The organism is Xanthobacter aminoxidans (assembly GCF_023571765.1).
Taxonomy (GTDB): domain Bacteria; phylum Pseudomonadota; class Alphaproteobacteria; order Rhizobiales; family Xanthobacteraceae; genus Xanthobacter; species Xanthobacter aminoxidans.
Window position 1 is genome coordinate 56,303 of sequence record NZ_JAMJXC010000006.1, and the last position, 207,396, is coordinate 263,698.

A 207,396-nucleotide genomic window follows, 5' to 3' on the forward strand; every position below is an offset into this window, starting at 1 on the left:
GCTCCTCAACGAGGATACGGTGATCGTCGAGATCCTCGATCCCAAGACCATGAAGCCGGTGTCCGAGGGCGAGGTGGGCGAGATCGTCATCACCACCCTGCGCAAGGAGGCATCCCCGGTGGTGCGCTGGCGCACGCGCGACCTCGTGCGCCTCTCCCCGCGCCCCTATGACTGCCCCTCGGGCCGGCGCGGCATGCGCAAGATCGGCCGGATCATCGGGCGCACCGATGACATGATCAAGTTCAAGGGCGTCATCGTCTTCCCCTCGCAGATCGAGGACGTGATCGCCGGCATTCCCGGCCTCGCCAAGGAAGCCTGGCAGATCTACGTGGACAAGGAAGCCACCACCATCGGCAAGATGACCGTGGCGGTGGAGGCGGTGGCCGCCTCGCAGCGTCCCGGCGAGGATGCGGCGGCCGACGTGCGGCGCGAGATCAAGGCCCGGCTCGGCATCAACGTGAACGTGGAGTGCCACCCGGAAGGGGAGCTGCCGCGCTACGAGGCCAAGGCCACGCGCGTGCTGCACCGGCCCGAAGCGACCCACTGAGGCCGCCTTGACCGAGGCTCTCCCCATCGACGCACCCGCCTTTGCGCGGGTGCGTGCGCGCATCGAAGCCGCCACCTCCGCCTGGGCGGCGGGGATGACGCTGGCCGAGATCCGCGAGAGCTTCGAGGCCTTCCTCGGGGCGGGCGAGGGTGCGCCGGAGGTGGTGCGCACGCCGCTCCCCCTCGCCGGCCTGCCCGCCTGCGCCTTCGACGCGCCGGGGGGCGATGCCGGCCGGGTGCTGCTCTATTGCCATGGCGGCGGCTTCCAGATCGGCTCCGTCCGCTCCCATGCGGGGCTGATGGCGCGGATCGCGCTCGCGAGCGGGATGCGGGTGATCGGATTCGACTATCGCCTCGCCCCCGAGCACCGCTTTCCGGCGGCGCATGACGATGCCTTTGCCGTCTATCGCGCGCTGGTGGAGGCGGGGGAAATGCCGCTCGCACTGGTGGGCGATTCCGCCGGCGGGGCGCTGGCGCTGGGCACCGTCCTGCGGGCGCGGGATGCGGGATTGCCGTTGCCAAAGGCGCTGGTGCTGCTTTCGCCGTGGCTCGATCTCGCCATGGGCGGGGAGAGCTACACGGCGCTGGCGGACAAGGACGTCTTCTCCCGCCCCGAGCAATTGAAGGCCATGGCGCGCACCTATCTCGGCCGCGACAACCGGCCGGACGATCCCGCCGCCTCGCCGGTGCTCGGCGATCTTTCCGGCCTTCCGCTCATGCTGGTGCATGCGGGCGGGCACGACATCACCCTCGACGACAGCCACCTCCTCGCCCGCCGCGCGGCGGAACAGGGTGGGCGGGTGGCGGTCGAGGTGTTTCCCGGCATGTGCCACCACTTCCAGGTGTTCGAGGAGCTGCCCGAGGCAGCGGCGTCGCTGGCCCGCATCGGCGCCTTCCTGCGCGGGCTCTGACCCCCGGCCCTCCTCCCGACGGCTGGACCCTCGTCCGCGTCGCCAGAGCCGGGTCCACTCGCCGGCCTCCCGCCACCGCCGGGAGGCCGGTTTTTTCGTGGGTTTGACGCGTTGTGCGGGCTTTCCTCACTGCTCGTCATGGCCGGGCTTGTCCCGGCCATGACGGGCGGTGCGTGGGGCCGTCGTCCGAACGAGATCGCGGCTTCAGCTCACCCCAGCCGCGCAGGATCGAGCCCCCAGTCGGCGAGGATGGCCCGTCCGTCCGCCCCCGGCGCCGAAGGGCCGTAAGCCACCTCCGAGGGCATCGCGGAGAAGCGGGGGGCGGGGGCGGGCTGGGTCACGCCGTCCACGGTGACGAACGCCCCGCGCGCCTGCGCATGGGGATGGGACGCGGCCTCGTCCCAGTCGAGGATGGGGGTGACGCAGGCGTCCGTGCCGGCGAACAAGTCCGCCCAGTGGTCGCGCGGCTCACTGAGGAACAGCGCGGCGAGGCGCGCGCGCAGCTTGCCCCAGGAGGCGGGATCGGCGGCGTGGGTGAAGTCGGCGGCGTCCAGACCCAGCCGCTCGAGGAGGATGCGGTGGAAGCGGCCCTCCACCGGCGCCACGGCGAGGAACTTCCCGTCCGCGCAGGCATAGGTGCCGTAGAAATAGGCCCCGCCATCCAGCAGGTTCGCCGCGCGCGCATTGCTCCACATCCCGCCGGCGCGGAAGCCCCAGAACAGCGCGGCGAGGAGGGAGGCGCCGTCCGTCATGGCCGCGTCCACCACCTGGCCCTGCCCGCTGGTCTTGGCGGCGAGCAGCGCGGCCACCATGCCGAACGCCATCAGCATGCCCCCGCCACCGAAATCGGCCACGAGGTTGAGCGGCACGGGCGGCGGCGCATCGGCCGGGCCCATGGCGGCCAGCGCCCCGGTCAAGCCGAGATAATTGAGGTCGTGCCCGGCCGCGTCCCTCAAGGGCCCTTCCTGCCCCCAGCCGGTCATGCGGCCGTAGACGAGGCGCGGATGGGCGGCAAGGCACGGCTCCGGCCCGAGGCCGAGGCGCTCCATGACACCGGGCCGGAAGCCCTCGATGAGGCCGTCCGCGCGGGCGATGAGATCGCGCATCACGCCGAGGTCGGTCTCGGCCTTGAGATCGAGAGCGATGGAGCGGCGGCCGCGCGCCAGCACGTCGAAGCGCGTGTTCATGAGCGGGATGTCCGCCCGCGCGCCCTTCTGGTGGATGCGGATGACCTCCGCCCCCGCATCCGCCAGCATCATGGCGGCGAAGGGGGCGGGGCCGAGGCCCACCATCTCGACGATGCGCAGTCCCGAAAGCGGACCCGGCATCGCCCTCAGCCCTGGCCGGCGGGCAAATGGACGACGAGGCCGTCCAGCGCCGGCGCCACCTTCACCTGGCAGGAGAGGCGGGAGGAGTCGCGCACGTCCTCGGCGAATTCCAGCATGTCGCGCTCCATGCCGGTGGCCTCGCCCACCTGCGTGGACCATGCCGGGTCCACATGCACGTGGCAGGTGGCGCAGGAGCAGGCACCGCCGCATTCGGCGACGATGCCGGGCACGTTGGCGCGGCGGGCGCACTCCATCACGGAGAGCCCGTCATCCGCATCGATCTCGATGCGCTCGGCGGCGGGGGTGACGAAGACGATGCGGGTCATGGGGGGCTTCCAGTATCTTGGTCTTGCTTCACGAAATTCAGGCGCCGCAGCCCATGCCGCCGGAGACGCCCAGCACTTCGCCGGTGACGAAGGAGGCGCCCGGCGAGGCGAGGAAGGCCACCGCCGCCGCCACTTCCTCCGGCTCGCCCATGCGGCGCAGGAGGGTGAGGGCGGCCATGTCGGCGAGGATCTTCTCGCCCACCTCCGCCACCGCCCGCTCCACCATGGGGGTGCGGATGGGGCCGGGCGCCACCGCATTGGCGGTGATGCCGTAGCGGGCGTTTTCGCGGGCGATGGAGCGGGTGAAGCCGATGAGCCCGGCCTTGGCGGCGGCATAGACCGCGCCGCCCTTGGAGCCCAGCCGCCCCGCTTCCGAGGCCACGTTCACCAGCCGCCCGTAGCGCGCCGCCTGCATGGCGGGCAAAGCGAGGCGGGTGAAGAGAAAGGCGGTTTCCAGATTCACCGAGAGCAGGAAGCGCCAGTCGTCCACGGTGGTGTCGGTGAAGAAGGCGTGCTGGTCGGCGCCGATATTGTTCACCAGCACGTCGAACGGGCCGTGGGCGGCGAACAGCGCCTGCGCGGCCGCCGCGTCCGTCCCGTCCATATGGACGAAGGTGGCGCCGGTTTCCGCCGCGAGCGCGGTGCCGGCGGTGGCATCGCGATCGCAGAAGGTCACGGCCATGCCGTCCGCGCCGAGCTGGCGGACGATGGCGGCGCCGATGCCGGCGCCCCCTCCGGTGACGAGCGCCCGGCGCGGGGTGGTCGGCGCGGTCATCGGCCGGTGAAGACGGGCTTGCGCTTCTCGATCACCGCCGCGAGGCCCTCGCGGCTGTCGGCGGTGAAGGAGAGTTCGGAGACGGTGCGCGCCTCCTCCGGCAAGGCGCGCTCCACGTCCAGCGCGTTCCACAACAGGCGCTTGGTGGCGGCCATGGCGAGGGGCGCGCCAGCGGCGTAGAAGCGCGCGGCCTTGCCGGCTTCCTCGGTGAGCGCGTCGTCCGGCACGCACTTGGTGATGAGGCCGATGGACTGCGCCTCCTCGGCGCTCACCACGCGGTTGGAGAGCATGATTTCCGCCGCGCGGCGGAAGCCCACGAGATGGGGCAGGATGACGGACGCACCGGCATCCGGCGCCATGCCCACCCGCGTCGCGCCGGCCATGAACTTGGCGCCCGCACCGGCGATCACGATGTCGGAGGCGCAGACGAGGCCGAGCCCGCCGCCGCCCGCCGCATAGCCGTGCACCTCGGTGACGACGATGGCCTTCAGGCGGATGAGGGCGCCGATGGCGACCTGGAGATAGGCCGTCACCTCGCGCAGGAAATCGCCCAGCGCCTCGCCCTTGGAGGCGAACTCGCGCACGTCGCCGCCGGCGCAGAAATTGGCGCCCGCGCCGCGCAGATGCACCACCCGCACATGGGCGGAGCGATGCACCACCATGATGGCCTTGTAGAGCGCCTGCATCAGCTCGATGTTCATGCCGTTGGCCGAGCCGGGGCGGTTGAGCGTGAGGGTGGCGACGCCATCGGCATAATCGAGCAGGACGGGGCCTTCGGCGATCCAGCTTTCGGGGGCAGTGGGGGTGCTGTGTGTCATGGGTGCCTCTGGGGCGGGAGGGGAGGGCGGAAGGGCGAGCGCTTTCGACGCCCCATCCGGTCGTCATGGCCGGGCTTGTCCCGGCCATCCACGTGGTGCGGCCGGGAACATCATTTCGAACGCTGCGCCAGCGGCCCGACGTGGATGCCCGGAACCCGCATGTTTGCGGGTTCCGGTCTCACGGGCGGAAGTCGGCAACAGCCGACTTCCGGCACAAGGCCGGGCATGACGGCTGGAGAGGGCTGGGAAGCTGCCGGGCGAATGGCGCGATTACTTGCCCGGACCCGTCCTCACACCAGGAACGACAGCGTGTAGATGGGCTTGTTGTTGTTCACGAGGCAGATCTTCTTGCGCACCAGACGGAAGCCGTCGTCCGTCATGCGCAGGCGGTAGGTGTTGCGCGCCGCCCAGAGGGTGTCGCCGCGCAGATTGTCCTCGTAGATGAGGACGTTGGCGCGCACGTCCACCTCGGGGCCGCGCACCTCGGCGATCTCGATGTTGGAGATCACGCGGGCCAGCTCCGAGCGCGGCGTCTGGGTGTGGCGGCGGCCGGTCTTGAGCTGGCGGATGCGCACGCCGATGCGCGAGCGGTTGTCGTAGAGCACCGACATTTCCTTCTCGGGGTCGGTGTCGTCGCCATTGGCCGGGACCCAGTAGATAGCGTCGTCGGTCCACAGCGCCTCCCACCCGTCGTAATCGTGGGTGTCGGCGAGGCGGGCCTCCAGATAGAGGAACTGCGCCACCTGATGGTGCAGCGTCGCCGGCTCGAGCTTGGCGAGGTCGGGGGCGGAGGCGTCCGCGAAGGAATGGGCGAGGGCGGTCATCAGCGGGCCTCCGTCATCAGGTTCAGATAGTGGCGCCAGATGCCGCGCTGCGGCGTCTCGTCGGTGGAATGGGCGATGCGATAGCCGTTCTCGTCGAGGCGCTCGCGGTGCAGGCCGCGGGAGAGCACCAGCCATTCGGGATCGAGGATCTGCGCGCCGCGATGGTTGCGCTCGTACATCTCGGTGTCGTCGGCGAGCAGCAGGCCGGCGGGGCCCACCGAGCCCATGGTCTGCTGGCGCAGGCGGCGGTTGATGTCCGGCGCGCCCTTGAACTGCACGGCGGTGACATGCTGGATGGTCTCGTCCACCGCGACAGGCTGGAGCACGAAGATCTGGATCTCGGCGATGAAGAGGTTCGGGAAGATCATGACGTGGGGCGAGCCGTCGATCATGATCTCGCGCGCCCGCTCCTCGCCATAGGCCGCGTTCATGCTCTTCACGTATTCGGGCAGGCGCTCCGGCGTGGTGCCGAACCACTGGAGCGGCTTGTCGTGCTTGCGCCATTCGGGGCGCAGGTCGAATTCGGTGTGGCCGTTGCCATAGTCGCGGGTGAGGGCGGTCGAATCCGCGCCGTAGAGGCTGCCGATGCCGGAGCTCGTCACCTGGAACACCGAGCCGTGGACGAAGCCGGGGTGGTAGCCGTCCGTCTCGTTTTCCAGCATGAACTTCCAGTTGGCCTTGGTGCGGTGCTGGAGGAAGCCCGCGGTCAGCTCCAGCTCGCCGGTGGGCGAGTTGTCGAGCAGCTGGTCGAGGGCCGCCTTGGCGCCGCCGAGATGCTCTTCCAGCGAGATGCCCTCGGCCGCCATGGAGCCGAAGACGAAGCCACGATAGATGGCGATGCGCGGCACCTTGCCGAGGTTCAGCCCCGCCTTGCTCTGGCCCTCGTAGCCCTCCGGCAGGGCATAGCCCATGAGGTCGCCGGTGTTGGAGAAGGTCCAGGAGTGATAGGGGCAGGTGAAGCTGGTGCGGTTGCCCTTCTGGTAGGCGCACAGCTGGTTGCCGCGATGGGGGCACTTATTGAGGAGGAGGCGGACCTCGCCTTCCCGGTCCCGCACCATCAGCACCGGCATGGGGCCGATGGACTTGGTGACATAATCGTTCTTGTTGGGAATTTCGCTGGTATGGCCCACATAGACCCAGGTCTTGTACCAGATCTTCTCCAGCTCTTCCTGGAAGATGGCGGGATCATAATAAAGACGGCTGTTGATGCGCGCGGGCTCGATGAGCGCGCGATAGTCGTGGGCCTGTGCGGCCTCGGACACGGCGGCGTGCGGCATGGCGGTCCACCCCTGATGCGACGTTGGATTGTCGGATAATTCATCGAACGATCGATCTAAGTATTCTCGCGTTCCTTGAGCCATGTCAAGCGGCGTCCTGCGACCGGCCGACGCAAATTCTTTCCGCGCCCGCCGCCGGGAGACCGCCCAGCGGCGCGCTTAATGCCCTGAAAGACCCAAAAAATTCCGCCCGGCTGACGTTGCGTTGAAACGCTCAAGATTCTGGTGGAAATGCGAACCGATCTGAATTAAAAAGACCGAACGATCTAACGATAATAGATCGAAGCGTGATGCCCCCTCGCTTTCTCCCGCAGGCTTGTCTCCTCAGGCTTGTCCGCGGTGGCGACGGCTCGGCGGCGTCACCCATCAATTCTGGGGAGGACACATGAAGAGCATTGTCACGGGCGCCCTTGCGCTGGCCCTCATGGCCACCGCCGCCACCACCACCGCCACAACCCCCGCCCTCGCCGACATCAAGATCGGCGCCGTGGTCTCCGAGACGGGACCGGCCTCCTCCCTCGGCGATCCCGAGGCCAAGACCATCCGCATGATGGTGGAGGAGCTGAACGCCAAGGGCGGCATCAAGGGCGAGAAGGCCAAGCTCGTTCTCTATGACGACGGCGGCGACCCCTCCAAGGCCAAGACCTTCGCCACCCGCCTGGTGGAAGACGACGGCGTGGTCGCCATGGTCGGCGGCACCACCACCGGCACCTCGCTCGCCATCCTCGCGGTGGCGGAAGAGAGCAAGGTGCCCTTCATCTCGCTCGCCGGCGCCATCGAGATCATCGATCCGGTGAAGCCCTTCACCTTCAAGACCCCGCACACCGACCGCATGGCGTGCCAGAAGATCTTCGACGACATGAAGTCGCGCGGCCTGACCAAGATCGGCCTCATCTCCGGCACCGACGGCTTCGGCGCCTCCATGCGCACCCAGTGCATCGCGGTGGCCAAGACCTCCGGCATCGAGATCGTCGCCGACGAGACCTACGGGCCGAAGGATGCGGACATGACCCCGCAGCTCACCAACATCCGCAACAAGAGCGGCATCCAGGCGGTGCTCAACACCGGCTTCGGGCAGGGGCCGGCCACCATCACCCGCAACTATGCGCAGCTCGGCATCACTTTGCCGCTCTACCAGTCCCACGGCGTCGCTTCCAACGCCTTCATCGAGCTGTCCGGCGCCAAGAATGCCGAGGGCGTGCGCCTGCCCGGCACCGCGCTCCTCGTGGGCGAGCTGCTCGACCCGAAGGACCCGCAGAAAAACGTGGTGCTGGCCTACAAGGCGAGCTTCGAGAAGGCGGCCGGCGGCGCGCCGGTCTCCACCTTCGGCGGCTATGCCCACGACGCCATGCGCATCCTCACCGAGGCGCTGGCGAAGGCCCCCTCCGCCAAGCCGGCCGCCATCCGCGATGCCATCGAGGGCACCACGGGCCTCGTCGGCACCACCGGCACCTACAATTACGCGAAGACCGACCATCTCGGCCTCGATCTCTCCGCCTTCCGCATGCTGGAAATCAGCAACGGCGGCTGGAAGCTGGTGAAGTAGAGGGGCCTGCCCGGTCCTTCGGTCCGCCGGCCTTCCGCCATCGGCCCACGGCCGCCGTCAGGGGCGGCCGTGGGCGCCCTCACCAAAGACAAGCCGCCCCCGCCGGATGCGCCGCACCCGGCGGCACGCGCGGCACCCCTTCCACACAGCGTGAGGCGGCCTGCCGGCCCATCCGGCCCGCTGCCTTGAACCGCCCGCGGGGAGCGAGCGCATGTCCGATCTGCTGCAATTCCTGGTGTCCGGGGTCACGGTGGGCGCGGTCTATGCCCTCGTCGCCCTCGGCTTCACCATCATCTACAACGCCTCCGACGTGGTGAACTTCGCCCAGGGCGAGTTCGTGATGCTGGGCGGCATGATCAGCGTGGCCGGCGTCGCCGCCGGGCTGCCCTTGCCGCTCGCGGCGCTCATCGCCATCGCGCTCACGGCGGCCATCGGCGTGGCGCTGAACACCTTCGCCATCGAGCCGGCGCGCGGGGCGCCCGTGGTGTCGCTCATCATCATCACCATCGGCGCCTCCATCTTCATCCGGGGCGTCACCCAGATCGTGCTCGACAAGGGCACCCACCGGCTGCCGTCCTTCTCCGGCGATGATCCCATCCATGTGCTGGGCGCCACCGTGCTGCCGCAGAGCCTGTGGGTGGTGGCGGGGGCGGTGGCCATCTTCGTGGCGCTGTGGCTGTTCTTCACCCGCACGCTCACGGGGCGCGCGGTGCTCGCCACCTCCAACAATCGCCTCGCGGCGCAGCTCGTGGGCATCAACACGCGCTTCGTGATGACGCTCTCCTTCGCCTTGTCCGCCGCCATCGGCGCGCTGGCAGGCGTGCTCATCACCCCCATTTTGCCCACCAGCTTCGAGATCGGCATCTCGCTGGCGCTGAAGGGCTTCGCCGCCGCCATGCTGGGCGGCATGGGCAACCCCAAGGGGGCGCTGGCGGGCGGGCTGCTGCTCGGCCTCATGGAGGCGCTGACGGCGGGCTACATCTCCTCCCACTACAAGGATGCGGTGGCCTTCTTCGTCATTCTCGCCGTGCTGTTCGCCTTCCCGCGCGGCCTCTACGGCAGCAATCCGGTGGAGCGCGTGTGACCATGCGGCTCTCCCCGAAGCAGTCCACTCTGCTTGTGCTGGCGGTGCTGATGATCGCCAGCCCCTTCTTCTTCCCGTCGAACTATTACTATCGCGTCGGCTCGCTGGTCTTCGTCAATGCCATCGCGGTGGTGGGCATCGTCATCCTCACCGGCTATGCCGGGCAGATCAGCCTCGGCCATGCGGGCTTCCTCGGCATCGGCGGCTATGCCTGCGCGCTGCTGCCGGCGCATTTCGGCCTGCCTCCGGCGCTGGCGGTGGTGGCCGGCGCGGCGATTTCCGGCGCCATCGCCTATGTGGTGGGCCGGCCCATCCTGAAGCTGAAGGGCTACTACCTCGCGGTGGCGACGCTGGGCTTCGGGGTGCTGGTGTCCATGGTGCTCGCCAACGAAGGCTGGCTCACCGGCGGGCCGGACGGCATCAAGGTGCCCGATCCCGGCATCCGCGCGCTGCTGGAACAGGTCGGCATCGAACTCACCAACCCGCAATTCTGGTACGCCTTCTGCGGCCTCGTGCTGTTCATCGGCGCCTGGCTCGCGCTGAACCTGCGCGAAAGCCCCACCGGCCGGGCGCTGCGGGCGCTGCACGGCTCGGAGGTGGCGGCGCGCACGGCGGGCATCGACATCGCGAAAGCAAAGCTGAACGCCTTCGTCATCTCCGCCGTCTACGCCTCCGTCGCCGGCTCCCTGCTGGCGTTGCAGAACCGGCTCATCACGCCCGATGTGGCGGGCTTCATGCACTCCATCGAGCTTGTCACCATGGCGGTGCTGGGCGGGGCGGGCTCGGTGCTGGGCGGCATCTTCGGCGCGGCGCTGCTCACTCTGCTGCCGCAGGTGCTCACCGTGCTGCAGGACTACGAGCACGTGGTGCTGGGCCTCGTGATGATGGGGGTGATGATCTTCCTGCCGGCGGGGCTCATCCCCAGCGCCCGGCGCCTGCTGCGGGGGAGGGGGGAATGAGCCTTTTGCAAGTGGAAGGCCTCGGCATCTCCTTCGGCGGCGTGACGGCGGTCAACGACGTGTCCTTCGCGCTGGATCAGGGCAAGATCGTCTCGGTCATCGGCCCCAACGGGGCGGGCAAGACCACGCTCTTCAACATGATCTCCGGCGTCTACCTGCCCAAATCCGGCAAGGTGCGCCTCGACGGAGAGGACGTGACCGGCCTGCGGCCGGACCTGCTGGCGGTGCGCGGCATGTCGCGCACCTTCCAGAACCTCCAGATCTTCCAGGAGATGAGCGTTCTGGAGAACGTCATCGTCGGCTTCCACATGCACGAGCGCGGGCCGGTGCTGGCCGATCTGTTCGCCCTTCCCGGCTCGCGCAAGCGGGCGCGGGCGGCGGCGGAGGGCGCGCGCGTCCTGCTGGAGCGGGTGGGGCTGGAGCGGGCGGCGGAGCGCGAGGCCGGCGCCCTCTCCTACGGCGCGCTGAAGCGCCTCGAGATTGCCCGGGCGCTGGCCGCCCGCCCCCGCGTGCTGTTGCTCGACGAGCCGGCGGCGGGCTGCAACGCGGTGGAGACGGAGGAGATCGATCGCCTCATCTGCGAGGTGGCGAAGACCGGCGTCGCCATCCTGCTGGTGGAGCACGACATGAAGCTGGTGATGCGCCTCTCCGACACCATCGTGGTGCTGGACCACGGCGAGAAGATCGCCGAGGGCGATCCCGCCGTGGTCAGCCGCGACCCCAGGGTGATCGAGGCCTATCTCGGCGCCGGCACGACGGAGGCGCTCCATGCTCACGGTTGAGGGCCTGCGCTCGCGCTACGGGCGCATCGAGGTGCTGCACGGGGTGGATTTGTTCGTCGGCTCCGGCGAGATCGTCACGGTGGTGGGGGCGAACGGGGCGGGCAAGACCACGCTGCTGCGCTGCCTCTCCGGCGTGCAGCCGGTGTCGGGCGGCTCCATCACCTTTCGCGGCGAGGCTTTGACGGCTGTTCCCGCCTATCGCCGGGTGGCGCGGGGGCTGGCGCAATCGCCGGAGGGGCGGCAGATCTTCACCAATCTCAGTGTGGAGGAAAACCTGCGCCTCGGCGCCTTCGTCTTCGCTGACGACCGCGTGGAGCGCGACATGGCGGATGCCTTCGCCATGTTCCCCATCCTGAAGGAGAAGCGCAACCAGCTGGCCGGCGGCCTCTCCGGCGGGCAGCAGCAGATGCTGGCCATCGCCCGCGCCCTCATGGGCCGGCCCGCCTGCCTGCTGCTGGACGAGCCCTCCATGGGCCTCGCGCCCATCCTCGTGGCGCAGATCTTCGAGGTGGTGAAGGGGCTGAAGGCGCTGGATGTCACCGTGCTGCTGGTGGAGCAGAATGCCTTCGGGGCGCTGTCGGTGGCCGACCGGGGCTATGTGATGGAGACCGGCCGCGTCACCATGGTGGGCCCGGCGGCGGAACTGATCGCCGATCCGCGCGTGCGCGAGGCGTATCTGGGGATCTGAGCCGGCCGCCCCGCGAAAGGGGCGGCCGGCCTTTCAGCGCCTCAATGGCTGCTGCCCGCCTCCGGCGCGGGTGGCGTCGTTACCTTGGGCGGCGCCGCCACCTTCGGACGCGCGCCGGGGCGCAGCTTCTCGCGGATGCCCTGGAACAGCACGTAGAGCGGCGGGATGACGAAGATGCCGAGGAAGGAGGCGGCGATCATGCCGCCGAACACCGGCGTGCCCACATTCTGCCGCGCCATCTGCGCCGCGCCGGTGGCCACCACCAGCGGGTAGAGGCCGAGGATGAAGGCCAGCGACGTCATCATCACCGGCCGGAACCGCAGACGCGAGCCCTCGGTGGCGGCCTGGAGCAGGTCCTCGCCATGCTCGCGCCGCTCCTTGGCGAACTCGACGATGAGGATGCCGTTCTTCGCCGCAAGGCCGATGAGCACGATCATGCCGATCTGCCCGTAGAGGTCGAGGGTGAGCTGGCCGATGACGATGGCCGCGAACGCCCCGAGCATGCCCACCGTGACGGAGAGCAGCACCGGCACCGGGATGGACCAGCTTTCATAGAGCGCCACCAGGAACAGGAAGGCGAACAGCACGGCGAAGGCGAGGATGATGCCCGTCTTGCCCTCCGCCCGCTTTTCCTGGAACGAGGTGTCGGTCCACGCGCCGGAGAAGCCCTGCGGCAGGGTCTTGGCCGCCACCGCGTCCATGGCGGCCAGCGCCTGTCCGGAGGAGACGCCGGGGGCGGGCGAACCCTGCACCGTCACCGCGCGCTTGTTGTTGTAGCGGATGAGCGCCGGCGGGCCGACCTCCACCCGCACCTCCACGATGGAGCGCAGCGGGATCATCTCGCCTTTGTTGTTGCGGACATGGATGCGGTAGATGTCCTCCACATCCTTCCTGTCCTCGCCCTCCGCCTGCACCTGCACCTGCCAGGTGCGGCCGTAGAGGTTCATGTCGTTCACATAGAGCCCGCCCAGCGAGGTCTGGAGCGCGGTGAACACGCTGTCGAGGGGCACGCCCAGCACCTGCGCCTTGTCGCGGTCGATGTCGAGCTGGAGCGAGGGGTTGGTGGCGGAATAGGTGGAGAACACGCGGGTAAGCTGCGGGTCCTGATTGGCGGCGATCAAGAGGCCGCGCAGCACCTGCGCCAGCACCTTCGGATCGCCGGCGCGCAGATCCTGCAGCACGAAGGAGAAGCCGCCGCCGGTGCCGAGGCCGACGATGGGCGGCGGGCCGAGCGGCACCACCGTTCCGCCGGGGATCATGCGCATCTTCTCGCCGAGGCGCGCGAGCACCGCGTTGGCGCTCTCGTCCTTGCCCTTGCGCTCCTCGAACGGCTTCATGGTGACGACGATGAAGGCGGCGTTGGGCTGGGAGTAGTTGTCGATGAAGTTGAGGCCGATGACGGAGGTGTAGTCCTCCACCGTGTGCTCTTCCTTCAGGATCGCCTCGGCCTTGCGGATCACCTCCGTGGTGCGCCCCACCGAGGCGCCGCCGGGAAGCTGCACGACGACGAAGAAGGCGCCCTGGTCGTCCTCCGGCAGGAAGCCCGTGGGGGTGAGCTTCGACAAGGCGAAGATGCCGCCCGAGGCCACGAACACGCAGACGAGGCCGATGAGCGAGAAGCGCACGAGGCGCGCCACCACCGCTCCATAGGCATCGCGCACCTTGTCGATGCCGCGCATGACGTAGCCGATGGGCCCCTTCTTCGGCCCGTGGGAGGGCTTCAAGAGGATGCCGCACAAAGCGGGGGAGAGGGTGAGCGCGTTGATGGCCGAGAGGAACATGGCCACCGCCACCGTGATGGCGAACTGGCGGAACAGCTCGCCGGAGATGCCGGGGATGAAGGCCACCGGCACGAACACGGAGAGCAGCACGAGGGTGATGGCGATGATGGGGGCGGTGATTTCCGCCATGGCCCTCTTGGTGGCGTCGGCGGGGGACAGCTCGGGATGCTCCTCCATCACCCGCTCGACATTCTCCACCACCACGATGGCGTCATCCACCACGATGCCGATGGCCAGCACGATGGCGAGCAGCGACACGGTGTTGGCGGAATAGCCGATGGCGTTCAGCACGATGAAGGTGCCGATGAGGCTCACCGGCACCGCCAGCGTCGGGATGAGGGTGGCGCGGAACGAGCCGAGGAAGAGGTACACCACCAGCACCACGAGGATGAACGCCTCGATCAGCGTCTTCTGCACCTCGTGGATGGTGTCGGTGACGAAGATGGTGGGGTCGTAGGTGACCTTCCAGGCGAGATCCTCGGGGAAGGCCTTGGCCAGCTCGTCCATGCGGGCGCGGATGGCGTTGATGGTGGTGATGGCGTTGGCGCCGGGCGACTGGTAGAGCGCCAGCACCGCCGAGGGGCCGCCGTTGAACAGGGTCTCGCGGTCGAGGTTGGAGGCCCCCATCTCGAGGCGCGCCACGTCGCCGAGGCGCAGCACCGAGCCGTCGTCATTGGTGCGCAGGACGATGTTCTCGAACTCCGCGACGCTGGAGAGGCGGCCCTTGGTGCGCAGGTTCAGCTGCAATTGCTGGTCGTCCGCCACCGGGCGGGCGCCGAGGCGGCCCACGGCGGCCTGGATGTTCTGCGAGCGGATGGCGTTCACCACGTCCTCGGCGGTCAGGCCGAGGCCGGTGAGGCGGTCGGTCTTCACCCAGGCGCGCATGGCATAGTCCTGCGGCCCCCACAGGCCCGCGTCGCCGACGCCGGGGATGGACTTCAATTCGTCGAGAATGTTGATGGTGACGTAATTGGAGATGTAGAGCGGGTCCCAGGTCTTTTTCGGCGAATAGATCGCCAGCACGCCGAGCAGCGCGGACGACTTCTTCTTCACCGTCACGCCCTGGCGCTTCACGTCCTCCGGCAGCTTGGAGAGGGCGACCTGCACCCGGTTGTTCATGTTGACGGTGTTGATATCCGGGTCGGTGCCCAGCTCGAACGAGCCGGTGAGGGTGTAGGACCCGTCATCGCCGGAGACGCTCTTCATGTAGATGAGCTTGTCCACGCCCACCACCTGCGCCTCGATGGGCTGGGCGACGGTGGAATCCACCACCTCGGCGGAAGCGCCGGGATAGAAGGTGGTCACCGACACCTGCGGCGGGATGATGTCGGGATATTGCGATACGGGGATCGCGAAGAGGGAGAGCAGGCCCGCGATCACCGTGACGATGGCGATGACGATGGCGAGCCGCGGGCGGTCGACGAAGACGGAGGAGAGCATGGCTCAGCCCTTCACGCCGACGATGGGGGTCGCGCGCACGGCGGCGCCGGGCCTGAGCGCCTCGAAGCCTTCGACCACCACCGGCTCGCCGGCCTTGATCCCCTCCACCACGATGCCGGCGCCCACGTTGCCGCCCGGCTTCACCCGCCGCACCACCGCCTTGCCGTCCTCCACCACGAAGACGTAGACGCCGGCCTGATCGGCGATGAGCGCCGCCTGCGGGATGACGATGCGCTCCTCCGGCTTGCCGGACTTCAGCTCCACCCGCACCAATTGGCCGTCCGTCAGCTGGCCCTTGGGGTTGGGCACGTCGGCGCGCATGACGATGGTGTCCGTGGTGCGGCTCACCGACACGTCGATGAAGTTGATGCGCCCCACCTCGCCATAGAAGCTGCCGTCGGGAAACTTGATGCGGACTTCCACATTGGAGAGGTCGGCCTTGCCCTCCTCCTTCTGCGCTTCCTGATAGTCGCGCTGGCTGACGGGGAAGGTGACGTACATGGGGTTCTGGCTCACCACGGTGGCGAGCGGGCCGCTGTCCGGGCCGATGATGTGGCCGCGGGTGAAGGCAGTGCGGCCGATGCGGCCGGTGATGGGGGACACGATGTCGGTGTAGCCGAGATTGAGCTTCGCCGTGTTCAGCGCCGCCTCGGCGGTGAGCAGCGCGCCCTTGGCGCTCTCCTCGTTGGCAATCGCCTGGTCGCGGGCAACCGCCGTGCCGGCATTCTTGGCGAGCAGTTCCTCGGCGCGCTCGCGCTGGATCTTGGCGAGGGTCAGGGCGGCCTTGGCCCGCTCCACGTCGCCTTCCGCCTGCTGCACGTCGGCCTGGAAGGGCGGCTTCTCGATGCGGTAGAGGGGCTGGCCCTCCTTCACGCTCTCGCCGTCCTTGAAGAGCACGGCCTCCAGCATGGCCTTGACGCGGGCGCGGATGTCCACCCGCTCGGGGGCCTCCACGCGGCCCACGAATTCCATGGCATCGGCGATGGGCTTCAGCTCGGCGGCCACCACCCCCACGGGGATCGGGCCTTGCTGGGCGAGGGCGGGGCGCGCGCCGATCGGCAGGGCGCCGAGGAGCAGGGCGCCGAGCAGCGGGGCGGCAGCCCACACGGCCGGACGAACGGTTTCCCAACGCGCCGGCTTCCGACGAGCGACGATGCCCATGGCTCTTCCCCCCTGATCGGCCGGGCGATGCCGCATGGCGGCGCCGCCCCGACCTCCGCAACTTGTTCCGCACCGCCGTTCCGCGACCCGGCAGCGCCACGCTTGCACGCACACTAGCACCGCGGCCGGGGCCGGCAACGTACCCGTCTCGCCCCAGCGCTTGGCACAGGCGGCGCGGCGGGCCAATTGCCTTTTGGCGCCAGCCGGCCGCCCGCTGTGCCGAAGCTTCAGGCCACGCTGAGCGGGAAGGGCACCACCTGCGCGCCCGCCCCCTGCGGCACGGCCGGGGCCACGCCCGGCGCTGCATCGGCCGCCGCCAGCACCCGGCGCACCTCTTCGACCACCGAGGCGGCTTCGGGAGCGATGTCCATGTTGGACAGAAGCCGGTCGAGCAGGGCCAGCAGGCGCGAGCGCTCCTGCGGCGTCTTCAGCAGCGCGGGCAGGGTGGCGATGGCCTCCGCCTCGTTGCGGTCCACGATGATGGACTGGCGGCGGATGATGGCCTGCGCCACATCGGAGGGCATGGCCAGGAGCCCCAGCTCGTAGCCCACCAGCTCGCGGATCTGCTTCAGGGTGGAAAGCCGGCGCTCGTTGCCGCCCCGCTTGAAGCCGATGAGCGCCACGCGCACGCCGGCATCGGTGAAGCCGCCCTCGCGGATGGCGGCGAGCGCGGCCGCCACTTCCGCCGGCGGCTGCTCCACCAGAGCGGCGGCGGTGGCCGGCGCGGTGAGGTCCGGGTCCAGCATGGCGAAGGTGCCGTAGAGGCGGAAGAATTCGGTCTCCACCGTCGCATCGCGCAGGCGGCGGTAGAGGTCCAGGCCGGCGGTGATGGCGGTGGCGGCGAAATGCTCGCCGGCCACATGCACGCCCTTTTCGTCGCGCGGCGTGCGCTGGCTGCGGGCGAAATCGGCGAGCGGCGCCATGGCCTTGAGCCACGGGTTGAGATCGGACAGGCCCCAGCGCACCGCGCGCAGCGGATGCACCGCCCGCGTGACGCGCCCCATCTCCGGCGTCACCACGGCGGCGAGCGCCGGATGGACGAAGGTCTCGTACAGCCGTGAATTGGTCTGCGAGACGTTGGCCACCACCTCGAACGGGATCTCGTCGTTGCGGTCGTACTTCTGAAGAACCGCGAGATCCTCCACCCGGCGCTCGGTGAGGGTCACGTCATACTTCACCTCGGGGCCGGAGCGGTCCTCCTCGATGGTCATGCCGTAGAGGCCGGGGGGCAGCGCCTCCACATAATCGAGCAGGTCCACGATCTGCGCATGCTCGCGCCGGGCGATGGCGCCGGAGACGAAGATGCCGAGATGGCCCACGCTCTCGTGCATGAGGCCGACGATGACCTGCCCGGCATCCTTCAGCGCCTGCGTGGTGGGATAGAGGTCCGCCACCCAGTTGATGGCCTGCTGGGGCGGGGTGATGTTGTCGCCCAGCGAGGCGAAGACGATGATGGGGGAGCGCACGGCCTTGAGGTCGAAGGTCTTGCCCGGCGCCCATTCCGCCTTGCCGGCGGCCAGCCTGTTGCCGACGAACAGGTTTTCCACGATCCACTTGATCTCTTCCCGGTTCATCAGGAAGTAGCCGCCCCACCAGCGCTCGAATTCCAGGAAGCGCGCGGGTTCGGTGTCGATCTTGGAATAGAGCGAATAGTATTTGGTGAAATAGGTGTTGGCCGGGTTCAGATACTCGAAATTGTCCACGAGATAGGCGCCGTCGAAGACACCGCCGCCGAGGTCCGAGGCCAGCGATGCGGTCCACGCCCCGCCCAGCACGCCGCCGGCATAGCGCATGGGGTTCTCGGCATCGTTGCCGGCCCAGTAGGACATGGGCGCGCCGTTCACCACGATGGGGCCCACATTGTCCGGGTCCAGCGCCGCCACCAGCATGGCGGCCCAGCCGCCCTGGCAATTGCCCATCACCACCGGCCGCTCGCGGGTGGGGTGGCGATCGCGCACGATGCGCACGAATTCGGATTCCGCCAGCGACACGTCCGCCAGCGTCTGCCCCGGCACCGGCTCGGGGAAGAAGATGACCATGTAGACGGCGTGGCCCGCCTTCAGGGCGAAGCCGACTTCGGAATCCTTCTTGAAGCCGCCGATGCCCGGCCCGTGCCCGGCGCGCGGATCGATGATGAGGAAGGCGCGCTGCTCGGGATCGAGCGTCACGCCGTCCGGCGGCAGGATGCGCACGAGGGCATAGTTGCAGGGCCGCGCGAAGGTGCGGGCGTCGGCCACCATCTCATAGTCGAAGGCGAGCAGCGGCGGCTTGCCGGCCTTTTCATGCGCGATCCAGTTGTTGCCGCGCTGGCGCATGGTGTCCCAGAAGATCAGCGAGCGCTGGGCGGCGTCGAAGGCGTAGGAGACGCTGTCGCGCCACGCCTGCGCCGGCGTCTGCGGGCGGCCCGCCCCGGCGAAGGCGGAGGCGGCTTCCCGCATGGCCGCGCCATAGGCCGAGACCGCCTCGCCGATGCGCAGGCGGTAGATCTCCGCCACCCGGCCGTAGACGTTCATCATGTCGAGCGGATGCATGGAGGCCTCCTCAGGCCGAAGGAACCTGGGTGTGGGAGAGGACCTGCCGCATCTCGCGGACGATGGTCCATTCCTCGTCGGTGGGGATCACATAGGCCTGCGGGCCGGTGCCCTTGGTGATGCGGGTGGCGCCGGCGCGGTTGGCTTCCGGGTCCAGCTCGAAGCCGGCCCAGGCCACGGCGCGGAGCACCTCGGCGCGGGTCTCGGCATCGTTCTCGCCGATGCCGGCGGTGAAGACGAGGGCGTCGATGCCCCGCAGCGCCGCCACCAGCGAGCCGAACTCGCGGTTGATGCGGTAGACGAACAGGTCGATGGCCCGCCGCGCCCCCGCATCCGTCTCGCAGCGCTCGCGCAGCACGCGCATGTCATTGGAGAGGCCGGAGACGCCGACGAGGCCGCACTTGGTGTAGAGGAAAAGCTCCGCCTCCTCCGCGCTCATGCCCATCTCGCGCTGGAGATAGAAGACGACGCCGGGATCGATGGTGCCGCTGCGCGTGCCCATCACCAGCCCGTCGAGGGCCGAGAAGCCCATGGTGGTGGCGATGGAGCGCGAGGCGTCATAGGCGCACAGGCTCGCCCCGTTGCCGAGATGCGCCGCCACCACCCGCCCCTTGGCGAGGCGCGGATCCACCTTCGGGAACTGGGTGGCGAGATAGGCGTAGGACAGGCCGTGGAAGCCGTAGCGCTTCACGCCCGCATCGGTCATCGACTGGGGAATGGCGAACATCTGCGCCAGTTCCGGCTGGGTGCGGTGGAAGGCGGTGTCGAACGCCGCCACCTGCGGCAGGCCCGGCACGCGGCGGGCGATGATGCGGATGGGTTCGAGGCTCTTCGGCTGGTGCAACGGCGCGAGCGGGGAGAGGGTGTCCAGCTCGTTGATGATGGCGGGGGTCAGCTCCACCGCATGGGTGTAGTGCGGGCCGCCATGGACCACGCGATGGCCGACCGCGGCGAGCTGATGCCCGCCCCGGTGGGCGCCGAGCCAGTCGGAGAGAGTGGCCAGCGCCTCCTCGAAGCCGAAGGCAGCGTGGCCGTCCCAGCGCTGGTCGCCGACGGTGGCGCCGTCGTGGTCCTTCACCTTGAAGTGCGGATCGGTGCCCAGCCCCTCGAACAGGCCGCGATAGATGCGGTTGGGCACGTCCGCGCCGTCGTCCAGGAACACCTGGAACTTGAGGCTGGAGGAGCCGGCATTGAGGACAAGATGCACGCGCGCCATGGTCAGACCTCCAGCGCCTTGGCCGCCGCGCGGGCCGTGGCCTGCTGGGCGGCGGCGAGCAGCGCCGCCACCGCGCAGGAAGCGAGGCGCGTCGGCGCCGAATCCGCCCGGCTGGTGAGGATGATGGGCACCCGCGCGCCCACCACGATGCCGGCCGCATCGGCGCCGGCGAGGAAGGACAGGCTCTTCGCCAGCATGTTGCCGGCTTCGAGGTCCGGCACGACAAGCACGTTGGCCCGCCCCGCGACCGGGGAGGAGATGTGCTTGATGGCCGCCGAGCCGAGGTCGATGGCATTGTCCAGCGCCAGCGGCCCGTCCACGATGGCGCCGGTGATCTGGCCGCGATCGGCCATCTTGCACAGGGCCGCCGCCTCGATGGTGGAGGGCACGGCGGGGTTCACCGTCTCCATGGCCGAGAGAATGGCCACCCGCACCTCGGGGAAGGACAGCGCCTGCGCCAGCTCGATGGCGTTCTGCACGATGTGCGCCTTGTCCTCCAGCGAGGGGGCGATGTTGATGGCGGCATCCGTGATGATGAGCGCGTCCGGATGGCTCGGCACGTCCATGACGAAGCAATGGCTGATGCGCCGCGCGGTGCGCAGGCCGGTGTCGCGGGCGACCACCGCGCTCATCAGCTCGTCGGTGTGAAGGCTGCCCTTCATCAAGGCGTCGGCCTCGCCGCAGCGCACCAGCGCCACCGCCTTCTCCGCCGCCTCGTGGCTGTGCGCCGCGGCCACCTGCCGCACGCCGGAAATGTCGAGCTGGCCGGCGGCGGCCGCCGCGGCGATCTTGGCCGGGGGGCCGACGAGGATGGGCTCGATGAGCCCGAGGTCCGCCGCCTCCAGCGCGGCGCGGAGCGAAACGTCGTCGCAGGGGTGGGCCACCGCCACCTTGAGCTTCGGCAGCGCCTGGGCCGCCGAGATCAGGCGATCATACTTGGCATGTCGATTGTGCTGGGCGTCCTGGGCCGCCGCTGCGGCCAAATGAGCGGTCATGTGCGCTCTCCCTCGTGCCGCCGCACGGGCCGGCCGGGCGGCTGGGCCTCCTGGCGGATGCTCGCCCCAAGCTGTCGGCCCGCAGCCTCTCGCCTTCCATGATGCAGATCAAGGGGCGTGTGACGGCATCCGCGGAATGGTAACTGGATGGCGCGAGAATGGGTGGAGCCGGTGACGCAATGCCGTTCGCGGGTACTGGGAGAAAAATCCGGCCGGGCGCCTGCGGGGAAGCGGCGGCCCGGCCGGCGCTTTCCGGGAGGTCTCGGTTGAGCGCGTCGCCATCGTCCACGGAAGCTCCGGGCGCCGCATCCCCAAAATGGAGGAGGACGCAACGGAGCCGCGAAGGACCCTTACGGCTCGAAGGCGAACACCTTCTTCCAGTCGTCCTTCATGGAGATGACGTACCAGCCGCGCGCCTTCGCCTCGTCATAGAGCTTCTGGGTGAAGGTGCCGACCTCGGAGTATGGCAGGCCCTGCGCCGGGCCATAGGCGAATTCGCGCTTCCCGTCGTCGTGCAGCACCAGGGCCGCGAAGCGCAGGCCCTTGCCGGCCTTGGTATATTCCAGCATCTGCCGGTCGCCGGTGGAATTGCCGAAGGCGGCAATGGGGCGCTTGCCGATGACGAGGTGGATGCCCTCCGGCTTGCCGCCGTTCACGTCCTCGAACAGAACGGCCGGCTCCAGCCGCAGCACCGGACGGCCCGCGGCGTCGTAGCCGAAGCGTACCGCGTCCGGCGTGCCCACCACCTGCTCGGGCGGGATGCCATAGAGCTTCTCGGAAAAGGCGCGCACGAAATCCTGCCCGCCGCCGGTGACGATGTAGGTGCGGAAGCCGTTGGCCCGCAGCAGCTGCAGCACCTCCTGCATGGGCTGGTAGGTGAGCTCGGTGTGCGGGCGGTTGAGCACCGGATTGCGGGCGGTGGCCATCCAGTCCTGCGCCGCGGCGCGCAGCTCCTCCACCGTGAGGGATTCCAGCGTGAGCATGATGATTTTCATGAAATCGCCGGAGGAGAGCTTGCCCAGGGCCTCTTCGCTGGCCTTCTCGTCGCCGGAAATGGCCGTGCGAAACGGCTCCTCGGTCTTCAAGGCCGGATTGGCCTGCGCCATCGCGCGCACGCGGGCGGCGGCGAAGGCGACCTCGGTATAGACCGGCTGCTCCACCCAGAGCGTGCCGTCCTGATCGAAGGTGGCGATGCGGTCGGCGGGGGGCACGAAATCCGGCCCGCCGGGGGTTGTGGTGGCCTTCACGAAATCAAGGATGCCGGTCTTGGTCGCCCCCGCATTCCAGGAGGGGAGGGGATCGACCGCCTGCGCGAAGGCGGGGTGCGCGAGGCCGGCGCAGAGAAGACCGGCGGCGAGGACAGCGGCACGCGCGAACGGCCGCAGGCCGGCGGAAAATCTCAACGACACCATGGATCAAGCCCCCTCGCGCCCTGAACGCTGCGCCCTGCATGTTGTCCGATTCTGCGACGCCTGCGCGACGGCTTCAAGCGGTGGCCGCCGCATGGACCTCCTCTCCCGCCATGGCTCCCCCTTCACAGGCTGTCATGGCCGGGCTCGTCCCGGCCATCGACGTCGGGCCGATCGAGTCCCTGTCCAGAGATGTATTTCCGGCCACTCCACGTGGATACCCGGCACAAGGCCGGGCATGACGCTCGATAGGGATGCTCACACCGATCTGCACTGGACCCCGGATCTGCGCTCCGGCGTTCGCCGTCGCTTGTCCGGGGCACATCCCAGCAGCGAATAACTGACGTTCCGCAAACGTCCCTCTTGGCGAGCGGCCCTCCTTGCGCATAGATGGCGGTGCGGGGTCGGGCCACGTCGTTCCGGAATGGGGACGACGGGCACCGGTCGGTCATTTCTCGTGAGGGGGCCGGTCGAACGATCTGCGGGCAGGGGCCGCTCTGTGGAGCCATCCCGCCGCGTCGCACGCCTCGCCTCCCGCAACGGTGCTGCGCACCGAGGGAGCGGTCCATGGACCTTCGCCGTCGTCTCCTCAGCTTCCGTCCTATGGGCGCGCGCCTTGGTCTTGCCGTCGCACTGACGGCTGGCGTGGCCCTCGCACCCGTTTTGGCCCTCGCGCCCGCCTTCGCCCAGCAGGCCCGGCCCCAGACGCCCGCCGCCCAGCCCGCGCCCGCCCAGCCGGCGACCCCGCTGCCGCCCCGCGCGGCGAGCCAGAAGACGTTCCAGCGGCAGGATCTGATCGCCGGCGCTCGGCGCTATGAGCGGCTGCTGCGCCGCGAGGCCACCGCCCCGAGCGGTCCGCTGGACAAGGCCCGGCGCGACGCCGCCCAGGCCTTCCAGCGCAATGACGCCCGCGCCGCCGCCGAGCTTTACGCCGGCCTCGCGCTGGTGCAGGCGCAGGACCCGGGCATCTGGATGCGCCTCGCCCGCTCCCTCGCCGCCATCAAGCCCACCGACGACGAGGACGCCTCCACCTTCATCGACAATGCGCTGGCCGCCGCCTTCATCGCCTATCGCCGCGCCACCACGCGGGTGGAGGAGGGCGAGGCGCTCTCCTTCATCGGCCATGTCTATGCCGACCGGCGCCTGTGGCAGCCGGCCATCGACACCATGAAGCTGGCGCTGGAGCTGCGCGACACCCCCGCCGACCGCGCCTTCTACGACAAGCTGAAGGACGAGCACGGCTTCCGGCTGGTGGACTATTCGGTCGAATCCGACGCCGTGATGCCCCGCGCCTGCGTGCAATTCTCCGACGATATCGCGCCGGGCACCGACTTTTCCGCCTTCGTGCAGGTGGGCGGCATGGACAAGCCCGCCATCACCGGCGAGGCGCGGCAGATCTGCGTGGAGGGCCTCAAGCACGGCTCCCGCTACACCATCGCGGTGCGGCCCGGCGTGCCCTCGGCCAATGGCGAGAAGCTGAAGAAGGCCACCGAGCTTTCCATCTATGTGCGTGATCGCCAGCCCTCCGCCCATTTCTCCGGCCGCAACTATGTGCTGCCGCGCACCGGGCAGAAGGGCATCCCCGTCACCTCGGTCAATTCGCGCGAGCTGAAGATCAAGGTGCTGCGCATCGGCGACCGGGGCCTCGTGCCCACCGCCATCCAGGGCGAGTTCCGCCAGGGTCTCGACGGCTATGTGCGCGAGCGTCTCGCCGAGGGCGCCGGCATCGAGGTGTTCTCCGGCACGCTGGAGGTGGACGGCGCGCTGAATGCCGATGTGGTCACCGCCATCCCCGTCAACGAGGCGGTGGGCAAGCTGGAAGCCGGCGTCTACGCCATGACCGCGGAGCCGCGCGAGACCTCCGGCGACGACGATTACGGCAGCCTCGCCACCCAGTGGTTCATCGTCTCCGACCTCGGCATGACCGCCTTGGCCGGCCCGGACGGCGTGCATGTGCTGGTGCGCTCGCTGGGCAGCGCCGAGCCGGTGGCCGGGGCGGACGTGACGCTTGTTGCGCGTTCGAATGAGGTGCTGGGCACCGCGAAGACCGACGCCAACGGCTATGCCCGCTTCGATGCCGGCCTCTCCCGCGGCCCCGCCGGCATGGGGCCGGAGGTGGTGACGGCGCGCGCCGCCAATGGCGACTACGCCTTCCTCTCCATGAAGGAGAATGCCTTCGACCTCACCGACCGGGGCGTCTCCGGCCGCGAGGCGCCGGGCGCGCTGGATGCCTTCCTCGCCACCGAGCGCGGCGTCTACCGCTCCGGCGAGACGGTGCATGTCACTGTCCTTTTGCGCGACGCGGCGGGCAATGCGGCGCCCAACGTGCCCCTCACCGTGCAACTGGTGCGCCCCGATGGCGTCGCCGACCGCCGCGTGGTGGTGCAGGACCAGGGCGCGGGCGGGCGCACGCTCGATCTGCCCATCCTCAAGGGCGCCATGACCGGCACCTGGCGGGCCAAGGCGCTCACCGACCTGAAGGCCCCCGCCATCGGCGAGGTGACGTTCCTGGTCGAGGATTACGTTCCCGACCGGGTGGAGTTCGACCTCACGGCCCGCACGCCGCGCCTGCCGCGTGACAAGGCGGTGGAGGTACTGGTGGAGGGCCGCTTCCTGTTCGGCGCCCCCGCCTCCGGCCTCGACGTGGAGGCGGAGACCGAGCTGCGCGCCGCCGCCAACCGGCCCGGCTTCGCCGGCTATGCCTTCGGCAATGCGCAGGACGAGGTGCTGGCCGAGCGCCAGCCCACGGCCGACGCCCCCGTCACCGACGCCCGTGGCCGCGCCACGCTCCGCCTGCTGGCGGGCCAGCTCCCCAAGACCGCCCGGCCGCTGGAGATGGAAGCCTTCGTGCGCCTCGTGGAGGCCGGCGGCCGCGCCGTCCAGCGCACCATCGTGCTCCCGCTCGCGCCGGCCGGCAGCCAGATCGGCGTGAAGCCGCTGTTCGCCGATCGCGTCCGCGAGGGCGAGACGGCGAATTTCGACGTGGTGGTGGCGGGCGTGGACGACAAGCTGCTCGCCTCGCCCGGCCTCACCTGGAAGCTCTCGCGCATCGAGACGCGCTACCAGTGGTACCGCGTGAGCGGCTCGTGGGATTATGAGCCGGTGAAGACCGTGACCCGCGTCGGCGAAGGCACCATCGCCACCACCGCCGATGGGCCGGCCCGCCTCTCCGTGCCCACCCAGTACGGCCGCTACCGCCTCGACCTCACCGGCGACGGCCTGCCGCTCACCTCCCTCACCTTCGAGGCCGGCTTCGGCGGCGACGGCAATGCCGACACGCCGGACCGCCTGGAACTGACCCTCGACAAACCCGCCTACGCCGCCGGCGACACGCTGGAAGCCACGCTCACCGCGCGCACGGCCGGCACCGCCACGGTGATGGTGGTGAATGACGGTGTGCGCGCCTCCAAGGTGCTGCAGGTGCAGCCGGGCGCCGCCAAGGTCAGCTTCAAGGTGGAGGGCGGCTGGGGGCCGGGGGCCTATGTGGTGGCCTTCCTCCACCGCCCGCTGGATGTTCAGGCGAGCCGCATGCCCGGCCGCGCCATGGGCCTCTCCTGGTTCTCGGTGGACAAGGAGGCGCGCACCCTGAAGGTGGAGCTGTCCCCGCCCGCCGAGATGCGCCCCAACACCACGCTCGGCATTCCGGTGAAGGTGTCGAACCTGCCGGCCGGCGAGAAGGCCTATGTGACGGTGGCGGCGGTGGATGTGGGCATCCTCAACCTCACCGGCTACAAGCCGCCGGCGCCGGACAATGTGGTGTTCGGCCAGCGCCGGCTCGCCGCCGAGATCCGCGACTTCTACGGCGCGCTCATCGACGGCATGCAGGGCGCGGCCGGCCGGCTGCGCTCCGGCGGCGACGGCAGCGAGACGGCGATGATGGCGAGCCCGCCGCAGGGCCCGCCCGTCGCCCTCTTCTCCGGCCTCGTGGACGTCGGGGCGGACGGCACCGCTACCGTCTCCTTCCCCGTGCCCGCCTTCGACGGCACGCTCCGCGTGATGGCCATCGCCTGGAGCCAGAACCGGCTCGGCCACGCTTCGGCCGATGTGGTGGTGCGCGACAAGGTGGTGATGCTCGCCACCTTGCCGCGCTTCCTCGCCTCCGGCGACCGCTCCAGCGTCAACCTGGACCTGACCAATGTGGAAGGCCCGGCGGGGGAGTATCGCCTGGAGGTGACCGCCACCGGCGCCGCCGCTGTCACCGGCACCGTGCCCCCCGTCACGCTGGCCCAGAAGCAGCGCCAGTCCGTGCGCCTCGCGCTGGAGGGCCGGGGCGTCGGCCCCGCCACGCTCACGGCGCGGCTGACGGGGCAGGGCATCGACATCACCCGCTCGTTCCAGATGCAGGTGCGCCCGGCCTATCCCGACATCGAGCGGCGCACGGTGCGCAATCTCGCCCCCGGCGAGAGCATCAGCGTGTCGCGCGATCTCCTCGCCGATCTGCTGCCGGGCACCGGCAGCGTGGCGGTGAGCGTGTCGCCCTCCAGCACCATCGACGTGCCGGCGCTGCTGGCGGCGCTGGACCGCTACCCCTATGGCTGCACCGAGCAGGTGACGAGCCGCGCCCTGCCGCTGCTCTCCTACAACGACCTCTCCGTCCTCGTGGGCCGGGCGAAAGACCCGGAGGCCGACCAGCGCATCCGCGACGCCATCGTCCGCGTCTTCTCGCGGCAGGGGTCGGACGGCTCGTTCGGCCTGTGGTCGGCGGGCGGCAGCGATACGTGGCTCGACGCCTATGTGGTGGATTTCCTCACCCGGGCGAAGGAGAAGGGCTTCACCGTTCCCGATCAGGCCTTCTCGCTGGCTCTGGACCGGCTGCGCAACACGGTGAACCTCGCGGGGGCCGACATGCGCTCCGCCAGCGAGGGCCTCGCCTATGCCCTCTACGTGCTGGCCCGCAACGGCCGCGCGCCCTTGGGCGACCTGCGCTACATCGCCGACACGCGGCTGAAGGATCTCTCCTCGCCGCTGGCCCGCGGGCAGGTGGGCGCGGCCCTCGCGCTGCTGGGCGACCGCACCCGCGCGGAACGGGCGTTCAACGTGGCGCTGGAGGGCATTCCCGCCAGCGCCACCGCGCCGGAGATCGGCCGTTCCGATTTCGGCTCCGTGCTGCGCGACGCTGCCGCCCTCACCGTGCTCGCCCGCGAGGCGGGGCTGGACAAGGTGGCCGCCGTGGCGCTCGCCCGCGTGGATGCGGCGCGGGTGCGCACGGAGCGCACCTCCACGCAGGAGAATGCGTGGATGCTGCTCGCCGCCCGCACGCTCGCCGCCAGCGCCGCCAACATGACGCTGGAGGTGGATGGCGGCCTCGTGCGCGGCCCGTTCGGCAGCAAGCTCTCGCGCGCCGATCTGGAGCGCGGGCCGCTCACGCTGCGCAATGCCGGCACCGAGGCGGTGAAGGTGGTGATCGGCGTCAACGGTGCGCCGGTCGCGCCCGAGCCGGCCATCGCCAAGGGCTTCTCGCTGGACCGCAAGTATTTCACCCTCGATGGCAAGCCGGCGGACCCCACCAAGGCGGTGCAGAACCAGCGCTTCGCGGTGGTGCTCACCTTCTCGGAGGAGAAGAGCGCGCTCGCCGACGTGCTGCTGGTGGACTTCCTGCCGGCGGGCTTCGAGATCGAGAACCCCAACCTCATCAAGGGCGGCGACGGCGGCTTCACCTGGCTCGACGAGACCAGCGAGGCCGGCCATGTGGAGTTCCGCGATGACCGCTTCGTCGCCTCGGTGACGCGACAGGAGGGCGACGAGCCCTTCGTGGTCGCCTACACGGTGCGGGCGGTCTCGCCCGGCCGCTATGCCCACCCGCCGGCCATGGTGGAAGACATGTATCGCCCCGACCGCTTCGCCCGCACGGCGGCCGGCAGCATGGAGGTTGCGCCCGCCCGATGAGCGGCCCCGGCGAGATCGGCGCCCCCCGCACCGCCCCCCGACACCGCTGGCGCTGGATGGCAGGTGCGGCGGCGCTCGGCCTCGTGCTGGCGCTCGGGGCCGGCGCGGTGGGGCTCGCCGTCATCCGCGCCGATGCGCCGCCGCCGCCCGAGCCCAAGGTCTCGGCCGAGGTGGTGGACAAGGAGGGCCGCCTGCTGCGCCCCTTCGCCTTGCCGGACGGGCGCTGGCGGCTGGCGGCGTCGGCAACGGACGTGGACCCGCGCCTCGTCGCCATGATCCTCGCCTATGAGGACCGGCGCTTCCGCGACCACATGGGCATCGATGCCATTGCCCTGCTGCGCGCGGCGGGGCAGGCGGCCGGGTCCCTGCGGGTCGTCTCCGGCGGTTCGACCCTGACCATGCAGGTGGCGCGGCTCACCTTGCCGCCGCGTGCCCGCACGCTGGGCGCCAAGCTCGCCCAGATGCGCCGCGCGCTGGAGCTGGAGGCGCGGCTCTCCAAGGACGAGATCCTCTCGCTCTATCTCACCCTTGCCCCCTATGGCGGCAACATCGAGGGGGTGCGGGCGGCCTCCCTCACCTATCTCGGCAAGGAGCCGCGCCGGCTGACGCTCGGCGAGGCGGCATTGCTGGTGGCGCTGCCGCAATCGCCCGAGACGCGCCGGCCGGACCGTTATCCTGCCCGCGCCAGGGCGGCCCGCGACCGGGTGCTGGACCGCCTCGCCGCGCAGGGCTTCATCGCGCCGGACGAGGTGCGCGTCGCCAGGGCCGAGGCCGTGCCCACGGCCCGCCGGCCTTTGCCGCAGATCGCGCCCCACCTCTCCGAGGAGATGGCGGCCGAGCGGCCGGACCTTTCCCGCCACCTCTCTACGCTGGATGCCCCATTGCAGGAGCGGCTGGAGGAGCTGGTGCGCGAGCGCACCCGCACGCTGGGGCGCGGGCTCTCCGCCGCCATCGTGGTGATGGACAATGACAGCGCCGAGGTGCGCGCCTATGTGGCCGCCGCCGATTATTTCGACAGGGACCGGGCCGGCGCCGTGGACCTCGCCCGTGCCGTGCGCTCGCCGGGCTCCACGCTCAAGCCCTTCATCTATGCGCTGGCCTTCGAGGACGGCATCGCCCATCCCGAGACATTGATCGAGGATCGCCCCGCCCGCTTCGGCGCGTGGCGGCCGGAGAATTTCGACCGCACCTTCCAGGGCACCCTCTCGGTGCGCAAGGCGCTGCAATTATCGCTGAACGTGCCGGCGGTGCGGCTGCTGGAGGCGGTGGGGCCGCAGAGGCTCGCGAGCCGCATGCAGCAGGCGGGCGGGCGGCTGGAACTGCCCCCCGGCGCCGCGCCGGCCCTGCCCATGGGCCTTGGCGGCGTGGGCATCCGCCTCATCGACCTCACCACCCTCTATGCAGCTTTGGCGCGGGGCGGGGAGGCCCATGCCCCGGTCTTCCGCCGGGGCGACGGGGCGGTGGCGGCGCCGCGCAAGGCCCGCCTCGTGGACGAGGTGGCCGCCTGGTATGTGGGCCAGTGTCTGCTGGGCACGCCGGCGCCGGAGAATGCGCTCGGCGGGCGCATCGCCTTCAAGACCGGCACCTCCTACGGCTATCGCGACAGCTGGGCGGTAGGCTTCGACGGGCGGCGCACGGTGGGCGTCTGGGTCGGCCGTCCGGACGGGCAGGCCGTGCCCGACCTCACCGGCCGCGCGGCGGCGGCCCCTTTGCTGTTCGACGCCTTCGCCCGCATCGTGCGCACCCCGGCGAGCCTCGCCGCCGCCCCGCGCGGGGCGGTGATGGCCGGCAATGCAAGGCTGCCTCCGCCCCAGCGGCATTTCGGCCGGGCGCGTCAGGAGCAGGCGCTGGAGGTGGTCTATCCCCCCGACGGCGCGCGCGTCGCGGCCGAGGGGGCGGAAACGCTGGCCCTCAAGGTGGACGGCGGCACCTTCCCCCTGACCCTGCTCATGGACGGCCGCCCGGTGGCGCGGGTGGAGGATCGCCGCACCTTGTTCTGGACCCCGCCCGGCCGCGGCTTCGCCCGCCTCACGGTCATCGATGCGGATGGCCGCAGCGACAGCGTGACGGTGAAGGTGGAGTGAGCAAAAGAAAACCCGCTGCCTTGCGGCAGCGGGTGGAGGGCACTGGGAGGAAACGCGGAAGACAGGAACTTAAGACCGGCCGCCGCGAAACCGCGCGGCCGGGCCTTCAGGAATTCTCAGAAGCCGCGGGCAACGGCCTGGGTGATGCGCTGACGGTCGAGGCCCATCTCGGCGAGCTCGCTGTTGGAGCGGCGCGAGAGGTACTCATAGCGCTCCGACATGGCGCGGGCTTCGGCGACGGCGTCGAGGAAGTCGCACACCGCATTGCCGATGCGACCGAAGAAGCCGGTTTCGCGGGGAGCATGTGCAGTGATCGTGACCATTTTCGCCTCCATTTGATGAAGGCAAGATAGGCCATCCGCGTGCGATGCAATATAGCGGATTGTGCATGGCACCATTGCGTATGTCGTATACCACGAGGCCGGCCCGTCGCAGGGGTGTCGTCACATCGCGGACAGGCCCGACAGAAACGGGCCTGTGAATGGCGCGAAACGGGAGTTGAACCCGGCGATCGAATTGCGTATAGAGCCCACCTGCCTCGGCAGACCCACCCGCCCCGCTCCTGCGCCGGCCGGGTGTTGGGGGATAGTTCAACGGTAGAACCGCGGACTCTGACTCCGTTAATCCTGGTTCGAATCCAGGTCCCCCAGCCAAATCAAGCGCCCATCCCAGATACAGACGCAGCCCGCATCGTGATGTCGGGTGTTGAAGCGCGTCGGCGGGTCCGGCTTCATCGGCCATTGCGCCGCACCTGACGCCTTGGGAGCTTGCCGCTGCCCTCGCCGGTCCACCGATTCTCCAGATGATCTTTCCGAGCTCGTGAACATGCGCGCCGCCGGCGCCAAGTCCGACGCCAAGGACGAAAAAATGGGGCCTTGGCGCATCTCGGGCGACGGGTACGCTTCTGCGAAGCGTACCCGGAGACCGTTTAGAGGAGCCGTCTCACCCCGCCAGATGCGCGATCAGCAGGCGGGAGAGCGCTTCCGGCTGTTCCACGCAAGGGATGTGCGAGGCGTCGGCGATCACCTCCAGCCGTGCGCCGGGGATGGCCGCCCTCATGGCCTCGGCCGAGGCCGGGGAGGTGGCGGGGTCCTTGTCGCCCACCACGACCAGCGTTGGCGCGGAAATGGTGCCGGCGGAGGCGGTGAGGTCGGCGTCGCGCACGGCCATGGCGCAGCCCACGTAGCCCTCCAAAGTGGTGCGGGCCACCATGTTGACGTAGCCGCGGACGATGTGGGGGACCCGCTCGCGGAAGCCGTCGGTGAACCAGCGGGCCATCACGCCGGGGGCGATGGCGGGAAGGCCGTCGCGGCGGATGCCGGCGAGGCGCTCGTTCCACACCGAGGCGGGGCCGATCTGCATGGCGGTGTCGCACAGAACGAGCCGATCCACCCGCGCCGGCGCATGGGCCGCCAGATGCTGGGCCACCATGCCGCCGATGGAAAGGCCGCAGACATGCGCCTTTTCAATGCCCAGCGCGTCGAGCAGCCCCAGCGCATCCCCGGCGAGGGCGGCGATGGAATAGCCCGTGTTCTCGTCGGGCAGCGGCGCGGAGTCGGAGAGGCCGTGGCCGCGCATGTCGTAGCGCAGGACGCGAAAGCGGGAGAGGAGGGCCGGCATCACCGCATCCCACACGAGGAAGCTGGTGCCGAGCGAATTGGCGAGCAGCAGGACCGGCGCCCCCTCCTCCCCTTCGAGCGCGTAATGGGTGGTGCGGCCGTCGACGGCGATAAAGGGCATCCGGGTCTCCTGTGGAAGATCACACGGTGGCGATGGGGGTGACGGGAGAGCCCACGGCGCCGGGCAGGCGCAGGGGAGGGGCGGTGAGCAGGAAGCGGCTGCGCCCGGCGGCGCGCAGGTGGTCGGCGAGATCGGCGAGCCACCACAATTCGCCCAGCGGCACGCCCAGCCGGAACAGGCAGTGGTGGTGCAGCGGCATGGCTGCCTGGGTCGTGGCGGCGAGGCGCTTCGCCGGCAGGTGCTCCACCGCATAATTGTCGGCGACGAGGGCCGAGATGCGGCTGTCCGAGATCCATTGCAGAAGGCGCGTGTCGCGGCCGTCGAGGGCGGCGCAGCTCTTGCCGAGGACCGAGCCGTCAGGGGTGCCGTTCATCTCCATGACGACCTGCGTGAAGCCGGTATAGAGGCAGAGGATGTCCCCCTCTTCCACCGTCACGGCCTGCGCGTCCATGGCGCGCATGAGATCGTCGTAGCCGACGAGGTGGCGCTCCCGGCCGAACAGGGAGAGCAGGTCCACCAGCACGCCGCGGCCCTGCACGCCGTGGACGGCGGCATTGTGGATGCCCAGCCGGTGCGCGCCGGAGGCGATGCCGCGCGCCTCGGCGTCGCGCGGGCCGACGATGTCGGCGCCGGCGCGGAAGCCGTTGTAATAGACCGGCTCGGGCCGGCCGTCCCCGCCCACGTCGAACAGCGCCCCCACATGGGCGAAGCTGTCCCACTGGGTGGAGTATTGCAGGCAGATCTCCACCTTGTCGTCGCTCACCACGTCCACGAGGCTGGCGTCTTCCGCGCAGAGCGTGGCGTTGAAGCGCGGCGCCTCCGGGGTGCCGGTGGGCGTCAGCACGGGCGGGACGCGGCGCGGGTTCAGCACGTTGCCGCCGGGCCGGTCGAGGGGCAGGCTGAGGCAGAAGGTGCGGCCCTCCTTCACCTCGGCGACGGCGGCGCGCACCTTGTCCGGGGTGATGAGGTTGAGGCGGCCGAGTTCGTCGTCCGGGCCGAAATCGCCCCAGGTGGAGCCTTCCGGCCGGCGGGCCCAGCGGGGATTGGAGGGCATGGAAGTCTCCGTTGTGGGGGAAGCCCGGGCGGCGCCGGAGCGAAGGTGCCGCTGCGCTCAGACCGCGCCCTTGCCCACCGTGATGCCGCCGCAGACCGGCAGCGTCTGGCCGGTGATAAAGCCGGCCTCGTCCGAGAGGAAGAACGAAACCGCCTGCGCCACATCCTCCGGCGTGCCCATGCGCCCGACGGGGATGGCCTCCACGATGGCGCGGGTGCGCGGCGCGTCGGGCGGATTGGCGGCGGTGAAGAGGGGGGTGGCGATGGGGCCGGGCGCCACGGCATTCACGGTGATGCCATCCTTGCCCAGTTCCAGCGCCCAGGTGCGGGTGGCGCCGAGCAGCCCGGCCTTGCTGGCGGCATAGGCGGTGCGCAGCTCCTTGCCGTAGGCCGCCCGGCTCGACACGTTGACGATGCGCCCGAAGCGCGCCGCCCGCATGCCCGCGAGAAGGGCCTGCGTGGCCTGGATGGCGACGCCGAGATTGAGCCGCATGACGGCGGCGAAATCCGCGCTCGTGGTGTCGTCGAGGCTGGCGGGCCGCACCATGCCCACATTGTTCACGAGGCGGGTGACGGGGCCGTGCGCGAGGGCCTCCGCAAGGGCGGCGGCGGTCGCCGCCTCGTCCATGAGATTGACGGGAACGAAGCGGGCGTCGAGGTCGGCGGGGGGCGGCTCACGGTCCAGCACCACCACGGCGCGGCCGGCGGCCAGCTCCTGCCGCACCACCGCGAGGCCGATGCCGCCTGCGCCGCCGGTGACGAGGGTGCGCGGGCTCATTTCGTCTCCGGCAGGTAGCAGACGCCGTCCACATAGGCCTTGCGCCAGCGCTGGATCTGGACGCGCTCGAACAGCCCGGCGGTGAAGAAGGGGTCCGATGCGATGAAGGCTTCCGCCTCCGCCCGCGTCTCCAGCGCCACCACGTAGAGGCCGCCGCCGGCAGCGTTGCCGTCATCGTCCAGCTTGGCGCCGCAGGCGAGCAGCAGGTGCTTGTGCGCATCGAGGAAGGCGAGGTGCGTGTCCCGCACCTGCGTGCGCAGGTCCAGCGTGCCGGGCTTGTCGAAGGTCTCGATCATGTAGGGCATGCGGCGGTCCTTCGGGCGCGGCTTCAGATGGCGGAGGGGTGGCGCGCCAGGGGCGTCACCTTGATGTCCATGAAGGGGAAGAGGGGCAGCGAGGAGAGGAGCGTGTGCAGTTCGTCTACGCTCTCAACGTCGAAGATGGAGACGTTGGCGTAGCGCCCGGCGATGCGCCAGAGGTGCACCCACTTGCCCTGCCGCTGGAGATCCTGCGCATAGGCCTTCTCCGCCGCCTTGATGGCGTCCGCCTTCTCGGCCGGAAAGTCGTGGGGAATGTTCACCTGCATCTCGACATGGAACAGCATGGTCTTCGCCTTCTGGACGGCACAAAGCTGAGGAAAGACCCCGGGCGCCCGCGCTGCAAGTGCGCGCAGGCGCCCGAGGGCGCGCCGGAACCGGGGAGGAGACGGCCCGGCGCGCGCGAGACTTACTTCTTCACCAGCGGGCAGGTGCTCTCGCTGAGCGGCTGGAAGGCTTCGTCGCCCGGGATCACGCGGACGATCTCGTAATAGTCCCAGGGGCCCTTGGACTCCTTCGGGGACTTCACCTTGGCGAGATACATGTCGTGCACCATGCGGCCGTCGGGACGGATCTTGCCGTTCTTGGCGAACATGTCGTCGATGGGCAGCTCGCGCATCTTGGCGATCACCTTCTCGCCCTCGTCCGTGCCGGCGGCCTCGGCGGCCTTCAGATAGTGCAGCACGGAGGAATAGACGCCGGCATGCACCATGGTGGGCATCTTGCCCTTCATGCGTTCAGCGAAGCGCTTGGAGAAGGCGCGGGTCTTCTCGTCCGTGTCCCAGTAGAAGCCGGTGGTCAGCACCATGCCCTGGGCGGCGTCGAGGCCCACCGAGTGGATGTCGGTGAGGAACAGCAGCAGCGCCGCGAGCGTCTGACCGCCCTGGGTGATGCCGAACTCGCGCGCCTGCTTGATGGTGTTGATGGTGTCGGAGCCGGCGTTCGCCATGGCGATGATCTTGGCGCCGGAGGCCTGCGCCTGGAGCAGATAGGACGAGACGTCGGACGTGCCAAAGGGATGGGCCACCGAACCCTTCACCGTACCGCCCTTCTCCTTCACGATCTTGGCCACCTGGTTCTCCAGATCGTGGCCGAAGGTGTAGTCGGCGGTGATGAAGTACCAGGTCTTGAAGCCTTCGCTCACCAGCGCGTTGCCGGTGCCGGCGGCCAGCGAATAGACGTCATAGGTCCAGTGCAGGCCGGTGGGCGAGCAGGCCTTGTTGGTCAGCGACATGGATGCCGCGCCGGAATTGATGTCGACCTTGCCCTTCTCCTTGGCCACCTCGCGCACCGCGAGCGCCGCCACGGAGCCGTTGATGTCGAAGATGGCATCCACGTCCTGCGTGTCATACCACTTGCGGGCGGTGGCGGAGGCAATGTCCGCCTTGTTCTGATGGTCGGCGGAAACCAGCTCCACCGGCTTGCCGTTGATGGGCTTGCCGAAATCCTCGATGGCCATCTTCGCGGCTTCCACCGAGCCCGCGCCGGCGAGGTCCGAATAGGCCCCCGACATGTCGGTCAGCACGCCGATCTTCACGCCGCCGCCGGCATACTGGGCGGCCGCGGGGGCGACCATCATGGCGCTGGCGAGGAGCGCGGCTGCGAAGGGCACCGCGAGGGCCTTGGTCTTCATGTTTCCTCCTGAGGGTGAAAGGGCGCGCTGGTCAGGGCGTCCGGATGGCGAGGCGCGACGGGGCTCCCACGGGATTTGGCGGGCCAAAGGAACCCGAAGTGCCGGATGGCAGGAGCAGGGCGTCATCGCGAATGAGGGCTTCCGCCATGGCGTGCATCCGGATCAGAATTTGTGCGAATAGCGAACTTTTATGCGGCAATTCGTACGGCGCGGTCGCCTCCAGCGTCAAGCAGATTCCATGCTGCACCTGCTAACGAAGGCTTGGCATTTGAATGATTCCTGTTCTGATATCTGGCGTCTCGGCGATCGCACCGATCGTTCCGGATGGGAGCCTGCCAAGCGTGCTTGCCTTCCAATTTTGTTCGCATTACGAACTAATGATGTCGTCTACGCACGGAAGGGGCGCGTCATGACCGAAGGCCGGAGCGGTCCCGTCACCCTCGTGGGCGGCGGCAGCATGGGGGTGGGCTGGGCCATCGTGTTCGCCCGGTCGGGGCTCGATGTGCGGGTGCACGACGCCTCCGCGGATGTGCGCCGTGGGGTGCTACCAGCCGTGGCCGAGCGCCTCGCCGCGCTCGCGGCCCATGGTCTCCTCGACGAAGCGCCACGGGCGGTGATGGCCCGGGTGAGGGTGGTCGATACCCTGGCCGATGCGCTCGACGGCGCCATCCATGTGCAGGAGAGCGTGCCGGAACGGCTCGACCTGAAGAGGGAGCTGTTCCGCGCGATGGACGAGATGGCACCGCCGGATGCGGTCTTGGCGAGCTCCACCTCCTCGCTGCCGGCCTCGGAATTCGCGGAGGATCTGCCCGGGCGGGCGCGCTGCCTCGTCGCCCACCCGGCCAATCCGCCCCATCTTCTTCCCATCGTGGAGATCGTGCCGGCCCCCTTCACCGATCCCGCCGCCGCCGAGCGCACCCGCGTGCTCATGGCGCGCGCAGGGCAGGTGCCGGTGGTGCTGAAGCGCGAGGTCAACGGCTTCATCTACAATCGCCTGCAGGGCGCCGTGCTGCGCGAAGCCTACTGGATGCTGGAACAGGGCATCGCGGACGTGGCCGACATCGACCGGGTGATGACGTCCGGCCTGGGGCTTCGCTGGTCCATCGTCGGGCCGTTCGAGACGTCGGATCTCAATTATCGCGGCGGCCTCGCCGAGCACGCCCGCCGCATGGGCGAGCGCTACCGGCAGATGGGGGCCGAGCGCGGCCAGCCGGAAGGGTGGAGCGAGGCCCTCGTCGCCCGCGCCACGGCCGAGCGGCGGGCGCTGCTGCCGCTGGAGGACTGGGAGGCCCGCGTCGCCTGGCGCGACGAGCGCCTGATGGCGGCCCGCGGGGCGGAACACAAGGCGGCTGGGCAGGCCAACGTCGCCCCCTATAATGCGCCGGCGGGATCGACCGCCGCCGGCGGGGAGGGCGCATGACGACGGGCGAGGTGCTGGAGCGCGCCGGGGCGGGCGAGGACAAGGACTATGTCCAGTCCCTCGTGCGCGGTCTGGAGGTGATCCGCGCCTTCAGCCAGTACAAGCCCCGCATGACGCTCAGCGAGGTGGCCCAGCACACCGGCCTGACCCGCGCCGCGGCCCGCCGCTTCCTGCTCACTCTGGTGCGCGAAGGATATGCGGAGACGGACGGCAAGCTCTTCGCCTTGCGCCCCAAGGTGCTGGAGCTGGGCTTCGCCTACCTGTCCTCCCTGCCCATGTGGGAGGTGGCGCAGCCGGTCATGCGCGACGTGGTGAACACGCTGCAGGAATCCTGCTCCCTCTCGGTGCTGGACGGGGACGACATCGTCTATGTGGCCCGCGTGCCCACGGCGCGGGTGATGACCATCGGCCTGTCCATCGGCTCGCGCCTGCCGGCCTTCTGCAGCTCCATGGGCCGGGTGCTGCTCGCCGGCCTGCCCCCCGCCGAACTCGCGGTGTTCTACGACCGGGTGCGGATCGAGAAGCGCACGCCCCGCACGGTCGCCACCATGGTGGCCCTGAAGGAGGCGGTGGAGAATGCGCGCCGGCAGGGCTGGGCGCTGGTGGACCAGGAGCTGGAACTCGGCCTGCGCTCCATCGCCGTGCCCGTGCGCAACCGCCGCGGCGAGGTGCTGGCGGCGCTCAACGTCTCCACCCATGAGGGCCGCTCCTCCATCGAGGCGATGCGGAGCCAGTTCCTGCCGGTGCTGCTCGACGCCGCCCAGCGCATCTCGGCCGCACTGTCGCAATAGGGGCCCCGGGGCCTCAGCGCGCCCCGATGGACTGCATCACGTGCTTGACCAGCGCGCGCTCGGAGCCGACGCCGGTCTTGCGATACATGCGCAGCCGGCAGTTCTTGATGGTGCCCTTGCTGAGGCTGAGCTTCTGGGCGATCTCGCCGGTGGTCTGCCCGTTCATCAGCAGCAGCAGGATCTCGCGCTCGCGCGGCGTGAAGATGCCGAGGGCGTCCTCCAGCAGGCGGTCGGGATCGTCCTCAACCCCGCGCTGCGGCGCATCGAGCACATACATGCGTCCGCCCGGCGCGAGCGGGAAGTCGCGGTCGAAGACCTCCACCTTCACGGTCAGCGGGCCTGCCGCATGGATCGTCCCGCCCGGCGCCACGCGCAGGGCCTCCACCGCGTCGCCAAGGGCAGGCGCGCGCCGGACGGCGTCGCGCCAGGCGTCATTGGCGAAGACATCCACGCCGAAGCGGTCCTCGATGAGGGTGGGGCGGGTGATGAAGCCCTCCACCTGCGTCCCGCGCGGGTTGCGCAGGTCGTTGAACAGGGCGCCCAGATGGGAGCGGTGGAAGCCCTCCAGCATGGGGAAGATCAGCCGCGCCCGCTCGATGTCGGTCGGCGAGAAGCGCCCGGTCTCCCGCTCCAGGAACAGGCCGAAGCAGCAATGGCCGACGGTGGAGAAGAACATGCCCAGCTCGTCCGAGATGCTGGCCAGCGTCTGGAACACCTTGTGGTACATGTCCCACGAGCGGCCGGGCGAGCCCACGTCGTTCAGCATCAGCACGCCGGGACTGCCGTTCTTTCTCCAGTATTCGGAGAAGGGGTCCACCGACGAATAGAGGTTGGTGTAATAGGCGACCACGTCGCTCGCCACGTCCTTGGTGTAGAGCACATCCGGCGGCGCCACGCGCGAATAGCGGATGATCCAGCAGGCATCGTGGTTGATGGCGGCGCCGGCGAGTTCCACCAGTTCCCGGTGGAAGCGGTCCGAGCCGATCACGCGGGCCACCTCGCCCACGCGCGCGAACCATTCCGGGCTGTTCAGACGCACGGCGCTGTAGCGGGCAGGTTTGGCAGCGGGCCGGGGTTGATCGGCGTCGACCATCGCAACATGCCCCAACGGATTCGCCACGCGCGAAATTCTTGTTGCGGCGAATAAAGCCCAAGCTTCGGTGCTTGGCAATTCTGGGGCGCGCGCGAAGGGACCATCATGGGACTCGCTTCAGAAAAATGGGGCCGGCCGAAGCCGGCCCCAAGGGGAAGGGCCGGAGAGCGCGATTGGGACGGAACGCTCTCCGGCGAGCGCCCAGGGGGGAAGCTCCTCGGAGGAAGCCCGGAGAGAACCCTGGGGCACGACGGCCTGAGGTGGCTAAGGTTTCAGGCCGTACGTTCTTCAAGCGGATGGGTGCGCAGGCGCAGCGGGTCGTAGAAGGGCGTCTTCACCACCCGCGCCGCGAACGTGCCGTCGGCACCGCGGACCTCCAGCTCGGTGCCGCAAGCGGACAGCTCCGGCACCACATGGGCGAGGGCGAGGGAGCGCATGAGATAGCGGCTGTAGGCGGTGGAGTTCACCAGCCCCACTTCCTTGCCGTCCCGGAACAGCTTGGCGCCGGGTTCCACGGCGGCGTGGTGGTCGATCTCGACCCCCACCTGCGCCACCCGCTCCTGCCCCTTGCGGCGCACCAGCGCGTCGCGGCCGCGGAAGGCGGGCTTGGACAGGTCCACCGTCCAGCCGAGGCCCACTTCCCACGGGGTGGTGTCGCCCTGTGGCATGTCGTAGGGGAAGAACAGCAGGCCACCCTCCACCCGCACCACGTCGAGGCAGGACCAGGAGACCGGCATGGCTCCGACCGGCTTTCCGGCGGCGAGAATGGCATCCCACAGGGCCACGGCATCGGCCGCCGCGCAGAACACCTCGTAGCCCCGCTCGGCGGAATATCCGCCGCGGGCGATGGACACCGGACGGCCGAACAGCGTCGTGCGCTGGTGCCCGAAATAGGGCAGGGTCTCCAGCGCGAACGGGGTGTTCGGGTTGAGGATGTCGAGCGCCTTCGGCCCCTGCAGGGACATGATGTGGACGTCGTTGTCCTTGGTGAAGGTCACGTCCCGGCCCGCCGCGACGCCGGGCAGGATGTCTTCCAGCGAGCCGCCGCCGTGGGAGATGCGATAGGCATTCGGCCCGTCGCAATAGATCAGCACGTCGTCGATGAGCGAGCCGTTCTCGTCCACCACGCTGGTGAGCGAGGAGGCGCCGGGCGCGATCTTCGAGATGTCCGAGGTGCACATCTCGTTCAGCACGGCGAGCGCTTCCTTGCCCGCCACGTCGATCATGCGCAGCGCGGAGACGTCGAACAGGCCGGCGGCGGTGCGCACCGCGATGACCTCGTCATAGGTGTCGGTGGCGTAGTTCTGCGGCACCGGCATGTCGTTCCAGGAAGCCTCGAAGGCGGTGCCGAGCGCGCGGTGGCGGTCGGACAGCGCGGAGAGGCGCGAGAAGGCGGAAAGTCCCTGTGTCATCCTGCATGTTCCTTGCGGATCAGAGGTGGAAGAAGAGGTCGGAGAGGATCACCACCGCGATGCCGGCGATGAGCGCGAGGTAGGGCAGGATGCCGGCGCGCTTCTGGGTCTTCGTCCCGTCGCCGACCTGCAGGTCCTCGAAGGTCTCGTGCGGGAACTTGCCGCCGTCCTGCACATAGTGCCGGAAGATGAAGACCGGGATGATGAGGGCGGCGGTGATGAGACCCGCCCACAGCGCCACCGGGTTCCACACCTTGGCGCCCGCGCCCATGAAGACCGCATTGGCGAAGGCGAAGACGGTGCCGAGCACGAGGAGGAAGGTGGGGGCCTTGTAGGGCCGCGCCACATGCCCGGAATCGATGCGGTGGATCCAGCCCGAGTTGAGGTTCAGGAAGTTGAAGATGATGTAGCCGACATTGGCGACCGCCAGCACGAAGAAGAAGCTGGTGGCATCGGCGCAGGCGATGGCGAGCAGCACGAGGTTGAACCACAGGTCCGTCCACATGGCCCGCGTGGGCGCGCCGTGCTCGTTCACATGGCCGAGGAAGCGCGGCAGCCAGCCGTCCACGGCGCCCTGGTAGAGGGTGCGCGAGGAGCCCGCCATGGCCGTCATGATGGACAGCATCAGCGCGAGGATCATGAGCATCACGAGGGCGCTCTCGACGATCTTGCCGCCGCCCACCATGTGCGCCAGCGCCTGGGCGACGCCCGAGCCGTCCACGATGGCCGGGTCCAGCATTCCGGTCAGTCCCAGCGCGCCCTGGAATGTGAAGGGCACGAGGATGAACAGCGCGAGGCACAGGAGGCCCGAGTAGAAGATGGCCTTGAAGGTGTCCTTCTCGGGATTGCGGAACTCGCTGGTGTAGCAGACGGCGGTCTCGAAGCCGTAGGTGGACCAGGCGGCGATGAACAGGCCGCCGAGCACCAGCGTCCAGCCCGGGATGTTCCAGCTGCCGGGATCGGCCGCGCCGGCTGCGGCGAGCGGCACCAGCGGCGAGAAATTCCCCCAGTCCACCTTGCCGGTGAGGATCGGCACAAGGCCGACGATGATCATGGGAATGATGACCGAGAGGCCGATCCACTTCTGCACGCTGGCGGTGCCCATGATGCCCCGGTGCTGGATGGCGAACACCACCAGCATCAGCGTTGCGCCCACGAAGAAGGAGGCATTCAGCGAGAAGGAGACGGGGCCGATGGCGTGGGAGAACAGCGTCCAGTCACGCACCGCCGGCGTCAGCGCCGCAACGGCCGCCGCGGCCTTCTCGGCATCGGTGCCGGTGAGGGTCGTGGCATGGGCGGCGATCCACTGCGCCACCTCCGCGCTGTTCACCGCCGGGATGGGGGCGAAGGCGTTGAGGATGTAGGCGGCGGCGATGGTGCAGCCGAGCGAGAGCACCGGGCTCCAGGCGAACCAGTTGCACCACACCGAGAGTGGCGCCACCAGCTTCACGTAGCGCACCCAGGCGGCCGCGCCATAGATGGAGGCGCCGCCCGACTTGTTCGGGAACAGGCCGGCGATCTCGGCATAGATGAAGGACTGGATGAAGCCCATGCCGATGGAGATGGCCCAGACGAGGAAGGAGAGCGTGCCGGTGGTGCCGGCGATGCCGCCGATGGAGAAGAGCACGAGCGCGGGCACGCCGCTCGCCACCCAGAAGGCTCCGGTCCAGCTGATGGAGCGGTGCAGTTTCCCGTCACCCTCCGTTGTCGCGTGAATGTTGGTTATCGTCGTCACGGTGTCCTCCCTTGCCCGGTGCTTCGGGGCGACGGCATGCGTGCCCGGCCCGGATGGTGTCTGTCGTCACCCTTGCGGCGCTTCCGACGAAATCGGAGGTCGCTCTTCTTGCCTCTGGACGCGATCGTCATGGCCGGATGCCGGGACCGATTTGGCGCTCGGTCCCGGCCCGGATTTTCAGCTGTGCTCTACTGGATGCCCTTCTGCTTCCTCAGCTCCTCGGCGATCTCCAGCATGTCGCCGACTATGCCGTAGCGGGCGATGGTGAAGATGGAGGCCTCGGGGTCCTTGTTGATCGCCACGATGTTCTCCACGTGCTTCATGCCCCACTGGTGCTGCACCGAGCCGGAGATGCCCATGGCGATGTAGAGGTTGCACTTGGCCGCCAGCTGGCCGGACTGGCCCACCTGACGCGCCTTGGGCAGCCAGCCGTTGTCGGCGATGGGCCGCGAGCAGCCGAGCGTCGCGCCGAGGCCCTCCGCCAGCTCCAGGAACTGCGCCACGTTCGCCTCGTCCCCGACCCCGCGGCCGATGGAGAGGATGAAGGGCGAGCCGGGGATGTCGATGCCACCAGAAGCCGGCGGATCGCGCCAGTCGAGATGCTTGCTGCGTGCCGCGCCCGCACCCGCGTCGAGGGCGGAAACGGTGGGGCTGGCCGCCGCCGTCTCCGGCGCGAAGGCACCGCCGCGCAGGGTGAGGAGAACGCCGGAGCGGCCGGGAAAGTCGATCTCCACGAAGACCTTCTCGTTGTAGCCGGCGCGCGTCGCCACCACCTGTCCGTCCTCGACCGCGACACCGAACACGTCGGTGGCAAAGCCGAGGCCCTCGCCGATGGCGACGGCGGGGGCGAGGGAGAAGCTGTCGACGCTGTGCGGCATCAGCACCAGCGATGGTGAGCGCTGGGCGATGACGGCGCGCAGCACCGCCTCGTAGACGTGCGGCTCGTAGGTCGCCGCGTCGGGACGGGCGACGGTGATGACCTCGTCCACCGCACCGACGCTGACGGCCGCCACCAGGGGGGCGGGATCGGCCGCGATGACGAGGACCGTGACGGGACCGCCGAGGGCCGCCTTGAGCGTGCCGGCGGCGCCGATGGCCTCCAGCGTGGCGTCGCGCAGGGTGCCGCGCCGGTGCTCGGCCAGGATGAGAATTCCGGACATCAGCCGTTCACCTCCGAAATGATCTCCAGGAGACGGGCCACCTGCTGGGAAGGCGTACCCGCAATGATCTCGCCGCGCCCGCGCTCGGGCACGAACACGCGCCGCACCCGGCTGAGCGCGCCGGCGCCGCCGATCTCGGCGTCGGCAAGGCCGACGTCGTGGGGCGTCAGGCACTCGATGGGCTTGGCGTTGGCCTGCTTGATGGAGCGCAGGGAGGCGTAGCGCGGCGTGTTGATGCCGAGCTGGATGGTGAGCACCGCGGGCGTCTCCACCTCGATGCGCTCCACCAGGCCGCCTTCCAGTTCCCGCTCCACCTGCGCGGTGGCGGCACCGGGGGTGAAGTCGAGCTTCGAGACCACCGCCGTGCGCGCCCAGCCGAGCAGCGCAGCGACCGACATGCCGGTCTGAGCGTTGCCCTGGTCGGCGGATTGCGCGCCGCACAGCACGAGGCCGGGCTCCTCGTTCTCCGCCACCTTGGCGATGACGCGGGCGATGGCCACGCGGTCCGCCTCTTCGAGCCCCGCATCGTCCACGCGGATGGCGCGGTCGGCCCCCTTGGCGAGGGCCTTGCGCAGCACGTCGTCGGCATCGTCGGGGCCGATGGTCAGAACCACCACCTCGACCGAGCCCTCGGGCGCGGCTTCCTTGATCTGGACCGCTGCTTCCAGCGCGTACTCGTCGAATTCGTTGAGGTCGAACTCGCAGAAATCCGGGTCGACATCGCGACCATCGTCGTTGAGCTCGAACTCGTCATCGAGCGAGGCGACGCGTTTCACCGGCACGAGTATTTTCATGGGTGCCCTCACGGCTGTGGGAAGGTTTCGAGGTGCCTGCGTGCGGCGCGCCCTGCGGCCGCGGCGTGGGTGACGGCGCGCTTGCCCACCGCGAAGCGCACCTGCGGCGCGTCGTCGTCGGCTGAGCCCCAGGCATCCGCCACCGGAAGGTTCGGATGGCGGACGGCAAAAGCGCGGTTGAGGGGATAGGGATCGTCCAGCAGCAGGCGCAGGGCCGTTGCCGGGGCATCGGGATTGAGCGCGACGGCACGGCGCACGTCCGCCTGCCCGTGGCGGGTGAGGCGGCGGAGCGCGGCGTCCCGCGCCTGCGGGTTGCGGGCGACTGCGGAGGCGACATCCACCGCGTCTTCCTGTTCGAGCGCGCGCAGGGCCTCGACCGGAAGATCGGGGCGGCAGGCCACGGCGGCGCGCACCCATTCGTCGCCATCGCGGGCGAGGGTCGCGAGCACGTCGGCCGGGCAGGCCGGATTGCGGCCGGCGGCATGGCGCACCCGCGCCTCGGCATCGCCGCCCAGCTGCTGGATGAGGCCGGCGGGGAGCGCCGGATTGCGGGCGAGCCAGACCCGCACCCACACGTCGCCGTCGCGGGAGAGGGCTTCCGCCAGATCCTCCGGCAAGGCCACATGGCGGGCCTGGGCGCGGCGCACCCGCACGTCGCCGTCATCGGTCAAAGCCGGTTCCTGGCCCTCCGCATGAAGGCGCAGGGCCTCCGCGCGGACGGCCGGATCGGGATCACCCATCAGCGCCTGACGCAGGCTCGGCGGCAGCACGGGATTGGAGGCCGCCCGGCGGCGGATGGCGGCATCGGCATCGACGCACGCATCGGCCACCTGCGTGAGCGGGCAATGGGGGTGGGCCACCGCCTCGGCGCGCACCACGGCATCGCCGCCCGCGAGCAAAGTGCGCAGCAGATCCGCATCCGCCTGCGGGTGGCGGGCGAGGGCGGCGCGCTCCGCGGCATCCGCGTGGTCCAGCAGGGCATGGAGGGCGACGGCCGGTGTTCCGGCATTGCGCAGCAGCGCGGCGCGCACGGCGGCGTCCGCATGCATGGCGAGGCCGATGAGCGCCACGGCCGGCGTGTGAGCATGGGCGGCCAGCGCCTTGCGGGTCTCCGCATCGTCCATCTGCCGCGCCAGGCGCAGCAGCGTCGCGCCTGAGGTGGCCGGGTTGCGCACGATGCGCTGGAGGATGGCGGGCCGGTCCTCGCCGGCGAGGAGGGCGAGGAAGGCCGGCGGCGCGAAGGGCAGCGCGGCAAACACCAGCTTCAGGCGCGCATTGGAGAGCAGCAGCCGCGCCAGCGCCGCCTGCGCCCACTCCGCGCCCTCCGCCCCGTAGGCCGGCAGCGCCAGATAGGCGTCGCCCCGGGCGATGAGCGCTCCCGTCAAGGCGGCCATGTTGGCTGGCGCGCGCATCGCTCAGCCGACCTCGGCGTGGGCGGGGAGGACGGCAGGCTCCTCGGGCTCCAGCGCCTCGGCGAGCAGCTCGGTCAGCTCCAATACCCGGAAGTTGCGCTCGTTGCCGGTGGTCTTCACCGCGTCCTCGAGCATGGTCATGCACTTGGGGCAGTTGACCACCAGAGCATCGAGGCCATGGATCTCGGCGGCTTCCCGCGCGCGGATCTCGCCCACCTTGGTGGTGCCGGGCGGATCGGGCACCCACACCCGGCCGCCGCCACCGCCGCAGCAGAAGGAATTGTCGCGGCTCTTGCCCATCTCCACCAGCTTCACGCCGGTGGCCGCGAGCAGCTCGCGCGGGGCGTCATAGCCCTTGTTGAGGCGGCCTAGGTGGCAGGGGTCGTGATAGGTGACGGTGAAGTCGAGTTTCCGCGCGGGGGTGATGCGCCCGTCCGCCATCAGCTCCTTCAGGAAGGCGCTGGCGTGGCTCACGTCATAGGTGCCGCCGAGGTCGGGATACTCGTTCTTCAGCGTGTTGAAGGAGTGCGGATCGGTGGTGACGATGCGGTTGAAGCTGCAATCGCCGAGCGTCGAGATGTTGCCTTCCGCGAGCTGCTGGAACAGGCCCTCCTCGCCCACACGCCGCACGTCGTTGCCGGCCGTGGTCTCGCCCTCGTAGAGGATGCCGAAGTCGATGCCCGCGGAGTGGAGAATGCGGGCGAAGGCGCGGCTGACCTTCTGGTTGCGCGGGTCGAAGCTCGCATAGTCGCCCACGAACCAGAGCACATCCACGGGCTCCTTGCGCGCGTCCTTGATCTTGAACGGCAGATCCTTGGTCCAGTTGGGGCGCTTGCGGCGGCTTTCGTTGAAACAGTTGCCGGTCTTGTTCACCGCCCCGAGGGTGCGCTGGAGGGCCGGGTCCATCTCGCCTTCGTCCACCAGGGTGCGCCGGAGCATGTTGATGAGCGGCACGTGCTCCACCCCCACCGGGCAGATCTCCGTGCAGGCGCCGCACTGGCGGCAGGACCACAGGGTCTCCGGCCGGTATTCGCCGGTGGCGAGGCCGATGAGGGGCGCGGCGCAGCCGGCGGCGCGGGGCTTGGGCAGCACCTCGCCGAGATGGGTGTTGGCCTGCTCGCGCAGTGTCAGCACCACGTCGCGCGGGGAGAGCGGATAGCCGGCGGCGCGCGCCGGGCAGGCCTCGTGGCAGCGGCCGCACTTGGTGCAGGCGTCCGCCTGGACGAGATAGCGGCTCGCAACGTCGCCCAGCTCGCGATAGCCGATGCGGTCGGCATCGAGATCGCCCAGCGGCAGGTGGCGGATGGCCTCGGGATTGCGCAGCAGCCACGAGGCGGCGGCGGTGAAGATGTGCTTCGCCTTGGTGTAGGGAATGAGCGCGATGAAAGTGAGCGCCAGCACGCCGTGCAGCCACCACAGCCCCATGCGCAGCGCACCCGCGCCGGCGCTGGTGAAGCCCACCGCCTTCAGGCCAGCGGCGATGGACGCGCCCACCGGGGCCCACCAGCGCGTGTCCCACACCGCCGGATCATTCTGGAGCCACACCATGCGGGCGCCGGAGAGCAGGAAGCCGGTGATGCCGATGAGCAGCAGGGTCCAGAGAAACGCCCAGTCCTCGATGCGGTAGCGCTCGCGGGAGAAGTCGGCGTCCTGCGGCGTGCGGTCGGGCCGGGCATAATCGAGCTTCGGCGGCTTCAGCCAGCCGCGCCGCCACATCATGTAGAGGAGGCCGCAGATGAAGCCGGTGCCGGCGAGCGTCATCGTGAGCTTGAACAGCAAATAGAAGTGGCCGTGCCAGAATTCGAGGCCGATCAGCGGGCCGAGAATGTCTTCCTGCAGCGTGATAGTGGCGGTGCCGATGAACAGCAGCGTGAAGCCGTAGAAGATGAAAGCATGGAGCCGCCCGGCGGTGGTGTCGCGCCGGCGCAGCGTGCGATGGGAGGCGATGGTCTTCGCCGTGTCGAGCAGCCTGCGGCCGATGTCGCCCCAGGCGAGGCGCGTCCCCCGGCGTCCGGCGCGATACTTGTGCACCTGGGCGTAGACGCCCCAGGCGAACGCCGCCATGCAGCCGATGGCATAGACATAGAAGATCGCGAGCATCCAGGGCGAAAAATCCTGGAACAGGATGCGCGTGACCTTGGATGGATCGATGCCGCTCGGAATCATGTGCTGCTCGCCCTCTGATTTTTTTCTTGGCTGTGCTCATGCGAATGCCCGTGCCGGCCGAGGGATTGGACCCCGACGACGGCGGGCATGCGGGGCGCGTGATCTGCCGCGCCCCGCCCGCTCTGACCAGGACGAGGGGAACTAGCCCTGGTAGCGGATCTCGTAGGAGCCGCCCGGCTGGTAGGGCGAGCCGTAGACGGCAGCTTCGCGCCGGTAGGGCTTGGGCTCCTGCGGGTTCGCCTCTTCGATCTCGCGGGCAAGACGCTGCCCGTCGAAGGTGGCATCGGCGATGAGCTTGGGCGCCCAGGCGTCGCCGATCACGTACACGCCCTTGATGCCGCGGGCGTCCCACTCGCCGGAGCGCGCCTTGAGGGCCCGGAACAGGGCATCCTCGGAGCGGCGGGCGGTGACCAGCACGAGGGTGTCGTATTCGTGCCAGGCGTGGGTGGTGTTGGCACTGCGCGGCATCTTGCCGGGGCCGGTATAGACGCGCTTATGCCCGTCGCCCCAGAGGTTGTAGAGCTCGATCCGCCCGTCTTCCACGCGGCTCGCCCAGGTGCTGGAAAGCACGTTGATGTGCAGCTCATGCAGCATGCGGTGCATGTTCGGCGCTTCAAGCGTGAAGTGCATGTAGCGACCGAGTTCCACGCCCGACGCCACCGTCACCTGATGCCCTGCCTCCGCCAGCTTCTGCGCGAGGCTCGGCGCCATGTAGTAGGGGTCGGCATTGAGGATCATCACCCGCTTGCCGATGGGCTTGGTGCCGAGGATGACGTCTTCCGGCGTCAGCACATTGGCGCGCGGCGTGCCTTCCAGGCCCGGGATGGGCGCGTGGGTGAGGCAGTTGGTGCCGTCCGTGACCCAGTGGGCGCCGGTGGCGATCACCACCTTGTCGGCGCCGTAGGAGAGCACGTCCTCCACCGAGAGCTTCTTGCCGCCGAGGGCGATCTGGCTGTCGCGGTTGCGCTTCACCAGCTTGCCGAGCTGCACCTCGCGATAGTCGCGGTGATAGCTCCACTCGCCGAGGCCCGGCAGGGTGGCCACCTCGTTCACATAGCCACCGACCTTCTCGGCGCTGTCCACGAGATGGACCACATAGCCGCGCTCCATGAGCACGCGGGCGCACTCGGAGCCGGAGGGGCCGGCGCCCACCACCAGGATGGCATCGTCCGAGCCCTTCTTGGGGAAGCGCTCGGGATGCCAGCCGCGGCGGAATTCCTCGCCGGCGGTGGCGTTCTGGGTGCAGATCATGGGCGGGCCGCCGATCTCCCAGCGGGAGATGCAGACGTTGCAGCCGATGCAGGTGCGGATGTCGTCGAGACGGCCGTCGCGGATCTTCTCCGGCAGGAAGGGATCGGCGATGGAGGGGCGGGCGGCGCCGATGACGTCCAGCTCGCCGTTGCGGATGACCTCGACCATCTTCTCCGGATCGGTGAAGCGGCCGACGCCCAGCACGACCTTCTTCGAGGCCTGCTTCACGAACTTCTGCCAGGAAAGCTGGTGGCCCTGACGGTAGAAGCGGGAGGGACCGGCATCCTCGCCCCACTCGGCGATGTCGCCCACGTTCACGTCCCACAGGTCGACGAGGTCGTCGGCCAGCTCGACGAACTTGAGGCCGTCGCGCTCCACCTCGATGCCGTCCTCGCCGATCAGCGTATCGACGGCGAAGCGGGTGGCGATGGCGCATTCGGAGCCCACCGCCGCCTTCATCTGCTCCAGGGTCTCGACCCAGAAGCGGGCGCGGTTTTCGAAGCTGCCGCCGTACTTGTCGGTGCGCTTGTTGTAATACTTGGAGAGGAACTGCAGCGGCAGGTAGGAGTGCGCGCCGTAGCAATAGATAATGTCGAAGCCGGCATCGCGGGCGCGGCGGGCCGCCTCCACGTAGAAGCCCTGCACGCGACGGATGTCGTCGTAGTCCATCTCGTGGCAGTAGGTGAGGGATTCGAACTCGGAGGCGTACTGGCTCGGGCCGCGCGCGGTCTGGCGCGTCTCCATGCACGGGGCGTGGGCGCCGCCGTACCACAGCTCGACGCCCGCGAGCGCGCCGTATTTATGGATTTCCGAGGTCATCGCGGCGAGGTTGCGCACGTCGCCCTCGTCCCAGATGCGGGCGGAGACGCGGTGCGTATCGTCCGATTCCGGGTGGATGGAGCAGTATTCCGTGTTGAGGGCCGCCCAGCCGCCTTCGGCCTTGATGGAGCGGTGCGCGGCCTGGAAGCCGGGCTTGTCGGAACCGGCGCCGATGCAGTGCGGCACCTGGTAGAAGCGGTTCCGAAGGGTTTTCGGCCCGATCTTGATGGGCTCGAAAAGAATATCGTATTTGCTGACACCCAGCGTTTCGTGCGTCATCTCAACTCCCCGTAAATAATCCGGAAGGCAGGCGTGTGACGACCGGATCTCTTCGCCGAAAAAGACAAACAGAAGGCTCTGCGCGCACGGATGCGCACATCAAGACTGTCGCTTCTCGATGAAGAGCTTGCTTGTCTGTTCCCGGTCGTTTTCTTATTGGGATAACTCTAACGCGCCGGGCCATGTCTCCGGCAATAGTGCCAAATGGCACTATCGTGACATGCGGCACTGCAAAATCCGGCGGGTCTGCTATAGGGCGGCCGGGCTGACGTTAGGGGATATCGGGTGTCGGGCGCGCGGGCGCGAGCCGAAACCCGGCCTCTGCCAAGGGTTCCGCGCTGCGGCTTTCATTCGTCGGGTGGCTCTGGGGGCGGCGCGCGCGGCCGTCAGGTGAAGAGCGTGAGCACGCCGGTGTAGCCATAGAGGTGGTGACGGGCGATTTCGCCATCGGCGAAGAAGCCGACGAGCGGCACCGGGCCGAGGGCCTCGCGCACCATGGCGAACTCCGCGCAGGGCGCACCGAAATGCGGGCCTCCGCGGCCGGAGCAGCTCACATAGAGCGCGCCGCGGGCGCCGCCGGCGGCTTCGGCCTGCGCCTTCACCTCGGCGACGATGCGCAGGAGATCGTGGCGCGCAGCCTCCGCGTTGCGCTTGCAGAAGGCGAGCCTGGTGCCGGCCTCCAGCTGCTCCGCCACCACCAGCACGCCGGCCTTGCGGCCGACGCCCAAGAGGTGGCGGACCTGCGTGTCGGTGCCGAAGCGACCCGGCGCGGAGCTTGTATCCTCGCCCGGCGCGATCAGCCCGGCCAGCGTCTGGCCGAGTTCGAGGCGCAGCTGCTCGTCCGGGATGTCGGCGGGCAGGCCGAGGTCCTCCATCGCGCAGTCGAGGGCGCGGCCGCCATCGAGGGTGACGAGGTAATTGGCTTCGGCGCGGTCGATGGTCCGTTTGGGGCCGATGGGCTGGCAACCCTGGGTGACGCGGGACAGCACCGGCACCTCAGGCCCGAAGGCGACGCCCGACACCCCGCCGAGCATCACGTCGTCGGCGAACAGAAGAGGCTGGTTGCGGGCGGAGGACAGGCCGCCGAACAGGTAGCCGGTGAGGGTCTGCCCGGCCAGGGACTTGAGCCGCTCGGGCAGGTCCGGCGTGCCGCCATCGGCATGGACGAGGGCGGTGAAGGGCTCGAACCCGTCCGCTCCGAGCGGTTCCAGATCGGAGAAGACGCGGAAGCCGTCGGGCGGAATGTCGGCCAGCATGAGCGCCATGCCGGGCGCGTCGAAATATTCCACATCGTCCGCCGCCACCCCGACGCCGATGGTGCCGACCCAGCGCACCGACGGCAGGCCCGCCTTCAGGGCCTCCATGATGTTTCCGGCGGCGCCGGTGTAGCGGTCGGAGAGATAGCACCAGCCGAGCGTCGGCGGCGGCTTGTCCGCCAGTTGAGCGTGCAGCTGGCTCCAGCAGGAGCCAAGGGCGGCCTGCCAGTCGGTATTGCCGGCGTGGGCGAAGGAGAACTGGCTCATGGGCGGGTTTCCGCGCAATGCGTCCGGATGCGGACACGGAACTGAGGATCGTGCGCCGAACGAAGCAATCGGCGTGCCGTGCCGTCCCGCTCAGACCACGGGGGAGCGCATCCCGTCGCCGAGCACCGCCTGCACGTCGGTCAGGATGCGACGGAATTCCGCGTCCACCCGCCGCTCGAAGGCGAAGGCGGCATCGGCCTCGAGGCCGGCGTCCTCGTGGGAATCGTGGAAGGTCAGCGTCTGGCTGACGGCCTCCATAAGGGCGAGGCGGAGGGTTTCGTCCCCAGCCATCAGCTGCAGAGCCAGCACCAGCAGCTTGCGGTGGGCCGCCGTGGCGATGTCCAGTTCCAGCGGCGTTCGCGCCGGCAGGCCGTCCAAAGCCGCCGGGTGCGTGCTCTCTTCATGGGCCATGGCCGTCCTCCGCTCGCTCGGCCCCCTTCGGGCAACACGCAGGGCGGGGGCGAGGTTCCGCGATCAGCGCGGGCCGAGCGTCACCGCCAGCGCGGTCATGTCGTCAAACTGGGGGGCCGTGTCGGCCCAGCGGGTCGCGGTGTCGAGCAGGCCGGTGATGAAGGTCGCAGCCGGAAGATCGGGCGCTGCCGCAAGGGCGGCCTGCGCGGCGGCTTCGAGCCGGGCCTCGCCGAATGCTTCTTCCGCCGGGTTGAACGCGTCGGTGAGGCCGTCCGAGAACAGGAACAGGCGATCCCCGGGGGCGAGGGACACGGTCGCGGCACGGGTGCGGGCACCCTCCATCATGGCAAGGGCAGGGCCGGTGGCGGCGGGCCGCTCCAGCCCACCGTCGGCGCGCAGGATCATGCAGTCCGTATGGCCGCAATTGCAGTAGGTGAGGAGGCCCGTGTCGAGGTCGATGACACCGCAGAACAGGGTGACGAACATGTCCTCGCCATTGGTGGCGCAGAGCAGCTCGTTCACCCGCGCCACCGCGACGGCAAGGTCCGGCTCGCTCCGCAGGACCATGCGCAGCGCGGTCTGGGTGGCGCTCATGAACAAAGCGGCGGGGGTGCCCTTGCCGGCGACATCGCCCAGCGTCACCACCAGCCGGCGGCCATCAATGAGGAAATAATCGTAGAAATCGCCCCCCACGTCCTTCGCCGGACGCATGGCGGCGAAAATGTCCGCCTGTCCGGCCAGCGTCTCCGCCGGCAGGGGCGGGGGCAGCATGGCGCGCTGGATGGCGGCGGCGTTGGCCATCTCCCGCCGCTCGGCCGCCCGGCTCATGATCGCCTCGGCGAGACGGCGGAAGGAGTGGGAGAAATCCACCATCTCCGGCAGCGGATTGCGCAGGTCGTCGAGCAAAGCGAGGTCGAAGTTGCGCCGTTCCAGCGCATTCAGGGCGTTGGCGTAGAAGCCGAAGACCTGGTTGAAGGTCTCGAAGCGGCGGCCGAACTGGCGCATGACGGCGGAGAGGAGATCGGGATGCACCCGCCCCGCCGCCTCCAGCGCCTCGGCGGACAGCCGTACCGCGCGGATGGGGGTGAGGGCATCCACATGGGCGGTGCGGGCGACGCCGGTGAAGGCGGCGATCTCGCCGATCACCGCCGGCGCCTGCAATTGGGCGAGCTGGACGTGCTCGTAGGGCGTGTCGATGGTGACGACCGCCGTGCCCTCGAACACCAGCAGGGCGAAGGTCCCGATGTCGCCCCGGCAGAGCAGGCGGGTGCCGGCCGCCACGTCCATCCATTCGCCACCGGCGATGAGGGCGCTGAGCGCCTCCAGCGGAAAGCCGGCGAAATAGGGATGGCGCGCCATCACCTGCGCGGCCGCCAGGGCGGCCGGCGCCGTTCCGCCCGGAACCGTCGGGTCCGGTCTCTGCTGCTGTGATGCTCCTGGTACCATGGTCCGCGTGCGCCCCCCACGATGAACCACTATAGCGCAGCCGGGGCGGGACGCTCTTACCTCAAACGCGGGACGGCGCGGGCGCTACTTGATGTGCAGCTGGGCGATGGCCCGCGACAGCACGGAGAACAGAACGGCGGTGGACCAGCCGAACAGCAGCATGCCGTTGGCCGCCGTCATCGGCCCGAGGATGCGCCAGGGCCGGGCCGGGATGAGGTCGCCATAGCCGAGCGTCGTGAAATTGACGAAGGCGAAATAATAGATGTTGTCGGGCTCGGTGGCACCGGTGAGCGCATAGAGCTGCGCCCACACCATCACCTCCACGAGGTGGAAGACGGTGAGCAGCGTTCCCGAGGCCGCCATGACGACGACGAGTGTCTCGATCTTGCGCCGTCCGCTGAGGTGCTGCGCAGCGATACGCACCATCTTGATGACGACGACGGTACCCAGGGCCTGGATCGCGATGGTGATGATGCTCACCAGAAGGCCCGCAGCGAATGCTCCGTCCATCAACATCCCCATCGCTCTCCGCATCAGGTGGGTGCGCACCCGCCAACCAGCGTGATGGACCCGCGCGGACGTGGCAGCAAGGGGCGCCGAGGCGTTGCGTTCAAGGGCTTTGCGGCGCGGTGCCGGCGCGGTTCCGAGGGGGCCCGGTGACATGGCCGCAGCGCCGGCACATTGATCTTGATCGGTTTGTGTGTATTTTGCGCCGCAAAATACCCCTTTCCCGGCGGGCCCGAACCATTCGGACCCGCGTTTTCGTGCTGGACCCTCCATGAAGCTGCGGAACATCGCCATCATCGCCCACGTCGACCACGGCAAGACCACGCTGGTGGACGAGCTGCTGAAGCAGTCGGGGTCCTACCGCGAGAACCAGCGCGTGGCCGAGCGCGTGATGGATTCCAACGATCTGGAAAAGGAGCGCGGTATCACCATCCTCGCCAAGGCCACCTCGGTGGTCTGGAAGGACACGCGCATCAACATCGTGGACACCCCCGGCCACGCCGACTTCGGCGGCGAGGTGGAGCGTATCCTGAACATGGTGGACGGTGCCATCGTGCTCGTGGACGCTGCGGAAGGCCCCATGCCGCAGACCAAGTTCGTGGTCGGCAAGGCGCTGAAGATCGGCCTCAAGCCCATCGTCGCCATCAACAAGGTGGACCGCTCCGACGCCCGTCCCACCGAAGTCATCAACGAGGTGTTCGACCTGTTCGCGGCGCTCGACGCCACCGACGACCAGCTCGACTTCCCCATCCTCTACGGCTCCGGCCGCAGCGGCTGGATGGCCGACAGCCCGGAAGGTCCCATGGACCAGGGCATGGCGCCCCTGTTCGACCTCGTGCTGAAGCATGTGCCCGAGCCCACCGTGGACGACGGCCCGTTCCGCATGATCGGCACGCTCCTGGAGGCCAACCCCTTCCTCGGCCGCATGATCACCGGCCGCATCACCTCCGGCTCCATCAAGCCGAACCAGGCCATCAAGGTGCTGGCGCAGGACGGCTCGCTGGTCGAGCAGGGCCGCGTCTCCAAGATCCTCGCCTTCCGCGGCATCGAGCGCCAGCCCATCGAGGAAGGCGTGCAGGGCGACATCGTCGCCATCGCCGGCCTCTCCAAGGGCACGGTGGCCGATACCTTCTGCGCGCTCGAAGTGACCGAGGCCATGGCGGCCCAGCCCATCGATCCGCCCACCGTCACCATGTCGTTCATCGTGAACGATTCGCCCCTCGCCGGTACCGAGGGTGACAAGGTGACGAGCCGCGTCATCCGCGACCGCCTGTTCCGCGAGGCGGAAGGCAACGTGGCGCTGAAGATCGAGGAATCCACCGAGAAGGATTCCTTCTTCGTCTCCGGCCGTGGCGAACTGCAGCTTGCGGTGCTGATCGAGACCATGCGCCGCGAGGGCTTCGAGATCGCCGTGTCCCGTCCCCGCGTGGTGTTCCAGAAGGACGAGGCGACGGGCCAGGTGCTGGAGCCCATCGAGGAAGTCCTGATCGACGTGGACGAGGAATATTCCGGCACCGTCGTCCAGAAGATGAGCGAGCGCCGCGCCGAGATGATCGAGATGCGGCCCTCCGGCGGCAACCGCCAGCGCCTCGTCTTCTACGCGCCCACCCGCGGCCTCATCGGCTACCAGTCGGAACTGCTCACCGACACCCGCGGCACGGCCATCATGAACCGGCTGTTCCACGAGTACGCGCCCTACAAGGGCGAGATCGCCGGCCGCACCAACGGCGTGCTCATCGCCAATGCGGCGGGCGAGGCGGTGGCTTACGCTCTGTGGAACCTGGAAGACCGCGGCCCTATGATGATCGAGCCCGGCTGGAAGGTGTATCAGGGCATGCTCATCGGCGTGCACAACCGGGACAACGACCTGGAAGTGAACGTGCTGAAGGGCAAGCAGCTCACCAACATCCGCACCACCTCCAAGGACGAGGCGGTGCGCCTGACCCCGCCCATCCGCATGACGCTGGAGCGGGCGCTGGCGTGGATCCAGGACGACGAACTGGTGGAGGTGACGCCCAAGTCCATCCGCCTGCGCAAGCGCCTGCTGGACCCCAACGACCGCAAGCGCGAGGAGCGCAAGAAGGAAACCGAGCTGGCCTGAGGGCCACCCGCCTTCGGATATTGAAAAGGGCAGCGGTTCCGGCCGCTGCCCTTTTTGTTTGGGGGAATCTCTCTCGCGCCCCGGACGCATGCAGCGCCAGCGGAATGCGAGCCGGGACCCAGCGCAACGGACCGCCGAAGGCGCTTCCAAACCCGGGCGCCCTCAGGTCTGGCCCCGCTGCGCGGGGATTCTTGCGCTGGACCCCGGATCAGCGCTCCGGCGGTGCCGTCGCTTGTCCGGGGAGCGGTGAGCCTGCGCCGTGCGCCGCCACCGGCCCTATCCCTGCGCCACCTCCACCACCCGCTCCGCGATGGCGAGGCAGCTCGTCAGCCCCGGCGATTCGATGCCGAACAGGTTCACCAGCCCCGGCACGCCGTGCACCGCCGGCCCCTGGATGACGAAATCGGGCGCCCGCCCGTCCACGCCGGGGATCTTCGGCCGGATGCCGGAATAGCCCGGCGCCAGATCCTCCTCCCGCACATCCGGCCAGTAGCGGCGGATGGAGGCCATCATGGTGGTCTTGCGGGCGGGATCGACCTCGTAGCGCCGCTCGCTCACCCATTCCACATCCGGCCCGAAGCGCCCCTGCCCGCCGAGATCGAGGGTGAGGTGGGTGCCGAGCCCTCCCGCCTCCGGCACCGGATAGATCAGGCGCGAGAAGGGCACCTTCCGGAGGCAGGTGAAGTAATTGCCCTTGGCCATGGTCTCCTGCGGCACCAAGTGAGCGGGCATGCCGGAGATGGCGCGGGCCAGCGCGGGGGCATCGAGCCCGGCGGAATTCACGAACAGGCGGCAGGCGAGCGTCATAGGCTCCGGCCCGCCGGTGGTGAGCACGACGCCGTCCGCCCCCGCCTTAGCGGCAACGATGGGGGAGGAGAGGGCGAGCATCCCGCCGGCCGCCTCCATGTCGCCCAGCAGCGCCAGCATGAGGCCGTGGGAATCCACGATGCCGGTGGAGGGCGAATGCAGCGCCGCATGGGCCGAGAGGGCCGGCTCCAGCGCCCGCGCTTCCGCGCCGCTCAACATCCTGAGGTCATCGACGCCGTTGGCCGCCCCGGTCCTCGCCAGCTTTTCCAGATAGGCGACTTCCTCCGGCGCGGCGGCGACGATGAGCTTGCCAATGCGCCTGTGCCCCACCCCGTGGCTTTCGCAGAAGGCATAGAGCAGCGCCCGTCCGCGCACGCACAGCTCGGCCTTCAGGCTTAAGGGCTCATAATAGATGCCGGCATGGATCACCTCGGAATTGCGCGAGGAGGTGCCGGTGCCGATGGCGTCCGCCGCCTCCACCAGCACCACTTCCCGGCCTGCCAGCGCCAATGCGCGGGCGATGGCGAGGCCCACCACGCCTGCGCCGGCGACGATGCACTCCACCTGATCCATGCCGCTCTTCCCGTGATCCGCGACCGGTACCATAGCGCAGGCCGGGCCTGCGGGGAGCGGCTTCCTGGAAGTGCTCCAGCCAGCAACTAGTTGCTATCGGCCGGAGGGCCCGCGAGGTCCAATCGGGGCCATGATGACGTCCGCCCCCGCACCCCTCCCCCTTGAAGTCGAGGAAATCCGCCTCGATCGGGACCGGCGCCGCCTGACCCTCGCCTATGGCGGGACGCGGGCGGAATTCTCCGCCGAGCGCCTGCGCTCCGCCTGCCGCTGCGCCGCCTGCACGGCGGACCGCGCCCGCGACCGCTTTCCCTCAGCCTTCCCCGGCGTGGCGCTCACCGGCGTGGAGCCGTTCGGCGCGCACGGCCTGAACCTCAGCTTTTCCGACGGCCACAAGCGCGGGGTCTATCCCTTCGCCTATCTCGCGGCGCTGGCCGCCGAGGCCGCCAACGACCTTCCGGAGATGAACCCATGAGCGCGTTCGACAGCGAGATGAAGACCGAGATCGTCGAGACCGACATCCTCGTCATCGGCGGCGGCACCGGCGGCCCGATGGCGGCCATCAAGGCCAAGGAGAAGAATCCCGGCCTCAAGGTGGTCCTCATGGAGAAGGCCAATGTGAAGCGCTCCGGCGCTGTCTCCATGGGCATGGACGGGCTGAACAACGCCGTCATCCCCGGCTACGCCACCCCCGAGCAGTATGTGAAGGAGATCACCGTCGCCAACGACGGCATCGTCCACCAGAAGGCGGTGATGGCCTACGCGACCGGTTCCTACCCGATGATCCAGTATCTGGATTCCATCGGCGTGAAGTTCGAGAAGGACGGCTCCGGCGAATACAATGTGCGCAAGGTGCACCACATGGGCACCTATGTGCTGCCCATGCCGGAAGGCCACCACGTCAAGAAGGCGCTCTATCGCCAGCTGCGCAAGCACCAGGTGCTGGTGACCAACCGCTACATGGCCACCCGCCTCCTCACCGGCACGGACGGCCGCATCGCCGGCGCCATCGGGGTGAACACCCGTACCGGCGAGTTCCTGGTGATCCGCGCCAAGGCGGTGGTGCTGGCCTGCGGCGCCGCCGGCCGCCTCGGCCTGCCGGCCTCCGGCTATCTCTTCGGCACCTATGAGAACCCGGCGAACTGCGGCGACGGCTACGCCATGGCCTACCATGCGGGTGCCGGCCTCGCGAACCTCGAGTGCTACCAGATCAACCCGCTCATCAAGGACTACAACGGCCCGGCCTGCGCCTACGTCACCGGCCCGTTCGGCGGCTATACCGCCAACAACAAGGGCGAGCGCTTCATCGAGTGCGACTACTGGTCGGGCCAGATGATGAAGGAATTCTACGGCGAGCTGCTCAGCGGCAACGGTCCGGTCTTCCTCAACATGACCCACCTCGCCGAGGAGACCATCTCCGAGATCGAGACCATCCTCCATTCCAATGAACGGCCCTCGCGCGGCCGGTTCCACGAGAACCGCGGCACGAACTACCGCGAGAAGATGGTGGAGATGCACATCTCCGAAATCGGCTTCTGCTCCGGCCACTCGGCCTCGGGCGTGTGGGTGGACGAGAATGCCCGCACCACCGTGCCGGGCCTCTATGCCGCCGGCGACATGGCGAGCGTGCCGCACAATTACATGCTCGGCGCCTTTGTGAACGGCGGCATCGCCGGTGAGGATGCGGCCGACTATTGCGCCTCCACCGATCTGCCCGCCTATGACGCCGCCGATATCGCCCGCGAGCAGGCCCGCGTGATGGCCCCGACCCGTCGCGACGACGGCCTCACCCCGTTCGAGATGGAGTACAAGGCCCGCCGCCTCGTGAACGATTATCTCCAGCCGCCGAAGGTGACGGCCAAGTACAAGATCGGCCAGGCCCGCCTCGCCGAGGTGCGCGACGATCTTTCGGCGCTGTGCGTCAAGGATCCACATGAATTGATGCGGGCGCTGGAGCTGCAATCCATCCTCGATTGCGCCGACATGGCCGCCGCCGCCTCGCTGTACCGCACCGAGAGCCGCTGGGGTCTCTATCACTGGCGCGTCGACCACCCGGCCACCGACAACGAGAACTGGTTCTGCCACACCCTCCTCTACAAGGACGAGATGGGCCGCATGGCGCACAAGAAGCGCGCGGTGGACCCCTATGTCGTCGAGATCGATGAGGACGAGATGGGCGCCTACCACCAGCTGCGCACCCCGGCCATCGCCGCCGAGTGAGCCTCACACCCCGAATTCCGGAGCTGCCCCATGCCTTTCGCCAACCACACCACCTCCGTGCCCGTGACCGTCGATGACGACAAGTGCATCGCCGAGAAGGGCTGCCGCGTCTGCATCGACGTGTGCCCCCTCGACGTGCTCGCCATCAACCCGGCCTCCGGCAAGGCGCACATGAAGTATGACGAGTGCTGGTACTGCATGCCGTGCGAGGTGGATTGCCCCACCGGCGCGGTGAAGGTCGAAATCCCCTATTTGCTGCGGTGAGCGCCATGGCCATCTTCGACGATTTCGACGACGATCTCGACGCCGTGACGGATCGCGCCCGCGATCCCGATGCCGGCATCCGCCGCGTGGCCATGCTGGGCCTCGCGGAGAGCGTGGACCCGGGCGCGGTGGACCTGCTGCTGGCCGGCCTGAAGGACGCCGATGCCGGCGTGCGGGAAGCCGCCGCCAAGTCCCTGGACGAGCATTCCGGCCTGCCGGCCGCCCTCGGCCTCATCGATGCGCTGGACGACGCGGAGGAAGCGGTGCGCCTCGCTGCTGCCGAGAGCCTCGCCGACAAGAAGGAGCCGGCCTCCGCCCCCCGCCTCATCGAGCGGGCGCAGGAGACGGGTGGCCCCCTGAGCGCGTTCGTCCGCACGTCGGCGCTCCGGGCGCTGCGCGACATGCAGGATGCCTCGGCCATGCCGGTGGCCCTCGGCGCGCTCACCGATCCCGACATGGCGGTTCGGCGCGAGGCGCTGGGCGTGCTTGGCTATCTCAAGGCGGATGCCGCGCTCCCCGCGCTGCTGCTGGCGGCCACCGATCCCGAGCCGGCGGTGCGCCGGGCGGTGATGGCGGCCCTCGTGTTCGTGCGGAGCGGCACCGCGGGCGTGCCCGCGCTGATCGCGGGCCTCAGCGACGGCCACTGGCAGGTGCGCGAAGAAGCGGCCTATTCCATCGGCAAGGCGAAGATTCTCGAGGCGGTGGACCCGCTGATCATCGCCGCCAATGACGATGCCTGGCAGGTGAAGGCCAAGGCGGTGAACGCGCTCGGCAAGCTGAAGGCCCGCGCGGCGGTTCCCGTGGTGTCGGAGGCGCTGGGCGACCAGTTGTCCAACGTGCGCAAGGAGGCTGCCGCGGCGCTGGGCGAGATCGCCGATCCCGCCGCCGTGCCCGCGCTCGAAGCCGTTTATGACGACCCGGACCCGGACGTGCGCAAGCTGGTGCGCTGGGCCATCGACCGCTGCCGCGCGGCCTGAGGGCAGGGCGTTCCAGCCCTCCCTAATGGCCGGTCATGAAACCGAACCGGGCCGGCCGTACTTCTCCAATCTGAGCCGGAGCGCCAGAGTGCTCCGGCAGAGCGGGAGAAGGCGTCCATGGCGGAGCAGGAACGCGAGAGGCTGAAGACCGGGCCGTTGTGGTGGCAGTCCGGCGTGGTCTACCAGATCTATCCGCGCTCGTTTCAGGATTCGAACGGCGATGGCGTGGGCGACCTTGCCGGCATCATCTCCCGGCTCGCCTATCTCGCCGACCTCGGCATCGACGCCATCTGGATCTCCCCCATCTATCCCTCTCCCATGGCCGACTTCGGCTATGACGTGGCCGACTACACCGCCATCCATCCCCTGTTCGGCACGCTCAAAGATTTCGACCGGCTGGTTCAGGAGGCCCACGCGCTGGGGCTGAGGATCATCCTCGATTTCGTGCCCAACCACTCTTCGCGGGAGCATCCCTGGTTCAAGGCCTCCCGCTCGGGCAAGGATGATCCCAAACGCGACTGGTACATCTGGCGCGATCCCGGCCCGGATGGCGGCCCGCCCAACAACTGGCTTTCGGAATTCGGCGGCAGCGCCTGGGAATTTGATGCGGCGAGCGGTCAGTATTACTACCACGCCTTCCTGAAGGAGCAGCCGGACCTCAACTGGCGCAATCCGGAGGTGGTGGAAGCCATGCACAATGTCCTGCGCTTCTGGCTCGACCGGGGCGTGGACGGTTTCCGCATCGATGCGCTCTGGCACGTCATCAAGGATGCCGAGTTCCGCGACAATCCGCCGAATCCCGATTTCCGCGAGGGCATGAACCCGCATTCTGCCCTGAGCCAGCTCTATACCGGCGACCGGCCGGAGGTGATGGAGGTGATCGCGGGCTTCCGTGACCTCGTCGAGTCCTATGAGGGCGACCGGGTGCTGATCGGCGAGGCCTATCTGCCGCTCCACCGCATCGCCGCCTACTACGGCGAGGACGGGCGCGGCGTGCATCTGCCGTTCAACTTCACGCTCCTCGCGGCGCCGTGGAATGCAGCGGAACTGGCGCCGCTGATCGCCGCGTATGAGGCCGCCATCCCCGAGGGCGGCTGGCCCAACTGGGTGCTTTCCAACCACGACCGGCCGCGCGTCGTCGGCCGCCTCGGTCCCGATCAGGCGCGGGTGGCGGCCATGCTGCTGCTGACGCTCCGGGGCACGCCGACGCTCTATTACGGCGACGAGATCGGCATGGCGCAGGTGCCCATCCCGCCCGAGCGGGTGCAGGACCCGTTCGAGAAGAACGTGCCCGGCCTCGGGCTCGGCCGCGACGGCGCGCGCACGCCCATGCAGTGGGACGATGGCCCCTTCGCCGGCTTCTCCACGGTGGAGCCGTGGCTGCCGCTGGCGGACGATTTCACCGAGGTGAACGTGAAGCGGGAGCGGGGGGAGGCGGCCTCCCTGCTCACCCTCACCCGCGCGCTGCTGGCCCTGCGGCGGGCGCATCCGGCCCTGTCCGTGGGGCTGTGGTCCCCGGTGGCGGCGGTGGGCGAACTCGTCGCCTATCTCAGGCAGGGGGAGGGGGAGGGGCTGCTGGTGGCGCTGAATCTGGGCGGCAACCCGCTGTCGGCGACGCTGCCGGAAGTTGCGGGCGGAGGACGCCTGCTCCTCTCCACCTTCTGCGATCGCGCGGGCGAACAGGTGGGCGACACCATCGACCTCAGGCCCAACGAGGGCATCGTGGTGCAACTGGCGCCCTGAACGAAAAGGGGCGGCCGAAGCCGCCCCTTGAACGTGAGGTGGATGGCCGGCTCAGGAGAGCTTGCCGGTATATTTTTCCAGCGTGGCCCAGGCCTCGTCGCCGTACTTGCCCTTCCACTCGGCATAGAAGCCGGCCTTGCGCAGCTGGTCGCGGAAGCTGTCCACCTTCGGCTCGTTGAAGGTGAGGCCCTTTTCCGCCAGCTCCTTGCGCAGGGAGTTGTTGAGGGCGAACACGTCGTCGCGCTGCTTGAGGCCCGCCTCGTTAATGTTCTTCGCCACGATGGCGCGCAGGTCGTCGGGCAGCTTCTCGAAAGCGCGGCGGTTGGCGAGGAACCAGAAGCCGTCCCACATGTGGTTGGTGAGGGAGCAGTATTTCTGCACCTCGTAGAGCTTCGCCGTGGAGATGATGGCGAGCGGGTTCTCCTGCGCGTCCACGGCGCGGGTCTGCAGCGCAGTGTAGACTTCGGCGAAGTTGAGCGAGGCGGGGGCGCTGTCGAACGCCTTGAACATGGAGGTCCACAGCGGCGACACCGGCACGCGGATCTTCAGGCCCTTGAGGTCGGCCGCGGTCTCGATGGGCTTGGTGGAGGTGGTGATCTGGCGGAAGCCGTTGTCCCAGATCTTGTCCATGGCGACGATGCCGGCCTTGGAGATCTGCCCGCGCACGTAGGTGCCCAGATCGCCGTCCATGGCCTTCCACACGCTGGCATAGTCCGGGAAGGCGAAGCCGATGCCGCTGATGGAGGCGTTGGGCACCAGCGTCGAGAGGATCAGCGGCGAGAGGGTGAAGAACTCGATGGCCCCGGAGCGCAGCTGGCTCAGCATGTCGGTGTCGCCACCGAGCTGGCTGGAGGGGAAGATGCTGATCTCGACCTTCCCCTTGGTCTCGGCCTTGATCTTCGCCGCCATTTCCTGCGCCCGCACGTTCATGGGGTGCGTGACCGGCAGGTTGTTGGCGTATTTGTAGGAGAATTCGGCGCTCTGGGCCCGCGCGACGGTGGGGGCGAACAGGGCCGGCGCGATGGCGCCGGTCAGCGCCGTGGCGGCGCTCGCCTTGATGAGGGTGCGACGGGTCAGGGTCATCGGTGCTCCTCCTTGCGGCCGTTTCGCGCGGCGCCCCGACTGGCTCCGCTCCGGCCCGACTGGTTTCCTTGGGTCCAATATATGGACCTCTTTTCCCGCCGCCCATGCTGGCCCGCTTGTGGCGATTTCGCAAGCAGATTATGGTTCCAGAGGACGCCGCGCGACGGCAGTCCCAATTCGCCAGATAAATCAGGTCCATATTCTGGATCAAGGGAGCGCGCGTGGGACGGGGATCGGATGCGCCCGCCGCCCGAATGGGCGGGCCGGAGCCTGCGCGCGATGGCGCGTCGGAAGCCGGCGGCGGCACCCAGAGCATCGCGCGCGCGATGGCGCTGCTGATGCTGGTGGGCCGCGCGGGGACGGAGGGCGCCCGCCTCGCCGATCTCGTCGCCAGTTCCGGCCTCTCCAAGCCCACCGTGCGGCGCGTCCTGCTGGCGCTGGTGCGCGCCGGGCTGGTGGACCAGGACGAGGCGAGCCGCCGCTATCATGTGGGGCCGGAGGCCTATGTGCTCGGCACGCTGGCCGCGCCGCGCTTCGGCATCCATGCCCTCGCCCTCGACGGTCTCTCCCGCATCGCCCGCCAGAGCGGCGACTGCGCCTTCCTCTCGGTGCCGCGCGGGATCTTCTCCGTGTGCCTGCATCGCGAGGAGGGCACCTGGCCCATCCGCACCCATGTGCTCCAGGCTGGCGACCGTCACCCCCTCGGCATCGGTGCCGGCGGCCTCGCCCTCCTCGCCGCGCTGCCCGAGGCCGACGCGGCGCGGATCATCGAGGCCAATGCGGCCGCGCTCGCGGCCTATCCCGGCTATTCCCCCGATCTGCTGCGCGCCGCCATGGGCGAGACCCGCGCGCGCGGCTATGCGCTCAATCCCGGCCTCTACGTCGCCGGCTCCTGGGGCATCGGCGTGCCGGTGCGGGGGGCGGACGGGCGCCCGTTCGGCGCGCTCTCGCTCGCCGCCATCGAGAGCCGGCTGGGCGCGGAGCGGCAGAAGGAGCTGGTGCCGCTGCTTCAGCGCGAAGCCGCCGCGCTGGAGGCGAAGCTCGGCGGCAGCGAGCGGGGGCCGCCACCGCGCCCGGCTCGTCCTTTGGCTCGCACGGCCCCCTGATTGTTTCCGATCCCGGAGTGAAGTGAATGTCCGCACCTGCCCAGACCATCGCCGAGGCCCCGCGAGGCGGCGTGGCCCGCACCAGCCGCCGGGTGATGAACCTCTCCCATTTCCTGCGCCAGGCGGCGCGGCGGCTGCCGGCCCATATCGCCTTCGTCGAGGGCGAGCGCACCGTGACGTGGGCCGAGATGGATGCCCGCGTGGATGCCATGGCGGCGGAGCTGGCCGCCCGCGGCGTCGTCAAGGGCGACCGCATCCTCGTGCAGTCGAAGAACTGCCTCGAAATGTTCGAGAGTATGTTCGCGGCCTTCCGGCTGGGCGCTGTGTGGGTGCCCACCAATTTCCGTCAGACGCCGGGGGAGGTCGCCTATCTCGCCTCCGCCTCGGGCGCGAGCCTCATGATCTGCCACCGCGACTTCCCCGAGCATGTCGAGGCTGCGCGCGCCGAGGCGCCTGACATCCGCGAGGTCATCGCCATCGGCGCGGCGGACTTCGGAGCGGACTACGGCGAAATCGTCGCCGCCCGCCTCGGCGAAAAGGTGCCGGTGGCGGATGTGGAGCATGACGACCCCTGCTGGTTCTTCTTCACCTCCGGCACCACCGGCCGGCCCAAGGCGGCGGTGCTGACGCACGGCCAGATGGCCTTCGTCATCACCAACCACCTCTGCGATCTGATGCCGGGCACCACCGAGCAGGACGCCTCCCTCGTGGTGGCGCCGCTCTCCCACGGCGCGGGGGTGCATCAGCTGGTGCAGGTGGCGCGCGGGGTGAAGACCATCCTCATGCCCTCCGAGCGCTTCGACGCCGCCGAGGCGTGGCGGCTGGTGGAGCAATGGCGCGTGACCAACATGTTCACCGTGCCCACCATCACCAAACTGCTCACCGAGCACCCCTCGGTGGACAAGTTCGACCACTCCTCCCTGCGCTACGTGATCTATGCCGGCGCGCCCATGTACCGGGAGGACCAGAAGTTCGCGCTGAGGAAGCTCGGCAAGGTGCTGGTGCAGTATTTCGGCCTGGGCGAGGTGACGGGCAACATCACCGTCCTGCCGCCCTATCTGCACGATCCCGAGGACGGCCCACACGTGAAGCTCGGCACCTGCGGCTTCGAGCGCACCGGCATGCAGGTCCAGATCCAGGACGATGCGGGCGGCGAGGTCTCCCCCTTCGAGACCGGGGAAATCTGCGTCTGCGGCCCTGCGGTGCTGGCGGGCTATTACGACAATCCCGAGGCCAATGCGAAGGCGTTCCGCAACGGCTGGTTCCGCACCGGCGATCTCGGCCACATGGACAATGAGGGCTTCGTCTACATCACCGGACGCGCCTCGGATATGTACATTTCCGGCGGCTCCAACGTCTATCCGCGCGAGGTGGAGGAGAAGGTGCTCACCCATCCCGCCATCGCCGAGGTGGCCATCCTCGGCGTGCCGGACCCCATGTGGGGAGAGGTGGGCGTCGCCGTCTGCGTGCTGCGAGACGGGCAGAGCGTGAGCGAGGAGGACCTGGTCGCGTTCCTCGATGGCAAGGTCGCCCGCTACAAGCTGCCCCGGCGCGTGCATTTCTGGGACGCCCTGCCGAAGTCCGCCTACGGCAAGATCACCAAGAAGATGGTGCGCGAGGCCTTGGCCGAGCGCGGGCTCATCTGAGCCGTTGACCGACCCAAAATACCCTCAGGGAGAAACGCCGTGTCGAGACCGGGAAGCGTGATCGTGACGGGTGGTGCCTCGGGCATCGGCCTTGCCGTGGTGGAGGAGCTTCTGGCCGAGGGCTGGCGCGTCGTCGCCGCCGACCTCGTGCCAGAGAGCATCGAGAAGGCGCGGGCCGCGCTCGCCCCCCATGGCGACACGGTGCGGGTCGTCCAGGCCGACATTTCCGACGAGGCGCAGGTGGTGAAGCTCGTCGCCGAGACGGAGAGCGGGTTCGGGCCGCTGTGGGGCGTCGTCAATTCCGCCGGCATCGCCCGCGATATCCCCGCCCTCGACACGTCGGCGGACATCTTCCGCAAGATTCTCGACGTGAACGTCATCGGCACCTTCCTGGTGGCGCGTGAGGCGGCGAAGGTGATGCAGGCGCGCAGCGCCGGCTCCATCGTCAACATCGCGTCCGTCTCGGGCATCCAGGGCAATCTCGGCCGCGCCGCCTATGGCTCGTCCAAGGGCGCGGTGGTGGTGCTCACCAAGGTTCTCGCGGTGGAGTTCGCGGCCCTCGGCATCCGCGTTAACGCCATCGCGCCGGGGCCAGTGGATACCCCGCTGGTGCAGGCGGTGCATACCGATCAGGCGCGCACCGCGTGGCTCGCCCGCGTGCCGCTCAACCGCTATGCGCAGCCCAAGGAGATGGCCGGCACCATCGCCTTCCTGCTGGACCCCGAGAAATCCTCCTACGTGACCGGCCAGACCATCAACGTGGATGGCGGCTTCACCGCTGGCGGGCTGATCCGGCCGTGACGGGGCAGGAGATAAAGGGGCGCGAGATGAAGGGCAGCGTCATCGTCACCGGCGGTGCCTCCGGCATCGGTCTCGCCGTGGTGGAAACCCTGCTCGCCGAGGGCTGGCGCGTCGTCGCGCTGGACCTCGCCGCCGACAGCATCGCCAAGGCGCGGGAGGATCTCGCGGCGCACGGCGCGCGGGTGCGGTTCGAGACGGTGGACATCACCGACGAAAGCGCGGTGGCGGCGACCGTCGCGCGCACGGCGGCGGACTTCGGCCCGCTCAAGGGGGTGGTGAACTCGGCCGGCATCGCCCGCGACATTCCGGCGTTCGACACGAGCGTGGAGCTGTTCCGCAAGGTGCTGGACATCAACCTCGTCGGCAGCTTCGTCGTGGCGCGGGAGGCGGCGAAGGCCATGCGGGAGACGGGCGGCGGCTCCATCGTCAACATCGCCTCGATCTCCGCTTTGCGCGGCAATCTCGGCCGCTCCGCCTATGGCGCCTCCAAGGGCGGCGTGATGACGCTGACGAAGATCCTCGCGGTGGAATTCGCGCCGCTGGGCATCCGTGTGAATGCGGTGGCGCCCGGCCCCATCGAGACGCCGCTGGTGCGCGAACTGCTGACGGCCGAGACCCGCGCCGCGTGGCTGAAGACCCTGCCGCTCCGCCGCAACGGCACGCCGCAGGAGGTGTGCGGCGCCATCTCCTTCCTGCTGGACGAGCGGGTGTCGTCCTACGTCACCGGCGAGACCATCGCCGTGGACGGCGGCTTCTCGGCGGGTGGTCTCATCAACGTGTGAGGCGGTGGGGAACCTGCTCCTCCACATGGATCGGCGATGCAGCCGTTGACCTGCCGCAGGTCTCGGGCATCGTCTGGCGGAGCGAACCGATTCCCGGTGCCGGGAGGCCGAGATGGAGGAGAGCGGTCAGGTCTTCGACCTCGCCATCGTCGGCGGCGGCATCAATGGCTGCGGCATCGCCCGTGATGCCGTGGGGCGCGGCCTCAGCGTGGTGCTGTTCGAGAAGGGGGACCTTGCCTCCGGCACCTCCTCCGCCTCCACCAAGCTGATCCACGGCGGCCTGCGCTATCTCGAATATTACGAGTTCCGCCTTGTGCGCGAGGCGCTGGCCGAGCGGGAGGTGCTGTGGGGCATCGCCCCGCACATCGTCTGGCCCCTGCGCTTCGTGCTGCCGCATCATCCGGGCCTGCGCCCGGCGTGGATGCTGCGGCTCGGCCTGTGGCTCTACGACCATATCGGCGGCCGTCGCCTGCTGCCGCCCACCCGCACGCTGGACCTGCGGCACGATCCCGCCGGCCAGCCATTGCGGCCCGGCTATGGCCGGGCTTTCGAATATTCCGACTGCTGGGTGGAGGATGCGCGCCTCGTGGTGCTCAACGCCCGCGACGCAGCCGACCGGGGCGCTGCCATCCGCCCGCGCACGCGCGTCACCAGTGCACGGCGGGAGGCGGGCCTGTGGGTGATCGAGAGCGACCATGAGGGCCGGTCCGAGACGGTGAAGGCGCGGGCGCTGGTGGATGCGGCCGGCCCCTGGGCGGGCGAGGTGCTCGACGTGCTGAAGACCGGCCGGGGCGAGGCACACGCGCCGCTCCGCCTCGTGCAGGGCAGTCACATCGTGGTGCCGCGGCTTTATGCGCACGAGCGCTGCTACATCTTCCAGAATGCGGACGGCCGCATCATCTTCGCCATCCCCTATGAGGGCGATTTCACCCTCATCGGCACCACCGACCGGGATTTTTCAGGCCATCCCGAGGACGTGCATGCGACGCCGGAGGAGGTGGCCTATCTGTGCGCGGCGGCGAGCGAATATTTCGCCGCCACCATCGCCCCGGAGCAGGTGGTGTGGACCTATTCCGGCGTGCGCGCCCTCTATGACGACGGCGCCGGGGCCGCCCAGTCGGCGACGCGGGACTATGTGCTCGCCCTCGATGCGCCGGAGGAGGGGGCGCCGCTCCTCACCGTGTTCGGCGGCAAGATCACCACCTATCGCCGGCTGGCGGAGGCGGCGCTGACGCGGCTTGCGCCGCACTTTCCCCATCTCGGCGCGCCCTTCACCGCAACCGCACCGCTGCCCGGCGGGGATTTCCCCCGGCAGGGCTACGAGACGCTTGTGCGCGCCCTGCGCGGTGCTTTCCCGGCGCTCGATCCCGCCCTGCTGGCGCGGCTCGCGCGGGCCTATGGCACGGCGGCCTTCCAGGTGCTGGAGGGCGTCACCGATGAGGACGACCTCGGCGACTGGTTCGGCGCGCACCTGTGCGCCCGCGAGGTGGACTATCTGATGGACCGGGAATGGGCGCTGACCGCCGCCGACGTGCTGTGGCGGCGCTCCAAGCTCGGCCTGCGCACCGCGCCGCATGCGGTGGAGGCGCTCGACGCCTATATGGCGGCGCGACGCGCCTGAAACAGAACAAGGGAGGACGCCGTGGCCGCCTACATTCTCGCCATCGACCAGGGCACCACATCCTCGCGTGCGCTTCTGGTGCGGCAGGACGGCTCCGTCGCGGCACTGGCGCAGGAGGAGCTGCCGCAGCATTTCCCGGCGTCCGGCCATGTGGAGCAGGAGGCGGAAGATATCTTCGGCACCGTGCTCAATTGCTGCCGCGCGGTGCTGGCGAAGGCCGGCGCCACGGCCTCGGACATTGCGGCCATCGGCATCACCAACCAGCGCGAGACGACGCTCGTGTGGGAGCGGGCGACCGGCCGCGCCATCCATCGCGCCATCGTCTGGCAGGACCGCCGCACGGCCGAGGCCTGCGCCCAGCTGGAGGCGGACGGCCACGGCGCGTTGGTGAACGCGCGCACCGGCCTTCTGCTCGATCCCTATTTCTCCGCCACCAAGATCGCCCACATCCTCGATGCCGTCCCCGGCGCGCGGGAGAGGGCCGAGAAGGGGGAATTGGCCTTCGGCACGGTGGACAGCTTCCTGCTCCACCGCCTCACCGGAGGCCGCGTCCATGCCACCGACGCCACAAATGCCGCGCGCACGCTGCTCTTCGACATCCATCGCGGCGCGTGGGACGACGATCTCCTCGCCCTGTTCGGCGTGCCGCGCGCCCTGCTTCCCGAAGTGAAGGACTGCGCGGCCGACTTCGGCGCCACCGATCCGGCGCTGTTCGGCGGGCCCATCCCCATCTGCGGCGTGGCGGGGGACCAGCAGGCAGCCATGGTGGGGCAGGCGTGCTTTGCGCCGGGCATGGTGAAATCCACCTACGGCACCGGCTGCTTCGCTTTGCTCAATACCGGGGCGACGCCGGTCGCTTCCTCCAGCCGGCTGCTGACGACCATCGCCTACCAGATCGGCGGGCGGCGCACCTATGCGCTGGAAGGCTCCATCTTCGTCGCCGGAGCGGCGGTGCAATGGCTGCGCGACGGGCTGAAGATCATCTCCACCGCCAGTGAGAGCGACCGCCTCGCAGCGGAGGCGGACGCGGGACAGGACGTAATTCTCGTCCCCGCCTTCGTCGGCCTCGGCGCGCCCTATTGGCGGCCGGAGGTGCGCGGCGCCCTGTTCGGCCTCACCCGCGCCACCGGCCCGGCGGAACTGGCCCGGGCGGCGCTGGAGAGCGTGTGCTTCCAGACCGTGGACCTCATCGACGCCATGCGCGCCGACTGGCCGGATGGCGACACGGTGCTGCGCGTGGATGGCGGCATGACCGTCTCCGACTTCACCATGCAGCGCCTCGCCGACCTCCTCGGCGCCCCGGTGGATCGGCCTGTGCAGAAAGAGACGACCGTGCTCGGCGCCGCCTATCTCGCGGGCCTGGAGTGTGGCTTCTTCCCGCCGCCGGACGTCTTCGCCGGCCAGTGGCGGCTGGAGCGGCGGTTCACGCCGCAGATGCTGCCCGAGGTGCGCGCCGGCCGCATCGCCCAGTGGCGGGATGCGGTGGGGCGGCTGATCGGCGGGGTATGAGGACGCGGGGTTCGGGATTGACCTTGCCGGCACGTCGGCGCCGAATTGACCGAATGAATACGGGGAGAGCGCCATGGTCCGGGACGACAGTTTCTCGGCGGACGAGCGCGCCGCCATCTACCGCTGCATCGCCGCGCGGCGGGACGTGCGCCGGAACTTCCTGCCCGATCCCGTGCCCGACGCGGTGCTCGCCCGCGTGCTGGCCGCCGGCCATGCGGCGCCCTCGGTGGGCTTTCTGCAGCCGTGGAACTTCATCGTGGTGCGTTCGGCCGAGACCAAGGCGGCGCTGCACGACGCCTTTTCGCGCGCCAATGCGGAAGCGGCCGAGATGTTCGAGAGCGAGCGGGCCCAGCTCTATCGCACGCTGAAACTGGAGGGCCTGCGCGAGGCGCCGCTTCTGCTGTGCATCACCTGCGAGCGGGATCGCGCCGGGCCGGTGGTGCTGGGGCGCACCCACCAGAGCGAGATGGACATCTATTCCACCGTCTGCGCCGTGCAGAACATCTGGCTGGCGGCGCGGGCGGAAAATCTGGGCGTCGGCTGGGTGTCGATCCTGGACCTCGCCGACCTCCGCCGCATCCTCGCCATCCCGGACCCCATCGTGCCCATCGCGCTGCTGTGCGTGGGCTATGTGGATGGGTTCGCGGCCACGCCCGACCTCGAGCGGGCCGGATGGCGACAGCGCCTGCCGCTGGAGGAACTGGTGTTCGCGGAGCGATTCGGTGCGCGGGAGAAGGCCGGGACGTAACTGGCTGCCGTCCCTGCGGAGAAGTTCGGCCGCCCGCCTCAGCGGGCGAGGGCGACCTGCTGGCCGGTCTCGGCGATGGTGCCGACGTAATGGTTGGGGCCATCCGGCTGGAGCCGGACAGTGACCTTGCCCTGATGGTTCTGCAGCACGATGTCCGAGCCCATCATGTCCCAGCCCTTGGTCATGAAGATCTCGCTGGGGCAGGAGACGTCGGCCTGGGCGGAAAGGCCGCTGAGGCCGCGGTCGGTGCCGAGGCGCACCGGGCAGGAGGCCTTGCCGCCATCCCACGAGAAGCTCCAGGCGCCGGAAACCTGTTCCTTGGCCGCGCTGGGGGCGAAGGCGGTGGCGCCGGGATTGGCCGGAGGCGGCGTGAGGGGCACGTTGGAAGCGGTGGTGCGCGGCGTGATGGCGCCGGTGGCGGTATCGGCCGCAGCGGTGGACACGTTGCCGGGCACGGGCGAGGATTCGACCGCACCCGTCGGCGCCGTGAGCACGCGATTGGCCGCCATGGCGGACGGCTTCGCCCCGAAGCCGTCAAGCTCCGTGCTGCACCCGCCGAGGGCCAGCGCCAGAGCCGCCGAAACCAGAACCACCTTCATCCATTGTTCTCCGGACGTGTCCGCAACCTAGCGCCTTCACGCGAAAACCGCCACCCGCCCCTGAGTGGCTCGCACGGGACGCATCGACGTTCGGACCACAGCTGACAGGCGCGAACCCTAGCCGGCTGCGGGTAAACGCACCCTTTCGTGAGATCGTGGCAGCAGCAAGGCTGGTGATGTATCAAGATACCGTTTCGCGGCGGCGGATGGACGCGATGGTTAAGGCGGTTTAATCACCGGCGCACCTTGCGGCACGCTCTTCCGCGCCCTTTTCCCGTCCTTGCCTTGCTCGGAGCTTTCCATGGCCATGCTCGATCCCCGCACGCTGACCCTCGTCGTGACCGGCGCCACCTCGGGCATCGGCGCCGCCACCGTCCGCCGCTTTGCGAGCGCGGGATCGAAGGTGGTGGCCGTGGGCCGCCGGGCCGACCGGCTGGAAGGTCTCAAGGCCGAGTTCGGCGACCTCATCCTCCCGTTGGAGCTTGATGTGCGCGACGAGAAGGCGACGTTCGACGCCTTCTCCAGCCTGCCGGCGCCGTTCGCCGACTATAACATCGTCTTCGCCAATGCCGGCCTCGCGCTCGGGCTCGAGCCCGCCCAGAAGGCGGACCTGGACGAGTGGAAGACCATGGTGGAGACCAACATCACGGGCATGCTCACCACCGTGCGCGCGAGCCTGCCGGCCATGGTGGCGCGCAAGGAGGGGCATGTGGTGTTCACCGGCTCCGTCGCCGGCGACTACCCCTATTTCGGCGGCAACGTCTACGGCGCCACCAAGGCCTTCGTGAAGCAGTTCTCCCTGAATTTGTGGGCGGATGTGGCCGGCACCGGGGTGCGCGTCACCAACATCGAGCCGGGCCTCGTGGAGACGGAATTCTCCGTGGTCCGCTTCTCCGGCGACAAGGGCAAGGCGGATCAGGTCTATGCCGGCTATACGCCCATGACCGGCGAGGACATTGCCGAGCAGGTGTATTTCGCCTGCACCATGCCCCGCCACGTCAACATCAACCGCATCCAGTGCATGGCCGGCCAGCAGACCTTCAACGGGCTGACCGTGCGGCGCGATCCGGCCTGAGGACGGTCGGCTCGGGGGAAATCGGGTGGCCGGCGCTTGCGGCGCCTGCTGAGATGGGCAACGCTCGATCAGAAGGAGACGTGCCGTGCTGGCGCTCGATGCCCCCGATCTCATCCTGTCCGCGGCGGCGCCGACGCTGACGGCGACGCCTGCCGCGCAGCTCGACATCGCCGCCCGCGACTATGACGTGGTGCGCCGGGCGGTGGAGTACATCTCCTGCAACGTGCGGCGGCAGCCAGAGGTGGAGGAGATCGCCGCCGCCACGGGCGTTTCCGCCCGCGCGCTCACCGACCTGTTCCGCCGCTGGTGCGGCCTCACGCCCAAGGCGTTCCTGCAGGCTGTGACGCTCGACCGCGCCCGGCGCATCGTCGCCGAATGCCCCAACGTGCTCGATGCCGCGCTGGAGCTGGGTCTCTCCGGTCCCGGACGGCTGCACGATCTGTTCGTGGTGCATGAGGCCATGTCGCCGGGGGAGTGGAAGACCGGCGGCGCAGGCCTCGTCATCCGCTTCGGTTTCCATCCGTCCCCGTTCGGGCAGGCGCTGGCCATGTCCACGCCGCGCGGCCTGTGCGGCCTCGCTTTCGCGGATCTGGGGGAGGAGGCGGCCGCGCTCGCCGACATGCGCTCGCGCTGGCCCAACGCCACCTATGTGGAAGAGCCCGCCGCCACCGCGCCGCTGGTGGCGCAGATCTTCGATCCCGCCTCCTGCCGGGGCGACCAGCCCCTGCGCATCGTCTTCATCGGCACGGATTTCGAGATCAGGGTGTGGGAGACGCTGCTGCGCATCCCCATGGGCCGGGCCACCACCTATTCCACCATCGCCGAGCACGTGGGCCGGCCCAAGGCGGCGCGGGCGGTGGGCGCGGCTATCGGCAAGAACCCCATCTCCTTCGTGGTGCCCTGCCACCGCGTCATCGGCAAGAGCGGCGACCTCACCGGCTACCACTGGGGCCTGACGCGCAAGCGCGCCATACTCGGTTGGGAAGCCGCGAAGGTGGAGCCCAAGGCGGAGTGAAGGGCGGGCTCAGGCCCGCCGCTTTGCCTTCACATAGGCCTTGAGCACGTTCTGCATCTGGGTGAGGTGCCCCTTGCCCTTTGCTTCTTCGAAGAAAAAGTCGAACACTTCGGGGTCGAGCTTGAGGTGGACCGACCGCGGCTTGCGGGGCGGTTCGATCTTCGCTTCGGCCCAGAAGTCCGGGCCGAGGCTCTCGCCTTCGGGGGCGTTCGGATCGTGGTGAAGCTCACCCCTTTCCTTCATCTTCCGGATTTCCGCGAGCGAGGCTCGCTTGATATTGGGATCGCTCATGGCGACCTCCCCTCCAAGCGGTGATGAGCCGGATGCAGCTCTCCCGCTCCGTGTAAACGACAACGAAACAATCGTCTTCGACCATGCCGATGGAGATCTTGCGTTCCTCGCCATAGTCCTTTCGATCGTCGATTCGCGTCAGGACAGGCCCGTCGAAAATCAGAGCGGCGTAGAGGAGGTCAACTGAGCGCTTTTGTTTGACTTCCTGGCGTTTGGATTCGTCCCACTCAAGGTCCATGGAGTCGAAGTCCCTGTTAAGTTTTGATCATTCATGGGTCTCCTTCTCCTCAATGAGCTGCGAGACGCCGCAACTCACAAAGTCTACTCGGAGCTGCAAACCCGCAGCTCCAGTCAGTGTACAAAAAAGTGTACACTAAGCAAGTGGTTTATCAGCCGTTGGCGCGGCTGCGCCGTTGTCCTGGCTTCACCCCACCCAGCCCTTGAGTTCCCGCTCCACCACGGTCTTCAGCACCCGCATGCCCTCATCGCCGGCATTGAGGCAGGGGATGGCGGCGAATTTCTCGCCGCCGGCGTGCTCGAAGATCTCGCGGTTCTCGACGCCGATCTCCTCCAGCGTCTCCAGGCAGTCGGCGACGAAGCCGGGGTTGAACACGGCGAGCCGCTTCACACCACTCTCGGCCAAGGCCTTCACCGTCTCGTCCGTATAGGGCTTCAGCCATTCCTCGCGGCCGAAGCGGGACTGGAAGGTGAGGCGAAAGCGCTTTTCGTCCATGCCGAGGCGCGCGCGCAGCAGGCGGGCGGTCTTGGCGCACTGGCAGTGGTAGGGGTCGCCCTTGAGCAGATAGGACTTCGGCACGCCGTGGAAGGAGGCGAGGATCACCTCCGGCTCGAAGTCCAGCGCCGCCAGATGCCGCTCCAGATCGCGCGCTACCGCATCGATATAGACCGGATCATCGTGCCAGGGCGGCGCGACGCGCAGGGTCGGCTGCCAGCGCATCTCCTTCAGCGCATCGAAGGCCTTGTCGCAGACGGTGGCCGAGGTGGCGGCGGCATATTGCGGATAGAGCGGCACCAGCAGGATGCGCTCGCAACCCTGCGCCTGGAGCGCGGCGAGGCGCTCGGCGATGGGCGGCTTGCCGTAGCGCATGGCGAAATCCACCACGATGCGCTCATCGATGCCGGCGAAATGGGCGGCGAGCTTTTCGGCCTGGTCGCGGGTGATGGTCTTGAGCGGGCCTTCGTTGCGCTCATTGTTCCAGATGCTGGCATAGTCGCGGCCCTTGGGGCCTGGGCGCTTGGTGAGGATGATGGCGTTGAGCACGAACCACCACAGCGCCCGGTTCACCTCGATCACCCGCCGGTCCCAGAGGAATTCCTTCAGATAGGCGCGCATGGACCAGTAATCCGTCGCCTCCGGCGTGCCGAGATTGACGATGAGCACGCCGACGCGCCCGAACGCCACCTTGGGGTGGTCGGTGGGGAGTTTTTGGGGACGATGGGCGGCATCGGGAGAGAAGGCGGGAGCGTCGATCATCAGGTCCTCGGCTGCTGCCGGTGAGATGGCGCCTCGGCCGGGGCGCGTCAATGCGCCCGCAGGCGCCGAGCTTTTACGCAACTGCGGGCGCGCCGGATGGCCGCCCGGCGGAAACGATGATGGTCCGGACGGCTGGTGCCGCCGGACGGATCGATCGCCGGATGATGAGGTGAGGGATGGTGGGCGCGACAGGGATCGAACCTGTGACCCCTACGATGTCAACGTAGTGCTCTCCCGCTGAGCTACGCGCCCCCTCGCAGGAGCCGCCTCTATATCGGCTCGAAACGCCGGAGGCAAGGCAGGACTGTCAGAGGATATTCCGGCCTGTGGATGACTGCTCAGGCGGCGGTCAGCATCTTGCCCACCTCGCTCACGAGGTCGCGCAAGTGGAAGGGCTTGGACAGCACCTTGGCCTCGCTCGGCGCCTCGCCATCGGCATTGAGGGCGACCGCGGCAAAGCCGGTGATGAACATCACCTTGAGGTCGGGGTCGAGCTCGGTGGCCCGGCGGGCCAGCTCGATGCCGTCCATCTCGGGCATCACGATATCGGTGAGCAGCAGTTCGAACGGCTCCTCCCGCATCCGTTCATAGGCGGAGCGGCCGTTGTCGCAGGAGGCGACGGAGTAGCCCGCATTCTGGAGCGCCTTCACAAGGAAGCGGCGCATGTCGTTGTCGTCTTCAGCGAGCAGGATCTTGGCCACGCCGCTTCCCCTGATGTCATGTTCTGTCCAGCCCCGGCCGGAGCAGGGGATTCATATGACGTGTCTGCCGCATTCGGGTAAATTCGAAGTGAAAGCCGCGCCACCTCTTTCCAAAAGGTGTCCCGCCGGGCCATCATTCCGCCGCCCGCCGGTGTGAATTCCGGAACTATTCCAAGGTGCTGGGTTCTTGATGACTGCCTGCCTCGCCGACACCATTGAACCCGCATTCGAGGTGCTCACTCCGGTCGAGGCGCGCGCGCCCTTCCTCTTCAACTCCCCGCATTCCGGGCGAATCTATCCCCGCAGCTTCGTCGAGCAGACGCGCTTGGACTTTTCGACCCTGCGCCGATCGGAAGATACGTTCGTCGATGAATTGTTCGGCGATTGCGTCGGGCTGGGCGCGCCGATGATGCGGGCGCTGTTCCCGCGCTCCTTTCTCGACCTCAACCGCGAGCCCTACGAGCTCGACCCGCGCATGTTCGACGGCCGGCTGCCGCCGTTCGCCAACACGCGGTCGATTCGCGTGTCCGGTGGCCTCGGCACCATCGCGCGGGTGGTGGGTGATGCGCAGGAGATCTATCCCCGCCGCCTCGCGGTGAACGAGGCGCTGGAGCGCATCGAGACCTTTTACAAGCCCTACCACCAGACCCTGCGCCGCCTCGTGGGGCGCATCCAGCGCGAATGGGGGATGGCGGTGCTGGTGGATTGCCACTCGATGCCATCCACTTCCGCACGGGACGAGGTGGCGCGCGCCGATTTCGTCATCGGCGACCGTTACGGCACGAGCTGCAGCGAGCTGGTCACGGACGCCATCGAGCGGTCGCTGACCGCCCGCGGCTACCGGGTGGTGCGCAACAAGCCCTATGCCGGCGGCTATATTACTGAGCACTACGGAAACCCATCCGCCGGGCTGCACGCCGTGCAGATCGAGCTCAACCGCAGCCTCTATATGGATGAGGCCGCCTATGAGCGGAATAGCGGATTTTCCAGCGCCCAGGCCGATCTTCGGGCCCTGATGGGGGATCTGTTCATCGCGGTGTCGGAGGGCCTCGCCCCGCTCCGTGCGGCAGCTGAATGACAAAGCCCTGCATTTTTGCATAAGGTGCCTTGCGTTTTTCGTATGGCAAGGCTACCAATTGCGCACGGTTGCCGAGGAATTACTCAGGCACCATCGAATTCCGGCCCGGGCAGGCTTCGCAACGCGAAGACGCCCGCGAGACACGGGATCGAATATGGCGGCGCAAGACCGCATCCAGGGATGGAACGAGAGGGGCCTAGACAGGGCGGCGGGTGACGGCGAATGCCGGATCGGCCAGCCCGAAAAAGAAAGGGGCCGTCCGCGTGAGCAGACGGCCCAAGTCTAGGGAGGAAACGCCCAAGGAGGGCAGCGACACAGCGACGCCAATCGCCGTGTCGCAATGCACAAATAGCCGAGTGCAGTGCCATAAATCAAGTGCGCGTTTGTCGCAGTCTGGTATACCACGGCAACTCATTGATTTTTATAGGGATTTATTTCTCCCGGCTAAGCCCGGGCTGTGGCCGCTAAGAGCAGGCCGCTCAAAAAAATCGATAGAAGCGTGCGCTTGGTCCGACTCGGCTGTGCCGGGGATGGCCAGGACGCGGCATGTCCGGGTGTTGCCCGGTGCCGGGGTCCATCGTGGCGGCCAGTCGATCCGGGCTGCGCGCACGGAGGGACAGGCGCCCGGTCATCATCGGCTGCCAGATTCTCGTCAGGCGCCACACGCGCGCGGAAAATGGATCTGGGGGGCAGGGGGGCTAGGAGGCGGGCGCAGGCTCCGGGGCTTTGCCGGGCGGCGCGCATTTCCTGCCTCGGCATGAGGGGCCGAAAAAAGAAAGGGGCCGCTGAGAACAGCGGCCCAAGTCTAGGGAGGAAACGCCCAAGGAGGGCAGCGGCACCGCAACAAGCAATGCCGCGCTGCATCAATATGACGAATGCCCCCCTCTGCATCAAGTCCGTGACAGGCAGATAGTTTGTGCAACTGTCCAACATTTAAAACCATTTATTTTCAGCTCATTGCGGCCTGCCTGCCCAATTTTTGCGCGTCCTGCCCGCCACGCCTGCCAAAGGTGCGATCATCCCGCACCGCAGTTGTGCCGTAGGGATCGCGGCCTGGCGGATTCGGCCGGCCTTCCCGCACAGATTTCCCTCCCAGATTTCCCGCGCAGATTTTCCTTGGCAGGTGCCACCACCCGCGCTTTCTTGCCGGCGCGGGCATCGTCGGCCCGCCCGACCGTTCCGGAGTCTCCATGACCGCCGTCGATTTCGACGCCTTCGTCCATCAGCTTGCGACCGTCTCGGGCGAGGCCATCCTGCCCTTCTTCCGCACGGCGCTTGGCATCGAGGACAAGAGCGCGGGCCGCGCCTTTGATCCCGTCACCGAGGCGGACCGGGCGGCCGAGCAGGCCATGCGGCAGCTCATCCGCTCCACCTTCCCCGCCCACGGCATCATCGGCGAGGAGTTCGAGAACGTGGCGGCGAGCGCGCCCTATACGTGGGCGCTCGACCCCATCGACGGCACCAAGTCGTTCATCGCCGGCCTGCCCGCCTGGGGGACGCTGATCGGCCTTCTGAAGGAGGGCGATCCGGTCTACGGCATGATGCACCAGCCGTTCATCGGCGAGCGCTTCTTCGGCGACGGCGGCGCGGCGCGCTATCGCGGTCCGGCGGGCGAGCGCACCCTCGCCACCCGCGACTGCGGGCGGCTGGAGGACGCGGTGCTCTACACCACCAGCCCCCGCCTCATGAACGACGAAGACCGCGCCGCCTTCGGCACGGTGGAGGAGCGCGTGCGCCTCTCGCGCTACGGCGGCGATTGCTACGCCTATTGCATGGTGGCGGCCGGCCTCATCGATCTCGTCATCGAGACCGGCCTGCAGGATCACGACGTGATCGCCCTCGTGCCCATCATCGAGGGCGCCGGGGGTGTCGTCACCAGCTGGGAAGGCGGTTCGCCGGTGGCGGGCGGCCGCGTGGTCGCCGCCGGCAGCCGCAAGGTGCACGAGGCGGCGCTGCGCCAGCTCACCGGCGGCTAAGCCCGCGCGGCGCCTGAGCGTGGCAACGCGCCAGCCCGCGCGGCGCCTGAGCGTGGCAACGTAAAGCTTCTCAGATCGGCGTCCCGGGGATGAAGGCGTCGAACGCGGCCCAGAACTGGGCGCGGAAGATATCCCGTTCCATCAGCAGTTCGTGCCGGCTGGCCGGCACCACCACATGGGCGCCGGCGATGAGTCGCGCCGAGAAGTGCTCGATGGCCTTGTTGGAGACGAGCCGGTCTCCTCCGGCCGCGATGATGAGCAGCGGCTGGCGGATGCGCGGGATCACGTCGGGATGGGTCAACTCTCCCATGGTGGCATAGGCGCCAGCCAGCCAGCCGATGGTGGGTGCCCCGAGGTCGAGCTGCGGATGGGCGGAGACCATCGCCTGCGTGCGGTCGAATCGGGCCCGGTCCGAGGTGAGCGGATTGCCCTCGAATCTCAGCCGCGCCAGCGTGCGCCCGCGTCCGCCCGGCACGAAGGCGCGGGCGAATCCGATGTGGGAGAGCACGGTGGCGGTCGGCCGCATGATGCCCTCGAACGGCACCGAATCAAGCCCCAGCATGGGGGCGCTGAGCACCATGCGATCGAACCAGCGATGCCCCTCCAGCACCGAGGACAGCAGGATCGACCCGCCCATGGAATGGGCCAGCGCGAAATGGGGCGGCGGGCAGTCCGGCAGCAGCACCTCGCGCGCGAAGGCCTCGAGGTCGAGCAGATAGTCCGAAAAGCGGGTGACATGCCCCTTCAGGCGGTTGCGCAGCAGGCGCTGGGAGCCGCCCTGGCCCCGCCAGTCGAGCAGCGCCACGGCGAAGCCGCGGGATCTCAGCTCGCGCACCACCTCGAAATATTTCTCGATGAACTCGCAGCGACCGCTGAACAGCGCGACGGTGCCCTTCGCCTTGCCCTCGGGCATGAAGCGGGCGAAGCGCAGGCGCACGCCGTCTCGGGCGATGATCTCGCCTTCGATCGCGCCTTCGGGCACCGGATTGTTCGGCAGGGAATAGAGCGTCATGAGGCTCGCAGCGATGGAAGGCGGGCGGGCTGAGGGTTACACGCCGGGCGCCCGCTTCACAATCGCCGTCTCGCGCGCCGTCTCGCGCGGGACCAGCGCTCAGCGCGGCGCCCCGGAGCCGATGACCTGCATGCCGCTGATGTCGCCGCTGGCGGCATCCAGCACGAGGCGCACCCGCTCGCCACGCGGCCCTGTGGCTTCGGCGAGGAAGCTTTGCCCGCGCTGGCGCACGGCGTCGATCTGGCGGAAGCCGCGGGCTTCGAGGCTCGGCGCGACGGTCTCGGCGGTGAGCGGAAGGGGGCCGGCGGGGGCGATCTGGTAGGGCCGGTAGGCACGGGGCGCGATGGCGCCGGGCAGCGCTGCGGTCTCGTCCGGCATCTGGGTCGCGGTGACGGAGGCGGCGCGGGCGAGTGGCAGGCCAGGCAGGGCGATCGTCCCGGCTTCGCTCGGCGAATGATACGTGCGCTGGGGCGGGGGCTTGGCCGGAACGGCCGGCTGGACACCGGCCGGGGCCGGCGCCTCGGCGCCGCACTGGGCGAGGGCCCGCGTCGCCGGAGGCGCGAGTGCCATCAGGAAGAAGGCCGCACAGGCGGCCGCACAGGCCCGCATCGCCCGACCTCCCCTTGCCCCCCGCCTCCTCACCGGATCACGCCGCGGACGGAGCAGATGTCGTTGGGGAAAAGTCTAGCCGCGTCGGGTGAACGCCGACCGGCAAAGGCGTTCATCGCCCGTTCAGATTGGCGGCATGGCTCCCCCTTGACGCCAGAAACGGGCCTACCCACATCCAAAACGGCGCCGGGCAGAGACCTGACGGCGCCCTGACCGGACCCGGCTTTATGCGGGCCCCGCATGTCGCTTCAAAGGAGGATATGCCATGCGTACGTTTGACCTTGCTCCGCTGTACCGCAACACCGTCGGCTTCGACCGGCTGTTCTCGCTGCTCGATTCCGTCGGCGGCGTCGATGCGGCGCCCACCTACCCGCCCTACAACATCGAGCGCACGGGCGAGAACGCCTATCGCATCACGGTGGCCGTGGCGGGCTTCACCGATGCCGAGCTGAGCATCGAGGTGAAGGAGAACACCCTCACCCTCAAGGGCGAGAAGAAGTCGTCCGAGGCGTCCGAGAGCGCCCAGGTGCTCTATCGCGGCATTGCCGCCCGCGCCTTCGAGCGTCGCTTCCAGCTCGCCGACCATATGGAGGTGAAGGGCGCGGTGCTCGAGAATGGCCTGCTGCACGTGGATCTCGTGCGCAACATTCCCGAGGCCAAGAAGCCCCGCATCATCCCCATCGCGGGTGCGACGTCGGGCCCGAAAACCATCGAGGGCTCGACCGTAGAGGGCGCCGCCCAGGCGGCCTGACCGGCGGGAATGGGGGGCGGGCCGAGGCCCGCCCTGCCTTTCGACACGGGGCGGGCTTCCGCCCCTCGGACTTGAGGGCGGTGCGCATGCGCCGCCCTTTTGCATGGTGGATGTGTACGGCGCTTTTGCATGGCGCCGATGTCGCGTGCGGGCTTGATCTCGGCGCGCGGCCGGGAGAGGAGGGGGGACGCTCCCGTTCGCTCCCTCCGGAAAAGGTCGCCCGCCGTGTCCGCCCCCCGCAAGGTTCTCATCACGACCCGCCTGTTCGATGCCGCCGCTGCCGAATATCTTGCCGAGCACGGCTGTGTCGCAGTCCCGTCCGGCCTGCCGGGCGATGCGCTCGATGCCGACATTTCCGACGCCGCCCTGAGCGCGCTGCTCGAAGGCGTCGAGGGCTGGATCGTCGGCATGCGCGCGGTGACGCGGGAGATTCTCGCCGCCCATCCCGATCTCAAGGTCATCGCCCGTCGCGGCGTGGGCTATGAGCGGGTGGACGTGTCTGCCGCCAAGGCACTCGGCCGGGTTGTCACCATCGCGGCGGGGGCCAATGACGATGCGGTGGCGGACCACACGCTGGCGATGATCCTTGCGCTGCTGCGGCGGCTGAAGGAGAGCGACCGCGCCATCGCCGCCGGCAATTGGCGGGTGCTGAGCGGGTTCGACCTCACGGGCAAGACTGTGGGCCTCGTCGGGCTCGGCCGCATCGGCAAGGCGGTGGCGCGGCGCCTGCACGGCTTCGGGACCAGGGTTCTGGTCGCGACCCGCACCCCCGACCCGGATTTCCCCTTCGTGGACTATGAGCCGCTCGACGACCTGATCGCCCGGAGCGACATCATCAGCGTCCATGCGCCGCTCACCCCCGAGACCCGCCACCTGATCGGCGCCGACGCGCTGGCCGCCATGAAGCCTCATGCGCTGGTCATCAACACCTCCCGCGGCGGCCTCGTGGATGACCGCGCGCTGCTGGCCGCGCTGGAAGCGGGACGTATCGGCGGCGCCGGCCTCGACGTGTTCGAGGCAGAGGCAGACGCCGCGATGCTGCCGGTTGCCGCCGCGTTGGCGGCGCGCCCCGATGTGGTGGCCACCGCCCACGCCTCCGGCTCCAGCGCCGAGGCGCTGGCCCGCGGCAACCTGATCTCGGCGCAATGCGTGGTGGCGGCGCTGGACGGGACGGATTTCCCGCCCGGCTGCCTGATCGCCGACGGGCGCTGAGGTTCCCCATTGCAACGCGTTTTCTTCACGCGAACCGGTACCCACTTCGCTCGAAAACGCTTCACCCGCCGCTGATGGCGGTGAGTACGAACACGTCCGCGCCGGGCCGCAGAGGCGTTTCCAGCCGCGCCCGGCGGCCGTCCACGAACACGTTGATGTGGCGGCGGATGGCGGGGCGCTCGTCGCACAGCCGGTCGCGCATGCCGGGCCAGCGCGTCTCCAGCGCATCCATCAGCTCGCGCACCGTGGCGGCGGGAAGCTCCAGATAGGTCTGCCCGTCGGGGAACAGCCGGACGAGGTGGGCCGGCAGGCGCACCTTCACCGGTGCGATTTCCTCCATCACCGCTCAGGCCTCCACCACCAGCGTCTCCACGGACGAGATGGTGGGCAGGTGCTCGGCAAGGCGCGTCCAGTTCTCCCCCTCGTCGGCGCTGGCGTAGATCTCGCCGGAGCCGGTGCCGAAATAGACGCCGGCCGGCTCCAGCGTGTCGGTGGCCATGGCCTGCCGCAGCACGTTGAAATAGGCGTCCTTCTGCGGCAGGCCGGACCGCATCGCCTGCCATGAGGCGCCGCCGTCGCGGGTGCGCCAGACGGCGGCCTTTGCCTCCGGCATGAAGCGGCCGGCCGTGTCGCCGTTGAGCGGCACGAGGAACAGCGTCTCCGCATCGCGCGGATGGGCGGCGGCGGGAAAGCCGAAGCTGGAGGGCAAGCCCTTCTCGATGCTCTGCCACGACACGCCGCCATCGTCGGAGCGGTACATGCCGCAATGGTTCTGCTGGTAGAGGCGGTGGCGCAGGCCCGGCGCCTTGACCACGCAATGCACGCACTGGCCATGCTCGGGATAACGCAGGTCCTCCGGCATGTAGTCCGCCCGGGTGCCGCGGTTGCGCGCGTTCCAGGTGCGGCCGCCATCGGCGCTGTGGAAGACGCCGGCGGCGGAGATGCCCACCCACAGCGCATCCGGATCGTCCGGATCGAGCACGAGCGAATGCAGGATGAGGCCCGCCCCGCCGGGATTCCACTCGGCTCGGGAGGGATGCTTCTGCAATCCGTCGAGCGCCGTGAAGCTCTCGCCGCCATCGTCGGAGCGGAACAGGCCGGCCGGCTCGACGCCGGCATAGAGCACGCCGTCCGCCCCCGGCGCGAGGCTCCAGACGGATTTCACCGGCGCTTCGCCTTCGGCATAAGCGAGGCCGCGGGAGGAATGGGTCCAGCTGGCGCCGAAATCGTCCGACTGCCACACGGCAGGCCCGAACCATTCATTGCCGCCGCCGGCATAGATGCGGCCGGAAGCCCGGTCGCCCACCACGTGGTTGGTGGGCCACGTGTCGCAGAAGGGACCGCGCAGCGACCAGCTCTTCCGGGCGGGATCGCTGTCCAGGATGAACGCGCCTTTCTTCGTTCCGATCAGGATGAGCACCTTCTGCGCCATCGCCTTTTCCTCCCTCGGCCCCGGGCAGCGGGCCGCACGGAGGACGCGGACGTAGGCGACGCGCCGACATGGCGGGGATAAGATTTTGCGCAGCGGGCGAATCGCGGGCTTGGAAATTTAGAACTGACGATTTATGATAATCGTCAGTTTATAGGAGTGCATGGTGAGCGTCAGGGTGAAGGAGACGGCGGACGAGACCCGGGAGCGCATCGCGCGCACGGCGGAGGAATTGTTCCGCCGCATGGGTTTCGCCAAGACGGCGGTGGCGGACATCGCCGCCGAGCTCGGCATGTCGCCGGCCAATGTCTACCGCTTCTTCCCGTCCAAGACCGCCATCGTCGCCACCATCTGCGGCCGCTGCCTGTGCGAGAGCGAGGCGGAATTCGCCGAAGCGGCTGCGGGGGAGGGCTCCCCGCAGGAGCGCATCTTCACCGCCTATCTCTCCATCATGCGCTACCACAAGGACAATTTCCTTGAGGAGCGGCGTGTGCACGACATGGTGCTGGTGGCCATCGAGAACAATTGGGAAGCCATCGAGGCCCACAAGGCGCGCCTGTGCGACCTGACCGCGCGCGTGCTCGCGGAGGGCATCGCGCAGGGGGTGTTTGTGGCCCACGACCCCTCGAAGGTTAGCCGCTACATCCAGAGCGCGCTCATCCGCTTCTGCCATCCGGTCTTGGTGGCGCAGCACATCGACGAGGACCAGGAGGGCGCTCTGCGTGAGAGCCTCCAGTTCATTCTGAGAAGTATCGAGGTCGAGCGTTCGCCTCTCCCCTGATCGGAGTGAGCGAAACGCTTTCGTGCGCCGCAAAAGTGATGATCGACGAAAATCGTCAGTGTTAAGTTCGTATTCCGCAGGCCCGAGCCACAGGATCGTCCCATGCCCCGCCTCGCCGTTCCGATCCGATCCGGCCGCCACCTGAAGGGGATGGCCGCGCTGCTCCTTGCCGGGTCCGCCTTGCTGATTGCCGGCTGCGGGCAGGAAAACCCCGCCAACGCCGGCGAGGCTCCCGCGTCCCGGGAAGCCACGCTCGCCCGGCCGGTGCAGGTCACGACCGTGAGCTTCCGGCCGCGGCAGACGCAGAAGAGCTTCGTCGGCGTGGTCCGCGCCCGCCGCGAGATCGACCTCGCCTTCCGGGTGGGCGGCAAGGTGGTGCAGCGGCTGGTGGAGGTAGGCGACCGCATCGAGCCCGGCACCGTGGTGGCGCGCCTCGACAGGGAAGACCTCAAGCTGGAGCTGGAAAGCGCCAAGGCGGAGATGCAGGCGGCCACCGCCAACCTCGCCCAGACCACCACCGAGGACACCCGCTATCGCGCGCTCACCGCCAAGGGCGCCGCCTCCAACGCCGACCTCGACCGCAAGTCGCTCGCCAAGGACGAGGCCGTCGGCCGCCTCGAACGGGCCAAGCGCTCGCTGGAGCTGGCGGAGAACCGCCTGTCCTATGCCGACCTCGTCACCGATGCGGCCGGCGTCGTCGTCGCGACCTCGGCAGAGCCGGGGCAGGTGGTGGCCTCGGGCCAGACCATCGTGCGTGTCGCCCGCCTCGACGAGAAGGAAGCGCTGGTCTCCCTTCCCGAGACCGCCCTTGCCGACGCCCGCACGGCCGATGCGGTCGTCACCCTCTGGGCCGATCCCGGCCGGCGCATTCCCGCCCGCCTGCGGGAGCTGTCGCCGCAGGCCGACGCCACCTCCCGCACCTATCCTGCCCGCTTCACGCTGGACGGGGCGGACGAGACCGTGGCGCTGGGCATGACCGCCACCGTGACGCTCCGCCCCAAGGACCAGCAGCAGGTGGCGCGCCTGCCGCTCTCCGCGCTCATCGATCGCGGCCACGGCCCGCAGGTGTTCGTGGTGGATGGCGCGACCCATGCCATCGTCGCCCGCCCGGTGGAGATCGCCGCCTATACGGGGGATGAGGTGCTGCTCTCCGGCGGTGTGGCGCCGGGGGATGCGGTGGTCATCCTCGGGGTCCAGACGCTGCTGCCCGGCCAGAAGGTGCGCACCGTTCAGGCCCCCTCCGTGACCGAGGTCGCCGAGCGCCTGCCGTCGGTCGAAACCCGCCGCGCACAGGCACCGGCCGGCGCTTCCACCCTGGCGGAGCAGCGGCCGTGAGCACCGCCGGCTCTTCCCCGGACGGCGCCTCGCGCTTCAATCTTTCGCGCTGGGCCATCACCCATCGCGCGCTGACCCTGTTCGCCATCCTGCTGCTCGGCGCGGCGGGGGCCTATTCCTATTTCAACCTCGGCCGCGCCGAGGATCCGTCGTTCACCATCAAGGTCATGGTGGTGCAGGCCGCGTGGCCCGGCGCGACCGCCTCCGAGATGCAGGCGCAGGTCGCCGATCCCATCGAGAAGAAGCTGCAATCCCTGCCGCACCTCGACCGGGTGGAAAGCTATTCGCGCCCCGGCGTCTCCTTCGTGCAGGTCTTCCTGCGGGACAACACGCCGGCGAAGGAAGTGAAGGACCTCTGGTACCAGGTGCGCAAGAAGGTCTCCGACGTGCGCGGCGACCTTCCCGCCGGCGTCATCGGGCCGGGCTTCGACGACGAATATGGCGACGTCTATTCCGCCCTCTACATCCTGAGCGGGCAGGGCGCGGCGCCGGCCGAACTGAAGCGGCAGGCGGAACTCATCCGCCAGCGCCTGCTCCGCGTGCCCAACGTGGAGAAGGTGGACCTCATCGGCGAGCGGCCGGAGAAAATCTACATCGAGTTCTCCCACGCCCGCCTCGCCAATCTCGGCATCACCCCGCAGCAGCTGTTCGACAGTGTGGCCCGGCAGAATGCGGTGGTGGCGGGCGGCGCGGTGGATACCCGCTCCGACCGCATCAATTTGCGCGTCACCGGTGCCTTCACCGGCGTCGAGGCCATCGCCGAGGTGCCGGTGGCGGTGAACGGCGCGCTGCTGCGCCTCGGCGACATCGCCACCGTCCGGCGCGGTTATGAGGACCCGCCTTCCTTCCTCATGCGCCAGCACGGGCTGCCGGCGCTGGGCATTGGCGTGTCCATGGCGCAGGGCGCCAACATCCTCACGCTGGGCGAAGGGCTTAAGGCCGCCATGGCCGAGGCGACCGCCGAGCTGCCCCACGGTATCGACGTGACGCAGGTGGCCGATCAGCCGCACATCGTCGGCGAATCGGTGGGCGAGTTCCTGAAGACCTTCCTCGAAGCCCTCGTCATCGTGCTGGTGGTGAGCTTCCTGTCTCTGGGTTTCCGCACCGGCATCGTGGTGGCGCTCTCGGTGCCCCTCGTGCTCGCCATCGTCTTCCTCATCATGTTCTCGGCGGGCATGGACCTCCACCGCATCACCTTGGGCGCGCTCATCATCGCCCTCGGCCTGCTGGTGGACGATGCCATCATCGCCATCGAGATGATGGTGGTGAAGATGGAGGAGGGCTGGGACCGCATGTCCGCCGCCACCTTCGCCTGGACCTCCACCGCCTTCCCGATGCTCACCGGAACGCTGGTGACGGCGGCCGGCTTCCTGCCGGTGGGCTTCGCCAAGTCCTCCTCGGGCGAATATGCCGGCGGCATCTTCTGGGTGGTGGGCATCGCCCTCATCGCATCCTGGTTCGTGGCGGTGATCTTCACCCCCTATCTCGGTACGGTGCTGCTGCCGGACATGAAGAAGGCGGGCGGGCATCACGAGATGCACGACGGCCGGCTCTACCGGATGCTGCGCGGCACGCTGGAATTCTGCCTGCGCCACCGCTTCATGGTCATCGGGACGACGGTCGTGATGTTCGCCGGGTCCGTGGTGGCCTTCGGCTTCGTGCAGCAGCAATTCTTCCCCACCTCCACCCGGCCGGAGCTATTCCTGGAGGTCCGCCTGCCCGAAGGCACCTCAATCACCGTCACCGAGGCGACGGCGAAGAAGGCGGAGGCTCTCGTGGGCGAGGACCCCGACGTCGCCACCAGCACCACCTATGTGGGCCGCGGCGCGCCCCGCTTCTGGCTCGGCCTCAATCCGGTGCTGCCCAATCCGAACTTCGCTCAGATCGTCATCGTGGCGAAGGACGTGGCGGCCCGCGAGCGGCTGAAGGCCCGGCTCGACGCCGAGCTGGCCGAGGGCGCGCTCTCGGAAGCGCGGGTGCGCGTGGACCGCTTCGTGTTCGGCCCGCCGGTGGGCTTCCCGGTGCAGTTCCGCGTGGTGGGGCCGGACCCCATCGCGGTGCGCGACATCGCCGAGAAGGTGCGCCTGGTGATGGCATCGGACGCGGACATGATCGACCCGCACCTCAATTGGGGCGAGCAGGTCAAGTCCATCACCCTGACCGTCGATCAGGACCGCGCACGCGCGCTCGGTACCTCGCCGCGCGACATCGCCGAGACGCTGCAGACCCTCCTTCAGGGCTACGCCATCACCCAACTGCGCGAGGGAAACCTGCTCATCGACGTCATGGCGCGCGCCGTGCCGGAAGAGCGGGTGGACCTCGAACACCTCGCCGCCCTCACCGTGACCACCCGCAACGGGCTGGCCGTGCCGCTCGGACAGGTGGCGCGCATCGGCTATGCCCATGAGGAGCCGATCCTCTGGCGGCGCGACCGCGACCTCGTGCTCACCGTGCGTGGCGACGTGCGCGACGGCGTGCAGCCGCCTGACGTGACCACCCGCCTCCTGCCCAAGCTGGCGCAGCTCAAGGCCGAGCTGCCGCCCGGCTATCGCATCGAGACCGGCGGCTCCATCGAGGAAAGCGCCAAGGCCAATGCCTCGCTGGCGGCGGTGTTCCCGGTGATGATCATCGTCATGCTCACGCTGCTGATGATCCAGCTGCAGAGCTTCTCGCGCCTTGCCCTGGTGCTGGCGACGGCGCCCCTCGGCCTCATCGGCGCGGCGGCGGCATTGCTCATCGCGCATCGGCCGTTCGGCTTCGTGGCGCTGCTCGGGCTCATCGCGCTGGCCGGCATGATCATGCGCAACACGGTGATCCTGGTGGACCAGATCGACCACGATATCCGCGACGGGGCGACACCCCACCACGCCATCGTCGAGGCGACCCTGCGCCGGGCGCGGCCCGTGGTGCTCACGGCGCTGGCCGCCGTGCTTGGCATGATCCCGCTGGCGGAGAGCGTGTTCTGGGGGCCGATGGCCGTCACCATCATGGGCGGCCTGCTGGTGGCGACCGTGCTCACTTTGCTGGTGGTCCCGGCGCTCTACGCCACCTGGTTCCGCGTGAAGGTGACGGACGAGGAGACCGCGCCGTCCGCGCTGCCGCAGCCGGCGGAATGATGCCCTTCGACTGAATCAAGACGCGCCCCGACGCCCCCCGGGGCCGTCCGCCCCGCCCGTTCCCGGCAACGCCCCCGCCGCGGACGGGCGGGGCGGTTTTTCGTCCCGGATGGTGCGCCGCGACTCAGTTCTTCTTGTCGCGCAGGGCGAGGCCGAACATCAGCGTGCCGACGCCGTTGACGATGAGGTCCACGCCGAGGAACAGGCCGAGGATGTAGACGGAGTTCACCGGCCAGCGGGCGATGATGATGAGTCCCAAAAGCAGGGTGACGATGCCGGACACCACGATCCAGCCCCAGCCCTTGCCGTGCTGGGAGCCGAAGCCGGCGAAGACGCGGAAGATGCCTTCGACGGCGAGCGCCACGCCGATCATCAGCGTGAGCACGCCGGCGCCGAGCAGCGGATTGTACATCATCAGGCCGCCCGCCACGACGTAGAGCAGGCCCGCCAGCAGCCAGTAGAAGAAGCGTCCCCAGCCCTGCACCCGGAAGGCGTGGATGACCTGCACCACGCCGCCCACCAGAATCAGCGCGCCCACATAGAGGACGGTGACGACCGTGGAGGCGAGCACATGGGCGAGGGCGACGAAGCCGAGCACGATGAAGGCGATGCCGAGCACCGCGAACCAGCCCCAGCTCGCGCGTATGGCGTGCAGCTGGTCGGCGACGGCGGAAGCGGGGGTGGGCGCAGATGCAGGCGTGGACATGGGCCTCTCCTGTCAGCTTGATCGCTGCGGGGCCATCATATCGAAGCGGAACGTCACGCACAGTGGTCTTGGGCTCCGGCAGATTGCGGAGCCCAAGACCGAGGCCGAACGGCCCTCAAACGCAAAACGGCCCGGCGTGGGCCGGGCCGTTTCGGTCAGGTCTTTTCCCCGTGGGGGGCTCTGCGCTCAGCGCTGGGCTGCGGGCTTGCCGGCCGAAGCGGTGGAAACCGGTGCCGGAGCGGCATTGGCCTGGGGGGCCGAGCTGCCCTTGGGGAGAATCACCACCTTGGTGCCCACCTTGGCGCGGTCGTAGAGGTCTTCCACGTCCGCGTTCAGCATGCGGAAGCAGCCGGACGACACGAACTTGCCGATGGTCTGCGGCTCGTTGGTGCCGTGAATGCGGTAGACGGTGCCGCCGAGATACATGGTGCGCGCGCCGAGCGGATTGCCCGGGCCGCCGGCCATGAAGCGCGGCAGGTAGGGCTGGCGCTGGATCATCTCGGACGGCGGGCGCCAGTCGGCCCATTCCTTCTTCGCCGTGATCTTCTCGGTGCCGGCCCAGGTGAATCCTTCGCGGCCCACGCCGATGCCGTAGCGGACGGCCTTGCCGCCGCCGAGCACGAAGTAGAGGTAGGTGTTCGGCGTATCGATGACGATGGTGCCGGCCGGCTGGGTGGTCACGTAATCCACCGTCTGGCGGCGGAAGCGCTCGGGCACGGGCTCGGTCGGATCGACATTCTCGATGCGGGGGCCGGACGGCGCCTCGGTGGTGCCGGGCACCACGGCGGAGTTGGGGCCGTACGTACCCGCCGGAGCCGGCGCGTTGTTCAGGCTGGCATAGAGCGCATCCTGATCCACCGCGCCGCGGCCGGAGCCGGAATAGCCGGGCTGCTGCTGGCCATAGGCCGGCTGCTGGGGCTCATAGGCGGTGGGGGTCGCCTGGCGACCGTAGAGGTCGGGCGCAGAATTGTAGACCGGCTGGCCGCCATAGGCCTGCTGACCCTGCGCCGGAACGGCGGTCGGGTAGGGACCGGGATCGGGGGCCACTGCAACAGGGCCGCCGGGCGCGGGCTGCGGATAACCCTGCTGCGCCGGCTGGGGATAGGCCTGCTGGGGATAGGCCTGACCCGGCGCGGGAAGCTCCGTGCGCTCCACCTGATCGCGGCGCACCGGGGCCTGCTGGCGCGCATAGGGGTCCGAATAGCCGGGAGGCGCCTCGCCATAGCCACCGACAGGCGCGGGCGGGAGCGTGCCGGTAGCATCGTCCTGCTGCCCGCCGGGCAGGCTGTAGTTCGGGCCACCGTACGGCCCCTGGGCGAAGGCCGGAGCGGCAAGAACGCACGCGCCGACGGCGGCGAGGAGGGTGTTGCGAAGGGTCATGCTTGAGGTGTTAACCGTGAAACGTGACGAAATTGGAAACGGGTCGCGGAAAAATTTGGCCCGTCCGGCGGTAACTTGTTCCAGCTTTGCAGCTCTTGTCCTGAAACGCCTTTAGGCCTGCAAGAGATCCCCGGCAATGCGAGATTCCCGGTGGCTCGCGATCGTGATCGCACTGTGGCGCGCGGGGCATAGGTCGCGGGCTTGAATGCCTGTCGGTAAGGATATAAAGATATCTTTATGTCAGATCGGTCTACGCCCGCAGCTTCATCCTTCGCCGCCGTCCTCGAGGGCCTCAAGGCCGCCGGGGAGGATACGCGCCTGCGTCTCGTCGCGGTGCTGGGGGAGGCTGAGCTCACCGTCTCCGATCTCACTGAAATCCTTGGCCAGTCGCAGCCGCGCATTTCCCGCCACCTCAAGCTCCTGGCCGATGCCGGGCTGGTGGACCGTCACCGGGAGGCCAGCTGGGTCTTCTACCGCCGCGCGTCGGAGGGGCCGGGCGGGCGAATCGCCCGGAGCCTGCTCGACCTGCTCGACCGGGACGATCCGGTTCTCGTCGGCGACCGGGCGCGGCTGGAGGCGGTGCGCGCCGCCCGCGCCGCGGCCGCGCAGGGTTATTTCGCGGCCCATGCCCGCCAGTGGGATGAGATTCGCCGCCTGCATGTGCCGGAGGCGGCGGTGGAAGCCGCCGTGCGCCGTGCGTTCGCGGGTACGCCCGTCCGCGCGCTGCTCGATCTTGGTACCGGCACGGGGCGGATGCTGGAGCTGTTCGCGCCCGACATCGAGCGCGGCATGGGCGTCGATCTCTCCCCGGACATGCTGGGCGTCGCCCGTGCCAATCTGGAGCGCGCGGGCGTGCGCAACTGCCTGCTGCGTCAGAGCGACATCTATGCCGTCCCGGTCCCGCGCGACGCGTTCGATGCCGTGATCGTCCATCAGGTGCTGCACTATCTCGACGACGGCAGCCGCGCGCTGAAAGAAGCGGCGCGGGTGCTGGCGCCGGGCGGCCGGTTGCTGGTGGTGGACTTCGCCCCCCACGGCCTCGAATTCCTGCGCGAGGCCCATGCCCACCGCCACCTCGGCTTCGATCGGGCGACGGTGGAGGGCTGGCTCGCCGCCGCGGGCCTTGAGCTCGTCTCCTTCGACACCCTCACCCCCGATGGTGGCGCCGGCGACGGCCTCACCGTCTCGCTCTGGCTCGCCCGCGATCCGCGTTACGTGGTGGCCGACGCCGACCTCGCCCACAGGGAGATTGCCTGATGACCACCCCCGCTCCCAGTCCCGCCGCGGCGCCCGTGCGGGCCAGCCGGGAGATGGACCGGCCGCCGGTGAATGTCTCCTTCGAGTTCTTCCCGCCCAAGACCGAGGAGATGGAGAAGACCCTCTGGGCCTCCATCCACCGGCTGGCGCCCCTGTCCCCGAGCTTCGTCTCCGTCACCTATGGCGCGGGCGGCTCCACGCGTGAGCGCACCCATGCGACGGTCGCGCGCATCGTGAAGGAGACGGACCTTCATCCGGCGGCGCACCTCACCTGCGTCGGGGCCAGCCGGGCCGAGATCGACGACGTGGTGCGCGCCTACAAGGATGCCGGCGTGAAGCACATCGTCGCCTTGCGCGGCGATCCGGCGACCGGCGTCGGGACGAAGTACGAGCCGCATCCGGACGGCTACCCCTATGCCTGTGACCTCGTGGAAGGCATCCGCCGCATCGGCGATTTCGAGGTGTCGGTCTCGGCCTATCCCGAGAAGCACCCGGAAAGCGCGAACCTCGATGCGGACATCGATTATCTGAAGGCCAAGGTGGACGCCGGCGCCACCCGCGCCATCACCCAGTTCTTCTTCGAGAACGACGTCTATTTCCGCTACCTCGACAAGGTGCGCGCCAGGGGCATCGACATCCCCATCCTGCCCGGCCTGCTGCCGGTGACGAACTTCAAGCAGGCGTCGAACTTCGCCACCCGCACCGGGGCGAGCGTGCCCGCGTGGCTGCTGAAGCGGTTCGAGGGGCTGGACGACGATCCCGAGACCCGCAAGCTCATCGCCGCTGCCGTGGCGGCGGAGCAGGTGACGGACCTCGTTGATCGCGGTGTCACCGATATCCATTTCTATACCCTGAACCGCGCCGACCTCGTCTACGCCATCTGCCACCTGCTCGGGCTGCGCCCGGATGCAGCGCCGGCGGTGCAGGCGATGGTGGTCTGAGCGCGACGCCATTCCCGCCGGCGCGGTGCGCCGGCCTGTCCTTCACGGAGGCGCGCGACCGCGTCGCCCCGAGCCTCGAGACCGCCCCATGACCGCGCCCATGACCGCCCCGACCACCGCCTCTTCAACCCACGCCGACACCATCTTCGCCGATCTCGCCAAGGCCGCCGCCGAGCGCATCCTGGTGCTCGACGGGGCCATGGGCACCATGATCCAGCAACTGAAGCTGGACGAGGCGGGCTATCGGGGCGAGCGGTTCAAGGACTGGCCGCGGGACGTGAAGGGCAACAACGACCTTCTCAGCCTCACCCAGCCGGACGCAGTTCGGGCCATCCACCTCGAATATTTCCGCGCCGGCGCGGACATGGTGGAGACCAACACCTTCTCCGGCACCTCCATCGCCCAGGCCGACTACGGCATGGAGGAGATCGTCTATGAGCTGAACTTCGAGAGCGCGAAGCTCGCCCGCGAGGCGGCCGACATCGCCCAGAAGGAGGATGGCCGCCGCCGCTTCGTCGCCGGCGCCTTCGGCCCGACGAACCGCACCGCCTCCATCTCGCCGGATGTGAACGACCCCGGCTTCCGCGCCGTGACCTTCGACGAACTGGCCGACGCCTATCACGAGCAGGCGCGCGGCCTCGTGGACGGCGGCGCCGACATCCTTCTCGTCGAGACCATCTTCGACACGCTGAACGCCAAGGCGGCCATCTTCGCCATCGAGAAGCTCTATGCGGAGCGCGGCTTCCGGCTGCCGGTGATGATCTCCGGCACCATCACCGATCTCTCCGGCCGCACGCTTTCGGGCCAGACGCCGAGCGCCTTCTGGTATTCGCTGCGCCACGCCAAGCCCTTCTCCATCGGCCTCAACTGCGCCCTCGGCGCCCGCGAGATGCGCGCCCACATCGCCGAGATCGGCCGGGTGGCGGACACCCTCGTCTGCGCCTATCCCAATGCGGGGCTGCCCAACGAATTCGGCATGTATGACGAGAGCCCGGAGGCCATGGCGGCCCTCGTGGGCGAGTTCGCCGCCTCCGGCCTCGTGAACGTGGTGGGTGGCTGCTGCGGCACCACGCCCGCCCACATCCGCGCCATCGCCGAGGTGGTGAAGGGCAAGGCCCCGCGCGAGGTTCCGGAGCTGGAGCCGCGCCTGCGCCTCTCCGGCCTCGAGCCGTTCGAGCTGACGCCGCAGATCCCCTTCGTGAACGTGGGCGAGCGCACCAACGTCACCGGCTCCGCCCGCTTCCGCAAGCTCGTCACCACCGGCGACTTCCCCGCCGCCCTCGCGGTGGCCCGCGATCAGGTGGAGAGCGGCGCGCAGGTGATCGACATCAACATGGACGAAGGCCTCCTCGACAGCGAGGCCGCCATGATCACCTTCCTGAACCTTGTCGCCGCCGAGCCGGACATCGCCAAGGTGCCGGTGATGGTCGACTCGTCCAAGTGGGAGATCATCGAGCAGGGGCTGAAGCGACTGCAGGGCAAGGGCATTGTCAATTCCATCTCCCTCAAGGAGGGCGAGGAGGCCTTTCTGGAAAAGGCCCGGCTGGTGCGCGCCTATGGCGCCGCCGTGGTGGTGATGGCCTTCGACGAGGAGGGGCAGGCCGACAGCTATGCCCGCAAGACCTCCATCTGCGAGCGCGCCTACCGCATCCTGACCGAGCAGGTGGGCTTCCCGCCGGAAGACATCATCTTCGATCCCAACATCTTCGCGGTGGCCACCGGCATCGAGGAGCATTCGGGCTATGGCGTCGCCTTCATCGAGGCGACCCGCTTCATCCGCCAGAGCCTGCCCTATGCCCATGTTTCGGGCGGCGTCTCCAACCTCTCCTTCTCGTTCCGCGGCAACGAGCCGGTGCGCGAGGCGATGCACGCGGTGTTCCTCTATCACGCCATCAAGGCGGGCATGGACATGGGCATCGTCAATGCCGGCCAGCTCGCCGTCTATGACGAGATCGAGCCCAAGCTGCGCGAGGCGTGCGAGGACGTGGTGCTGAACCGCCGTCCCGACGCCACCGAGCGCCTGCTGGAGATTGCCGAGGGCTTCAGGGGGGCCGCCGGCAAGGAGAAGAAGGAGGCCGACCTCGCCTGGCGCACCTGGCCGGTGGACAAGCGCCTCGCCCATGCCCTGGTCAACGGCATCACCGATTTCGTCGAGGCCGACACGGAGGAGGCCCGCCAGCAGGTGGCGCGCCCGCTGCACGTCATCGAAGGCCCGCTGATGTCCGGCATGAACGTGGTGGGCGACCTGTTCGGCGCCGGCAAGATGTTCCTGCCCCAGGTGGTGAAGTCCGCCCGCGTGATGAAGCAGGCGGTGGCTTATCTCATGCCCTTCATGGAGAAGGAAAAGGAGGAGATGGGCATCACCTCCGCCTCGGCCGCCGGCAAGGTGCTGATGGCGACGGTGAAGGGCGATGTCCACGACATCGGCAAGAACATCGTGGGCGTCGTGCTCCAGTGCAACAATTACGAGGTCATCGACCTCGGCGTGATGGTGCCCACGCAGAAAATCCTGCAGGTGGCCAAGGACGAGAAGGTGGACGTGATCGGCCTCTCCGGCCTCATCACCCCTTCGCTGGACGAGATGGTGAACGTCGCGGCCGAGATGGAGCGCGAGGGCTTCGTCGTGCCGCTGCTCATCGGCGGGGCTACCACCTCGCGGGTCCACACTGCGGTGAAGATCGCGCCGCGCTACGAGCGCGGTCAGGCGGTCTATGTCACCGACGCGAGCCGCGCGGTGGGCGTCGTCTCCAACCTGCTCAATGCCGAGACGCGCGGCGCCTATGTGGCCGACGTGCGCGCGGAATATGCCAAGCTCGCCGAGGCCCACGCCCGCGCCGACGCCAACAAGCAGCGGCTCACGCTCGCCAAGGCGCGCGAGAACGCCCTGAAGCTGGATTTCTCGGCTCACACGCCGGAAAAGCCCTCCTTCCTCGGCACCCATGTGATCGAGGACCACGACCTCTCCGACCTCGTGCCCTATATCGACTGGACGCCCTTCTTCCAGTCCTGGGAGCTGACCGGGCGCTATCCCTCGATCCTGGAGGACGCGGTGGTGGGCGAGCCGGCGCGCGCGCTGTTCGCCGACGCGCAGGCCATGCTCAAGAAGATGGTCTCGGAGAAGTGGGTGACGGCCCGCGCCGTGGTGGGCTTCTGGCCGGCCAACGCCGTGGGCGACGACATCCTCCTGTTCCGCGACGACAGCCGCAAGACCCCGCTCGCCACCCTGCACACCCTGCGCCAGCAGCTTGCGCGGCGGGAAGGGCGGCACAATCTGGCGCTGGCGGATTTCGTGGCCCCGCTGGAGAGTGGCATCGCCGACTATGTGGGCGGCTTCGCGGTGACGGCGGGCATCGGCGAGGAGGACCGGGTGGCGGCCTTCAAGGCGGCCAATGACGATTATTCCGCCATCCTGCTCAAGGCCCTGTGCGACCGCCTCGCCGAGGCCTTCGCCGAGCGGCTGCACCATCTGGTGCGCACCAGGCTGTGGGGCTATGCGGCCGACGAGGCGCTCCCCAACGACGACCTCATCGCCGAGCGCTACCGCGGCATCCGTCCGGCGCCGGGCTACCCGGCCCAGCCCGACCATACGGAAAAGGCGACCATCTTCGAGCTGCTGGACGCAACCCACAAGGCGGGCATCCACCTCACCGAGAGCTTCGCCATGTGGCCGGGGGCGGCGGTGTCCGGCCTCTATTTCGCCCACCCGCAGAGCGCCTATTTCGGCGTCGGCCGCATCGAGCGCGATCAGGTGGAGGACTACGCGAAGCGCAAGGGCTGGACCGTGGCGGAGGCCGAGCGCTGGCTCGCCCCCATCCTCAACTATGATCCGGCGCGGGTGGAGGCGGCGGAGTAGCGCAGCCGCATCATCTCACTTGAATGCAGACAGAGCGCCGAACGGACGGCCGATGCCTTCGGAGAAGGCGTTGGCCAGCCGGACGAAGCCGGCGACGTCGATTTCCTCGGCGCGGGCGGTTTCCTCCACGCCGGCGGCGGCGAGCAGGGCCATCGCATCGACGCCAAGGGTCTTCAGGCTCTGGCGCAGCATCTTGCGGCGCTGGCCGAAGGCGGCTTCCGTGACCTTCTCCAGAGCGGACAGCGCGCAGGGCAGGGGCTCCGCGCGCGGCACGAGGTGGATGACCGAGGACGTCACCTTGGGTGGAGGCACGAAGGCCGAGGGGGCGACGTCGAAGGCGATCCGCCCCTTGGTGCGCCAGCCGGCCAGCACCGCGAGGCGGCCGTAGGCCTTCGAGCCCGGCTCGGCCACGATGCGCTCGGCCACTTCCTTCTGGAACATGAGGGTGAGGGAGGAAAACCACGGCGGCCATGGGTCCGTGGAGAGCCAGCCCACCAGCAGCACGGTGGCGATGTTGTAGGGCAGGTTCGCCACCACCCGCGCCTCGCCCTCGCCGAGGAGGGGGCGCACGTCCACCTTCAGCGCATCGCCCTCGATGACCTCCAGCCGGCCCGGATAGTGGTCCGCGACCTCGGCCAGCGCATCCATGCACCGCCGGTCGCGCTCGATGGCGATGACGCGCTTCGCGCCCAGAGCCAGCAGCGCGCGGGTGAGGCCGCCCGGACCGGGGCCCACCTCCACAATCGTCACATCTTCCAGCGGCCCGGAGGCGCGGGCGATGCGGCCGGTGAGGTTGAGGTCCAGCAGGAAGTTCTGCCCCAGCGACTTCTGCGCCGAGAGGCCGTGTTTGCGGATGACGTCGCGCAGCGGCGGCAGATCGTCGAGCGCGCTCATGCGCGCGCCAGTGCGGGAGCCGGGGCTTGGCTCGTCGTCCTCTCTGCGTCGGCGAGGCGGCGGGCGAGCCTCAAGGCGGCGATCAGGCTGGAGGGATCGGCCCGGCCCGTGCCGGCGATGTCGAAGGCCGTGCCGTGGTCCGGCGAGGTACGGATGAAAGGCAGGCCGAGGGTCACGTTCACCCCATCGTGGAAGGCGAGGGTCTTGGCCGGGATCAGAACCTGATCGTGATACATGCCCACCGCCACGTCATAGCGCGCCCGCGCTTCTGGATGGAACATGGTGTCGGCGGGCAGGGGGCCGGTGGCGAGGATGCCCTCGCGCTTCAGCGCCTCCACAGCCGGTCGCACGATGGCCTCGTCCTCGCTGCCCAGCGTGCCCTCTTCCCCGGCGTGGGGATTGAGGCCGCAGAAGGCGAGGCGGGGGCGGGTGATGCCGAAGCGCCGTGCCATGTCGCGGGCGACGATGCGACCGGTCTCCACCAGCAGGTCAACGGTGAGAAGGTCGGGCACCTCGGCATAGGGCACGTGGATGGTGGCCGGCACCACCGCGAGCTGCTCCGACCAGATCATCATCACCGGATGCGGCGCTGCCCGGCCCGGCGCGGCGGCGCGGTCGGCGAGCCATTCAGTATGGCCGGGAAAGGGAAAGCCCGCCTCGTACATGACAGACTTGGCGAGCGGATTGGTGACGAGGGCCGCGGCCCGCCCGGCTGTCACAAGGCCGAGGGCGGCCTCGAGGCTCGCCTCCACGCAGGCGGCGGAGGAGGCGTCGGGCCGGCCTGGGCGGCCGGTGAAGGCAGGGCCGGCGGGGAGCACCGGCAGGGCATTGGCAAAGTGCGCGACTGCGCCCTCGGGTGTCGTCTCGGCAAGCGGCACGTCGAGGCCGAGGAGGTCGGCGCGGGCGGCGAGCGCGGCGGGATCACCGGCGACGATGAAGGCCGGGACGGCCGCGGTGCCACCTGCCGGGCCACCTGTCGCACCACCTGCCGCGCGACGGCGCAGGAAGGCGGCGAGCGTGACGTCGGGGCCGATGCCGGCCGGATCGCCGAGGGCGAGAACAAGGGGAGAGACGGCGGGCATCAGCGATTCGTCAGCAGTACGGTTCTGCGCCGGGTGCGAGCGCGGGCCGACCATAGCACGCGGGAACTGGCGCGAAGTCCCGCCGCGCGGATCAGCGACGGTATTGGATCAGGGCCTGCTTGCGCAGCTCGGCGATGAACTTCTTCGATTCGGCGGTGAACTGGCTGGTGGTCAGCTCGTCCTTGATCTCGCGCTTCTGCGAGCTCTCGCCGCGCACCTCCCGCTTGCCGCACATGGCAAAGGTCTCGACTCCGGCCTGGGCGACCTCCGGCGGCGTGAGCCGGCCAATCTCGGTCTTGTCCAGGATCTGCTTGAGCTGGGCGGGGACTTCGGAGGACAGGCGCGTCACCTTGGGGCGCACCACCACCTCCTTCATGGACTTCACCATCTGGGCGCCGCTGTCGCAATCGGTGAAGCGGGCACGCAGGGCGTTGGCCTCGGCCAGTCGCGCCTGATGCGTGCTGGCGTTGCGCGGCACCACGAAGACGATGGGCATGAGGGTGTATTCGGTTGCGACCAATTGGGTCTCGCCACGCTTCTGCAAGGCGGCGATCACGTCGGCATCGCGGATGTTCACCGTGCCGGAACGGGCGCGGACATACTGGCCCCAGACATAATCGGCGAGCAGCTTCTGCTTGAAGGTGCGGTCGTCGAGGCCCTGCTGCTTGAAACCGGAGGACAATTGCTCGGGCGTGCGGCCCGACCGCTCGGCCACCGAGGCGAACATGCGGTCCACGTCCTTCTGATCCACGTCGAGCTTCAGGCGGCTGGCCTGCTGGATCTTGAGCCGCTCGTCGATCAGCTCTTCCAGCGCTTCCTTTGCGCCGATGGGCTTGCGCTCGATGAGGCTGTGGAGGAGCTGGCGCTGCGAGACGTCGTAGTTCGTGATCGGATCGCCGTTGACGATGACCACGACCTGCTGCGCAAGCGCCGGCGTACCCAAGGTGAGCACGGGCACGAGGAGGGCGATGGCGAGGAGAAGAAGGCGTACGAGCGGCATGGTCCTGTCCGGGGGCTGCCTGCGACTTTTGTCTTCATCCTGTGGCGGCAATGCGGCTTCGCGAGCGTGGCCTTAACGTTCGCCGCCGCAGCCGGCATCAATTCGAGGATTCGGAGCCGAAGCTGGTGGAGAAGCCGCCTTCGCCAAGGGTGCGCAGGCCGATGCGGAACATCACCTTTGTCACCGGCGGCGCGTTGGGGCCGTTGAGGGTGTAGTCGGAGATGTAGTTCAGGGCGAGGGTGAAGCAGTCGTCGATGTAGCTGAGGCCGACGAGGGTATAGTCCACCTCGCCCGCGGCGAAGTCGTAGCGCAGGGCGCCGCGGATGGCCCAGTTGTCGTTCAGCTTGTAGGAGGCGTTGGTGTAGATGCCCTCGCGCGGGTCGTAATAGCCGAGCAGCGGCTGGGCCTCGTAGCGGCCGTAGGTGACGGCGATATTGAACCTATCGATCTCGGCCCGCGCCTGCAGCTCGAAGCGCTGCATGGAGAAGTTCTGCTCGTCGAAGCGGAAGCGGGTCACGAATTCGAGATACTTGGTGGGCGAGTAGCCGAACTTGGCGATGTAGTCCGAGGCCGAGGTCTCGAGGCCCGATTCAAGGCCGGTGTTGGCCATGTCGCCATAGGCGTAGGAGTTCTTGCCGAACAGGTTGTAGGACTGGCCGACCACGGCGGTGAACAGGCCCGCGCCGTTGATGGCGGCGGTGTAGGTCACGCCGAGGTTCAGGCGGCTGCCGCCCTCGACCCGGTCGTAGCCGGAATACTTGTTCACCTCGAACAGGTTGGTGTCGTCGAACACCAGGCTCTGGGCGTCCTCGTTCGGGAACTTGCCGATGTTGCTCTCGTTCGGGCGGATGATGACCTGCGCCCTGGGCTCGATGGTCTGGGTGCCCCAGCTCTCGGCCGAGATGAAGGGATATTTGTAGTCGAGACCGACCGCAGGCATGGCGCGGATGAGGTCGTCGCTGCCGGACTGGAGCGGGTTCTGCCCGGGGAAGGTGGGGCCGAACTGGTAGCTGGCGGGCAGGTAGGAGGTGTTGACCGAGGCCACGTCCACCCGCGCCGTGACGAACGGCGTCCACTGCTGGCCGAGGGGGTCGGTGATGGTCTTCTTCCAGTAGACGTCGCCGGACAGGCGCGTGTAGTCGCCCGGCGCGCCGCGCAGCAGGCATTCCTTGGCGTTCGGGCTCCACAGGGTGCACGCGCCGGTGGGCACGCCGACGCTGCCGATGGCGGAGGTGAGTTCGGAGGTGCCGATGAAGTCGGCCTGCTGGCGGGTCAGGCTGGTGAGGTTCACCTTGAAGCCGGCCTCGCCGCCCCACAGGGCGTTGTTGAACACCTTGTCGTAGTTGAGCGTGCCGACGATGGGCTGGCGGGCCTGATCGTCCGTCACGCCTAGGCCGAGGAAGTAGAGGCCGCGCAGGTCGAAATAGGACCGGTCGCCCTGGCCCGTCAGGTAGACGGTGGAGGTCTTGGTGGTGGTGGTGTCCGGGATCAGGTTGTAGTCGCGCAGGAACGTGCGGTCGGAGACGATGGTGCCGTCCCAGCCGAAGGTCCAGAACTTGTTCAGGGCGAAGGCGCCGGAGCTGTCCACCGAGCCGCGGTCCTGGCGATAGCCGGGCAGGATCTCGGTGATGCCGTTGGACGTGGTGATGAAGTCCTGCGGGTTCTGCTGCACGATGCCGGCGGCGCGGATGGTGTAGCTGCCGTTGATCAGGCGCTGGCGCCACTCGCCCTGCATCAGCACGCCCTGCTGGGTCAGGAAGGCGGGGGTCAGGGTGAGGTCGCGGTCGGGCGCGATGTTCCAGAAGAAGGGAACGGCGACGCCGTAGCCGATCTGGCTGGAGGAGAAGAACTCCGGCATGAGGAAGCCGGTCTTGCGCTTCACCGTCGGGTCCGGCGACGACATGTACGGGAAATAGGCCACCGGCAGGCCGAAAAACTCGACCCAGGCGTCCTCGTAATAGACCATCTTCTCGTCGTCGTTGTGGATGATCTTCTTGGCTTTGATCTGCCACAGCGGCGGCTTGGAAGGGTCGTCCTTGCACGGCTCGCAGGCCGTGTAGATGCCGTTCTGGAACACCGTGATGTTGCCATCGGTCCGGTCGGCGCGGATGGCGGCGAAGTGGGTGTTGTCCGGCGTGTCGAGGCGCAGGGAATCGATGAAGCCCTGCTTGAAGTCCTGCGTCAGCTGCAGGGTGTCGGCGGTGATGATCTTGCCGTCTTTGTCCTTGAGGCGGGCATTGCCCTCCGCGCGCAGGGTGTTGGCCTTGCGGTCCAGCACCACGCGGTGCGCCTCGAGGGAGGAGCCGTCGTAATAGATCTGGACGTTGCCGACCGCCGCGACGGTGTCCTTCTGGTAGTCGTATTCAAGCTGGTCGGCCGTCACCAGCATCTTCTGGTTCGGGTCGAGCTGGCGCGCGGCGAGGAGATTGCTGCCGGGCGCCGTGTTCTGGCTGGCGGCCGGCTGGGCGGTCTGCGCACGGGCGCTCCCCATCGGCGCGAGGAGGGCGACGAGGCCGGCAAAGATCAAGCTGAAGGCGGCAGCCGAGGAGGCGCGTCGAGACGCGCGACCGCCCGTTCCCCGCGCAGCTGCGCGAAGGCCCTTGGCAGTCATCCCTACGGCGGGGGGATGCCCGACCGTCATCCGTCCTCCCGGTGCAACAGAATGAGCGCCCCCAACAAAATCCCGGTCACTGCAGGAAACCACGCAGCAGCAACGGGATGAACGATTCCAGCCTCACCAAGATCCTCGGCGAGCTTGGTCCCAACATAAAGCAGAAAGCCCGCAAGCACGCCACCGAGAATCGTCTGGCCCACCCCGCCGAAGCGGAACACGCGGAGGCCCACGACCGCGGCAATGAGGACCATTGCCACCAGCAGAAACGGCTTTGCGAGAAGGCTCTGGAGCTGCAGACGGTATTTTTCCGCGCCGAAGCCGGATTGTTCTGCACTGCGAATAGCCGACGGGAGTTGCCAGAACGACACGGTTTCCGGGGCGATCAGCGAATCCTGGATCTGCTTCGGGTCCAGCTTCGTGGCAATCAGGTAGGTATCATAGGAGGCGAGATCGAGGCCCGGGACGAGCACCTTGGCGCCGGTAAGAATCCATGCACCATCTCCCAAGGTTGCAGATTTCGCCTCCACACGCTCCATGAAGTTCCCGGCCGGATCGAACTCGAAAATCACCACACCCGACAGCACGCGGCCGCCCTGGCGGGAGGACTGCGCCTGGATGATGGACTGGCCATCCACGCTCTGCTGGCGAATCCAGAAGTCTTTCTTCCCCTGGGTAAAGCCGGGGGTGCCGCCGCCGCTGGCGAAGATGTCGCCCTCGATCTGGTTGGCCCGCTCCTTGAAGTCGGCGGAGATGGGGTTGAACACGCAGGTGGCGAAGACGCCCACCAGGAAGGCCACCAGAACCGGCGGGGTGATGAACTGCCAGACCGAAAGCCCCACCGCGCGCGCCACCACCAATTCGAGCCGGCGGGACAGGATGACGAAGGTGACCATGCCGCCGAACAGCACGGCGAAGGGCAGGAGTTGCTCGGTGAAGGCGGGGGCGCGGTAGAGGGTGAGCAGGGCGAGAAGACTCACCGTCACCTGCTCGCGGTCCGCCGTGCGCCGGGCCATCTCCAGGAAGTCCACGAGCACGATCAGCGTGACGCAGGACAGGAAGATGACCGCCACTGCGTGCGCGAAGCGCCGCGCGAAATAGAAGCCGAGGATGCGTCCGATCATCGTCAGGCCGCTGCCCGCCGCGAGAATCGCGCGCGGATGGAGGCGCCGAGCGCCGTCAGCGCCGCCGGCGGGGCGAGGCGGATCCAGCCCTGGAGCACCATGGCGCAGATGATGACGGTGACGATGGGCAGCGCATAGATCAGCGGCACCGCGGCGGCGTTGGCCTTCAACTGACCGGCGATGGCGAAATTGCCGATCTGCACCAGCCCCATGGCGGGGATGATGGAGGTGAGCGCCGCGCCCCGGCTCTGGCGGGTGGTGCGCGGCTGGGCCAGCGCCGCGGCGGCGATGGCGAAGAAGGCCATGGGATAGAGCCCCGCCGAGAGGCGCTTGTGCAGCTCCTCCCGATATCGTCCGGGGAAAAAGCGGACATACATGTCCTCGGCCGGCGGGTTCATCACATAGGACAGCGGCCGCTCCATGGGCTTGATGTCCACGCCCTTGTTGTCCGGCGCCAGCGACGACAGATCGAAGGCGTAGCGCTGGAACTCCACCACCGAGGAATTGGCGGCCTTGCTGTCGGAGCGTCCCTGCTTCTGGTCACCGGCCGGGGTTGCGGGAGCCGCCGGGGCGGGCGCGGACGAATCGGCGGGTTTGGTGGCCTGTCCCCCCCCGTTCTGGGCGGCGAGCTTGGCACGGGCGGCGGCGCGGGCCTCCTCGGGCGTCGGCTGGGGCGTCGCCTCGGTCTTCCAGAGGTCGCCGCCACGCCGGTGAATGGAGCCGTTCTCCAGCACCAGGAAGATGCCGGCCTTGCTCTCGACGATCTGGCCGCGATCCGCGAGGTAGGTGGAAACCTCCTTCTCGCGGGCGTCATTGATGAAGATGCCGCGCATCACGCCGTTGGCGGAGCGCTCGCGCACGTGGAAGACGAGGCCCTGCGTCAGGTTCACGAAGCGGCCGGGCTGGGCGACGAAGGACACCACGTCCGCGCGCACCTTCGTCACCTGCTCGCGGAAGCTGGTGAGGCTGGCCGGCACCACGTGGACGGCGAGGGAGGAGCAGAACAGGGAGACGAGAATCGCCAGCAGGATGAGCGGGCGCAGCAGGCGCCACGGCCCCATGCCGGCGGCCGCCATCACCACGATCTCGCTGTCGCCGTTGAGCTTCAGCAGCGTGTAGGCGGTGGCGATGAACAGAGCGGCGGGCGCGATCACCAGCACCAGGGTCGGCATGGTGAGGCTGGTGATGGCGATGAAGGCGATGATGGTCTGGCCCTGGCTGGTCACCAGATCGAGCTGGCGCAGTGCCTGCGTCGCCCAGATCATCCCGGCGAGCACGACCACGACCCCCAGGAAGGCGACAGCCGCCGTGGAGAAGATGTAGCGATCCAGACGGCCCATCACAGCATGCCTTTAAATGCGCGGAGCCGCCCCCTCACTCGCATGTCGATCGACAGCGCGCTCTGGATAGCCGGAAGCCGTCCGCCGCGCAAATGTCCGTGGGGAAAGGCTCGCTCTTCCCCTGTGAATGGCCACGCCTCAGCCGGCGCGGCCAACCGTTCTCAGGGCAAAGAGGTAGACGAGGGCGACCTCGTCCAGCCGGTCGAACCGCCCGGCGGCGCCGCCATGGCCCGCATCCATGTTGGTCCGCAGCAGGATCGGCCGGGCTCCGGTATCCGCCGCCCGCAGCCGCGCCACCCATTTCGCCGGCTCCCAATAGGTGACGCGCGGATCGGTGAGCCCGGCGAGGGCGAAGATGGAGGGGTAGGCCTGGGCCTTCACATTATCCACCGGCGAATAGCTCCGGATTCGGTGAAAGGCCGCTTCGTCGGCGATGGGATTGCCCCACTCCGGCCATTCCGGCGGGGTGAGGGGCAGGGTGTCGTCCAGCATGGTCGTGAGAACGTCCACGAACGGCACCTCGGCGACGATGCCGGCGAACAGGTCGGGCCGGAGATTCGCCACCGCCCCCATCAGCATGCCGCCCGCGGAGCCACCTTGGGCGATGATGCGCTCGGGCCGGGTGAAGCCCTCGGCGACCAGATGCTCCGCCGCGGCGACGAAGTCGGTGAAGGTGTTGGTCTTCTTCGCCAGCTTGCCGTCGGCATACCAGCGCCAGCCCTTGTCCGTGCCGCCACGGATATGGGCGATGGCATAGATGAAGCTGCGATCCACCAGCGACAGCCGGTTGGTGGCGAAGCCGGCGGGAATGGTGATTCCGTAAGCGCCATAACCGTAGAGCAGCAGCGGGGCGGAGCCGTCGAGCGGCGTGTCCTTGTGGTAGAGCAGGGAGACCGGCACGGTTTCGCCGTCCGGTGCCGGGGCCATCAGGCGGCGCGTCACATACTGCGCCGGGTCGTGGCCGGAGGGCACTTCCTGCCGCTTCAGCATCTCGCGTCGGCGGCTCGCCATGTCATAGTCCCACACCTCGGACGGGGTGGTCATGGAGGCATAGGTGAAGCGCAACTGGGTGGTGTCGAAGGCGTATCCCGCCGACATGCCCAGCGCATAGGCCTCCTCGTCGAAGGCGATGGCGTGTTCCGCGCCGTCGGCCAGCGCCCGGATGACGATGCGCGGCAGCCCGCCTTCGCGCTCAAGGCGCGCCATGTGGCCGCTGAACACCGTGTGGCTCAGGATCATGCAGCCCGGGCGATGCGGGACGAGATCGACCCAGTGCTCCCGCCCCGGCGTGGCGACGGGGGCCGTGGTGATCTTGAAATCCTCGGCACCGTCCGCATTGGTCAGGAAGATCAGGGTATCGACGCCGCCAAGGTCGGGGTGGTGCTCCACCTCGTAGCGCACGCCCTCGGTGCGCGGCGCGATGCAGCGCGGGGCGGCGGCCGGGTCCTGAAGGTCCAGAAGGTGGACCTCGGACGTCTCGTGGTCGCCGCAGGCAATCAGCCCGTAACGGCGGGACTGGGTTTCCCCCAGGGAGACGAAGAAGCCCTTGTCCGGCTCCTCGTAGATCAGCGTGTCCGTCTCCGGCGCCGTGCCGAGGACATGGCGGAAGACGAGGGACGGGCGGTGCTCGGCATCCCGGCGGATGTAATAGAGCACGCTGCCGTCGGCGCTCCACAGGAGGTCGCCGGTGGTCTCCTCGATGGCGTCGGGAAGGTCGGCACCGGTCGCGAGGTCGCGGACGCGAAGGGAATAGAGTTCGGAGCCGGAGGTGTCGGCGGAATAGGCGAGGCGGCGGTGATCGGCGCTGTGCCGCCAGTGGCCAAAGTGAAAATAGGCCTTGCCCGCGGCTTCCCTGTCGCCGTCGAGGAGGATGGCCTCCGCCCCGTCCGGCAAAGCCTTGCGGCAGGCGAGGGGGTGCTGGCCCCCCTCCCGGTGGCGGGAATAATAGGCGAAGGGGCCGTCCGGCGCGGGCACGGAGGAATCATCCTCCTTGATGCGCCCGCGCATCTCGGCGACCAGCTTCCCCTTGAGATCGCCGAGCGGGGCGAACCAGGCGTCCGCATAGGCATTCTCGGCCTCGAGGTAGGCCCGGATGTCGACGTCGAGCACGGACGGGTCGCGCATGACGGCGCGCCAGTTGTCGGCGCGCAGCCAGGCGTAGTCATCGGTGAGGGAAAGGCCGTGGACGGTGCGGGTCGACGGACGGCGAGGGGCGCGCGGCGGCTCAGACGCCACGGTCTGCCCCGTCGTCCGGTTTCAGGGAGAGGGCGGTGCCGTTCATGCAGAAACGCAGGCCGGTCGGCGCCGGGCCATCCGGAAAGACATGGCCGAGATGGCTGTCGCAGGATGCGCAGCGCACCTCGATGCGGCGCATGCCGTGGGAGACGTCCTCATGGGTCACGACCGCCTCCGGCGACACCGGCTGGAAGAAGCTCGGCCAGCCCGTACCGGAATTGTACTTGCTCTCGGAGCGGAACAGCGGCGTGCCGCAGGCGACACAGGAATAGAGGCCTGCGCGCTTCTCGTCCCAGTAGGGGCCGGTGAAGGCGCGCTCGGTGCCGGCCTGACGGGCGATTCGGAACTGCTCGGGCGTGAGGCAGGAGCGCCATTCGCTTTCGCTCTTCACGACCTTGGTGTGGTCCGCGTCGGAAGGGGCAGAGGTGGACATGGAAGAACCCCAGTCTGATTTGTCGCAGAGGTAGGCATTCCATATGGCGACGGCAAGGCTGCATGCGATCACACATGCGCGCGGCTGGGTCGAGGGGCGGGATGGCCCGGGCGGCAGCACGCCGGGTCGGTAGTGCAGATTTGCGATATTGCGACAAATCAAGAAGACGAGCCGTATTGCGGAAATATCGGTTGCAAAGTTGAAAACACGAAACTAACACAGACTTATAGCCGTCTTCGCAGCATCCGTGCGCGGGCGACTGTTCAGGGTACGTACACTGTCCGAGGTTCGTACACTGTGTGTCTGCGGACGAGCGCAGCGGGGCGCGGCGAAAGCGTCCTGGTGGTGCCTTGCGTCTTGGTGACGCCCTGGCAGCACTGGACCCCACCTTGATCGCATACGCCGAGTTCTCCCGATCCGCCCGCCGATTGCATGTCCTGATTGTTCGGAAGCGCGAAACCTGACCGACCGCGCATTCGTCATCTCACGCCATCTCAACGCGAAGCAGGTCCCATGAGCGACACCACGGAACAGACGGCCTTCATCGAGCTCGCGACGGATATCATCTCCGCCTACGTCGGCAACAACACGGTTGCCGCGGCCGAGCTGCCGGCCCTCATCAACGACGTTTTCAACGCGCTCACGCGCCTCGGCACCGGCGAGGCGCCGGCCGACGCCGAGCCGCTGAAGCCGGCGGTGGCGGTGAAGCGTTCCGTGAACGCGGACTTCATCATCTGCCTGGAGGACGGCAAGAAGTTCAAGTCGCTGAAGCGCCACCTGCGCACGCGCTACGACATGACCCCCGAGCAGTATCGCGAGAAGTGGGGCCTGCCGGCCGACTATCCCATGGTCGCCCCCAACTATGCCGCCGCCCGCTCGGAGCTCGCCAAGCAGATGGGCCTCGGCCAGCAGCGCCGTCGCGGCTGAAGCATTTCCCTCTCAAGCGGAAAGGCCCGGCGCAACGCGCCGGGCCTTTTTGCGTCTGGAGCCTGCGAAGGCCGCCGCTCACTCGGCGGCGATGCGCACCTGGGGCTGGGCGTCGCGCACGGCGGCATCCACATGGGTCTCGAAGCGGGCGAAGTTCTCACGGAACATGTTCACCAGCCGCCGTGCGGTGGCGTCGAAGTCCGCCTTGTCCGCCCAGGTCTTGGACGGATAGAGGATGTGCGGTTCGATGCCCGGCACGGAGGTCGGCACCTCGAAGCCGAAATAGGGGTCGGTGCGGAACGAGGCGCCCTTGAGCGAGCCGTCCAGCACCGCGGTCAGCAGCGTGCGCGTGACCTTGATGGGCATGCGCCGGCCCGTGCCGAACTTGCCGCCGGTCCAGCCGGTGTTCACCAGCCAGCAGTCCACGCCATGTTCCGCGATGAGATCGCGCAGCAGATTGCCGTAGACGGAGGGATGGCGCGGCATGAAGGGGGCGCCGAAGCAGGTGGAGAAGGTGGCTTCCGGGTCCTTCACGCCCTTCTCGGTGCCCGCGACCTTCGCGGTGTAGCCGGACAGGAAGTGATACATGGCCTGCGCCGGGCTCAGCCGCGCGATGGGCGGCAGCACGCCGAAGGCGTCGCAGGTGAGCATCACCACATTCCTCGGCTGCCCCGCGCGGCCGGTGGGGCTGGCATTGGGGATGAAGGCGAGGGGATAGCAGGAGCGGGTATTCTCGGTGAGGCTGCCGTCGTCGAAATCCGGCACCCGCGTCACCTTGTCCAGCACCACATTCTCCAGCACCGTGCCGAAGCGGTTGGAGGCGGCGAAGATCTCGGGCTCGGCCTCGGCGGAGAGGCGGATGGTCTTGGCGTAGCAGCCGCCCTCGAAATTGAACACGCCGTCCTGGCTCCAGCCGTGCTCGTCGTCGCCGATGAGCGTGCGGTTGGGATCGGCGGACAGCGTGGTCTTGCCGGTGCCCGACAGGCCGAAGAACAGGCAGACGTCGCCCGCGTCGCCTACGTTCGCCGAGCAGTGCATGGGCATGATGCCCTTTTTCGGCAGGATGTAGTTGAGCGCGGTGAACACCGACTTCTTCATCTCGCCCGCATAGGACGAGTTGCCGATGAGCACGATGCCGCGGGTGAAGTCCACCGCGATCACCGTCTCCGAGCGAACCCCGTGGCGCGCCGGGTCGGCCTTGAAGGACGGCAGGTCGATGATGGTCATCTCCGGCACGAAGCCGTCCAGCTCGGCCCGTTCAGGGCGGCGCAGCATGGTGCGGATGAACAGGGAGTGCCACGCGAACTCGGTATAGACACGCACCTTGATGCGGGAGGCGGGATCGGCGCCGCCATAAAGGTCCTGCGCGAACAGGGTCTTGTCCTCGGCCTCCTTCAGGAAGTCCTGATAGAGCGTCTCGAACTGCTCCGGCGTGATGGCGCCGTTATTGTCCCACCAGACCTCGCCTTCAGTCGCGGCATCGCGCACCACGAACTTGTCCTTGGGGCTGCGGCCGGTGTGGGCGCCGGTCTCGGCCATCAGCGCGCCGCCGGAGGACAGGTGCCCTTCCTTGTGCGCGAGCGCATGCTCGTAGAGCTCGGGCTCGAGCAGATTCCAGTGGACCGCCGTAAGATGCTTGAGGCCGAAAGTGTCCGCGCCGCAGGCGCTGTTCCGGTGACCGGTTTCGAGCACGGAAGATTCCTCCACAGTTCCCGCCGGCGTGACGCCGGCATTCATCCGCCGTCCCGCTCTCGTAGAGTTATGCGGGCGGTGTCGGGCCGGGGACGTCTTTGCGCATCCCTCGAAGCCGCGTCGCGCACGCTAGAGGGAGTTGAGCGCCAAGGAAACTCCGACAAACGGAGGCTAAACGTTTAAATTCAGGCCGCAGTTCCACGCCGTGCGTCGTTCACCAGCTTCACCAGTTCTTGCCGCACTGCAGCAAGGTCTTCCACCCGTCTGGTAAAGTCGAGCCGGCGCACGAGATCGCCGCAGATCAGTTCGCACCCCTCGGGATCGAGGGAGAGCAGGCGCCAGTCGCCCTCCGGCGCGCCGAGGAGCACGGTGGCGTAGAGGCGCACGGCATCGGCATGGTCCGCATTCATGTGTGCGATCACGCCGTCCACCCCTTCGGCCAGCGCCTCCGCCCCCTGCCAGCCGGTGAGCAGCTTTTCCCCCGGCACGTCCACGATGCGGCCGAAGCCCTCGACCAGGTGCGCCTCGGTGATGTCGATGGCGTAAAAGGCGAAATCCGTGAAATCCGCATATCCCGCCGCCGCTTCGTGCCGGGCGAGATAGCGCGCGCGGACCTCCGGGGCAGGGGCGGGGACGATGCGGCCGATGAGGCTGGCGCGGGGCGCGTTCAGCGGGTCCTCGGCGCCGGCCGCCGAGACAAGGAGGGAGACGCGGGCATCGCCCGCGATGTTGCGGGTGTGCCGGGCGAGGCGGGAGATGAGCAGGGTCGGGCGGCCCTCCGGGTCCGTGGAGATTGCCACCAGAGAGGCGTAGGGGGTGCCGTCACCCTCCAGCGTTGCAAGGGCGCCGAAGCGGGCCTCGCGCACGAGGTGGCGGACGGCGGTCGCGGACGGCTTGGTCATGGGGCTCCTCCTGCGGGGCGGTGCCACGATGCTCCGGCGCGGCGGCCGGGCGCAAGGGGAGGAGCGCAACCGGACGCCCGAACCTTCCGTAAGGGACGCACGGAAACGGAAAGCTTGATTAAGGGTATTCGGCGGCCGCCATTTGGTGTCGGTGGAGAATCCCGCTATTTTGCGTCGATCGAGTCTTGTGTGTCACATTTCGGCCACGCGAACGCGGTTCACCGCAGTGAGAGGCCGCAACAGATGGCTGGCTTGAAGGCCCGTGTTCAACGGTCCGCTTTCCGGACGGCTTTAAAGAGGTGTCATGCCCACGATCGCCCTCGTCGACGACGACCGCAACATCCTGACCTCGGTCTCCATCGCTCTGGAGGCGGAGGGCTACCGCATCGACACCTACACGGACGGCGCCTCGGCCCTGGACGGGTTCAAGACCAACCCGCCGGACCTCGCCATCCTCGACATCAAGATGCCCCGCATGGACGGCATGGAGCTGCTCCGCCGCCTGCGCCAGAAGACCGACATGCCGGTGATCTTCCTCACCTCCAAGGACGAGGAGATCGACGAGCTGTTCGGCCTGAAGATGGGCGCCGACGATTTCATCAAGAAGCCCTTCTCCCAGCGCCTGCTGGTGGAACGGGTGAAGGCGGTGCTGCGCCGCGCCGGCGCCAAGGACGGTGCCGCCCCGCGCGAAGTGGACAGCGCCAAGGTGCTGGAGCGCGGCAACCTGCGCATGGACCCGGAGCGCCACACCTGCACCTGGAAGGCCGAGCCGGTGACGCTCACCGTCACCGAGTTCCTGATCCTCCAGGCGCTCGCCCAGCGCCCGGGCGTGGTCAAGAGCCGCAACGCCCTCATGGACGCGGCCTATGACGATCAGGTCTATGTGGACGACCGCACCATCGACAGCCACATCAAGCGGCTGCGCAAGAAATTCAAGTCGGTGGACGATTCGTTCGAGATGATCGAGACCCTGTACGGCGTCGGCTACCGGTTCAAGGAGTGATCCGGGCCGCGCGCGGCAGGTTCGGCACCACATGACGGTCGAGACCAACGAGGCGCCGCTGGAGCGTCCGAGCGAGCCGGCGGGCATTCTCGCCACCGTTCGGCGCGTGCGTCGCTTCGTGGCGTTCAAGGGCTTCTCGTCGCTCACGCGGCGCATCGTGCTCCTGAACCTCGCGGGCCTGTGCGCGCTGGTCTCCGGCATCCTCTATCTCTCGGAATTCCGCTCCGGCCTCATCGACGCGCGCATCCAGAGCCTTCTGGTGCAGGGCGAGATCATCGCCGCCGCCATCGCCTCCTCGGCGCAGGTCGAGACCAACGCCATCACGCTCGACCCCGACCGCCTGCTGGAATTGCAGGCGGGAGAGAGCTACGGCCCCGAGGACGGCTTCGCGCCGCTGGAATTCCCCATCAATCCCGAGCGCGTGGCCCCGGTGCTGCGCCGCCTCGTCGGCCCGACCCGGACCCGCGCCCGCATCTATGACCGGGAAGGCCAACTGCTGCTGGATTCCCGCTCGCTCTATTCCCGCGGCGAGATCCTGCGCTTCGACCTGCCCTCGCCCAATGAGCCCAAGCCCGGGTTCCTGGAGCGCGCGTGGCTCGGCATCCAGCTCTGGCTCGGCCGTGGCGACCTGCCGCTCTACCGCGAAATGGGGCCGCAGGCCGGCAAGAACTATCCGGAGGTCGCCTCCGCCGCGCTCGGCACCAAGGCCAGCGAGGTGCGGGTGGACGAGCGCGGGCAGGTGGTGGTCTCGGTCGCCGTGCCCATCCAGCGCTTCCGCGCCATCCTTGGCGTGCTGCTGCTCTCCACCCAGAGCGGCGAGATCGATGCGGCGGTGAAGGCCGAGCGCTTCGTCATCGTCCGCGTCTTCCTGGTGGCGGCGGCGGTGATGGTGCTGCTCTCCGTGCTGCTGGCCGGCACCATCGCCGATCCCGTGCGCAAGCTCGCCGCCGCGGCGGAGCGGGTGCGCCGGCGCATCAAGACCCGGGTGGAAATTCCTGATTTCACCGCCCGCGCCGACGAGATCGGCCACCTCTCCGGCGCCCTGCGCGACATGACGAGCGCGCTCTACAACCGCATCGAGGCCATCGAGAGCTTCGCGGCGGACGTGGCGCACGAATTGAAGAATCCGCTTACCTCCCTGCGCAGCGCGGTGGAGACGCTGCCTCTGGCCAAAACCGATTCCTCCCGCTCGCGCCTGCTGGAGGTGATCCAGCATGACGTGAAGCGTCTCGACCGCCTCATCTCCGACATTTCCGACGCCAGCCGCCTGGACGCGGAGCTGCAACGGCAGGAAGCCGTGACGGTGGACCTGAAGCAGCTTCTGGAGATGGTGGTGGGCCTCGCCCAAGACGTGCGCAAGGATGACGGGGTCAGCGTTTCCCTCACCTTCGATCGCGCGGCGGGGGCGCCGCAGGACTACAACATCGCCGGCCACTCCTCGCGCCTCGGCCAGGTGGTGGACAATCTCGTCTCCAACGCCCGCTCCTTCTCGCCGCAAGGTAGTTCCGTGCGCGTCACCTGCCGCCGCCTCAAGGACGGGGCGGAGATTACGGTGGACGACGATGGCCCGGGCATTCGCCCAGACGCCCTCTCGCGCATCTTCGAGCGCTTCTACACGGATCGCCCGCACCAGGGCTTCGGCCAGAATTCCGGCCTCGGCCTCTCCATCTCGCGGCAGATCGTGGAAGCCCACGGCGGGCGCATCTGGGCCGAGAACCGCACCGCCACCGATCCCGATGGCACCCCCCACGTCACCGGCGCGCGCTTCGTCGTGCGCCTGCCCACCGGCTGACCGTGACCGGGGCCGCGCCACCCACCATCCATGCAAGCTGCGTCGCCGTGGGGGACGTGGGGCTTCTCATCCGCGGCCCCTCGGGCTCCGGCAAGTCCATGCTGGCGCTGAGGCTCATCCTCGATGCCCCCCGCGCTCTGCCGCCGGCCGAGCTGGTGGCGGACGACCGAGTGGTGCTTGCGGTGGAGGATGGTATGCTGATCGCCCGGCCGCCTCCTTTACTTGCAGGCCTGATCGAGTTGCGCGGTATTGGTGTGAGGCGGATGGAGCACCGTCCCTCCGTCGCAGTGCGGCATGTGGTCGATCTGGCGGCATCGGAAATGGTCCGCATGCCCGACCCGGCCGAGCTTCGGGAACAGATTCAAGGCATTGAAATCCCTAGAACTCCGATCTTTGACCTGGACCTGGCGCCTGTCGTAATCGCTTGCATTCTCAAGACGCGGGCTTACGAAAACTAAATGTGCTTTTGTGCGTTGCACCCCTTGCGTAATTTTTGAGCCGCTCTGAATATGGCCGTCCCGCAGCGCGGGAGGCCTTCATCAGGGGGAAGATGAGGGCGGAGGAAGCATGATCGGTCTCGTCCTCGTCACACACGGCCGTCTGGCAGACGAATTCTGCTCCGCTCTGGAGCATGTGATGGGCCCGCAGGCCCAGATCGCCGCTGTCACCATTGGTCCAGAAGACGACATGGAGCGGCGGCGCCAGGACATCATCGAGGCGGTGGATCGCGTTCGCACCGGCGACGGGGTGGTGATCCTCACCGACATGTTCGGCGGAACCCCCTCGAACCTCGCGATTTCGGTGATGAACACGCCGGATGTCGAGGTGGTCGCGGGCATCAACCTGCCCATGCTGGTCAAGCTCGCCAAGGTGCGTGGGGAGATGCCGCTGGCCCAGGCCGTGGACGTCGCCCAGGAAGCCGGTAGGAAATACATCAATGTCGCAAGCCGCGTCCTCTCCGGTAACTGAGCTTTTCGCCGACGCCGGTTGCGCGGCGGGCGGCGGCTGTTCCGACGATCCGGCCATCGCCTGCGGCCGGCCTATCGCGCCCGAGGCGCTGGTGCGCGTGCTTCCCATCATCAACAAACGCGGCCTCCACGCCCGCGCCTCCGCCAAGTTCGTACAGACCGTGGAGCGCTTCGACGCCATGGTCACGGTGTGCCGCAGCGGCGAGGCGGTGGGCGGCAATTCCATCATGGGCCTTATGATGCTGGCCGCCGGGCCCGGCACCTGCGTCACCGTCACCGCCACCGGCCGGGAGGCGTCCGACGTGCTCGACGCCCTCGGCACCCTCGTCGGCGACCGGTTCGGCGAGGAAGAGTAGGGCGAAAGCCCCGCGCCCGTGTGCTGACGGGCTGGCAAGCGAAAGCGCTGCCGTTTCGGCCGTTTACCTCAAATTGAGGTTGCTCTGGCCCGTTCCCCGATGGTTGCCTATGTCTTAACGCTGATCCCTTCGTGCAATGGGCCCGAGGGATCCGGGACGGGCCTTCCCCCCGTATCAGATGCATGTTCGAGCCGAGGAGCCATAAGCCCGAGGAGGCACCGGCGCCCAAGCGCCGCCGGTGGAGCCTCGGCTTGTCGGCAAAACTGCTCGCCTTGACGGTGGCCGTGGTGGCCACGGCGGAAATCGCCGTGCTGGTGCCCACCATCGCCAATTACCGCATCGCCTGGCTGTCCGACCGCCTCGCCGCCGCCCGCACCGCCGCCCTCGTGCTCGACGCCGCGCCGCAGGACGGCGTGACGGTGGACATGACCCGCGAGCTTCTCGACAGCGTGGGCGCCAAGGTGATCGTGGTGAAGCGGGAGGGCACGCGGCGCCTCCTCGCCGCCTCCGACATGCCGCCCGAGGCGGACGTGCACATCGACATGCGCGAGACCACGCTCTGGGGCGCGGTGCATGATGCCTTCGACACCCTCGTCGCCGACAACGGCCGCATCCTGCGCATCGTCGGCGAACCGCCGCGGGGGGCCGACTTCATCGAGATCGTGCTCAGCGAGACCCCGCTGCGCGTGGCGCTGCTGCGCTTCGCAGCGACCGTACTGCTCATCTCGCTCGCCGTGGCTGTCGTGGCGGGCGTGCTGGTCTATGTGAGCCTCAACTGGCTGTTCGTGCGGCCCATGCGCCGCCTCACCGAGCGCATGTCCGCCTTCCGCGAGGATCCGGAGGACGCCTCGCGCATCATCGTGCCCTCCGGCCGCTCCGACGAGATCGGCACCGCCGAGGAGGCGCTCGAGGAATTGCAGCGCGAGCTCTCCCACACCCTGCACCAGAAGAGCCACCTCGCGGCGCTGGGCCTTGCCGTGTCCAAGATCAACCACGATCTGCGCAATCTGCTGTCCTCGGCGCAGCTGCTCTCGGACCGCCTCGCCTCGGTGCCGGACCCGACCGTGCAGCGCTTCGCGCCGAAGCTGCTCGCCGCCCTCGACCGCGCCATCCATTATTGCGAGCAGACCCTGTCCTACGGTCGCGCCAAGGAGCCCCTGCCGGAGCGGCGCGACGTGGAACTCGCCCATCTGTTCGAGGAGGTGCGCGAAACCCTCGGCCTCTCGCCCGGTGGCAGCGCGGGGGTCGGCTGGGTGGCAGACGTGGAGCGCGGGCTCACCGCCGATGCCGATCCCGATCAACTGTTCCGGGTCATCCTCAACATCACCCGCAACGCCCTCCAGGCGCTCGAGGCGCGCGCCCCGCTCGATCCCGAGCGCGACCAGATCCGCGTCCGCGCCCGCCGCAAGGGGCCGGTGGTGGAGATCGAGCTCAGCGACACCGGGCCGGGCATTCCCGCGGCGCGGCGCGAGCATCTGTTCGAGGCCTTCGTCTCCTCCGCCCGGCGTGGCGGCACGGGGCTCGGCCTGCCCATCGCCGACGAACTGGTGCGGGCCCACGGCGGCCACATCCGCCTGCTCGACACCAAGATCGGCACCGCCTTCCGCATCACCATCCCCGACCAGCCGGAGAGCCGGCATCACCGACGGGAACGCATCCGGGCGTGAGCGGGCCGAGTTTTCCACAAGGCGCGCTCTTTCCGGCCGGTCTCATGAGCGATGCGGGCCGGGGGCCTTGCACCCTCCCATAAAAAGGGGTAGCAGACGGGCCTCGCGGAATTCCAAGCCGCGAACGCCTCGGAAAGCTCCTCGCTTTCCCGACCGGTCCGCCGGTCACGGGCACAGGCGCCGGTAGCTCAGCTGGATAGAGCACCAGACTACGAATCTGGGGGTCGGGAGTTCGAATCTTCCCCGGCGCGCCACCTAACAGATTGAAATAGCAATTATTTTTAGATTGTCTGTCTGGGGCCGCCGGCTGAATTTTATGAATTCAGCCGGTTTTTCAGCCGGTTTTGGAAGGATGGATACCCCTTCGCATCCTATAGTGGTTAGGAGCGTGCCCGAGTGACTGGCCAGAGGAAGAGAGGCCTGTTTTTTTCCTGAAGGGAGATCGCGGTCATAACGCGGCGAGCGCGCCGACCCCGTGCCGAGGTTGGGGTCGAGGGGGCGAATCCCTTCGTCTGCCCAGAATTCCTATTAAATTCAATTTTTTAATTGGCGGCTGCGCACTGCGGCACCTGCATCAGGAGATCATGCGGCTGGTGCGCCGGCCGTGGACCTAAGAGAACGTCACCTTCGCGGGCGAGCACTTCCAGGTCGCCGATGCCACCGTAGAGCCGGGCATCCAGGTCCGCGCCGCGCGCCGGCATCCCCGGCTCTATTTCGGCGGCGCCTGGGAGAGGCAGAGCACTGGCCGCCACCGAAGCCGACATTCAGCTAGTCCTCGGCGAACTGCTTGTCGGGGAGCGCATTGCCCGGCTCAAGGCGGAGCCGCGCGCTGGACCGCGACCTGCCGCCTCTGGAATTCGGACTGCATCGCCACGCTGGTTCGTGACACCACGAGCGAGGCCTGGCCGAAGCTGAGGCGAATGTCGCCGAAATGGCCAAGACCGAAGGCGCCGGTGAGCAAGACCCCAAGCGGGAGGTCGCGATAGGCTAGCAGCGGCGGCTCGACCTTCTCGCGCACGGCAACGTGCTCGACGACAACCTCTATACGTGGCCGCGAAAGTTCGGCGGAGGACGTAGCCCGTTCGCTGAACAAATACCGGGATCTGGGCATCACCCACTTCGTGCTCTCCGACACGCTCAATCTGTCTGAGATCAAGTAGCATGGCGACCAGATGCTTCCGTTGCTGCACAGCTGGGGGCCCCGGGGCCGGCTTCCCCCTGCCCGTGGAGCCCGGCAGGGAAAGGCCGGACGCCGGCTTCCACGCTACGTCACGGCAGACTCCATCCTGACGGGGCCATCGGAACTGCGCGCGTTTCGCAACCTGTTGCAATGCAGGCGGAGGCGCCGGCACGCCAGGCCGCGGTTGCACGGCAGACCGCGATTGCAGGGAAGCCGGCGCAGGACATCCTTCCAGCGTCATCGAGCCCCGCCGAAGGGCGAAGGCAGCTGGTGAGTATATTCATTAGCCACACTAATGAACCCTATTGCACCTAGCTGTCTAATCAAAAACTGACGTCCGAGTTAAATTGGATTCGATTGTGAACTAACAAGGAACAGCTGCCTTGCGATTGCTGAAGTCGCTTCTCGTGGCAACATTGATGACTTCGCTCATTGCGGCAAGCCCTGGAGCAATGGCCCAGCAGTCGGTCAGCACAGAACCGCTTGTCGTCCAGAAGCAGGGCAGCTTCGCCGTTGGTGGCACGGTGATCCGCACGCCGGGCACCTACAACAATACCGCACCGACCGCCGAAGGGCAGACGTTCCACGGCGACCATCTCTACGCCTTCTATCAGGTTCCGCAAAACTCCAGGCTGCTGCCCATCGTGATGCTGCATGGCGCCTATCAATCGGCGCGGAGCTGGGAGACCACGTCGGATGGCCGCGAGGGCTTCCAGATCATCTTCTTGCGTCGCCACTTTCCCGTCTATCTGGTCGATCAACCCCGCCGTGGCCGAGCCGGTAACAGCACGGTCGCTGCAACGATTGAGCCGTCGCCCTACGATCAGCTCTTCTTCGACCAGTTCCGCATCGGCACCTGGCCGAACTATTTCAACGGCGTGCAGTTCGACCGCAGCCCGGAGACGCTAAACCAGTTCTTCCGATCGGTCACGCCCAACACCGGCCCCTACGATGCCGGGGTGATCTCCGACGCGATGTCGGCGCTGTTCGAGCGGACCGGCCCCGGCATCCTCTTCACCCATTCCCAAGGGGGTGGCCCCGGCTGGCTGACCGCGATCAAAAATCCGAACGTCAGGGCGATCGTCGCGTTCGAGCCGGGCAGCGGCTTCGTCTTTCCCGAGGGCGAACTTCCAGCGGCGATGCCTAGCGCGGCGGGCACCTTGGCGCCGGAAGCGGTATCGCAGGCGGACTTCCAGAAGCTCACCCGCATCCCGATCATCATCTACTACGGCGACAACATTCCGACCAAGCCGACCGAGCGCCGGGGCGAGGATAATTGGCGCGTGCGGCTGGCCATGGCCAAGCTGTGGGTCGACGCGATCAACACGCACGGCGGCGACGCCCGCCTGGTGCATCTCCCGGAGATCGGTATCCGGGGCAACACCCACTTCCTCTTCTCAGACCTGAACAATGTCCAGATCGCTGATCTGGTGTCGAGGTTTCTCACCGAGAAGAAACTCGACTGATCGGCTTTTTGACCGGGACGGGCCGGATTTTCGAACTGGAGCCCGGCCAACCCAAGTAGTGCAAAGGAGGTCGAAATGACCAGCGAAGTCATCGACGAAAGGAGGCGCCAGTTCCTTGGAACGTCGGCGCTCGTGCTTTCAACCGCAATCATAGGAGGACGGCTTATGACGGCCACAGCTCTCGCAGCGGAATACCAGGCAACTCCGTTGGACTACAGGAAGAATCCGTTCACCCTAGTCTATGATGGCGCGATCACCAAGAACGAGCCGGGTAAGGTCAATATCCACCCGGTGACGTACAAGCTCAATGGCCTCGACATCGTTGCCAACGTCTATACGCCGGCAAATTACGATGCGAGCCGGAAATATCCGGCGGTCGTCGTCGCGCACCCGAACGGCGGCGTGAAGGAGCAGACCGCGGGACTCTATGCCCAGCATCTGGCGGAACAGGGCTATATCACGATCGCAATGGACGCCGCCTTTCAGGGCGGCAGTGGCGGTGCGCCGCGCAGCGTCGATAAGCCCGCATACCGCATCGAGGACATCCACGGCGCGGCGGACTTCATCACCCGCTATCCCGGCGTCGACGCCACACGTCTTGGCCTGCTCGGCATCTGTGGCGGTGGAGGCTACTCGCTGGCGGCCGCGAAAACAGACAAGCGCTTCAAGGCAGTGGCGACGTTGAGCATGTTCAACTCCGGGCGGGTCCGCCGCAATGGCTTCCAGGATTCGCAGGTGGACACGATCCAGCAGCGCCTGCAGCAAGCTTCTGCGGCCCGAGCCCAGGAAGCGGCCGGCGGGGAAGTTCTCTATTCCGGCGATGCCAATCTGACGGATGCGCAGATCGCCGCGCTGCCGTTCGATCTGTATCGCCAGGGCTATCACTACTATTGGAGAACAAACGCACATCCCGGCTCGACCTTCAAGTACACGACCAGCAGCTTCCTGGACCTGATGCGCTGGGATGCCACCGACCAGATCGAGCTCATCAATGTCCCGCTGCTGATGATGGCCGGCAGCGAGGCCGACACCCTGTACATGACCGAGGATGCCTTCCCCAAGGCCACCGGCACTACGGACAAGGAGCTCTTCAAGATCGAGGGCGCCAAGCATATCGAGACCTACTGGGTTCCCAAATATGTCGAAGCGGCGATGGGCAAGCTGACGCCGTTCTTCGGCCGGACCCTCCTTGCCTGACGCGTGGGCCTTCGATCTCTTCCGACCAAGCGTCAGCGAACGGTTTCATCGACATGGCGCCCGGGCTCTGTCCCGGCGCCATCCCGCCAATCTCAAGGAGGCAGGCAATGAAGATGCTCGCCAGAAATCTGTTCGTCGCAGCCAGCCTGCTCCTAGCCGGAGGTATGCCGACCATGGCCCCCGCCCAGAACCAGACCCCCGCCGCCTCTGAGACGGCACCCCCCCAGCCGTCCCGTGCGCAGCAACTGATGGGCGACGTCGCCCCCAAACTGGCCGAGCTGACGGACAATGTGCTGTTCGGCGACATCTGGGAGCGCCCCGGACTGGCCAAGCGCGATCGCAGCCTGATCACAGTTGCTGCGCTGATCGCCCTCAATCGTCCTGACCAGTTGCGATCCCACATCGCTCTGGCGCGCCGCAATGGCGTGACCGAAGAGGAAATCGTCGAGACGATCACACAACTCGCCTTCTACGCGGGATGGCCGAACGCCATCACCGCGGTCTCGGTCGCCCGCGACGTCTTCAAGCAGCAATAGGTCGGCTGGCCATGAGGAAACGAACGAAGCAGGTTGCGACGATCTGCGCTGCGGCGCTGCTCTCAGCATCCGTGGCCGTCGCCCAGGCCGATCAGGCCATAACGGTCACGCGCCCCGGATCACAGCCGTCCAGTGTGGGTCCCGCCAGCAACTTCACCGGATCGGTGCGGGTGGATTCGCGGTTCCAGGCGAGCGCTCCCGCGCGCATCGGCGGCGGTACCGTGACCTTTGAGCCCGGCGCGCGCACCGCCTGGCACACGCACCCGCTCGGTCAGACGCTGATCGTCACCGCGGGCGTTGGTCTCGTCCAGGCATGGGACGGCCCCGTGCAGGAAATCCGGCCGGGCGATGTCGTCTTGATCCCGCCGGGCGTCAAGCATTGGCATGGCGCCACATCGACCAACGGTATGACGCATATTGCGCTCACCGAGGCAGTCGACGGCAAGACCGTCCACTGGATGGAGCAGGTCTCGGACGCGCAGTACCGGCGCTGATCGCGGCCCGGACCGATCTCGGGTCTGCCGGCGGACACAGGATCCGCAAAACGAACCTTTTTTGTCCAAGCCCGGCCGAGATTGTCGATGATGAATATTGCAGAAACATTCGCACTGGGGCCTTCTCGGCCGGCACGGCCATTCTGGCCGGACGGCAGGTCCACGCCGAGACCAACCGCGTGATGTTGCCTGAAAATCTCGATCAGTGGGCGGCGACAAGGCGGACGCGCTCGACCGAGCTTACGGTTCTTTACCGGAACAGACTCAAGGCCGCTGTCTGCCAACGCGATCCCGCACGGCGAGGTTCGCGCGCAGGATTACTCTCCTCTGTAGCGGAGCACGTCCACCAGTAAGGACAAAGCGGGCGAAGAGTGTCGACGGCTCGGATAGTAGAAGTGGTATCCTGGAAAAAACGGGCACCAGTCTTCCAGAACACGTATCAGTCTGCCCTCCGCAATATATGGTAGCACTTGGTCTTCCGGCATGTAGGCCACGCCGAGACCGTCCAGGGCCGAGTTCAGCCGCAGACCCAGATTGTTGAACACGAGCTGGCCGTCACCGCGTACTTTGACCTCCCGGCCATCCTTCTCCAGGCCCCAGGGAAACACCCCACCATAAGTCGGAAGCCGGATGTTGATACACTTGTGTGCCGTCAGCTCCTGCGGTGTCTTCGGGATGGGGTACTTCTCAAAATATTCCGGCGACCCGACCACAGCCATGCGCATCTCAGGCCCAATGCGTACGGCGATCATGTCCTTGGCGACCTGCTCGCCCATTCGCACACCGGCATCGTATCCCTCGGCAACGATGTCGGTGAGGCCGTAGTCGACGATGATCTCGACATTGATGTCCGGATGATCCGGAAGGAGCCTTTTCAACGCCGGCTGCAGAATCGAGATCGCAGGGTGCTCGCCCGCCGTGATCCGAACCGTGCCGGCTGGCTTTTCGCGCAGTTCACGCAGCACCGCGAGCTGCGCTTCAATTTCCTCGAACCTTGGCGCCACTGTTTGCAACAGGCGCTCGCCAGCCTCGGTGGGCGCCACGCTGCGTGTCGTGCGTGTCAGGAGACGAAGGCCGATGCGCTCCTCCAGGGCTCGGATGGTCTGGCTGAGAGCCGATTGCGAGACTCCCAACCTGGCTGCGGCCTTGGTGAAGCTCCGCTCCTTCGCAACGGTCGCAAAGGCAGCGAGGTCGTTGAAGTTTTCGTGGGCCATTCATTAGTCCAACTAATAGTGACATGTCGATTATAGCATCTAATCGCTGACCGTCGCGAGAGCTATATTCTGGCCCATCCACTCACGGGCTTTCTGAAGGAAACAGGCAGCCTGAGGCACGAGGTAGTTGCCAAATGTCTGTAAAGATTATTGATATTCGGCCAGCATCAAAATCATTGATAAACGACTGTTATGTGTTTCGTGACAGGTCGGAGTTCTATTGCGCATTGGAAACAGTTTTGTTTCAGCGCCAGGCGACGGACATTCAGCATTGTATCAATGCACAGTATGTCTTAGCGCCGCGGGCCATGTAACGATGACCGTCTCCTCGTCGTCCGCGCCAGCCGTCAATAGAAACGCGATCCTGGCCATCATTCTCATCAGCTACGTGATGATCGTGCTCGACATCTCGGTCGTCCTGACCGGGCTACCCAAGATCCAGCATCAGCTCGGCTTTTCCCAGTCGGATCTTGCCTGGGTTTCGAGCGCCTACACGCTGACCTTCGGCGGTTTCCTGCTGCTCGGGGCGCGCGCGGGCGACATTCTCGGCCGACGCCGGATGTTCGTCATCGGTCTTGCGATTTTCACCTTGGCCTCGCTCGCCATCGGTGTCTCCCAATCCGCCGGCTGGATGCTGGCGTGGAGGGCGATCCAGGGCATCGGCGCCGCCGTGCTGGCGCCTTCGACGCTTGCCCTTTTGCAAACCAATTTTCCGGAGGGCCATGAGCGGACCCGCGCCATCTCCTACTACGCCGCCGCGGCCGGTCTCTCGGCCACGGTCGGCCTCGTGCTGGGCGGCGTCCTCGCGGATTGGGTGTCCTGGCGCATGGGCTTCTACATCAACCTGCCGATCGGTGTCGGCCTGATCCTGGCGGCGCGCGCCCATATCCATGAGACGGCACGCCATTCGGGAAAGTTCGATTTCTTCGGGGCGCTGACATCGACCGCCGGTATGAGCGCCTTGGTTTACGGCTTCATCCGCTCGGCTCATTCCGGCTGGGGCGATCCCGTCACGCTCGCAACGCTGGTCGTGGCCGTCGTCCTGCTCGCGCTCTTCGCTCTTATCGAGCGGCGCGCCAAGCAGCCGATCCTGCCTTTGTGGCTCTTCTCGAGCCGCGAGCGCTCGGGCGCCTACGCCGCCCGTGTCCTCTACATCGGGGCGATGGTGGGCTTCTTTTTCTTCACCACGCTCTACCTGCAGGAGGTCGTTGGCTATGGTCCTGCCTTGACGGGCATCGCGTTCGTGCCGGCCACGATCCTGCATTTCCCGCTCGCCATCGCGGTGCCCCGACTTGTTCGCCGCTTCAACCCGAACACGCTTCTCGTTGTTGGAATGCCCATAGGTATTGTTGCGATGGCCTGGCTCAGCCGCGCATCGGCGGATTCCGGCTATGTGCTCTCGCTCGCCCTCCCCATGCTGCTGATCGGCATCAGCCAGGGCCTGACGCTCAGCCCCCTGACGTCCGCGGGCGTCGTTGGCGTTCATCACACGCACGCGGGCGCTGCTTCCGGTGCGGTCAATGTGGCCCACCAACTCGGCAGCTCGGTCGGCCTCAGTGTGCTCGTCGCCGCGGCCGCGATCGGCTCCGGCAATCTGACGGGGCGCGATCTCATGGCCTATCGGGTCTCGATGGCGTTCGACGCCGCGACCGTGATGCTCGCCATCTCCTTCCTGGTCGTGCTCGTTGCGATCGTGCTTCCCCGCAAAGCCGGCTTCCCGCCAGACAGCGAACAGGACGAGGCGGCCGCAACCAGCCCGGCAGACGAGGCCGCATGCGTCGTCGAAGCAGCCTGAAACAAGGAGCTTGAAATGCAAAAGCGCCAGCTCGGAAACAGCGGTCTTGAGGTCTCCGCTCTCGGCCTCGGGTGCATGGGTCTCAGCCACGGCTACGGGCCGCCCGTTGTCGAGAAGGACGGCATCGCGCTGATCCGAAGGGCCTTCGATCTCGGCGTCACCTTCTTCGACACTGCCGAAGTCTATGGCCCCTTCACCAACGAGGATCTCGTCGGTGCGGCGCTTGAACCATTCCGCGATCAGGTGGTGATCGCCACCAAGTTCGGCTTCACCTTCGGCGACGACGGAAAGCAACAGATCCTCAACAGCAAGCCGGATCATCTCCGGAAGGTGGTCGACGCCTGCCTGAAGCGCCTGAGGACCGATCGCATCGATCTGTTCTACCAGCATCGCGTTGATCCGGACGTCCCGATCGAGGATGTCGCGGGCACCGTCAAGGATCTGATCGCGGCCGGCAAGGTGAAGCATTTCGGGCTGTCCGAGGCCGGCGTGCACACGATCCGACGCGCCCATGCGGTGCAGCCAGTCACCGCGCTGCAAAGCGAATATTCCATGTGGTGGCGTGAGCCCGAGAAGGAGGTTCTGCCCACGCTTGAGGAACTCGGCATCGGCTTCGTGCCGTTCAGCCCGCTCGGCAAGGGCTTCCTCACCGGCGCGATCAGCGCGGAAACGCAGTTCGCCAGTGACGATTTCCGTAACATCGTGCCGCGGTTCACGACCGAAGCGCGCAAGGCCAACCAAGCCCTGGTCGACGAGCTCGGGCGCATCGCGGGCGACAAGGGCGTCACCTCGGCACAGGTCGCGCTCGCATGGCTTCTGGCACGGAAGCCCTGGATCGTGCCGATCCCCGGCACCACCAAGCTGCACCGCCTGGAAGAGAATATCGGCGCGGCCTCGGTTGAGCTGACGGAGGGCGATCTCACGAGGATCGAGGAAGCGCTCTCGACGATCACTGTGCAGGGCGACCGTTACCCCGCCGATCTCAAAGCCCGTGCTGGCCGATGATCCGTAATGGCGCTGCGTCCGCATCGCGCGTTCAATCCGAGAGGCGGAAATGACCGGAACTCTTGCAGACAAATCGATCATCATCACCGGCGCGGGCAGTGGGATCGGCGAGGCCGCCGCCCGGCTGTTCGCCAATGCCGGCGCCCGCCTGGTGCTGGCGAATCGCAATGGCGAACGCGGCGAGGCCCTACGTCACCGGCACGGCCCTCACCGTCGATGGCGGGTTCACCCTGACCTGACCTGACCTGACCTGACCTGACTTGGCCTGGACGGCGGCCGTCGCCATTCAGCGCGAGAGCTTTCCGGCTCAGCGCTTGGCCGCCGCCGGCTCTCGAATGGATATCGAACAAGGACAAATACAATGACCGAGAACATCGCAGGCAAGGTGGTGGTCATCACCGGCGCGTCGAGTGGCCTGGGCGCGGAGACCGCCCGCCATCTGGTGCGCGAAGGGGCGAAGGTGGTGCTGGGCGCGCGGCGCCAGGACCGGCTGGAGGCACTGGCCAAGGAGTTGGGACTTGGCGAGGACGCCGTCTTCAAGGTCGATGTGACCGACCGGGACCAGGTCAAGGCCTTCGTCGCCCACGCCGTGAAGACGCAGGGCAAGATCGACGTCATGATCAACAACGCCGGGATCATGCCGTTGGCGCCGCTGGAGCTGATGCGCTTCGACGAATGGGATCAATGCATCGACGTGAACATCAAGGGCGTGCTCTGGGGCATCGCGGCGGCGCTGCCCTACTTCAAGGAACAGAAGAGCGGCCAGTTCATCAACGTCTCCTCGGTCGCGGGCCATACGATCAGTGCGGGCGGCGCCATCTATTCGGCGACGAAGTATTCGGTCCGCGTGATCTCGGAGGCGCTGCGCAAGGAGGTCAAGCCCTACAACATCCGCACCACCATCCTGTCGCCGGGAGCGGTGGACACCGAACTGCCCGCATCGGTCGGGGCTCCGGGCGTCTCCGAGGCCATCGCCGGCTTCTATCATGAGTACGCCATCCCCGCTGACAGCTTCGCCCGCTGCGTCCTCTTCGCCATGAGCCAGCCGGAGAACGTCGACATCTCGGAAATCCTGTTCCGTCCGACGAGCCAGGAGCTTTGAGAAGGACATCGGCATGCGGCCGCATCTGACAAAGGAGAGACGATCATGAAGACCTGGCTTATCACGGGCTGTTCGAGCGGATTGGGGCGCAACCTGGCGCACGCCGTTCTCGAGGCTGGCTTCAATGCCGTGGTCACGGCGCGCAATCCCGCGACGGTGCAGGATATCGTCGCCGCCCACCCCAAGGCCGCACTGGCGGCCGCGCTCGACGTCACCGACAAGGATGCGGTCCAGAGCGTAGTCCGGCTGACCGAGGACAGGTTCGGCGGCATTGACGTGCTCGTCAACAATGCGGGTCACGGCTATCGCGCCGCGGTCGAGGAGGGTGAAGACGACCAAGTCACCGAACTCTTCGCCACCAACTTCTTCGGCGCCGTGTCGATGATCAAGGCGGTGCTTCCTGGGATGCGGGCGCGCCGCAGCGGCGCCATCGTCAACATCAGCTCGATCGCGGCCCGGCTGGCGATGCCGGGATCGGCCTATTATTCGGCGACCAAGTACGCCCTGGAGGGGCTCTCCGACGCGCTGCGCCGCGAAGTCGAGCCGCTCGGAATTAGAGTGCTGATCGTCGAGCCGGGCGCGTTCCGGACCGAATTTGCCGGACGGTCCCTGCACGGAGCCGCGACGGCAATCGCCGACTATGACCGCACCGCCGGTCCTCGCCGCAAGGAGAACGACAAAACCCATGGCACCCAACCCGGCGATCCGGCACGGGCGGCCCACCTCCTTATCGAGGTGATGGGCAGAGAGAAACTGCCGGTGCGGCTGTTGCTCGGCAGCGACGCGGTCCAGATCGTCAGCGCGGAGGTCGAGGCTCAGCTCAAGGAAATCCAGGACTGGACGAACGTGAGCGTCCGCACCGATTTCCCGGCCTCCGAATAGACGACGGCGATAGAAGCGGAGGTAGATCCCGATGAGTGAACTTCTGGTCGTCGGCGCCACCGGCAGCATCGGACGCCATGTCGTCGCCGTGGCCCTTCGCGAGGGCCATACGGTGCGCGCGCTGGTGCGCGACGAAAGGCGGGGCCGGCAGTTCCCGCAGGGCGTCGATACGGTCGTCGGCGACCTGACCCGCGCCGACACGCTCGGGGCAGCGGTCGACGGCATCGATGCCGTCGTCTTCACGCATGGCTCGAACGGCCGCCCGCCCGGCTCGGAGGCGGTCGACTATGGCGCCGTGCGCAACGTGCTTTCCGCCCTGCGCGGCCGCAAGGTCCGCATCGCGTTGATGACGGCGATCGGCGTGACCGATCGCAAGGGCGCGCACGACTGGAAGCGGCGCGGGGAACGGCTGATCCGTGTCAGCGGCATGGCCTATACCATCGTCCGGCCCGGCTGGTTCGACTATAATGCGCCCGATCAGCATCGGCTTGTCCTGCTGCAGGGCGACCGCCGCCAGTCCGGCACGCCGCGGGACGGCGTCGTCGCGCGGCACCAGATTGCCGAGGTGCTGGTGCGCAGCCTTCGCTCGGAGGCGGCAAACCGCAAAACCTTCGAGCTGATCGCGGAAACCGGCCCCGAACCGGACGATTTCGACGCGCTCTTCGCGCCTCTCGACGCCGATCCGCGCGGCGCGATCGACGGCGCGCACGACATGGCGAACATGCCGGTCGATGGCGAACCGCCATCGGTACGCGCAGATCTCGAAGCGCTGTTCGAACACGGTCCACCAGCAGGCTGACCATTCACTCCCGCCCGGATGGGCCGTTGCGTCTCGATGCGCCGCACCCTCCGGTCCGTCACGACACCGCAGCGAACGCGGTGCCCTCGAAAGGAAAGAAGACCATGGCTTATGCAACCATCAATCCATACACCGGCGAAACCCTTGCCACCTTCCCCAACGCGACCGACGCGGAGGTCGAGGCCGCCATCGGCCGGGCACATAACGCCTTCCTGGGCTGGCGCCGGACGCGCTTCGCCGACCGCGGGCGCATCCTGCAAAAGGCGGCCGATCTGCTGCGCGCCGACGCCGATGGCTATGCGAAGCTGCTGACGCTCGAAATGGGCAAGATCACCGCCGAGGCGAAGGCGGAGGTCGAGCTGTCCGCCAAGATCCTCGAATATTATGTCCGCCACGCCGAAGCGTTCCTCAAGCCTCAGAAATTGCCCGTCCTCGACCCTGATGAAGGCGAGGCGACAATCGTGCACGAGCCCCTCGGCGTGCTGCTGGCGATCGAGCCGTGGAATTTCCCCTATTATCAGATCGCCCGCATCCTCGCGCCACAGCTCTCGGTCGGGAATACGCTCTTGCTGAAGCACGCCTCCAACGTGCCGCAAAGCGCCGCCGCCTTCGAGAAGCTGATGCGGGAAGCCGGCTTGCCCGATGGCGCCTTCATCAACCTCTACGCCACCCGCTCGCAGATCGAGACGATCATCAACGACCCGCGCGTCCACGGCGTGGCGCTCACCGGCTCCGAAGCAGCGGGCTCGGTGGTCGCGGCCCAGGCCGGACAGGCCTTAAAGAAATCCACCATGGAACTGGGTGGTGCCGACGCCTTCATCGTGCTCGCTGACGCGGATCTGAAGAAGACCGTCGACTGGGCGGTGTTCGGCCGCCACTGGAACGGCGGGCAGGTCTGCTGCTCGTCCAAGCGGCTGATCATCGTCGACGAGGTCTTTGATGCCTTCGTGGACCAGTACCGCAAGGGCGTCTCTGGACTGGTGGCGGGCGATCCGTTCGATCCGACGACGACGCTGGCGCCACTGTCCTCGCAGAAGGCCGCCGAGGACGTGAGGGATCAGATCCGGCGTGCCGTCGAGTTCGGCGCCAGGGCCGAGGACGTCGGTCCCGCCGTTCCCAATCAGGGCGCCTTCGTTCAGCCGACTTTTCTGACCGGCCTCGGTGACGACAATCCCGCGCGACATTGGGAGTTCTTCGGCCCGGTCTCCATGCTGTTCCGCGCCAGGGACGAGGAGGACGCGGTTCGGATTGCCAACGACTCCCCCTTCGGCCTGGGCGGTTCGGTCTTCACCTCGAACCCCGCCCATGGCGCCGCCGTGGCGGCGCGCGTCTCCACCGGCATGGTGTTCGTCAACCACCCGACCAAGGTCGAGGCCGACCTGCCGTTCGGCGGCATCCACCGTTCGGGCTACGGGCGCGAACTGATCGACCTCGGCCTCAAGGAATTCGTCAATCACAAGCTGATCGACGTGGTTGATATCGACGCCCATTTCTGATCCGCGCACGCTGATCAAACGAACGGAGAAAACCAATGAAAACGAGAAAGCTGGGAAACAGTCTTGAGGTGTCGGCCCTCGGCCTCGGCTGCATGGGCATGACGGGGGTCTATGGACCGGCGGGCGACAAGAGCGAGATGATCAAGCTTATCCGCGACGCCCATGACCGCGGCGTCACTCTCTTCGACACGGCCGAGGCCTACGGTCCCTTTGCCAACGAGGAGCTGGTCGGCGAGGCCCTTCAGCCGATCCGCGACAAGGTGATCATCGCCACCAAGTTCGGCTTCGACATCGACCTGGAAACCGGCGCGCGCACGGGGGGAACCAACAGTCGCCCCGCACATATCAAGGCGGTGGCAGAGGCCGCGCTGAAGCGCCTCAGGACCGACCGCATCGACCTGTTTTACCAGCACCGCGTCGATCTCGCCGTGCCGATCGAGGACGTCGCCGGCGCCGTTAAGGAACTGATCGCAGAGGGCAAGGTCAAGCATTTCGGCCTGTCCGAGGCCGGCGTGAAGACCATCCGCCGCGCCCATGCCGTCCAGCCGATCACTGCCGTTCAAAGCGAGTATTCGCTATTCTGGCGGGGGCCGGAAGCCGAGTTGCTCCCGACGCTCGAAGAGCTTGGAATTGGTTTTGTCCCCTTCAGCCCGCTCGGCGCTGGCTTCCTGACCGGCAAGATCGACGAGAACACGAAGTTCGATCCGACCGATTTCCGCAATTTCGTGCCGCGCTTCTCGCCGGAGGCCCGCAAGGCCAACCTCGCCCTGGTCGATGTCATCAAGGGCGTCGCGGGCCGCAAAGGCGCGACGCCGGCGCAGGTGGCTCTCGCCTGGCTGCTCGCGCAGAAGCCCTGGATCGTGCCGATCCCCGGCACCACCAAGCTGACCCGTCTCGAGGAAAACCTCTGTGCGGTCGATTTGGACCTGACGGCCGATGATCTCGCCGAGATCGATGCAGAGGCGTCGAAGATCGAGGTTCAGGGCGAGCGCCTTCCCGAAGCCGTCCTGAAGATGAGCGGGCACTGATTAGCGCTAGGTGTTTAGTCCCGGCATTTGGTGGATTGGATTGATGATGAATCGCTCGGGTTCGATTGTCCATCGTTTGCAGATGAATTCGTAGGGTGAGAGCCCCTTCAGGGTCTTGAGGCGCCGGGCAAAGTTGTAGGCGGCAACGTAGCTTTCGAGATGGGCTCGAAGCTGTTCGTGGCCGTCATAGTGGAAGCGTTTGACGGTCGCCTCGTTGATGGTGCGGTTCATCCACTCGACCTGCCCGTTGGTCTAGGGATGCTTTGGCTTTGTCAGCCGGTGTTCGATGCCATGAGCCTGACAGGCGCGATCAAAGGGATGCCCGCGCCACATGGCGGTCGGGTCGGAACGGTTCTTCGGCAGGTCGGCGAACTGGATGCTGTTGTCGGTCAGAACGATCTCGATCCTGTAGGGAACGGCGGCCAAGCACGGTGTTCTCGGGCTCACGCGCAATGCGGCGCTGGACTTTGGCAGGGACAATCTCCGGGTAAACGCCGTTCTCCCGGGGACGATACAGACGCCGATGATCGGCGACCAGCAGCAGCGAAGGACAGCCAACTACGAAACGGGCACCAGGCATGCGTCCTTGCTGGGCGGCCCCGGGCTTGGCTGAAGAGGTCGGACACGGCGCCCTCTGGCTCCGCTCCGGCGCCGCCTATGTCACCGGCTCTGCCCTGACGATTGACGGTGGCTTCGTCCTTTCCTGATCGATCAGCAGTTGCCCCTATGTGCGCCGCTCAGCCCTTGCGGTCGCGAGCGCATCGATCAGATCGCGATCAATGAGGACGGTGCGGTCCGTGTGTCTGTTCAGCCGGCCGAACAGATAACCGATGGCGGCCACCATAATGAGAAGCACGGCGCTCGCAAAATCGGCGGAGATGGGCGTTCCCACACCGCTTCGGGATGCGATGCCGGATAAGGCCCCGCCGAACAGATACCAGGCCAATCCGGCCGCGGCGGCGAGCAGGCCGATGCCGACCAGCTTCAGATGCCTGAAGGCATCCGGAGTGACCTCCGCCGGTGACGGAGCAGGACGGGCTCGGCGATGCCCCGGTCTGGGAGCGGCAGCCGATGGAGCAGATGCATCCACCCGTTCCGTAGCCCCTTCTCCCATTTCTTTTGCCTGCTGCGAATGCCCGGCATGCTGGGCCGAGATCTCCTCCGCGAAGCGCCGGAAGAAGGCGGCCGACATCTGCTTCGCGGTGGCGTCGATGAGGCGCGCCCCGAGCTGGGCAAGCTTTCCGCCAACCTGGGCATTCACCTCGTAGCGCAGGATCGTGTCGTTGCCGTCCGCCTCCAGCCGTACAACGGCCTCACCCTTGGCAAAGCCCGCCATGCCGCCCTGGCCTTCGCCGCTGATGCGGTAGCTGTTGGGCGGGTCGAGGTCGGAGAGCGTCACCGCGCCCTCGAAGCGCGCGCTGACCGGCCCGACCTTCAGTACGACAGTCGCGCTCATCTGCGTGTCGGAGGATTTTACCAGTTCCTGGCAGCCTGGAATGCAGACCTTCAGGATCTCTGGATCGTTGAGCGCCCGCCAGACCAGGTCTTGCGCGGCTGGGATACGCTGCTCGCCATTCATGTCCATGTGCGTGTCTCTCGTTGCGCGTCAGGCCGGATCGTCGATACCGCCGAGGCAGAGGTATTTGATCTCGAGATAGTCCTCGATGCCGTATTTCGAGCCCTCGCGGCCGAGCCCGGAGGACTTCACTCCGCCGAAGGGCGCAACCTCGGTGGAAATCAGCCCTTCGTTGATGCCGACGATGCCGGCCTCGATGGCCGCGGCCACGCGGAAGATGCGACCGACGTCGCGACTGTAGAAATAGGCGGCGAGGCCGAACTCGGTGGCATTGGCCAGTGCGATGGCCTCCTCCTCCGTCTCGAAGCGGATGAGGGGCGCGACGGGACCGAAGGTCTCCTCCGAGAAGATGAGCGCGCTCGTCGGCACATCGGCGAGAACGGTGGGTTCGAAGAAGCCGTGGCCGAGTACATGGGGCTTGCCCCCGACGACGACGCGGGCCCCGCGCGCCAAGGCGTCGGCGATGTGCTCCTCCACCTTCGCCACGGCGGTGGCATTGATCAGCGGTCCCTGGGTGACGCCCTCCCCCATGCCGTTGCCCACCGTCAGCTGCTGCACGGCAGCCGCGAGCTTCTCCGCGAATGCGTCATAGACTCTCGCCTGCACCAGGAAGCGGTTGGCGCAGACGCAGGTCTGCCCGGTGTTGCGATACTTGGAGGCCATGGCTCCCACCACCGCCGCATCGAGATCGGCATCGTCGAACACAATGAAGGGCGCGTTGCCGCCCAGCTCCATGCTGGTCTTCTTCACTGTGGGCGCGCACTGAGCGAGCAGGATGGAACCCACGCGCGTCGATCCGGTGAAGGAAAGCTTGCGCACCAATGGGTTCTCGCACAGCTCCTTGCCGGTCTCGGACGAGGGGCCGGTGACGACGTTGCACACGCCCGGCGGCAGCCCCGCCCGCTCCGCCAGCACGCCGAGGGCGAGCGCGGAGAAGGGCGTTTCGCTCGCAGGACGGATGACGCCGGTACAGCCCGCAGCCCAGCCTGGCCCCGCCTTGCGCGTGATCATGGCCGACGGGAAGTTCCATGGGGTGATGGCGGCGAAAACGCCGATGGCCTCCTTCTGCACGATGATGCGCCGGCCCGGGAGCGGCGCGGGGATGGTGTCGCCATAGACGCGCTTGGCCTCCTCCGCGAACCATTCGATGAAAGCTGCTGCGTAGGCGATCTCGCCCTTGGCTTCGGCAAAGGGCTTGCCCTGCTCGGCGGTCATAATGCGGGCGAGGTCGTCCTGGTTCGCCATCATGAGGTCGAACAGGCGCCGGAGCACAGCGGCGCGTTCCTTGCCGGTCTTCGCGCGCCAGCCCTTCTGCGCGGCGTGGGCCGCCGCGACGGCGCTGGCGACCTCGGCCCGCGATAGGGCCGGGACGCAGCCTAGCACGGCGCCGTCCGCCGGATTGGTGACGGGGATAGTGACGCCACTGGTGGCCGAGATCCATTCGCCGCCGATCAGATTTGCTTGGCGGAAGAGGGACGGGTCCTTGAGCCCGAGAAAGGCGGGCGCGGGGTTGTCGTCGGTCATGGAGCCGTCCTCAGCCTTCAAAATTGACCACGAGGCGCACCACGGAGCCGTCGTGCAGCCGGTCGAAGCCTTCATTGATCTGGTCGAGCGCGATGCGGCCGCTCATGAGGCGATCCACCGGGAGGCGGCCGGCCTTGTAGAGCTCGATGTAGCGGGGCACGTCTCGCACCGGCACGCAGGTGCCGATATAGCTGCCCTTCACCGTGCGCTCCTCCGCCACGAGGCTCACGATATTCACGGGAAGCGTTGCATCGGGCGGTGGCAGGCCGGCGGTCACGGTAGTGCCGCCGCGCCTGGTCATGCGATAGGCATTCTCCAGCGCCCGTGCCGAGCCGGCGAACTCGAAGGCGAAGTCCGCCCCGCCGCCGGTGAGCGCCTTGACCTGCTCAATGGCATCGGGCGCGCGTGCGTCCACCACGCCCGTCGCCCCGAGGTCCTTGGCGAGCGCGAGCTTGTCCGGTGACAGATCCACCGCCACGACGCGCGCCGCCCCGGCCGCCAACGCACCCAGCACCGCCGCGAGGCCGACGCCGCCGAGGCCGATGACCGCCACGGTTTCGCCCGCCTGCACCCGCGCGGTGTTCACCACCGCGCCGACCCCGGTGAGGACCGCACAGCCGAACAGGGCGCCGATGGACAGAGGTATATCCTTGTCTATCTGAACCAATGAGCGACGGGAGACCACGGCATATTCCGCAAAGGCCGAGCAACCCAGATGGTGGTGAATCACCTCCTCGCCCTCGTGCAGGCGAGTGGCCCCGGTGAGCAGCTCGCCCTTGCCGTTGGCGGCCGCGCCGGGCTCGCACAGGGCCGGGCGGCCCTGCGAGCAAGGCTGGCAATGGCCACAGCTGGGCATGAACACCATGACGACGTGGTCGCCCGGCTTGAGGTCATCGACGCCCTTGCCCACCTCCACCACGACGCCGGCGGCTTCATGGCCGATGGCCATGGGCATGGGACGCGGGCGGCTGCCGTTGATGACGGACAGGTCCGAATGACACAGACCCGCCGCGGCGATCTTCACCAGCACTTCGTCGCGTCCCGGCGGATCGAGCTCCACCTCTTCGATGCGAAGCGGCTGGGTTTCCGCGTAGGGCATCTGCGCGCCCATGTCCCGCAAGACGGCGGCTTTGATTTTCATCGCCTGGTGCTCCTCCATCATCCGGCCCGCTTGCAGTGGGACCTCGGCAGCTTGACATGCTCTATCATAGTCTATTTATACAAGTCACTAGGGAGCGGAAACGCACATGCCGGAAATGATCGTATGAAGCCCGCCCGGTTCGACTATGTCCGCGCCGAGAGCATTGCCCATGCGGTGGAGGTGCTGGCCGACGCTGGCGGTGACGGAAAGGTTCTCGCGGGCGGCCAAAGCCTGATGCCCATGATGAACTTCCGGCTGGTGAAGCCCTCGGTGCTGGTGGACATCAACCATATTGCGGAGCTCGACCGCATCGAACACCGGGGCGACAGGCTCCATGTCGGCGCGCTGGTGCGACACCGCATGACGGCGGAGGACGCGCTCGTGGTCCGGCACATCCCCGTGCTGCATCACGCCATGAAGCATGTGGCGCACCTCACCGTGCGCAACCGTGGGACCTTCTGCGGCAGCGTCTGCCATGCCGATCCCGCCGCCGAGATGCCGATGATGACGGTGTTGCTGGACGGCACCATTCATACGGCCTCGCCACGGGGATCACGCGCCTTGCCGGCACGGGACTTCTTCGTCGGCTCGCTCGTGACTGCGCTGGAGCCGGACGAGATGGCCACCAGCATCGAGATCGCAGTGCCTGCTGAAGGCAGCGGGTGGGGTTTCGAGGAGTTCGCGCGCCGCCACGGCGACTATGCGCTCGCCGCCATCGCGGTGCTGATGGAGCGGCGGGATGGCCAGGCCCGCAACGTCCGCGTCGCCATGATGGGGGTCGGCGACACGCCCCTGAGGTTGTTGGATGTGGAAGCCGCTCTCGAAGGTCGGGAGGTCACGAGGGCCGCGCTCGACGAAGCCATCGAAGCTCTCAAGATGTCGATCGATCCGAATTCGGATCTCAACGCTTCGTCCGACTACCGTCGCCATCTCGCGGCCGTCCTCGCCCGCCGCGCGCTCGGGGACGCATGGAGCCGCACCCGGCAGACGTCGGTGGAGATTGCTGCATGAGCGCCGAGGCCAGGATCACCGTAACCGTCAACGGGCTGAGTTGCACCCGCACGGTCGATGCGCGCCTTCTACTCAGCGATTTCCTGCGCCACGAGCTCGGCCTGACAGGCACCCATGTGGGCTGCGAACACGGCGTGTGCGGCGCCTGCACCATCCTGCTCGACGGGCGCAGCGCACGTTCCTGCCTGACCCTGGCCATCCAGGCGGACGGCGCGAATATCGAGACCGTGGAGGGACTCGGCCGCATCGGGGAGCTGGGCCGTGTGCAGCAGGCCTTCCGGGACCATCATGGCCTGCAGTGCGGCTTCTGCACTCCCGGCTTCCTGATGACCATCACCGACATGCTGCGCCATCACAGCCTCGAAAACGATGAGGACATTCGCGAGGCACTTTCGGGAAACATCTGCCGTTGCACGGGCTACGAGCACATCGTCAATGCCGTGCGGGAATTGGCACGGGAGAGGGGGCCGTTGAAATGAGCGCCATTGACGCTTCCGTGGAGATGCGCCCTAAGCTCGTGGGCCAGCGCATCAAGCGCACCGAGGATCCCCGCCTCCTGACCGGCAGCGGGCGCTATGTGGACGACATCGCTCCAGCGGGCCTCCTGCACCTCGCCGTGATGCGCAGCGACCATCCCCATGCTCGGATCCGCGCCATCAATGTGGGCGAAGCCTTTGCGATTCCGGGCGTCGTTGCCATCTTCGACGCGGGCGACATAAAGGGGGATTTCCGGTCGGCCGTTCCCACGTCCCGGATGAAGGGCTACTACGCCACCCCCATCCGCCCCCTTGCCGAGGGCAAGGTGCGCTACGTGGGCGAACCGATGATCGCGGTGGTGGCGGAAAGCCGCTACGCCGCCGAGGATGCGCTGGAGCACATCTCGGTCGATTATGAGCCCCTCCCGTTTGCCATCCGCCAGGTGGACGCGGTGGCGGACGATGCGCCGCTCCTCCACGACGAGGCGGGCACCAATGTCATCATCGCCCGCGAATTTGCACGCGGCGATGTGGAAAAGGTCCTCGCGGACGCCGCGGTGGTGGTGAAGGGTCGCTTCCGCATGACGCGCAAGACGCCTATGCCCATGGAGGGCCGATCCTACCTTGCGGAGTGGGACCGGCGGCGGCAGGCGCTCACGCTCCACTCCTCCACCAACATTCCCGGCATCATCAGGGATGTGCTCTCGGGCTGCCTCGATCTGCCCGGCAACCGGATGCGGGTGGTGGCGCCGGACGTGGGCGGCAGCTTCGGCGGCAAGGGCTCGCTGAACCACGAGGAGATGCTCGTCTGCGTGCTGGCGCGCAAGCTGGAGCGGCCGGTGAAGTTCGTCGCCGACCGCATGGAGGACCTCACCGCCATGAGCCAGGCCTTCGACGAGCTGATCGAGGCGGAGCTGGCGGTGGATGCGGACGGGCGCCTGCTCGGGCTCAAGGCGGATGTGATCGGCGACATCGGCGCCTACTCCATCTACCCCTGGACCGGGGCGCTGGAACCGGTTCAGGTCGTGAGCTTCCTGCCCGGCCCCTACCGCATTGAGCATTATCGCGGGCGGGTGCGCGGCGTGCTCACGCCGAAGCCGCCGACCGGTCCCTATCGCGGCGTGGGGCGGCCGTCCTCCACCTTCGCCATGGAGCGCCTCATCGAGATGGCGGCTCGCAAGCTGGGCATGGACCCGGTGGAGATCCGCCGCCGTAACCTTGTCCGGGCCGAGGAGTTCCCATACCGCACCGGCTCCGGCATCATCTGGGACCGTTCCGCTTTCCAGGAATGCCTCGAAGGCGCCTGTGACCTCGCCGACTACCCCGCCTTGCTCAGGGCGCGTGATGCGGCGCGCGCCGAGGGCCGGTGGGTGGGCATTGGCCTTGCGAGCTATGCGGAGCTGACCGGCATCGGTTCGCGCATCGCCGTGGCCCCGGGGATGCCAATCAATACCGGGACCGAGACCTCCACCATCCGCATCGACGCCACTGGCGCGGTCACGGCGGCGTTCGGCATCTCCTCCCACGGGCAGGGGCTGGAGACGACCCTCGCCCAGGTTGTCGCCGACGAGCTCGGCTGCCGCATGGAGGATGTGGAGATCCAGCATGGCGACAGCGCCCTTGTGCCCATGGGCACCGGCACCTATGCCAGCCGTTCCGCCGTGCTCGGCGGCGGCGCGGCCACGAAGACGGCGCGCGTGGTGAAGGCCAAGGTGCTGAAGGCGGCCGCCTACCTGATGGCTGTGCCAATAGAGGATTTGGTGGCCGAAGGCGGCGTTATCCGGGCCTCCTCCTCCAACGCCACCATGACCTTCAAGGAGCTGGCGCACGCGGTTTATGCGCAGATGGGGCGCATTCCCCACGACCAGCGCGAAGACCTCGTCGCCTCCGAGACCTACGACCCCTATCTCGGCACAGCCTGCTCCTCCACCCATCTCGCTATGGTGGAGATCGATCCCGGCACCTATGGCGTCACGGTGACGCGCTTCGTGGTGGCCGAAGATTGCGGCCGCATTATCAACCCGCTGATCGTCGACGGTCAGGTGCACGGCGCGGTGGCGCAGGGCATCGGCGCGGCGCTTCTGGAGGAGGTGGTGCACGATGCGGATGGACAACTCCTGACCGCGAGTCTCGCCGACTATCTCGTCCCGGTGGCGACCAACGTGCCGGACATCGGCATCGTCCATATCGAAGCGGAGCTGCCGAACAATATTGGCGGGTTTCGCGGCATGGGCGAAGGCGGGACCATCGGCGCGCCGGCGGCTATCGCCAATGCGGTGTCTGACGCGCTCTCCCACCTTGGCGTCGAGGTGGACACGTTACCGGTGACGCCAGAGCGCATCTTCCGCATGGTGGAGGACGCCCGCACCATCAGGAAGGCTTGACGGCGCCGGCTCCTTCCATGGCCATCAGTTCGATCAAGAGCCTGGACCATAACTGCCGCTGAGTTTGAAGCAGGCCAATCAGCGTAGTTGGGTTCTGTCGCCAACGAGTTGGAAAGACGTGTTGTCAAGTAGATTCAAGGTGGTGGCGTTGGCACTGCGTTCAATCTGCATGATCTCGGCGAGAATCGACGTGGCTATATCAGGCGCGCTCCTGGCACCGGAGAAGAGACCTGCGGGTCCGCGAATCCGATGCCAGGTCCCGTCAAGCTTTCTCAATGCGAGACTCCTCCCGGCATTCAACCTGATTGCCCGCCCTCAATCTCGAGCGATATACTGCGCTGCACTCGCCAGGGCAGAGCGCAAGAGGTGGGATGTGACCCTCGCCGTGCGCTGATCGGGATGCCCGTACGCAATCGAATACTGCCCAGGTGCGCTCTAGATTTGCGGTTGCGCCATCTCCTTCAAGCGGAAGCGGATGATCTTGCCGGACCCGGTGCGGGGAATCTCGTCCACCTGATGAACCACGTGCGGCACCTTGTAGGAGGACAGGTGCAGGCGGCAGTGCTCGATCAGCGCCTGATCGTCGAAGCTCGCATCCCGCGCTACCACGTAGAGCGCCGGGACCTCGCCGAGCTGGGGATGGGGGATACCGGCCACCGCGCAGTCCAGCACGCTGGCGAAGGCGAGCACCACCTCCTCGATCTCCGCCGGTGCGATATTCTGCCCGCCTCGGATGATCAGCTCCTTGAGCCGGCCGGTGATGGTGACGAAGCCGTTACGATCCGCCTTGGCCAGGTCGCCCGTATGGTACCAACCGTTGCGCAGGGCCTTCGCGGTCTCCTCCGGTTGGTTGTGGTAGCCGAGCATCACGTTCGGCCCGCGCACGATCAACTCGCCTTCCTCGCCCGGTTCGAGGTCGCGCAGGCTAACAGGATCTACGATACGCAGGGCGACGCCCGGCAGGGGCAGGCCGCACGATCCCATGACCCGGGAAGAGGACGCCGCATTCATGGTCACCATGGTCGAAGTCTCAGTGATGCCGTAGCCATCGAGCAGTGGCACTCCGAAGGCCCCCTCGAACGTGGAATTGAGCGCCGCCGGCATGATGGCGCCCGCTGACACGCACACCCTGATGCCTGGCAGGGTCTTTCGCCCCTCGGCCTGCGCCGCCTCCATGAGATAATGGAAAATGGTCGGCACGCCGGGAAGGACGGAGAACTCGCCGCTCTCCAAGAGCCGTGTCGCCTCACGGGTCGAGTATTTCTCGAGGATATATTCGCTCGCCCCGGTGGCGACGATGGACAACACCGAGAAACTGAGGGCATAGGAATGGAAAAGTGGCAAGGGTGAGAGCACCGTGTCCTCCGCGCTCAGCCCCACCACCGGAGCCCAGCAGACCGCCGTCACCCAGAGCATGCTGCGACAGGAGAGCAGCACGCCCTTGGCCCGGCCCGTGGTGCCGGACGTATAGATGATGAAGGATGCCGCATCGATGTCCACGGGATCGCGCGGGGGCGAAGCCGCCGGCATGTCGGCCAGAGCGGCGAAGCTCCCGACATCATCCGATGGAGCATCCACCACCAGGATATCAACGACGCTGGGCGCCTCCGAGCGCAGGCCTTCCACCATACCTGCGTGCGAGGTGGTGGTGATCACGATCCGGCACGCCGCATCGGAGAGACGGTAGGAGATCTCGCTCGCGCTCGCCTCCGCGCTGATGGGAACAGCGACCGCGCCAGCCCGGACGATGGCGAGACAAGATTCCACCCAGGCGACGGAGTTAGGCAGGAAGATTGCGACCCGATCGCCGGGGCCGACACCTAGGTTGGCGAAGTGCCCGGCGAGGTTCGCCGTGCGCCGTTCCAGCTCGGCGTAGGTGACATGGCGTTGGGCGTCGCGGAAGGCGACCTTCGTGCCTCGCTCCACCGCGTGGCGCCGCAACAGCTCCGATACCGGAGCAATGAGATCCGCCTTGAGCATCTGTTCCTCCGATATCGATGCCGCGTTCTGGGGCGCGGCTTCGTTCACACCATGCAGAAGCCGCCGGAGATGGAGAGCACCTGCCCGGTGATCCACGAGCCCTTCGGCGAGGCGAGCAGCGCCACCGCGGGGGCGATGTCCTCGGGCTGGCCGAGGCGGCGCAGGGGATAGAATTTCGTCAGCTTGTCGCGGTTGGCCTCCACCCAGGCCTTGTCGTGGGCGGTCTCGATGAGGCCCAGCGAGATGGTGTTGGCGGTGACGCCGGAGCGGCCGAGCTCGCGCGCCAGCGACTTCATCAGCGCGATCACCCCGGCGCGCGCGGCGGCGACGATGGCAAGGCCCGATTCGCCCACGCGGGACGAGTCCCCCACCACCGCGATGAGCCGCCCGTCGCCGCTCTTCTCCAGATAGGGCACCGCCGCGTGCGCCAGGTGGATGGCGCCATAAAGGCAGGTGTCGATCTGGCTCTTCCATTCCTTCTGGGTGCTGTCGGTGAACTTCTGGCGGATGGCGAGGCCGGCATTGTTGACGACGATGTCGAGGCCGCCGAAATCGGCCGCCACCGCGTCCACCATGGTCTTCACCTCGGCCAGATCCGCCACGTCCGCCTTGTAGGCCCTGGCGCGGCCGCCGCGGGCGGTGATCTCGTCCACCACCGCCTGCGCCTCCTCGGCGGAGTTGCGGTAGTTCACCGCCACCGCCGCGCCCTCGCCGGCCAGCGCCAGGGAGATTTCCCGGCCCACGTCGCGCGCGCCGCCGGTGACGAGGGCCACCTTGCCCTTCAGGTTCAGATCCATGGAAATCGTGCCTCGTGCCAGATGTGGGATATCGGAGGAGAAAGCGGGCGCCGCGACCTATTCGTAGGCGTCGGCCCCCTTGCGCAGGCTTGCATATTGCGCGTCGTCGTGGCCGCACAGGACGGCGGCGCCTGCCGCCTCGATCCGGTGGATCTCGGCGATGGTCTTCACGTGCTGCTCCACGTTCCAGGTGTTCTTGGGCACCACGCCGGCGTCGAGGCTGGACCTGAGGCTCACCGCGTCCGAGGCGAGCAGGAAGGCCCCGTCGCGATCCAGCGTCACCAGCGCCCCGGTGAGCCCCGGCGTGTGCCCCGGCAGCGGGATGAGTGTGATGCGGCCGTCGCCGAACAGGTCCTTCTCCCCCTCGATCAGCTCCAGGGGGTTGGGCTGGTCCCACTCCACCCGGAGGTAGCCGGCGGCCTGGGCGTTCTCGGCCTTGGCGGCGGCGAGCTCCAGCGCGTGCACCACCACCGTCGCCTTGCGGAAGAAGCCGTTGCAACCGCAATGGTCGGGATGGAAGTGGGAGCAGATGACCACGTCGATGTCATCCGGCGCGAGGCCGACGCAGGCGAGCTGCGACACCACGTTGTCGTCGGGACCCATGATGGGCGTCATGGCCCGCGCCACCCCGCCCCAGCGGCCCTCCGCATCGGTGACCACGGCCGGGTTGCAGCCGGTGTCGAACAGCACGTTGCCCTGGCCATGGCGCAGCAGGAACGAGGACACCGGCAGCTCGATGGTCTCGGCGCGGTCGGCGTCGGGCTGGTAGACGTGCCTCTTCATCCGCAGCCGCCCGCCGTTCAGGACATGCATCTTCATGGCGTGATCTCCCTCCCGGCGCTCAGCGCCCCTGGAAGCGCGGCGGGCGCTTCTCGGCGAAGGCGGTGCGGCCTTCCTGGTAGTCGAAGCTGCGCGAGGCCTCGTCGATGAGGCGCTGGGCGGCGGCCACGTCGAGCGCCCCCGGACCCATGGCGAGGCCGTCGAGGATGAACTTGGCCCCGGCCACCGAGAGCGGGGCGTTGGCGGCGATCTTCGCGGCGAAGGCGCGGGCGGCGGCGGGCGCGTCGTCCGCCACCTCGTCGGCGAAGCCGGTCTTCAGCGCGGCGCCGGCGTCCAGCCGGTCGGCGGTGAACAGCAGCCGCTTGGCCTGCGCCAGCCCCACGAGGTTCAGCAGGCGCTGGGTGCTGCGCACGCCGTAGACGATGGAGAGCCGCGCCGCCGGGATGCCGAAGATGGCGGAGGGGGCGGCGAAGCGGAAGTCGCAGGACATGGTGAGGTGGCAGCCGCCGCCGAGGCAATAGCCCGAAACCACCGCGATGGTGGGCTTGCCCGCCCCGGCGATGGCATCCGACGAGGCGTCCACCGCCTCCTCGTAGGCGATGGACTGCTCCACCGTGTGGCGCACCTTGGGAAACTCGGAAATGTCCGCGCCCACGGAGAAGTCCGCGCCCGCCCCGGTCAGGAGGATGGCCCGCACGTCCGGGTCGGCGCCCAGCGTGGTGAAGATGTGCGCCACGTCCTGCCACATGGCCAGCGTCATGGCATTGCGCTGCGCCGGGCGGTTCAGGGTGACGGTGGCGACGTGGTCGTGAACGGCGACTTGGATATCGGACAAGGCGGGCCTCCTAGCGCACGCCGTCGCGGGGCGCGACGACGAGGGCAGAAAGCACCGCCCGCAGCCTGTCCGGCAAGGGGACCGGACGGTTCGTCGCGCGGTCCACATAGACGTGGATGAAATGGCCCTGCGCGCAGGCGACGTCGTCATCGTCGCGGAACAGGCCGATCTCGTAGCGCGCGCTTGAGGTGCCGAGCCGGCCGATGCGCAGGCCCGCATGGACCTTGGACGGAAACGACAGAGACGAGAAGTATTGGCACCTTGTTTCCGCGACGAGGCCGATGACGGGGCTCGTCTCGATGTCCAGCGCGCCGTTCTCGATCAGGTAATGGCCGACCGCCGTGTCGAAGAAGGAGTAATAGACCACGTTGTTCACGTGCCGGTAGACGTCGTTGTCCATCCAGCGGGTGGTGATGTCGCGGAAGTGCCGATAGTCGGCGCGGCGGTCGGGGGCGGCGCGCTCACTCACCGCCGGTCTCCCGGCGTGGCGCGGCGCCGGCTCGGCGGCGCGGACAATCCCCGCAAGCATCGAAACCTCGCACGCTCATCTCCCGCCCAGGGCGCCACCGGATGACCGGTTCCGACGCTCAATTCGTAGCTTGCATTAATAGACTAAAAATGCTCTTGTCAACGCCGTCTTGAGAGTTTCTGCAGTGGGTAACCCCCGCAGATGACGGTTTGTTCAAGTGACATAAGGCTTTGCTGCGTTGCGACAGACGAGCCGTCGAGCAGTCTCAAGCATTAAGTTCACCTAAGAAATGGACATGGCGCACGCAGCCGGCCGGCAGGCCGCTGCGGCCCCAATAAGTAGAAGGGCGCGCGCCAGTCGGGGACACCGGAGGAAACGATGCCCAAGTTCGCCCAGATCACCCTCATGTGCGCCGCGCTCGCGGTGCCGCTGCCGGCGCTGGCCCAGCCGCAGCCTGGCAAAATCTCGAACGACGTGGTGAAGATCGGGGTGCTGACAGACATGTCGGGCCAGTTCTCCCACGAGGCGGGCGAGGGCTCCGTCACGGCGGTGAAGATGGCGGTGGAGGACTTCGGCGGCAAGGTGCTTGGCAAGCCGGTCGAGGTCATCGTCGCCGACCACCAGAACAAGACCGAGATCGCCATCGCCAAGGCCAAGGAATGGTTCGACGTGGACCACGTCGACATGATCGCGAACCTGATCAATTCGGCGGTGGCCATCGGCGTCGCCGGGGTCGCCAAGGAGAAGAACGGCATCGCCATCGTCAACGGCTCGGGCTCCTCGCGCCTCACCGGCGATGCCTGCACGCCCAATTCCATCCACTACGCCTATGACACCTATGCCCTCGCCGTGGGCACCGGCAACGAGCTGATCAGCGAGGGCAAGAAGCGCTGGTTCTTCCTCACCGCCGACTACGCCTTCGGCCACGCGCTGGAGGCCGACACCGCCGCGGTGGTGAAGGCCGGCGGCGGGGAGGTGGCGGGCGCGGTGCGCTATCCCATCAACACGCTGGACCACGGCTCGTTCATGCTCCAGGCCCAGGGCTCGAAGGCCGACGTGGTGGCCATCGCCGGCTCCGGCACCGTGTTCATCAACGCGGTGAAGTCAGCCAAGGACTTCGGCCTCACCCAGTCCGGCAAGCAGGTTCTGGCGGGCCTTTTGGTCTGGATCACCGACATCCATTCCATGAGCCTGGAGGCGGCGCAGGGACTGGTGCTGACCAACGCCTTCTACTGGGACCGGGACGAGGAGACCCGCGCCTTCGCCAGGAAGTTCGAGGCGAAGATGGGCCGCAAGCCGCACATGGGCGATGCCGGCGACTATTCCTCCACCATGCACTACCTCAAGGCCGTGCAGGCCGCCGGCACCGACGAGGCCCAGGCGGTGATGGCCAAGATGCGCGAGATGAAGGTGAACGACTTCTTCGCCAAGGACGGATACATCCGCGCCGACGGCCGCTTCGTCCACGACATGTACGTCTACCAGGTGAAGACCCCGGCCGAATCCAAGGGGCCGTGGGACTATTACAAGCTGGTCACCGTCATTCCCGGCGACAGGGCCTTCCGGCCGCTGTCGGAGAGCGCCTGCCCGCTGGTGAAGAAGCAGTAGCGCCGAAGACGCCGTGCGCTGAAGGCGGCGCTCCGCGGGGCGCCGCCTTTGGCTCGTCAGTCCTCGGGCGGGGCGTCCGGAAAGACGAGGTCCATGCGGTCGCTCGCCTGGGGGGCGCCGAAGCGCGCCGGATCGTAGTTCAGCCGATAGCGCATGTCGTGCGCCGCGATCGGCTTGCGGCAGTGGTCGCACACCACCACGGCGGTGAAATCGTGGCCGCAGTCGCGATGGGTGAGGATGAGCGGCGGATCGCCGCCCGCCAGCCACCGGTCGCCCCACGCCGCCATGGTGATGAAGGCGCCGTAGAGGTCCTTGCCCATCTCGGTGAGGCGATACTCATGGCGCTCCGGCAGGTCCTGGTACTTGCGGCGCTCGAATACGCCGCGCGCCACCAGGCGGGCGAGGCGCTCGGTGAGGATGTTGGGGGCGATCTTCAGCTCGTTCTGCAGCTGGTCGAAGCGGCGCACGCCGAAGAAGGCCTCGCGCAGGATGAGGAAGCTCCAGCGGTCGCCGATGATCTCCAGCGCCCGCGACACCGAGCTCGGCCGCCCGCGGGAGAAGCTCGCCGATTCCGCCGTCCGCCGCGCCCGCTTCATGGGCTCCAGCGGCGTGCGGCCGGCGCCCGGCCCGTCGCGGTAGCTGACCCGCGTCGCCTTCACCTCGCCCAGGCAGTGGGAGCAGGCCACATAAGGCTGGCACGCCTGCCCGCAGGTGGCGTGGACGAGCTTGAGCGGCGGCCCCTCCGGGCCTGCGAGCCAGCGGTCGCCGAAGCCGATGAGGGCGACGAAGCTCGGATAGAGGTCCATGCCGCAGCGGGTGAGATGATACTCGACCCGGCTCGACTTGGCGGAATAGTGCACCTGCCGGAAGATGCCGCGCAGCGTCAGCCGCTTCAGCCGCTCGGAAAGGGTGCCGCGCGGCAGGCCCAGGGCCGTGCGGAACTCCTCGAACCGGCGCGCGCCGAAGAATGCCTCGCGGATGACGAGGAAGCTCCAGGCGTCGGACACGATGGCGATGGTTCGGCCCACCGAGCAGTTGCGCTCGAAGAGCTGAACACTGCTACCGCTGCGCACATCACGCCTTACTGCGCGCACCGACGTCGCGCGCTCCTGGGTCGACATTGGCGCTCCTGTCGCTACGCAGCTTCCCTTCGGTTCAGATATAATATGAACTTGGTCGCTCCGCACCCTTTGCGAGATGGAATTTACCCGATCCCTGAGGATCCGCACCGGCCGAGCCGTTCTTTGCAAATCGACGGTTGCCGCATTGCGGTATCGGTTCGGAAAACGACCGGTGCGCTATTCCGATTACCCCTGCAAAGCAGTCCGTTGCGGTGCCGGAATGCATCCAGCAGGACCGCAAACGCCGCCGAGCGCTGACGGCTCGGATATTAGAGGTGATATCCTTCGAAAGGCGGGCACCAATCATCGAGGACGCAGACCAGCCGGCCGTTTGCTAGATGCGCCGACACGCGGTCTTCCATGACGAAGGCTAGCCCGAAACCGGCGATAGCCGCGCGCACAACCATATGGGTGTTGTCGAAAGCCAGCTGTCCATTGACCCGCACCCGGACTTGCCGCCCATCCTTCTCCAACTCCCCAGCGTAGAGACTGCCGGAACTCAGCATGCGCTGATTGATGCATTGGTGCTCGGCTAGGTCGTGTGGAGCCTGGGGAGTCGGGCGGTCCTTGAAGTTAGGTCGGCGCTCCGGGGATGACCGTCCGCAAGTCGGGCCCGATCCACGTGGCGATCATGTCCTTGGCGATCCCTTCGCCACGCCGCACGCCCGCATCGAACCGTTCGGCCACGATGTCGGTCAATCCGGAATCAATGCTCAGCTCGATATGGATGTCAGGAAAGTTAGGCAGCAGTTTCTCGATCGCAGGCCACAAGATGGTAACGGCAGCATGCTCGGATGCCGTTATGCGCAACGTCTTTGCCAGCTTTTCCTCGAGGCGGCGGCAGCAGAAGTGTCGGTAACCAGGGGACGGCTGAAGATCCACCGCATCGTGGCGGCGACCGACCCCGGCCATGTGGTCAACCCGCAGCAGGTCGATGCACAGGTCGACGACTCGTTCGTCTATGGGCTGTCGGCCCTGCTCTTTGGCGAGCGCACCGTCAAGGACGGACGTATCGAGCAACAGAACTTCGACACCTACAACATGATGCGGCCGGATGAGATGCCGGTGGCGGATGTGCTCATCATGCCGTCCGGTCGCTTCTGGGGCGGTGTCGGTGAGCCTACATCACGGTGGCCGCTCCTGCCGTGCTGAACGACGTCTGTGCCGCGACAGGAAAGCGTGTTCGCAACCTGCCGCTGAAGAACGTCGATCTTGGCACGAGTTGAGAAAGCAGACGTCGCGTCGAGCACCGCAAGAGGCTGCACGGCGCGACGTGTGGGGCCGTATAGATGAAAGCTGCTGCACATTTGCAGGCCGAATGCGGCGAACCGTCGGACCCGTTCCCTCTGTTGTGCCCAGCGTCGAAAGTACCTGTCTCGACTGAACACAAGCTGAGCTGTGTTCAAAGGCCCAACGTCAGCACCGCAACAAAAGGCACGGCCCCCACATCGGCTTGACCTCTGCAGCTCCGTCAAAATCACGCCGTCACCGAACGATGGGACATCCGCCTTGCTCGATCGGCCGAAAGGCATGATCCCCTGGGATCACGGAAAGTACCTTGGAGTAATCCCAGGGGCCCGTCGACTCGGTTATTTTCTTCACCTGCATGAGATACATATCATGAACCATTCGGCCATCGGCGCGGAGCCGTCCGCCTTTCGCGAAGGCATCGTTGATAGGGGCCTCACGCATCTTTGCCATTACCGCCGGCGCGTCGTCCGTGCCCGCGGTTTCGATCGCTTTCAGATAGTGCCTGACGGCGGAGTAGCTACCCACCTGGATCATGCTTGGCATGCGACCGGTCCTGTCGATGAACGCCTTGGCGAAAGCGCGACTTTCTGCGTCGCGATTCGGATCCCATCCATCCATGAAGACTAGGTCTTGGGCGGATTTCAGTCCCAGAGCGTGGATGTCCGTGGGAAACATGAGCAAGCTTGCAAGCGTCTGCCCTCCCTGGGGAATCCCAAACTCCTGGGCTTGCTTGATGGCGTTGGCCGTATCGCCGCCCGCATTGGCGAGGGCGATCACCTTCGCCTTCGATCCCTGAGCCTGGAGCAAATATGAGGAAAAGTCGGATGCGTTGAGGGGATGGCGGACCGCTCCTAAAATCTTACCGCCATTCGCCTTCAGGACATCCGACAGATCCTTTTCCAGGGCGTGGCCGAAGGCGTAATCCACCGTCAAGAAAAACCAGCTGTCTCCAAGCTTCTGGAGCCCAACCGTTCCCATCCCCTGCGATAGCGCATAGGTGTCATAGGTCCACTGAGCGGTGGTGGGGGAGCATGAAGCGCCGGTCAATTGTGCCGTGCCGCCACCGGAGACCAGCAGGACCCTGTTCTTGCGTTTCGCGATGTCCTGGACCGCAAGCGCCGCCGCCGAATTCGGCACATCGACGATCACGTCCACCTGCTCAGTGTCGATCCATTTGTTGGCGATGGCGGATGCGACATCGGGCTTGTTCTGATGATCCGCGAATATAAGCTCGATCGGGCTGCCTGCGACCTTGCCACCAGCCTCCTCTATGGCCATCCGCACAGCCTCAACGGACCCCATGCCGGTCGATTCTGCGTAGGGTCCCGACATGTCGTTCATGACGGCGATCTTCACCTTGCCATCGGAAGGTCCAGCGTGAGCAGCCGCAAGTGACAAGAATGAACTCGCGACGAGGGCAAGAGAGATCGCTTTCATGGTATCCTCCCGGTATTATTTGCGTTTCTTCGTGTCTCAGCACTCAAAATGCTACTTTGTCCGCGCCTTTGGTTTGGAGCATCTGTCGCGCTTCGTCCGGCGTAGCGACATCAATGCTCAGTTCATCGAGGATACGCCGAATTTTTGCGACCTGCTCGGCATTGGATGTCGCGAGCCGGCCCCGTCCCGCGTACAAACTGTCTTCGAGTCCGACGCGAACGTTGCCGCCGAGAAGCGCGCTCATGGTGACGAAGGGCATTTGATGACGGCCGGCGCCAAGGACCGAGAGGTAGTAATCGTCTCCGAAAAGGCGATCGGCGGTTGCCTTCATATGCAACAGATTTTCTGGATCGGCGCCAATTCCACCCAGTATCCCGAAAATGCATTGAATGAAAAATGGCGGCTTGACGATATGCCGGTCTGCAAAATGCTTCAGGGTGTAGAGATGTGAAACATCATAACATTCAAATTCAAACCGGGTGCCGTAGTCTCCGAGATCCCTCATGCCACGCTCGATTTGTTCGAATGTATTTGAAAGAATGAACCCCGTCGTCGATTCGAGATAGGGTCGTTCCCACTCATACTTGAATTCGTCGATCTTCCGGGCTGCGCCCGAGATATTGAAGTTCATGGACCCCATGTTCATGGATGCAACTTCGGGCTGAGCCCATTTGGCGGCGGCGAGGCGCTCGTCGAGCGTCATCCCCAGTCCGCCGCCCGTAGTGATGTTGATGATGGCATTGCTCTGCTGCTTGATGCGCGGCAAGAACTGTTCGAAGATTTCGGGAGCAGCCGATGGCTGCCCCGTTTCCGGGTCGCGGGCGTGAAGGTGGATCATAGCCGCACCGGCCTCTGCTGCCGCAACAGCTTCGCGCACGATCTCATCGGGCGTGATCGGCAAGTGCGGAGACATGGTCGGTGTGTGAATGGAGCCTGTGATCGCACAGGTCACGATAACTTTTTCGACGCGCTTCATCTGCTGTCCTTCCAATTCCCAAAAAAGTGGATTTACTTCTTGTAATTCCTGGCAATTGCGAGGAGTTCTCCAACCAGCCCCCGGCGGAACAGGGACACCGCGGCGACGAAGATGACGCCCTGGATCACCAGCACCCATTCGCCGAGCCCGGCGAGATAGTTCTGCATGGTGACGATCACCGCAGCACCGACGACGGGGCCGAAAATGGTTCCCATGCCACCGACCAATGTCATCAACACTGCCTCGCCCGACATCTGCCAGGCCACGTCAGTGAGCGAGGCGAGTTGGAACACCAGTACCTTGGCGGAGCCGGCAAGGCCGGCGAGTGCGGCCGAAAGAACGAAGGCGACGAGCTTGTATTGGTTCACCCGGTAGCCCAGCGAGATGGCGCGCGGCTCGTTTTCGCGGATGGCTTTCAGCACCTGCCCGAACGGTGAGTGGATCGCCCGGTAGATGACCAGGAAGCCGGACACGTAGATGGCCAGCACCACATAATAGAGGTTCATGTCCTTTGTGATATCGATGATGCCGAAAAAGGCTCGCCGTGGCACCGCCTGCAGGCCGTCCTCGCCGCCGGTGAAACGCACCTGGAGGCAGAAGAAGAAGAACATCTGCGCCAGCGCCAGCGTCACCATGGCGAAATAGATGCCCTGGCGGCGGATGGCGAGCAGGCCGACAATGAACCCTACCACGGCGGCGAAGGTAACACCTGCGAGGAGGCCGAACTCCGGAGTGAAGCCCATGACCTTGACAGCGTGAGCACAGATATAGGCCGAACCACCAAAAAACATGGCATGGCCGAAGGAGAGCAGCCCAGTGTAGCCGAGCATGAGGTTGAAGGCGGACGCGAACAGCGCGAAGCACATCACCTTCATGAGGAACACGGGATACACGGCGAACGGGGCAACCAGCAGCGCGCCCACCGCGACGATACCCAAGATGACGCCGGGGTTGGAGCCGACAACACCGTATGTCGCCGGGGCAGGGGCGAGATTGGTCGGGGAGGGAGTGCTCATCTCGGCGCCCTTACTTGGCTGTGCCGAACAGGCCGGCGGGCTTCACCATGAGCACGATGGCCATGATGACGAAAATCACCGTGGAGGAGGCCTCCGGGTAGAACACCTTGGTCAGGCCCTCGACGATGCCGAGGCCGAAGCCGGTGAGGATGGCGCCCATGATGGAGCCCATGCCGCCGATCACCACCACCGCAAACACCACGATGATGAGGTTGGAGCCCATGGTGGGGCTCACCTGGTAGGCGGGGGCCGCGAGCACGCCGGCAAGCGCCGCGAGGCCCACGCCGAAGCCGTAGGTGAGGGTGATCATGCGCGGCACGTCGATGCCGAAGGCCTGCACCAGGTCCGGCCGCTCGGTGGCGGCGCGCAGGTAGGAGCCGAGCTTGGTGCGCTCGATCACGTACCAGGTGGCGATGCACACCACGAGGGAGGCCACCACCACGAAGGCGCGGTAGTTGGGCAGGAACATGAAGCCGAGGTTGGTGCCGCCCGGCAGCGGATTGTTGTAGGGCAGGCCCGAGGAGCCGTACTGCCGCCGGAACAGGCCCTCGAGGATGAGGGCGAGGCCGAAGGTGAGCAGCAGCCCGTAGAGATGATCGAGGTGGTAGAGTCGTTTGAGCAACGTGCGCTCGATCACCATGCCGATGATGGCCACGATGATGGGCGACAGCACCAGCGCGCCCCAGAATGGGATGCCGGCATAGTTGAGCAGCATCCACGCCCCGAACGCGCCCATCATGTATTGCGCGCCGTGGGTGAAGTTGATCACGTTCAAAAGGCCGAAGATCACCGCGAGCCCGAGGCTCAGCATGGCGTAGAAGGCGCCGTTGATCAGGCCGAGCAGCAATTGCCCGAACAGGGCCTGCGGAGGAATGCCGAGGAGCTCGAACATCAAAGATCCGATCTAAAAGGTATTCTTGAGCGGCTTCAGACGCCGAGGAACGCTTCGAGACGCGCCGCGTTTTCTGCGATCTTGTCGTTGGGGACCATGTCCACCACGCGTCCGTGCTCCACCACGTAGTGGCGATCGGCAACCGTGGAGGCGAAATGGAAATTCTGCTCCACCAGCAGCACCGTGAACCCCTTCTTCTTGAGGTCCCGGATGATCTGGCCGATGTGCTGGACAATCACCGGGGCGAGGCCCTCGGACGGCTCGTCCAGAAGCAGGAGCTTGGCGCCGGTGCGCAGGATGCGGGCGATGGCGAGCATCTGCTGCTCGCCACCCGACAGCTTGGTGCCCTGGCTGTTGCGCCGCTCTTCCAGCCGCGGGAACAGTTCGTGGACCTCGTCCACGGTCAGCCCGCCCGGCAGCACGACCGGCGGCAAAAGCAGGTTCTCGCGCACCGAGAGCGAGGCGAAGATGCCGCGCTCCTCGGGGCATATGGCGATGCCGAGGCGCGCGATCTTGTTGGGCTGCAATCCAACCGTTTCAGTGCCCTGGTAGCGGATGGAGCCGGCGCGCTTGCGCAACAGGCCCATGATGGCCCGCATGGTGGTGGTCTTGCCGGCGCCGTTGCGGCCCAGCAGCGTCACCACCTCGCCGGGATGGACATCGAAGGTCATGCCGTGCAGCACATGGCTCTCGCCATAGTGGCCGTGCAGGTCCTTCACCTCGAGCAGGGGAGTTGCGTTCGCGGCCATCTCAATGCGCTCCACCGGTGCCCATGTAGGCCTCGACGACCTGCGGGTTCTTCGACACCTCGGAATAGGGTCCCTCGGTGAGGATCTCGCCGCGGGCGAGCACGGTGATCGTGTCGGAGAGGTCGGAAACCACCGAGAGATTGTGCTCCACCATCAGGATGGTGCGGCCCTCGGAAACGCGCTTGATGAGATCCGCGGTGCGGGCGATGTCCTCGCGGCCCATGCCGGAGGTGGGCTCGTCCAGCAGCAGCATCTCCGGCTCCAGCGCCAGTGTGGTGGCAATCTCCAACGCCCGCTTGCGGCCGTAGGGAAGCTCAACCGCAAGATGTTTGGCGTAGGAGGTCAGGTCCACGTCGGCCAGCAACGCCATGGCGCGGTCGTTCAGCGCGTCCAGCGAAGTCTCCGATTTCCAGAAATGGAAGGAGTTGCCGATGGGACGCTGCAGCGCGATGCGGACATTCTCCATCACGGTGAGGTGCGGGAACGTCGCCGAGATCTGGAACGAGCGCACCATGCCGAGCCGGGCGACATCCGCCGGCGGCGTGCGCGTGATGTCCTTCCCGTTCAGGCGAATGGTGCCGCGGGTCGGATCCAGAAACTTGGTGATCAGGTTGAAGCAGGTGGTCTTCCCCGCACCATTCGGCCCGATCAGGGCGTGAATGGTGTGCCGGCGGATCCTGAGGTCAACGTTCTTGACCGCAGCAAATCCCTTGAATTCCTTGGTCAAACCAGACGCTTCAACGATCAAAGTGCCATCCATGCCGATGCGCCCTCCCCAGAGCGTCCTCGCCTTATTCCCAGGGTCGCGTGCTGAGCCACGCCCTCTCCGACCGTAACTTTCATTATTAAACTAATAATGGGTTGTCAAATGCCCTTTTTGAACGCAAGGGAGCCCAGGAGCTCAGATTGCGACAGGTGAGCCGTCAAGCCCATACATGTTGTAGGGATAGCCATCGCCGCGGCTTAAGCGGTTGCTTCACGGGAGGGAACGTCGCCAGAAAACCGGCGCCGAAGCGAGACCTTCACCCATTGCTATGCATGGATGGAGGGCTCGTCAGTGTCCCGTGAGCGAACTACAAATCTACGATGCAAACCAGCCAAGGCACGAATCTTGCCGGTACTATAAGAATACGCGCTATGCTTCAAGCTGCGGGATCGTTCCATTGATTTACTTGACCAGAGGGCAAGCGGCGGGGTCTGGAAGAGCGAACGCCTCATCGGCCGGAACCCGCCCGACCACCTTAAAGATGTCCCATTCGCTTTTCGAATCGGCCGGCTTCTTAACTTGCAGGATCAGAATGTCGCGCATCACCCGCCCATCCGGACGTATATGGCCGTCCTTGGTCATGAAGTCGTTGATCGCCATCTTTTTCATTTGAGCAATAACGGCGGCGCCGTCATCGGAATTCACGACGGAGGCCGCCTTCAGATAGTGAATCATCGCGCCATAGGCGCTCGCCTGTACTTCGTTCGGCATCCGGCCGAAACGTTGATGATAGCGCTTGGCGAATGCACGGCTGGCATCGTCCCCATCCCAGTAGAAGGGCGCACCGGTGATGATCCCCTGGGCGGAACGCAAACCCAAGGCCTTCACGTCGGGGAAGCTCCAACTCAGGGGCGCGAGTATCTGCGTCTCCGTGATACCAAACTCCCTGGCCTGCTTGATGATGGCGCCGGCATGCCCGGTCGTCGTCGCAAGCGCGATGACATCTGCCCCCGACCCTTGTGCCTGCAAGAGCTGGGAAGCGAAGTCCGCAGCGTCCCAAGGATGTCGGCTCGACCCGATGACACGACCTCCGCCGGCTTTGATGATCTGCGTGGCGTCGCGCTCGGAGTTTACGCCAAAAGCATAGTCAATCGTAATGAAGTACCAGGACTTTCCGCCTTGCTTCTGCAGATCCTTGATAGCCCCCACAGCCTGGCTGTAATTGTCGTGTGACCAATGGATGCCATTCGGGCTACAATTCTTTCTGGTTAGGTCCGCGCTTGACGCGGACAAGAAGATCACCGTCTTGTTGCGCTCTTTTGTTAATGTCTGAACAGCAAGGGCGAGGCTTGTCATGCCCACGTCAAAAACAGCCTCGACACCTTCATCGTACCATTTCCGAGAAATGGCGAGACCGACGTCGGGCTTGTTGAGATTATCTGCAGTCCGTAACTCGATAGACCGGCCATTGACCTTGCCGCCAAAATCCTCGATCGCCATCTGGATGCTGCTGACCGTACCGGGGCCGGAAAAATCCATCATCGGGCCCGACATGTCGGCAAGCACCCCGATCTTCAGCGGCGGTTCAGCTGCGACCGCCACGGCGCGGCAAGTGGCCACCAGCGTGGTCGCGGCTGTGACACCTGCCAGAAAACGACGGCGGGACACTGTATGTCCGTAAAGGTCTACCATGGCGTTATCCTCGTATATTATGTTCTGTTGTATCGGTTAAGCGGACGTCGTCCATTCACGCTGGAGATCGCCGTGAGCCTTGAAGACGGGAATGGATATCCGCATCAGATGAAAAGCCATCAGACATCACCAGTCAGTACCAGCCGACCGGTCACGCTCCCGTGTTCAAGATCGCGTATCGCCTGCATGACGTTGAATTTCGGGATTTCGGTAATCGGCGTCGGGGCAAGCCTGCCGTCGTTGGCCATCGCGATGACATCGCGCAGGTCCTGAGGCGATCCCATCAGGGTGCCGTGGACCGAGATCCCGCGAAAGATCATGCCTGCCAATGACAAGGTCAGCTCGCCGCCAGCGACGCCGACCAGAACCAGCTTGCCGCCTTTGGCCAGGATCGAGAACGCCGACTTTGCGGTCGAGGAATTGTTAACAAAATCGATCACGGCGGGCACCGCTCCCCCGCATGCCGCAAGGATGCGCTCCTCGACGCCCTCGCCTCCGATTACAATGGCGGATGCGCCTTCGGCCTTGGCGGCCTCCAGCTTGTCCTGTGCAATGTCGACCGAGACGATATTGTGGTGGCCAACGGCGCGGAGCATGGAGATGGCCACCAAACCGAGCCCACCCGCGCCTATGAGTACGACCGGCTGATCGGGTGTCAACGGCATGACCTTCCTGACCGCACTGTAGGTGGTGATTCCGGAACAGGCATAGGTGGCGGCAAGCGCAGGCGGCACTCGGCCGGGATCGACCAGATATTTTGCATGGCGGACCAGAACGTGGCTGGCAAAGCCGCCGTGATTGATGACCCCTAATGTTCGGGGGCCGCCGGTGCAGAGGTTGTCCTGCTCTGCAAGGCAGGCCGGGCATTCGCCACAGCCGATCCAAGGATAGACTACGCGCTGGTCACCGACGGCGACACCCTGCGCTTCCGGACCGATGGCGACCACTCTTCCAAGAATCTCGTGACCTGGCGCACGGGGCAGCGTCACGCCGCGCTCGGCAAGCTTCATAATCCTGCCGCCACCCATGTTGTATTCGCCCTTCCAGAAATGAAGGTCCGAATGACAGAGGCCGCAATGGCTGACCTGGACCAGCACCTCGGAGCCACTCGGCTGCGGGGTCGGTAGGTCAATTTTCTCAAGCGGTGCGCCGGCGGCGACCACAGCCCAGGCTTTCAAGGAGCTTTCCTTCCGTTTACGACGTGTGCACCCGACCCAGCCAGCCGCGAACTCAAGCCGGACCCATGGGTCTTGGCGGCGAGCGCAACGGGTCGCGACTAATCAGATTTGATCGTCACATCTCCGCATTTCAGTCGATCTTGGGTGAAGTCCCTGCCGTCGTGAAATAGGGATTCCCGCTAGTGCCATAGGCTTGCCTTATGGCGCCAGCGTCCATATCGCCGTCTTATAAAGGCATATGAAATCCATGTTTTTCGAGGCTGAAGCGTCGTGCTTAGGGTCTCGCTATGAACTTCGATCTTACAGAAAATCAGCTGGCAATCGACGCAGGTGTACGCCGCGTCTGCGCCGATTTTGACGACGAATACTGGACAACGTGCGAAGCCGAGGCGCGGTTTCCCCACGAATTCCACCGCGCCATGGCGAACGGCGGATGGCTGGGCATCACCATGCCGGAAGAATTGGGCGGCGCCGGGCTCGGAGTCACCGAGGCGGCGATCATGATGCACGCCATCACTTCCAGCGGCGGCGGCAATTCGGCAGCTTCCACCATTCACATCAACCTGTTCGGACCACATGCGGTCGTTGTGCACGGCACGCCCGAGCAGAAAAAGCGCTGGCTGCCCCCCTTGATCTCTGGCAATCAGAAGGCTTGCTTCGGAGTTACCGAACCTAATGCGGGGCTTGATACGACCAGTATCTCTACCTTCGCCACCAAAGTGGAGCGGGGGTACAAGGTCAGCGGGCGGAAGATGTGGACTTCCACCGGTCAAGTGGCGGACAAGATCCTTCTTCTCACCCGGACGACACCGAAGGCTGACTGCTCCCGCCCGACGGACGGTATGACTTTGTTCTATACGGACCTTGATCGTACCAAGATCGAGGTGCGGCGCATCCACAAGATGGCGCGCAACGCGGTGGATTCTAATGCTGTCTTCATCGACGACTACTTCATCCCCAACGAGGATCGGGTCGGCGAGGAGGGAAAGGGGTTTCATTATCTCCTCCACAGCCTTAATCCCGAGCGCATCCTGGTGGGTATCGAGGCGGTCGGCCTGGGGCGCGACGCGCTGGATCGCGCAGCAAAGTACGCTCGTGAACGCGTGGTATTCGGGCGTCCGATCGGTCAAAACCAGGGTGTTCAACACCCGCTGGCTGAATGCTGGACTCACCTTGAGGCCGCCTATTGGATGTGCCTGCGCGCCGCGCATGCCTACGACACCAATCAGCCGTGCGGAGCGGAAGCCAACGCGGCGAAATTCCTGGCCGCGCGCGCGGCATTCAACGCCGCGACCCAGGCGGTGCTGACGCACGGCGGAATGGGATTTGCGCGTGAATATCAGGTTGAGCGCCTGTTTCGGGAATCCATGCTTCCTCGTATCGCGCCGGTCACCGAGCAGCTGATCCTGTCGTTCATCGCCGAAAAAGTCTTCGGCCTCCCCAAATCCTATTGACGGCGCGCAGATGCACCATCCGCTCGACAATATCGTCGTCGTCGATCTGAGCCAGATCTACAACGGCCCCTATGCAACCTATCTCATGGCGCTCAATGGCGCGACCGTGATCAAGATTGAGCCCCCCGGAGGCGAGCCGCTGCGCCGCCGCAGCGAGGCGGGGAATGCAGGCCTGCTGCCATTCGCCATGCTGAATGGTTGCAAATCGTCGATCGTCCTGGATCTCAAGACGGACGATGGAAAGGCGGCGTTGCGCGCGCTTGCGGAGAAGGCGGATGTGGTGGTCGAGAATTTCGCCCCCGGCGTCATGGATCGGCTCGGCGTCGGCTGGGAGACACTCTCGGCTGGCAATGAGCGTCTCATCTATGCCTCTAGTTCCGGATACGGGCGCGACGGCCCGTATGCCTCCTATCCAGCCATGGATCTTACCATTCAGGCCATGTGCGGGGTGATGTACACGACAGGCTTTCCTGACAGGCCTCCGGTGAAAGCGGGACCAGCCTTGGCGGACTTCTTCGCCGGGATTCATCTCTACGGCGCCATCGCCACGGCCTTGTTCGATCGCGAGCGGACCGGTCGCGGCCGGCGTCTCGAAGTTGCAATGCAAGACGCGGTCTATGCGTCGTTATGCTCCAGTCTCGGCATGCATTGGGCCTCGGGAGAAGCCGCCCCACCTCGCACTGGCAATCGCCACGGAGGCCTCGCCGAGACGCCCTACAATGTCTATCCCGCGAACGATGGCCACATCGCCATCATCTGTGTGCGCGAGGCGCATTGGCGCGCGCTCTGCAAGCTGATGGGCGCAGAACCATTGAGCGACGATCCCCGCTTCTCCACGCAGAAGTCCCGGGTAGCGCACATGGACCTCGTCGATTCGATTGTTTCGGACTGGACCCGCCGGCACACGAAGGAGGAACTCTTCGATCGCATGATGGCGGCGAAAGTCCCCTGCGCGCCGGTACGCACGCTGGAAGAGGTGATGCACGACCCCAATATGCACGCTCGCGGTGCGCTCGCGTGGCAGGATCACCCGGAGTTCGGGCGCATCATCGTCCAACAGACCCCATTCCGCTTTGACGGCGTGCCCTTGGTTGAAATCGAACCGAGCCATCGATTGGGGGCGGACACCGCTTCCATCCTGCGGGATCGTCTCGGGCTGGACGACGCAACGATCGACCGCATCACCGCAACAGCCTCCTGAGAGGCGTCCACGACGGAAAGCCGTCGTGAACGGGCCGCTGAGCGGGCGGCCCAGACGCCCTTCCGCATCTCGTTTCGATATTAGACAGCGACAGATAAGCAATCATCCGGCGCAGATATTGAAGGATATCTGCCAAAAATATACAAACGTCAAATAGATGACGAGTATTAGCGAAATATATAGGGGGGACGTGGAATGAAACTGCAAACTATCATTGCTGCGGCTATTCTGCCGATATCGACTCTCGCAAACGGTGCGGATTTGCCGACCAAGGCAACTCAAATCGAATATGCAAAGGTTTGCTCGACTTATGGGGCCGGCTTTTTCTATATCCCGGGAACAGATACGTGCATCAAGATCGGCGGCTATGCGCGATTTGATACCTATGTAAACGCCATCGCCTCCTTCACGCCGATGCTGACCGTACCTTCCAGCCCGGCGTTCAATGGTCCGGGCGCCGGGGGGTTCGGCTATCCGTTTCGCGATGACGACGATCTAGCATACAGCACGCGTGCGCGCGCTGTAATTGATATGGATGCCAGAACACAGACCGATTATGGAATATTGCGCTCCTATATTCGAACTGGAATGCAATGGAACTCTCAGGGTGGGGCCGGTATTGGGCCAGCATCAACACTATATTTTGAGCGTGCATTCATTCAATTTGCCGGGTTTACATTTGGTTATCTGCAATCATTCTTCGATTCCGGATTGAACTACATGTTCACGACTCCCATCGTCGGTTCCAACCAATGGACGACGGCGGCGGCCTATACAGCGCTGCTAGGCAATGGAGTGTCTGCTACGCTTTCGCTTGAGGATGCCGCCAACCGAACTGTCGGTGTCCAGATGTCCGGAGCGACCGCACAGCCTGTGTTCAACATCAGTACCACCACGACAGGCCTGTCCTATACCAACTTTCAGGGGGGACAAGAGCTTCCGGACATTGTCGCGAATCTGCGCATCGATCAGCCCTGGGGCTCTGCTCAGCTTTCCGGCGCGCTTCATCAAGTCCAGGTCAATACTCCGGGTTACGCCGGTGCGATTGTGGGGCTCGCGTCCTCGAGCAACTGGGGATGGGCCATCGGCGGAGTGCTAGAACTCAAGCTGCCCGCACTCGCTGCCGGCGACAGCCTTTTCCTTTCGGCAGACTATGCCAACGGTGCCGCGAGCTATCTTGGTCTCTCAGCGGCACTGCAAGGCAATTCTCAAGCCATTGGAGCGATCAATCTCTCCCAGGTTGGCGCCACGCTCCGCGGCACGGGCGCGTTCTACACGATCGCCGACGCGGTTGCGGTTGACATGCTGGGAAATTATGACCTGACATCCGGCTGGAGCTTGCAAGGTCAAATGCGCCATTACTGGGCTCCCGGCTTGCGGTCGGCTCTATTGGCTGGCTACTCCAGCTATGACGTTCCCGAAAACGTCGTGGCTGCCTTTGATTTCAATGTCTGGCAGGTTGGACTGAACACAATCTGGTCGCCTGTCAAGAATCTCGATATCGGCGCCGAAGTGCTGTATTCGAAGGTCAACGGCTCTGTTCCGCTTGGTAATTATGCCGCCGTTGGCAATACTGGAACTATCATCAATTCCATCGCTGGGGGTTCTACCGACTTGTGGTCGGGCGGCGTTCGCGTTCAGCGCAATTTCTGACCGGGATCCTCCAAGCCGGTCCACCTTGAGCCCGACGCCAGCCGCCGGGCTCATTTTTATGGTGCCGAGGGCGAGGATTCGCGAGGTTGACCGAACCACCACCGGTTACTCCCGAGGCTCCGTCTTCCGTTTGTCGCGGCTCGTCGCAATCTGTGTTCCGCGGCAGTTGTCAGGCGATCCGAAGCCGGCGGTAGCGGGCTTCATTGCTGGGGAGCAGCGTGGACGGCGTGGCGCGACTTACGCTTGCCAACGCAGCAGCTGCGGCATTCGCTTCTTCGGCTTCGCAGACCTGACGCGCCACGTCGACGAGAATGTCGCGGACCTTCTTTTGGACCGGACCGAGCGGACGGCTGTTCAGGCTGGCAACCGACATGAATCCCGAGAGTTCCGGATTCACGATCCGCCGCGCATGGTAGAGCCCTCCACGGACCTCATCCAGAATGCACGGCCCTGGCAGGATGGTGTAGCAATCTCCCGCCATGGCCAGCGCCTTGAGGGCAGCCATCGACTCCGTCTCGAGGACCGGGTTCAGGGCCATCCCTCGACGTTCTGCAATCTCGTCGAGTGCCTTGCGCCAGGTCGCCGAGTTCGAAGGAAGGGCAAGCGGTAGATCCACGATGCGATCGAAGTCGATCTCGCAGTCGCCATTGGACAAGTGACTGGCGCCGACGACATAGAAGGCTTCGGAAAAGAGCGGAACCACCTCCAGCTCCGGTATCTCCGCGAGGTTGAACAGCATGACCATGTCGATGCGTCCCTCGCTGAGCCATTCATAGAGCGCCGGCGAGCCCGCATCGGAAATGTAGAGGGTCACGTCCGGCAGGGCGGTGCGCACCGCCCGTTGAAGAGCTGGAACGAGCAGAGCCGGCATCGTCGATACCATGCCGATGGATACCACCCGGGTTGCCGTTGCCTTGTGCTCCTTCAGGGCGTTTATGGATTCCTGATGATACTTCAGCAGATTGATGGCGCGCTCGTAAAGGTAGATGCCATCCTGGGTCAGCTCGATGCCACGATTGCTACGGATGACGAGCGTTGTCCCTAGTTCGGCTTCGAGATTGGCCAGATGGACACTGAGTGCAGGCTGCGCGACGTGAAGCCTTTCGCTGGCCTTCATCAAGCTCCCGGTTTCAGCCATGGCCACGAAATAACGTAGATGACGAATTTCCATCGATTCGACCCTCCCAAGTCGAATATCGAGAACCACGGCGGCTCGAAGCCGCTTCTTGGGATCCTCGATACGGAGAGAGGGAACCATCGCTGAAGTGGTTTGGCAAGATCGCTGAAATCCCTCGCGCCGTACGGCAGAGGTCGGTGCAAAAGCCGGACATAGGAACGCTGTCGCGATCGACGTCGCAACTGGCGGTTCAGGCCCTCAGAGGGATTGCGTCCGTCTCAACCATCTGAACCGCCCCGAGTTTTCTAGACGCCCTCGGCTTTGGGTTTGTGCTGCCGTTCGAACTCGATGGGTGACAGCATCCCGTTGCGTGCTTGGGGGTGGGGTTGTTGAACATCTCGATGTAATCGAACACGTCCCGGCGTGCCTCGTCCCGCGTGTGGTAGACCTTGCGGCGGATGCGTTCGTGCTTGAGCAGGTTGAAGAAGCTCTCGGCCACGGCGTTGTCGTGGCAGTTGCCACGACGGCTCATTGAGGGTTGCAGATCGTGGTGTTTCAGGAACGAAGCCCACTCCATGCTGGTGAACTGGCTCCCCTGATCCGAATGCACCAGTACACGGCCCTTCGGCTTGCGTCGCCAGACGGCGGCCAGCAGCGCCTGAAGCACGACGTTGGTCGTCTGCCGGGCCTGTATGGGCCAGCCGACGACACGGCGGGAGAAGAGGTCGATCACGACCGCCAGATAGGCGAAGCCTTCGTGGGTGCGGATGTAGGTGATGTCGGTCACCCAGGCCTTGTCAGGCGCCTCCGCGTCAAACCGGCGATCGAGCGTGTTGTCGACCGCCAGGGATGGCTTGCCTCCATATTGGCCGGGGCGCCGCCTGTAGCCGATCTGCGCCCGGATGCCGGCAAGCCGCGTCAGCCGCGCAACCCGGTTGGGGCAGCAGTTCTCGCCCATGTCCGCCAGATCGTCGTGAAGCTTGCGATAGCCATAGACCTTGCCGCTCTCGCGCCATGCGGCGCGGATCAGCTCGGTCTGTCGTTGGTCTTCCTGCGCGCGCTTGCTCAGCGGGTCCTTCAGCCAGGCGTAGAAGCCGTTGGGCTGCAGACCATGCTGACCCGTGCGCATCCCAATGTCGTGGTTGTGGCGCTGGCGGCGAAGCTGGCGCGCATCGCCTGGGCGGTGTTGCACACGCAGAAGGACTTCGATCGGCAGGCGCTTGGCGTCGCCTAATCACTCGGAACAGCGGGCGGCGAACGCCGCACGCTCAAGATGTCTGCGAGAGGTGAAGTAAAGATGGCATAACAGGTCGTACCGGCAGCCTGAAAACCTGATTCTAAATCTGGTGCTCGGCACCGGCGCTTTTATGAGGATCAGGCTGCGCGGATATCCATCTTGGCCAAGGCTTCAGCCTTAAGACCGGATACGTTGATGCAGACCACTCTTGCCAACCAGACAACCCCCTTGCGGACGGGGCGGGCCATACGTTTTAGGATGTCGCGCTCCTCCGTCACGCGCTGCAACTCGCGCTTCAGCCGGCGGACCTCAGCGGCCTGATCGTCATCGCGGGCCACGGCTACAGGCTTGCCGTACCGCTTCCTCCATTCATAGAGCGAGCACTTGCTGATCCCCAGCCGCGCAGCGACCTCCGCAACCGGATAGCCTCGCTCGGTGATCTGAAGGACAGCGTCGCGCTTGAAGTCCTCGATGAAGTTCGCTTTGCCCGTCGGGGCCTCCTTGCCTCAAAATTTAGGGAAGAAGGCGTCCAGGAATCTAGGGGCGGTTCAATCTGCGGGCGCAAGTCGCAAATGCGAGACGTTTCAGGTGCCCGCCGCCGCGATCACAGCTTGCTCAGCGTCTCTTGCCAGGCTTTGTTCAGTTCCTCGCGATACTGCGGGGCGGCGATCTCGATCAACGCCCGCGCCCGCTCAACGACCGAGCGTCCGCGCAGGCTCGCGGCGCCAAACTCGGTCACGACAATATCGATGTCGGTCCGAGGCAAGGTCGCCACGCACGGGGCCGAGAGTTTGGGGACGATCCGGGAACGCTTGCCCCGCGCGGCGGTCGCCGGCAGCGCGATGACGCTGGAACCGTTCGGGCTCATCCGCGCGGCTCGTGCGAAATCAGGAGCTCCGCCAGCGCCACTGATTGCCGCGCCTCCAGCATGCTCGAGCGCCGCCTGCCCCCAAAGATCGACCTCGACTGCGGAGTTGATGGCGATGAACTGCGTCAAGGCGGCGAGCGTTTGCGGCCCGTGAGTGATATCGCAGCCGGCGAGCGACAGCGCGGATTGCTCCGCGGCCCAACGATAGAGATTCGGCGTTCCCACGAACACACACGCCCGGTGCGGCCAGTCCGCCTTGAGCGCGCCAGCGCGCTCGAGGTCCATCACGCCGTCGCCGAACATTCCGCTGTGCAGCCGCAAGCCCCGGCGATCGGTCAGCGCCTGCATCAGCGCCGCCGGGGTCTTGCCAAGGCCGATCTGAAGCGTGGCGCCGTCATCGACAAACTGGGCGATATGCTCCGCAACCTTCCGGGATGCGGAGTCGATCAAACCCGTGTCATAAGTCGGCAGGGGCGTGTCGACCTCCGCCACAGCCAGGAAGTCCCCACGTGGAATGGATGGGGCGGCGGCAAGACGGGGCGTTTGTGCATTGAACAGACCCACCAGACGCTCCGATCGGGCAGCCGCCAGCAAGATGAACTCCACGGCAGGCCCGAGCGAGCAGGCGCCGGCGGCGTCGGGTGGAGCAACCTGCGCCACGCAAACGTCAAAGCGCAGGTCTTCCGCGAGCATCTGCGCGAAGCCGCCGTAGGATACCGGAAGATGCCGATACTGGCCCGCGCGCTGGGCGGCGGCGAAGCCAGGTTGCATGAACAGGCCGGTAACCGTCGCCTCGGCACCAAGGCGATCCAGATCCAGGTCATTGATGCCTGGCACGACACTGGTCACGATATTGAGGCCACGCGTCAGGCCGGGATCCTCGCGCCAGGCGGCGAGCAGGGCGGACGGCTCGCCTCCGGCGCCGGCGACGAAGACGCGGTCTCCGGGACGAATCTGATCCAGGATTGCCGAGATGTCGCTCATAGGGGCCGGTGCGCTGTGGCCACCGACAGGACATGCCGTGCCTGCTTCAGATGGGGCATATCGAGCATCTTGCCGTCGAGCCCCACCGTGCCCACGTCTCCTGCATCCACGAACGCCTGCACGACCCGCTGGGCGAAGGCCACTTCCTCAGTGGAGGGCGTGAAGGCCGCATTGATGACGGGCACCTGTGCGGGATGGATCGCAATACGGCCGGCAAAGCCTTCTGCCCGGGCCGCGCGGCACGAGGCCATGAGGCCGGCATCATCGCGAAAATCCACATAGAGTGTCTCGAAGGCACTGAGGCCGGCGGCATGGGCGGCGAGCAATGTCATCGACCGCACCATGCGATAGGTGAACTCCCATCGCCCGTCATCGCCCAGATTGGTGCTCGCGCCGATGGCAGCCGACAGATCCTCGGCGCCCCATGTGAGGCCTTTGAGCCTAGGCGAAGGGGTATGTGCATAGTCACCGAGGCTGAAGGGAGCGATTGCCGTCTCCGTCGCCACGGGCAGGATGCCGATGCTCCCCGGGGCAACTCCGTTTGCCGTCTCCAGCGCATCCAGGAAATGACCCAGTTTGTGGACGTCGGGCGGGCCGTTGGCCTTGGGCAGCATGAGGCCGTCAGGCACCCCGCCGACGATGGCCGCGAGATCGGGCAGGCAAAGCGGCGTGTCGAGCGGATTGATCCGCACCCAAAGTTCGCATGAGCGCGTTGCAAGGGGCCGCTCCTTCAGGAAGCCGGCGACTTTCTCGCGTGCCGCCGCCTTGTGGGCGGGAGCCACGGCATCTTCGAGGTCGAGAATAAGCGCATCCGCGCCGGCGGAGTCCGCCTTGCCGAGCTTCTTGTCGCTGTCGCCTGGGATGAAAAGAAAGGAGCGCAGGTTCATGCCGGCACCTGCCGCTTGCGCTGGAGGCCGGAGCGCCGACAGTGGGCGACTAAATCACCATGTTGATTGTAGGCCCGGTGAACGAAGGTCACAATCCCCTGGTCCGGCCGGGAACGGCTCTCGCGCAGTTCGACCACCTCCGTTTCCACCCGCAGCGTGTCGCCATGGAACACGGGCTTGGGAAAGCGGACCTCGTCCCAGCCGAGATTTGCGACCGCGGTGCCGAGAGTCGTGTCGCCGACGGAAATACCGACCATTAACCCGAGGGTGAACGCGCTGTTGACCAGCCGCCGGCCAAACTCAGTCTCAGTGCGGCAGTATTCCTCGTCGAGGTGCAACTGCGCCGGATTATGTGTCATAGCGCTGAACAAGATATTGTCCGTTTCCGTGAGGGTTCGGCGAATGGGGTGCTGAAAGACCTGCCCCACTTCCAGTTCATCGAACCATTTGCCCGCCATCGAACCGTATCTCCCGTCTCGGCGCTCTTGCTAACTGAGGGCGCTGACGGAAACGGATACTACAGGCGAGCCAGCCATGTGCATCATAGAATGGTGTTATTCCGCTAGAGCAAAATCGTATTTCGCCGGTCTCGGCCACCCGCTCAAGTTCCGTTCCGAAACGATAAAGCGGTGAGACTCATGAGCGGACAATACCTCCACCATCCCTTCCTCGACGGGACACTCAAGAAACTGCTCATCGGCGGCGAATGGGTCGAGGCGGCGGGTGGCGGGACTTTCACGTCCGTAAATCCCTCTACCGGCGAGGTGCTCGCAACGGTAGCGCTGGGCGAGGCGGAGGATATCGACCGCGCGGTGCACGCCGCGCGCACAGCCTTTGAAGGCGATTGGAGCCGCTGGAAGCCGTTCGACCGCCAGGCTTTGATGCTCCGCATCGCGGACCGGATCGAGGCGCACTTCGAGGATCTGGGCCTGCTCGAGACCCTGGACATGGGCGCGCCCGTGTCACGCACCAGAAACTTCAAGCGCTGGCTGGTGCAGGCATTCCGGTATTATGCCGCCCAGGCTGTCAACATTCATGGCGATGTGCTGGAGAATTCCTTTCCGGGCTCCTTCATGAGCTTCACCCTCAAGGCCCCCATCGGGGTGGTGGGTGGGATCATTCCCTGGAACGGTCCGCTGATCTCGCAGCTCTGGAGCATTTGCCCGACGCTCGCCACTGGCTGCACCTTGGTCCTCAAGCCGGCGCTCGAAGCTCCCCTGTCGTCGTTGCGGCTCGCCGAAATCATGGTGGAGGCAGGTCTGCCGGCCGGGGTCGTCAATGTGGTGCCAGGCAGCGGGCCAGGGGCTGGAGCCGCCCTGGCGGTCCATCCCGACGTGGACAAGATCGCCTTTACCGGCTCGACGGTGACAGGTCGCCGGATCATCGAGGGTTCGGCCGTGAACATGAAGAAGGTCGCGGTAGAATTGGGTGGTAAGTCGCCGGACATCGTGTTCGACGATGCGGACCTCGATATTGCGGTTCCAGGCGCGGGCATGGGCTGTTTCAACAATACCGGCCAGGTCTGCTATGCGGGAACGCGGCTGTTCGTCCAAAGACGGGTCTATGACGAGGTGGTCGAGCGGCTGGCCGCATTCGGTCGGACCCTCAAAGTCGGGCCCGGCACCGATCCCGAGACCCAGATCGGGCCGCTCGTATCGCCGGCCCAACTCGACCGCGTCACGGGCTATATGGAGGTGGCGCGCCAGGAGGGCGCGCGCATCGTTTCCGGTGGCGCGAGAGTCGAGGGAGACCTCGCTGGTGGCTATTTCGTGGAGCCGACCGTGCTCGCCGACGTGCGCAACGACATGCGGGTGGCGCAGGAAGAGATCTTCGGCCCCGTCATCTGCGTCATCCCCTTCGACACGGAGGGGGAGGTGGTCGCGCTGGCGAACAGCACCGAATACGGCCTCGGAGGTGCGGTGTGGACCCGGGACGTCGGCCGTGCGCATCGGGTGGCTCGCGCCATCCGGGCGGGCATCGTCTGGATCAACTGCTATGGGATCACCGATCCGAGCGTCGCCTATGGCGGCACCAAGATGAGCGGCTATGGCGCGAAAGGCGGTCCTCACCACTTGGAGGACTATCTATACAGCAAGACCGTTTGGCTCCGTACGGATTGATGGCGCCCAGAACGCGACCGACGACGCCCGCTCTGACCGAGCCTCGGTTTTGGCAGAGCCAGATCCTTCCGCGGCGGACTGCTCTCAGTTGGGAGGCTTTTCGCCTATTTCCGGTGAGGTCGGCTGGGCCGGGAGATCTTGGCGAGCGGGGACGGATCCGTTGCAGGGGACGGCGCCATGGTGGACGAACCGGCGCGCGGCCGCGCCACAACACGCCACCAAAATCTGATGCGACAATCGAAGTTTAGAGAGGCGGATTCAGCCCATGAAGATCCTGGTGCCCGTTAAGCGGGTGGTGGATTACAACGTGAAGGTCCGGGTGAAATCGGACGGGTCGGGCGTGGAGCTCGCCAACGTCAAGATGTCCATGAACCCGTTCGACGAGATCGCGGTTGAAGAGGCGCTCCGCCTGAAGGAAGCCGGCAAGGCCACCGAGGTGATCGCCGTCTCCATCGGACCGGCGCAGGCCTCCGAGACCCTGCGCACGGCGCTGGCCATGGGTGCCGACCGCGGCATCCTGGTGAAGGTCGACGGCGTGGTGGAACCGCTCGCGGTGGCCAAGATCCTCAAGGGCGTGGTCGGCGAGGAAGCCCCCGGCCTCGTCATCCTTGGCAAGCAGGCCATCGACGACGACTGCAACCAGACCGGCCAGATGCTCGCCGCCCTGCTGGGCTGGCCCCAGGGCACCTTCGCCTCCAAGGTCGTGGTCGAGGACGGCGGCGTCGCCGTCACCCGCGAGATCGACGGCGGCCTGCAGACCGTGAAGCTCAACGGCCCGGCTATCGTCACGACGGACCTGCGCCTCAACGAGCCGCGCTACGCCTCGCTCCCCAACATCATGAAGGCGAAGAAGAAGCCCATCGCCGAGAAGACGCCCGCCGATTACGGCGTGGACGTCGCCCCGCGCCTCACCGTGCTCTCCACCGCGGAACCCGCGGGCCGCAAGGCGGGCGTCAAGGTGGGCTCGGTGGCCGAGCTGGTGGCGAAGCTCAAGGATGAGGCGGGGGTGATCTGATGGCAACTTTGCTGCTCGCCGAACACGACAATTCGGCTCTCAACGGCGTCACCGCCAAGGCGCTTTCCGCCGCCGCCGCCCTCGGCGGCCCGGTGCACATCCTGGTGGCCGGCCAGAATGCCAAGGGCGTCGCCGACGCCGCCGCCAAGCTTTCGGGCGTCGAGAAGGTATTGCTGGCGGACGACGCGCTCTATGCCCATCGCCTCGCCGAGCCGCTCGCCGCGCTCATCGTGGCGCTGGCCCCCGGCTATGACGCCATCGTCGGCCCCTCCACCGCCGTGGCCAAGAACGTGCTGCCGCGCGTGGCAGCCCTGCTGGACGTGATGCAGGTGTCGGACATCACCAAGGTGGTGGCCCCCGACACCTTCGAGCGGCCGATCTATGCGGGCAACGCCATCCAGACCGTGAAGTCCTCCGACGCGAAGAAGGTGATCACGGTGCGCACCGCGTCCTTCGGCGCCATCGGCGAGGGCGGCTCGGCGACCGTGGAAGCCATCCCGGCGGTGGCTGATCCCGGCGTCTCCACCTTCGTGGAGGAGACTATCGCAGCATCGGATCGTCCGGAACTGACGGCGGCGAAGATCATCGTCTCCGGCGGCCGCGCCTTGGGCTCGCGAGAGAAGTTCGCCGAACTGATCGAGCCGCTGGCGGGCGTGCTGGGCGCCGCGGTGGGCGCCTCGCGCGCCGCCGTGGACGCGGGCTATGCCCCCAACGACTGGCAGGTTGGCCAGACCGGTAAGGTGGTGGCCCCCGAGCTGTACATCGCGCTCGGCATTTCCGGTGCCATCCAGCATCTGGCCGGCATGAAGGACAGCAAGGTCATCGTCGCCGTCAACAAGGATGAGGAGGCCCCCATCTTCCAGGTGGCCGACTACGGGCTCGTCGGCGACATCAACACCGTCATCCCCGAGCTGAAGGCGGAAATCGGCAAGGTGAAGAGCTGAGAGGCAAGGTAGTCTAGATCATGCGTATTCCTCGTCAGACGCTCGTTCTCTTTTCTTCAGCTTTGTTTGCTTGGGACGACTGGACCGTTGGGTCTCCGGGACATGGCTTCATTTTTCCATGGGCTTTGTTTATCGAGCGGAAAAAATCGACGATGTAGGCGCAGTATGGCTCATCGCAGAGATTGCTGTCTGTCCTCTCTTGGATGTTATCACCCGATCGCACCGGCACGCTTCGGTCGCTGGAGCAATGCGCCCCCTCCGGGTCGTGGGTCACGTCGATGCCTTTCAAAACCCGCGCATGTTGCGGCAAACGCACGGCAATTCCCAGAATTCGAAGAGTTTCGGTCTTGACAATTGAGCTTCGCGACATGCACTGGGCTATCGTAGCCTCCGGACATCGCAGCCTCAGGCGGGCGGCGGGAGCGCTCAACGTGCGGGAGTCCACGCTCAGCCGCCGCTTGCGCGACCTGGAATACCGGCTTGGAGTTGAGCTTTTTGAGAGGACTGCCAACGGCACGCGACTCACATCTGCGGGCGAAGAGTTTATTGCGATGGCGAAGCACATTCTGGCGGAGGCAGATGCTGCGTTCGAGCGGATGAAGGCGCGGGGATGCGGTGAAAGTGGGAATCTCGTTGTCGGCATCTGCATGGCGCTCTCAGTTGGCAACCTAAGGGCGACACTCGCGGCGTACGGACGGCGGCATGAGGGTGTAGAGGTTCACAGCATCGATGGATCGCGCAATCGTCTGCTCGCTGACCTCACCTCAGGGAGCATCGACGTCTTCCTCACGGCGGAGGGACATTCAGCCTGGGGCGGCGCATTGTTACCCCTTTGGAGTGAGCGCGTGATGGTCGCCCTTCCGGTGGATCATTTTCTTGGTTCGTGCTCCGTCGTACGCTGGCCAGATCTTGCAGGGGCCCGCGTTCTGGTCAATCGACGTGACCCGGGACCGGACTATGAGGCGATGCTGCGGGCACGATTGGGTGACCGGTCTGGCTGCAGCTTCATCGGTCACGAAGTCTGCCTGGACCGTCTTTTGGGCTTCGTCGCCGCGGGCCTTGGGTTGACGCTGGTCTCAGAAAGTGCTGTCGGGGTCAATGGTTCCGGGATCGTGTTTCGCGAGTTGCACGATGATGCCGGCCCGGTCCGCATACGGTTTGCAGCCTATTGGAAAGAAACCAACCGGAACCCGGCCCTGCGGCCCTTTCTCGACCTGCTTCGCGCCCGCTATTCCGACACGGCTCCGTCCATGTCACCGGATTGAGTGCCCCGCTCGCGCTTTGCCTTGGAGAACCCTCTGTCGGTGGCAATGAAGCGCTCCAGCATGGGAACAATCAGTCGCGAGGGATCGCCAACCGGCTGGCCTATCTCGCGCGCCAGCACCTGCGCATAGGTTGCGAGATCGCGATGCAGTGCTGCGGGCAGCTCCAAGGTGATCTTGACGGGTTTGTCGTCGGTCAATGGACCGAGTTTGAGCTTTGTCACTGTTGTCCCCCATAGGGTTCGAGCACGAGATCGCGCGTGACGATGACCCTGACAGGAAATCCCGGCCGGATCGTCAGCGTCGGCGGCACATTGAGCTGGCGCCGGACGATCTGCTGGCCGGCATCGTTGGCGGTGTCCTGGGCGCCGTTGCGAATGGCGCGCAGCAAGCGGTCCTCGTCATCGACGGCAAGCTCGGCGCCGACGCTGAGCAGGGTAGAGAGGGCTGCAGCCTTGGCGAGATCCCACCAATGATAATCGACGCCATCCTCCACGCCGGCATAGCCCTGAGTGTCTGCGCCCGGCTGGCGCTCGATCACGATGGAGCGTCCATTGGGGAAGATCAGCCGGTTCCAGACCAGCAGGATCCGTCGCTGACCGAACCCGACATCGTTGCTGTATTCGCCGATGATGCGCGTGCCCTGGGGGACGAGGAGAACGCGCCCGGTCGGGCTGTCATAGATGTGCTCGGTGACTTGGGCGGTGATCTGCCCGGGCAGATCCGAACGGATGCCGGTGATGAGCGCCGCGGATATGACGGAGCCCGCCTGAAGCACATAGGGCGAGGCCGACGCCATCACCCGATCGGGCGCGACGGTCCGCCGGTCGACGGTGGCGTTGAGGAAGTTGAGCTGCCGCTCCTGCGCCGAGGGCGGGACAGGCACGCCGTTCAGCCCGGGCACGCCGGCCATCCCCGCAGTCCCGGCGAGCGGCGATGCAGCCGCTGTCGCTCTGGCCTCGGTCTGGAAGAACACGCGCGAGGTCCTCGCAGCCTCCTGCTCGGCGTGGCGGCGCTGCTCTTCCGGATCGACGATGGCGGCCGGCATGGCCGGTGGCACGACCGGCTGGCCCCGGTTCTGCGCATTGACGATGGGCCGTCCGAGGTCGCCCGGCAGCGGGGGGCCGAGGATCGGACCGGTATAGTCACGCGGTAGGCCGGCGAGGCCGTCGGCGGTGGAGCGGTTCTCGGTGGAATAGAGCTCGTCCGGGGCGTTTCCGGCGGTGCGGGTCTGCAGGGCATAGATCAGCGCCCCGCTCAGACCCAGGCCCGAGACGAGGCCGATGCCGACAAGAACCTTGCGTGAGATTCGGGTGACGCGCGGGGGCTCGGCGCGCAGGCGCATGGGCGTGGCGGCCGGTTCGGACGGCTCGTTCTGATCATATTGCGGGTGCTCGCTCATCAGGCAGGCCTCCCGTCGGTGCGCACGATCCGGACCTTCTGCTGGCGCTCGCCGCTGCCGAGGCGCAGCTCGGCGGCGCCGAACAGGCGGTCGACGATCAGGACGTTCTGGTGGATGCGGCTGTTGACGATCTGGGTCTCGCCCTCGGCGCCGATGACGAAGATGGGCGGCATCTCGCCCTGCACGATGCCGCGCGGGAAAACCACATAGACCCGCCGACCATCGTCATAGATTTCGTCCGGCCGCCAGGGTGGCGTGTCGCCGGTGAGGCCGTAGCGATAGTTGCGCGCCTCGAGCGCGGGGATGAGCGGGGCCGCGGGAACAGCCTGCCGCTGAGAGGCCGGCGGCTGCGGATAGGCCCAGGCCACCGCCGGCATATAGGGCTTCTCGCCGGAACGCAGCTCGACCATGTAGGTGCGGCGGTCGGTGGTGAGGACGAGGTTGGTGGTGATGTCCGGGCGCGTGGGCTTCACCAGCACATGGACGCGCCGGGTCGCACCAGACCCGCTCTCGGTGTCGCCAATGACCCAGCGGGCGGTGTCGCCGGCGGCGATGGGACCAGATCCGGTGAAGCTCTCGCCGGGCTCGAGGGCGATGTCCGTGATCTGCCCGGGCGCCGCATAGACCTGGTAGAGGGCGCCCTCGCTGAAGGGGAAGATCTGGATGGCGTTGTAATAGCCCTCCTTCTTCGGCTCGACACGAGCGGCGGCATTGGCATTCTCGACCCGCGCGGCTGGCGCGCCGGCGGCGGTGCCGCCTCGGCTCGGAGTCCAGGCTGGCGGGATGTGCAATGGCCGCGGCCGCCCGTCGGCCACCGCGGGAACCGCCGGCAGGGGAGGGACCTCGGCATCGTAGCTGATTTCGGGCGGCTTCTGGGTGGCGCAACCGGCGAGCGCCGATGCGGACAGGAGCAAGGCCGCCACTGCGGCCCCGCGGAAATCCGGGCTTCCGGCTTTACGGATAGGCGGCGTCATTGGGCGAGCTCCCGCGACCAGCTGATGGCGTTGACATAGATGCCGAGCGGGTTGGCGCGCAGCTTCTCGGCGTCGCGTGGCGCCTGCACCACGATGGTGAGGATGGCGGTCCAGCGCGTGGTGTCGGCCAGCGCCCCATCCTGATAGCGGCGCTCGCTCCAGGCGACGCGGAAGGAATCGCCCGAGGCGCGGATGACGCTGGAGACGTCGACGGCGACCTGCTGCTTGCCGACCTTGGCGAAGGGATCGTTCGACCGCGCGTAGTCGTTGAGGGCCTGCGCCCCGCGGTCGGTGGTGAACTGATAGGCCCTCAGCCAGTTCTCGCGCACGATGACCGGATCTGCCGGCACGCTGCGGACCTGCTCGATGAAACGGGCGAGGTGCCAGGCGATCTGCGGATCGCTCGGCCGGTAATCGGCCGTGGCCGGAGCGACGGTCTGTGTCTGGCCGAGCTTGTCGACCTCGACCACCCACGGCACGACGATGCCGCGCGCCGATTGCCACACCAGGGCCGCGGCGAAGCCGGCGGAGAGGGCGAGGCACCCGAACGCCATCAGCCTCCAGTTCTTGGCCTGGACGCGAGCGGAGCCGATCCGCTCGTCCCACACCTGGCCCGCCCGCTGGTACGGCGTCTCCGGCTGCGGGGACGTGCCGTAGTGGGTGGAGGATCGCCTGAAGATGCTCATGTCATTCGCTCCCGGAGAGAGTGACGGAATGACCGCTCCCATGACCGTCGCCGGAGCGGACGGCGTGCGCGGCGGTCTGGATGCCGTGGGTCATGTGCTGGGCGCGCTTCATACGCCGCGCCCAATCGGGCGGTCCGTTGCGCTGGATGTCTGAGGCAGAAGACGTGCCGCCGCTGGCCCCCTCTGCGCCACCCGCGGCCGTGCCCATGGTCGAGGAGCCGCCGGTCGCCTCGAACGCGGCGCGGGTTCCGGCGGCATGGCTGGCCTGGAGCGTCGCGCCGGCGCGGGAGACCGCGCGCTTCAGCGGGGAGACGGCGGCCTCTGCACCGGTAGAAGCGACACCGCCAAGACCGGACGCGACCCCAGCGGCACCAGACTGCCCGGCCGAGGCGAGGCTGTAGGCAGTGGATGCGCCACCGGCGAGTGCCGCGCCGCCACGGGCCGCTGCGGCGGTGCCCGACAGCGCCGCCATGCCGCCGCGCAGGGCCATCCCGCCGGCGGCACCGGCCGCCATCAGAGCTCCGCCAGCGGCAAGGCCGGTGCCGACCGCGGCGCCCGCGCTGAGCTGCGGGCCACCGCTCACGAGACCGTTGGCGATGCTCGGGCCGAAGACCCCGAGCCCGAGGAGCGAGAGGGCGGCGAGCACGATGGCCATGGCCTGGTCGATGGTCGGCGTCGCCCCGCCGAAACCGGCGGTGAACTCGGAGAAAAGTGTCGAGCCGATGCCGATGATGATTGCGAGCACCAGCACCTTGATGCCGGAAGAGATGACATTGCCGAGGACGCGCTCGGCCATGAAGGCGGACTTGCCGAACAGGCCGAAGGGAATGAGGACGAAGCCGGCGAGCGTCGTGAGCTTGAACTCGATGAGCGTCACGAACAGCTGGACGGCGAGGATGAAGAAAGCGAGCAGCACCAGCGCCCAGGCCAGCAGCATGCAGGCGATCTGGATGAAGTTCTCGAAGAAGGAGATCCATCCCATCAAATCGGAGATGGATTCCAGCAGCGGGCGCGCTGCGTCGAGGCCAGTCTGTGCCACCTTGCCGGGCCGCAGCAGGTCGGCCGTGCTGAAACCCGTTCCCGATGCCTTGAGGCCGAGGCCGGCGAAGCTCTCGAAGATGATCCGGGCGAGGCTGTTCCAGTTGGAGATCAGATAGGCGAAGACGCCGACGAACAGGGTCTTCTTGACGAGGCGGGCGATGAGGTCATCGTCGGCGCCCCAGCTCCAGAACAAGGCGGCCAGCGTCACATCGACGACGATGAGGGTCGTGGCGATGAACGCCACCTCGCCGCCGAGCAGACCGAAGCCGGAATCGATGTAGCGGGTGAAGACCTCGAGGAAGTGGTCGATAACGCCGGTACCGCCCATGTCAGCGCGCCTCCTGCGACGATGAGGTGCCTGGCGTCGGCGCCAGGAAGCGGGCGCGGCTCTGCGCCCAGGCGGCGAGGCAGCCCGGATCGCGCCCGCCGGCCTCGCCGAGCAGGGCACAGCGGTGCAACTCCTCACGCAGCGGATCCGGCCCCGCCCCGCCGGGCCGCACGGTGGCAGGAGGCACCGGCTCTTCCCCCTTCCGGGCCATCTCGATCGCCGCGACGGTGATCGCGACGGCAACAAAGACCACGGCGCCGAGGCGGGTGAGCATGCTGGTGTCCATCGCCCGTCCTCAGTTGTTGAACATGCGGGCATTGCCGGGCTGGTAGCCCGTGCCCGGCGCGAGGAAGCGCCGGCGCTGTTCGCGGCCCTGGTCGGCCGCCGCGGCGCGCTCGGCCTCGGTCAGCGCCTGGGCGCGGCCGTTGGCGGCGAGGAGGGCCGTCAGGTCGGTGAGCTGCTGGGCCTGGAGCGCGAGGAGCTGGTTGCCGGCCTGGGTCGCCTGAAGCGCGCCGGTCGCGCCCTGGCTCTGGCCGACGAGGGCGTCGAGGGAGGATCGCTGGGTGTCGATATTGGACACGACGGTGGCCTGGACGCGCATGGCGTCCTGAAGGCCCGCCACCGAGGTCTGCCAGCGCTCCCTGGCCTGGGCGACGAGCTGCTGGTCGGAGGCGGTCAGGGAGGCATTGCCGTAGGTGGTCTGGAACGCCCGATCCACGCTCTGGACGTCGTAGGCGATCCGCTGCGCCTGGTTCAGGAGCTGCTGGGTCCGCTGGATCGATTGTTGGATCTGCTGGAGCGAGGAGAATGGGAGGTTCGCGAGATTGCGGGCCTGGTTGATCAGCATCTGCGCCTGGTTTTGCAGGCTGGTGATCTGGTTCTGAATCTGCTGGAGCGCACGGGCTGCTGTCAGAAGGTTCTGGGCATAATTGTTCGGGTCGAAGACCACATACTGGGCCACGGCGGGCTGGTGCAGCACAGGGGCAAGAGCCCCGACGCTGGCGAGGAGCAAGGTCGCAATGCGCAGGGCGCTCGGCGCCGACAGGACAGGACGGCTCATGGCAGGGCCTCCGGATCGGGAGCGAGATTGACAAGATCGGGAATGAGATCGGCGGCCCAGGCGAGGCCGCGGGCGGCGAGCCAGTCCTCAAGGAAGCGGCCGGGCTCGGCGCGGGCCTCCACCTCGCTGATCAGCGCCTGGTCGGATTTCGAGGAGGCCGCGCACAGCGCGAGGGCGATCTCGGACAGGCCGAGCGCGAACAGGCGGTTGCCGCGCCGTGACTGGCAGTAATAGTCCCGCTTCGGGGTCGCCCGGGCGATGAGCTCGATCTGCCGGTCGTTGAGACCGAAGCGCCGGTAGATGGCGGCGGTCTGCGGCTCGACGGCGCGGTCGTTGGGCAGCAGCATCCGGGTGTGGCAGCTGTCGATGATCTCCGCGGCGATCCGGCTCTTCTCGATTTGCGCCAGGGACTGGGTGGCGAAGATCACGCTCGCATTCTTCTTGCGCAGCGTGACCAGCCATTCGGTGAGCTGCCTGGAGAAGCCGGGATCGCTCAGCGCCAGCCAGCCCTCGTCCACGAGGATGAGGGTGGGTCGGCCGTCGAGGCGGTCCGTGATGCGGTGGAAGAGATAGGCGAGCACGGGCGCCGCGGCACCGGTCTCGAGCAGGCCCTCGGTCTCGTAGACCTGGACCGCGGCATCGCCGAGCTCTTCGCTCTCGGCGTCCAGCAGCCGACCGTAGGGACCTCCGACGCAATAGGGCCGCAGGGCCTGCTTGAGCGGGTTGGACTGAAGGAGGACCGTGAGGCCGGTGACGGTCCGCTCATGGATCGGCGCGGAGGCGAGTGAGGTCAGGGCGGACCACAGGTGCTCCTTGACGTCGGGCGTGACCTCGATCGCCTCGCGCTGGAGGATGGACACGACCCAATCGGCGGCCCAGGCGCGCTCAGGAACATCCTCGATGCGGGCGAGCGGCTGCAGCGAGACGGACAGGGTCGACCCGTCCGTCAGGCGTCCGCCGAGGTCGTGCCAGTTGCCGCGCATGGCCAGCGCCGCGGCCCGGATCGAGCCGCCATAGTCGAAGGCGAAGACCTGGGAACGCGCGTAGCGGCGGAACTGCAACGCCATCAGCGCCAGCAGCACCGACTTGCCGCTGCCCGTCGGGCCGACCACCAGCGTGTGGCCCACGTCTCCCACATGAAGGGAAAACCGGAACGGGGTCGAGCCTGCGGCCTTGCCGAACAGCAAGGGGGGAGCGCCGAAGTGCTCGTCCCGTCCCGGCCCCGCCCACACGGCGCTGAGGGGGATCATGTGGGCGAGATTGAGGGTCGAGACCGGCGGCTGGCGGACATTGCCATAGAGATGTCCGGGCAAGGTGCCCAGCCAGGCGTCGACCGCGTTGACGGTCTCGGTGATGGCGGTGAAGTCGCGGCCCTGGAGGACCTTGTCCACCGCGCGGAGCTTCTCGTCGGCGGCGCGGGGATCCTCATCCCAGACCGTCACGGTCGCGGTGACGAAGGCAATGCCGGCGAGATCCGCGCCGAGCTCCTGCAGCGCGAGGTCGGCATCCACGGCCTTGTTGGCGGCGTCGCTGTCGACGAGGACGGAGGCCTCGTTGGTGAGCACCTCCTTCAGGATCGCGGCGATGCTCTTGCGCTTGGCGAACCACTGCCGCCGGATCTTGGTCAGCAGCCGGGTCGCGTCGGTCTTGTCGAGCCGGATGGCCCGCGTCGACCATCGGTAGGGAAAGGCGAGCTGGTTGAGTTCGTCGAGGATCCCAGGGGTGGTGGCGCTGGGAAAGCCGACAATGGTGAGGATACGCAAGTGCGCCTTGCCGAGCATGGGCGCGAGCCCGCCGGTGAGCGGCTCGTCGGCGAGCAGCGCATCGAGATACATGGGTGTCTCGGGAACGCGGACGCGATGGCGCTTCGTCGAGATGCAGGCGTGCAGGTAGGTCAGGGTCTCGCCGTCGTCGAGCCAGCGGCACTCCGGCATGGTGCCTTCGAGGAGTTGGAGGACGCGGTTGGTCCGGTCGATGAACGACCGCAGGACGTCGTGGGGATCGATGCCCGCCTGGTCGCGTCCCTCATAGAGCCAGCTCTCGGTGCGCGCGGCGTCGTCCGCCGGCGGCAGGAAGGCGAAGGTGAGATAATAGCTCGTTTCGAAATGCCGCCCCGCCTCCTCGAAATCGGCCTTGCGCTCGGCATCCACGAGGGCGGCCGCGGCGTCCGTGAACAGGCTCGAGGGATAGCGGCCGGCGGGATGGCGCTGGGCCTCGACGAAGATGGACCAGCCGGAGCCCAGGCGCCGAAACGCATTATTGAGGCGGCCGGCAACTGCGATGAGCTCGGCGGGCACGGAGCTGTCGAGGTCGGGACCGCGGAACCGGGCCGATCTCTGGAAGCTGCCGTCCTTGTTGAGAACGACACCGTCGCCCACCAGCGCCGCCCAGGGCAGGTAGTCGGCGAGGCGCGCGGCGGTCCGGCGATATTCGGCAAGGTTCATCATCGTTCCGCTCACACCGACAGATGGCTGGAGATGCGCAGGTGGCGCCGGGTGACCTCGACGAACATCGGGTCGCGCCGCGCGGCCCACACCGCTGCGAAGTGACCGACGGCCCCAAGGGCGAGGCCGACCAGCCAGAGGCGCAGGCCAAGGCCGAGCGCCGCCGCAAGCGTGCCGTTGAGGATGGCGATGGCACGCGGGGCGCCGCCGAGCAGGATGGGTTCGGTCAGGGCCCGGTGGACCGGGACGGAAAAGCCCGACAACTCAGCGGAGGGATCGGCCAGCGGGGTCATCAGAGGGTGACCCCGCCGCCGAACGAGAAGAAGCTCAGGAAGAAGGAGCTGGCGGCGAAAGCGATCGACAGGCCGAAGACGATCTGGATGAGCCTGCGGAATCCTCCGCTCGTGTCGCCGAACGCCAGGGTGAGTCCGGTGGTGATGATGATGATCACCGCGATGATCTTGGCGACGGGCCCCTCGACCGACGTCAGGATCTGCTGGAGCGGCTGCTCCCACGGCATCGAGGAGCCCGAGGCGTAGGCCGCGGGGGCCAGCATGGCGCTGGCCAGAAGGGCGACGGCGGTGGGACCGATGTAGCGGCGAAGGCGGCGGGCATGCTGGATCATCAGGGTTCTCCGGTTTGCTGGGAGGCTTCGACGGGGATGACGAGGTAGTCGCCGGCGGGCCCGAGCCCCTCGACGCGGGCGAGCTCGGTGAGCCGGCGCGCCGAGCCGCGGCCGGAAAGCACGGCGATGAGGTCGATGGTCTCGGCGATGAGGGCGCGGGGGACCGTGACCACGGCTTCCTGAATCAGTTGCTCCAGGCGGCGCAGGGCGCCCATGGCGCTGCCGGCATGGATGGTGCCGATGCCGCCGGGATGGCCCGTGCCCCAGCACTTGATGAGATCCAGCGCCTCGCTGCCGCGCACCTCGCCGATGGGAACGCGGTCGGGGCGCAGCCGCAGGGATGAGCGCACGAGCTCGGACAAGGTGGCGACGCCATCCTTGGTGCGTAGCGCGACCAGGTTGGGCGTCAGGCATTGCAGCTCGCGGGTGTCTTCGATCAGCACCACGCGGTCGGAGGTCTTGGCGACCTCGGCGAGGAGCGCATTCGTCAGCGTGGTCTTGCCCGTGCTCGTCCCGCCGGCGACAAGGATGTTGCGGCGCTCGGCGACGGCGAGGCACAGGGCTGCCGCTTGATCGGCCGACATGATCCCGGCGGCGACGTAGTCGTCGAGGCTGAACACGCTGGAGGCGGGTTTGCGGATGGCGAAGGCGGGGCCGGTCGTGATCGGTGGGAGGAGGCCCTCGAACCGTTCCCCGGTCTCAGGCAACTCGGCGGAGACGCGCGGTGCGCCCGGATGGACCTCCGCGCCCACATGATGGGCGACGAGACGGACGATGCGCTCGCCATCGGCGAACGACAGCCGTTCCCCGGTATCGGCGAGCCCTTCGGCCAGCCGATCGACCCACAGGCGCCCGTCCGGATTGAGCATGACCTCGACGACGGAGCCGTCTTCCAGGAAGCGCGCGATGGCCGGACCGAGGGCTGTGCGCAGCATGCGCGCGCCGCGCTGCGTCGCCTCGGAAGTGTGGTGAGTGGTCCCCATCCCGTCCCCCGCGTCGAGAGGGGACGCCACCAGCGATCCCCGGATCGGGGATGATTAAGAGAGCCTGGAATCAGGTCGGATCAACAGGTTTCGGTCGTCGTAGGGGCGTAGCGTGCAAAGACAGGAGAACGGCGGGGTCGTGGCAATGGAGATGCAGCCGATCAGCGAAGAGGCCGGCCAACGCGGAGCCGACGATGTTGCTGCCGAAGGGGAGGGGGCCAGTTAGCACCAGCCCGCGGGAGCGCGAGAACCATCCAGCGGTCCTTCCGGGCTCATTTGAATTTGGCGGTGATTGCAAATCCAAAATAGCGTCGGAGCTGGCAAAGCATCTTGCAGCCTGGTGAAAAGTGAGGTTCAACCAACACTGCTTGTTGCTTGCGAGGCGCGCCGTGACCGAGATTTCGACCGAGAATAACGACACGGATCATCTCGATCTCGTCGCGGACATCGTGGCCGCCTTCGTGGGGCACAACACCGTCGCAACCGCTGAGTTGCCGGCGCTGATCAAGAGCGTGCATGCCGCCCTGGGCAAGCTCGCCGCGCCTGCCGCAGAACCGATCGAAGAGCTGAAGCCGGCGGTTCCCGTCAAGCGGTCTGTGACGGCCGACTTCATCATCTGCCTCGAGGATGGCAAGAAATTCAAGTCGCTGAAGCGCCATCTGCGCACCGCCTACGACCTGACCCCCGAGGCATATCGCGAGAAATGGGGCCTGTCGCGAGACTACCCCATGGTTGCCCCGGGCTATGCCGCTGCCCGCTCGGAACTGGCAAAAGCCTCGGGCCTCGGCCAAGTTCGAAAGAAGGCGGCGGCACCGGTCAAGAAGGCTCCGGGACGGCGAAAGGCTCCTGCGGTCTGATCGTTGGTGGAAGAAGTTCGACGGCCTTTCATTACGCGCATGGACGTGCGGGGCTCAGCGCGAAAATTGCGCCAAATGCGGAAGTTGGCCCAATTCCGGCGAGCGGACGCTCCCCGGCTATCTCAAAGCCTCCAAGATGGCACACGCTGGAGCAAGAGGAGACGATGGGGTAGATATGTTCTAGGGGTAAAGCTGTCTGGGGGGTACAGGTGCTTACGTCCATAGAGATTGCCGGTGAGGCAACATATCCGGTTAAGGGTGAGAAGCTCACCGACCTGAAAAAGATTAATTATTTATTCGGCCATAACGGTTGCGGCAAGACAACTGTTTCACGCGTGATCCACGACCCAGCCAGCCGTGCAGGCTACACGGTCACGTGGAAGGACGGCCGAGCGATATCGACGCTCGTGTACAACCGGGACTTCGCCGACACGAATTTCGGAGATCAGCTCAAAGGAATCTTCACGTTGGGTGAGGATTCGACAAAGGTTGTCGAAGATATCGGAAGCCTCCAGAACGAAATTAGTAAGCTCGACCGGGAAATCGACGGCCTTCGCCGGAATCTCGAAGGCGAAGATGGCGAAGGCGGCCGCCGCGCAGAACTCAAGGCAGCTCGAGTTCTCCTTGATGATGCGTGCTGGAAGTCACAACAGAGCCACAAGGCGACCTTCGAAGAGGCTATGACCGGTCATCGCCAGAGTAAAGTTGCATTCTGCAACAAAATTTTGAAGGAGGCAGGGCAGAATAAGTCTGATCTCCTCAGCATAGAGGATCTCACAGCGCGCGCGGCAACCGTCTTCCAGTGGGCCACGACTCAGGAACCCTCAATAGCTCCGATCACGTTCGGCGCATTGGATGTCGTGGAGAAGTCGACGATCCTCTCGCGGAAAGTCGTAGGACGCGACGACGTAGTCGTCGCTGCCCTCATCGGCAAGCTTGGGAATAGCGACTGGGTTAAGCAGGGCGTCGACTATCTGAAAGCAGCGAACGGTCCGTGCCCGTTCTGCCAACAGAAAACTCCTGCCACCCTTATGGAGGACCTCAACTCGTTCTTCGACGAACAGTATGAGACCGATCTCGCTGAGATCGGAGAGCTGATCAGCCGATACGAGACGGTCACGAAAGGCGTTTATGACCGAATCGATGCGCTTTTGGCCTCACCGAGCAGGTTCCTTGATGCGGAAGCCCTGACGGAACGTTATCACGCCCTTCGGACGGCGTTCGAGCTCAATCAGGACCGACTGGCATCCAAGCGACGCGAGCCGAGCACCGCCGTTACGCTCGAGGGCACCAAGGGATTCGCTGATGCAATTGCAACCCTGTTGGCGCAAGCGAACGAAGCTATTAATCAACACAACGAAGCGATCCGTGATCTCTCCACCTCCAAGCGCACACTGACCGCACAGGTTTGGCGCTTCATCATCGAAGAGCGTCGCACCGACCTCGCTACGTACGAAACGTCCGCGACTGCCCTCAACAAAGCGATCGAAGGTCTGGAAGGTAAGATCTCGGAGAAAAGGACCACGCGGGCGGAGTTGGCGGCTCAATTGAAGGCGAAAGAGGCATGCATCACGAGCGTCAAACCGACAGTCGACGAGATCAACCGCATCCTGTCTTCATTTGGCTTCACAAGCTTTAAGCTCGCGGTTGCCGGCGAACGCAACGACATGTACCGGATCGTGCGCCTCGACGGATCCGACGCCGCGAAGACCCTCAGCGAGGGCGAGCGGTCGTTCATCACCTTCCTATACTTCTACCACATGCTGGCTGGCAGCACGTCCGGTACTGGAACCACGGTCGAAAAGGTAGTTGTATTTGACGATCCCGTGTCGAGCCTCGACGCCGACGTGCTTTTCATCGTGAGCGCTTTAATCCGGGGGGTGATTGCCGACGTTCGCGCCGGGAGGGGTTCCGTCCGACAGATCTTCGTGCTCACGCACAACATCTACTTCCATAAAGAGGTGAGCTATGATCGGAATCGGCCGGCCTCAGGATGTCTCCGCGATGAGAGCTTCTGGATCATTCGTAAGCGCGATAACATCTCCTCGCTCCATCACTACACCTTCAACCCAGTGAAGACCTCGTACGAGCTGCTTTGGGAGGACGTCCGCAATCCAGAGCGGGCAAATTTGACGATCCAGAACACGCTGCGACGAATCGTCGAGAACTATCTCATTGTTCTCGGAGGCTGGCACCAAGACAGCATTGTCGCGCTTTTTGAAGGGCGCGACTCCCAGATCTGCGCCTCGCTGTTCTCATGGATCAATGACGGGTCGCACAGCGCTCACGACGACATCTACCTCGCAGCCGACGACAATGCGGTTCAAGGGTATCTACGGGTCTTCGCCGAGGTTTTCGAGAAGACCGGCCACGTCGCCCACTACAAGATGATGATGCACATCAGCGACGATGAGGACGAGAATTCTGAGGAAGGTGAGCCTCCGGCCCCGGTAGCCCCAGCAGCCGGACCAGGAGCGCTGGCCTAGACTGCGTGATACGGCGCTAGCCGGATCATCAGGATCCGATAGCTCCTGGCAGCATGGAGAGCTCAGCTGGAGCGGCTTGATGGGGCTCTGCCGTGCGCCACGAAAGGACATTGGTTCTCTGTCAGATAGCGAACGTAAGTCTTCGCTCCCTCATCTCGTAGAGGTAGCCGAATTTGTGAGGGATATATTTGATGAATAGAGCAAATAATAGGGGGCAGTGCCGCGACCCAAAGCCGTCTCCTAAACTGCCCAAGGCCGCGTCGAGGGCAGGATCAAACGCCGGCCGAGGCTTTCGTTATCAGGATGCCGTGTCCGCTTGGTTGGCGGTAGAAATATGGGCTGGTCGACGAGCACCCGCCACCGTGATCCCGGAAGGCGGTGACGATATTGAGCTGCGCGGCGACGCGACGAGCTTTGTCCAAGTTAAGAGCCGGCGTGAGCACCTTGGGGACTATACGGAAAGCGAGACAGCCGGACATATCGAGGATCTGTGGAGTCGGTCGCTCGGCTCCGCACTGCGACCGGAGCGACTGGCGCTTGTTCTTGAGCGGGAGGTGGCTGGCCTCAGTCCCCTCGACGATCAACCCGCTGCCCGCTCAATTGAAGGTCCGATCAGCGCCAGACTTTCAAAGTTCAATGGGGCTTCAGATCTGCTCCCGAGGACGTCGATCGTCGTGGCGACCTCACCGCAGGAATGGGCAATCAGCCTGATCGTGGACCGGCTAAGCTGCGCCCCGATCGCGGCTCAGATGTGCTTTGCCGAACTGCTGATTCGGGTGGGTGCCTTGGCAGACGCTAACGGCCGGTTGGCGTCGGAGAACTATCGTGGCCTTTCGCTCTCTGACACCGAAACCTCAATCCGCGACGTCTTGGCCGCTATCGACGTCGATGCGATCGAACACGCGCTCAGGGATGGCGTTTGCGAACCGGTAGATTTCCTCACCCCCCTAAACGATCCAAACTTCTATCTCGGGGTCGATGCAGAACCCGGCCACATCGCGGCGGGACTGGTATCCGAGCGGCCCCGAAGCAGGTCCGCGTTGATAGAAGGTATTGAACAACGTCGGGCCGCGTTGATCGTCGGCCCATCTGGGGCCGGCAAATCCGCTTTGATGTGGGAAGCCGCCAACACGCTGCGCCATACCGTGCGGTGGTTTCGAATCCGCCGTCTGAGTTCGGCGGACATTCCATCTCTGCGTCAATTGATCCGCACGTTCTGCGCTTCGGAAGACAGTCCTTTGGGCTTCGTCATGGATGATATCGGCCGAAACGGGCCGGAAAGTTGGGGCGCCTTGCTCAAAGAAGCGATGTCCGTACCCGGCGTCGTCCTGCTCGGTTCGGTCAGGGAGGAAGATGTAACGCTGATTGCCGAGCGTGCCCGTGCAGCCGAAATACGCGCCGATCCCGATGATGAGCTTGCGGAGCGGCTCTGGCGAGAGCTGTGCGAGGCCGAAAAGACGAACTGGCTGGGTTGGCGCGAGCCGTGGAAGATGAGCGATGGTCTCCTTCTCGAATATGTCCATATCCTGACGCGCGGGCAAAGGATGCACGAACTCCTCGCCGATCAGGTTGCGGCCAGGATTACGGATCCGAAGCGTTCCCTTGAACTCGATATTTTGCGATCCGGCGCTTGGGCGGGCGCGGCAAACGCTGAAGTCGATGCGTCGCGACTGGCGCGAACTCTTTCGGTCAGTCATGCCGATCTGTCACGCGCACTACAGCGCCTCATCCAGGAACATCTGGTTCGTTCGCCTGCTCCGGGCGCGGTTACGGGCCTCCATCAACTTCGATCCGAAGAATTGTTGCGATTGACGCACGAGACGGCATTGCCGACGCTCGAAACCAGTTTCCAATGGACGGTTGCAAGTGTGACCGCCTCCGACCTCGAGCCCTTGGTCGCCGACACGTTATCGGCGCGACGCCTGACGGTCGCGGCAGTGCTCGATAGCTTGATTGTCCGCTTGGAGGGTGATCCAGACCCGCGCGCATTGGCCTCAGCGCTCCGGGGTCTAGGTTCAGGCCGAGTTTCCTCGGGCGTGGACGAATGGCTGGACACTCCGGAAGCTCGTGCGTTGCCACGAACACAGGTTGGGAGCGCCGCACTGTTCGGGATTACCGATACCGATCTGGCTGGTCTCAACTTCATCCCGGAGGTTCAGGACGCAGTCGACCGACTTTCGCAGATTAAGGGTTCTCCGAAAGATGATCCCCGTCACCTGTTGATGGAACGCATGTCACCTTCTGCCTTGTCTGTCCTGATCGAGACAGCGGATCTGGCGAGCCTCAATGAGATTCTCGCGGCCTTGGTCGGAATGCCTTTGCCTAACGCGATACGGACCAGCCTAATGCAGGTTCCAGAAGGCCTATTGACCGCAGATCTACATCTTGTGGGCTCGGCAATGGGCACTCTCGCCGCCCTAGATCGTGAGATTGCTACACACTGGGTCGCCGAGGTCGGGCAAGACGCACTGCTCGCACGGGTTCAGACAGAGACGGCTTGGGCTTGTCCTGTGACAATCGAAGATGCAGACGATGGAGTAGTGGTTCGTTGCGATCTTTGGTACGTCGCCGGCTCCGTACAGGAAAATCCGCACGGGGCGGTTGTGAGTTTGTGCGAGCTGATTTTGGCCCTGTGTCCGTCGGCTGACATTGCGGTGTCCAACGCAATTACCGCAAGCGGTGAACTTGCCGGCCTCGCCGAGTTGCCGCTCGCGACAAAGCGGATTCCCCGTGACAATCTCCCTCCGCCGTCTGTTCCTCAATGGAACCGGCGATGGCGGGATTTGATCTCCCGTCGCGTCGCAGCTCCAAGCTATAGCCATTATCTTGCAAGAGGAGCGGCCATTCTCGAGGCCCTTGTGCCGACGTTGGAGAAGATCTTCGATGCGCATTTTCGAGGAAAGGATGCCCTCGGCAGCCTCGCCGACAGGCTGAATTCGCTCAATGCGGAAACTGAGGCGTTGACACCTCCGGCTCTTTCGCCATTGGAAGCGTCAGGAGCGGGAAGCGGAGAGGCCAGCACCGCCGTCACCAAGTTTCAGAACCTCCTAAACAGCGCCAGCGTCAATCTCGTCAAGAGGTTCGCGATACTGCCCGATCAAGCTGGCGCATACATTGCTTGGTTGAGCGATCTCATCGTAGATGTCGACACTGCCGTCGCCGAAGAGCCTTGGCCGCTCATTGGCGAGGGGGCTCCGCCAATGCTCATGCGACTCAAGTCGCTCTTGGAGGCGCTACGACTGCTGGCCGGGGAAGCGCACGAGCGAAAGGAGCCGCCAGCGGCAACTTGGGCGGTGCGCGGCAAGGGGGCGAGAGTAGGCAACGCCGTGCGGCTTGTATCCCTCTCTGCCAAGGCCGCGGGGGAAACACGACTGGCGCGGCGTAAGGCGGAAATTGAACGTTCGGCAGTGGAAGCCGGGATAGTCGTGGAATTCCATCTCCGTGCTAATCCCACAGGTATTCTCCCATGGCCTCCGGTAGATGTTCTAGCGTTGCTGCCTGCGTCTGACATCCCAGATGCGGTGGTCGCCTTCTCTGAACAAGCGGAGCTCGTAAGGTCATTGGTGGACTGGTCGGTCCACCTGACAATCATGCCTTTCATTGAGGGTATCGCATTTCCGGCACTGGCGAGGTCAGGTTACCAAACCCTTCTTCCTGACGTACAAGGCGCCGTCGGCTGGGCTGAAGAACTCGGATTGCCCCAAGCTTCGTTTGCTATAGCGGTCTTGTTTGGGGAGGTGGTGAGTCTGGCCAGCGAACTTGGCGCGATGGATCAAAAAGGCCTTGGAACTGAGACGCGCCCCGAAGAAGAAATCTCTGCCCATCGAATTTTGGAGATAGACTTTGCCAGAAAGCACGATGAGCTGACCAGGCGACTCCATGTTTTTGACGTAGGCTTGCAGCCGGCTGTGTCGGAATTGATTGAGTACATGCGAACCGGCGATTCTGACTTCGCCGCGAAAGCGCAAGCTGCGATTGGAGGAACTTCCAGCGATATCGTCGAGGTGATGGGGTACTTATCTTTGCTTTTGATATCAGCCGACATCGGCAAAATTTCAGTCGAAGGGCAGCTTTCAGAACGTGTCCAAGCGACCTAATCCGGGCAAGCCATCGATGGCCAAAAACAAGAACAGAGACGAGTTTTCGCCCGCAACCAAGCGGGCCATTGAGCGGCAGGCGCGCGGCCATTGCTCCAACCCGGCATGCCGCCGTTTGACCCACGCCGCCACGTCCGATGGCGAGGGTGAAATCAATATTGGTCAAGCCTCGCACATCTGCGCGGCCGCGCCGGGCGGTCCCCGCTACGACGCGCAAATGACTCCCGACGAGCGCGCGGCCGCTGACAACGGCATCTGGCTCTGCGACGTGCACGGGCGTGCCGTCGACGCCAAGGATTCGAAATTCACCGTCGAGGAATTGCGTGGGTGGAAGAGACAGACGAACGAGGATTCGTGGCGCAGCGTGATGCACAACGTGCCGTTCGGGCCCGACATGCAAGCGCCCACGCCGGACGATCTGGGGCGCCGCCTGCGAGCAGCGGCCTCAGCCGACCTGGCCGTGTTCCGTCGAACGCCCAAATGGCCGGGCACAAACGTGGCGCTCACGCTGACGTTAAAGGTGAAGCATGTGGACGAGACGCTGAGCACGCGCGCGCTTGCCAACGCCGTGACCATACTGGATGACCTTATCCTTGTCGCGGCGCCCGGAATGGGAAAGACGACAACCCTTTTTCAGGTCGCCGACGGCGTGTTGGAGATCGGCAATGGCACGCCGCTTATCGTACCGCTGGGGGATTGGGCCACCGAAGGCGATGCGCTGCTCGTATCCATCCTGAAACGCCCCGCGTTCAACGGAATTTCAGAGCAGGATTTCCGCACCGTCGCGACGAAGGCCGGCGTCGTGCTGCTTCTTGACGGCTGGAACGAGCTGGATGCCGCCGCACGCGAACGCGCGCGCGTGCAAATCACGGCCCTCAAGACTGAATTGCCGGAACTCGGTCTCGTCATTTCCACGCGCAGGCAGGCCCTCGACATTCCTTTTGCCGGGACGCGGGTCGATTTGCTGCCGCTTGACGACGAGCAGCAAATGGAGATTGCGCGCGCCATGCGCGGCGAGGCTGGCGCACAGCTCGTTGAGCAGGCGTGGCGGACAGCGGGCGTCCGCGAACTCGTCACCATCCCGCTCTATCTCACGGCGCTGCTGTCGCTGCCGGAGGGCGCGCCTTTTCCGACCACAAAGGAAGAAGTGCTACGGCGCTTCGTTGCCGCGCATGAGCAGGAAGCCCGCCCTGCGGCGGCGCTTCATGCCGTGGCCCTCGGCTTCCAGCGGGACTATTTGGACAATCTCGCCATGTTCGCCACGACAACAGCCAACACAGCGATCACGGACAGCAACGCACGCAAATCGGTTGCCGAGACCGCGCGGGGCCTGGTGGCTGATGGGCAGATGACCATCACCACACAGCCCGACACGTTGCTCGACACGCTTGTCAGCAATCACGTTCTGACGCGCTCCGGCGATACGCCGGGTTATTCGTTCCAGCACCAGCAATTTCAGGAATGGTACGCCTCGCACTACGTCGAACGACTGATGCTACAGGCCGTCAGCGCTCCGGAAGCACGCGATAAACTGAAAGCCGACGTGCTCAATCGGCGCCCGTGGGAAGAAGCAGTCCTTTTCGCCGTCGAACGGAGCGCGCGCGGCGACGGCGCACAGAAGGCCGCATGCAGCGCCGCTATTCTCGCGGCCTTCGAAGTCGACCCCATCCTCGCGGGCGAAATGATCTTCCGCGCCACCGACGACGTTTGGGCGCCGATCGGAGCCGAGATCCGTAGCCTCACCGAAAAGTGGCACGCGCCTGGCAGGGTGGATCGCGCCGTGCGGTTCATGATCGCGTCCGGCAGGCCAGAATTCGGCGATCTTCTGTGGCCGCTTATTTCGCACGCGAACACTCAGGTGCACTTGCCCGCCCTCCGAGCGGCACAGCGATTTCGTCCGTCCGTGCTCGGCAGCGATGCCCCGGCGCGGATCGCGGCGTTGCCTCCGGAAATCCGAAAGAATGTGCTGCATGAAATTGCCTCGCACGGCGCAATCGATGGCCTCGACCTCGCGACCGCGATTGCGAAAAAGGATAGCGACCCGGATGTGAAAGCGACGGTGGTCGAGGCGCTTTCATTTCGGCGGGCGGATCGCCACATCGCCGACTTGCTCGCTGACGCGGGCGACGCGACCTACGATATTCTCGCCGAGAAGGGTCACCTCGACGACATTGGAGTCGATGCCGCCCAGCAAGAACTCCACCGAGCGCGCGAACGGCGCAAGGCCGTTGGCATTTCGCACTTCCAGCGCTTGCGCGCGCTCGTCTATGCGCCGCCGGGTGGAGGAGGACGCGACGCCGAAGTTACTGAGATTATCGCCGAAATGGAGATCGACCGGACGCGCGATGGCGAGATGCACCTGTTGTACGAAGTGCGAAAGCGCTACCCGCAGGCTCTAACTGACGGGCTGCTGTGCCGCGTGCGCGAGCGCCGCGAACTCTTCTACGGCGCGGACAATATTCTTGCGGCCGCCGGGTTGGCCCTTGAGGACGGCGCGCTGCTCGGGATCGCCCTCGAAGAAACAAGCCGCCACGATGATCGCGCCGAGGCAGCTGCTTCAGTGCTGGGGCCAAACGCTGTTGGCCGGCTGATCGACGCGTATCTTGCCGCCCATAAAATCGTGCGCGACGCGAGCGGGAAGTACGATCAGGCGGCGGCTGATCGCTATCATGATCTGCGCGCCCGTATTGGCCATACACCGGGCGCAAGTTTGGTGGCCGCCGTTCAGGCGCGGGCGGCAAACGCCGACAGTGAGGAAATCGCCCAACTGGCCGAGCTGCTTTCCCGCGAGACCTATGGCGACGAGGAACGAGCCCGGCCCTTCAATGAGGAAGGCTTGGCCGCAATCGGAATTCTTGCGGAGGATTGGGGCGAGCGCATGCTCGTCGCTGGAGATGAGAAGCGTTGGCGATTCGCCACTATTGCAACCATGTTGAGCCAGGCGCCGTCTGTCGCGCATCTTCCACTCTTGAAGAGGCTGCTCGACGACAACTTGCGTCGCTATCGGGCTTTCCGCGAAAAGGCCGCCGCGAGTGGCTGGAGAGATTGCGACGTTGTACATGAAGCGCAACACCCGCACATGCACGAGTATCAACGCGCGTTTTTGGCAATCAATTCGCCGGAGACTGCCGCGCTGATGGGCGAATACCTGACTGATGAGCATTTTGGTGAGCTGGCGGCGCGTGTGCTGGCTGTCCAGTGGTTCGAGGCGAACGAACCCAAGGACGAAAAGAGATTCCGCCATGGTGTAGATTTCTCGCGCGTGGAAGCATGCCACGTGGCTCGCGGCGCCGATCCGACCGCGACATCAGTTGAGGCGGAGGCAATCTTCGACGGAATCGACAGGCTGATTGTCGATGGTGCGACAGATGCGCAAGTGAAGCTGGGGGTTGCGCTCGGCGTTGTCGGATCGCGACTCCCGCACGGCCAGCGTAACGAGACGATCCAGAAACTCATTTCTCTCGCGCCAAGGCAAGCCCGCGCAGACTTGCTGTTGTCGCTAGTCCTCTCCGGCGAGGACATCGACATCAAGCTCGTCGCCGACGGTATCGCTGAGACCTTTGAAGCAGCCAAGAAGGAGACTTGGATTTTAACTGAAGGCGACGCATATCAGCTACGTGCTTGGTTGCGTCTTTTGCCGTTCGCCACGCCCGTCACCAGTCTGCCCGCCATCGTGCGTGGCATGCCGGACGCTCAGCGCGGTCCGCGAATGCTCGAAGAAATGGTCAGCGGGCTCAGCAATTCGTCCTCGGATGACGCAGAAGGCGTGATCTTCACGCTCGCCGAACAAGATCTGCGCCTTTATCAAAATCATCAGTGGCGCGGGACCGCATTGAGCCTCGATACCGTATCCGCCGCGCACCGTCTTGTTGATTTGACCGTCAGCGGCGCTCTCGACGGCAAGGCATACGACGAGTGGCGTTGGCGACGCGAACTGGGTGGCTTGATTTCGGAGTTTCCAGAGGTGCGCGCATACGTCTACGACCTCTTGAAGGATGGGCCGACATCAAAGCAACTTGCCTTGCTCGCCAGCGCGGTCGCCGAAGATCCTGACACGGACGACATACTGATGCTAATCGATTTCGAGGTTAGAACCGGACGCTCGTTCATAGGATGGCAGGCAGTCCAAAGCGCCGTCACAGAACACGTTCCGGCAGAGAACTGGGAAGGTGCTTACAACATCGTACCTGTCCCGGCCGTAGAGCTGCGCCGGAAGCTGCTAGCGATGACGGGCAGCGGCGGCAAGGACGATCCCGCCGCCCGCTGTCTCAACCTCATTGACAAGCTCCGGGACGAATACGGTGCGCCGGAATCGGAACCACGCCATCCCGATCTTGCGTCAGGGCGCCCTTGGCCAATCTTGACTCCCGATCCCGACGCGGAGGACGGGAGCTGATTGACAAGCGCACCATCCAGGCGAATTGCCGGCTTCGAACGCAGGCGCATGTCCACTTCCCGGCTTCCTGTCCTATCGCAAAGCCGCCAGTCCATTCACGTCCTTATACCAGTTGTTCAGCCAAGGTGACCAACCTGCCCTAAAGCAGACCGTCCCAAAGCTGGCTATGGGTCACGACCGCCCATCGCTCGCCGTTCGAGCTCGGCTGACGGAGAACGGACATTGCGGAATGCGTTGAGGGGTTGCTGCGGGATCTGGCTACCTTGCGTCAGTGCGGTTCGGCTCGTCAGCTACAGGTTGTCCTGAGACGTCGTCCGGGATCTCATGCAGAAAGTTCTGTCCTTTCTGAAGTCGCTTGCCGAGCGTTTCGACGAATCCCTCGTAGCGCTCTCGCCCCTTGATCTGCGCGGCTGCCTGGGCGTCGCTTGGCAGCGGCGGGGTGATTGTGAGCCAAAACCGCACGAAGAGGGCCAGCGTGTCGGCCGTGACCCGGAGGTCGCGTTCGATGCGGGCAGCCTGGCGGGAGAGCCGATCGAGGCGACGGGCAAAGGCCGCCTCGCGCTTGTCAGCACCGTCAGGAGAGAGGAAGGACGCGACCGCCGCCTCGACGATCGCCGAGCGAGACAGCTTCCGGCGCTCGGCAAGCTCGGTGATCTCCTTGAGCATCTGCGGCGGGAAATACACATTCATCCGGTCACGCATGGCCATCCTCACAGATCGATGCCGTCATGGGGGTCGAGCGCCGCCTGCCTTGCGACGCCGCGCATCTGCTGCCGCAGGACACGTGCCTGCTGGACCGTGTCGTCCGGCTCTTCGTCGAGGACGATTGCGAACTCGTCCGCGGCTCCTGCCGGCGTGGTCTCCTTGGCGATGGCGATGTGGTCCGGGAGTTCGGGCTCACGGCGCAGGCCGCTGTTGGCGGTGTCCGCCTCGGCCTTGGCCAGTTCGGCGACGAGACCGGCATCCGGCTTCTGTGGCACCAGGGTCGACCAGCCATCTTCCCGGCTGGTCCTGGTGGTCCGGGAGGGGGCGGGCGGCGACAGGACCCGCTCGGTGAAACGGTGATCCTCGTAGTACCGGGCTTTCTTTGCCTTGATCGGAGGCGTGCCGGCCGCCATGACGATCTCGTCGGCAGGGGGAAGCTGCATGACCTCCCCGGGGGTGAGGAGTGGCCGTGCGGTCTCCTGCCGCGACACCATCAGGTGTCCGAGCCAGGGGCTGAGGCGGTGGCCCGCATAGTTGCGCATGGCGCGCATCTCGGTGGCGGTGCCCAGGGAATCGGAGATGCGCTTGGCCGTCCGCTCGTCGTTTGCGGCGAAGCTCACGCGGACGTGGCAATTGTCGAGGATCGAATTGTTGGCGCCATAGGCCTTCTCGATCTGGTTGAGCGACTGGGCGATCAGAAAAGCCTTGATCTTGTACCCGGCCATGAAGGCCAGGGCGCTCTCGAAGAAGTCGAGCCTGCCCAGGGCCGGGAATTCGTCGAGCATCATCAGCACGCGATGGCGCCGGTCCCTGGCGTGGAGGTCCTCAGTCAGGCGACGCCCGATCTGGTTCAGCACGAGGCGAATCAGCGGCTTCGTCCGACTGATGTCCGACGGCGGCACGACGAGATAGAGCGAGACCGGCCGCTCGTCGGCAATGAGGTCGGCGATGCGCCAGTCGCAGCGGCGGGTGACTGCGGCCACCACGGGGTCCCTGTAGAGCCCGAGGAACGACATGGCGGTGCTCAGCACACCGGAGCGCTCGTTGTCCGACTTGTTGAGCAGCTCCCGCGCTGTCGAAGCGACGACAGGATGCGGACCATCCTCCCCCAAATGGCGGGTGGTCATCATCGCCCGCAAGGTCGCCTCGATGGGCCGGCGCGGATCGGAGAGGAAGGCCGCGACGCCGGACAGGGTCTTGTCGTCCCCGGCATAAAGGACGTGCAGGATCGCGCCCACCAACAAGGAATGGCTCGTCTTCTCCCAGTGGTTCCTCCGATCGAGCGAGCCTTCCGGGTCGACGAGGACGTCGGCCACGTTCTGGACGTCCCGCACCTCGAAGTCGCCGCGGCGGATTTCGAGGAGCGGGTTGTAAGGAGAGGACTCCGGGTTCGTGGGGTCGAACAGCACCACCTTGCCGTGCTGGGCCCGGAAGCCGGCGGTCAGCTGCCAGTTCTCGCCCTTGATGTCATGGACGATGGCCGAGCCCGGCCAGGTCAGGAGCGTCGGCACCACGAGACCCACACCCTTGCCGCTTCGGGTCGGGGCGAAGCACAGCACGTGCTCGGGGCCGTCATGCCGCAGGTAGTCTCGTCCGAGCTTGCCCAGCACGACGCCATCCGGCCCGAGGAGGCCGGCGGCCTTGATGTCGGGCGGCTCGGCCCAGCGGGCCGATCCATAGGTCGAGACGGCCTTGGCTTCGCGGGCCCGCCAGACCGACATGGCGATGGCGACCGCGATGGCGAGGAAACCTCCCGAGGCCGCGATGACCGCGCCCCAGTTGAAGATGTCGGGGGCATAAGCGTCGTATGAGAACCACCAGGCGAAGAAGGCCGCCGGGAAATAGACCGGAACACCAGCGAGGCTGAACCAGGGCGGCCCGAGCTGCGCCTGGAAGCCGAGCCGCCAGGCGACATATTGCGTCGCCGCCCAGGTGGTGACGAGCACGATCAGGAAGACGACGATGATCTGGCCCCAGAGGATCTTGGTGGCGGACATGGGCGCTCCTTGTCTGCGGTTCGCGGGTACCTAGAGGCCGAGGTCGCGTTTGCGGCCGAGGCTCCACTCAATGCCGCCGCCGTCCTTCGCGGTGCCCGTGACATGCTGGCCGAGCTTCTTCTCGAGCTCGCGCGACCACGGGACGAGCTGGAACCCAAGGCCGCTGTCGATCATGGCGTAGCGGCCAGAGGCCAGTGTCAGGCGCTGGCGGTAGAGGCCGGCGACGTGCTCGCCTGCGGCAGTCTCGTGCTGCGGCAGGCCGGTCTCAGCGGAGAGCCTCGCCCCGACCGCATCGAGCTCGCGTCGGCGGAGGGTGGCGAGGAGATCGCGCTGGAGGATGATGCGCTGGCCCTGGCGGCGGGCGAGGCCTTCCTCGACGAGATGCTCGGCCCGCGCCTGCATGGCCTCGCGTGCCTTCTGGCCGAAGCCGCCCATGGCCATCGCCATGGGCTCGCGCTCGACGAGGCGGTGATCTAGCCACGTGGCGCCCGTCGCCGTGACCTGATGGGCGAGATCGAAGTCGGAACGGGTGGCGAGCACCAGGGTCGGCTGGGCATCGTCCGCGCCTCCGAAGCGGCGGACCTCGACGATGCCGCCGAGGGGAGGGGCGTGCGCGAAGGCCTCGATGCCGCGGAAGCGGACATGGTGGGCGCGGCCGTCGATGCCGTCGATCACGGCATAGGCCTCGCCCGTCAGCTCGTTGTGCAGGCCTCGGTCGACCAGCCGGCCCAGAATGGGGGACGGGCTCGCCGCGCCATCGATGACATAATCGGCGACGCCGCGCTCCTGGCCGCGTTCGGTGAAGGCGCGGTGCATGGTCTTGATGATGTCGCCGCGCATGCCGAGGTCGCGCAGCGCCCGCTCCGCCTCGAGCCCGACCATCCACTCACCCGGTCCGGCGGGAGCGGTGAGGCCCATCTTCTCCAGATGCTGGAGCCGACCGATCATCAGCCGGCGGATCTCGGGGTCGGAGGCGCCGGGGTTTTCGGGACGCAGGTCGATTTGGCCTGTGTCATCCGCGGCGGCGCAAATCTCGGCGTCGAGACGGGTCCAGCGCTCGGCGGCGACCTCCTTCTCAAGGGCGTGTCGGACCTCATGCTCGGGCTTCGGGCCGAGCTCGATCTCCACCAGCTCCTGGGCGCGGGTGCGCAGCCCCTGGCTGATATAGTCGCGGGAGATGACGAGGTCGGCGCCAGTCTCGTCCACCCCACGCACCAGCAGATGGACGTGGGGGTTGTCGGTGTTCCAGTGGTCGACGGCGACCCAGTCGAGACGTGTCCCGAGATCGGCCTCCATCTGCCGGACGAGGTCGCGGGTGAACGCCTTGAAGTCCGTGAGGTCGGCCGCGTCCTCCGGCGAGACGATGAACCGGAAATGGTGCCGGTCATCCTTGCACCGCTCGGCGAAGGCGCGATCGTCCGCGCGATCCGAGCCGGCATCGAACAGGATGCCCTTCCCTCCCTCCCGGCTGACCCCGTCCCGCTTCAGGTAGGAGAGGTGCGCGGCGAGCGGCGCCGAGCGGAACGCCTTGCCGGAGTGCCGGGCGATGCGGGCCGCCACCACCACGCGCCGGCTTCCTGAGAACAGCCGGCTTCGGCTGAAGCCAAGGCGGCCGCGGCCGAAGGTGGAGCGCCCGGGTGCACCGGCTCGTCCCCGGCCTGCGCCCGAGCCGTGCGCCCCGTTGCCCACATGGCCTGCCTTCTTCGCGGCGCGCAGCACCTGGTTGATGAAGCTCTTCTGCCGAGGCGCCCGGGTCGAGCGGATGCGGCCAGGTCGGACACGGAAATCGCTGTCGCCCTCGCTCATGCCAGCACCTCGGCAAAGACCAGATGCCAAACGGTGCCAGAAACACCCTTGAAATCATTGCCGAAAGTGAAGGGCGCGGCACGCCCACCGACCGACCGGCACGCCGGAACCCAAGCCGTGTCAATGGCTTGCGGTTCGGCCGGCGAGCCGCTTTTATCTTGCCCTCCTATTCGGTCGTGTTTCCACTGCTCTTGCCGTCCCGCCTTTCCTATCCAGGACAGCGCGTGAGGCCGCGAGGGTGCGAGCGCGACCATCGGGGCTCTCCTGCTGCTGTTCGGCAAGGGGAACTGCGCTGGGCCATGTCCGTGGAGCGTTTCGGCAGGAGGAGTGTCCGCAGTGAGGTGCGTGCCACGATGGCCGCTGGCGACGGCATGGGTATACGAGATCATGGCCGTCTTCCTCCGTCTCGGAGGGCAACAAAAAGGCCTGAGGGCTGCGGTGCGAGTGCAGGCGCGGCACCTGGCATCAGTTCGTGCGGATCGCTTCCGGACGGTGCGGCGGTGGTGGTCGCATCAGTGGACGGGGCGCGCTCCGGCTGCGAGACGAACAGCGGCGCGGCGCGCCAGGATTGGGAATCGACGGCAGGTGTGGCCATCGGCGCCGGTAGCTCACCGCCACCGAAGGCCGGCGTGAGCATGGCGACATAGGCGCGGGTCTCGGCCGGCAACTGGCGGCCGGCGAGATACGCCTCGTAGCGCGCCGGCCCCGCATGGTAGGCCGCGAGCAGGCCCGGAGCGCCGTAGCGGTCGTTGAGTTCGCGCAGATAGGCGGCGCCGGCGAGGATGTTGTCGCGCGGATCAAAGGGATCATCACCGAGACGGTGGCGGCGGCGCAGCTCCGCCCAGGTCTCGGGCATGATCTGCATCAGGCCCATCGCGCCCTTCGGGGAGACGGCGGTGGCGTCCACGGCGCTCTCGGCGCGCATGACGACCCGGATCCAGGACGCCGGAATGCCGAAGCGTTGTGCAGCCTCGGCAATCGGAGCGTCGAAGGGATCGCTCACCTCCAGCCGACCGACGGGCGCGTCCTGCGCGCGCAAGCCGACCGGTGCGGACGTGGTGGCGAGCAGGCCGGAAAGGAGAAGGAGGCTCAGGCGGCGGGCGGCGGAAGGCCACCCGGCGGTGGGTTGTCGGCAGCGTTGCAGCATTGCTCAGTCCCGCTCGCTGCGCTTCGACGGACGGGTCCAGTGAAGGCCCCATGCGGTTCGGTCGATGAGGGACTGGAACAGGTGGGCGCGGATGGGCTGGAGAAAAACGGGATCATCGATCACCAGGGAGACGTAGTCCCCGGCCTTTTCCCCGATGCGCTTCCAGCCCGCGCCGATCTCCGGCCCGTCGTCGTCCAGGAGATGAACGCGGTAGTCCGGCGCATGCTCGGCGTCGGACTGCTCGGCTGGCACGAGGACGATCTCCGCGTCGATGGAGAGGGTGCGGATGTGTCCGGCATAGCCGTTCCGGGTGCGGCTGAACTGACCGATGAGGGACATCGGGTGCTCCTATGAGGTGGGTGGGAAGGGATTGGGCGCAGGGCGTCACCGGGTCGGCGCGCGCCAGACGAAACGGCCATCGCCGTCTTCGTCGGTGTAGAGCGGCATGGCCTTGCCGATGACGGTGCTTGCCGGAAGCGGGCCGAAGTAGCGGCCGTCCAGGCTGTCGTCGGACTGCCAGTTCATGAGGAAGAGCTCGCCGTCAGCGACAACGTGGCAGCCGTTCCAGGAGGGCAGGTCCCGGCCGAGGTGGTCGCGGTCGAGCGCACGTCCCATGGCGACGCCGTCGACGGTGATCTCGCCGCGCAGCCGGCAGACACGCTGTCCCGGTAGCGCGGCAACGCGCTTCATCAGCGGCACGCCCTCGGCCAGATAGCCACGCGCCGCCAGGAAGCGTCCGAGCCAATCCGGCGTCGCGACGGCGACGAGGTCGGTGACTTCGAGGTGCTCCGTGGTCCCGATGGTGTAGAGACCGATCGGCACGCTCGGCGAGGCGTTCCAGACCAGCTTCAGCGAGGTCGGGACGAACGCCGCGCCGGCGACGCCCATGGTCACGAAGTAGGTCGCCATCACGTAGCCGAAGCGCGTCATGGCTGCGCCCTCCGGCGCAGCAGGAAGGCGCGGTGCTGCTCGATGGTGTAGGCGCGGGGCTCCTGGTCGGCGGTCAGGCGATTGTGGACGTGGCGCCAGTAGTCCGGCGAGACGTGGGCCGGATCGATGCCGCGCGTCTCGATGGCGTCGATCGCCTGCAGCGCGCTCCAGACCTTTGGCCAGCCGCTGACGCGCAGCAGGATCTCCCCGCCGGGGCGGACGAAGGACAGGGTCTGGAACGGTGTCCCTTCGTCGACCGCGCGGATGATATCGAGGCGCGAGAGGATGGTGCCATAGTCGTTGGCGGCCCAGCGCACGAAGCAGAACACCGTGTTTGCCGGAAATCCGAGGACACGCCGGTGGCGGTTGATGATCTCCTCGCAGGTGTGGCGGCCGAAGCGAATCCAGGTCTCGATCCGCTTCTCCACCCAGGTCAGCTCGACGAAGGTGATCGCGGAGTGAGGACCGCTCGGCCGAGGGTCTTCGCACCGGCGGGACGTCGCGGAGCCGGTCATGGGGTGTCTCCTTCGGGAGCAGGCGGGAACTCGCGCCCGAGGAGGTCGCGCAGCATGTCGGCGACGGTGACGCCGCGCTGGAATGCCGCGATCTTGATGCGGGCGCGTTGGTCGGGGGTGACGTCGATGGTGAGCCGCGCCGTGAAGGCGCCATCCGGCGCCTCGCGCCCAGGCCGCGCTTCGGGCGTCTTGATCCAGGTTTCGGCATCGCCCGGGCGTGCCGCGAAGCCGCGCCGGCTCATGCCGCGATCCTCCCGATGCGCAGGCGGTCGATCTCGGCGGCCAGCGCTGCGATCTCACGCGCGGCCGGGCTCGTCTCGTCGATCTCGAAGGCGAGCCGGCCGGTCTGCGCGGCGTCGGCAAAGACGACGCGCTGGCCGACGGTGGTGGCGAGCACCGGCGGATCGTGATCGGCCAGGGTCTCGGCGGTCTCGCGGGCGATGACGGTGCGGGTGGCGCACCGGTTCAAGATGAACCGCGCGGCGAGCTGCGGCCGGTAGATGCGTGCTTCCCGCAGCAGGGCGAGCATCTCGGCCGAGGCCCAGCCGTCCAGGGGAGACGGCTGGACCGGCAGCAGCACCAGGTCGGACGCCAGCAGCCCCGAGCGCATGAGACTGGCGATGCGGGGCGGCCCATCGATGATGACGTGGTCGACATCACGGGCAAGCTCCGGCGCCTCGCGGTGCAGCGTGTCGCGGGCAAGCCCGACGACGCCGAACAGGCGCGGCAGCCCCTCACGGGCGCGCTGCTGCGACCAGTCGAGGGCCGAGCCCTGGGGATCGGCATCGATCAGGGTGACGCGCTTGCCCTGGCGCGCCCACGTGCCGGCGAGGTGCAGGGCCAGCGTGGTCTTGCCGACACCGCCTTTTTGGTTGGCCAGCGCGATGATCATCGCTGGCCTCCCCGACGAGGGTCGAGGGGCAGTTGCGCAGGGCCGCAAGTATCGCGAGTCGTAAAGCCGTCTTCACGGAAATCCGTATCGCGTCTATCTTTGATTGTCAGAGATCGAGCGGCGCTTTCCGGCTTCGTAGCGATGTTGTCCACATCGCGTGCGCGCGTCTTAAAGTTAGAGTCTACGTTAGAATCTAAGTTAAGGGCGCGATTTCGCTTTTTCTCCCCGCGATTTAACCCCGATTCTGGTTCCCGATAGCACGACTGTGCGGTTCCCGATGGCACGATATCCGGGGTTCCCGATAGCACGAGGGGATCCACAGCCTGTCCACAGGGTGCCGACGGCTCGAAGGCGAGCAGCAGGCGACCGCCGATCTCCGCTTCGAGAAACAGCAGGTAGCCCGGCAGCGGCTGGCGGCGGATGACGTCGCGAAGCTCAAACGCGAAGCGCTTGAAGGGCGAGAGGCTGCCGGACTTCTGGTGCAGGTGGCGCAGTTCGAAGCGCCAGCCGTCGCGCTGCCGCCCGCCGTGCTTGCGCACCAGGCGGTAGAGCCAGCGGTCGAGGCCGCCGGTGAGATCGAAATAGGCCCGGTCGATGGTGAGGACAAGGGCATCGTCGAGGACGGCGCGATAGAACCAGTCGGGGACGATCAGCTCGAGGCCCATGGGCCGGCCGGCGCCATCGGTGCGCTCCTGCCACTCGTTGATCCAGGAGAAGCGATGGCGCCGACCCTCGGCCGGCTGGCGGATGGACGTGACCACCGTCGTGGACTGGAGACGGTCGAGGGCCGCCTTGAGGCGCTGGTAGTCCCGCAGGGACACCCCACGCCGGATGAACGTCAGGATCTCGTAGGGGGTCGCTGCCATCAGGCGCGAGGTGCGCAGTCCCGCATCGCGGGCCTCGACGATCTGGCTTGCCGCCCAGATCAGGATGTCGGCATCCCAGATGGTGGCCATGCCATGGTCGGGCACGGCCTCGACCCGGATGGCGACATCACCGGCTGAGAAGTCGATGGGCGCGATGCGGTGCGACTTGGCGAGGGAGAAGAACGGATAGGCCATGAGATCCTGTGCATCGCGGGGCGCGAAGTCGCCGGGACGGGCGTGGAACAGGTCGAGCTGCCCACGCTCGGGGGAAGGACGGTGGTGCGCCGGCATTGGGAAGCCGCCGCCGGATCAGCGGGCGTAGCGGCCGGCAGAAGCCGGCGGGGCAGGGGCGTGGCGTTTGGCCGGCAGCACGGTGCCGCGGGGATCGGAGGTGGAGGTCACCGCGCCGCGCTCGGCCCAGGCCCTGAGGTCGTCGACGGCATAGACGACGCGGCCGCCCAGCTTGCGGTAGGCCGGGCCGGTTCCATAGGTGCGGTGCTTCTCCAGGGTGCGGGCGGACAGGCTCAGAAATTCCGCGGCTTCCTTGGTGCGCAGGTAGCGCGGCGGGAGAATGGCGAGATCGGGTCGCATGGATCGGGCCTCCGTGAGGGTCGCTCAGACCGCCGGGGGAGGGCGGTCGGTGACGGTCACGATGGCGAAGCGCGACTGGCGAGATGCAGTGGGATTTTGGGGGGACCTGAATTCCCACACCGGCGAGGACGCCCGGTCGGGCTAAGATCGCCGACGATGACGAAGCAGCTTGCGATATCCGCCGGAGATCATGGCGCGCGCACCGCGCAGCAGGCCCATGACGGCGTGACGGGCCGAAGAGGCCTGCCATTCGTCGCGGGTGAGCCGGCCGCTGTCGAGGACGACCTCGGCGATCTCCTTCTGGGTCGCGCCAGTGCGGTGGCCATCGGCGGCCTGCAGCATGCGGCGAGCCCGTGCCAATTGCTGCGGCGTCAGGCGGGTGTCAGGAGGCACGTTGCGGCCATGCAACGAGGCGAGGAGCCGGGCGACGGCTTCGAGGCGATCGAAGCCGTCAAGGCTGAGCGGCACGACGGCCGCAAGCGGCCGACCCGGTGCTGCGTCGGGCGGAAAGACGAGGTGGAGGCGCTGGCCGTTGGCCAGGTCGCGCAGATGGTGAAGCCCGTCATCGGCACGGACAAGATCCGAGCCGTTCAGCAGCGAGAGCACATCGCTGGAGGAACGGAAGGCTGGCGGCGCGAAGGTGAGGATGACGCTGCTGGTATCTTCCTCTGGCAGCCAGAAGATGTCCGCGTCGGTTGCCCTATGCGCCGGATCGACCGGGAAATCGCAGTCCCCACTTTCGCGCTGCACCTTCCGTCAGCGCTGGAGCAGGATGTTCGGCTTGGCTGAACGCCGCGTAGCTGCTCTGGTAGTCTTCGTTGCGCCTCAGCCATTCCCATCCGATGTCGGGGGCGGTCAGCGTGTCGACATAGTCGTAGGTGGACTGTGATCGCCAGCGGGACGTGTCCAGGGACATGGCATTCTCCGACCGTCAGTCTGGGCAGACTCAGCCGGATACAATTCTCGCGTGTGCGACGCTGCGGAAGCCCCGGATTGCGCAACAGGTGTTGCCGTCAGCGCATCACGAGGGCGGGTCGCGATGGCCTTCGCGAACGAGCAGGCGGTAGCCGTCCGTGGTCATCCAGCGGGCGCGGGCGAGGTGGGTGTCATAGATGCGGCGGGCCCGTTCGGGCTCACGATCCGGGTCGAGGCCGAACAATACCGGGACCACCTCGCGCCAGTCCGCACCGTCTGTCGCGGCGTCCAGGAGGCGCAGATAGAGCTTCATGTGCGTGCGGTCGTAGTCGGTGAGCGTCGAGCTCTCCGGTGGCTCGTCGAGGAAGGTTGCGTCGCTCATCCCTTTTGTCCCAAGGCTTCATTGAGCTTCGGCGCAGGTTGGGACCCAACACCCACCGTCTCGATCTGGTCGTTGAGGGACCGGCCAATGCGGTGCCCCTGGCATGAAACCGCGGTCGTTCGTCTTGTCATGTAACCAGGGTCCCCATTCCCTGATTGATGGCGGGACACGCTTGGCTTATTCCCGCCGATCATCGCCCATGGACCATACGCTGATCCTCTTTCAATGGCGAGATTACATATTAAAGTTGATAAACTCAAAGTATGTAAATTGTCATCCGTCTGCGCATGGACATGCGCAAACTGGTCGGACGGAACTTCGCCCGCCTGCGTCGGGAGAAAGGCCTGACCCAGGAGGAGGTCGAGGCGCGCTCTGGCTTCAGTCAGCAATATCTCAGCGGCCTCGAGCGTGGCAGGCGGAATCCGACCGTCATCACGCTCTACGAATTGGCGCAGGCGCTCGATGTCAGCCACGTCGAGCTGGTCAAGCCGGACGACGAAACCTGACAGGCGACTCCCGTCGGCGAGGGGGGATTGAGGCGGCGGCCTCTACCGTCCAGGCGAACACTCCTATATTATTCTCTACGAGGAGAATGATTATGGCTGCCGACCGCATCTACACCCCGACTGAAGCTGCTGCCGTGAGCGGCATGGCGGTGAAGGCGGTGCACAATGCCATCGACAAGAAGATCGTCGAGACGAAGGCCGATACTCGGCCGAGCGGCGCGGCCCGACGCACGCTGACCCAGGAGGGACTGCTGCGCCTCAAGCTCTGGCACGGCGTCGGATCGGCCTTGAGCGCGGAGCGGCGCGAGAAGCTGTTCGAGGCGATCGCGGCGACGCCGAACGCCAAGACGGTGAGAGCCGACGAACTGCTGATTGTCGATGTGGGAGCCGCGCGCAAGCAGCTCGACGCGCAGATCCGGACGCTCGATGAGGCGGAAGCCGCGGTTCATCGCAGGAAGGATACGTTGGGTGGCGAGCCGGTGTTCAAGGGCACGCGTATTCCCGTGCGCATGGTCGCCGCCATGCTGGCGCAGGGGGCGAGTGCCGAGGAGATCCTCGAAGGCTATCCGGCACTGGCGCCGCGCATGCTGGAGCTGGCGGCGATCTGGGTTGCCGCCCACCCGGCGCGCGGACGGCCGAAGACGCTGGACGAGCAGGGAGTGCGGCTGAAGTCCTCGCAGCGTTTGACGCTCAAGGGCGATCCCAGGTCGCGCCGGTCCGGCACGGCTGCATGAAGTTTCTGATCGACGAGTGCCTGCACAGGTCCCTCGTGGCCGTGGCGCAGGCGCGAGGACATGACGCCACGCATGTGACGTGGCTCGGCCTTGGCGGCGAGACTGACTGGAACCTCATGCCTCGGATCGTCGCCGAGGACTTTACCTTCGTGACCAACAATGCCCGCGACTTCCGCAAGCTCTACGTGAAGCAGGAGCTTCATGCGGGGCTGGTCATCATCGTCCCTCAGGTGGTGCCGGCCCGCCAGCGCGAGCTGTTCGACGCGCTGCTGGAGGCGCTCGCGGCCGAGGAGGTCTTGATCAACGAGGCCATTGAGATTGTTGAGGAGGCCGGCGCGGTGATCCTCAGGCGATATGCGCTTCCCGGCTGACATCCCCAGGTGCCACGGCGCTGGGTGGTGGAAGCCCCGCCCGGACCGTCCGGGCGGGGCATGTCGCGGGGGCCTCAGTCCGGGCTGCGGCGTCCGTTGGGGCGGGACCAGATGAGGCTGTAGCCCTCGGCATCCTCGTCCTCGAAGAGGTTGGCGTAGATGGGGGCGTTGAAGCTCGGGTCGTCGAGCTTGAGGCCCAGATAGTCCCGGCCCTCGTTGGAGCGCTTGGCCCAGGCCGCCCCGATCTCGATCTTATGTGGAGCTCCACATAACATCGATTATGCGGAGAGCGGGATTATGCAGAGCGCCGGCCTGTAAGGTCTGTGTTGCCGCCGGTTTCGGCGGGGGTTCTGCTCCGCATAATTGCGGGCTGGAAGGTGGGCGCCCCGCGGGAAGCGGAGC

At 66.9% G+C, this 207,396-nt stretch carries 177 protein-coding genes, 3 tRNA genes and 7 pseudogenes (1 of these 187 running past the window's edge); 79 read left to right on the forward strand and 108 right to left on the reverse strand.

Translation table 11 applies throughout. The features are described 5' to 3' along the window. Both EJ105_RS11475 and EJ105_RS11480 read left to right on the forward strand, forming a co-directional pair. Positions 1–547, forward strand: partial view of a phenylacetate--CoA ligase family protein gene (locus EJ105_RS11475; RefSeq protein ID WP_250166438.1) — the 3' end only. Its footprint begins 779 nt before the window's first position; 547 of the gene's 1,326 nt are visible here — the last part of the coding sequence; its start codon lies off the left edge, out of view; the stop codon is at positions 545–547. 7 nt (positions 548–554) lie between these two features. Further along, complete coding sequence (locus EJ105_RS11480; protein WP_250166439.1) at positions 555–1,457, forward strand: alpha/beta hydrolase; 903 nt, start codon at positions 555–557, stop codon at positions 1,455–1,457. Positions 1,458–1,666: 209 nt separating this feature from the next. Here the strand turns inward: EJ105_RS11480 and EJ105_RS11485 are convergent, their stop codons facing one another. The 6 genes from EJ105_RS11485 to EJ105_RS11510 all read right to left on the reverse strand — a co-directional run bounded on the left by EJ105_RS11485 (position 1,667) and on the right by EJ105_RS11510 (position 6,805). After that, positions 1,667–2,785, reverse strand: a complete 1,119-nt coding sequence (locus tag EJ105_RS11485) for a CaiB/BaiF CoA transferase family protein (protein WP_250166440.1) — start codon at positions 2,783–2,785, stop codon at positions 1,667–1,669. Positions 2,786–2,790: 5 nt separating this feature from the next. Next, on the reverse strand, positions 2,791–3,111 hold the full coding sequence (locus EJ105_RS11490; protein WP_250166441.1) for a 2Fe-2S iron-sulfur cluster-binding protein: 321 nt from the start codon (positions 3,109–3,111) through the stop codon (positions 2,791–2,793). Positions 3,112–3,148: 37 nt separating this feature from the next. After that, entirely contained in the window at positions 3,149–3,886 is a 738-nt protein-coding gene (locus EJ105_RS11495) for an SDR family NAD(P)-dependent oxidoreductase (RefSeq protein ID WP_029557215.1), read from the reverse strand. Continuing rightward, complete coding sequence (locus EJ105_RS11500) at positions 3,883–4,704, reverse strand: enoyl-CoA hydratase/isomerase family protein (protein WP_029557216.1); 822 nt, start codon at positions 4,702–4,704, stop codon at positions 3,883–3,885. Before EJ105_RS11500 ends, EJ105_RS11495 begins: the two co-directional genes overlap by 4 nt. A gap of 290 nt (positions 4,705–4,994) precedes the next feature. Then, complete coding sequence (locus EJ105_RS11505) at positions 4,995–5,528, reverse strand: aromatic-ring-hydroxylating dioxygenase subunit beta (RefSeq protein WP_029557217.1); 534 nt, start codon at positions 5,526–5,528, stop codon at positions 4,995–4,997. Then, complete coding sequence (locus EJ105_RS11510) at positions 5,528–6,805, reverse strand: aromatic ring-hydroxylating oxygenase subunit alpha (RefSeq protein ID WP_250166442.1); 1,278 nt, start codon at positions 6,803–6,805, stop codon at positions 5,528–5,530. The genes EJ105_RS11505 and EJ105_RS11510 overlap by 1 nt, the downstream gene beginning before the upstream one ends. A gap of 385 nt (positions 6,806–7,190) precedes the next feature. Between EJ105_RS11510 and EJ105_RS11515 the strand changes: the two genes are divergently transcribed. The 5 genes from EJ105_RS11515 (at position 7,191) to EJ105_RS11535 (ending at position 11,864) form a co-directional block, all read left to right on the forward strand. After that, positions 7,191–8,351 carry an ABC transporter substrate-binding protein gene (locus tag EJ105_RS11515; protein ID WP_250166443.1) on the forward strand — a complete coding sequence of 387 codons (1,161 nt, stop codon included), beginning with the start codon at positions 7,191–7,193 and terminating at the stop codon, positions 8,349–8,351. A 211-nt stretch (positions 8,352–8,562) separates the two neighbouring features. Next, positions 8,563–9,435 (forward strand): branched-chain amino acid ABC transporter permease, encoded by an 873-nt coding sequence (locus tag EJ105_RS11520; protein WP_029557220.1) that lies wholly within the window; start codon positions 8,563–8,565, stop codon positions 9,433–9,435. A gap of 2 nt (positions 9,436–9,437) precedes the next feature. Next, entirely contained in the window at positions 9,438–10,394 is a 957-nt protein-coding gene (locus EJ105_RS11525; RefSeq protein WP_250166444.1) for a branched-chain amino acid ABC transporter permease, read from the forward strand. Then, complete coding sequence (locus EJ105_RS11530) at positions 10,391–11,176, forward strand: ABC transporter ATP-binding protein (RefSeq protein WP_029557222.1); 786 nt, start codon at positions 10,391–10,393, stop codon at positions 11,174–11,176. The genes EJ105_RS11525 and EJ105_RS11530 overlap by 4 nt, the downstream gene beginning before the upstream one ends. Beyond that, complete coding sequence (locus EJ105_RS11535) at positions 11,163–11,864, forward strand: ABC transporter ATP-binding protein (protein ID WP_250166445.1); 702 nt, start codon at positions 11,163–11,165, stop codon at positions 11,862–11,864. Before EJ105_RS11530 ends, EJ105_RS11535 begins: the two co-directional genes overlap by 14 nt. Before the next feature lie 41 nt (positions 11,865–11,905). On the opposite strand, the gene EJ105_RS11540 is transcribed toward EJ105_RS11535, so the two are convergent. The 6 genes from EJ105_RS11540 to EJ105_RS11565 form a co-directional block, all read right to left on the reverse strand. Then, a complete protein-coding gene (locus EJ105_RS11540) occupies positions 11,906–15,085 on the reverse strand; it encodes an efflux RND transporter permease subunit (protein ID WP_250166446.1) in 3,180 nt (1,059 codons plus the stop codon). A gap of 3 nt (positions 15,086–15,088) precedes the next feature. Beyond that, complete coding sequence (locus EJ105_RS11545; RefSeq protein ID WP_250166447.1) at positions 15,089–16,192, reverse strand: efflux RND transporter periplasmic adaptor subunit; 1,104 nt, start codon at positions 16,190–16,192, stop codon at positions 15,089–15,091. 281 nt (positions 16,193–16,473) lie between these two features. Beyond that, positions 16,474–18,777, reverse strand: coding sequence for a DUF3141 domain-containing protein (locus EJ105_RS11550; RefSeq protein WP_250166448.1), 2,304 nt, complete (start codon positions 18,775–18,777; stop codon positions 16,474–16,476). A 10-nt stretch (positions 18,778–18,787) separates the two neighbouring features. Then, a complete protein-coding gene (locus EJ105_RS11555; protein ID WP_250166449.1) occupies positions 18,788–19,993 on the reverse strand; it encodes an acetate/propionate family kinase in 1,206 nt (401 codons plus the stop codon). Between the two features lie 2 nt (positions 19,994–19,995). After that, the gene (locus tag EJ105_RS11560) at positions 19,996–20,988 is read right to left on the reverse strand and encodes a phosphate acetyltransferase (protein WP_197022978.1); all 993 of its coding nucleotides are present in this window, start codon (positions 20,986–20,988) and stop codon (positions 19,996–19,998) included. A 350-nt stretch (positions 20,989–21,338) separates the two neighbouring features. Continuing rightward, positions 21,339–22,400, reverse strand: coding sequence for an HAD family hydrolase (locus EJ105_RS11565; RefSeq protein WP_250166450.1), 1,062 nt, complete (start codon positions 22,398–22,400; stop codon positions 21,339–21,341). Positions 22,401–22,964: 564 nt separating this feature from the next. Between EJ105_RS11565 and EJ105_RS11570 the strand changes: the two genes are divergently transcribed. Beyond that, entirely contained in the window at positions 22,965–28,283 is a 5,319-nt protein-coding gene (locus EJ105_RS11570; RefSeq protein WP_250166451.1) for an alpha-2-macroglobulin family protein, read from the forward strand. Continuing rightward, positions 28,280–30,367, forward strand: coding sequence for a penicillin-binding protein 1C (gene pbpC / locus EJ105_RS11575; protein ID WP_250166452.1), 2,088 nt, complete (start codon positions 28,280–28,282; stop codon positions 30,365–30,367). The genes EJ105_RS11570 and pbpC overlap by 4 nt, the downstream gene beginning before the upstream one ends. A 116-nt stretch (positions 30,368–30,483) precedes the next feature. Here the strand turns inward: pbpC and EJ105_RS11580 are convergent, their stop codons facing one another. Beyond that, positions 30,484–30,690, reverse strand: a complete 207-nt coding sequence (locus EJ105_RS11580; protein ID WP_024277617.1) for a hypothetical protein — start codon at positions 30,688–30,690, stop codon at positions 30,484–30,486. 256 nt (positions 30,691–30,946) lie between these two features. Here EJ105_RS11580 and EJ105_RS11585 point away from each other — a divergent pair. Then, positions 30,947–31,020: transfer RNA gene (locus tag EJ105_RS11585), tRNA-Gln, on the forward strand. Between the two features lie 289 nt (positions 31,021–31,309). Here the strand turns inward: EJ105_RS11585 and pcaD are convergent. The 6 genes from pcaD to EJ105_RS11615 form a co-directional block, all read right to left on the reverse strand. Beyond that, positions 31,310–32,107 (reverse strand): 3-oxoadipate enol-lactonase, encoded by a 798-nt coding sequence (gene pcaD / locus EJ105_RS11590; RefSeq protein WP_250166453.1) that lies wholly within the window; start codon positions 32,105–32,107, stop codon positions 31,310–31,312. 19 nt (positions 32,108–32,126) lie between these two features. Next, entirely contained in the window at positions 32,127–33,161 is a 1,035-nt protein-coding gene (locus EJ105_RS11595) for a cyclase family protein (RefSeq protein WP_250166454.1), read from the reverse strand. A gap of 57 nt (positions 33,162–33,218) precedes the next feature. Continuing rightward, on the reverse strand, positions 33,219–33,938 hold the full coding sequence (locus tag EJ105_RS11600) for an SDR family oxidoreductase (RefSeq protein ID WP_250166455.1): 720 nt from the start codon (positions 33,936–33,938) through the stop codon (positions 33,219–33,221). Then, positions 33,935–34,243 carry a YciI family protein gene (locus EJ105_RS11605; protein ID WP_250166456.1) on the reverse strand — a complete coding sequence of 103 codons (309 nt, stop codon included), beginning with the start codon at positions 34,241–34,243 and terminating at the stop codon, positions 33,935–33,937. Before EJ105_RS11605 ends, EJ105_RS11600 begins: the two co-directional genes overlap by 4 nt. 23 nt (positions 34,244–34,266) lie before the next feature. Next, positions 34,267–34,542, reverse strand: a complete 276-nt coding sequence (gene catC / locus EJ105_RS11610) for a muconolactone Delta-isomerase (protein WP_024277638.1) — start codon at positions 34,540–34,542, stop codon at positions 34,267–34,269. Positions 34,543–34,664: 122 nt separating this feature from the next. After that, positions 34,665–35,888: an ABC transporter substrate-binding protein gene (locus EJ105_RS11615; RefSeq protein WP_250166457.1), complete on the reverse strand. Its 1,224-nt coding sequence runs from the start codon at positions 35,886–35,888 to the stop codon at positions 34,665–34,667. A 409-nt stretch (positions 35,889–36,297) separates the two neighbouring features. Here EJ105_RS11615 and EJ105_RS11620 point away from each other — a divergent pair, with 409 nt between their 5' ends. Both EJ105_RS11620 and EJ105_RS11625 read left to right on the forward strand, forming a co-directional pair. After that, positions 36,298–37,308 (forward strand): 3-hydroxyacyl-CoA dehydrogenase, encoded by a 1,011-nt coding sequence (locus tag EJ105_RS11620; RefSeq protein ID WP_250166458.1) that lies wholly within the window; start codon positions 36,298–36,300, stop codon positions 37,306–37,308. Next, the gene (locus tag EJ105_RS11625) at positions 37,305–38,099 is read left to right on the forward strand and encodes an IclR family transcriptional regulator (protein ID WP_051679036.1); all 795 of its coding nucleotides are present in this window, start codon (positions 37,305–37,307) and stop codon (positions 38,097–38,099) included. Before EJ105_RS11620 ends, EJ105_RS11625 begins: the two co-directional genes overlap by 4 nt. 13 nt (positions 38,100–38,112) lie before the next feature. On the opposite strand, the gene EJ105_RS11630 is transcribed toward EJ105_RS11625, so the two are convergent. The 12 genes from EJ105_RS11630 to EJ105_RS11685 all read right to left on the reverse strand — a co-directional run bounded on the left by EJ105_RS11630 (position 38,113) and on the right by EJ105_RS11685 (position 54,110). Further along, the gene (locus EJ105_RS11630) at positions 38,113–39,192 is read right to left on the reverse strand and encodes a helix-turn-helix transcriptional regulator (protein ID WP_029557240.1); all 1,080 of its coding nucleotides are present in this window, start codon (positions 39,190–39,192) and stop codon (positions 38,113–38,115) included. 272 nt (positions 39,193–39,464) lie between these two features. Further along, entirely contained in the window at positions 39,465–40,604 is a 1,140-nt protein-coding gene (locus EJ105_RS11635; protein ID WP_250166459.1) for an aminomethyl transferase family protein, read from the reverse strand. 19 nt (positions 40,605–40,623) lie between these two features. Beyond that, entirely contained in the window at positions 40,624–42,339 is a 1,716-nt protein-coding gene (locus EJ105_RS11640; RefSeq protein WP_029557242.1) for a trimethylamine N-oxide permease, read from the reverse strand. Positions 42,340–42,527: 188 nt separating this feature from the next. Beyond that, positions 42,528–43,499 (reverse strand): electron transfer flavoprotein subunit alpha/FixB family protein, encoded by a 972-nt coding sequence (locus EJ105_RS11645; protein ID WP_250166460.1) that lies wholly within the window; start codon positions 43,497–43,499, stop codon positions 42,528–42,530. Next, a complete protein-coding gene (locus tag EJ105_RS11650; protein WP_250166461.1) occupies positions 43,499–44,293 on the reverse strand; it encodes an electron transfer flavoprotein subunit beta/FixA family protein in 795 nt (264 codons plus the stop codon). Before EJ105_RS11650 ends, EJ105_RS11645 begins: the two co-directional genes overlap by 1 nt. Positions 44,294–44,301: 8 nt before the next feature. Next, positions 44,302–45,705: a hypothetical protein gene (locus EJ105_RS11655; protein ID WP_250166462.1), complete on the reverse strand. Its 1,404-nt coding sequence runs from the start codon at positions 45,703–45,705 to the stop codon at positions 44,302–44,304. Between the two features lie 3 nt (positions 45,706–45,708). Then, on the reverse strand, positions 45,709–47,871 hold the full coding sequence (locus tag EJ105_RS11660; RefSeq protein WP_250166463.1) for a heterodisulfide reductase-related iron-sulfur binding cluster: 2,163 nt from the start codon (positions 47,869–47,871) through the stop codon (positions 45,709–45,711). Positions 47,872–48,012: 141 nt separating this feature from the next. Beyond that, positions 48,013–50,220: an oxidoreductase gene (locus EJ105_RS11665; protein WP_029557247.1), complete on the reverse strand. Its 2,208-nt coding sequence runs from the start codon at positions 50,218–50,220 to the stop codon at positions 48,013–48,015. A 386-nt stretch (positions 50,221–50,606) separates the two neighbouring features. Beyond that, positions 50,607–51,743, reverse strand: coding sequence for an FIST signal transduction protein (locus EJ105_RS11670; RefSeq protein ID WP_250166464.1), 1,137 nt, complete (start codon positions 51,741–51,743; stop codon positions 50,607–50,609). Between the two features lie 90 nt (positions 51,744–51,833). Continuing rightward, positions 51,834–52,154 carry a hypothetical protein gene (locus tag EJ105_RS11675; protein WP_029557249.1) on the reverse strand — a complete coding sequence of 107 codons (321 nt, stop codon included), beginning with the start codon at positions 52,152–52,154 and terminating at the stop codon, positions 51,834–51,836. A 63-nt stretch (positions 52,155–52,217) separates the two neighbouring features. Beyond that, positions 52,218–53,513, reverse strand: a complete 1,296-nt coding sequence (locus tag EJ105_RS11680) for a PP2C family protein-serine/threonine phosphatase (RefSeq protein ID WP_250166465.1) — start codon at positions 53,511–53,513, stop codon at positions 52,218–52,220. 171 nt (positions 53,514–53,684) lie between these two features. Further along, entirely contained in the window at positions 53,685–54,110 is a 426-nt protein-coding gene (locus tag EJ105_RS11685) for a potassium channel family protein (protein WP_024277652.1), read from the reverse strand. Positions 54,111–54,378: 268 nt separating this feature from the next. Here EJ105_RS11685 and typA point away from each other — a divergent pair, with 268 nt between their 5' ends. Then, positions 54,379–56,208 (forward strand): translational GTPase TypA, encoded by a 1,830-nt coding sequence (gene typA / locus EJ105_RS11690; RefSeq protein WP_029557252.1) that lies wholly within the window; start codon positions 54,379–54,381, stop codon positions 56,206–56,208. A gap of 276 nt (positions 56,209–56,484) precedes the next feature. On the opposite strand, the gene EJ105_RS11695 is transcribed toward typA, so the two are convergent. Further along, complete coding sequence (locus EJ105_RS11695) at positions 56,485–57,588, reverse strand: NAD(P)/FAD-dependent oxidoreductase (RefSeq protein ID WP_250166466.1); 1,104 nt, start codon at positions 57,586–57,588, stop codon at positions 56,485–56,487. Positions 57,589–57,718: 130 nt separating this feature from the next. On the opposite strand from EJ105_RS11695, the gene EJ105_RS11700 reads away from it, so the two are divergent. The 5 genes from EJ105_RS11700 (at position 57,719) to EJ105_RS11720 (ending at position 62,789) form a co-directional block, all read left to right on the forward strand. After that, positions 57,719–58,060: a DUF971 domain-containing protein gene (locus EJ105_RS11700; RefSeq protein ID WP_250166467.1), complete on the forward strand. Its 342-nt coding sequence runs from the start codon at positions 57,719–57,721 to the stop codon at positions 58,058–58,060. Further along, positions 58,057–59,805 (forward strand): fumarate reductase/succinate dehydrogenase flavoprotein subunit, encoded by a 1,749-nt coding sequence (locus EJ105_RS11705; RefSeq protein WP_250166468.1) that lies wholly within the window; start codon positions 58,057–58,059, stop codon positions 59,803–59,805. Before EJ105_RS11700 ends, EJ105_RS11705 begins: the two co-directional genes overlap by 4 nt. 30 nt (positions 59,806–59,835) lie before the next feature. Next, positions 59,836–60,069, forward strand: coding sequence for a 4Fe-4S dicluster domain-containing protein (locus EJ105_RS11710; RefSeq protein WP_024277657.1), 234 nt, complete (start codon positions 59,836–59,838; stop codon positions 60,067–60,069). Between the two features lie 5 nt (positions 60,070–60,074). Next, the gene (locus EJ105_RS11715; protein ID WP_250166469.1) at positions 60,075–61,046 is read left to right on the forward strand and encodes a HEAT repeat domain-containing protein; all 972 of its coding nucleotides are present in this window, start codon (positions 60,075–60,077) and stop codon (positions 61,044–61,046) included. A gap of 117 nt (positions 61,047–61,163) precedes the next feature. Then, a complete protein-coding gene (locus EJ105_RS11720; RefSeq protein WP_250166470.1) occupies positions 61,164–62,789 on the forward strand; it encodes an alpha-amylase family glycosyl hydrolase in 1,626 nt (541 codons plus the stop codon). A 51-nt stretch (positions 62,790–62,840) separates the two neighbouring features. On the opposite strand, the gene EJ105_RS11725 is transcribed toward EJ105_RS11720, so the two are convergent. Beyond that, complete coding sequence (locus EJ105_RS11725; protein ID WP_250166471.1) at positions 62,841–63,872, reverse strand: TRAP transporter substrate-binding protein; 1,032 nt, start codon at positions 63,870–63,872, stop codon at positions 62,841–62,843. A 221-nt stretch (positions 63,873–64,093) separates the two neighbouring features. Between EJ105_RS11725 and EJ105_RS11730 the strand changes: the two genes are divergently transcribed. The 7 genes from EJ105_RS11730 to bluB all read left to right on the forward strand — a co-directional run bounded on the left by EJ105_RS11730 (position 64,094) and on the right by bluB (position 72,085). Next, positions 64,094–64,978 (forward strand): IclR family transcriptional regulator, encoded by an 885-nt coding sequence (locus EJ105_RS11730; protein ID WP_250166472.1) that lies wholly within the window; start codon positions 64,094–64,096, stop codon positions 64,976–64,978. Positions 64,979–65,004: 26 nt separating this feature from the next. Further along, a complete protein-coding gene (locus EJ105_RS11735) occupies positions 65,005–66,624 on the forward strand; it encodes an acyl-CoA synthetase (protein WP_250166473.1) in 1,620 nt (539 codons plus the stop codon). A gap of 39 nt (positions 66,625–66,663) precedes the next feature. Beyond that, positions 66,664–67,425, forward strand: coding sequence for an SDR family NAD(P)-dependent oxidoreductase (locus EJ105_RS11740; RefSeq protein WP_250166474.1), 762 nt, complete (start codon positions 66,664–66,666; stop codon positions 67,423–67,425). 26 nt (positions 67,426–67,451) lie between these two features. Then, on the forward strand, positions 67,452–68,207 hold the full coding sequence (locus EJ105_RS11745) for an SDR family NAD(P)-dependent oxidoreductase (protein ID WP_250166475.1): 756 nt from the start codon (positions 67,452–67,454) through the stop codon (positions 68,205–68,207). A gap of 112 nt (positions 68,208–68,319) precedes the next feature. Beyond that, positions 68,320–69,828: a glycerol-3-phosphate dehydrogenase gene (locus EJ105_RS11750; protein ID WP_250166476.1), complete on the forward strand. Its 1,509-nt coding sequence runs from the start codon at positions 68,320–68,322 to the stop codon at positions 69,826–69,828. A gap of 21 nt (positions 69,829–69,849) precedes the next feature. After that, a complete protein-coding gene (glpK, locus tag EJ105_RS11755) occupies positions 69,850–71,337 on the forward strand; it encodes a glycerol kinase GlpK (RefSeq protein ID WP_250166477.1) in 1,488 nt (495 codons plus the stop codon). Between the two features lie 73 nt (positions 71,338–71,410). Continuing rightward, positions 71,411–72,085: a 5,6-dimethylbenzimidazole synthase gene (bluB, locus tag EJ105_RS11760; protein ID WP_250166478.1), complete on the forward strand. Its 675-nt coding sequence runs from the start codon at positions 71,411–71,413 to the stop codon at positions 72,083–72,085. Between the two features lie 38 nt (positions 72,086–72,123). Here bluB and EJ105_RS27810 read toward each other — a convergent pair whose 3' ends face one another. Beyond that, the gene (locus EJ105_RS27810; protein WP_024277667.1) at positions 72,124–72,684 is read right to left on the reverse strand and encodes a protease inhibitor Inh/omp19 family protein; all 561 of its coding nucleotides are present in this window, start codon (positions 72,682–72,684) and stop codon (positions 72,124–72,126) included. 301 nt (positions 72,685–72,985) lie between these two features. On the opposite strand from EJ105_RS27810, the gene EJ105_RS11770 reads away from it, so the two are divergent. Together EJ105_RS11770 and EJ105_RS11775 are read left to right on the forward strand one after the other, a co-directional pair. Continuing rightward, positions 72,986–73,759, forward strand: a complete 774-nt coding sequence (locus EJ105_RS11770; RefSeq protein WP_250166479.1) for an SDR family NAD(P)-dependent oxidoreductase — start codon at positions 72,986–72,988, stop codon at positions 73,757–73,759. 85 nt (positions 73,760–73,844) lie between these two features. Then, on the forward strand, positions 73,845–74,774 hold the full coding sequence (locus EJ105_RS11775) for a methylated-DNA--[protein]-cysteine S-methyltransferase (RefSeq protein ID WP_197022980.1): 930 nt from the start codon (positions 73,845–73,847) through the stop codon (positions 74,772–74,774). 9 nt (positions 74,775–74,783) lie between these two features. On the opposite strand, the gene EJ105_RS11780 is transcribed toward EJ105_RS11775, so the two are convergent. From EJ105_RS11780 to cpdR, 5 genes are all read right to left on the reverse strand, one after another. Further along, the gene (locus EJ105_RS11780) at positions 74,784–75,065 is read right to left on the reverse strand and encodes a hypothetical protein (protein ID WP_250166480.1); all 282 of its coding nucleotides are present in this window, start codon (positions 75,063–75,065) and stop codon (positions 74,784–74,786) included. After that, complete coding sequence (locus EJ105_RS28090) at positions 75,001–75,303, reverse strand: BrnT family toxin (protein ID WP_394042069.1); 303 nt, start codon at positions 75,301–75,303, stop codon at positions 75,001–75,003. Before EJ105_RS28090 ends, EJ105_RS11780 begins: the two co-directional genes overlap by 65 nt. A 186-nt stretch (positions 75,304–75,489) precedes the next feature. After that, on the reverse strand, positions 75,490–76,560 hold the full coding sequence (hemH, locus tag EJ105_RS11790) for a ferrochelatase (protein WP_250166482.1): 1,071 nt from the start codon (positions 76,558–76,560) through the stop codon (positions 75,490–75,492). 177 nt (positions 76,561–76,737) lie between these two features. After that, positions 76,738–76,812: transfer RNA gene (locus tag EJ105_RS11795), tRNA-Val, on the reverse strand. 86 nt (positions 76,813–76,898) lie between these two features. Beyond that, the gene (gene cpdR, locus EJ105_RS11800; RefSeq protein ID WP_029557269.1) at positions 76,899–77,261 is read right to left on the reverse strand and encodes a cell cycle two-component system response regulator CpdR; all 363 of its coding nucleotides are present in this window, start codon (positions 77,259–77,261) and stop codon (positions 76,899–76,901) included. Positions 77,262–77,451: 190 nt separating this feature from the next. On the opposite strand from cpdR, the gene EJ105_RS11805 reads away from it, so the two are divergent. Together EJ105_RS11805 and hisN are read left to right on the forward strand one after the other, a co-directional pair. Then, complete coding sequence (locus EJ105_RS11805) at positions 77,452–78,339, forward strand: N-formylglutamate amidohydrolase (RefSeq protein WP_029557270.1); 888 nt, start codon at positions 77,452–77,454, stop codon at positions 78,337–78,339. A 1,190-nt stretch (positions 78,340–79,529) separates the two neighbouring features. After that, positions 79,530–80,315, forward strand: a complete 786-nt coding sequence (hisN, locus tag EJ105_RS11810) for a histidinol-phosphatase (protein WP_250166483.1) — start codon at positions 79,530–79,532, stop codon at positions 80,313–80,315. 70 nt (positions 80,316–80,385) lie between these two features. Here the strand turns inward: hisN and EJ105_RS11815 are convergent, their stop codons facing one another. Further along, on the reverse strand, positions 80,386–81,327 hold the full coding sequence (locus EJ105_RS11815) for an alpha/beta fold hydrolase (protein WP_029557272.1): 942 nt from the start codon (positions 81,325–81,327) through the stop codon (positions 80,386–80,388). A gap of 99 nt (positions 81,328–81,426) precedes the next feature. Then, positions 81,427–81,936 (reverse strand): hypothetical protein, encoded by a 510-nt coding sequence (locus tag EJ105_RS11820; protein WP_250166484.1) that lies wholly within the window; start codon positions 81,934–81,936, stop codon positions 81,427–81,429. Positions 81,937–82,201: 265 nt separating this feature from the next. On the opposite strand from EJ105_RS11820, the gene EJ105_RS11825 reads away from it, so the two are divergent. Next, the gene (locus EJ105_RS11825; RefSeq protein ID WP_250166485.1) at positions 82,202–82,687 is read left to right on the forward strand and encodes an Hsp20 family protein; all 486 of its coding nucleotides are present in this window, start codon (positions 82,202–82,204) and stop codon (positions 82,685–82,687) included. Positions 82,688–82,912: 225 nt separating this feature from the next. Beyond that, the gene (locus tag EJ105_RS11830) at positions 82,913–83,899 is read left to right on the forward strand and encodes a phosphoglycerate dehydrogenase (RefSeq protein ID WP_250166486.1); all 987 of its coding nucleotides are present in this window, start codon (positions 82,913–82,915) and stop codon (positions 83,897–83,899) included. Positions 83,900–83,960: 61 nt separating this feature from the next. Here EJ105_RS11830 and EJ105_RS11835 read toward each other — a convergent pair whose 3' ends face one another. Together EJ105_RS11835 and EJ105_RS11840 are read right to left on the reverse strand one after the other, a co-directional pair. Next, positions 83,961–84,239 (reverse strand): MoaD/ThiS family protein, encoded by a 279-nt coding sequence (locus tag EJ105_RS11835; RefSeq protein ID WP_250166487.1) that lies wholly within the window; start codon positions 84,237–84,239, stop codon positions 83,961–83,963. 6 nt (positions 84,240–84,245) lie between these two features. Beyond that, complete coding sequence (locus tag EJ105_RS11840) at positions 84,246–85,331, reverse strand: WD40/YVTN/BNR-like repeat-containing protein (RefSeq protein ID WP_250166488.1); 1,086 nt, start codon at positions 85,329–85,331, stop codon at positions 84,246–84,248. A gap of 163 nt (positions 85,332–85,494) precedes the next feature. Between EJ105_RS11840 and EJ105_RS11845 the strand changes: the two genes are divergently transcribed. The 3 genes from EJ105_RS11845 to EJ105_RS11855 all read left to right on the forward strand — a co-directional run bounded on the left by EJ105_RS11845 (position 85,495) and on the right by EJ105_RS11855 (position 90,560). Then, positions 85,495–86,109, forward strand: coding sequence for a TetR/AcrR family transcriptional regulator (locus EJ105_RS11845; protein WP_250166489.1), 615 nt, complete (start codon positions 85,495–85,497; stop codon positions 86,107–86,109). Between the two features lie 102 nt (positions 86,110–86,211). Beyond that, positions 86,212–87,444 (forward strand): efflux RND transporter periplasmic adaptor subunit, encoded by a 1,233-nt coding sequence (locus tag EJ105_RS11850; RefSeq protein ID WP_250166490.1) that lies wholly within the window; start codon positions 86,212–86,214, stop codon positions 87,442–87,444. After that, the gene (locus tag EJ105_RS11855) at positions 87,441–90,560 is read left to right on the forward strand and encodes an efflux RND transporter permease subunit (RefSeq protein ID WP_250166491.1); all 3,120 of its coding nucleotides are present in this window, start codon (positions 87,441–87,443) and stop codon (positions 90,558–90,560) included. Before EJ105_RS11850 ends, EJ105_RS11855 begins: the two co-directional genes overlap by 4 nt. 124 nt (positions 90,561–90,684) lie before the next feature. Here EJ105_RS11855 and EJ105_RS11860 read toward each other — a convergent pair whose 3' ends face one another. Then, on the reverse strand, positions 90,685–91,266 hold the full coding sequence (locus EJ105_RS11860; protein WP_024277684.1) for an HdeD family acid-resistance protein: 582 nt from the start codon (positions 91,264–91,266) through the stop codon (positions 90,685–90,687). Between the two features lie 186 nt (positions 91,267–91,452). Then, complete coding sequence (locus EJ105_RS11865) at positions 91,453–92,646, reverse strand: L,D-transpeptidase family protein (protein ID WP_250166492.1); 1,194 nt, start codon at positions 92,644–92,646, stop codon at positions 91,453–91,455. 237 nt (positions 92,647–92,883) lie between these two features. Here EJ105_RS11865 and EJ105_RS11870 point away from each other — a divergent pair, with 237 nt between their 5' ends. The 3 genes from EJ105_RS11870 to metH all read left to right on the forward strand — a co-directional run bounded on the left by EJ105_RS11870 (position 92,884) and on the right by metH (position 98,697). Beyond that, entirely contained in the window at positions 92,884–93,903 is a 1,020-nt protein-coding gene (locus EJ105_RS11870; protein ID WP_250166493.1) for an ArsR/SmtB family transcription factor, read from the forward strand. Beyond that, positions 93,903–94,844, forward strand: a complete 942-nt coding sequence (gene metF / locus EJ105_RS11875) for a methylenetetrahydrofolate reductase [NAD(P)H] (protein ID WP_250166494.1) — start codon at positions 93,903–93,905, stop codon at positions 94,842–94,844. Before EJ105_RS11870 ends, metF begins: the two co-directional genes overlap by 1 nt. An 88-nt stretch (positions 94,845–94,932) precedes the next feature. Beyond that, a complete protein-coding gene (gene metH, locus EJ105_RS11880) occupies positions 94,933–98,697 on the forward strand; it encodes a methionine synthase (RefSeq protein WP_250166495.1) in 3,765 nt (1,254 codons plus the stop codon). A 15-nt stretch (positions 98,698–98,712) separates the two neighbouring features. Here the strand turns inward: metH and rsmA are convergent, their stop codons facing one another. The 8 genes from rsmA to msrB all read right to left on the reverse strand — a co-directional run bounded on the left by rsmA (position 98,713) and on the right by msrB (position 109,416). Beyond that, complete coding sequence (gene rsmA, locus EJ105_RS11885) at positions 98,713–99,591, reverse strand: 16S rRNA (adenine(1518)-N(6)/adenine(1519)-N(6))-dimethyltransferase RsmA (RefSeq protein WP_250166496.1); 879 nt, start codon at positions 99,589–99,591, stop codon at positions 98,713–98,715. Next, positions 99,588–100,673 carry a 4-hydroxythreonine-4-phosphate dehydrogenase PdxA gene (gene pdxA / locus EJ105_RS11890; protein ID WP_250166497.1) on the reverse strand — a complete coding sequence of 362 codons (1,086 nt, stop codon included), beginning with the start codon at positions 100,671–100,673 and terminating at the stop codon, positions 99,588–99,590. Before pdxA ends, rsmA begins: the two co-directional genes overlap by 4 nt. 91 nt (positions 100,674–100,764) lie before the next feature. Further along, entirely contained in the window at positions 100,765–101,673 is a 909-nt protein-coding gene (locus EJ105_RS11895; protein ID WP_029557286.1) for a SurA N-terminal domain-containing protein, read from the reverse strand. 97 nt (positions 101,674–101,770) lie between these two features. Further along, complete coding sequence (locus EJ105_RS11900; protein ID WP_245279336.1) at positions 101,771–104,200, reverse strand: LPS-assembly protein LptD; 2,430 nt, start codon at positions 104,198–104,200, stop codon at positions 101,771–101,773. 110 nt (positions 104,201–104,310) lie between these two features. Then, on the reverse strand, positions 104,311–105,408 hold the full coding sequence (lptG, locus tag EJ105_RS11905) for an LPS export ABC transporter permease LptG (RefSeq protein WP_024277693.1): 1,098 nt from the start codon (positions 105,406–105,408) through the stop codon (positions 104,311–104,313). Positions 105,409–105,410: 2 nt separating this feature from the next. After that, positions 105,411–106,748 (reverse strand): LptF/LptG family permease, encoded by a 1,338-nt coding sequence (locus tag EJ105_RS11910; protein ID WP_250166498.1) that lies wholly within the window; start codon positions 106,746–106,748, stop codon positions 105,411–105,413. 138 nt (positions 106,749–106,886) lie between these two features. After that, positions 106,887–108,983 (reverse strand): S9 family peptidase, encoded by a 2,097-nt coding sequence (locus EJ105_RS11915; protein ID WP_250166499.1) that lies wholly within the window; start codon positions 108,981–108,983, stop codon positions 106,887–106,889. Then, positions 108,973–109,416, reverse strand: coding sequence for a peptide-methionine (R)-S-oxide reductase MsrB (msrB, locus tag EJ105_RS11920; protein WP_024277696.1), 444 nt, complete (start codon positions 109,414–109,416; stop codon positions 108,973–108,975). The genes EJ105_RS11915 and msrB overlap by 11 nt, the downstream gene beginning before the upstream one ends. Positions 109,417–109,929: 513 nt before the next feature. Here msrB and EJ105_RS11925 point away from each other — a divergent pair. Beyond that, a complete protein-coding gene (locus EJ105_RS11925; RefSeq protein ID WP_024277697.1) occupies positions 109,930–110,343 on the forward strand; it encodes a Ros/MucR family transcriptional regulator in 414 nt (137 codons plus the stop codon). A 78-nt stretch (positions 110,344–110,421) separates the two neighbouring features. Here the strand turns inward: EJ105_RS11925 and EJ105_RS11930 are convergent, their stop codons facing one another. Together EJ105_RS11930 and EJ105_RS11935 are read right to left on the reverse strand one after the other, a co-directional pair. After that, on the reverse strand, positions 110,422–112,035 hold the full coding sequence (locus tag EJ105_RS11930) for a phosphoenolpyruvate carboxykinase (RefSeq protein WP_250166500.1): 1,614 nt from the start codon (positions 112,033–112,035) through the stop codon (positions 110,422–110,424). Between the two features lie 185 nt (positions 112,036–112,220). After that, positions 112,221–112,937, reverse strand: coding sequence for a HugZ family pyridoxamine 5'-phosphate oxidase (locus tag EJ105_RS11935; RefSeq protein ID WP_250166501.1), 717 nt, complete (start codon positions 112,935–112,937; stop codon positions 112,221–112,223). A gap of 304 nt (positions 112,938–113,241) precedes the next feature. Between EJ105_RS11935 and EJ105_RS11940 the strand changes: the two genes are divergently transcribed. The 12 genes and pseudogenes from EJ105_RS11940 to EJ105_RS11995 all read left to right on the forward strand — a co-directional run bounded on the left by EJ105_RS11940 (position 113,242) and on the right by EJ105_RS11995 (position 123,596). After that, a complete protein-coding gene (locus EJ105_RS11940) occupies positions 113,242–113,940 on the forward strand; it encodes a response regulator transcription factor (protein WP_029557293.1) in 699 nt (232 codons plus the stop codon). 31 nt (positions 113,941–113,971) lie between these two features. Beyond that, complete coding sequence (locus tag EJ105_RS11945) at positions 113,972–115,732, forward strand: sensor histidine kinase (protein WP_250166502.1); 1,761 nt, start codon at positions 113,972–113,974, stop codon at positions 115,730–115,732. Between the two features lie 2 nt (positions 115,733–115,734). Beyond that, complete coding sequence (locus EJ105_RS11950; RefSeq protein ID WP_347881314.1) at positions 115,735–116,190, forward strand: HPr kinase/phosphorylase; 456 nt, start codon at positions 115,735–115,737, stop codon at positions 116,188–116,190. 109 nt (positions 116,191–116,299) lie between these two features. Then, positions 116,300–116,701 carry a PTS sugar transporter subunit IIA gene (locus tag EJ105_RS11955; protein WP_024277703.1) on the forward strand — a complete coding sequence of 134 codons (402 nt, stop codon included), beginning with the start codon at positions 116,300–116,302 and terminating at the stop codon, positions 116,699–116,701. Then, a complete protein-coding gene (locus EJ105_RS11960; RefSeq protein WP_394042060.1) occupies positions 116,670–117,056 on the forward strand; it encodes an HPr family phosphocarrier protein in 387 nt (128 codons plus the stop codon). The genes EJ105_RS11955 and EJ105_RS11960 overlap by 32 nt, the downstream gene beginning before the upstream one ends. Before the next feature lie 182 nt (positions 117,057–117,238). Then, on the forward strand, positions 117,239–118,723 hold the full coding sequence (locus EJ105_RS11965) for an ATP-binding protein (protein WP_081837602.1): 1,485 nt from the start codon (positions 117,239–117,241) through the stop codon (positions 118,721–118,723). Positions 118,724–118,900: 177 nt separating this feature from the next. Further along, a tRNA-Arg gene (locus tag EJ105_RS11970) sits at positions 118,901–118,977 on the forward strand. 321 nt (positions 118,978–119,298) lie between these two features. Next, positions 119,299–119,883, forward strand: a pseudogene (locus EJ105_RS11975) (LLM class flavin-dependent oxidoreductase); the annotation flags it as partial. Positions 119,884–120,322: 439 nt separating this feature from the next. Beyond that, the gene (locus EJ105_RS11980; protein WP_250166579.1) at positions 120,323–121,369 is read left to right on the forward strand and encodes an alpha/beta hydrolase; all 1,047 of its coding nucleotides are present in this window, start codon (positions 120,323–120,325) and stop codon (positions 121,367–121,369) included. 165 nt (positions 121,370–121,534) lie between these two features. Then, the gene (locus EJ105_RS11985) at positions 121,535–122,566 is read left to right on the forward strand and encodes an alpha/beta hydrolase (RefSeq protein ID WP_394007878.1); all 1,032 of its coding nucleotides are present in this window, start codon (positions 121,535–121,537) and stop codon (positions 122,564–122,566) included. Positions 122,567–122,673: 107 nt separating this feature from the next. Beyond that, the gene (locus tag EJ105_RS11990; protein WP_250166505.1) at positions 122,674–123,102 is read left to right on the forward strand and encodes a carboxymuconolactone decarboxylase family protein; all 429 of its coding nucleotides are present in this window, start codon (positions 122,674–122,676) and stop codon (positions 123,100–123,102) included. 11 nt (positions 123,103–123,113) lie between these two features. Further along, on the forward strand, positions 123,114–123,596 hold the full coding sequence (locus EJ105_RS11995) for a (R)-mandelonitrile lyase (RefSeq protein WP_250166506.1): 483 nt from the start codon (positions 123,114–123,116) through the stop codon (positions 123,594–123,596). Positions 123,597–123,913: 317 nt separating this feature from the next. Here the strand turns inward: EJ105_RS11995 and EJ105_RS12000 are convergent, their stop codons facing one another. Then, positions 123,914–124,810, reverse strand: a complete 897-nt coding sequence (locus tag EJ105_RS12000) for a LysR family transcriptional regulator (RefSeq protein ID WP_250166507.1) — start codon at positions 124,808–124,810, stop codon at positions 123,914–123,916. 316 nt (positions 124,811–125,126) lie between these two features. Between EJ105_RS12000 and EJ105_RS12005 the strand changes: the two genes are divergently transcribed. The 8 genes from EJ105_RS12005 (at position 125,127) to EJ105_RS12040 (ending at position 132,917) form a co-directional block, all read left to right on the forward strand. Then, the gene (locus tag EJ105_RS12005; protein ID WP_250166508.1) at positions 125,127–126,605 is read left to right on the forward strand and encodes an MFS transporter; all 1,479 of its coding nucleotides are present in this window, start codon (positions 125,127–125,129) and stop codon (positions 126,603–126,605) included. 15 nt (positions 126,606–126,620) lie between these two features. Then, a complete protein-coding gene (locus tag EJ105_RS12010; RefSeq protein ID WP_250166509.1) occupies positions 126,621–127,610 on the forward strand; it encodes an aldo/keto reductase in 990 nt (329 codons plus the stop codon). Between the two features lie 49 nt (positions 127,611–127,659). After that, on the forward strand, positions 127,660–127,854 hold the full coding sequence (locus tag EJ105_RS12015; RefSeq protein WP_250166510.1) for an SDR family NAD(P)-dependent oxidoreductase: 195 nt from the start codon (positions 127,660–127,662) through the stop codon (positions 127,852–127,854). A gap of 117 nt (positions 127,855–127,971) precedes the next feature. Next, complete coding sequence (locus tag EJ105_RS12020) at positions 127,972–128,712, forward strand: SDR family oxidoreductase (protein WP_250166511.1); 741 nt, start codon at positions 127,972–127,974, stop codon at positions 128,710–128,712. A 45-nt stretch (positions 128,713–128,757) separates the two neighbouring features. Then, the gene (locus EJ105_RS12025) at positions 128,758–129,594 is read left to right on the forward strand and encodes an oxidoreductase (protein WP_250166512.1); all 837 of its coding nucleotides are present in this window, start codon (positions 128,758–128,760) and stop codon (positions 129,592–129,594) included. Between the two features lie 31 nt (positions 129,595–129,625). Then, the gene (locus EJ105_RS12030) at positions 129,626–130,393 is read left to right on the forward strand and encodes an SDR family oxidoreductase (protein WP_250166513.1); all 768 of its coding nucleotides are present in this window, start codon (positions 129,626–129,628) and stop codon (positions 130,391–130,393) included. Positions 130,394–130,497: 104 nt separating this feature from the next. Next, positions 130,498–131,889, forward strand: coding sequence for an NAD-dependent succinate-semialdehyde dehydrogenase (locus tag EJ105_RS12035; RefSeq protein WP_250166514.1), 1,392 nt, complete (start codon positions 130,498–130,500; stop codon positions 131,887–131,889). A 35-nt stretch (positions 131,890–131,924) separates the two neighbouring features. Further along, complete coding sequence (locus tag EJ105_RS12040) at positions 131,925–132,917, forward strand: aldo/keto reductase (RefSeq protein ID WP_250166515.1); 993 nt, start codon at positions 131,925–131,927, stop codon at positions 132,915–132,917. Between the two features lie 6 nt (positions 132,918–132,923). On the opposite strand, the pseudogene EJ105_RS12045 reads toward EJ105_RS12040, so the two are convergent. Then, positions 132,924–133,343, reverse strand: a pseudogene (locus tag EJ105_RS12045) (integrase core domain-containing protein); the annotation flags it as partial. Positions 133,344–133,377: 34 nt separating this feature from the next. Between EJ105_RS12045 and EJ105_RS28095 the strand changes: the two are divergent. Then, positions 133,378–133,530 (forward strand): hypothetical protein, encoded by a 153-nt coding sequence (locus EJ105_RS28095; RefSeq protein WP_394007876.1) that lies wholly within the window; start codon positions 133,378–133,380, stop codon positions 133,528–133,530. A gap of 111 nt (positions 133,531–133,641) precedes the next feature. On the opposite strand, the gene EJ105_RS12050 is transcribed toward EJ105_RS28095, so the two are convergent. Genes EJ105_RS12050 through EJ105_RS12060 form a run of 3 tightly spaced genes read right to left on the reverse strand, consistent with a single transcriptional unit; the run spans position 133,642 to position 137,158 of the window. After that, entirely contained in the window at positions 133,642–134,502 is an 861-nt protein-coding gene (locus EJ105_RS12050; RefSeq protein ID WP_250166516.1) for an SRPBCC family protein, read from the reverse strand. Between the two features lie 21 nt (positions 134,503–134,523). Next, positions 134,524–136,017, reverse strand: coding sequence for an NAD-dependent succinate-semialdehyde dehydrogenase (locus EJ105_RS12055; RefSeq protein ID WP_250166517.1), 1,494 nt, complete (start codon positions 136,015–136,017; stop codon positions 134,524–134,526). A gap of 10 nt (positions 136,018–136,027) precedes the next feature. Continuing rightward, entirely contained in the window at positions 136,028–137,158 is a 1,131-nt protein-coding gene (locus EJ105_RS12060; RefSeq protein WP_250166518.1) for a zinc-dependent alcohol dehydrogenase family protein, read from the reverse strand. Positions 137,159–137,281: 123 nt separating this feature from the next. Here EJ105_RS12060 and EJ105_RS12065 point away from each other — a divergent pair, with 123 nt between their 5' ends. Genes EJ105_RS12065 through EJ105_RS12075 form a run of 3 tightly spaced genes read left to right on the forward strand, consistent with a single transcriptional unit; the run spans position 137,282 to position 141,029 of the window. Next, positions 137,282–138,169 (forward strand): FAD binding domain-containing protein, encoded by an 888-nt coding sequence (locus EJ105_RS12065; protein WP_250166519.1) that lies wholly within the window; start codon positions 137,282–137,284, stop codon positions 138,167–138,169. Beyond that, positions 138,166–138,648 carry a (2Fe-2S)-binding protein gene (locus EJ105_RS12070; RefSeq protein WP_250166520.1) on the forward strand — a complete coding sequence of 161 codons (483 nt, stop codon included), beginning with the start codon at positions 138,166–138,168 and terminating at the stop codon, positions 138,646–138,648. Before EJ105_RS12065 ends, EJ105_RS12070 begins: the two co-directional genes overlap by 4 nt. Next, positions 138,645–141,029, forward strand: a complete 2,385-nt coding sequence (locus EJ105_RS12075; protein WP_250166521.1) for a xanthine dehydrogenase family protein molybdopterin-binding subunit — start codon at positions 138,645–138,647, stop codon at positions 141,027–141,029. The genes EJ105_RS12070 and EJ105_RS12075 overlap by 4 nt, the downstream gene beginning before the upstream one ends. A gap of 435 nt (positions 141,030–141,464) precedes the next feature. Here EJ105_RS12075 and EJ105_RS12080 read toward each other — a convergent pair whose 3' ends face one another. The 5 genes from EJ105_RS12080 to EJ105_RS12100 are packed head-to-tail and all read right to left on the reverse strand — an operon-like array spanning position 141,465 to position 145,890. Further along, positions 141,465–143,009 (reverse strand): class I adenylate-forming enzyme family protein, encoded by a 1,545-nt coding sequence (locus EJ105_RS12080; RefSeq protein WP_250166522.1) that lies wholly within the window; start codon positions 143,007–143,009, stop codon positions 141,465–141,467. 44 nt (positions 143,010–143,053) lie between these two features. Then, the gene (locus EJ105_RS12085; protein ID WP_250166523.1) at positions 143,054–143,806 is read right to left on the reverse strand and encodes an SDR family NAD(P)-dependent oxidoreductase; all 753 of its coding nucleotides are present in this window, start codon (positions 143,804–143,806) and stop codon (positions 143,054–143,056) included. Between the two features lie 57 nt (positions 143,807–143,863). Then, positions 143,864–144,625 (reverse strand): N-acyl homoserine lactonase family protein, encoded by a 762-nt coding sequence (locus EJ105_RS12090; protein ID WP_250166524.1) that lies wholly within the window; start codon positions 144,623–144,625, stop codon positions 143,864–143,866. 22 nt (positions 144,626–144,647) lie between these two features. Then, positions 144,648–145,421, reverse strand: coding sequence for an enoyl-CoA hydratase-related protein (locus EJ105_RS12095; protein ID WP_250166525.1), 774 nt, complete (start codon positions 145,419–145,421; stop codon positions 144,648–144,650). 10 nt (positions 145,422–145,431) lie between these two features. Beyond that, positions 145,432–145,890 (reverse strand): acyl-CoA thioesterase, encoded by a 459-nt coding sequence (locus EJ105_RS12100; RefSeq protein ID WP_250166526.1) that lies wholly within the window; start codon positions 145,888–145,890, stop codon positions 145,432–145,434. Between the two features lie 405 nt (positions 145,891–146,295). On the opposite strand from EJ105_RS12100, the gene EJ105_RS12105 reads away from it, so the two are divergent. Further along, entirely contained in the window at positions 146,296–147,498 is a 1,203-nt protein-coding gene (locus tag EJ105_RS12105; protein WP_250166580.1) for an ABC transporter substrate-binding protein, read from the forward strand. A gap of 56 nt (positions 147,499–147,554) precedes the next feature. Here EJ105_RS12105 and EJ105_RS12110 read toward each other — a convergent pair whose 3' ends face one another. Both EJ105_RS12110 and EJ105_RS12115 read right to left on the reverse strand, forming a co-directional pair. Beyond that, positions 147,555–148,619, reverse strand: coding sequence for a winged helix-turn-helix transcriptional regulator (locus tag EJ105_RS12110; RefSeq protein ID WP_250166527.1), 1,065 nt, complete (start codon positions 148,617–148,619; stop codon positions 147,555–147,557). A 209-nt stretch (positions 148,620–148,828) separates the two neighbouring features. Next, positions 148,829–149,453: pseudogene (locus EJ105_RS12115) on the reverse strand (LysR substrate-binding domain-containing protein); the annotation flags it as partial. On the opposite strand from EJ105_RS12115, the pseudogene EJ105_RS12120 reads away from it, so the two are divergent. Continuing rightward, positions 149,454–149,845 (forward strand): annotated as a pseudogene (locus EJ105_RS12120) (molybdopterin cofactor-binding domain-containing protein); the annotation flags it as partial. A gap of 259 nt (positions 149,846–150,104) precedes the next feature. Here the strand turns inward: EJ105_RS12120 and EJ105_RS12125 are convergent. From EJ105_RS12125 to EJ105_RS12160, 8 genes are all read right to left on the reverse strand, one after another. Then, positions 150,105–151,307: an ABC transporter substrate-binding protein gene (locus EJ105_RS12125; RefSeq protein WP_250166528.1), complete on the reverse strand. Its 1,203-nt coding sequence runs from the start codon at positions 151,305–151,307 to the stop codon at positions 150,105–150,107. Between the two features lie 43 nt (positions 151,308–151,350). After that, positions 151,351–152,283 (reverse strand): 3,5-dioxohexanoate:acetyl-CoA acetone transferase, encoded by a 933-nt coding sequence (gene kce / locus EJ105_RS12130; protein ID WP_250166529.1) that lies wholly within the window; start codon positions 152,281–152,283, stop codon positions 151,351–151,353. 32 nt (positions 152,284–152,315) lie between these two features. Continuing rightward, a complete protein-coding gene (locus EJ105_RS12135; RefSeq protein WP_250166530.1) occupies positions 152,316–153,299 on the reverse strand; it encodes a branched-chain amino acid ABC transporter permease in 984 nt (327 codons plus the stop codon). 10 nt (positions 153,300–153,309) lie between these two features. Next, the gene (locus EJ105_RS12140; protein ID WP_250166531.1) at positions 153,310–154,191 is read right to left on the reverse strand and encodes a branched-chain amino acid ABC transporter permease; all 882 of its coding nucleotides are present in this window, start codon (positions 154,189–154,191) and stop codon (positions 153,310–153,312) included. A 35-nt stretch (positions 154,192–154,226) separates the two neighbouring features. Continuing rightward, entirely contained in the window at positions 154,227–154,940 is a 714-nt protein-coding gene (locus EJ105_RS12145) for an ABC transporter ATP-binding protein (RefSeq protein ID WP_250166532.1), read from the reverse strand. Position 154,941: 1 nt separating this feature from the next. Beyond that, the gene (locus EJ105_RS12150; RefSeq protein WP_250166533.1) at positions 154,942–155,700 is read right to left on the reverse strand and encodes an ABC transporter ATP-binding protein; all 759 of its coding nucleotides are present in this window, start codon (positions 155,698–155,700) and stop codon (positions 154,942–154,944) included. A gap of 408 nt (positions 155,701–156,108) precedes the next feature. Continuing rightward, the gene (locus EJ105_RS12155; RefSeq protein ID WP_250166534.1) at positions 156,109–157,338 is read right to left on the reverse strand and encodes an ABC transporter substrate-binding protein; all 1,230 of its coding nucleotides are present in this window, start codon (positions 157,336–157,338) and stop codon (positions 156,109–156,111) included. Between the two features lie 119 nt (positions 157,339–157,457). After that, on the reverse strand, positions 157,458–158,516 hold the full coding sequence (locus EJ105_RS12160) for an alcohol dehydrogenase (protein WP_250166535.1): 1,059 nt from the start codon (positions 158,514–158,516) through the stop codon (positions 157,458–157,460). Between the two features lie 287 nt (positions 158,517–158,803). Between EJ105_RS12160 and EJ105_RS12165 the strand changes: the two genes are divergently transcribed. The 3 genes from EJ105_RS12165 to EJ105_RS12175 all read left to right on the forward strand — a co-directional run bounded on the left by EJ105_RS12165 (position 158,804) and on the right by EJ105_RS12175 (position 162,824). Beyond that, positions 158,804–159,970: an acyl-CoA dehydrogenase family protein gene (locus EJ105_RS12165; protein WP_250166536.1), complete on the forward strand. Its 1,167-nt coding sequence runs from the start codon at positions 158,804–158,806 to the stop codon at positions 159,968–159,970. Between the two features lie 10 nt (positions 159,971–159,980). After that, positions 159,981–161,171 (forward strand): CaiB/BaiF CoA transferase family protein, encoded by a 1,191-nt coding sequence (locus EJ105_RS12170; RefSeq protein WP_250166537.1) that lies wholly within the window; start codon positions 159,981–159,983, stop codon positions 161,169–161,171. 195 nt (positions 161,172–161,366) lie between these two features. After that, a complete protein-coding gene (locus tag EJ105_RS12175) occupies positions 161,367–162,824 on the forward strand; it encodes a porin (RefSeq protein ID WP_250166538.1) in 1,458 nt (485 codons plus the stop codon). A gap of 169 nt (positions 162,825–162,993) precedes the next feature. On the opposite strand, the gene EJ105_RS12180 is transcribed toward EJ105_RS12175, so the two are convergent. Next, positions 162,994–163,995 (reverse strand): LysR family transcriptional regulator, encoded by a 1,002-nt coding sequence (locus EJ105_RS12180; RefSeq protein WP_250166539.1) that lies wholly within the window; start codon positions 163,993–163,995, stop codon positions 162,994–162,996. A gap of 251 nt (positions 163,996–164,246) precedes the next feature. After that, a pseudogene (locus EJ105_RS12185) lies at positions 164,247–165,049 on the reverse strand (IS3 family transposase); the annotation flags it as partial. A gap of 3 nt (positions 165,050–165,052) precedes the next feature. Between EJ105_RS12185 and EJ105_RS27815 the strand changes: the two are divergent. After that, positions 165,053–165,175: a hypothetical protein gene (locus EJ105_RS27815; protein WP_284145415.1), complete on the forward strand. Its 123-nt coding sequence runs from the start codon at positions 165,053–165,055 to the stop codon at positions 165,173–165,175. Positions 165,176–165,402: 227 nt separating this feature from the next. Here the strand turns inward: EJ105_RS27815 and EJ105_RS12190 are convergent. From EJ105_RS12190 to EJ105_RS12205, 4 genes and pseudogenes are all read right to left on the reverse strand, one after another. Further along, positions 165,403–165,651: pseudogene (locus EJ105_RS12190) on the reverse strand (transposase); the annotation flags it as partial. A 131-nt stretch (positions 165,652–165,782) separates the two neighbouring features. Then, a complete protein-coding gene (locus EJ105_RS12195; protein ID WP_250166540.1) occupies positions 165,783–167,030 on the reverse strand; it encodes an acetyl-CoA hydrolase/transferase family protein in 1,248 nt (415 codons plus the stop codon). Beyond that, positions 167,027–167,917 carry an HpcH/HpaI aldolase/citrate lyase family protein gene (locus EJ105_RS12200; protein WP_347881315.1) on the reverse strand — a complete coding sequence of 297 codons (891 nt, stop codon included), beginning with the start codon at positions 167,915–167,917 and terminating at the stop codon, positions 167,027–167,029. Before EJ105_RS12200 ends, EJ105_RS12195 begins: the two co-directional genes overlap by 4 nt. Further along, complete coding sequence (locus tag EJ105_RS12205; RefSeq protein ID WP_250166541.1) at positions 167,914–168,375, reverse strand: MaoC family dehydratase; 462 nt, start codon at positions 168,373–168,375, stop codon at positions 167,914–167,916. The genes EJ105_RS12200 and EJ105_RS12205 overlap by 4 nt, the downstream gene beginning before the upstream one ends. 180 nt (positions 168,376–168,555) lie before the next feature. Between EJ105_RS12205 and EJ105_RS12210 the strand changes: the two genes are divergently transcribed. From EJ105_RS12210 to EJ105_RS12225, 4 genes are all read left to right on the forward strand, one after another. Then, complete coding sequence (locus EJ105_RS12210) at positions 168,556–170,037, forward strand: aldehyde dehydrogenase family protein (RefSeq protein ID WP_250166542.1); 1,482 nt, start codon at positions 168,556–168,558, stop codon at positions 170,035–170,037. 265 nt (positions 170,038–170,302) lie between these two features. Further along, complete coding sequence (locus tag EJ105_RS12215; RefSeq protein ID WP_138400191.1) at positions 170,303–171,052, forward strand: electron transfer flavoprotein subunit beta/FixA family protein; 750 nt, start codon at positions 170,303–170,305, stop codon at positions 171,050–171,052. Next, complete coding sequence (locus EJ105_RS12220) at positions 171,052–171,996, forward strand: electron transfer flavoprotein subunit alpha/FixB family protein (protein ID WP_250166543.1); 945 nt, start codon at positions 171,052–171,054, stop codon at positions 171,994–171,996. The genes EJ105_RS12215 and EJ105_RS12220 overlap by 1 nt, the downstream gene beginning before the upstream one ends. Positions 171,997–172,364: 368 nt before the next feature. Beyond that, the gene (locus EJ105_RS12225) at positions 172,365–173,261 is read left to right on the forward strand and encodes a LysR family transcriptional regulator (RefSeq protein ID WP_284145428.1); all 897 of its coding nucleotides are present in this window, start codon (positions 172,365–172,367) and stop codon (positions 173,259–173,261) included. On the opposite strand, the gene EJ105_RS12230 is transcribed toward EJ105_RS12225, so the two are convergent. The 11 genes from EJ105_RS12230 to trbB are packed head-to-tail and all read right to left on the reverse strand — an operon-like array spanning position 173,225 to position 182,801. After that, positions 173,225–173,482 (reverse strand): DUF2274 domain-containing protein, encoded by a 258-nt coding sequence (locus tag EJ105_RS12230; protein WP_250166545.1) that lies wholly within the window; start codon positions 173,480–173,482, stop codon positions 173,225–173,227. The two genes, EJ105_RS12225 and EJ105_RS12230, sit on opposite strands and share 37 nt — an antisense overlap. Further along, positions 173,479–174,660 carry a TraB/TrbI/VirB10 family type IV secretion system protein gene (locus EJ105_RS12235; RefSeq protein WP_250166546.1) on the reverse strand — a complete coding sequence of 394 codons (1,182 nt, stop codon included), beginning with the start codon at positions 174,658–174,660 and terminating at the stop codon, positions 173,479–173,481. The genes EJ105_RS12230 and EJ105_RS12235 overlap by 4 nt, the downstream gene beginning before the upstream one ends. Beyond that, on the reverse strand, positions 174,660–175,634 hold the full coding sequence (trbG, locus tag EJ105_RS12240) for a P-type conjugative transfer protein TrbG (RefSeq protein ID WP_250166547.1): 975 nt from the start codon (positions 175,632–175,634) through the stop codon (positions 174,660–174,662). The genes EJ105_RS12235 and trbG overlap by 1 nt, the downstream gene beginning before the upstream one ends. Beyond that, a complete protein-coding gene (gene trbF, locus EJ105_RS12245; RefSeq protein ID WP_250166548.1) occupies positions 175,631–176,320 on the reverse strand; it encodes a conjugal transfer protein TrbF in 690 nt (229 codons plus the stop codon). The genes trbG and trbF overlap by 4 nt, the downstream gene beginning before the upstream one ends. 1 nt (position 176,321) lies before the next feature. Further along, positions 176,322–177,689 carry a P-type conjugative transfer protein TrbL gene (gene trbL, locus EJ105_RS12250; RefSeq protein ID WP_250166549.1) on the reverse strand — a complete coding sequence of 456 codons (1,368 nt, stop codon included), beginning with the start codon at positions 177,687–177,689 and terminating at the stop codon, positions 176,322–176,324. A gap of 1 nt (position 177,690) precedes the next feature. Further along, complete coding sequence (gene trbK-alt, locus EJ105_RS12255; protein ID WP_250166550.1) at positions 177,691–177,975, reverse strand: putative entry exclusion protein TrbK-alt; 285 nt, start codon at positions 177,973–177,975, stop codon at positions 177,691–177,693. Between the two features lie 9 nt (positions 177,976–177,984). After that, the gene (gene trbJ / locus EJ105_RS12260) at positions 177,985–178,749 is read right to left on the reverse strand and encodes a P-type conjugative transfer protein TrbJ (protein ID WP_250166551.1); all 765 of its coding nucleotides are present in this window, start codon (positions 178,747–178,749) and stop codon (positions 177,985–177,987) included. Continuing rightward, positions 178,746–181,196 carry a conjugal transfer protein TrbE gene (gene trbE / locus EJ105_RS12265; protein WP_250166552.1) on the reverse strand — a complete coding sequence of 817 codons (2,451 nt, stop codon included), beginning with the start codon at positions 181,194–181,196 and terminating at the stop codon, positions 178,746–178,748. Before trbE ends, trbJ begins: the two co-directional genes overlap by 4 nt. Before the next feature lie 8 nt (positions 181,197–181,204). Further along, complete coding sequence (locus tag EJ105_RS12270) at positions 181,205–181,486, reverse strand: VirB3 family type IV secretion system protein (RefSeq protein ID WP_250166553.1); 282 nt, start codon at positions 181,484–181,486, stop codon at positions 181,205–181,207. Further along, entirely contained in the window at positions 181,486–181,818 is a 333-nt protein-coding gene (locus EJ105_RS12275) for a TrbC/VirB2 family type IV secretion system protein (RefSeq protein ID WP_250166554.1), read from the reverse strand. The genes EJ105_RS12270 and EJ105_RS12275 overlap by 1 nt, the downstream gene beginning before the upstream one ends. Then, the gene (gene trbB, locus EJ105_RS12280) at positions 181,818–182,801 is read right to left on the reverse strand and encodes a P-type conjugative transfer ATPase TrbB (protein WP_250166555.1); all 984 of its coding nucleotides are present in this window, start codon (positions 182,799–182,801) and stop codon (positions 181,818–181,820) included. The genes EJ105_RS12275 and trbB overlap by 1 nt, the downstream gene beginning before the upstream one ends. 389 nt (positions 182,802–183,190) lie before the next feature. Between trbB and EJ105_RS12285 the strand changes: the two genes are divergently transcribed. From EJ105_RS12285 to EJ105_RS12300, 4 genes are all read left to right on the forward strand, one after another. Next, on the forward strand, positions 183,191–183,658 hold the full coding sequence (locus EJ105_RS12285) for a Ros/MucR family transcriptional regulator (protein ID WP_250166556.1): 468 nt from the start codon (positions 183,191–183,193) through the stop codon (positions 183,656–183,658). Positions 183,659–183,867: 209 nt separating this feature from the next. After that, entirely contained in the window at positions 183,868–186,144 is a 2,277-nt protein-coding gene (locus EJ105_RS12290; RefSeq protein WP_250166557.1) for an AAA family ATPase, read from the forward strand. A 362-nt stretch (positions 186,145–186,506) separates the two neighbouring features. Continuing rightward, on the forward strand, positions 186,507–190,241 hold the full coding sequence (locus EJ105_RS12295; protein WP_250166558.1) for a hypothetical protein: 3,735 nt from the start codon (positions 186,507–186,509) through the stop codon (positions 190,239–190,241). 16 nt (positions 190,242–190,257) lie between these two features. Further along, positions 190,258–194,637, forward strand: coding sequence for an NACHT domain-containing protein (locus EJ105_RS12300; RefSeq protein WP_250166559.1), 4,380 nt, complete (start codon positions 190,258–190,260; stop codon positions 194,635–194,637). A 258-nt stretch (positions 194,638–194,895) separates the two neighbouring features. Here the strand turns inward: EJ105_RS12300 and EJ105_RS12305 are convergent, their stop codons facing one another. The 15 genes from EJ105_RS12305 to EJ105_RS12375 form a co-directional block, all read right to left on the reverse strand. Continuing rightward, a complete protein-coding gene (locus EJ105_RS12305; protein ID WP_250166582.1) occupies positions 194,896–195,339 on the reverse strand; it encodes a ribbon-helix-helix domain-containing protein in 444 nt (147 codons plus the stop codon). 8 nt (positions 195,340–195,347) lie between these two features. Continuing rightward, positions 195,348–197,339 (reverse strand): conjugal transfer protein TraG, encoded by a 1,992-nt coding sequence (locus EJ105_RS12310; RefSeq protein ID WP_250166560.1) that lies wholly within the window; start codon positions 197,337–197,339, stop codon positions 195,348–195,350. A gap of 30 nt (positions 197,340–197,369) precedes the next feature. Continuing rightward, a complete protein-coding gene (locus EJ105_RS12315; RefSeq protein WP_250166561.1) occupies positions 197,370–199,145 on the reverse strand; it encodes a relaxase/mobilization nuclease domain-containing protein in 1,776 nt (591 codons plus the stop codon). After that, the gene (locus tag EJ105_RS12320; RefSeq protein ID WP_250166562.1) at positions 199,142–199,399 is read right to left on the reverse strand and encodes a hypothetical protein; all 258 of its coding nucleotides are present in this window, start codon (positions 199,397–199,399) and stop codon (positions 199,142–199,144) included. The genes EJ105_RS12315 and EJ105_RS12320 overlap by 4 nt, the downstream gene beginning before the upstream one ends. Before the next feature lie 131 nt (positions 199,400–199,530). Further along, the gene (locus EJ105_RS12325) at positions 199,531–200,292 is read right to left on the reverse strand and encodes a lytic transglycosylase domain-containing protein (RefSeq protein ID WP_250166563.1); all 762 of its coding nucleotides are present in this window, start codon (positions 200,290–200,292) and stop codon (positions 199,531–199,533) included. Between the two features lie 3 nt (positions 200,293–200,295). Continuing rightward, a complete protein-coding gene (locus tag EJ105_RS12330) occupies positions 200,296–200,631 on the reverse strand; it encodes a DUF736 domain-containing protein (protein WP_250166564.1) in 336 nt (111 codons plus the stop codon). A gap of 45 nt (positions 200,632–200,676) precedes the next feature. Further along, positions 200,677–201,222, reverse strand: a complete 546-nt coding sequence (locus EJ105_RS12335; RefSeq protein ID WP_250166565.1) for a S26 family signal peptidase — start codon at positions 201,220–201,222, stop codon at positions 200,677–200,679. Beyond that, positions 201,219–201,737 carry a DUF2840 domain-containing protein gene (locus EJ105_RS12340; protein ID WP_250166566.1) on the reverse strand — a complete coding sequence of 173 codons (519 nt, stop codon included), beginning with the start codon at positions 201,735–201,737 and terminating at the stop codon, positions 201,219–201,221. The genes EJ105_RS12335 and EJ105_RS12340 overlap by 4 nt, the downstream gene beginning before the upstream one ends. Continuing rightward, on the reverse strand, positions 201,734–201,979 hold the full coding sequence (locus EJ105_RS12345) for a ribbon-helix-helix protein (RefSeq protein WP_250166567.1): 246 nt from the start codon (positions 201,977–201,979) through the stop codon (positions 201,734–201,736). The genes EJ105_RS12340 and EJ105_RS12345 overlap by 4 nt, the downstream gene beginning before the upstream one ends. Continuing rightward, the gene (gene parA / locus EJ105_RS12350) at positions 201,976–202,629 is read right to left on the reverse strand and encodes a ParA family partition ATPase (RefSeq protein WP_250166568.1); all 654 of its coding nucleotides are present in this window, start codon (positions 202,627–202,629) and stop codon (positions 201,976–201,978) included. The genes EJ105_RS12345 and parA overlap by 4 nt, the downstream gene beginning before the upstream one ends. Then, positions 202,626–203,786 carry a replication initiator protein A gene (locus EJ105_RS12355; protein ID WP_250166569.1) on the reverse strand — a complete coding sequence of 387 codons (1,161 nt, stop codon included), beginning with the start codon at positions 203,784–203,786 and terminating at the stop codon, positions 202,626–202,628. The genes parA and EJ105_RS12355 overlap by 4 nt, the downstream gene beginning before the upstream one ends. An 18-nt stretch (positions 203,787–203,804) precedes the next feature. Further along, positions 203,805–204,086: a helix-turn-helix transcriptional regulator gene (locus EJ105_RS12360; protein ID WP_250166570.1), complete on the reverse strand. Its 282-nt coding sequence runs from the start codon at positions 204,084–204,086 to the stop codon at positions 203,805–203,807. Between the two features lie 141 nt (positions 204,087–204,227). Beyond that, positions 204,228–204,836 carry a DUF2285 domain-containing protein gene (locus EJ105_RS12365; protein ID WP_250166571.1) on the reverse strand — a complete coding sequence of 203 codons (609 nt, stop codon included), beginning with the start codon at positions 204,834–204,836 and terminating at the stop codon, positions 204,228–204,230. Further along, positions 204,787–205,002, reverse strand: coding sequence for a transcriptional regulator domain-containing protein (locus EJ105_RS12370; protein ID WP_250166572.1), 216 nt, complete (start codon positions 205,000–205,002; stop codon positions 204,787–204,789). Before EJ105_RS12370 ends, EJ105_RS12365 begins: the two co-directional genes overlap by 50 nt. Before the next feature lie 105 nt (positions 205,003–205,107). Further along, positions 205,108–205,383 (reverse strand): DNA -binding domain-containing protein, encoded by a 276-nt coding sequence (locus tag EJ105_RS12375; RefSeq protein ID WP_250166573.1) that lies wholly within the window; start codon positions 205,381–205,383, stop codon positions 205,108–205,110. A gap of 287 nt (positions 205,384–205,670) precedes the next feature. Between EJ105_RS12375 and EJ105_RS12380 the strand changes: the two genes are divergently transcribed. The 3 genes from EJ105_RS12380 to EJ105_RS12390 all read left to right on the forward strand — a co-directional run bounded on the left by EJ105_RS12380 (position 205,671) and on the right by EJ105_RS12390 (position 206,994). Further along, on the forward strand, positions 205,671–205,889 hold the full coding sequence (locus EJ105_RS12380) for a helix-turn-helix domain-containing protein (RefSeq protein WP_250166574.1): 219 nt from the start codon (positions 205,671–205,673) through the stop codon (positions 205,887–205,889). Positions 205,890–205,978: 89 nt separating this feature from the next. Beyond that, positions 205,979–206,623 carry a DUF433 domain-containing protein gene (locus EJ105_RS12385; protein WP_394042106.1) on the forward strand — a complete coding sequence of 215 codons (645 nt, stop codon included), beginning with the start codon at positions 205,979–205,981 and terminating at the stop codon, positions 206,621–206,623. Beyond that, the gene (locus tag EJ105_RS12390; protein ID WP_250166576.1) at positions 206,620–206,994 is read left to right on the forward strand and encodes a DUF5615 family PIN-like protein; all 375 of its coding nucleotides are present in this window, start codon (positions 206,620–206,622) and stop codon (positions 206,992–206,994) included. The genes EJ105_RS12385 and EJ105_RS12390 overlap by 4 nt, the downstream gene beginning before the upstream one ends. 74 nt (positions 206,995–207,068) lie before the next feature. Here the strand turns inward: EJ105_RS12390 and EJ105_RS12395 are convergent. Beyond that, positions 207,069–207,248 (reverse strand): annotated as a pseudogene (locus tag EJ105_RS12395) (DUF736 domain-containing protein); the annotation flags it as partial. Between the last annotated feature and the right edge of the window lie 148 nt (positions 207,249–207,396).

Excerpts from the sequence above, each read along its gene's own strand:
- EJ105_RS11485 (WP_250166440.1), bottom strand. The coding sequence starts at position 2,785 with ATGCCGGGTCCGCTTTCGGGACTGCGCATCGTCGAGATGGTGGGCCTC.
- EJ105_RS11490 (WP_250166441.1), bottom strand. The coding sequence starts at position 3,111 with ATGACCCGCATCGTCTTCGTCACCCCCGCCGCCGAGCGCATCGAGATC.
- EJ105_RS11495 (WP_029557215.1), bottom strand. The coding sequence starts at position 3,886 with ATGACCGCGCCGACCACCCCGCGCCGGGCGCTCGTCACCGGAGGGGGC.
- EJ105_RS11500 (WP_029557216.1), bottom strand. The coding sequence starts at position 4,704 with ATGACACACAGCACCCCCACTGCCCCCGAAAGCTGGATCGCCGAAGGC.
- EJ105_RS11505 (WP_029557217.1), bottom strand. The coding sequence starts at position 5,528 with ATGACCGCCCTCGCCCATTCCTTCGCGGACGCCTCCGCCCCCGACCTC.
- EJ105_RS11510 (WP_250166442.1), bottom strand. The coding sequence starts at position 6,805 with ATGCCGCACGCCGCCGTGTCCGAGGCCGCACAGGCCCACGACTATCGC.
- EJ105_RS11515 (WP_250166443.1), top strand. The coding sequence starts at position 7,191 with ATGAAGAGCATTGTCACGGGCGCCCTTGCGCTGGCCCTCATGGCCACC.
- EJ105_RS11520 (WP_029557220.1), top strand. The coding sequence starts at position 8,563 with ATGTCCGATCTGCTGCAATTCCTGGTGTCCGGGGTCACGGTGGGCGCG.
- EJ105_RS11525 (WP_250166444.1), top strand. The coding sequence starts at position 9,438 with ATGCGGCTCTCCCCGAAGCAGTCCACTCTGCTTGTGCTGGCGGTGCTG.
- EJ105_RS11530 (WP_029557222.1), top strand. The coding sequence starts at position 10,391 with ATGAGCCTTTTGCAAGTGGAAGGCCTCGGCATCTCCTTCGGCGGCGTG.
- EJ105_RS11535 (WP_250166445.1), top strand. The coding sequence starts at position 11,163 with ATGCTCACGGTTGAGGGCCTGCGCTCGCGCTACGGGCGCATCGAGGTG.
- EJ105_RS11540 (WP_250166446.1), bottom strand. The coding sequence starts at position 15,085 with ATGCTCTCCTCCGTCTTCGTCGACCGCCCGCGGCTCGCCATCGTCATC.
- EJ105_RS11550 (WP_250166448.1), bottom strand. The coding sequence starts at position 18,777 with ATGCATCCGCTCGACATGATGAACGTCTACGGCCGGGTGGCGGAGATC.
- EJ105_RS11555 (WP_250166449.1), bottom strand. The coding sequence starts at position 19,993 with ATGGCGCGCGTGCATCTTGTCCTCAATGCCGGCTCCTCCAGCCTCAAG.
- EJ105_RS11560 (WP_197022978.1), bottom strand. The coding sequence starts at position 20,988 with ATGACCGCTCATTTGGCCGCAGCGGCGGCCCAGGACGCCCAGCACAAT.
- EJ105_RS11565 (WP_250166450.1), bottom strand. The coding sequence starts at position 22,400 with ATGGTGTCGTTGAGATTTTCCGCCGGCCTGCGGCCGTTCGCGCGTGCC.
- EJ105_RS11570 (WP_250166451.1), top strand. The coding sequence starts at position 22,965 with ATGGACCTTCGCCGTCGTCTCCTCAGCTTCCGTCCTATGGGCGCGCGC.
- pbpC (WP_250166452.1), top strand. The coding sequence starts at position 28,280 with ATGAGCGGCCCCGGCGAGATCGGCGCCCCCCGCACCGCCCCCCGACAC.
- EJ105_RS11580 (WP_024277617.1), bottom strand. The coding sequence starts at position 30,690 with ATGGTCACGATCACTGCACATGCTCCCCGCGAAACCGGCTTCTTCGGT.
- pcaD (WP_250166453.1), bottom strand. The coding sequence starts at position 32,107 with ATGCCCTTTATCGCCGTCGACGGCCGCACCACCCATTACGCGCTCGAA.
- EJ105_RS11595 (WP_250166454.1), bottom strand. The coding sequence starts at position 33,161 with ATGCCCTCCAATCCCCGCTGGGCCCGCCGGCCGGAAGGCTCCACCTGG.
- EJ105_RS11600 (WP_250166455.1), bottom strand. The coding sequence starts at position 33,938 with ATGAGCCCGCGCACCCTCGTCACCGGCGGCGCAGGCGGCATCGGCCTC.
- EJ105_RS11605 (WP_250166456.1), bottom strand. The coding sequence starts at position 34,243 with ATGCCCTACATGATCGAGACCTTCGACAAGCCCGGCACGCTGGACCTG.
- catC (WP_024277638.1), bottom strand. The coding sequence starts at position 34,542 with ATGCTGTTCCATGTCGAGATGCAGGTGAACATTCCCCACGACTTTCCG.
- EJ105_RS11615 (WP_250166457.1), bottom strand. The coding sequence starts at position 35,888 with ATGAAGACCAAGGCCCTCGCGGTGCCCTTCGCAGCCGCGCTCCTCGCC.
- EJ105_RS11620 (WP_250166458.1), top strand. The coding sequence starts at position 36,298 with ATGACCGAAGGCCGGAGCGGTCCCGTCACCCTCGTGGGCGGCGGCAGC.
- EJ105_RS11625 (WP_051679036.1), top strand. The coding sequence starts at position 37,305 with ATGACGACGGGCGAGGTGCTGGAGCGCGCCGGGGCGGGCGAGGACAAG.
- EJ105_RS11630 (WP_029557240.1), bottom strand. The coding sequence starts at position 39,192 with ATGGTCGACGCCGATCAACCCCGGCCCGCTGCCAAACCTGCCCGCTAC.
- EJ105_RS11635 (WP_250166459.1), bottom strand. The coding sequence starts at position 40,604 with ATGACACAGGGACTTTCCGCCTTCTCGCGCCTCTCCGCGCTGTCCGAC.
- EJ105_RS11645 (WP_250166460.1), bottom strand. The coding sequence starts at position 43,499 with ATGTCCGGAATTCTCATCCTGGCCGAGCACCGGCGCGGCACCCTGCGC.
- EJ105_RS11650 (WP_250166461.1), bottom strand. The coding sequence starts at position 44,293 with ATGAAAATACTCGTGCCGGTGAAACGCGTCGCCTCGCTCGATGACGAG.
- EJ105_RS11655 (WP_250166462.1), bottom strand. The coding sequence starts at position 45,705 with ATGCGCGCGCCAGCCAACATGGCCGCCTTGACGGGAGCGCTCATCGCC.
- EJ105_RS11660 (WP_250166463.1), bottom strand. The coding sequence starts at position 47,871 with ATGATTCCGAGCGGCATCGATCCATCCAAGGTCACGCGCATCCTGTTC.
- EJ105_RS11665 (WP_029557247.1), bottom strand. The coding sequence starts at position 50,220 with ATGACGCACGAAACGCTGGGTGTCAGCAAATACGATATTCTTTTCGAG.
- EJ105_RS11670 (WP_250166464.1), bottom strand. The coding sequence starts at position 51,743 with ATGAGCCAGTTCTCCTTCGCCCACGCCGGCAATACCGACTGGCAGGCC.
- EJ105_RS11675 (WP_029557249.1), bottom strand. The coding sequence starts at position 52,154 with ATGGCCCATGAAGAGAGCACGCACCCGGCGGCTTTGGACGGCCTGCCG.
- EJ105_RS11680 (WP_250166465.1), bottom strand. The coding sequence starts at position 53,513 with ATGGCGCGCCATCCCTATTTCGCCGGCTTTCCGCTGGAGGCGCTCAGC.
- EJ105_RS11685 (WP_024277652.1), bottom strand. The coding sequence starts at position 54,110 with ATGGACGGAGCATTCGCTGCGGGCCTTCTGGTGAGCATCATCACCATC.
- typA (WP_029557252.1), top strand. The coding sequence starts at position 54,379 with ATGAAGCTGCGGAACATCGCCATCATCGCCCACGTCGACCACGGCAAG.
- EJ105_RS11695 (WP_250166466.1), bottom strand. The coding sequence starts at position 57,588 with ATGGATCAGGTGGAGTGCATCGTCGCCGGCGCAGGCGTGGTGGGCCTC.
- EJ105_RS11700 (WP_250166467.1), top strand. The coding sequence starts at position 57,719 with ATGATGACGTCCGCCCCCGCACCCCTCCCCCTTGAAGTCGAGGAAATC.
- EJ105_RS11705 (WP_250166468.1), top strand. The coding sequence starts at position 58,057 with ATGAGCGCGTTCGACAGCGAGATGAAGACCGAGATCGTCGAGACCGAC.
- EJ105_RS11710 (WP_024277657.1), top strand. The coding sequence starts at position 59,836 with ATGCCTTTCGCCAACCACACCACCTCCGTGCCCGTGACCGTCGATGAC.
- EJ105_RS11715 (WP_250166469.1), top strand. The coding sequence starts at position 60,075 with ATGGCCATCTTCGACGATTTCGACGACGATCTCGACGCCGTGACGGAT.
- EJ105_RS11720 (WP_250166470.1), top strand. The coding sequence starts at position 61,164 with ATGGCGGAGCAGGAACGCGAGAGGCTGAAGACCGGGCCGTTGTGGTGG.
- EJ105_RS11725 (WP_250166471.1), bottom strand. The coding sequence starts at position 63,872 with ATGACCCTGACCCGTCGCACCCTCATCAAGGCGAGCGCCGCCACGGCG.
- EJ105_RS11735 (WP_250166473.1), top strand. The coding sequence starts at position 65,005 with ATGTCCGCACCTGCCCAGACCATCGCCGAGGCCCCGCGAGGCGGCGTG.
- EJ105_RS11745 (WP_250166475.1), top strand. The coding sequence starts at position 67,452 with ATGAAGGGCAGCGTCATCGTCACCGGCGGTGCCTCCGGCATCGGTCTC.
- EJ105_RS11750 (WP_250166476.1), top strand. The coding sequence starts at position 68,320 with ATGGAGGAGAGCGGTCAGGTCTTCGACCTCGCCATCGTCGGCGGCGGC.
- bluB (WP_250166478.1), top strand. The coding sequence starts at position 71,411 with ATGGTCCGGGACGACAGTTTCTCGGCGGACGAGCGCGCCGCCATCTAC.
- EJ105_RS27810 (WP_024277667.1), bottom strand. The coding sequence starts at position 72,684 with ATGAAGGTGGTTCTGGTTTCGGCGGCTCTGGCGCTGGCCCTCGGCGGG.
- EJ105_RS11770 (WP_250166479.1), top strand. The coding sequence starts at position 72,986 with ATGGCCATGCTCGATCCCCGCACGCTGACCCTCGTCGTGACCGGCGCC.
- EJ105_RS11780 (WP_250166480.1), bottom strand. The coding sequence starts at position 75,065 with ATGAGCGATCCCAATATCAAGCGAGCCTCGCTCGCGGAAATCCGGAAG.
- EJ105_RS28090 (WP_394042069.1), bottom strand. The coding sequence starts at position 75,303 with ATGGACCTTGAGTGGGACGAATCCAAACGCCAGGAAGTCAAACAAAAG.
- hemH (WP_250166482.1), bottom strand. The coding sequence starts at position 76,560 with ATGATCGACGCTCCCGCCTTCTCTCCCGATGCCGCCCATCGTCCCCAA.
- EJ105_RS11805 (WP_029557270.1), top strand. The coding sequence starts at position 77,452 with ATGACTGCCTGCCTCGCCGACACCATTGAACCCGCATTCGAGGTGCTC.
- hisN (WP_250166483.1), top strand. The coding sequence starts at position 79,530 with ATGACCGCCGTCGATTTCGACGCCTTCGTCCATCAGCTTGCGACCGTC.
- EJ105_RS11815 (WP_029557272.1), bottom strand. The coding sequence starts at position 81,327 with ATGACGCTCTATTCCCTGCCGAACAATCCGGTGCCCGAAGGCGCGATC.
- EJ105_RS11820 (WP_250166484.1), bottom strand. The coding sequence starts at position 81,936 with ATGCGGGCCTGTGCGGCCGCCTGTGCGGCCTTCTTCCTGATGGCACTC.
- EJ105_RS11825 (WP_250166485.1), top strand. The coding sequence starts at position 82,202 with ATGCGTACGTTTGACCTTGCTCCGCTGTACCGCAACACCGTCGGCTTC.
- EJ105_RS11835 (WP_250166487.1), bottom strand. The coding sequence starts at position 84,239 with ATGGAGGAAATCGCACCGGTGAAGGTGCGCCTGCCGGCCCACCTCGTC.
- EJ105_RS11840 (WP_250166488.1), bottom strand. The coding sequence starts at position 85,331 with ATGGCGCAGAAGGTGCTCATCCTGATCGGAACGAAGAAAGGCGCGTTC.
- EJ105_RS11850 (WP_250166490.1), top strand. The coding sequence starts at position 86,212 with ATGCCCCGCCTCGCCGTTCCGATCCGATCCGGCCGCCACCTGAAGGGG.
- EJ105_RS11860 (WP_024277684.1), bottom strand. The coding sequence starts at position 91,266 with ATGTCCACGCCTGCATCTGCGCCCACCCCCGCTTCCGCCGTCGCCGAC.
- EJ105_RS11865 (WP_250166492.1), bottom strand. The coding sequence starts at position 92,646 with ATGACCCTTCGCAACACCCTCCTCGCCGCCGTCGGCGCGTGCGTTCTT.
- EJ105_RS11870 (WP_250166493.1), top strand. The coding sequence starts at position 92,884 with ATGTCAGATCGGTCTACGCCCGCAGCTTCATCCTTCGCCGCCGTCCTC.
- metF (WP_250166494.1), top strand. The coding sequence starts at position 93,903 with ATGACCACCCCCGCTCCCAGTCCCGCCGCGGCGCCCGTGCGGGCCAGC.
- metH (WP_250166495.1), top strand. The coding sequence starts at position 94,933 with ATGACCGCGCCCATGACCGCCCCGACCACCGCCTCTTCAACCCACGCC.
- rsmA (WP_250166496.1), bottom strand. The coding sequence starts at position 99,591 with ATGAGCGCGCTCGACGATCTGCCGCCGCTGCGCGACGTCATCCGCAAA.
- pdxA (WP_250166497.1), bottom strand. The coding sequence starts at position 100,673 with ATGCCCGCCGTCTCTCCCCTTGTTCTCGCCCTCGGCGATCCGGCCGGC.
- EJ105_RS11895 (WP_029557286.1), bottom strand. The coding sequence starts at position 101,673 with ATGCCGCTCGTACGCCTTCTTCTCCTCGCCATCGCCCTCCTCGTGCCC.
- lptG (WP_024277693.1), bottom strand. The coding sequence starts at position 105,408 with ATGATCGGACGCATCCTCGGCTTCTATTTCGCGCGGCGCTTCGCGCAC.
- EJ105_RS11910 (WP_250166498.1), bottom strand. The coding sequence starts at position 106,748 with ATGGGCCGTCTGGATCGCTACATCTTCTCCACGGCGGCTGTCGCCTTC.
- msrB (WP_024277696.1), bottom strand. The coding sequence starts at position 109,416 with ATGTCCACCTCTGCCCCTTCCGACGCGGACCACACCAAGGTCGTGAAG.
- EJ105_RS11925 (WP_024277697.1), top strand. The coding sequence starts at position 109,930 with ATGAGCGACACCACGGAACAGACGGCCTTCATCGAGCTCGCGACGGAT.
- EJ105_RS11935 (WP_250166501.1), bottom strand. The coding sequence starts at position 112,937 with ATGACCAAGCCGTCCGCGACCGCCGTCCGCCACCTCGTGCGCGAGGCC.
- EJ105_RS11940 (WP_029557293.1), top strand. The coding sequence starts at position 113,242 with ATGCCCACGATCGCCCTCGTCGACGACGACCGCAACATCCTGACCTCG.
- EJ105_RS11945 (WP_250166502.1), top strand. The coding sequence starts at position 113,972 with ATGACGGTCGAGACCAACGAGGCGCCGCTGGAGCGTCCGAGCGAGCCG.
- EJ105_RS11955 (WP_024277703.1), top strand. The coding sequence starts at position 116,300 with ATGATCGGTCTCGTCCTCGTCACACACGGCCGTCTGGCAGACGAATTC.
- EJ105_RS11960 (WP_394042060.1), top strand. The coding sequence starts at position 116,670 with ATGTCGCAAGCCGCGTCCTCTCCGGTAACTGAGCTTTTCGCCGACGCC.
- EJ105_RS11965 (WP_081837602.1), top strand. The coding sequence starts at position 117,239 with ATGTTCGAGCCGAGGAGCCATAAGCCCGAGGAGGCACCGGCGCCCAAG.
- EJ105_RS11980 (WP_250166579.1), top strand. The coding sequence starts at position 120,323 with ATGACTTCGCTCATTGCGGCAAGCCCTGGAGCAATGGCCCAGCAGTCG.
- EJ105_RS11985 (WP_394007878.1), top strand. The coding sequence starts at position 121,535 with ATGACGGCCACAGCTCTCGCAGCGGAATACCAGGCAACTCCGTTGGAC.
- EJ105_RS11990 (WP_250166505.1), top strand. The coding sequence starts at position 122,674 with ATGAAGATGCTCGCCAGAAATCTGTTCGTCGCAGCCAGCCTGCTCCTA.
- EJ105_RS11995 (WP_250166506.1), top strand. The coding sequence starts at position 123,114 with ATGAGGAAACGAACGAAGCAGGTTGCGACGATCTGCGCTGCGGCGCTG.
- EJ105_RS12000 (WP_250166507.1), bottom strand. The coding sequence starts at position 124,810 with ATGGCCCACGAAAACTTCAACGACCTCGCTGCCTTTGCGACCGTTGCG.
- EJ105_RS12005 (WP_250166508.1), top strand. The coding sequence starts at position 125,127 with ATGACCGTCTCCTCGTCGTCCGCGCCAGCCGTCAATAGAAACGCGATC.
- EJ105_RS12010 (WP_250166509.1), top strand. The coding sequence starts at position 126,621 with ATGCAAAAGCGCCAGCTCGGAAACAGCGGTCTTGAGGTCTCCGCTCTC.
- EJ105_RS12015 (WP_250166510.1), top strand. The coding sequence starts at position 127,660 with ATGACCGGAACTCTTGCAGACAAATCGATCATCATCACCGGCGCGGGC.
- EJ105_RS12020 (WP_250166511.1), top strand. The coding sequence starts at position 127,972 with ATGACCGAGAACATCGCAGGCAAGGTGGTGGTCATCACCGGCGCGTCG.
- EJ105_RS12025 (WP_250166512.1), top strand. The coding sequence starts at position 128,758 with ATGAAGACCTGGCTTATCACGGGCTGTTCGAGCGGATTGGGGCGCAAC.
- EJ105_RS12030 (WP_250166513.1), top strand. The coding sequence starts at position 129,626 with ATGAGTGAACTTCTGGTCGTCGGCGCCACCGGCAGCATCGGACGCCAT.
- EJ105_RS12035 (WP_250166514.1), top strand. The coding sequence starts at position 130,498 with ATGGCTTATGCAACCATCAATCCATACACCGGCGAAACCCTTGCCACC.
- EJ105_RS12040 (WP_250166515.1), top strand. The coding sequence starts at position 131,925 with ATGAAAACGAGAAAGCTGGGAAACAGTCTTGAGGTGTCGGCCCTCGGC.
- EJ105_RS12050 (WP_250166516.1), bottom strand. The coding sequence starts at position 134,502 with ATGGACATGAATGGCGAGCAGCGTATCCCAGCCGCGCAAGACCTGGTC.
- EJ105_RS12055 (WP_250166517.1), bottom strand. The coding sequence starts at position 136,017 with ATGACCGACGACAACCCCGCGCCCGCCTTTCTCGGGCTCAAGGACCCG.
- EJ105_RS12060 (WP_250166518.1), bottom strand. The coding sequence starts at position 137,158 with ATGAAAATCAAAGCCGCCGTCTTGCGGGACATGGGCGCGCAGATGCCC.
- EJ105_RS12065 (WP_250166519.1), top strand. The coding sequence starts at position 137,282 with ATGAAGCCCGCCCGGTTCGACTATGTCCGCGCCGAGAGCATTGCCCAT.
- EJ105_RS12070 (WP_250166520.1), top strand. The coding sequence starts at position 138,166 with ATGAGCGCCGAGGCCAGGATCACCGTAACCGTCAACGGGCTGAGTTGC.
- EJ105_RS12075 (WP_250166521.1), top strand. The coding sequence starts at position 138,645 with ATGAGCGCCATTGACGCTTCCGTGGAGATGCGCCCTAAGCTCGTGGGC.
- EJ105_RS12080 (WP_250166522.1), bottom strand. The coding sequence starts at position 143,009 with ATGCTCAAGGCGGATCTCATTGCTCCGGTATCGGAGCTGTTGCGGCGC.
- EJ105_RS12085 (WP_250166523.1), bottom strand. The coding sequence starts at position 143,806 with ATGGATCTGAACCTGAAGGGCAAGGTGGCCCTCGTCACCGGCGGCGCG.
- EJ105_RS12090 (WP_250166524.1), bottom strand. The coding sequence starts at position 144,625 with ATGAAGATGCATGTCCTGAACGGCGGGCGGCTGCGGATGAAGAGGCAC.
- EJ105_RS12105 (WP_250166580.1), top strand. The coding sequence starts at position 146,296 with ATGTGCGCCGCGCTCGCGGTGCCGCTGCCGGCGCTGGCCCAGCCGCAG.
- EJ105_RS12110 (WP_250166527.1), bottom strand. The coding sequence starts at position 148,619 with ATGTCGACCCAGGAGCGCGCGACGTCGGTGCGCGCAGTAAGGCGTGAT.
- EJ105_RS12125 (WP_250166528.1), bottom strand. The coding sequence starts at position 151,307 with ATGAAAGCGATCTCTCTTGCCCTCGTCGCGAGTTCATTCTTGTCACTT.
- kce (WP_250166529.1), bottom strand. The coding sequence starts at position 152,283 with ATGAAGCGCGTCGAAAAAGTTATCGTGACCTGTGCGATCACAGGCTCC.
- EJ105_RS12135 (WP_250166530.1), bottom strand. The coding sequence starts at position 153,299 with ATGAGCACTCCCTCCCCGACCAATCTCGCCCCTGCCCCGGCGACATAC.
- EJ105_RS12140 (WP_250166531.1), bottom strand. The coding sequence starts at position 154,191 with ATGTTCGAGCTCCTCGGCATTCCTCCGCAGGCCCTGTTCGGGCAATTG.
- EJ105_RS12145 (WP_250166532.1), bottom strand. The coding sequence starts at position 154,940 with ATGGCCGCGAACGCAACTCCCCTGCTCGAGGTGAAGGACCTGCACGGC.
- EJ105_RS12150 (WP_250166533.1), bottom strand. The coding sequence starts at position 155,700 with ATGGATGGCACTTTGATCGTTGAAGCGTCTGGTTTGACCAAGGAATTC.
- EJ105_RS12155 (WP_250166534.1), bottom strand. The coding sequence starts at position 157,338 with ATGGTAGACCTTTACGGACATACAGTGTCCCGCCGTCGTTTTCTGGCA.
- EJ105_RS12165 (WP_250166536.1), top strand. The coding sequence starts at position 158,804 with ATGAACTTCGATCTTACAGAAAATCAGCTGGCAATCGACGCAGGTGTA.
- EJ105_RS12170 (WP_250166537.1), top strand. The coding sequence starts at position 159,981 with ATGCACCATCCGCTCGACAATATCGTCGTCGTCGATCTGAGCCAGATC.
- EJ105_RS12175 (WP_250166538.1), top strand. The coding sequence starts at position 161,367 with ATGAAACTGCAAACTATCATTGCTGCGGCTATTCTGCCGATATCGACT.
- EJ105_RS12180 (WP_250166539.1), bottom strand. The coding sequence starts at position 163,995 with ATGGAAATTCGTCATCTACGTTATTTCGTGGCCATGGCTGAAACCGGG.
- EJ105_RS27815 (WP_284145415.1), top strand. The coding sequence starts at position 165,053 with ATGCTGACCCGTGCGCATCCCAATGTCGTGGTTGTGGCGCTGGCGGCG.
- EJ105_RS12195 (WP_250166540.1), bottom strand. The coding sequence starts at position 167,030 with ATGAGCGACATCTCGGCAATCCTGGATCAGATTCGTCCCGGAGACCGC.
- EJ105_RS12200 (WP_347881315.1), bottom strand. The coding sequence starts at position 167,917 with ATGAACCTGCGCTCCTTTCTTTTCATCCCAGGCGACAGCGACAAGAAG.
- EJ105_RS12205 (WP_250166541.1), bottom strand. The coding sequence starts at position 168,375 with ATGGCGGGCAAATGGTTCGATGAACTGGAAGTGGGGCAGGTCTTTCAG.
- EJ105_RS12210 (WP_250166542.1), top strand. The coding sequence starts at position 168,556 with ATGAGCGGACAATACCTCCACCATCCCTTCCTCGACGGGACACTCAAG.
- EJ105_RS12215 (WP_138400191.1), top strand. The coding sequence starts at position 170,303 with ATGAAGATCCTGGTGCCCGTTAAGCGGGTGGTGGATTACAACGTGAAG.
- EJ105_RS12220 (WP_250166543.1), top strand. The coding sequence starts at position 171,052 with ATGGCAACTTTGCTGCTCGCCGAACACGACAATTCGGCTCTCAACGGC.
- EJ105_RS12225 (WP_284145428.1), top strand. The coding sequence starts at position 172,365 with ATGCACTGGGCTATCGTAGCCTCCGGACATCGCAGCCTCAGGCGGGCG.
- EJ105_RS12235 (WP_250166546.1), bottom strand. The coding sequence starts at position 174,660 with ATGAGCGAGCACCCGCAATATGATCAGAACGAGCCGTCCGAACCGGCC.
- trbG (WP_250166547.1), bottom strand. The coding sequence starts at position 175,634 with ATGACGCCGCCTATCCGTAAAGCCGGAAGCCCGGATTTCCGCGGGGCC.
- trbF (WP_250166548.1), bottom strand. The coding sequence starts at position 176,320 with ATGAGCATCTTCAGGCGATCCTCCACCCACTACGGCACGTCCCCGCAG.
- trbL (WP_250166549.1), bottom strand. The coding sequence starts at position 177,689 with ATGGGCGGTACCGGCGTTATCGACCACTTCCTCGAGGTCTTCACCCGC.
- trbK-alt (WP_250166550.1), bottom strand. The coding sequence starts at position 177,975 with ATGGACACCAGCATGCTCACCCGCCTCGGCGCCGTGGTCTTTGTTGCC.
- trbJ (WP_250166551.1), bottom strand. The coding sequence starts at position 178,749 with ATGAGCCGTCCTGTCCTGTCGGCGCCGAGCGCCCTGCGCATTGCGACC.
- trbE (WP_250166552.1), bottom strand. The coding sequence starts at position 181,196 with ATGATGAACCTTGCCGAATATCGCCGGACCGCCGCGCGCCTCGCCGAC.
- EJ105_RS12270 (WP_250166553.1), bottom strand. The coding sequence starts at position 181,486 with ATGACCCCGCTGGCCGATCCCTCCGCTGAGTTGTCGGGCTTTTCCGTC.
- EJ105_RS12275 (WP_250166554.1), bottom strand. The coding sequence starts at position 181,818 with ATGATCCAGCATGCCCGCCGCCTTCGCCGCTACATCGGTCCCACCGCC.
- trbB (WP_250166555.1), bottom strand. The coding sequence starts at position 182,801 with ATGGGGACCACTCACCACACTTCCGAGGCGACGCAGCGCGGCGCGCGC.
- EJ105_RS12300 (WP_250166559.1), top strand. The coding sequence starts at position 190,258 with ATGGCCAAAAACAAGAACAGAGACGAGTTTTCGCCCGCAACCAAGCGG.
- EJ105_RS12305 (WP_250166582.1), bottom strand. The coding sequence starts at position 195,339 with ATGCGTGACCGGATGAATGTGTATTTCCCGCCGCAGATGCTCAAGGAG.
- EJ105_RS12310 (WP_250166560.1), bottom strand. The coding sequence starts at position 197,339 with ATGTCCGCCACCAAGATCCTCTGGGGCCAGATCATCGTCGTCTTCCTG.
- EJ105_RS12315 (WP_250166561.1), bottom strand. The coding sequence starts at position 199,145 with ATGAGCGAGGGCGACAGCGATTTCCGTGTCCGACCTGGCCGCATCCGC.
- EJ105_RS12320 (WP_250166562.1), bottom strand. The coding sequence starts at position 199,399 with ATGGTCGCGCTCGCACCCTCGCGGCCTCACGCGCTGTCCTGGATAGGA.
- EJ105_RS12325 (WP_250166563.1), bottom strand. The coding sequence starts at position 200,292 with ATGCTGCAACGCTGCCGACAACCCACCGCCGGGTGGCCTTCCGCCGCC.
- EJ105_RS12330 (WP_250166564.1), bottom strand. The coding sequence starts at position 200,631 with ATGTCCCTCATCGGTCAGTTCAGCCGCACCCGGAACGGCTATGCCGGA.
- EJ105_RS12335 (WP_250166565.1), bottom strand. The coding sequence starts at position 201,222 with ATGACGCGCTTCGGCTACGTGATGGCGACCTACTTCGTGACCATGGGC.
- EJ105_RS12340 (WP_250166566.1), bottom strand. The coding sequence starts at position 201,737 with ATGACCGGCTCCGCGACGTCCCGCCGGTGCGAAGACCCTCGGCCGAGC.
- EJ105_RS12345 (WP_250166567.1), bottom strand. The coding sequence starts at position 201,979 with ATGAGCCGGCGCGGCTTCGCGGCACGCCCGGGCGATGCCGAAACCTGG.
- parA (WP_250166568.1), bottom strand. The coding sequence starts at position 202,629 with ATGATCATCGCGCTGGCCAACCAAAAAGGCGGTGTCGGCAAGACCACG.
- EJ105_RS12355 (WP_250166569.1), bottom strand. The coding sequence starts at position 203,786 with ATGCCGGCGCACCACCGTCCTTCCCCCGAGCGTGGGCAGCTCGACCTG.
- EJ105_RS12360 (WP_250166570.1), bottom strand. The coding sequence starts at position 204,086 with ATGCGACCCGATCTCGCCATTCTCCCGCCGCGCTACCTGCGCACCAAG.
- EJ105_RS12370 (WP_250166572.1), bottom strand. The coding sequence starts at position 205,002 with ATGTCCCTGGACACGTCCCGCTGGCGATCACAGTCCACCTACGACTAT.
- EJ105_RS12375 (WP_250166573.1), bottom strand. The coding sequence starts at position 205,383 with ATGAGCGACGCAACCTTCCTCGACGAGCCACCGGAGAGCTCGACGCTC.
- EJ105_RS12380 (WP_250166574.1), top strand. The coding sequence starts at position 205,671 with ATGGACATGCGCAAACTGGTCGGACGGAACTTCGCCCGCCTGCGTCGG.
- EJ105_RS12390 (WP_250166576.1), top strand. The coding sequence starts at position 206,620 with ATGAAGTTTCTGATCGACGAGTGCCTGCACAGGTCCCTCGTGGCCGTG.